General features: G+C 65.1%; 192 protein-coding genes, 3 tRNA genes, 3 rRNA genes and 9 pseudogenes (2 of these 207 cut by a window edge). 95 read left to right on the forward strand and 112 right to left on the reverse strand.

The annotated features are described in order from the left end of the window. From FLG15_RS18410 to FLG15_RS23580, 4 genes and pseudogenes are all read left to right on the forward strand, one after another. Positions 1-120, forward strand: a pseudogene (locus FLG15_RS18410) (hypothetical protein) (its annotated part extends 119 nt beyond the left edge of the window); the annotation flags it as partial. A 126-nt stretch (positions 121-246) separates the two neighbouring features. Then, entirely contained in the window at positions 247-942 is a 696-nt protein-coding gene (locus FLG15_RS18415; protein ID WP_057679980.1) for a glycosyltransferase, read from the forward strand. Positions 943-1091: 149 nt separating this feature from the next. Then, the gene (locus FLG15_RS18420; RefSeq protein WP_057679981.1) at positions 1092-3161 is read left to right on the forward strand and encodes a M13 family metallopeptidase; all 2070 of its coding nucleotides are present in this window, start codon (positions 1092-1094) and stop codon (positions 3159-3161) included. 215 nt (positions 3162-3376) lie between these two features. Next, entirely contained in the window at positions 3377-3802 is a 426-nt protein-coding gene (locus tag FLG15_RS23580; RefSeq protein ID WP_209228181.1) for a hypothetical protein, read from the forward strand. A gap of 229 nt (positions 3803-4031) precedes the next feature. On the opposite strand, the gene FLG15_RS18435 is transcribed toward FLG15_RS23580, so the two are convergent. After that, entirely contained in the window at positions 4032-5015 is a 984-nt protein-coding gene (locus tag FLG15_RS18435; RefSeq protein ID WP_209228179.1) for an oxygenase MpaB family protein, read from the reverse strand. A 410-nt stretch (positions 5016-5425) separates the two neighbouring features. Here FLG15_RS18435 and FLG15_RS18440 point away from each other — a divergent pair, with 410 nt between their 5' ends. After that, positions 5426-6100 (forward strand): hypothetical protein, encoded by a 675-nt coding sequence (locus FLG15_RS18440; protein ID WP_081022732.1) that lies wholly within the window; start codon positions 5426-5428, stop codon positions 6098-6100. A 183-nt stretch (positions 6101-6283) separates the two neighbouring features. Here the strand turns inward: FLG15_RS18440 and FLG15_RS18445 are convergent, their stop codons facing one another. The 4 genes and pseudogenes from FLG15_RS18445 to FLG15_RS18460 all read right to left on the reverse strand — a co-directional run bounded on the left by FLG15_RS18445 (position 6284) and on the right by FLG15_RS18460 (position 10829). Further along, positions 6284-7879 carry an APC family permease gene (locus FLG15_RS18445; RefSeq protein ID WP_150147004.1) on the reverse strand — a complete coding sequence of 532 codons (1596 nt, stop codon included), beginning with the start codon at positions 7877-7879 and terminating at the stop codon, positions 6284-6286. 331 nt (positions 7880-8210) lie between these two features. Beyond that, the gene (locus tag FLG15_RS18450) at positions 8211-8582 is read right to left on the reverse strand and encodes a hypothetical protein (protein ID WP_017157422.1); all 372 of its coding nucleotides are present in this window, start codon (positions 8580-8582) and stop codon (positions 8211-8213) included. Between the two features lie 170 nt (positions 8583-8752). Beyond that, on the reverse strand, positions 8753-9529 hold the full coding sequence (locus FLG15_RS18455) for a LytR/AlgR family response regulator transcription factor (RefSeq protein WP_057677567.1): 777 nt from the start codon (positions 9527-9529) through the stop codon (positions 8753-8755). Further along, positions 9526-10829, reverse strand: a pseudogene (locus tag FLG15_RS18460) (sensor histidine kinase). The gene FLG15_RS18455 and the pseudogene FLG15_RS18460 overlap by 4 nt, the downstream one beginning before the upstream one ends. A gap of 309 nt (positions 10830-11138) precedes the next feature. Between FLG15_RS18460 and FLG15_RS18465 the strand changes: the two are divergent. Beyond that, positions 11139-12353, forward strand: a complete 1215-nt coding sequence (locus tag FLG15_RS18465; protein ID WP_150147007.1) for an FAD-dependent oxidoreductase — start codon at positions 11139-11141, stop codon at positions 12351-12353. 311 nt (positions 12354-12664) lie between these two features. Here the strand turns inward: FLG15_RS18465 and FLG15_RS18470 are convergent, their stop codons facing one another. After that, entirely contained in the window at positions 12665-12859 is a 195-nt protein-coding gene (locus FLG15_RS18470) for a hypothetical protein (protein ID WP_057677569.1), read from the reverse strand. Between the two features lie 478 nt (positions 12860-13337). Here FLG15_RS18470 and FLG15_RS18480 point away from each other — a divergent pair, with 478 nt between their 5' ends. The 3 genes from FLG15_RS18480 to FLG15_RS18490 all read left to right on the forward strand — a co-directional run bounded on the left by FLG15_RS18480 (position 13338) and on the right by FLG15_RS18490 (position 15298). Next, a complete protein-coding gene (locus FLG15_RS18480; RefSeq protein WP_057677570.1) occupies positions 13338-13841 on the forward strand; it encodes a YciE/YciF ferroxidase family protein in 504 nt (167 codons plus the stop codon). Positions 13842-13979: 138 nt separating this feature from the next. Further along, entirely contained in the window at positions 13980-14879 is a 900-nt protein-coding gene (locus tag FLG15_RS18485) for a manganese catalase family protein (RefSeq protein WP_057677571.1), read from the forward strand. An 80-nt stretch (positions 14880-14959) separates the two neighbouring features. After that, positions 14960-15298: a hypothetical protein gene (locus tag FLG15_RS18490; RefSeq protein WP_150147010.1), complete on the forward strand. Its 339-nt coding sequence runs from the start codon at positions 14960-14962 to the stop codon at positions 15296-15298. Between the two features lie 138 nt (positions 15299-15436). Here the strand turns inward: FLG15_RS18490 and FLG15_RS18495 are convergent, their stop codons facing one another. From FLG15_RS18495 to FLG15_RS18505, 3 genes and pseudogenes are all read right to left on the reverse strand, one after another. Continuing rightward, positions 15437-16009: a hypothetical protein gene (locus FLG15_RS18495; protein WP_150147013.1), complete on the reverse strand. Its 573-nt coding sequence runs from the start codon at positions 16007-16009 to the stop codon at positions 15437-15439. Positions 16010-16039: 30 nt separating this feature from the next. Beyond that, positions 16040-16238: pseudogene (locus tag FLG15_RS18500) on the reverse strand (hypothetical protein). A gap of 220 nt (positions 16239-16458) precedes the next feature. After that, on the reverse strand, positions 16459-20001 hold the full coding sequence (locus FLG15_RS18505) for a CheR family methyltransferase (protein WP_150147016.1): 3543 nt from the start codon (positions 19999-20001) through the stop codon (positions 16459-16461). A gap of 209 nt (positions 20002-20210) precedes the next feature. Here FLG15_RS18505 and FLG15_RS18510 point away from each other — a divergent pair, with 209 nt between their 5' ends. Continuing rightward, positions 20211-20591: a response regulator gene (locus tag FLG15_RS18510; protein ID WP_057677575.1), complete on the forward strand. Its 381-nt coding sequence runs from the start codon at positions 20211-20213 to the stop codon at positions 20589-20591. Here FLG15_RS18510 and FLG15_RS18515 read toward each other — a convergent pair. Genes FLG15_RS18515 through FLG15_RS18525 form a run of 3 tightly spaced genes read right to left on the reverse strand, consistent with a single transcriptional unit; the run spans position 20585 to position 22445 of the window. Next, positions 20585-20827, reverse strand: a complete 243-nt coding sequence (locus tag FLG15_RS18515; RefSeq protein ID WP_209227097.1) for a hypothetical protein — start codon at positions 20825-20827, stop codon at positions 20585-20587. The genes FLG15_RS18510 and FLG15_RS18515 overlap by 7 nt on opposite strands. After that, positions 20824-22107, reverse strand: a complete 1284-nt coding sequence (locus FLG15_RS18520) for a sigma-54-dependent transcriptional regulator (RefSeq protein ID WP_017157411.1) — start codon at positions 22105-22107, stop codon at positions 20824-20826. Before FLG15_RS18520 ends, FLG15_RS18515 begins: the two co-directional genes overlap by 4 nt. A 32-nt stretch (positions 22108-22139) precedes the next feature. Next, complete coding sequence (locus FLG15_RS18525; RefSeq protein WP_081022726.1) at positions 22140-22445, reverse strand: hypothetical protein; 306 nt, start codon at positions 22443-22445, stop codon at positions 22140-22142. A 196-nt stretch (positions 22446-22641) separates the two neighbouring features. Here FLG15_RS18525 and FLG15_RS18530 point away from each other — a divergent pair, with 196 nt between their 5' ends. The 3 genes from FLG15_RS18530 (at position 22642) to cydB (ending at position 25646) form a co-directional block, all read left to right on the forward strand. Beyond that, on the forward strand, positions 22642-22923 hold the full coding sequence (locus FLG15_RS18530; protein ID WP_017157410.1) for a hypothetical protein: 282 nt from the start codon (positions 22642-22644) through the stop codon (positions 22921-22923). Between the two features lie 312 nt (positions 22924-23235). Continuing rightward, positions 23236-24645 carry a cytochrome ubiquinol oxidase subunit I gene (locus tag FLG15_RS18535; protein ID WP_150147019.1) on the forward strand — a complete coding sequence of 470 codons (1410 nt, stop codon included), beginning with the start codon at positions 23236-23238 and terminating at the stop codon, positions 24643-24645. After that, positions 24636-25646 carry a cytochrome d ubiquinol oxidase subunit II gene (cydB, locus tag FLG15_RS18540; RefSeq protein WP_150147022.1) on the forward strand — a complete coding sequence of 337 codons (1011 nt, stop codon included), beginning with the start codon at positions 24636-24638 and terminating at the stop codon, positions 25644-25646. Before FLG15_RS18535 ends, cydB begins: the two co-directional genes overlap by 10 nt. A 112-nt stretch (positions 25647-25758) precedes the next feature. Here the strand turns inward: cydB and FLG15_RS18545 are convergent, their stop codons facing one another. Together FLG15_RS18545 and FLG15_RS18550 are read right to left on the reverse strand one after the other, a co-directional pair. Beyond that, positions 25759-25968 carry a hypothetical protein gene (locus tag FLG15_RS18545; RefSeq protein ID WP_170922355.1) on the reverse strand — a complete coding sequence of 70 codons (210 nt, stop codon included), beginning with the start codon at positions 25966-25968 and terminating at the stop codon, positions 25759-25761. Between the two features lie 147 nt (positions 25969-26115). Then, positions 26116-26757 carry a DUF6766 family protein gene (locus FLG15_RS18550; protein ID WP_057677580.1) on the reverse strand — a complete coding sequence of 214 codons (642 nt, stop codon included), beginning with the start codon at positions 26755-26757 and terminating at the stop codon, positions 26116-26118. Between the two features lie 218 nt (positions 26758-26975). Here FLG15_RS18550 and FLG15_RS18555 point away from each other — a divergent pair, with 218 nt between their 5' ends. From FLG15_RS18555 to FLG15_RS18580, 6 genes are all read left to right on the forward strand, one after another. Continuing rightward, positions 26976-27842 (forward strand): SDR family oxidoreductase, encoded by an 867-nt coding sequence (locus tag FLG15_RS18555; protein WP_008577702.1) that lies wholly within the window; start codon positions 26976-26978, stop codon positions 27840-27842. A gap of 433 nt (positions 27843-28275) precedes the next feature. Next, positions 28276-29445, forward strand: coding sequence for a UDP-glucose 4-epimerase GalE (galE, locus tag FLG15_RS18560; protein ID WP_150147024.1), 1170 nt, complete (start codon positions 28276-28278; stop codon positions 29443-29445). Positions 29446-29481: 36 nt separating this feature from the next. After that, positions 29482-30666 carry a glycosyltransferase family 1 protein gene (locus FLG15_RS18565; protein WP_057677581.1) on the forward strand — a complete coding sequence of 395 codons (1185 nt, stop codon included), beginning with the start codon at positions 29482-29484 and terminating at the stop codon, positions 30664-30666. Beyond that, complete coding sequence (gene glf, locus FLG15_RS18570) at positions 30663-31847, forward strand: UDP-galactopyranose mutase (RefSeq protein ID WP_057677582.1); 1185 nt, start codon at positions 30663-30665, stop codon at positions 31845-31847. Before FLG15_RS18565 ends, glf begins: the two co-directional genes overlap by 4 nt. A gap of 89 nt (positions 31848-31936) precedes the next feature. Next, positions 31937-33088, forward strand: a complete 1152-nt coding sequence (locus FLG15_RS18575) for a glycoside hydrolase family 1 protein (protein ID WP_150147027.1) — start codon at positions 31937-31939, stop codon at positions 33086-33088. Then, positions 33085-34860, forward strand: coding sequence for an ABC transporter ATP-binding protein (locus FLG15_RS18580; protein WP_150147030.1), 1776 nt, complete (start codon positions 33085-33087; stop codon positions 34858-34860). The genes FLG15_RS18575 and FLG15_RS18580 overlap by 4 nt, the downstream gene beginning before the upstream one ends. Before the next feature lie 195 nt (positions 34861-35055). Here the strand turns inward: FLG15_RS18580 and FLG15_RS18585 are convergent, their stop codons facing one another. Together FLG15_RS18585 and FLG15_RS18590 are read right to left on the reverse strand one after the other, a co-directional pair. Further along, a complete protein-coding gene (locus FLG15_RS18585) occupies positions 35056-35238 on the reverse strand; it encodes a DUF3606 domain-containing protein (RefSeq protein WP_057678041.1) in 183 nt (60 codons plus the stop codon). A gap of 100 nt (positions 35239-35338) precedes the next feature. Then, positions 35339-35953 carry a DUF4142 domain-containing protein gene (locus tag FLG15_RS18590; protein WP_057678042.1) on the reverse strand — a complete coding sequence of 205 codons (615 nt, stop codon included), beginning with the start codon at positions 35951-35953 and terminating at the stop codon, positions 35339-35341. A gap of 268 nt (positions 35954-36221) precedes the next feature. On the opposite strand from FLG15_RS18590, the gene FLG15_RS18595 reads away from it, so the two are divergent. After that, entirely contained in the window at positions 36222-37385 is a 1164-nt protein-coding gene (locus FLG15_RS18595) for a zinc-dependent alcohol dehydrogenase (protein WP_057678043.1), read from the forward strand. Positions 37386-37470: 85 nt separating this feature from the next. Here the strand turns inward: FLG15_RS18595 and FLG15_RS18600 are convergent, their stop codons facing one another. Next, positions 37471-37653 carry a hypothetical protein gene (locus FLG15_RS18600; RefSeq protein WP_057678044.1) on the reverse strand — a complete coding sequence of 61 codons (183 nt, stop codon included), beginning with the start codon at positions 37651-37653 and terminating at the stop codon, positions 37471-37473. A 292-nt stretch (positions 37654-37945) separates the two neighbouring features. On the opposite strand from FLG15_RS18600, the gene FLG15_RS18605 reads away from it, so the two are divergent. Together FLG15_RS18605 and FLG15_RS18610 are read left to right on the forward strand one after the other, a co-directional pair. Then, positions 37946-38368, forward strand: coding sequence for a YkgJ family cysteine cluster protein (locus FLG15_RS18605; protein WP_139790968.1), 423 nt, complete (start codon positions 37946-37948; stop codon positions 38366-38368). 9 nt (positions 38369-38377) lie between these two features. After that, positions 38378-38599 carry a hypothetical protein gene (locus FLG15_RS18610; RefSeq protein ID WP_057678045.1) on the forward strand — a complete coding sequence of 74 codons (222 nt, stop codon included), beginning with the start codon at positions 38378-38380 and terminating at the stop codon, positions 38597-38599. Between the two features lie 441 nt (positions 38600-39040). Here FLG15_RS18610 and FLG15_RS18615 read toward each other — a convergent pair whose 3' ends face one another. After that, positions 39041-39253, reverse strand: coding sequence for a hypothetical protein (locus FLG15_RS18615; RefSeq protein ID WP_057678046.1), 213 nt, complete (start codon positions 39251-39253; stop codon positions 39041-39043). A 327-nt stretch (positions 39254-39580) separates the two neighbouring features. Here FLG15_RS18615 and FLG15_RS18620 point away from each other — a divergent pair, with 327 nt between their 5' ends. The 4 genes from FLG15_RS18620 to FLG15_RS18635 are packed head-to-tail and all read left to right on the forward strand — an operon-like array spanning position 39581 to position 44325. Beyond that, the gene (locus FLG15_RS18620) at positions 39581-40330 is read left to right on the forward strand and encodes a DUF3348 domain-containing protein (protein ID WP_170922353.1); all 750 of its coding nucleotides are present in this window, start codon (positions 39581-39583) and stop codon (positions 40328-40330) included. A 10-nt stretch (positions 40331-40340) separates the two neighbouring features. After that, positions 40341-42998, forward strand: coding sequence for a DUF802 domain-containing protein (locus tag FLG15_RS18625; RefSeq protein ID WP_057678048.1), 2658 nt, complete (start codon positions 40341-40343; stop codon positions 42996-42998). Then, on the forward strand, positions 42995-43666 hold the full coding sequence (locus FLG15_RS18630) for an OmpA family protein (protein ID WP_057678049.1): 672 nt from the start codon (positions 42995-42997) through the stop codon (positions 43664-43666). Before FLG15_RS18625 ends, FLG15_RS18630 begins: the two co-directional genes overlap by 4 nt. Then, positions 43663-44325 (forward strand): DUF2894 domain-containing protein, encoded by a 663-nt coding sequence (locus FLG15_RS18635; RefSeq protein ID WP_057678050.1) that lies wholly within the window; start codon positions 43663-43665, stop codon positions 44323-44325. Before FLG15_RS18630 ends, FLG15_RS18635 begins: the two co-directional genes overlap by 4 nt. A 24-nt stretch (positions 44326-44349) precedes the next feature. Here the strand turns inward: FLG15_RS18635 and FLG15_RS23585 are convergent. From FLG15_RS23585 to FLG15_RS18655, 4 genes and pseudogenes are all read right to left on the reverse strand, one after another. Next, positions 44350-44607, reverse strand: a pseudogene (locus FLG15_RS23585) (TonB-dependent siderophore receptor); the annotation flags it as partial. Positions 44608-44691: 84 nt separating this feature from the next. Continuing rightward, positions 44692-45960: a DUF3526 domain-containing protein gene (locus FLG15_RS18645; RefSeq protein ID WP_150147033.1), complete on the reverse strand. Its 1269-nt coding sequence runs from the start codon at positions 45958-45960 to the stop codon at positions 44692-44694. After that, on the reverse strand, positions 45960-47396 hold the full coding sequence (locus FLG15_RS18650; RefSeq protein WP_057678051.1) for an ABC transporter permease: 1437 nt from the start codon (positions 47394-47396) through the stop codon (positions 45960-45962). The genes FLG15_RS18645 and FLG15_RS18650 overlap by 1 nt, the downstream gene beginning before the upstream one ends. 10 nt (positions 47397-47406) lie before the next feature. Next, positions 47407-48129: an ABC transporter ATP-binding protein gene (locus FLG15_RS18655; protein WP_150147036.1), complete on the reverse strand. Its 723-nt coding sequence runs from the start codon at positions 48127-48129 to the stop codon at positions 47407-47409. Positions 48130-48374: 245 nt separating this feature from the next. On the opposite strand from FLG15_RS18655, the pseudogene FLG15_RS18660 reads away from it, so the two are divergent. Continuing rightward, positions 48375-50219, forward strand: a pseudogene (locus FLG15_RS18660) (M14 family metallopeptidase); the annotation flags it as partial. Positions 50220-50248: 29 nt separating this feature from the next. On the opposite strand, the gene FLG15_RS18665 reads toward FLG15_RS18660, so the two are convergent. Next, on the reverse strand, positions 50249-51193 hold the full coding sequence (locus FLG15_RS18665) for a LysR family transcriptional regulator (protein WP_057678054.1): 945 nt from the start codon (positions 51191-51193) through the stop codon (positions 50249-50251). A 106-nt stretch (positions 51194-51299) separates the two neighbouring features. Here FLG15_RS18665 and FLG15_RS18670 point away from each other — a divergent pair, with 106 nt between their 5' ends. Next, positions 51300-51701 carry a Rid family hydrolase gene (locus FLG15_RS18670; protein ID WP_057678055.1) on the forward strand — a complete coding sequence of 134 codons (402 nt, stop codon included), beginning with the start codon at positions 51300-51302 and terminating at the stop codon, positions 51699-51701. Positions 51702-52165: 464 nt separating this feature from the next. After that, positions 52166-52903 (forward strand): DNA/RNA non-specific endonuclease, encoded by a 738-nt coding sequence (locus FLG15_RS18675; protein WP_057678056.1) that lies wholly within the window; start codon positions 52166-52168, stop codon positions 52901-52903. Between the two features lie 56 nt (positions 52904-52959). Here FLG15_RS18675 and FLG15_RS18680 read toward each other — a convergent pair whose 3' ends face one another. From FLG15_RS18680 to FLG15_RS23590, 3 genes are all read right to left on the reverse strand, one after another. After that, positions 52960-53313: a hypothetical protein gene (locus FLG15_RS18680; protein WP_057678057.1), complete on the reverse strand. Its 354-nt coding sequence runs from the start codon at positions 53311-53313 to the stop codon at positions 52960-52962. Between the two features lie 54 nt (positions 53314-53367). Then, positions 53368-53598, reverse strand: coding sequence for a DUF1653 domain-containing protein (locus tag FLG15_RS18685; RefSeq protein WP_057678058.1), 231 nt, complete (start codon positions 53596-53598; stop codon positions 53368-53370). Positions 53599-53878: 280 nt separating this feature from the next. Further along, positions 53879-54043, reverse strand: a complete 165-nt coding sequence (locus tag FLG15_RS23590; RefSeq protein ID WP_181124306.1) for a hypothetical protein — start codon at positions 54041-54043, stop codon at positions 53879-53881. Positions 54044-54240: 197 nt separating this feature from the next. Here FLG15_RS23590 and FLG15_RS18690 point away from each other — a divergent pair, with 197 nt between their 5' ends. Continuing rightward, the gene (locus tag FLG15_RS18690) at positions 54241-54486 is read left to right on the forward strand and encodes a hypothetical protein (RefSeq protein ID WP_057678059.1); all 246 of its coding nucleotides are present in this window, start codon (positions 54241-54243) and stop codon (positions 54484-54486) included. On the opposite strand, the gene FLG15_RS18695 is transcribed toward FLG15_RS18690, so the two are convergent. Further along, entirely contained in the window at positions 54439-55917 is a 1479-nt protein-coding gene (locus FLG15_RS18695; protein WP_057678060.1) for a SulP family inorganic anion transporter, read from the reverse strand. The two genes, FLG15_RS18690 and FLG15_RS18695, sit on opposite strands and share 48 nt — an antisense overlap. A gap of 262 nt (positions 55918-56179) precedes the next feature. Beyond that, positions 56180-57937, reverse strand: coding sequence for a chloride channel protein (locus FLG15_RS18700; protein WP_057678061.1), 1758 nt, complete (start codon positions 57935-57937; stop codon positions 56180-56182). Positions 57938-58207: 270 nt separating this feature from the next. On the opposite strand from FLG15_RS18700, the gene FLG15_RS18705 reads away from it, so the two are divergent. Then, entirely contained in the window at positions 58208-58753 is a 546-nt protein-coding gene (locus FLG15_RS18705; protein WP_150147038.1) for a hypothetical protein, read from the forward strand. A 30-nt stretch (positions 58754-58783) separates the two neighbouring features. Here the strand turns inward: FLG15_RS18705 and map are convergent, their stop codons facing one another. From map to FLG15_RS18720, 3 genes are all read right to left on the reverse strand, one after another. Beyond that, the gene (gene map, locus FLG15_RS18710) at positions 58784-59560 is read right to left on the reverse strand and encodes a type I methionyl aminopeptidase (RefSeq protein ID WP_057678063.1); all 777 of its coding nucleotides are present in this window, start codon (positions 59558-59560) and stop codon (positions 58784-58786) included. Continuing rightward, positions 59557-59769 (reverse strand): ParD-like family protein, encoded by a 213-nt coding sequence (locus FLG15_RS18715; RefSeq protein ID WP_014091192.1) that lies wholly within the window; start codon positions 59767-59769, stop codon positions 59557-59559. The genes map and FLG15_RS18715 overlap by 4 nt, the downstream gene beginning before the upstream one ends. 250 nt (positions 59770-60019) lie before the next feature. Further along, a complete protein-coding gene (locus FLG15_RS18720; RefSeq protein WP_057678064.1) occupies positions 60020-60943 on the reverse strand; it encodes a LysR family transcriptional regulator in 924 nt (307 codons plus the stop codon). 131 nt (positions 60944-61074) lie between these two features. Between FLG15_RS18720 and FLG15_RS18725 the strand changes: the two genes are divergently transcribed. Next, on the forward strand, positions 61075-61857 hold the full coding sequence (locus FLG15_RS18725) for an SDR family oxidoreductase (RefSeq protein ID WP_057678065.1): 783 nt from the start codon (positions 61075-61077) through the stop codon (positions 61855-61857). Between the two features lie 57 nt (positions 61858-61914). Beyond that, on the forward strand, positions 61915-62331 hold the full coding sequence (locus FLG15_RS18730) for a nuclear transport factor 2 family protein (protein WP_057678066.1): 417 nt from the start codon (positions 61915-61917) through the stop codon (positions 62329-62331). 121 nt (positions 62332-62452) lie between these two features. On the opposite strand, the gene FLG15_RS18735 is transcribed toward FLG15_RS18730, so the two are convergent. The 4 genes from FLG15_RS18735 to dtd all read right to left on the reverse strand — a co-directional run bounded on the left by FLG15_RS18735 (position 62453) and on the right by dtd (position 65737). Continuing rightward, positions 62453-62528: transfer RNA gene (locus tag FLG15_RS18735), tRNA-Ile, on the reverse strand. A 267-nt stretch (positions 62529-62795) separates the two neighbouring features. Further along, positions 62796-63116: a hypothetical protein gene (locus FLG15_RS18740; protein ID WP_017157070.1), complete on the reverse strand. Its 321-nt coding sequence runs from the start codon at positions 63114-63116 to the stop codon at positions 62796-62798. Positions 63117-63310: 194 nt separating this feature from the next. Further along, positions 63311-65188 (reverse strand): RNA polymerase sigma factor RpoD, encoded by a 1878-nt coding sequence (gene rpoD / locus FLG15_RS18745; protein ID WP_008572798.1) that lies wholly within the window; start codon positions 65186-65188, stop codon positions 63311-63313. A gap of 108 nt (positions 65189-65296) precedes the next feature. Next, positions 65297-65737 carry a D-aminoacyl-tRNA deacylase gene (gene dtd / locus FLG15_RS18750; protein ID WP_057678068.1) on the reverse strand — a complete coding sequence of 147 codons (441 nt, stop codon included), beginning with the start codon at positions 65735-65737 and terminating at the stop codon, positions 65297-65299. Here dtd and FLG15_RS18755 point away from each other — a divergent pair. Next, positions 65736-66752 carry a lauroyl acyltransferase gene (locus tag FLG15_RS18755; protein ID WP_170922354.1) on the forward strand — a complete coding sequence of 339 codons (1017 nt, stop codon included), beginning with the start codon at positions 65736-65738 and terminating at the stop codon, positions 66750-66752. The genes dtd and FLG15_RS18755 overlap by 2 nt on opposite strands. Positions 66753-66761: 9 nt before the next feature. Here FLG15_RS18755 and FLG15_RS18760 read toward each other — a convergent pair whose 3' ends face one another. Beyond that, positions 66762-67283 carry a GNAT family N-acetyltransferase gene (locus FLG15_RS18760; protein ID WP_039568638.1) on the reverse strand — a complete coding sequence of 174 codons (522 nt, stop codon included), beginning with the start codon at positions 67281-67283 and terminating at the stop codon, positions 66762-66764. 245 nt (positions 67284-67528) lie between these two features. Here FLG15_RS18760 and ribA point away from each other — a divergent pair, with 245 nt between their 5' ends. The 3 genes from ribA (at position 67529) to FLG15_RS18775 (ending at position 70779) form a co-directional block, all read left to right on the forward strand. Beyond that, complete coding sequence (gene ribA / locus FLG15_RS18765) at positions 67529-68662, forward strand: GTP cyclohydrolase II RibA (protein ID WP_057678071.1); 1134 nt, start codon at positions 67529-67531, stop codon at positions 68660-68662. 138 nt (positions 68663-68800) lie between these two features. Beyond that, the gene (locus tag FLG15_RS18770; RefSeq protein ID WP_017157063.1) at positions 68801-69277 is read left to right on the forward strand and encodes a PH domain-containing protein; all 477 of its coding nucleotides are present in this window, start codon (positions 68801-68803) and stop codon (positions 69275-69277) included. Further along, positions 69274-70779 carry a PH domain-containing protein gene (locus FLG15_RS18775; protein ID WP_057678072.1) on the forward strand — a complete coding sequence of 502 codons (1506 nt, stop codon included), beginning with the start codon at positions 69274-69276 and terminating at the stop codon, positions 70777-70779. The genes FLG15_RS18770 and FLG15_RS18775 overlap by 4 nt, the downstream gene beginning before the upstream one ends. Before the next feature lie 79 nt (positions 70780-70858). Here FLG15_RS18775 and FLG15_RS18780 read toward each other — a convergent pair whose 3' ends face one another. After that, complete coding sequence (locus tag FLG15_RS18780) at positions 70859-71917, reverse strand: CDP-glycerol glycerophosphotransferase family protein (protein ID WP_081022721.1); 1059 nt, start codon at positions 71915-71917, stop codon at positions 70859-70861. Here FLG15_RS18780 and FLG15_RS18785 point away from each other — a divergent pair, their 5' ends adjacent. Beyond that, on the forward strand, positions 71918-72784 hold the full coding sequence (locus tag FLG15_RS18785) for a glycosyltransferase family 2 protein (RefSeq protein WP_057678073.1): 867 nt from the start codon (positions 71918-71920) through the stop codon (positions 72782-72784). A 152-nt stretch (positions 72785-72936) separates the two neighbouring features. On the opposite strand, the gene FLG15_RS18790 is transcribed toward FLG15_RS18785, so the two are convergent. The 5 genes from FLG15_RS18790 to def form a co-directional block, all read right to left on the reverse strand. Next, positions 72937-74214, reverse strand: coding sequence for an O-antigen ligase family protein (locus FLG15_RS18790; RefSeq protein WP_150147041.1), 1278 nt, complete (start codon positions 74212-74214; stop codon positions 72937-72939). 166 nt (positions 74215-74380) lie between these two features. Further along, complete coding sequence (locus FLG15_RS18795; RefSeq protein WP_057678075.1) at positions 74381-76102, reverse strand: ArnT family glycosyltransferase; 1722 nt, start codon at positions 76100-76102, stop codon at positions 74381-74383. 50 nt (positions 76103-76152) lie between these two features. After that, positions 76153-77463, reverse strand: a complete 1311-nt coding sequence (gene rsmB / locus FLG15_RS18800) for a 16S rRNA (cytosine(967)-C(5))-methyltransferase RsmB (protein WP_057686953.1) — start codon at positions 77461-77463, stop codon at positions 76153-76155. Next, complete coding sequence (fmt, locus tag FLG15_RS18805) at positions 77463-78386, reverse strand: methionyl-tRNA formyltransferase (RefSeq protein ID WP_039568660.1); 924 nt, start codon at positions 78384-78386, stop codon at positions 77463-77465. The genes rsmB and fmt overlap by 1 nt, the downstream gene beginning before the upstream one ends. A 394-nt stretch (positions 78387-78780) precedes the next feature. After that, on the reverse strand, positions 78781-79293 hold the full coding sequence (def, locus tag FLG15_RS18810) for a peptide deformylase (protein ID WP_039568662.1): 513 nt from the start codon (positions 79291-79293) through the stop codon (positions 78781-78783). A 131-nt stretch (positions 79294-79424) separates the two neighbouring features. Here def and FLG15_RS18815 point away from each other — a divergent pair, with 131 nt between their 5' ends. The 9 genes from FLG15_RS18815 (at position 79425) to FLG15_RS18855 (ending at position 89303) form a co-directional block, all read left to right on the forward strand. Next, positions 79425-80561 (forward strand): LysM peptidoglycan-binding domain-containing protein, encoded by a 1137-nt coding sequence (locus FLG15_RS18815; protein ID WP_057658578.1) that lies wholly within the window; start codon positions 79425-79427, stop codon positions 80559-80561. Between the two features lie 71 nt (positions 80562-80632). Then, positions 80633-81778, forward strand: coding sequence for a DNA-processing protein DprA (gene dprA, locus FLG15_RS18820; RefSeq protein ID WP_057677449.1), 1146 nt, complete (start codon positions 80633-80635; stop codon positions 81776-81778). Positions 81779-81820: 42 nt separating this feature from the next. After that, complete coding sequence (locus FLG15_RS18825) at positions 81821-82294, forward strand: DUF494 family protein (RefSeq protein WP_003484452.1); 474 nt, start codon at positions 81821-81823, stop codon at positions 82292-82294. A gap of 40 nt (positions 82295-82334) precedes the next feature. After that, complete coding sequence (locus tag FLG15_RS18830; protein WP_057677450.1) at positions 82335-83060, forward strand: pilin; 726 nt, start codon at positions 82335-82337, stop codon at positions 83058-83060. 41 nt (positions 83061-83101) lie between these two features. Further along, positions 83102-84376, forward strand: coding sequence for an RDD family protein (locus FLG15_RS18835; RefSeq protein WP_150147044.1), 1275 nt, complete (start codon positions 83102-83104; stop codon positions 84374-84376). Positions 84377-84558: 182 nt separating this feature from the next. Beyond that, complete coding sequence (locus FLG15_RS18840; RefSeq protein WP_057677452.1) at positions 84559-87051, forward strand: DNA topoisomerase I; 2493 nt, start codon at positions 84559-84561, stop codon at positions 87049-87051. Between the two features lie 10 nt (positions 87052-87061). Further along, positions 87062-87625: an L-threonylcarbamoyladenylate synthase type 1 TsaC gene (gene tsaC / locus FLG15_RS18845; protein ID WP_057677453.1), complete on the forward strand. Its 564-nt coding sequence runs from the start codon at positions 87062-87064 to the stop codon at positions 87623-87625. Between the two features lie 227 nt (positions 87626-87852). Further along, positions 87853-88629 (forward strand): DUF4124 domain-containing protein, encoded by a 777-nt coding sequence (locus FLG15_RS18850; protein WP_150147048.1) that lies wholly within the window; start codon positions 87853-87855, stop codon positions 88627-88629. A 23-nt stretch (positions 88630-88652) separates the two neighbouring features. After that, the gene (locus FLG15_RS18855) at positions 88653-89303 is read left to right on the forward strand and encodes a DUF4124 domain-containing protein (RefSeq protein ID WP_061112136.1); all 651 of its coding nucleotides are present in this window, start codon (positions 88653-88655) and stop codon (positions 89301-89303) included. A 157-nt stretch (positions 89304-89460) separates the two neighbouring features. Here FLG15_RS18855 and FLG15_RS18860 read toward each other — a convergent pair whose 3' ends face one another. After that, positions 89461-90237 (reverse strand): SDR family oxidoreductase, encoded by a 777-nt coding sequence (locus tag FLG15_RS18860; protein WP_057677456.1) that lies wholly within the window; start codon positions 90235-90237, stop codon positions 89461-89463. A 105-nt stretch (positions 90238-90342) separates the two neighbouring features. Here FLG15_RS18860 and FLG15_RS18865 point away from each other — a divergent pair, with 105 nt between their 5' ends. Further along, a complete protein-coding gene (locus FLG15_RS18865) occupies positions 90343-90558 on the forward strand; it encodes a hypothetical protein (protein ID WP_039568690.1) in 216 nt (71 codons plus the stop codon). A 319-nt stretch (positions 90559-90877) separates the two neighbouring features. Here the strand turns inward: FLG15_RS18865 and sppA are convergent, their stop codons facing one another. Both sppA and FLG15_RS18875 read right to left on the reverse strand, forming a co-directional pair. Further along, positions 90878-92779, reverse strand: coding sequence for a signal peptide peptidase SppA (gene sppA, locus FLG15_RS18870; RefSeq protein ID WP_057677457.1), 1902 nt, complete (start codon positions 92777-92779; stop codon positions 90878-90880). Positions 92780-92863: 84 nt separating this feature from the next. Then, on the reverse strand, positions 92864-94240 hold the full coding sequence (locus tag FLG15_RS18875) for an MATE family efflux transporter (protein WP_057677458.1): 1377 nt from the start codon (positions 94238-94240) through the stop codon (positions 92864-92866). Between the two features lie 185 nt (positions 94241-94425). Here FLG15_RS18875 and FLG15_RS18880 point away from each other — a divergent pair, with 185 nt between their 5' ends. After that, positions 94426-95676, forward strand: coding sequence for a DUF3667 domain-containing protein (locus tag FLG15_RS18880; protein ID WP_057677459.1), 1251 nt, complete (start codon positions 94426-94428; stop codon positions 95674-95676). Positions 95677-95861: 185 nt separating this feature from the next. Here the strand turns inward: FLG15_RS18880 and FLG15_RS18885 are convergent, their stop codons facing one another. Continuing rightward, on the reverse strand, positions 95862-96464 hold the full coding sequence (locus tag FLG15_RS18885; protein ID WP_057677460.1) for a DUF3106 domain-containing protein: 603 nt from the start codon (positions 96462-96464) through the stop codon (positions 95862-95864). Continuing rightward, complete coding sequence (locus FLG15_RS18890; RefSeq protein WP_150147051.1) at positions 96448-97476, reverse strand: hypothetical protein; 1029 nt, start codon at positions 97474-97476, stop codon at positions 96448-96450. Before FLG15_RS18890 ends, FLG15_RS18885 begins: the two co-directional genes overlap by 17 nt. Before the next feature lie 469 nt (positions 97477-97945). Here FLG15_RS18890 and FLG15_RS18895 point away from each other — a divergent pair, with 469 nt between their 5' ends. Beyond that, positions 97946-100168 carry a primosomal protein N' gene (locus tag FLG15_RS18895; protein WP_057677462.1) on the forward strand — a complete coding sequence of 741 codons (2223 nt, stop codon included), beginning with the start codon at positions 97946-97948 and terminating at the stop codon, positions 100166-100168. Between the two features lie 271 nt (positions 100169-100439). Here FLG15_RS18895 and FLG15_RS18900 read toward each other — a convergent pair whose 3' ends face one another. The 3 genes from FLG15_RS18900 to FLG15_RS18910 are packed head-to-tail and all read right to left on the reverse strand — an operon-like array spanning position 100440 to position 102438. Next, positions 100440-101096: a glutathione S-transferase family protein gene (locus FLG15_RS18900; protein WP_057677463.1), complete on the reverse strand. Its 657-nt coding sequence runs from the start codon at positions 101094-101096 to the stop codon at positions 100440-100442. A gap of 2 nt (positions 101097-101098) precedes the next feature. Then, positions 101099-101905, reverse strand: coding sequence for an NYN domain-containing protein (locus FLG15_RS18905; RefSeq protein WP_017157037.1), 807 nt, complete (start codon positions 101903-101905; stop codon positions 101099-101101). Beyond that, a complete protein-coding gene (locus FLG15_RS18910; RefSeq protein WP_150147054.1) occupies positions 101902-102438 on the reverse strand; it encodes a hypothetical protein in 537 nt (178 codons plus the stop codon). The genes FLG15_RS18905 and FLG15_RS18910 overlap by 4 nt, the downstream gene beginning before the upstream one ends. A gap of 118 nt (positions 102439-102556) precedes the next feature. Here FLG15_RS18910 and FLG15_RS18915 point away from each other — a divergent pair, with 118 nt between their 5' ends. Then, complete coding sequence (locus FLG15_RS18915) at positions 102557-103849, forward strand: NAD(P)/FAD-dependent oxidoreductase (RefSeq protein ID WP_057687137.1); 1293 nt, start codon at positions 102557-102559, stop codon at positions 103847-103849. Positions 103850-103899: 50 nt separating this feature from the next. Then, positions 103900-104514 (forward strand): trimeric intracellular cation channel family protein, encoded by a 615-nt coding sequence (locus FLG15_RS18920; protein WP_104621226.1) that lies wholly within the window; start codon positions 103900-103902, stop codon positions 104512-104514. Between the two features lie 400 nt (positions 104515-104914). On the opposite strand, the gene rpoH is transcribed toward FLG15_RS18920, so the two are convergent. The 6 genes from rpoH to rhlB all read right to left on the reverse strand — a co-directional run bounded on the left by rpoH (position 104915) and on the right by rhlB (position 110989). Further along, on the reverse strand, positions 104915-105790 hold the full coding sequence (rpoH, locus tag FLG15_RS18925; protein ID WP_005911428.1) for an RNA polymerase sigma factor RpoH: 876 nt from the start codon (positions 105788-105790) through the stop codon (positions 104915-104917). A 198-nt stretch (positions 105791-105988) separates the two neighbouring features. Then, positions 105989-106714, reverse strand: coding sequence for a uracil-DNA glycosylase (gene ung, locus FLG15_RS18930; protein ID WP_057678763.1), 726 nt, complete (start codon positions 106712-106714; stop codon positions 105989-105991). Next, positions 106711-107553, reverse strand: coding sequence for a response regulator (locus FLG15_RS18935; protein WP_005927293.1), 843 nt, complete (start codon positions 107551-107553; stop codon positions 106711-106713). The genes ung and FLG15_RS18935 overlap by 4 nt, the downstream gene beginning before the upstream one ends. An 8-nt stretch (positions 107554-107561) precedes the next feature. After that, positions 107562-108512, reverse strand: coding sequence for a permease-like cell division protein FtsX (gene ftsX / locus FLG15_RS18940; protein WP_057678765.1), 951 nt, complete (start codon positions 108510-108512; stop codon positions 107562-107564). Then, on the reverse strand, positions 108509-109195 hold the full coding sequence (gene ftsE / locus FLG15_RS18945; protein WP_003484499.1) for a cell division ATP-binding protein FtsE: 687 nt from the start codon (positions 109193-109195) through the stop codon (positions 108509-108511). The genes ftsX and ftsE overlap by 4 nt, the downstream gene beginning before the upstream one ends. 75 nt (positions 109196-109270) lie before the next feature. Further along, positions 109271-110989, reverse strand: a complete 1719-nt coding sequence (rhlB, locus tag FLG15_RS18950) for an ATP-dependent RNA helicase RhlB (RefSeq protein WP_057678766.1) — start codon at positions 110987-110989, stop codon at positions 109271-109273. Between the two features lie 198 nt (positions 110990-111187). Between rhlB and trxA the strand changes: the two genes are divergently transcribed. Further along, on the forward strand, positions 111188-111529 hold the full coding sequence (gene trxA, locus FLG15_RS18955) for a thioredoxin TrxA (protein ID WP_005923050.1): 342 nt from the start codon (positions 111188-111190) through the stop codon (positions 111527-111529). A 215-nt stretch (positions 111530-111744) separates the two neighbouring features. Then, positions 111745-113619, forward strand: coding sequence for a transcription termination factor Rho (gene rho, locus FLG15_RS18960; protein ID WP_057678767.1), 1875 nt, complete (start codon positions 111745-111747; stop codon positions 113617-113619). Positions 113620-113716: 97 nt separating this feature from the next. Here the strand turns inward: rho and FLG15_RS18965 are convergent, their stop codons facing one another. Genes FLG15_RS18965 through FLG15_RS18975 form a run of 3 tightly spaced genes read right to left on the reverse strand, consistent with a single transcriptional unit; the run spans position 113717 to position 117345 of the window. Continuing rightward, on the reverse strand, positions 113717-114601 hold the full coding sequence (locus FLG15_RS18965; RefSeq protein ID WP_057678768.1) for an energy transducer TonB: 885 nt from the start codon (positions 114599-114601) through the stop codon (positions 113717-113719). A gap of 60 nt (positions 114602-114661) precedes the next feature. Continuing rightward, entirely contained in the window at positions 114662-116401 is a 1740-nt protein-coding gene (gene aceK, locus FLG15_RS18970; protein ID WP_057678769.1) for a bifunctional isocitrate dehydrogenase kinase/phosphatase, read from the reverse strand. Then, a complete protein-coding gene (locus FLG15_RS18975; protein ID WP_057678770.1) occupies positions 116398-117345 on the reverse strand; it encodes a LysR substrate-binding domain-containing protein in 948 nt (315 codons plus the stop codon). Before FLG15_RS18975 ends, aceK begins: the two co-directional genes overlap by 4 nt. Positions 117346-117446: 101 nt before the next feature. Between FLG15_RS18975 and FLG15_RS18980 the strand changes: the two genes are divergently transcribed. After that, on the forward strand, positions 117447-117707 hold the full coding sequence (locus tag FLG15_RS18980; protein ID WP_057678771.1) for a hypothetical protein: 261 nt from the start codon (positions 117447-117449) through the stop codon (positions 117705-117707). Positions 117708-117778: 71 nt separating this feature from the next. Here FLG15_RS18980 and FLG15_RS18985 read toward each other — a convergent pair whose 3' ends face one another. From FLG15_RS18985 to FLG15_RS19005, 5 genes are all read right to left on the reverse strand, one after another. Beyond that, positions 117779-120010 carry an NADP-dependent isocitrate dehydrogenase gene (locus FLG15_RS18985; protein WP_150147057.1) on the reverse strand — a complete coding sequence of 744 codons (2232 nt, stop codon included), beginning with the start codon at positions 120008-120010 and terminating at the stop codon, positions 117779-117781. A gap of 360 nt (positions 120011-120370) precedes the next feature. Then, positions 120371-120928, reverse strand: coding sequence for a RodZ family helix-turn-helix domain-containing protein (locus FLG15_RS18990; protein ID WP_057678773.1), 558 nt, complete (start codon positions 120926-120928; stop codon positions 120371-120373). A 104-nt stretch (positions 120929-121032) separates the two neighbouring features. Beyond that, on the reverse strand, positions 121033-121326 hold the full coding sequence (locus FLG15_RS18995) for a LysM peptidoglycan-binding domain-containing protein (RefSeq protein ID WP_057678774.1): 294 nt from the start codon (positions 121324-121326) through the stop codon (positions 121033-121035). Between the two features lie 102 nt (positions 121327-121428). After that, positions 121429-122244, reverse strand: a complete 816-nt coding sequence (gene queF / locus FLG15_RS19000) for an NADPH-dependent 7-cyano-7-deazaguanine reductase QueF (RefSeq protein WP_057678775.1) — start codon at positions 122242-122244, stop codon at positions 121429-121431. Between the two features lie 165 nt (positions 122245-122409). Continuing rightward, a complete protein-coding gene (locus tag FLG15_RS19005; RefSeq protein ID WP_150147748.1) occupies positions 122410-123723 on the reverse strand; it encodes a M20 family metallopeptidase in 1314 nt (437 codons plus the stop codon). A gap of 251 nt (positions 123724-123974) precedes the next feature. Here FLG15_RS19005 and FLG15_RS19010 point away from each other — a divergent pair, with 251 nt between their 5' ends. From FLG15_RS19010 to FLG15_RS19020, 3 genes are all read left to right on the forward strand, one after another. Then, on the forward strand, positions 123975-125222 hold the full coding sequence (locus FLG15_RS19010) for an efflux RND transporter periplasmic adaptor subunit (protein ID WP_057678776.1): 1248 nt from the start codon (positions 123975-123977) through the stop codon (positions 125220-125222). A 93-nt stretch (positions 125223-125315) separates the two neighbouring features. Then, positions 125316-128564, forward strand: a complete 3249-nt coding sequence (locus FLG15_RS19015) for an efflux RND transporter permease subunit (protein ID WP_209228180.1) — start codon at positions 125316-125318, stop codon at positions 128562-128564. A 151-nt stretch (positions 128565-128715) separates the two neighbouring features. Then, positions 128716-131856 carry an efflux RND transporter permease subunit gene (locus FLG15_RS19020; protein WP_150147063.1) on the forward strand — a complete coding sequence of 1047 codons (3141 nt, stop codon included), beginning with the start codon at positions 128716-128718 and terminating at the stop codon, positions 131854-131856. A gap of 178 nt (positions 131857-132034) precedes the next feature. Here FLG15_RS19020 and hglS read toward each other — a convergent pair whose 3' ends face one another. The 10 genes from hglS to FLG15_RS23600 all read right to left on the reverse strand — a co-directional run bounded on the left by hglS (position 132035) and on the right by FLG15_RS23600 (position 140143). Continuing rightward, a complete protein-coding gene (gene hglS, locus FLG15_RS19025) occupies positions 132035-133402 on the reverse strand; it encodes a 2-oxoadipate dioxygenase/decarboxylase HglS (RefSeq protein WP_057687136.1) in 1368 nt (455 codons plus the stop codon). A 163-nt stretch (positions 133403-133565) separates the two neighbouring features. After that, the gene (locus FLG15_RS19030; protein WP_057677445.1) at positions 133566-134183 is read right to left on the reverse strand and encodes a hypothetical protein; all 618 of its coding nucleotides are present in this window, start codon (positions 134181-134183) and stop codon (positions 133566-133568) included. A 288-nt stretch (positions 134184-134471) separates the two neighbouring features. Then, the gene (locus FLG15_RS19035; protein WP_057677443.1) at positions 134472-135044 is read right to left on the reverse strand and encodes a hypothetical protein; all 573 of its coding nucleotides are present in this window, start codon (positions 135042-135044) and stop codon (positions 134472-134474) included. A 334-nt stretch (positions 135045-135378) separates the two neighbouring features. Next, positions 135379-136131 carry an HAD family hydrolase gene (locus FLG15_RS19040; protein ID WP_057677442.1) on the reverse strand — a complete coding sequence of 251 codons (753 nt, stop codon included), beginning with the start codon at positions 136129-136131 and terminating at the stop codon, positions 135379-135381. A gap of 37 nt (positions 136132-136168) precedes the next feature. Next, entirely contained in the window at positions 136169-136570 is a 402-nt protein-coding gene (locus FLG15_RS19045) for an EF-hand domain-containing protein (protein WP_081023172.1), read from the reverse strand. Positions 136571-136804: 234 nt separating this feature from the next. After that, complete coding sequence (locus FLG15_RS19050) at positions 136805-137158, reverse strand: EF-hand domain-containing protein (RefSeq protein ID WP_005911460.1); 354 nt, start codon at positions 137156-137158, stop codon at positions 136805-136807. Positions 137159-137384: 226 nt separating this feature from the next. Next, the gene (locus FLG15_RS19055; RefSeq protein WP_057677440.1) at positions 137385-137762 is read right to left on the reverse strand and encodes a hypothetical protein; all 378 of its coding nucleotides are present in this window, start codon (positions 137760-137762) and stop codon (positions 137385-137387) included. A gap of 223 nt (positions 137763-137985) precedes the next feature. Continuing rightward, on the reverse strand, positions 137986-138183 hold the full coding sequence (locus FLG15_RS19060; protein WP_057677439.1) for a CPXCG motif-containing cysteine-rich protein: 198 nt from the start codon (positions 138181-138183) through the stop codon (positions 137986-137988). A gap of 316 nt (positions 138184-138499) precedes the next feature. Further along, positions 138500-139246, reverse strand: coding sequence for a M15 family metallopeptidase (locus FLG15_RS23595; RefSeq protein ID WP_057677438.1), 747 nt, complete (start codon positions 139244-139246; stop codon positions 138500-138502). A gap of 90 nt (positions 139247-139336) precedes the next feature. Further along, positions 139337-140143, reverse strand: a complete 807-nt coding sequence (locus tag FLG15_RS23600; protein ID WP_057677437.1) for an N-acetylmuramoyl-L-alanine amidase — start codon at positions 140141-140143, stop codon at positions 139337-139339. Between the two features lie 368 nt (positions 140144-140511). Here FLG15_RS23600 and FLG15_RS19070 point away from each other — a divergent pair, with 368 nt between their 5' ends. From FLG15_RS19070 to FLG15_RS19095, 6 genes and pseudogenes are all read left to right on the forward strand, one after another. Next, entirely contained in the window at positions 140512-141915 is a 1404-nt protein-coding gene (locus FLG15_RS19070) for a C40 family peptidase (protein ID WP_057677436.1), read from the forward strand. Next, entirely contained in the window at positions 141915-143024 is a 1110-nt protein-coding gene (locus tag FLG15_RS19075) for a dipeptide epimerase (protein ID WP_150147066.1), read from the forward strand. Before FLG15_RS19070 ends, FLG15_RS19075 begins: the two co-directional genes overlap by 1 nt. Before the next feature lie 258 nt (positions 143025-143282). Further along, entirely contained in the window at positions 143283-144059 is a 777-nt protein-coding gene (locus FLG15_RS19080; RefSeq protein ID WP_057677434.1) for a L,D-transpeptidase family protein, read from the forward strand. Further along, complete coding sequence (locus FLG15_RS19085) at positions 144056-145372, forward strand: APC family permease (protein WP_057677433.1); 1317 nt, start codon at positions 144056-144058, stop codon at positions 145370-145372. The genes FLG15_RS19080 and FLG15_RS19085 overlap by 4 nt, the downstream gene beginning before the upstream one ends. A 198-nt stretch (positions 145373-145570) precedes the next feature. Further along, positions 145571-146044: pseudogene (locus FLG15_RS19090) on the forward strand (hypothetical protein); the annotation flags it as partial. A gap of 195 nt (positions 146045-146239) precedes the next feature. Then, positions 146240-146572: a hypothetical protein gene (locus FLG15_RS19095; protein WP_057677444.1), complete on the forward strand. Its 333-nt coding sequence runs from the start codon at positions 146240-146242 to the stop codon at positions 146570-146572. A 54-nt stretch (positions 146573-146626) separates the two neighbouring features. Here FLG15_RS19095 and yiaA read toward each other — a convergent pair. Next, a pseudogene (yiaA, locus tag FLG15_RS19100) lies at positions 146627-147057 on the reverse strand (inner membrane protein YiaA). Between the two features lie 180 nt (positions 147058-147237). Here yiaA and FLG15_RS19105 point away from each other — a divergent pair. Continuing rightward, entirely contained in the window at positions 147238-148416 is a 1179-nt protein-coding gene (locus FLG15_RS19105; RefSeq protein WP_150147069.1) for a PQQ-dependent sugar dehydrogenase, read from the forward strand. Positions 148417-148582: 166 nt separating this feature from the next. Here the strand turns inward: FLG15_RS19105 and FLG15_RS19110 are convergent, their stop codons facing one another. The 3 genes from FLG15_RS19110 to tsaD all read right to left on the reverse strand — a co-directional run bounded on the left by FLG15_RS19110 (position 148583) and on the right by tsaD (position 152481). Next, positions 148583-150757, reverse strand: a complete 2175-nt coding sequence (locus FLG15_RS19110) for a glycoside hydrolase family 3 N-terminal domain-containing protein (protein ID WP_150147071.1) — start codon at positions 150755-150757, stop codon at positions 148583-148585. Between the two features lie 228 nt (positions 150758-150985). Then, positions 150986-151342, reverse strand: coding sequence for a dihydroneopterin aldolase (folB, locus tag FLG15_RS19115; RefSeq protein ID WP_017157731.1), 357 nt, complete (start codon positions 151340-151342; stop codon positions 150986-150988). Between the two features lie 83 nt (positions 151343-151425). Further along, on the reverse strand, positions 151426-152481 hold the full coding sequence (tsaD, locus tag FLG15_RS19120; protein ID WP_057677430.1) for a tRNA (adenosine(37)-N6)-threonylcarbamoyltransferase complex transferase subunit TsaD: 1056 nt from the start codon (positions 152479-152481) through the stop codon (positions 151426-151428). Here tsaD and FLG15_RS23605 point away from each other — a divergent pair. From FLG15_RS23605 to FLG15_RS19155, 7 genes are all read left to right on the forward strand, one after another. Then, entirely contained in the window at positions 152457-152663 is a 207-nt protein-coding gene (locus FLG15_RS23605) for a hypothetical protein (RefSeq protein ID WP_139790970.1), read from the forward strand. The genes tsaD and FLG15_RS23605 overlap by 25 nt on opposite strands. A gap of 96 nt (positions 152664-152759) precedes the next feature. Beyond that, positions 152760-152975 carry a 30S ribosomal protein S21 gene (rpsU, locus tag FLG15_RS19125; protein ID WP_002808376.1) on the forward strand — a complete coding sequence of 72 codons (216 nt, stop codon included), beginning with the start codon at positions 152760-152762 and terminating at the stop codon, positions 152973-152975. Between the two features lie 255 nt (positions 152976-153230). Continuing rightward, entirely contained in the window at positions 153231-153677 is a 447-nt protein-coding gene (locus tag FLG15_RS19130; protein WP_039573394.1) for a GatB/YqeY domain-containing protein, read from the forward strand. A 564-nt stretch (positions 153678-154241) separates the two neighbouring features. Further along, a complete protein-coding gene (locus tag FLG15_RS19140) occupies positions 154242-155204 on the forward strand; it encodes a YihY/virulence factor BrkB family protein (RefSeq protein ID WP_033473887.1) in 963 nt (320 codons plus the stop codon). Positions 155205-155285: 81 nt separating this feature from the next. Further along, complete coding sequence (gene dnaG, locus FLG15_RS19145; RefSeq protein WP_057677429.1) at positions 155286-157034, forward strand: DNA primase; 1749 nt, start codon at positions 155286-155288, stop codon at positions 157032-157034. 109 nt (positions 157035-157143) lie between these two features. Beyond that, positions 157144-158190, forward strand: a complete 1047-nt coding sequence (locus tag FLG15_RS19150) for a bile acid:sodium symporter family protein (protein WP_057677428.1) — start codon at positions 157144-157146, stop codon at positions 158188-158190. A gap of 171 nt (positions 158191-158361) precedes the next feature. Beyond that, positions 158362-159951, forward strand: a complete 1590-nt coding sequence (locus FLG15_RS19155; protein WP_057677427.1) for a thioredoxin family protein — start codon at positions 158362-158364, stop codon at positions 159949-159951. Positions 159952-160201: 250 nt separating this feature from the next. Here the strand turns inward: FLG15_RS19155 and cyoE are convergent, their stop codons facing one another. The 4 genes from cyoE to FLG15_RS19175 are packed head-to-tail and all read right to left on the reverse strand — an operon-like array spanning position 160202 to position 163600. Then, on the reverse strand, positions 160202-161098 hold the full coding sequence (cyoE, locus tag FLG15_RS19160) for a heme o synthase (RefSeq protein ID WP_039573380.1): 897 nt from the start codon (positions 161096-161098) through the stop codon (positions 160202-160204). 2 nt (positions 161099-161100) lie between these two features. Next, entirely contained in the window at positions 161101-162264 is a 1164-nt protein-coding gene (locus tag FLG15_RS19165) for a COX15/CtaA family protein (protein ID WP_150147074.1), read from the reverse strand. Positions 162265-162274: 10 nt separating this feature from the next. Beyond that, complete coding sequence (locus FLG15_RS19170; protein ID WP_057687135.1) at positions 162275-162850, reverse strand: redox-active disulfide-containing membrane protein; 576 nt, start codon at positions 162848-162850, stop codon at positions 162275-162277. A 27-nt stretch (positions 162851-162877) separates the two neighbouring features. Next, positions 162878-163600, reverse strand: a complete 723-nt coding sequence (locus tag FLG15_RS19175; RefSeq protein ID WP_057679191.1) for an SURF1 family protein — start codon at positions 163598-163600, stop codon at positions 162878-162880. Between the two features lie 60 nt (positions 163601-163660). Here FLG15_RS19175 and FLG15_RS19180 point away from each other — a divergent pair, with 60 nt between their 5' ends. Beyond that, positions 163661-163879: a twin transmembrane helix small protein gene (locus FLG15_RS19180; RefSeq protein ID WP_017157720.1), complete on the forward strand. Its 219-nt coding sequence runs from the start codon at positions 163661-163663 to the stop codon at positions 163877-163879. 108 nt (positions 163880-163987) lie between these two features. On the opposite strand, the gene FLG15_RS19185 is transcribed toward FLG15_RS19180, so the two are convergent. From FLG15_RS19185 to FLG15_RS19210, 6 genes are read right to left on the reverse strand one after another with little or no spacing between them, the layout of a single operon-like run. Then, positions 163988-164863, reverse strand: coding sequence for a cytochrome c oxidase subunit 3 (locus FLG15_RS19185; RefSeq protein ID WP_005911522.1), 876 nt, complete (start codon positions 164861-164863; stop codon positions 163988-163990). A gap of 38 nt (positions 164864-164901) precedes the next feature. Beyond that, positions 164902-165498 (reverse strand): cytochrome c oxidase assembly protein, encoded by a 597-nt coding sequence (locus tag FLG15_RS19190; RefSeq protein ID WP_057679190.1) that lies wholly within the window; start codon positions 165496-165498, stop codon positions 164902-164904. Next, positions 165495-165668 carry a hypothetical protein gene (locus FLG15_RS19195; protein WP_003484652.1) on the reverse strand — a complete coding sequence of 58 codons (174 nt, stop codon included), beginning with the start codon at positions 165666-165668 and terminating at the stop codon, positions 165495-165497. The genes FLG15_RS19190 and FLG15_RS19195 overlap by 4 nt, the downstream gene beginning before the upstream one ends. Beyond that, positions 165649-167253 carry a cytochrome c oxidase subunit I gene (gene ctaD / locus FLG15_RS19200; protein WP_005911527.1) on the reverse strand — a complete coding sequence of 535 codons (1605 nt, stop codon included), beginning with the start codon at positions 167251-167253 and terminating at the stop codon, positions 165649-165651. The genes FLG15_RS19195 and ctaD overlap by 20 nt, the downstream gene beginning before the upstream one ends. A gap of 38 nt (positions 167254-167291) precedes the next feature. After that, complete coding sequence (gene coxB / locus FLG15_RS19205) at positions 167292-168275, reverse strand: cytochrome c oxidase subunit II (protein ID WP_150147077.1); 984 nt, start codon at positions 168273-168275, stop codon at positions 167292-167294. Positions 168276-168291: 16 nt separating this feature from the next. After that, a complete protein-coding gene (locus FLG15_RS19210; protein WP_017157717.1) occupies positions 168292-168768 on the reverse strand; it encodes a DUF2244 domain-containing protein in 477 nt (158 codons plus the stop codon). Positions 168769-169044: 276 nt separating this feature from the next. Between FLG15_RS19210 and putA the strand changes: the two genes are divergently transcribed. After that, a complete protein-coding gene (gene putA, locus FLG15_RS19215; protein ID WP_057679188.1) occupies positions 169045-172245 on the forward strand; it encodes a bifunctional proline dehydrogenase/L-glutamate gamma-semialdehyde dehydrogenase PutA in 3201 nt (1066 codons plus the stop codon). 1478 nt (positions 172246-173723) lie between these two features. On the opposite strand, the gene rrf is transcribed toward putA, so the two are convergent. The 6 genes from rrf to tyrS all read right to left on the reverse strand — a co-directional run bounded on the left by rrf (position 173724) and on the right by tyrS (position 180861). Beyond that, positions 173724-173838: ribosomal RNA gene (gene rrf, locus FLG15_RS19220) — 5S ribosomal RNA — on the reverse strand. Positions 173839-174008: 170 nt separating this feature from the next. Beyond that, positions 174009-176889, reverse strand: a 23S ribosomal RNA gene (locus FLG15_RS19225). Positions 176890-177116: 227 nt separating this feature from the next. Next, positions 177117-177193 (reverse strand) — tRNA-Ile (locus tag FLG15_RS19230). 18 nt (positions 177194-177211) lie between these two features. Further along, positions 177212-177287 (reverse strand) — tRNA-Ala (locus tag FLG15_RS19235). A gap of 95 nt (positions 177288-177382) precedes the next feature. Further along, positions 177383-178929, reverse strand: a 16S ribosomal RNA gene (locus FLG15_RS19240). The 16S, 23S and 5S rRNA genes sit together here with 2 tRNA genes alongside, the layout of an rRNA operon. A 720-nt stretch (positions 178930-179649) precedes the next feature. Beyond that, the gene (gene tyrS, locus FLG15_RS19245) at positions 179650-180861 is read right to left on the reverse strand and encodes a tyrosine--tRNA ligase (RefSeq protein ID WP_057677601.1); all 1212 of its coding nucleotides are present in this window, start codon (positions 180859-180861) and stop codon (positions 179650-179652) included. A gap of 170 nt (positions 180862-181031) precedes the next feature. On the opposite strand from tyrS, the gene FLG15_RS19250 reads away from it, so the two are divergent. Both FLG15_RS19250 and FLG15_RS19255 read left to right on the forward strand, forming a co-directional pair. Beyond that, a complete protein-coding gene (locus tag FLG15_RS19250) occupies positions 181032-182450 on the forward strand; it encodes a M23 family metallopeptidase (protein ID WP_039572392.1) in 1419 nt (472 codons plus the stop codon). 385 nt (positions 182451-182835) lie between these two features. After that, positions 182836-183969 (forward strand): anhydro-N-acetylmuramic acid kinase, encoded by a 1134-nt coding sequence (locus FLG15_RS19255; RefSeq protein ID WP_057677600.1) that lies wholly within the window; start codon positions 182836-182838, stop codon positions 183967-183969. A 41-nt stretch (positions 183970-184010) separates the two neighbouring features. Here FLG15_RS19255 and FLG15_RS19260 read toward each other — a convergent pair whose 3' ends face one another. From FLG15_RS19260 to FLG15_RS19270, 3 genes are all read right to left on the reverse strand, one after another. Then, positions 184011-184238, reverse strand: a complete 228-nt coding sequence (locus FLG15_RS19260) for a hypothetical protein (RefSeq protein ID WP_003489057.1) — start codon at positions 184236-184238, stop codon at positions 184011-184013. A gap of 58 nt (positions 184239-184296) precedes the next feature. Next, positions 184297-185592 (reverse strand): AmpG family muropeptide MFS transporter, encoded by a 1296-nt coding sequence (locus tag FLG15_RS19265; protein ID WP_057677599.1) that lies wholly within the window; start codon positions 185590-185592, stop codon positions 184297-184299. Positions 185593-185914: 322 nt separating this feature from the next. After that, a complete protein-coding gene (locus FLG15_RS19270) occupies positions 185915-186715 on the reverse strand; it encodes an exodeoxyribonuclease III (protein ID WP_057677598.1) in 801 nt (266 codons plus the stop codon). 127 nt (positions 186716-186842) lie between these two features. Between FLG15_RS19270 and pyrE the strand changes: the two genes are divergently transcribed. From pyrE to FLG15_RS19315, 9 genes are all read left to right on the forward strand, one after another. Then, complete coding sequence (pyrE, locus tag FLG15_RS19275) at positions 186843-187502, forward strand: orotate phosphoribosyltransferase (RefSeq protein WP_150147081.1); 660 nt, start codon at positions 186843-186845, stop codon at positions 187500-187502. A 49-nt stretch (positions 187503-187551) separates the two neighbouring features. Further along, a complete protein-coding gene (locus tag FLG15_RS19280) occupies positions 187552-188202 on the forward strand; it encodes a hypothetical protein (protein ID WP_017158746.1) in 651 nt (216 codons plus the stop codon). A gap of 114 nt (positions 188203-188316) precedes the next feature. Beyond that, entirely contained in the window at positions 188317-189114 is a 798-nt protein-coding gene (locus FLG15_RS19285; protein WP_005914407.1) for a ParA family protein, read from the forward strand. After that, the gene (locus FLG15_RS19290; protein WP_017156762.1) at positions 189114-190043 is read left to right on the forward strand and encodes a ParB/RepB/Spo0J family partition protein; all 930 of its coding nucleotides are present in this window, start codon (positions 189114-189116) and stop codon (positions 190041-190043) included. Before FLG15_RS19285 ends, FLG15_RS19290 begins: the two co-directional genes overlap by 1 nt. A 33-nt stretch (positions 190044-190076) precedes the next feature. Then, positions 190077-190385, forward strand: coding sequence for a helix-hairpin-helix domain-containing protein (locus FLG15_RS19295; RefSeq protein WP_008571192.1), 309 nt, complete (start codon positions 190077-190079; stop codon positions 190383-190385). Positions 190386-190589: 204 nt separating this feature from the next. Beyond that, positions 190590-191555 carry an SDR family NAD(P)-dependent oxidoreductase gene (locus tag FLG15_RS19300; RefSeq protein ID WP_057678697.1) on the forward strand — a complete coding sequence of 322 codons (966 nt, stop codon included), beginning with the start codon at positions 190590-190592 and terminating at the stop codon, positions 191553-191555. A 365-nt stretch (positions 191556-191920) separates the two neighbouring features. Beyond that, complete coding sequence (locus FLG15_RS19305; RefSeq protein ID WP_057678696.1) at positions 191921-192643, forward strand: glycosyltransferase family 2 protein; 723 nt, start codon at positions 191921-191923, stop codon at positions 192641-192643. After that, the gene (locus FLG15_RS19310) at positions 192643-192984 is read left to right on the forward strand and encodes a lipid-A-disaccharide synthase N-terminal domain-containing protein (RefSeq protein WP_017156759.1); all 342 of its coding nucleotides are present in this window, start codon (positions 192643-192645) and stop codon (positions 192982-192984) included. Before FLG15_RS19305 ends, FLG15_RS19310 begins: the two co-directional genes overlap by 1 nt. A gap of 425 nt (positions 192985-193409) precedes the next feature. Beyond that, the gene (locus FLG15_RS19315) at positions 193410-194009 is read left to right on the forward strand and encodes a hypothetical protein (RefSeq protein WP_057678695.1); all 600 of its coding nucleotides are present in this window, start codon (positions 193410-193412) and stop codon (positions 194007-194009) included. Between the two features lie 79 nt (positions 194010-194088). Here the strand turns inward: FLG15_RS19315 and FLG15_RS19320 are convergent, their stop codons facing one another. The 3 genes from FLG15_RS19320 to coaBC are packed head-to-tail and all read right to left on the reverse strand — an operon-like array spanning position 194089 to position 198186. After that, the gene (locus FLG15_RS19320; RefSeq protein WP_150147083.1) at positions 194089-196434 is read right to left on the reverse strand and encodes a phosphomannomutase/phosphoglucomutase; all 2346 of its coding nucleotides are present in this window, start codon (positions 196432-196434) and stop codon (positions 194089-194091) included. Between the two features lie 13 nt (positions 196435-196447). Then, a complete protein-coding gene (gene dut, locus FLG15_RS19325; protein ID WP_014091285.1) occupies positions 196448-196915 on the reverse strand; it encodes a dUTP diphosphatase in 468 nt (155 codons plus the stop codon). Beyond that, complete coding sequence (coaBC, locus tag FLG15_RS19330; RefSeq protein WP_057685211.1) at positions 196912-198186, reverse strand: bifunctional phosphopantothenoylcysteine decarboxylase/phosphopantothenate--cysteine ligase CoaBC; 1275 nt, start codon at positions 198184-198186, stop codon at positions 196912-196914. Before coaBC ends, dut begins: the two co-directional genes overlap by 4 nt. Positions 198187-198282: 96 nt before the next feature. On the opposite strand from coaBC, the gene radC reads away from it, so the two are divergent. The 5 genes from radC to FLG15_RS19355 all read left to right on the forward strand — a co-directional run bounded on the left by radC (position 198283) and on the right by FLG15_RS19355 (position 203132). Next, positions 198283-198960 carry a RadC family protein gene (gene radC, locus FLG15_RS19335; RefSeq protein ID WP_057678699.1) on the forward strand — a complete coding sequence of 226 codons (678 nt, stop codon included), beginning with the start codon at positions 198283-198285 and terminating at the stop codon, positions 198958-198960. A gap of 87 nt (positions 198961-199047) precedes the next feature. Further along, on the forward strand, positions 199048-200736 hold the full coding sequence (gene argS, locus FLG15_RS19340) for an arginine--tRNA ligase (protein ID WP_017156754.1): 1689 nt from the start codon (positions 199048-199050) through the stop codon (positions 200734-200736). Between the two features lie 178 nt (positions 200737-200914). Then, on the forward strand, positions 200915-201799 hold the full coding sequence (locus FLG15_RS19345) for an SPOR domain-containing protein (RefSeq protein WP_057678692.1): 885 nt from the start codon (positions 200915-200917) through the stop codon (positions 201797-201799). Between the two features lie 6 nt (positions 201800-201805). Continuing rightward, positions 201806-202339, forward strand: a complete 534-nt coding sequence (locus FLG15_RS19350) for a hypothetical protein (protein WP_057660418.1) — start codon at positions 201806-201808, stop codon at positions 202337-202339. Positions 202340-202376: 37 nt separating this feature from the next. Further along, positions 202377-203132 (forward strand): SDR family NAD(P)-dependent oxidoreductase, encoded by a 756-nt coding sequence (locus FLG15_RS19355; protein ID WP_057660420.1) that lies wholly within the window; start codon positions 202377-202379, stop codon positions 203130-203132. Positions 203133-203379: 247 nt separating this feature from the next. On the opposite strand, the gene FLG15_RS19360 is transcribed toward FLG15_RS19355, so the two are convergent. The 5 genes and pseudogenes from FLG15_RS19360 to speA all read right to left on the reverse strand — a co-directional run bounded on the left by FLG15_RS19360 (position 203380) and on the right by speA (position 212737). Beyond that, the gene (locus tag FLG15_RS19360) at positions 203380-204507 is read right to left on the reverse strand and encodes an acyltransferase family protein (RefSeq protein WP_057678691.1); all 1128 of its coding nucleotides are present in this window, start codon (positions 204505-204507) and stop codon (positions 203380-203382) included. Between the two features lie 137 nt (positions 204508-204644). After that, a complete protein-coding gene (locus FLG15_RS19365) occupies positions 204645-205976 on the reverse strand; it encodes a glycosyltransferase (protein ID WP_150147086.1) in 1332 nt (443 codons plus the stop codon). After that, positions 205969-209970: pseudogene (locus FLG15_RS19370) on the reverse strand (amino acid adenylation domain-containing protein). The gene FLG15_RS19365 and the pseudogene FLG15_RS19370 overlap by 8 nt, the downstream one beginning before the upstream one ends. A gap of 563 nt (positions 209971-210533) precedes the next feature. After that, entirely contained in the window at positions 210534-210713 is a 180-nt protein-coding gene (locus FLG15_RS19375; RefSeq protein ID WP_057660426.1) for a hypothetical protein, read from the reverse strand. Between the two features lie 137 nt (positions 210714-210850). After that, a complete protein-coding gene (gene speA / locus FLG15_RS19380; RefSeq protein ID WP_057687010.1) occupies positions 210851-212737 on the reverse strand; it encodes an arginine decarboxylase in 1887 nt (628 codons plus the stop codon). Positions 212738-212974: 237 nt separating this feature from the next. Between speA and speE the strand changes: the two genes are divergently transcribed. Then, positions 212975-213832 (forward strand): polyamine aminopropyltransferase, encoded by an 858-nt coding sequence (gene speE / locus FLG15_RS19385; protein WP_057679033.1) that lies wholly within the window; start codon positions 212975-212977, stop codon positions 213830-213832. Positions 213833-214181: 349 nt separating this feature from the next. Here the strand turns inward: speE and FLG15_RS19390 are convergent, their stop codons facing one another. Together FLG15_RS19390 and FLG15_RS19395 are read right to left on the reverse strand one after the other, a co-directional pair. Further along, positions 214182-214793, reverse strand: a complete 612-nt coding sequence (locus tag FLG15_RS19390; RefSeq protein WP_057679034.1) for a PH domain-containing protein — start codon at positions 214791-214793, stop codon at positions 214182-214184. Positions 214794-214975: 182 nt separating this feature from the next. Next, positions 214976-215797 (reverse strand): hypothetical protein, encoded by an 822-nt coding sequence (locus FLG15_RS19395; protein ID WP_057679036.1) that lies wholly within the window; start codon positions 215795-215797, stop codon positions 214976-214978. 548 nt (positions 215798-216345) lie between these two features. Between FLG15_RS19395 and FLG15_RS19400 the strand changes: the two genes are divergently transcribed. Further along, on the forward strand, positions 216346-217002 hold the full coding sequence (locus FLG15_RS19400; protein ID WP_057679037.1) for an RIO1 family regulatory kinase/ATPase domain-containing protein: 657 nt from the start codon (positions 216346-216348) through the stop codon (positions 217000-217002). Between the two features lie 206 nt (positions 217003-217208). On the opposite strand, the gene FLG15_RS19405 is transcribed toward FLG15_RS19400, so the two are convergent. Both FLG15_RS19405 and FLG15_RS19415 read right to left on the reverse strand, forming a co-directional pair. Next, positions 217209-219194, reverse strand: coding sequence for a glycoside hydrolase family 84 protein (locus tag FLG15_RS19405; protein WP_057679038.1), 1986 nt, complete (start codon positions 219192-219194; stop codon positions 217209-217211). 481 nt (positions 219195-219675) lie between these two features. Further along, a complete protein-coding gene (locus FLG15_RS19415; protein WP_008574841.1) occupies positions 219676-220050 on the reverse strand; it encodes a P-II family nitrogen regulator in 375 nt (124 codons plus the stop codon). A gap of 153 nt (positions 220051-220203) precedes the next feature. Here FLG15_RS19415 and ubiK point away from each other — a divergent pair, with 153 nt between their 5' ends. The 3 genes and pseudogenes from ubiK (at position 220204) to FLG15_RS19430 (ending at position 223806) form a co-directional block, all read left to right on the forward strand. Then, on the forward strand, positions 220204-220482 hold the full coding sequence (gene ubiK / locus FLG15_RS19420; RefSeq protein ID WP_017156738.1) for a ubiquinone biosynthesis accessory factor UbiK: 279 nt from the start codon (positions 220204-220206) through the stop codon (positions 220480-220482). A 15-nt stretch (positions 220483-220497) separates the two neighbouring features. After that, positions 220498-221361: pseudogene (locus FLG15_RS19425) on the forward strand (YifB family Mg chelatase-like AAA ATPase); the annotation flags it as partial. Between the two features lie 549 nt (positions 221362-221910). Further along, on the forward strand, positions 221911-223806 hold the full coding sequence (locus FLG15_RS19430) for a hypothetical protein (RefSeq protein WP_150147089.1): 1896 nt from the start codon (positions 221911-221913) through the stop codon (positions 223804-223806). 108 nt (positions 223807-223914) lie between these two features. Here FLG15_RS19430 and FLG15_RS19435 read toward each other — a convergent pair whose 3' ends face one another. The 3 genes from FLG15_RS19435 to FLG15_RS19445 all read right to left on the reverse strand — a co-directional run. Next, entirely contained in the window at positions 223915-225996 is a 2082-nt protein-coding gene (locus tag FLG15_RS19435) for a hypothetical protein (RefSeq protein WP_150147092.1), read from the reverse strand. Then, entirely contained in the window at positions 225993-228416 is a 2424-nt protein-coding gene (locus FLG15_RS19440; protein WP_150147095.1) for a sensor histidine kinase, read from the reverse strand. Before FLG15_RS19440 ends, FLG15_RS19435 begins: the two co-directional genes overlap by 4 nt. Positions 228417-228479: 63 nt before the next feature. Then, a protein-coding gene (locus FLG15_RS19445) for a cysteine desulfurase family protein (RefSeq protein WP_209228146.1) crosses the window boundary here: on the reverse strand, positions 228480-229604 show its 3' portion. 78 nt of this gene lie beyond the right edge of the window; 1125 of the gene's 1203 nt are visible here — the last part of the coding sequence; its start codon lies beyond the right edge, outside the window — the gene reads right to left on this strand; it ends in the stop codon at positions 228480-228482.

The raw sequence follows: 229604 nt of genomic DNA on the forward strand, positions 1-229604 counted from the left end.
TGGCGGTGAGCGCAATCGCCTTGCTGTGCGCTGCTGGTCTGCGCGATGCATTGCCCGCGCTGCGGCACTGCGGTGGAGCTTGTTGCGTGCCACTGCCGCCATCCCACGGTCACACCGCGATCAATACACGCGTGTATTGATCGCAGCGCTCGTTCGATCGCACGGACCGGATGCCGGCCGCCCCTGCTCACACGCTCGCTCCGCTGCCTCTTGCACACTGGCGGCAGCCCACACACATCGTGCCCCATGCTGTCCTTCGTGATTCCCGCCCATGACGAGGCTGCCCTGATCGGTGACACGCTGCAGTGCCTGCATGCCTGCGCGCAGGGCATGCAGCTGGACTATGAAGTGATCGTGGTGGCCGATGCCTGCGAGGACGCCACGGCCGCCATCGCGCGCAGCCATGGCGCGCAGGTGCTGGAGGTGCAGTTGCGCCATATCGCCGCCACGCGCAATGCCGGCGCTCAGGCCGCACAAGGCGAGCGCCTGCTGTTTCTGGATGCCGACACACGCATCAACCCGCAAGTCGTTGGCGCAGCAATGGCTGCGCTCGATGCCGGCGCGGTAGGCGGCGGTGCGCAGGTGCATCTGCAGGGCAAGCGGGTGTGGTCCGAGCGCGTGGCGCAAGCATTTTTTGGCTGGTTTTTCCGGGTTTCCGGCATTGCGCCCGGATGCTTTCTGTTTTGCACGCGGGTGGCCTTTGTCAGCGCAGGGGGCTTCGACACCCGTTACTACGCTGGCGAAGATGTGGCACTGAGTCGCGCCCTGGCGCGCTGCGGACGCTTTGTGATCTTGCGCCAGACCGTGCACACCTCCGACCGCAAGCTGCGCAGCTTTTCCAAGCGCGAGCACCTGGGTCTGCTGTTGCGGTTTCTGCTGCGCGGGCGGCGCATGCTGCAGACCCGCGACGCACTCGGCTTCTGGTATCAACGCCGGCGCTGAACCGAGCGTGTCCGCATCACCACGATCCGCGGCGGAGCCTACGAGAGAACCGGCACCCTGCACTGCAGGCCACTACACTGTGTTGTCCGTTTTGGTTATACGAGCTGCGCCGCATGGCTTCTCTGCATCGCCCCGTCCTGATCGCCGCTATGTCTGCCGCGCTGCTGACCACCGCCGCCTGCTACCGTGATGGCGCGACACCGGCCGCGAGCACGCACCCAACGCCGCCGCCCAGCAAGCCCAAGCTCGGCGATTTCGGCTTCGATGCGACCGGCATGGATCGCAGCGTGGCGCCGGGCGACGACTTCTTCGACTACGCCAGCGGCAGCTGGGTCAAGCGCACGCAGATTCCGGAAGATCGTGCCAGCTTCAACAGTTTCGTTTCCATCGCCATCGAGACCGAACGGCATAGCCGCGACATCATCGAAGGCGCTGCCGCCAACGACCGCGTCACCGGCGAAGACAAGCAGATCGGCGACTATTACGCCGCCTACATGGACGAAGCCAGCATCGAGGCCAAGGGCGCGCGCCCGGTGCAACCGGAACTGGAGGCGATCGCCCAGCTCGACGACAAGCAGGCGCTGGCGCGCACCCTGGGCGGCCAGCTGCGTGCCGATGTGGATCTGCTCAACGCCACCAATTTCCATACCGACCGGCTGTTCGGCCTGTGGGTGTCGCAGGACCTGCTGCATCCGGGCCGCTATGTGCCCTACCTGGTGCAAGGCGGCCTGGGCATGCCCGAGCGCAGCTTCTACCTGGACGGCGGGCGCATGGCGCAGCTGCGCGAGGCCTACCGCGCGCACATCGTCACGTTGCTGGAGCTGGCCGGCATCGACGATGCGCCCGCCAGGGCCGAGCGCATCCTGGCACTGGAAATCGCCATGGCGCGCGTGCACGCGACCCCCGAGCAGACCAACAACGTGCAGGCGGGCGCCAACGCCTGGAAGCAGTCGGATTTCGCGCGCAATGCGCCCGGCCTGGACTGGCCGGTGTTCTTCGAGGCCGCCGGCCTCAACGCCCAGCAGGATTTCATCGTGTGGCAGCCGCGCGCGGTGAGCGGATTGTCGGCGTTGGTGCAGTCCGAGCCGCTGCAGACCTGGAAGGATTATCTGAGCTTCCGCGCGCTGGATCGCGCCTCGCCCTACCTGTCCAAGGCCTTCGCCGACGAGCGCTTCGCGTTCTACGGCACCACGCTGGAAGGTACCCCGCAACAGCGCCAGCGCTGGAAGCGCGGCATCGACGCGACCAATGCCGCACTGGGCGAAGCGGTCGGCAAGCGCTACGTGCAGAAGTACGTCAGCGCGCAGACCAAGACGCGTGCCGAAGAGATGGTCAAGAACATCATCACCGCGTTCGGCAAACGCATCGACGCACTGGAATGGATGAGTGCCGAAACCAAGCAGCATGCCAAGGCGAAAATCGCCGGCCTGACGGTGGCGGTCGGTTACCCGGACACCTGGCGCGACTACAGCGGGCTGGACGTGCGCCGCGATGATGCGCTTGGCAATGTGCAGCGCGCCGAGGTCTTCGAATACCGCCGCAACCTGGCCAAGCTGGGCAAGACGGTCGATCATCGCGAGTGGTACATGCTGCCGCAGGAGGTCAATGCGCTGAACGTGCCACTGGAAAACCGCCTGATCTTCCCGGCGGCGATCCTGCAACCGCCGTTCTTCGACCCCGCCGCCGACGATGCGGTGAACTATGGCGCGATCGGCGCGGTGATCGGCCACGAGATCAGCCACAGCTTCGACAACATGGGCGCGCTGTTCGACGAACACGGCGAGCTGCATAACTGGTGGACACCGCAAGACCTGAAGAAATTCGAGAGCGCCGGCAACGCCTTGGCCGCGCAGTTCAGCGCCTACCAACCGTTCGACGACTTGTCGGTCAATGGCAAGCTGACGCTGGGCGAAAACATCGCCGACGTTGCGGGCCTGGCCACCGCATACGACGCCTACCAGTTGTCGCTGCAGGGCAAGCAGCCCCAGACCCTGGATGGATTCAGCCCGGATCAGCGCTTTTTCCTCGGCTTTGCGCAGGCCTGGCGAGGCAAGTATCGCGACGCGGCACTGCGCAATGCGTTGCTCACCGACGTGCATGCGCCTGGCCGCTTCCGCGCGCAAACCGTGCGTAACCTGGATGCCTGGTATCCGGCCTTCGATGTGACACAGGATCAGCAGCTGTATCTGGCGCCGGAGCAGCGGGTCAGGATCTGGTAATTGGTGTGTCGATCGCTGCAGCGCCATTTTGGCCGATCGCTGCAGGGCTACCGTTTAACACCGGTGCTACAGCGCGACTGGTGCGTGTGTCTGCTGTGCAGTTCTTCGCTGCCAAGGCTGGTCTGGCGTTGAAGGTTGAGCGACTCGCCACGGGATCGGAAGTGAGATGAGACGCAGCTAAGCTTTGGTACTGCGTGCATGCTGCTGTTGCTGTTTTGCCGCTGTTGTTGTCGGTGTTGCCGTTGCTGTTGCCGTTGCTGTTGCCGTTGCTGTTGCCGTTGCTGTTGCCGTTGCTGTTGCCGTTGTTGCCGTTGTTGCCGTTGTTGTTGCTGTTGCTGTTGTTGCTGTTGTTGCTGTTGTTGCTGTTGTTGCTGTTGTTGCTGTTGTTGCTGTTGTTGCTGTTGTTGCTGTTGTTGCTGTTGTTGTTGTTGTTGTTGTTGCTGTTGCTGTTGCTGTTGTTGTTTTTCTTGCTGCTGCTGGCGTTGTTGCTGTGCTGTGCCGGTTCTCGGCATTACGTGATTAGCGCGGCACTCACGATTTCTTTGCTGGCCTGCCTGCTTAAAAAACTCGTGACGCCTGGGTTGCCGCTCGACATGCCCCTACCCTCGCCCCAACCCCTCTCCCGAAGGAAGAAAGGCTAGTGTTCGATTGCTGGTAGCACGCAGCACGCAACGCTACACCTACCAGCTGGCCGCTCACCGCCGCTGCGGCAGGGTGCTGAAAGCCCCTCTCCCCTCGGGAGAGGGGTTGGGGTGAGGGTACGGTGCGCATCACGCTACCGCCCGCGCGCATCCCCCTTGCCAGCCGCTCCCGGGCACCGCCACGTCGCTCGCCACTCCAGAACGCGCAACCAGCCCAATCTCGCAACTATTACGCGCGGTTGGGCCACTCCAGCAACATCGCCGGCGGCAATTGCATGCGCCTGCATGCACGCGCAGACAGTCCGTCGCGCAAGGCGGTGCGGAACAGCGGCGACAGGCTGCGCAGCAACCGTGCCGATGCGCGCGCCTGCGCGCGTTGGGCGGCGGTGCGGCCGAGCATGTCGCTGGCCCAGCCGGGCAACAAGGCCGTGCCAGCGCCGAGAAATACCCCGCGCGACAGGCCCGCGGCGGGCACTGGCAGCTGGATGCTGGTGAGGATGTCGAGCACCTCGCGCGAGCGCGCGTCCATGCGCAACTCTCCCAGGACCGATGCGAAATATGCATCCACCTGCGCCTCGCTGGCCGGCACATCGGCAGCGCCCAGCGCTTCAGCCACGCGTCGCGCTTCGTCGTAATAGCGATCGGCGATGGCAGCAGGTACCTGGCGGCAATAACGCCGGCATCCCTGCAAAAACCCGTAGGCCTCGGTGACATGCACCCAGGTGAGCAACTGCGGGTCGTTGGCCTCATAAGGCACGCCGTCGGCGGTGTGGCCGCGGATATGCGAGTGGATCTTGCGCACGCGCGCAATCAGTTGTTCGGCTTCCGCACGTGGTGCGTAGGTGGTGCCGGCGACGAAGTTGGTGGTGCGCCGCAGCCGCCCGATCAAATCGGTGCGGAAGTTGGAATGGTCGTAGACCCCGGCCAGCGCGCGCGGATGCAACAACTGCAACATCAATGCGCACAGGCCGCCGGACAACATGCCCGGAATTTCGGAATGGATGCGCCAGGTGATGCTGTCGGGCCCGAAGATGCCCGGGTCGCCCAGCGGCTGGTCGTATTCGATGGTGCTCTGGCCACGCGGAAACGCATCGAGCACCCAGCGATGGATCTGTTTGGCGGCGGGGGCGGTGAGAGTGCGCAGGACGGCTGACATGCGGCCATGATACGCAGCGCATCTGCAACGCCAGATCAGCGTCGCGCAAACCAGCATCCACTCATGAGTCGCGACGGCGACCAGATGCGGACGGGCATCGTGACCGCGGCGCCGGAAGAGGGCGACCTGGCATCTGGGTGGGTACTGACCACTCGGGCAGTCCCCCCTGATCTTTCTACAAGCGGGCCCGGCGTCGCCCCAACGCCTACCTTCCGAACGTGTCCGGCAAGCCAGCCTGCCATCCCCCGTGAACCCGGCAATTACCGCAGCGCCGAGTGTGCAGTGCAGCAAGATCGAAGGCCCAGCGCAGGCACGCGGTGGCGGCATTGCAGCAAATCCGCCTGAATTCAGCAATTTGTGCGCGTCTGCGCAGAATTGCGCGGCCGGCGCTTGGCTTGGGGCATTGCCATGCACAGCGAAAGTGCTAGAACTAAGACCGTCCGTCGACGCACTGCTTGGCCAGCACGTTGCGGACGCTCCAGGGCACCGGCCACGGCCAGTGCAGCAAGTCGTTCGTACCAGCCATCCGTCAGGAGCTTGTCATGATCGCTTTGTTCCAGGGTTTAGGCCTGCTATTGCAGGACAACGCACTCCATCGGCTCCCCTTCGACGAGCAGGTGGCTCACTGGCGCGACAAGACCGACGCGCAGCTCGACGAAGAGCTTTCGTTGCTCAAGGTGGCCAAAAAGCAGTGGGTGATCGCCTCGATCATCGGCTGGCAGGCGATTTCGCTGATATTGCTGGGCGTGATCACGCACCAGCTGTGGCAGAACGACTACCACCTGACCTTCAGCCGGGTGGTGATCATCTTCACCTCCTGGGCGTCGATCCTGTTCGTGATGTGGTACATCGCCGATCTGTTCGACCACAGCGCCGGTTTCGAGCGCTGGCTACGCGCCTTCAACAGCCGCGCACGGGTGACGCCGGATGCAGACTCGGTCGAGTGCGTTGCCGACGCGCTGGACATGACGCGCCGCTATCCGGAGGTGCTGCGCTACAAGCAGGAGGTCACCTCCAAGCGCGAGTTGCGCCACGAGGACATCGTCAACATGCGCGAAATGGGCCGCCTGCGCCGCTATACCGAACTGCTGCGCGACCTCGACCGCTTCGATGGCGCGCCACGGCTGGTGGTCAATTCCTGACCAGGGCCGCCGTGGCGATGCAGCGACGCCGTTGACGGAAACGCGTTGCCTGCAGCACTGATTCCGCTGCAAACAACAACGGCCGGTGCGCACTGCACCGGCCGTTGTTGTTGATTCCCAGCGATCACTGCCAGCCGGTTGACGGGCGCCGGCGCCTGGCAGCGCGCCCGACACGGTGACCGCTCACGCCTGCGCAACCGCCTTCTCCACCGAGGGAGTCCGCCAGCCGCTGCGCACGCCCCAGACGTAGAACACCGCGCCCACTACGGCGACCACGACCAGATCGGTGCCGTAGCTGAGGTAGCCGTGGCCACCGAAATCGGTGCTGCCGGCCCACGAGACAAGGGCGATGGTGGGCAGGTAGCAGATCATCCAGGCCGCGCCCTTGAGGTTGCGGCGCAGGTCCGGCCAGCCCTGCTTGGCCTGGTAATAGCAGTACACCGGCAGCGCCACGACCATCAGCAGGATGATCTCGCCGGTCAGCGGCCAGCGCGCCCAGTACAGCAGTTCGGTGGCCATCACGAAGGCCACGCCAGCCAGTACTGGCAGCGCAGCGATGCGCAGCGGGCGATGCAGCTCCGGTGCATGGCGACGCAGCGCCATCGCGCTGATCGGACCGGTGAGGTAGGAAATGATGGTGGCCACCGAGATCACCGCCGCCAGCGTGCCCCAGCCGCGGAAGAAGAACAGGAACACGAACGACACGGCCAGGTTGAAGAACATCGCCATGCGCGGCACGCCCCAGACCGGGTGCAGCTTGCCCAGCACGGCCGGCATGGTGCCGTTCTTTTCCATGCCGTAGACCATGCGTGCAGTGGTCGCGGTATAGGTAATGCTGGTGCCGCTGGGGCTGACGAATGCATCGATGTACAGCAGCATCGCCAACCAATGCAGGTTGACGATGATGGCCAGTTCGGCGAACGGCGAGCGGAAATCGATGCCGTGCCAGCCGGCCTTGGCCAGCAGATCCGGCGGCACGGCGCCGATGTAGGCCACCTGCAGGATCACGTACACCACGGTGGCCAGCGCGATCGAACCCAAGACGGCGAACGGAATGCTGCGCCCGGGGTTACGCGCTTCGCCAGCCAGATTCACCGGGCTCTGGAAGCCGTTGAAGCTGAAGACGATGCCGGCGGTGGCCACTGCGGTGAGCACCGCGGCCAGGTCGAGCACGTGCGCATCGCCGTGGATGCCGACGCCGAAGTTCTCGCTGTGGAAGCCGCTGGCGATCAGCGCCACGCCGGTCGCCGCGGGCACCACGAGCTTGAACACCGTGATCAGCGTATTGGAGCGCGCGAACAGCTTGACGCTCCAGAAATTCAAGAAGAAATACACCAGCACCAGCACCGCCGAAATCAGCAGGCCGGGCACCGAGAGCTCACCTGCCCCTCCGGGCGCCTGCACATACAAGCCCTGCGCCCAGGCCCATGGCCAGGACGCCATGTACTGCACCGAGGCCTCGGCCTCGACCGGGATCACCGAGACGATGGCGATCCAGTTGGCCCAGCCGGCAATAAAGCCCACCAGCGATCCGTGCGAATAGTGGCTGTAGCGCACCATGCCGCCGGATTCGGGGAACATGGCGCCCAGCTCGGCATACGACAGCGCGATGGTGGTGATGATCGCTGCGCCCAGCACCCAGGCCCAGATCGCGCCGGGGCCGGCCAGCCCGGCTGCGCGCCAGGCGCCGAACAGCCAACCAGAGCCGATGATCGAGCCCAGGCCGGTGAGCATGAGGGCGAAGGGGCCAACGTCGCGGCGTAGCGAGTGTTCGGACATGAGGAGCCTGGCAGTGAGGACGCCGTGAACCGGCAACAAGCCGGTAATGATCGCAGAAGCGACCGCTTGCCGTCAGTGCGTATTCAGGCATGGCCGGGGTTTCGCTGCCGGCATCCTGCCGATTCGGCAGTGCGCCGCCTGCCGACGCACGCCGGTGCCCATTGCCTGCTGCAGCGACCAGGCATATCTGCACCGCAGCCAGGCTGGCGCCGCGGGGTGCCGGTGCCGGGGACCCGCAGACACTGCGCGGTGCGCTCCGGCTTGTGCGCGTGGAGGGTGCCACCTGAGGCACGCCCACCCGACGCCGGCTCGGTGCGTGGGTAAGCCTTCCTCAACCGTGGCAATCGGCCCGCGGAGCGGTGGTGTCCACACAGGTGTGCGCCTGGCCGGGGACGCCGCGCAATTCGCGCACCTGCCCTGGCGCCAGCGCAAAGCTGTCCAAGGTCTTGCGGGCACACGTCGGTGTGCTTGCGCCATCACCGCTGCTGCGAGCGCCGCACTGCTCCTCAAAGATCAGATAGTAGCAATGGCCGGTATCGCTGGCCAGGCAATGCACGCTGGTACCGGTCGCGGTGATCAGCGTCTTGCTGAAGATCACATCGTGGCCGTCGCGGGTGGCACGGGTGATCGAGGTGGTGCCACTGCGTTCGTGGCAGCCGGCCAGGGCAAGCAGGCAATACACCAGGGAGGCGATCAGGCGCATGGAGACAGTCCTTTCAGTCGATGCAAACGGGGGAATCAAAGCAGGCTGCAGCGCATCAGGCAGCGGTGATCGGTCATCGCAACTCGGCCGTGGCGCGCGCGCGCGCATGCCGGTTCCACGCGCGCTGTCGGTATCCATCCGGGACTGCTCGCGATGTCTGCCGAACGCGCTTACATGCCGCGGAACAGGCTCATGAACGGCTGGCTGACGGTCAGCGTTTCGCTGCGGCCGCGCAGCGCCAGCCGGCCCTTGCCGGTGTCCTCGCGCACCACCGAGGCAACCGCCTTCATGTTGACGATGGTCGAGCGATGGATCTGCTTGAACACTTGCGGGTCCAGTACATCCAGCAGTTCGCGCAATGGCGTGCGCAACACCGCTTCGCCGGCCGCGGTCATCACCGTGGTGTATTTCTGATCGGCCTGGAAATACGCCACCTCATCCAGCGCGATCAGGCGCGTCTCGCGCCCGCTGCTGGCGGTAAGCCAGGCCAGCGGCGGGGCAGCGCTGGCTGCGGCCGGGAGTGCCGACAAACGCTGCAGCAAGGCCTCCAACAACGCGCCATCCGGCTGCCCGGCAGCGGCGCGTTGTTGCACGCGCTGCCAGGCGGCCTGCAGTCGCTCGCGGCCGATGGGCTTGAGCAGGTAATCCACCGCACCGTGTTCGAACGCATCGATGGCGTACTGGTCGTAGGCGGTGACGAACACCACCTGGCTGCGCGGGCTGACCTCGCGCATCGCACGCGCCACCTCGATGCCGGTGAGGCCGGGCATGCGGATATCCAGGAACACCACGTCCGGCTGCTGCGCGGCGATGGTCTCCAGCGCGCTGGCACCGTCCTCGCAGTCGCCCACGATCTGCAACTGCGGGCACACCTCGGCCAGCAGCGTCAGCAACGATTGCCGCAGCAAGGCTTCGTCTTCGGCCACCACCGCGCGCAGCGCACTCATGCCCGCACCTGGGAGGCGTGTGCGGCCTGTGCGCCCGCAGTAGCTAACGGTAGCGGCGGTGGCGCGGCAGCAAACTGCGTCGGCAGCGGCAGGCTCAAGGTGGCCGCCACCCCGCTGGGGAAGTTGGACACGATGGCAAAGCTCGCCTTGCCGGCATAGATCAGCTGCAAGCGCTCGCGCAGGTTCTTCAAGCCGATGCCAGTGCCGTGGCTGTGCGTGTTGAAGCCCTGGCCGTCGTCGGCCACGGTGAGGGTGACATGGTCATCGTGGCGACGCGCCAGGATCCACACGGTGCCGCCACCGGGCTTGGCTTCCAGCCCGTGCTTGATCGCGTTTTCCACCAAGGTCTGCAACATCATCGACGGCAGCGGCAACGCACGCAGTTCGTAGGGCACTTCCACCTGCAGGGCCAGCCGCGTGCCCATGCGGATGCGCAGGATCTCCAGGTAGGCCTGGGTGCGTTCGAGTTCTTCGCCCAGGGTGGCGATGGCGCCGTCGGCATTGGGCAGCGAGCTGCGCAAATACTGGATCAGATGGCCGATCATGATCTCGGCGCGCGGCGGGTCGGTGCGCGCCAGCACCTGTGCGCTGGCCAGGGTGTTGTAAAGAAAGTGCGGCTCGACCTGGGCGTGCAGCAGATTCAGGCGGCCACGGCCAGTTCCTTTTCCATGACCGATTGTTCGGCGGCGGCCTGTTCGTCGCGACGCTGCTCGCCGACCCGGCGCACCACCGCGCGATTGATCGCCTCGGCGTTTTCGTAATTGCTGCCTTCGTCCACCGCGAACAGATCCACCCAGGCGCCGGCGTCGGGCTCGCACAACACGGTGACGCTGCTGGTGCCCTGCCCCGGCGCGATCGTCGCCAGGATCTGGTTGTGGGTGATGGCAAAGCGCGCGAACAGGTTCCAGCGCGACGGCTGGCGACCGGCGTACGGGTCGATGCGGCGCACCTTGGCGCGGATCAGCAGGCTGCCCGGTGCGCATTCGATGTCCTGCACACGCGGCAGTGCACGCACCGCCTCTTCCATCACCGCAAAGCTGGCCTGCACATCCAGCGGCACTTCGATCTGGCGGCGCTGGCGGGTGGACAAGGTGGTGTGGTCCAGCCGATCGGCGATCAGGCGCACGCGCCGCACATGGGTGACCGAACTCATCAACGCAAGCGTCAGCAAGACCATGCAGGCCAACGCGTAGATCGGGCCGATGGAGCCGAACAACTGCGCCCACATGATCCCTGCCACCACCAACGCGGCGGCCCAGGCGAACACGATACGCACGATCAGGAAGACGCTGGCAGACACGGGTGGGCAGCTCGTTGGGTGGGACGGGAGCGAGCATAGCCGGCGCGCGCGACTGCGAAAGCCCCGGGCGACGAATGGCCGCCAGCGCGGCATCAAGCGCCAGGATTGCGGTGCGAAACCGTGGTGCCGGCTACGGCCGCGGCAGATGCGCGCGCTATGCTGGAGACATGCCGGCGCTGCGCATGCCGCGCTCGGATGCTGGCACGCGACAGACAACACATCTGCAGAGGCCACAGCATGCATCCGCGCAGGCGGGGCGAGCCGCATCACGGCAACCACATCACCCACCACAGCACGTCAGGGAGTTGCATGCACCGTCGTCATTTTCTACGCAGCGCCGGTGTTGCGCTGGCGGCCGCCTCCACGGCGAGCTGGGCAGCAACCGACAAGACGCGCGCCGTCCCGCCCGCCACGCTGCCGGTCACGCCGCCGGGTGGTCTGCCTGCGCCATTCGCGGCTGCCCCGCCATTGGCACCGATGCGCGCCTCGGTCGACCGCATCATCGCCATCAACGGTTGCACGCGCCCGTTCCGTGCACAGGGGCCGCGGATCGAAGCCGAGCGTCTCGGGCGCAGGACGGTGGTGCACAACTACGGGCATGGCGGCAGCGGGTGGTCGCTCTCGTGGGGTGCCGCCGAACAGGCATTACGGTTGGTGCGTGCGGCCGACCCCGCTGCGCGCGAGCTGGCGGTGATCGGGTGTGGCGCGATCGGCTTGACCACCGCCCTGGTGGCGCAGCGCGCCGGCTTGCGCGTGCGCATCTACGCGCGCGAGCGCCTGCCGGATGTGCGTTCGTTCTATGCCACCGGCGTGTGGTCGCCCGATTCGCGCGTGTGCACCAGCGAACACGCCACTGCCGACTTCAAGACGCGCTGGGAAGACATGGCGCGCACATCGTTTCGCCGCTACCAGACCCTGCTGGGCCTGCCTGGCGAGCCGATTGAATGGCGTGATGGCTACGTGCTCTCGGACGTGCCCTTCGATCAACCTGTCGCCTCTGCCGAAGCGCATGAGCCGGACTACCCGCCGCTGGAGCGCGAACTGCTCGATGATCTTGGTCCGCGCTCGCAGCCGGTGGCGCCCGGCGGTCATCCGTTTCCAGTGCCATTCGTGCGCCGCTACAGCCAGCTCACCTTCAACCTCAGCGCCTACGCGCGCTTGTTGATGGACGACTTTCTGCAGGCAGGCGGCGAGCTCTACACGCGCGAGTTCGAGCATCCGCGCCAATTCGGCGACTTGCGCGAGAAGATCCTGATCAACGCGACCGGCTACGGTGCGCGCGCCTTGCTGGGCGACGACAGCGTGATTCCGGTGCGCGGGCAGACCGCGCGCCTGATCCCGCAGCCGGAAGTCACCTATGGCCTGGTCTGGCGCGGCCATAATCTCAACGTCGTGCCGCGACGCGACGGGTTGTTGGTGCAGGCGCAAGGCGCGCACGACTTCAATAACGCAGACGCCATGCCCGATCGCGCCGCAACGGAAGCGGCGGTGCGCGAGCTGGCGCGGCTGTTTGCCACACGCTGAGCCAGGCGAGCGCGGTGGTGGCCGGCGTGCATTGCAAAGCGTAGGTGCTGGCAGTGATGGGCAGTGGCCTCCACCAGATGCCAGCACTGCAGATGGTTGTGCCAGGCCACCTGTCGCGCTTGTTCCAGTCGTTGGAATATCGATCCACGCCAAGCGCAGCATCAACACCCGATCCAGCACGCTTCGGGTCGGCGTGGACGGCGCAGGCGAGCAGTAGGGTGTGCGCGATCGCAACGATCGCCAGCCGCGCCCGCCAGACGGTGCGCGCAGTCGTTCCATTCGCGCTTTAACCGCTGCTCGGCACCGCCGCGCTAACGATCTTCAAGCGAAGCCTGCAATGCACTGGCCAGCGCAGCGTCGCCGCTGACCAGTTCTTCCCAGCGCAAGGTCACGCCTTTGCGCTTGCCTTTCTCGACCAACTTCAAACCTTGCGGATCGATGATCAAGGTATATGCCTGATCGCCGATCTGCAGTTCGCGACGTAAGGGTTTGTCCAGCGGCGTCATCGCACAGCCTCGCAAAAAGTTCGATCACTGTTGTATCGCATCGACGTGGATCGATGCGACATCTGCAGCGATGCGTAAGCGCCGCCACATCCATGCCGAGGCGATGGCGGTAGTAGGTACGCCAATTGAACTTTCCATCATTGCCCACGCAGCGAGCGCGGCCTGCACCACAGCACAGGTCGCCATCGCACCGGGATCACCGTTTCCACCAATCCCGCTAACACTCGCAGGACTAGCGTAGCGACCACGCGGTGCTGCCTGGAGATCGAAACGAGGACGAAGGTGTCTTTCGAAGAACATCAAGCGACGTGCTCGCAGCGCTCGTTTGCGAGCGAATGACGCGCACGGAATTTCAAAAGTGTCTTACGTGATCCATCGGCACGTTCGTCTGCAGGCGTGCAACGCGAGCGCATCAAGGCATCGCCATCGACATGGCGAACGCAGCAACCCACCCTCTGACCAACCCAAGGAGCCACACATGGCGATCAAGACCGTCAAAGAACTTTTCATCCACGAACTGTCGGACATCTACAGCGCCGAGAAGCAGCTGACCAAGTCGCTGCCGCGTCTTGCGCGTGCGGCCACCGAGCCGAAACTCAAGCAAGCCTTCGAAACCCACCTGGAAGAAACCCAGGGCCAGATCGAACGCATCGACCAGGTTGTGGAGACACTGGGCATCAAGCTCAAGCGCATCAAGTGCGCTGCGATGGAAGGCCTGGTCGAAGAAAGCCGCGAGGTCATCGACGAAATCGAAGCCGGCCCGGTGCGCGACGCTGCACTGATCGGCGCGCAGAAGGTGGAGCATTACGAGATCGCGTCCTACGGCACCATCGCCGCCATGGCCAAGCAACTCGGTTATGCCGATGCCTTGCCGCTACTGCTGGCCACGCTGGAAGAAGAAAAGGCCACCGACGAAAAGCTGACTTTGCTTGCCGAGCAAGGCGGCAACCAGAAGGCATCCAAGGCCAGCAAGGCCGCCTGAGTCACCGCGCAGGACGGCGGCGCCGTCCTGCGTCGCTTGCATATCCCTGCGGGCATCCCCCCGAAAGCCAAAGCCCCACGTTTCTGCCCGCTCCCTGAGTGGTCGTAGTTGCCGGGCGCCAGCCATGGAGCATCACCCATGTTCATGCACAACAAGCGTTTGATGTACACCGTCCGTGTCGCCCAGCCCAACCCGGATTTGGCCACGCTGATGTTGGAACAGTTCGGCGGACCGCAGGGCGAACTCGCCGCTGCGATGCGCTATTTCACCCAGGCCCTGGGCGAAGACGATCCGGGCCGCAAGGATCTGCTGTTCGACATCGCCACCGAAGAAATCAGCCACCTGGAGATCATCGGCTCGATCATCGCCATGCTCAACAAGGGGCCCAAGGCGGTGCTCTCCGAGGGCATGGAAGAGGCCATGGACATGCGCAACATGACCCAGAACAGCACCAGCCATACCCAGCAAATCCTGTATGGCGGTGGCCCGGCCCTGGTCAATTCCAGCGGCGTGCCGTGGACGGCGGCGTATGTCGACAGCATCGGTTGCCCCACGGCCGACATGCGCTCCAATATCGCGGCCGAGGCACGTGCCAAGCTGGTGTATGAGCGCCTGATCAACGTCACCGACGATCCGGGCATCGTGGATGCGCTGCGTTTCTTGATGACGCGCGAAGTGGCGCACCAGAAGTCGTTCGAAAAAGCCCTGTACTCGATCGAGCCGGACTTCCCGCCAGGCAAGCTGCCGGGCGATCCGCGCTTCACCGACAAGTACTACAACACCTCGCAGGGCGAGGGCGACATGATCGGCCCGTGGAATGCCGGCGAGCAGTGGGAAGTGGTGGCAGACCGCGAGGCGCAGGCCGCCGTCGATGGTGGCGACGGTTCTGCCACGGTTGCGCTGGATGCCACGCAGACCGCGGCGCTGGATGCCATGTCCGAGCGCCTGCTCTCCAATCCCGAGCTGGACCGCGTGACCGGCGCAGACCTGGGTGCAGGTCCGGGCGCCGGCTCCACCACCGGCGATATCCAGCGTTAATTGATGGGTGCAGCTGCACCCTTCATCAGCCCGGGGCCAGCGCGCTCCGGGCTTTTTCATTGCACTGAACAGGAGTTGCCATGAACACAAAATCCACACTCGACACACACGACGAACGCCAATCGGCCTATCGCGGCAACGGTCCCGACGCATCGGTGGATGGCCGGGGCCGTGACGATCCATCGGCGGTCCAGACCCACGACGCACAGCCACCGCGTGACGGGGCGCCGGAAGCGTTGAATCAACGCGGTCATGGCCGCGGCGGCAGCCTGGGCGAAGGCGAACCCGACGGCCACCCGGAACGCGATGGCAGCACGCAACCCAACTTCGGCCAGAGCGGCACGTACGGCAAGCAGCGACACATCGACGCGCAGCAACGCGCACTGGATGACGGTGCCGAGGACACCGGGAACGATTGACGATTGCGTGCTTAACGGCGGTCTATTGATCTGGTCGCAGCGAGCTGGCCACCAAGCGGCAATCCCGATCCATCCGCACTACCGCAACGATGAAGGGGCCCACTGGGCCCCTTCTTTTTGGCTATGTGGCGCGCGCGCTCACACCCGTGCGCTCCGCGCCGAGGCCGCTTCGCCCGCCCACTCCGGTCGTACGCCGGCTGCGGCGGCGCAGCGTTCCAGCCGCCAGGGCGTGAGATGACGCATGGCTTCGGCACCGCCCATGTGCAGCCACTTGCTCAGGTCGGCGTCGATACACAGCGGCCGGTAGGTGGGCATGCTCGCCGATGAAGCGACGAGCAACGAGAATCCCATCTGCAGGTGTCCGCCGATGTCCATCACGTTGCGCAATCCGGCGGCATACACCGCACTGCCGTCCTGGCTCAACCAGGTTGCGGCAGTGGTGCCATCTGCCGATGCAGTGCAGACGAAACCGCACAGTGGAATGGCGCAGCGCTGGGTTTCCCAGATGGCCAGATCCACCCCGCCCAGTCCGCCGGGCTCCTGCAAATGGATCGAACGCTGCTGCCCCGGTGCGCGGCGACCGAAGGTGGCGCGCTCTTCGCGTTTGCCGCCACGGTCTGCAACCAGAATGTCGGCATCAGCGCCTACGCCGACCTCGACCCAAGCATTGCTCGCCACGCGGGCAGACAACTGAAGAATGCGCGTAATCATGACTACTCCACTGTATGCATCTCGATGACTTCAGTGGTTACGCATAATGCGCGCCAACTTTTTTCACTTTGGCAAAGGTCGCCACTGCAAGAGTTTCACGCAGCTTCAATCGCACGGCACGCGCTGCGAACGCCGAATAGGCCGCAGGATCTGCACCATCGCGCAGTATTTTCCGTAGGCTACGCGTGTACAGCGCACGCGATGTTGTGAGATGCACAAGCGTGTGCAGCAGAGTTTGCTGCGGCAGGCAGGCACGCAATACACACGCGTATCGTGTGCAGTACGGCGCTCTTCACTAGCGGTCCAGATGATCGCGTAGGTCGTTATCCGCACCAAGCCGCGTGCCGGTGGGCAGACATGCACATCGCGGCGTGTGCCGCGCTGTGCGCGTGCACACCCTGCCCGCTGCAGCGGTCAATTCCTGCAGTCCCGACGTCTTGCGGTCCAACTCACCCGTTCACCGGATTGAGCGGCAACTGGATCTCGCATTCCAGGCGCGTATCGCTGAGCTCGTAGCGCGTCTGCGCGCCATGGCTGTACGGCAACGCCTTTTCGATCAGCCGGCGGCCAAAACCGCCGGCTTCATCGCGGTCGTTGCGCAGCTGCTGGCTGGCACCTTCTTCGATCCACAATAGCTTCAGGCGCGCCGGCGTATCGCTGCCGGAGACGACTTCCCAACGGATCGACAAGGTGCCGGTATCCACCGCCAGCGCGCCATGCTTGAGCGCGTTGGTCGCCAGCTCGTGCAGTGCCAAGGCCAGCGTCTGCACGGTGGATTTGCGCAGCGCCACGTTCGGCCCCACCACCACGATGCGGCTTTGATCCGGCTCTGCCCCTAGCGCATCCAGCTCCATGCGCAGCAGGGCACCGATGGTGGTGGGCATATTGTCCGATTGCGATAGCAGCCCCTGCACGCGCGACAACGCAGCCAGCCGATCCTCGAACTTGGCCGCAAACTCGGGCATGCTCTGGCTGGCCTGCACGGTCTGCTTGGCCACCGACTGCACCACCGTGATCAGATTGCGCGTGCGGTGCTGCAACTCGGCCACCAAGACGCGCTGCTCTTCCTGCAGGCGGCGCAGGTTGTCCGATTCGGTGGAGGTGCCCAGCCACTCCAGCACCTGGCCGCGTTCGTCGCGCACCGGGGCGCCGCGCGTATGAAACCAGCGGTAACCTTGTTCGGCCGCATTGAACAGACGGTGTTCGATATCCAGCCCGCCGCTGGACGCACTTTCCAGCCAGGCATTCATGGTCGGCTCGCGATCGTCCGGGTGCACCGCCTGCAACCAGCCCAGTTCCAGGCTCTCGGCATCGCTCTGGCCGGTGTAGCTGGACCATTGCGTGCTGGACCAGGTCCAGCGGCCGCCATCGAGCGAGCGCCACACCAGCTGCGGGATACCTTCCATCAACGTGCGCAGGCGTTGCTCGCTGCTGCGTAGTGCACGCTCGGCGCGCGTGAGCGGGGTGACGTCCATGAAGGTCAGCACCGCACCACCGATGAAATTGTCCACGGTGCGATACGGCAACACCCGCACCATGTAGCGCGCATGCGTGGTGGGATTTTCGACCTCGCGATCGAGCACTGCCAGGGTGCGAATCACCCGCCGCGCATCATCCTGCAGTTCGTCGTAATCCACATGCAGCTTGATGTGGCTGATCGGGCGCTGGATATCGCTTTCCACCAGCGGCAGGATGTCGGTGACGGCCGGGGTGAAGTTGGTGACGCGCAATTCGTTGTCGAGGAAGACGGTGGCGATCTGGGTGCTTTCCAGCAGGTTTTTCAGATCGCTGTTGGCATGTGCCAGCTCCTGCACGCGATGGGCCAGCTCACCGTTGACGGTGGTCACTTCCTCATTGACCGATTGCAGCTCTTCCTTGGAGGTTTCCAACTCCTCGTTGGTGCTCTGCAGTTCTTCGTTGAGCGACTGGTATTCCTCGTTGGAAGACTTGAGCTCCTCGTTGGTGCTTTCCAGCTCTTCGATCATCGATTGCAGGCGCTCGCGGGTAATGCGCAGCTCATTTTCCAGCACTTGCACATGACCATCGTCGTGTGCGCTGTCTTGCGGGCGGGGCAGCTCCACCGGTTCGCGCGCTTCCACTTCCTGGAACAGCACGACGTAGCCGCGCGGCACCTCCGAATCGGCGGTCGGCTCCACGAACAGGTTCACCGCCCAGGTCGCCGCGTCTTCGTGCACCTGGATGCCTCTGACATGCACGGGCGAGCGGTCGCGTTCTGCGCGGCTGAGCGCGCTGCGCAAGTCCAGGCGCAGATCGCGATGGATCAGATTGAGCAGGTTGAGACTGGGCGTGCCGCCGCCTGGGCGGATGAATCGCCCGGCCTGCGACGAGAAGTGCAGCACCTCGAACTGCTCGTCCAGCACCGCATACGCCGGCGCATAACGGTCGGCGATACGCTCGCCGGCACGCACCAGCGCATTGCCGGGAGTGCGCTGCCGTTGCGGCGGTGTCGGCACCCGGGCAACCGCAGCGGTCGGTACGGTTGGGAACGTCGCATGCACGTTGCTCTGTGCATCGATGCGCTGAAACACACGAAAGCTGCGCTCCACCGGGGTGAACAATTGCGCGTGACGCGAGACGTTTTCGGCGTTGCCCAGGAACAGATAACCGCCTGGACGGATGGCGAAATGGAAGATCGGGATCACCCGGTTCTGCAATTCGGCATCCAGATAGATCAACAGATTGCGGCACGACACCAGGTCAAGCCGCGAAAACGGCGGGTCCTTGACGATGCTGTGCTGCGAAAACACGCACAGCTCGCGCAGCTCCTTGCTCACCACATAGGTGTCGCCTTCCTTGACGAACCAGCGCCGCAGCCGCTCGGGTGCGACTTCACCGACGATGCTGGAGGCATAGCGCCCCACCCGCGCAGTGGCCAGTGCGCGTCCGTCGATATCGCTGGCGAAGATCTGGATGCGTGGCGCGGTGTCCAGGGTTTCGGCGTGTTCGCGCAGCAGCATCGCTAGCGAATAGGCCTCTTCGCCCGTGGAGCAGCCCAGCACCCAGATGCGCAGGCTGTCGCCAGTGTGCTTGCCCTGGAACAGCCGCGGAATCACCTGTTGCTCAAGGAATTCGAACTCGCGGCGGTCGCGAAAGAACTTGGTCACGCCGATCAGCAGGTCGTTGAACAACTGCAACGGTTCGTCGAAGCGATTGCGCAGCACCTCCAGATACTGCTCCAGGGTTTCCACCTGCGCCACCTGCATGCGCCGTTGCACGCGCCGCAGGAAGGTGGCGCGCTTGTAGCCATGAAAATCGTGACCGGTGGTATTGCGCAGGATGGCGGCGACCTGGCTGAGCTTGTCGCTCTCGCTGCCATTGCGCACGCCGGTCGGCACCGGATGACCGAAGCCGTGGTGGCGTTGCATGTGCGCGGCGATACGCGCGGCGATCTGTGGCAGGGGCAGGATGTCGTCGGTGATGGCAGCCGGGTTGCTGGCGCTGCGCAGGTCCAGCCCATGCAGTGCGGCATCGTCCACGGCCAGCGCCAGACCGCCGCACTCGCGGATCGCCGCGGTCCCCAGCGTGCCGTCGCCATCGAAGCGCCCCATGATCAGGCCGATCACATTGCCATCCTGATCGTGCGCCATCGAAACGAAAAAGCTGTCGATCAATCCGTGATCGCTCTCGCCACCGGGCAAGGCGCGCAGACGGATGCGCCCTTCTTCCAGCGTAACCACCGTATCGGCCGGCGGCAGATAGAAGCGCCCCGGTTGCAGCCGATCACCATCACTGGGGACCGACAGCAGGGTCGCCTGGCTGCCAAGCAGTTCGCGCAGGCGTGCCCCATCCAATAATTGGCGGTCGCGCAACAACAGCATGATGGCCAGATTCGAGGCGCCAGCAACCGCATCGAGCAATTCTGCCAGGCGATCCGCGTCCATGCCGGCGGCGCCCACGCCGAGCACGAATAAGGGCGGCTGCGTGTTCGCATCCGTGGCGATGTCGTTGATGGAAGTTTCGTCGTCGGTCATGGCGGCACTAGCGTCGCAACGCTGGGTTCAAGCGCAATCGCCCATGATCGCGTAAAGCACGGTGGACCGCCATGCACCACGCCACGCATTGCGTGCGCACACTGCAGAGACCGGTCTTGGAAGCGCCTGCTTGCGCGCCGCGTTAACCTGTATTGGGAGCACCATGCGCACGCGCGTTGCCTAAAAACGCCACTGCCCTGGAGCCTGTCATGCACGAGACTGCACTCGCCGGCCGCCGTATTCTTGTGGTCGAGGACGATTACTTGTTGGCCGAATCGCTCAACGACTTGCTGGTAGAAGCAGGCGTCGATGTCGTGGGACCGGTCGGCAATGTGCCCGACGCGCTCTCGCTGGTGGCGTCGGGTCAGGCCATCGATGGCGCCTTGCTGGATGTCAACGTGCGCGGCCAGGCGGTGTTTCCGGTCGCCGATGCATTGATGAAGCGCGGCGTGCCGTTTTCGTTTTGCTCCGGCTACGACCGCTATACGCTGCCGCAGCGCTTTGCGCATCTGTCGTACTGCATGAAGCCCTACAACGCGCGCACGATCACCAGCCTGCTCAGCCACCAGACCGAAACGGCCAATCACTGATCGGTGCGGGCGGGCTGGGCGCTATCGCCCGGTTCCACACCGGGCTGCTGCAGGGCGCGCTCCTGCTCGCCCAGCTGGTTGAGCAGTTCGACGGCGGCCTGATGCGCTGTGCGCAGCGTTTCCAGCGGCTTGGACGTTTCGTTGCGCAACGCATACAACGCAAAGCCCATCACGTTGAGACGATTGCGCAACTGGTGCAGCAGCTCGCGCCGCTGCCCACGCGGTGCCTCGCTCACTCCGCACCCTTGTCACTGAGACGGTTGTGCAAGGTGCGCACGCTGATGCCCAGTTCTCGCGCGGCGGCCTTCTTGTTGAAGCGCGTGCGCGCCAGTGCCGATTCGATCATCGCGTCTTCGGCCTGTCGCACGGTCCAGCCCACAGGAATCAGCAAGCCATCCTGGTCGGCCTGCGGCACAGTCTGCTCCACGTCCGGGGCGCTCAACAGATCGCCATCGGAGCGCAGATACAGATAGTGGATGAACGAGCGCAGCTCGCGCACGTTGCCCGGCCAGGCGTGGTAGGCCAGGTAGCGCAGCAACGACTTGGTCGGCAACTTGCGCTTGCCGTATTTGACGTTGAGCTCGTCGATAACGCGCAAGCCAAGCAGGCGCGCATCGCCGCGGCGCTCGCGCAGTGGCGGCACCTGGATCGGGTATTCATTGAGACGGTAGAACAGGTCTTCACGCAGCACCGCCTGCTCGCGCTGCACGTGCTGGTGGGTGGCCGCCACCACGCGCGCATCCAGTGCGATTTCCTCGTTGCCGCCCACACGCATGAAGCTGCGCGATTCGATCGCCCGCAGCAGATACACCTGCAGCCGCTTGGGCATCTCGCCGATTTCATCCAGGAACAGCGTGCCGCCTGCGGCCTGCTCCAGGAACCCGGCATGGCGACGGTCGGCGCCGGTGAAGCTGCCGCGCTCGTGGCCGAACAACTGGCTGGCCAGCAACTCTTCCGGAATGGCCCCGCAGTTGACCGGCACGAAGCGGCCGCGACGACCGGACACACGGTGGATGGCGCGCGCCACCAGATCCTTGCCGGTGCCGGTTTCGCCGGTCACCAGGACATTCAGATCGGTCGGCGCCACGCGCACGATGTCCTTGCGCAGCATGACGATGCTGTCGCTGTTGCCAACGATGCCCAGGTTGCCCTGTTGCGCTTCGCGCAGCCCCCCGAGTACGCGCTCCAGGCGCTCGGGCGCGAACGGCTTGGTCAGGAATTCGCTAACCCCGAACTGCTGCGCGCGACCCTGGGTTTCGCGCGCGTAATCGCCCGAGACCACGACGATCTGCGGGGTGTGGTCAGGGTCGAGCCGTTCGATCAGATCGAAACCGCTGCCGTCTGGCAGGCCAACATCCACCACCAACAGGTCCGGAAAGTTGCTGTCCAGCCAGCGGCTGGCTTCGCCGAGGGTGTGGATACCCTTGGCACGGAAGCCGCTATCGGTGGCGAGTTCAACCACCTGATCGCAGAACTCCACGTCGTCGTCGATGATGGCGCAGGAAAGACGGTCCATGAGCGCTTCTGTCCGCAATGACTGATACATGTTCAGTTGAGAATTGTGACGGCCGCGCGAAATGCGCTGACGCACCACATCGAAAATTGCATGCTGCTGTCACGATCTGTGGGTGGTGCGGCGCTCTTCCCCCAGTCGAGCCCGCCCAGATGACTGAGGGCGAAGTACGCATGGAAGCGCTCGATTGCGCCAGTGCCAAGCGTCACGCTCTGGATCGGTCGCCGCTTCGAGAATGCCGAAACGCCAAGGAGTGCAAGGTTTGCCGCGGCAGCGGTGCCAGTCCAACGACGGCTGCCGTCTTGATCGAGCGCTGGCTGAGCTCGCTTGCGTGCCTGCATCGAGGCCAGGATATCAGCCGGGGCTGACGTAAGCCGACGCCACCGCGGCGCCGCATGAACCCGTCAGGAAACCGCATCGGGTCTGCTGGGTTGCCCACAGCCTACGCACCGCGCGTGGAAGAGGCGTGCACAACGCATTCACACGTTCCTCCGAGGATGCGGCGAACACTTGCCCAATCAACGAATGAGGTGTCCCATGCACGCAATCTCGGCGCCCGTGCAGGCCGATGTGCAAACCGAATTGGACTACTGGCGTGGCGAGCACCGCCGGGGCCAGCTTGGCTATTACGCATTCGACGGCATTCCCGAAGGCACGATCCGGGCGGTCTGCGCGGCCTATAACAGGCGTCCCGACCTGACCGATGCGGAAGCGGTCAAGGCCGTGCGCGATGCGCTGTGCCTTACTCCCGGCTCGATGAATGCCGTGCTCGCCGATTGGCTGGCGCCGCGTTGCCTGCGCCACTTACGCCAGGCGTGATGCAGTCGGCGGTTGGGCTCGCTTGATTGGTGCGGTGTACGCCTGCCGTGATTGGCCGGGCTCTTTGGGCCCGCAGGTTCTTCGAGTCGGCAAGGTAGCGCACGGTGCACCAGTTCACTCTTTTCCGCGTGTGATGGGCGCAGGCTTGTTGATGGCACCACGTGACCGCACGCAATGGCGGCGTGCGTACTCATGTGCCCGCTGCGCGCACGCTGCAGGCGCAAGCTGCGCCTTGCCCTCGCCCGGCTGGCATCCCACGCCGCGGCCGTCGTGGCGCCGCCGCCGCATACCGCAAGGCAATAGGAGACACCTGTGGAAGCGCTGCTGCTGTCTCGTATCCAGTTCGCCTTCGTCATTTCGTTCCATGTGTTGTTTCCGGCCTTCACCATCGGCCTGGCGAACCTGCTCGGTTTTCTGGAATGGCGCTGGCTACGCACACACGACGAGGCCTGGAAGCGGCTGTACTTTTTCTGGTTGCGGATCTTTGCGGTGTCCTTCGGCATGGGCGTGGTCAGCGGCATCGTCATGGCCTTCCAGTTCGGCGCCAACTGGCCCGAGCTAAGCCTCATCGCCGGCAGTGTCATCGGCCCGCTGCTGAGTTATGAGGTGCTCACTGCGTTCTTCCTGGAAGCCAGCTTCCTGGGGGTGATGCTGTTCGGCTGGGGCCGGGTTTCCGAACGCCTGCATTTCTTCGCCACCTGCATGGTGGCGATCGGCACGCTGGTGTCCACGTTCTGGATCCTGTCGTCCAACAGCTGGCTGCATACCCCGCATGGCTACGCGATGGTCAACGGCATCGTGCAACCGGTCAGCTGGATGCAGATCATCTTCAACCCGTCGTTTCCGTATCGGCTGGTCCATATGGCGCTGGGTTCGTTCATCACCACCTGCTTCGTGGTTGGCGGCGTCGGCGCCTACTATCTGCGCAAAGGGCTGCATGTGGATGCCGGCGCCCGCATGTTGCGCCTGTCGGTGGCATTTGCCGCCATCGTGCTGCCCATCCAGGTCCTGGTGGGCGACCAGCACGGGCTCAACACGCTGGAGCACCAGCCGCTCAAGGTCGCCGCGATGGAGGCGCACTGGCACAGCGAAGGCGATGGCGCCGGCGTGCCGTTGGTGGTGTTTGCGTTGCCCAACGCCGAGGCCGAGCGCAACGACTATGAGCTGGCCATCCCACGCCTGGGCAGCCTGATCCTGACCCATAGCGCTGACGGCGACATTACGCCGCTGACGTCGGTGCCGCGCGATCAACGGCCGCCGGTGGCGCCAGTGTTCTTTGCCTTCCGCATCATGGTGGGCCTGGGGATGGCAATGCTGTTGCTGGCGTGGATCTCGGCCATTGCGTGGTGGCGTGGACGCCTGCATGCCAGGCCGCTGATCCTGGCATGGAACGTCATGCTGCCGGCTGGATTCATGGCGCTGGTGGCCGGCTGGTTCGTCACCGAGATCGGGCGCCAGCCGTGGGTGGTGTACGGGCTGTTGCGTACGGCCGATGCGGTGGGCCCGCAATCGACTGCGACAGTGGCGGTATCGCTGCTGGTGTATCTACTGGGCTACGCGTTCGTTTTCGGCTTCGGCATCTTTTATCTGACCAAGCTGGTCCGTGCCGGGCCGCAACCCAGCCGCGACGGGCCGGATGTGGCCGGTGGCGAACACACCCCGGCACGCCCGCTGTCTGCAGCAGAGACATCATTGGAACAGGAGAACACGCCATGGAACTGAGTGACTGGTTGCCGGTGGTGTGGTTTGGCGTGATCGGTTTCGGTGTGCTGATGTATGTGGTGCTGGACGGCTTCGTGCTCGGGCTGGGCATGCTGGCGCCGTTCGCGCGCGACGAACAGGAAGTGGACCTGATGATGAACACCGCCGCGCCCATCTGGGACGGCAACGAAACCTGGCTGGTGCTTGGCGGCGCGGGGCTGTTCGCTGCGTTTCCCACGGCGTATGCGGTGATCCTGTCCGGCCTGTATCTACCGGTGCTGTTGATGGTGATGGCGCTGGTGTTTCGTGGGGTGGCGTTCGAATTCCGCTTCAAGGCGCAGCGCTCGCGTCGGCTGTGGACGTTGTCGTTCATCGCCGGATCGATCCTGACCGCGTTCGCGCAAGGCATCATCCTTGGCGCGCTGGTGGAAGGCATGCCATTGGACAACGGGCGCTACACCGGCGGCGTGTTCGGCTGGTTCAGCCCGTTCACCATCCTCACCGGTGCTGCGCTGGTGTTCGGCTATGCACTGCTCGGCAGCACCTGGCTGATCCTCAAGACCGATGGGCGCACGCATGCACTGGCGCGGCAACTGACCAAGCCACTGGTGGGCGTGGTGGTGACCTTCCTCGTGCTGGTCAGCGCGTGGCTGCCGTTCCTGAGCTCGCATGTGATGGCGCGCTGGTTTGAGCACGGCAACTTCTGGTGGCTGTCGCCGATTCCGCTGGTGACTGCATGCGTCGCGCTCGCGCTCTGGCGCAGCAGCGATAGCTCGCGCAGCGACGCTATGCCTTTCCTGTTGACGCTGGCGATCTTCGTGCTGGGCTTCACCGGCCTGGTGTTGGGCATGTGGCCGTATCTGGTGCCGCCGAGTTACACCATTTGGCAGGCGGCCTCGCAGATCTTTCCGATGGTGGGCCTGGTGATACTGCTGCCGCTGGTGCTCGGCTATACGGTGTGGTCGTACCGCGTGTTCCGCGGCAAGATCGCCGCTGACGTGGGGTATCACCATCATCACTAGGGGATCGTGCGGCGCGTGGGCGCGGGCAGGCTGCAACGCGTTGCGGCAGCTGCATTGAGACAAACGAAAAGCGCCCGCAATGCGGGCGCTTTCGCGAGACTGACTGCTTGATTCAGCGCCTTTCCGATCCGTCCGGTCGCTCGTAGTCGTGTTCGGGATCGGCCTTGTTGACGTCAGGGTCTTCGTCAGGCATGTCATGCACCTTCCATTCGACATCCTCGTTACGACGCTCCTGTGGCGTAAACGGCTTTTTCTGATCGTCTTCCGGTCCCCATGGCTTTTTCGGTTCGCTGCCCATGCTGATCTCCTGCGTGGTCGTAATGCCCCAACGCTAGGCGCGCAGACATTGCGAGGTGGTGAACGAAGCCCGGTGGTGGCGTGAAGTGCATCCTGGCGATGCACGTCCCACACTGGCGAGCACAGGCCCGGCCGCGCCCGCCTCGCCGCCCGGCGACAGGTTCAAGCTGCCTTACCCGCCGGTCTGCGAATGCGGCGCCTCGACCGGCTTGGACTGCGGCGAATCCTTCTGCCGCAACCAGATGGTCAATACCACCAGCGAGAACACCGCCAGGAACTCGCTCTGCCAGTTCTGCATCGATTCGAACCAGAAAGATGCGCTGGTGAAATGCTCGAAGACCGTGATCGATGGCAAGCCCTTCTGCGCACGCTCCAGCAGTTCCAGCCGCCAACTACCAACCAGGTGCAGCGCAAAGCTCATCAGGAACAATGCCCCGAACGCGATGGCCAGCGAGTGATCGTATAGCCGTCGCCAGACCCCGCCGGCACGCACCGGCCACGGAGTGGTCCCGGGCTTGATCTCAACGCTTTCTTCAGCAGGATCGAGCGGGCGCGATTCGGCCGAGCCCACCTGCCGCAACTTCACGGTGAGCAACACGTACATGCCCATCTGCAGGAATTCGCTCTCCCAGTTTTCGAACAATGCCGACATGAAATGCGGGCTGTGCAGATACGCAGACAGCAGCAGCGTCGGCTGCCCCTGCTCGCGCAATTCGTCGTTATACGCATGCAGCCCGGCATAGACCTGGCAACCGATGAAGAAAATAGTCAACGCAAGCAGACACAACGACAGCCCGTTACGACGCAAGAACATGGGTGACCTCCTGACGATGCGCGCAGTATCGAGCGTCCCGGGCAAAACCGCATGAAGTTTGCATGCGACCGCGCTGTTCTGCTTGCCTCGCGATCGTCGACTGCCACGGACAGCGCCCCGCGCAACACACACCACGCGCACATCGTTTAGCCCGGATGTTTACGCTTGCATGACCACACTGGCGTGCAACCAACGACTTCCACTGCCAGGAGACCACGATGCCCGTACCCAACTATCCACGCCCGCCCTTCAAGCCACAGCAGCAGAGCTTTCCCGGCCGCACCGAGAAGATGGACCCGCGCCCGGACCATGGCGAAGACAGCTACGTCGGCCACGGCCAGTTGAAGGGCAAGCGCGCATTGATCACCGGTGGCGACAGCGGCATCGGCGCTGCGGTGGCCATCGCCTATGCGCGCGAAGGCGCCGATGTGGCCATTGCCTTTCTGCCCGATGAGCAGGAGGACGCGGCACGCATTGGCGCTTTGATCGAAAAGGCCGGCGTCAAGGCGCTGCTGGTGGGATGCGACATCAGCGACCCCGGCCAGGCAGCCGCCTTGATCGATAAGGTCAACAGTACGCTGGGCGGCCTGGACATTCTGGTCAACAACGCCGGTTACCAGAAGTACTTCGAGACCTTCGAGGACATCACCCTGGACGAATGGCGCAAGACGTTCGATACCAACGTGCATGCGGCCTTCAATCTGGTGCGCCTGTCGGTGCCATTGATGACCGACGGCGGCTCCATCATCAACACTGCCTCGGTGCAATCGAAGAAGCCGACGCCCAACATCCTGCCCTACGCCGCGACCAAGGGCGCACTGGCTAACCTCACCATCGGCCTGGCCGGTGTGCTGGCGGAGAAGAACATCCGCGTCAATGCGGTGCTGCCGGGCCCGATCTGGACACCCTTCATTCCCTCCGGCATGGACGAAGAATCGGTGGAAAACTTCGGCGGGCAAACACCCATGGGGCGCCCGGGTCAGCCGGTCGAGTTGGCATCGGCATACGTCATGCTCGCGGCCGACACCGCCAGTTACACATCGGGCACCTTGCTGACCATCTCTGGCGGCGCAGTCACGCTGTAACGCTTTCTGATTGTTGCCATGCCCACGTCGCTGACCAGCGACGCGGGCTTTTTATTGGCTCGATTTTCAATGTGGATCCTCAGCACTCATCAGCGCATGCCATGTCGCGTTTGCTTGCCCGTGCACGCATCCGGGCGTATTGCGAAAAACGCGAAAAACGCACAGCCGAGGTGAGCTTCCGGTCAACGTTGCGCTCGCGTCGCACACACCCATTGCTGCGGTTGCGCTCACGGTCGGCCTCCTACCGTAGGTGACGTTGGAACGTGATGCACGACCCCTCTTCGAAACAGTGCTGCCCGCCACGCCTGCGTGGCGCAGGTGCGAACCCACTGCTGGCGCGACGACATCACCCCACACGCATCGACGCATGCGACGTGGTGCATCCGCGCCATGGTCAGGCCCGCGCAGTAGCGCCCCTATGAGGCAGACGGCAATGAGAATTTTGGTCACTGGTGGTACTGGCTACATCGGCTCGCATACCTGCGTGGAACTGGCGCGGCGTGGGCACGAGGTGTGCATTGTTGATAATTTGAGCAACTCCTCCGAGCGCGTGCTGGACCATCTGCAGCATCTGATGGGATTTCGCCCGGAGTTTCATCGCATGGATGTGCGTGCGCCCGAGCTTGCCGATTTGCTGATCAGCAAGCGCATCGACGCCGTCCTGCATTTTGCCGCGCTCAAGGCCGTTGGCGAATCGGTGCGCGAGCCGCTGCTGTACTTCAACAACAATGTCACCGGCACGCTGGCACTGCTGCGCGCGATGCGGACCGCGAAGGTGTGCAATCTGGTGTTCAGTTCGTCGGCCACCGTGTATGGCGATGCCAACCGCAGCCCGATCGACGAAAGCGCGCCGCTGAAGGCAATCAACCCCTACGGGCGCACCAAGTTGATGATGGAAGAAATGATCGGCGACCTTAGCACCGCGTGGCCGGATTTCAACGCGGCGTTGCTGCGCTACTTCAACCCGGTGGGCGCGCACCCAAGTGGGTATCTGGGCGAAGATCCGCAAGGAATGCCGAACAACCTGATGCCTTACATCGCACAGGTGGCAGTGGGGCGTCGCGCGGCACTGCAGGTCTTCGGCGACGACTACCCGACCGACGACGGTACCGGCGTGCGCGACTATCTGCATGTGATGGACCTGGCGCGCGCACATGTGGATGCCATCGATTACCTGCAGCGCGAGCGCAAGGGCTTGGTGGTCAACCTGGGCACCGGGCGCGGCTACAGCGTGCGCGAGGTGGCCGCCGCGTTCGCGCGCGCCAGTGGCAGGCGCATTCCGCTGAACATCGCGCCGCGTCGCGATGGCGATGTGGCGGTGTACTTCGCCAGCACTGCGCTGGCCAACCGGCTGCTGGGCTGGGCCGCGGAATACGACCTGGACCGCATGTGCCGCGACACCTGGCGCTGGCAGTCGATGCATCCGGATGGCTACGCCGGTTCACGTCTGCCGCGCCAGCGTAGCGCGGAGGTCGTGCCAGAGCGCGACAGTGCGCGCGAGCTGCCGGCACCAGCGCGCCGGCTGTCGCCCGGCCCGGACACGCGCCGTCGCAGCGAGCCGGTGCGCACGCTGGTGGTCGCCGATGGTTTCTCCCGCGCGTGATGCGCAACCACCCATTTCTTTCCACGAGGGCATTCCATGAGTTGGGCTGGTCAGTTCCAATGCGCGATCGGCAAGACCCGCCGCGCGATTCCATCCGACAGCACGCCACAGTTCGATCCGACGCGGCCAACGCTGTTGTGTCTGTCGCATCTGCGCTGGAGTTTTGTCTATCAGCGCCCGCAACACCTGATGTCGCGTTTTGCACGCGATGCCAATGTGCTGTTCTGGGAAGAGCCCATCGCCTGCGATGCCGCCGAGCCCTGGCTGAAGGTGCGCGGCGAAGAGCACGGCGTGCACGTCCTGGTGCCGCGCCTGCCCGCCGGGTGTGAGGGCGAAGATGCCGTGCAGGTGCAACGCCGCTTGCTGGATGGCTACCTGGCCGAGCTTGGCGTGCGCGATCTGTTGCTGTGGTACTATACGCCGATGAGCCAGAGCTTCAGTGCGCATCTGCCTGCACGCATGGTCATTTACGACTGCATGGACGAGCTGTCGGCCTTTCGTGGTGCGCCGCCGGAACTGGTACAACGCGAGCGCGCCCTGCTGCAGCGCGCCGATGTGGTGTTCACCGGCGGCTACAGCATTTGGGAAGCAAAACGCGCGTTGCACGCCAACGCGCACGCATTTCCTAGTAGCGTGGACGTGGCGCATTTCGCCGCCGCGCGCACGCCGCAGCAGGAGCCCGACGACCAGGCCGGCATCGCTCATCCACGGCTGGGCTTCTACGGTGTCATCGACGAACGATTCGATGTCCAGCTGTTACGTGTGATCGCGACGCAGCGGCCGCACTGGCAATTGGTGATGATCGGTCCGGTGGTCAAGATCGACCCCTCCGAGCTGCCGCAGGCCGCCAACATCCACTACCTGGGCGGCAAGACCTACGACGAATTGCCCGGGTATCTCTCCGGCTGGGAGGTGGCATTGATGCCGTTTGCGATGAACGCCTCCACCCGCTTCATCAGCCCGACCAAGACGCCCGAATACCTCGCTGGCGGCTGCCCGGTGGTGTCCACGCCAATCCACGACGTGGTGCGCACCTACGGCGACACCGGCGTGGTGCGCATTGCCGCGACCGCCGACGCATTCGTCGCCGCCTGCGAAGCCGCGTTGCAGGACAGTGCCGATCGCGAGCAGTTGCTCGACCGCGCTGACGCCGTGCTGGGCGATATGTCCTGGGACCACACCTACGATCTGATGAAGGAGACACTGTCTTGGACGCAATGAACCCGCCGGCCGCGGCGCCGCTGGCCGCCCGTCGCACGCGCGGCAACGCACGGCGCGGTTTCGATTACCTCATCGTCGGCGCCGGGTTTGCCGGCAGCGTGTTGGCCGAACGGTTGGCCGCCGGCCTCGGCAAGCGCGTGCTGGTGGTGGACCGTCGCCCGCATATCGGCGGCAACGCCTACGATTTCCATGACGATGCCGGCGTGCTGATCCATCGTTATGGTCCGCACATCTTCCACACCAACGCGCAGCGCATCGTGGATTACCTCTCCAACTTCACCCAGTGGCGCCCGTACGAGCACCGCGTACTTGCGCAGGTGGGCGAGCAACAGGTCCCGATCCCGATCAACATGACCACGTTGAACCGTCTGTACGGCCTGCAACTCAGCAGCGAAGAACAGGCCGCCGCGTTCCTGGCAAGCCGCGCCGAACCGGTGGCCGATATCCAGACCAGCGAAGATGTGGTGATCAATCAGGTGGGCCGCGAACTCTACGAAACCTTCTTTCGCGGCTATACGCGCAAGCAGTGGGGGCTGGATCCCTCGCAGCTGGACAAGTCGGTGACCTCGCGCGTGCCGACCCGCACCAACGACGACGACCGCTACTTCACCGACACCTTCCAGCAGATGCCGCTGCACGGCTATACCCGCATGTTCGAGCGCATGCTCGATCACCTCAACATCAAGGTGATGCTCAATACCGACTACCGCGAGATCTGCGACGAGCTGGAGTACGACCACCTGGTGTACAGCGGGCCGGTGGACGAATACTTCGACTATTGCTACGGCAAGCTACCGTACCGCTCGCTCAGGTTCGAGCACAGCACGCTGGACCAGGAGCACTTCCAGGCGGTGGCCACGGTCAATTATCCGGACGAAGCGGTGGCTTACACGCGTATCACCGAATACAAGCACCTCACCGGCCAGCAACATCCCAAGACCAGCATTACCCGCGAGTATCCTTCGGCCGAGGGCGACCCGTATTATCCGATTCCACGCGCGGAGAACGCCGAGTTGTATCGACGTTATGAGCGCTTGGCCGCCGAGACGCCCAAGGTGACCTTCCTCGGCCGGCTGGGTACCTACAAGTACTACAACATGGATCAGGTGGTTGGCCAGGCGTTGGCCTTGTACAAGCGCATCGAAGACGCCGAACAACGTCGCGCCGAGCTGGCGGTCTGACCACGCACGCCCCGCCCTGCAGCACCGTCGCTGCGGGGCAGTCATCGACGCATCGCTGCACCCCAGCGGCGCGCGCAGCAGGATGTTGGATGCATACCCCTACACTGTTCGAGAGTTTTTTCATGGCGGGGTTCGAGTGCTCGACCCACCGCCGCCGTGACGGGCGCAGGCTCGACCTGATTGCCGCCACCAGGCACGACCGCTGGGCCGCCAAGGACTACGCAGCGTTGTCGGGGCATGGCCTGCGCACCGCGCGCGATGGCCTGCGCTGGCATCTGATCGAGCAACGCCCCCGCCACTACGACTGGTCCAGCTTCCTGCCGATGCTGCACGCGGCCAACAGCGTGGGCACGCAGGTGATCTGGGATCTGTGCCATTACGGCTGGCCGGACGATGTGGACATCTGGACGCCGCAGTTCGTCGACCGCTTCGCACGCTTTGCCGCCGCCGCCGCGCAATGCGTCAAGGACGCCTCGGACGCGGCGCCGTTCTACGCGCCGCTCAACGAGATTTCGTTCTGGGCATGGAATGGGGGCGATCACGCGCGCATGCACCCGATGGCGCTCGGGCGTGGGTTCGAGCTCAAGCATCAATTGGTGCGCGCCACGATCGCCGCGATCGACGCGATACGCCAGGTGGATCCGCGCGCACGCTTCCTGCAGGTGGACCCAGCGATCCATGTGGTGCCCTCCAACGACCGGCCCGGCCCGCGTCGCGAAGCAGAGCGCCTACGGCTGGCGCAGTTCGAAGCCTGGGACATGATCTGCGGCAGACAGTGGCCCGGCCTCGGCGGTGCGCCGGAGTATCTTGACATCATCGGCCTCAACTACTACTCTGATAATCAGTGGTATCTGGGCGGCGTGCCGATCCTGCGCAACTCGCCCGACCACCGCCCGTTCTCGACCATCATGCTGGAATTCTGGCAGCGCTATCGCCGCCCGATGATCGTCTCCGAAACCGGGGCCGAAGCCGATCAACGCGCCCCCTGGCTCGATCACGTCGGCAACGAGGTTGCACTGGCCATGCGACACGGCGTGGCGATGGAAGGCATCTGCCTGTATCCGGTGCTGGACTACCCCGGTTGGGACAATGACCGGCATTGCCCCACCGGTTTGCTTGGTTATGCGGACGAGCACGGCGAGCGACCGGTGCACCAGGGCCTGGCCGATCAACTGCGCCACGAACACGACCGTTTCGGTCTGCGCGCACCGCAGTTCGCGCTGGCCGACATCGCCACGTGAGTACGTCCGCCCACTCCGCCCTGTTGCCGGACACGCCGGCGCGGTTTCTCTGGCACTACATCGGCCAACGGCCGTGGCATTTCAGCGGCTTGCTGCTCTTGATCGTGGGCGCGGCCGGCTGCGCGGTGTCGGTGCAATACGGCATGAAAATGCTGGTGGACGCAATGGCTACCGACCAACGCAGCCAGGCAAACGTGTGGCTGCCGCTTGGCCTGTTCATCAGCCTGATCGCAGTGGAAAACCTCCTGTGGCGACTGGGCGGCTGGTTGGGCTGCCGCACCGTGGTGGCCAGCGTGGTGGACATCCGCGTGGATTTGTTCCGCCATCTCACCGGCCACCCGATGCGCTACTTCACCGAGCATTTTGCCGGTGCGTTGGGCAACCGCATCACTGCGCTCGGCAGTGCCGCCGGGCAGATCTTCGGTGGACTGGCGTGGAAGATCGTGCCGCCCATCGTGGATTTCGTCGGCGCCATCGTGCTGCTGTTGACGGTGGATTGGCGCATGGCCGCCACGCTGGTCGGCTTCATTGCGATCGTGGCGGCCATCATCACCAGCTTCGGCATTCGCGGCCGCGCCAAGCACCAGCGCTTTGCCGCGCAGGCCGCCCGGGTGGGTGGCGAGTTGGTGGATGCGGTTTCCAACGTGTGGACGATCAAGGCCTTCGCTGCGCGCGATCGCGAAAGCGCGCGGCTGGCCGAGCAGATCGGTCACGAGGCCGTGGCGCATCGGCGCAGCTGGATGTACGTGGAAAAGGCGCGGGTGATTCACGACATCTGCCTGTCGCTGATGGCCGGCGGCATGCTGATCTGGGCCATCAGCATGTGGCGCGCCGGTGCAGTGAGTGCAGGCGATGTGGTGTTGGTCAGTGCGCTGACCTTCCGCATCCTGCATGGCTCGCGCGATCTGGCGCTGACCTTGGTGGACACCACCCAGCAACTGGGCGCCATTGCCGATACCTTGCAGATCATCCTGCAACCGCACGCCATCGTCGATGCGGACGTGCCGCTGGCCTTGGCCGAAGGCGATGTGCGTTTCGAAGAGGTGCGTTTCGCCTATCCCGAGCGCGCCGCGGTGCTGGAGGGATTGAACCTGCATATCCCCGCCGGCCAGAAGGTGGGCATCGTGGGGCCCTCCGGTGCCGGCAAATCCACCTTGATTGCCCTGATCCAGCGCCTGGACGATGTGGAATCCGGGCGCGTGCTGATCGACGGGCAGGACATCCGCGGGGTCAGCCAGGACAGCCTGCGCGAAAAGATTGCGGTGGTGCCGCAGGAAACTGCGTTGTTCAATCGCAGCATCGGCGACAACATCCGCTACGGACGTCCCGATGCCAGCGATGCCGAGGTGCACGAGGCGGCGCGGCATGCATTCTGCGATGGCTTCATCCGGCAATTGCCCGACGGCTACGACACCCAGGTGGGCGAGCGCGGGGTGATGTTATCGGGCGGACAACGGCAACGGCTGGGTATTGCCCGCGCTTTTCTCAAGGATGCGCCGATCCTGATTCTGGATGAGGCCACCTCGGCACTGGACACCGAATCGGAAGCGGAAATTCAAGCTGCGCTGGATCACCTGATGCGCGAGCGCACCGTCTTGGCGGTCGCCCATCGCCTATCCACGGTGATCGGTTTCGATCGCATCGTGGTGCTGCAGGACGGCCGCGTCGTCGAAGACGGCAGCCCTGCGGAACTGCGCGGCAGCGGTGGCGTGTTCGACAGTTTGTGGCAGCGGCAGGCGGCCGGATTCGAGACAGCGCCGGAAGCACTGTGAAACGACTGCATTGGGAAGCGCTGGTTGCCTTGCGGATGCGTGGCGGGGCAAACCCAACCAACCTGCGGCTGACGGGTACGACGTGCATGGCATGAAATGTGGCTTCGGCCCCGACAGCAAGCCCCGTGCTGCGCAATCGCTAGCGCACAAAAAACAGGCAGCATTTCGCTGCCTGTTCTACTTCCTGCAAAAACATCAGTGCGGTGGCCGATAGGCGCGCAGCTTGGTCGTCACGTTGCCGACCTCCTGCACCGCGCGCTTGAGATCGTCTTCAGACATCCCTAGTTCGCGCGCCCAGTACTGCAATTCCCACTCCTCGCTGATGCTCACATTGTGCATATCGGTAGGCTGACGATTTGCATCCTGTGGTTCGCCCATGGCGATCTCCCCTAAAGGACAACCGGTGAGTCGGTTGCGAGGCCGGCGGCACCCCGTTTACCAGAGCTGCTGCCTCGACGCGTTGTCTGGCGACCTGTGGTCAGTGGGGCCGGCCCTGCTTGGCGCGCAGCGCCTTGGCATGTTCCAGATGCTCGGCGATGGTTTCGCGTGCACGCTGCAACTCTTTGCCCAGATCGCTGGAGCCCGGCTCGCTGCTCAGTTGCGTGTCCAGCAAGGCCAACGCCTGTTCGTGGCTGTCCACACTGGCCTGCAGGTACTGCGATTCAAACTGCTGCCCATGCAGGTCCTGCAGGCGCTTGCGCACGCCCTCGGCGCCCGCAGCAGCGGCTTGGCCCAGCGTGCCATTGCGATCCGGCGCAAACCGGCTCAGGTCCGTCAACGCAGCGCTGTGGGCTTCGTCCATCTTGCGCGCGAAGGCCAGCACCTCTCCTTCCACACCCTTGACCACCGCCAACTGCGCAAGCGTGCGCTCGTTCTCATTGAACACTGCCAGCGCACCAAGCGCCTGCTTGCGGTCGCGGGCATCGCCCACGCTGTCGCGCAATGGGTCGCCGTGAGGCGGCGTGCTACCGACCACCGTGGGTACGGTGCTGCGTAGATTCTGTGGATCGCCCGCCTGCCCCTGTCGACGCTGCCAGGCCTTGTACGCCACATAGCCAACCGCGCCGGCGGTCACCATCTTGAAAAGTCCCATCGCTGTCTCCTGTTGATCGCGCGCTTTCGTCGCGTCTGGTGGTCGTTGATTGTCGGGTTCGCATGGATTGCGCAGGTGGCGTGGCTGCCTCCCAGCGCGTCATACGAGCCTGCGAGCGCGGGGGTTATCCAGGCGTGACCTGCGCATCAACGCCGCGTCGGCGGTCGGGCACGTCCACACCACGCGCACGCAGCGTGCTGACGGGCTTAACGCCGCTGCACGAACACTGCAGTGCGCTGCCGCGTCCCACTGCCCACAGGAGACAGACATGCTTGCCCTCAACTATCACGGTTCACACGATGTACGCGTCGAAACCGTGCCAGACCCACTCTTGGTCGAACGCGACGACCTGATCCTGCGCGTCACTGCCACTGCCATCTGTGGCTCTGATCTGCATCTGTATCGCGGCAAGATTCCCGACCTGCGCCCAGGCGACGTTCTCGGCCACGAATTCATGGGCATCGTGGAAGAGGTGGGCCCGGATGTCACGGCGGTCAAGCCGGGCGACCGGGTCGTGATTCCATTCGTGGTCGCCTGCGGGCGCTGTTTCCACTGCGTGCTGCAGGAATTTTCCGCGTGCGAAACCACCAATACCGGCAAGGGCGCAGCGCTCAATCACAAGGACATGCGCCCGCCCGCCGCGCTGTTCGGCTTCAGCCATCTGTATGGCGGATTGTCCGGCGGCCAGGCCGAATACGTGCGCGTGCCCAAGGCCAATGTCGGCCCGCTGGTGGTTCCCGATGCGCTGCACGATGAGCAGGTGTTGTTCCTGTCCGACATCCTGCCGACCGGGTATCAGGCCGTCGTCGATGCAGGCGTCAAACAGGGCTCCACCGTCGCCATCTTCGGTGCGGGCCCGGTCGGCCTGATGGCCGCGGCGTGCTGCCGCATGCTGGGCGCAGAGCGCATCTTCATGGTCGACCGGCACGCATACCGGCTCGATTTTGCGTCCAAGGCCTATGGCGTGATTCCGATCAATTTCGACGAGATCGACGACCCGGCCGATGTGATCGTCTCGCAAACCGATGGCCGTGGCGTCGATGCCAGCATCGAGGCGGTCGGCTTCGAGGCCGAAGGCAGCGCCATCGAAACCGCACTGACCAACCTGAAACTGGAAGGCAGCAGCGGTGTGGCGATCCGCCAGTGCATCGCCGCAACCCGTCGCTGCGGTGTGGTCAGCGTGCCGGGCGTGTATGCCGGCTTCATCCACGCCTTCATGTTTGGCGATGCGTTCGACAAGGGCTTGACCTTCAAGATGGGCCAGACACATGTGCAAAAGCACATGCCGCATCTGCTGGAATGCATTGGCAACGGTCAGCTCAAGCCAAGCTCGATCATTTCGCACCGCATGCCACTGGCTGAAGCAGCGCGTGGCTACGAACTGTTCGACAAGAAGCAGGACGATTGCCGCAAGGTGGTGCTTACGCCGTGAGTGCATAGATGGCATAAGCGCAGACGGCGCGATCTTCGACCGCGCCGTCTGCGTTTTGTACAGCCGTCAAGCGCTGGCAATCGGCTCAGTCCAGCGGCTTGGCCGGCACGAACGGGGACACCGGATCGCTGGCCGGGAAGGTTTCTTCCACCGCTTCGTCCTGCAGTGCGTCCTGCTTTTTCTTCTCGTGCTGCGCCTGGTCATGCTGCACTTGATCGCGGTGTTCGGCGTGGTCGTGCGCCGAGGGAATCTGGTTGGATCTGCTCATGTGCTTTCCTACGACGTGATGCGAGCCACTACGCTACGGTGCGCCGCGTTGGCACAGGTGAAAAGCGTCTTCGCACATCAACGACAAAGGCAACGCATGTGCCGCAGAGCGCACAGTGGCGGGCCACGCGGTGCATTGGGTGTGGGCTCCCATTTCTGCCCGATGCGGCGCCACCGTGGCCCCTCTCGATCACGCGCGGCGGCGTGGTGTGACCTGTACTTGCACAATGAGGTCATGCAGCGCCGCGGCAACCAGCAGCGTCGCCGAGCTTGGCATCCGAGAACCGGCGCAGTTGCGCCTGCACAGCAGCCATGCGCGGACGCGCTGTCGGTTCACATCCGCGCGCCCCCAGGGTGTATGGTGCATGGGCGGCCGGAATCCGGTGTCGCCCTCATTTCATCTGGCCCTTTCCATCGACAATCTCTGCGAACGCTGCGACGCCGTCTGCTGCCGGCTCACCGTCATGGTCGATCCATCCGACCGTATCCCACACCATCTCACCAGCGTGACGCCGCAAGGCTGGCATGTGATGGCGCGCGACGAGGAAGGCTGGTGCGTGGCCATCGACGCTGCGCGCATGTGTTGCTCGATCTACGAGACGCGACCGGCGATCTGCCGACGTTTCGTCATGTCCGGCCCGTATTGCCGCGACGTGCGTGCCACCTACGACGATCAACGCCGCCGGGGCATTCCCTTGACGCTGTACAACGCATGAGGATGTGCGATGCATCATTCCCGCCGCCAGTCGATAACCGTCAGTAACCAGCCGGGCAACCCGCGGTTGTCCGAACAACGATTGGCCGCCGATCTGCAAGCGTTTCAGCAATCCGGCGGCGAAATCGAGCGCATAGGCGATACACCGCTACGTCGCGAAAAGAAACGCGACGCGCCGGAGGCTGCGCCAGCCGCCGCAGCCGGACCGGCCGTCGCAGCCGAGGCCGGCTAAAACAGCAATGGCAGCAGGCCGTTTGCGCCTGCTTGTCGGAGGCAGCCTCTGCCGCATGCAACGTACCGATTGCAGCGCGACGCCAGCGGTGCAATCACAGGGCGTGCATCGCACCGTGCAGCGGCGCTTCGCCGAGTCCAGTGCCGGTCATGCAGACGCGCTGGCGATTGGCCGGCTGTCCCGCGTTTGCCATTGCATCTGCGTCGAAGCGACGTGCGAGATATGCATTGCCAAACTCCTCGCGAGCGCCTGCGCGCATCGGTCCGCGGTCACCGACGCCGTGCACGTGCGACGGCAATCAGCTGCAACAACACGCTCAGGACAGCTGCAATTCTGGGGAGCACTGCAGGAGCTGCTTGAGCAGTCACCTCACGCAGGGCTCAGTGCGCAACACATCAGGCACCTCGCGCCGGCGTCAGCGCCCGCACGGGACCGTGGCCACTACAGCAGCTGCGCGCGCTTGGTCGCGCCAAGCCCTTGTGCCAGTGAGGCCATTTCGTTGGCCAAAGCGATCATGTTGCCACCGGCCTGCGCCGCGATGCCCATGATGCGCTGGTAGGCGTCCCAGAAGTCGGGCCCATTGCCATAGGCATCGTGGAACCCTTGCAGCTCCAAGACCAGCAGATCAGACACTTGCATGTCAGAGCGGTCCATTGTGTTACCTCGATGGGGGGATTCCCCGGCCCGCAGCTTATACCCATTCACCTTACAAAACCGAGTCAGCCGGACGACTGGAAACCTGCACCTGAACTGGTTACGAAGCCTGACCGGAGCCCGCGTGCGCGGCTTATGGTTGGGGCTGCTTGCCGCCTGCTGATGTACCGGTGGCGCGCAACACCGCGTATCAGGCCGTCTGCCGTGCGCGGGCCTGCCGCCCACCTCAGGCCGGCTGAATGCCAGCATGCATGGCCCCGGCGGCCGGCTCGCAGCTCGGGCGTGGCCCGCCGACCTGCGTACGTTCCCGTGTAAAATGCCCGGTTTTTGACCGGAAGAATGGCGAAAGTTTCTCCACGGGCGCCCTTGTCGGGCCCGGCGTTCATTCGCCTGCTTGCTCGCCTCAGCGACGCGCACATCGCCCAGTCCGACCACGCGCTGGCCGAGCGGCTGAGCCAGTGGATCGATTGGACGCGCGCGGTGGCCGTGTCCAAGGCGTTGGACGGCAAGCTGCCCGACACCGACGAACTGCCCGAGCCGCGCCCGCTCGACGCGGAGGCATGCGCGCGCGTGCGCACTGGCCTGGCCGCCAGCAGCGTGGCCGAGCTGGACGCGCTGGTCGTGCGCGTGCGTGCCGAGGCGCGCGACGCCGCGCTCGCAGACGCACCCGCCGCCGCGCCGGATTTCGCACCCTTTCGGCAGCACTACCTGGCCATGCAACGCGCCATGCGCACTGCCACCGGCGATCTGCGCGGGCGCCTGCGCGACCTGCTCGCATTGGTCTCCACCGACATGGCGCGGTTGGCCGAAGTGGATGCGGTGATGGAACTCACCCTGAGCCCGCGCGAGCAGAGCCTGTTGAACACCGTGCCGAGCCTGCTCGGCGCACATTTCGAACGCCTGCGCGATGCCGCACAGGCGCAGCACCGGCCGAGCGATGACGATGCCGCACCACGCGCGGTGCCCGATGGCTGGCTGGATGTCTTCCGCAAAGACATGCAGAGCGTGTTGCTCGCCGAACTGGATGTTCGTTTTCACCCGATCGAAGGCCTGCTTGCAGCGCTTCGTACCCGCTAACTGGGACGTCATGTTCAGAACTCTCGTAAACGTGTGTGTGTTTCTCGTCGGCCTGCTGGCGGTTTGCTGGGTCGGCATCGGTTATCTCGGCTCCAACCCGCTCGGCGCCTGTGTCGCGGCGGTGATCGGCGCCTGTTATGTGGCCGGCGCACTGGAGCTGTATCGCTACCGGCAGGCCACGGCGACGCTGGTAGCGGCCGTCGATGGGCTGGCCACGGCGCCTTCTGCCCTGAGCGATTGGCTACAAACGGTTCACCCTGGCCTGCGCAATGCGGTGCGCCTGCGTATCAAGGGCGAGCGCGTGGCATTGCCGGCACCGGTGCTGACGCCGTATCTGGTCGGCTTGCTGGTGTTGCTTGGCATGCTCGGCACCCTGCTGGGCATGATGGCCACGCTCAAGGGCACCGGTTTTGCGTTGCAGAGCGCCACCGATTTGCAGGCCATTCGCGGCTCGCTCGCCGCACCGGTGGAAGGCCTGGCGTTCGCGTTCGGCACCTCCATCGCCGGTGTGGCGACATCGGCCATGCTGGGGTTGTTGTCGGCGCTGTGCCGGCGCGAGCGCCTGCAGGCGGTGCAACAGCTGGACCTGAAGATCGCATCCGAACTGCACACGCATTCGGATGCGCATCGACGTGGCGAAGCATTCAAGCTGCAGCAGCAGCAAAGCGCCTTGATGCCGGCCTTGATCGACCGGTTGCAGACGCTGATGCACAGCATCGAACAGCACAGCCTGGCTGCCGAGCAGCGCCTGACCGCCCAGCAAGCCGATTTCCACGCCAAAAGCGAAGCGGCGTATGCGCGGCTGGCCACGGCAATGGAACACGCGCTGCAAGCCGGTGTCGCCGAAAGCGCACGGGCGGTCGGTGCGGCATTGCAGCCGGCGATGGAAGCCACCATGGCCAGCATCGCGCGCGATACGGCCGCATTGCAGGCACACGTCACGCAAGCCGTGCAGCAACAGCTGGACGGCATTACCCACGGCTTCCAGACCAGTGCCAGCACCACGGCGCAGCACTGGAGCACGGCATTGGCGGCGCAAGAACGCGCGCAGCAGACCCATACCGCGCAGTTGCAGGCCACACTGGAACAGATTGCCGCGCATGGCGTGGCCGTGCAGGACAGCGTGAGCAGCGCCGTGCAGCAGCAGTTGCAAGGCGTCACTGCAGCCATCGCGCAGAATGCGCGCACGGCGACCGAGCACTGGCAGGTGGCGTTGGCCGCGCAGGAACGCACGCAGGCCACGTTGACCGAGCAGCTGCAGGGCACGCTGGAACAGATTGACCAGCGCAGCGCTGCCGTGCAGGACAGCGTCACCCAGGCCGTGCAGCAGCAGTTGAGCGCACTCGACGAGGGCTTTGCCAGCAGCACCGCGGCCACCGCCGCCACCTGGGCCGCCGTACTTACCGAACAGCAACGTGCCACCGAAACGCACAGTGCACAGCTGCACGCCACCCTCGAGCAACTGGCGCAGCAGACCAGCGCCCTGCACGAAGGCGTGCAGCAGGCCGTGCAGCAGCAACTCGACGGGCTCAGCAACGGATTTGTCGACAGCACCGCCACTGCCGCAGCAACGTGGACTGCCGCGGTAGCCGAGCAACAACGTGCTAATGCTGCGCTCACCCAGGAACTGCAAGGCACGCTCGCGCACTTTGCCAGCACCTTCGAGGCACGCTCTGCCGCGTTGGTGGATGCGGTCTCGCAACGCATGCAGCAATCCAGCGCCGACGCTGCCAATGCGTGGAGCGATGCACTGGCCCAGCAGCAACACGCCAGCGCCACGTTGTCCAGCCAGCACCACAGCGCACTGGCCGCGGCCACTGCCAGTTTCGACGCGCATGCGGCGGCCCTGGTCGGGACATTGCAGCAATCGCACACCGACCTGCAGGCGGCACTGGAAGCGCGCGACACCAAGCGCCTGGCGCTGTGGAGCGAGCGCTTCGGCGCGATGAGCACGGCCCTGGCCGCGCAATGGGAACAGACCGGCGAACGCGTCGCCCAGCAGCAGCAGGCCATCTGCGACACCCTGGCCAGCACCGCCAGCGCGCTGTCCACGCAGGCGCAGGCACAGGCCAGCGCGACGATCAGCGAAGTGTCGCGCTTGATGCAGATCGCCTCCGAAGCGCCCAAGGCCGCGGCCGATGTCGTGGCCGAGCTGCGCCAATCGCTGTCCGAGAGCATGGTGCGCGACACCGCCATGCTGGAAGAACGCAGCAAGCTGCTCGCGACCCTGGATACCTTGCTCAACGCAGTCAATCACGCCTCCACCGAACAACGCGAAGCGGTGGATGCCCTGGTGACCACCTCGGCCGACCTGCTGCAGCGCGTAGGCAACCAGCTCACCGAACAGATCGGCAGCGAAACCGGCAAGCTCGGCGCAGTGGCCGCCCATGTCAGCGGCAGCGCGGTGGAGGTGGCCAGCCTGGGCGAAGCGTTCGGCATGGCGGTGCAGTTGTTCAGCGGTGCCACCGGCGAGCTCAACGAGCGCCTGCAGCACGTTGCCACGGCACTCGATGCCTCGCTGGCACGCAGCGACGACCAACTTGCCTACTACGTCGCACAGGCGCGCGAAGTGGTCGACCTCAGCATGCTCTCGCAGAAGCAGATCATCGAAGAACTGCGCCAGCTCGATCGCGGGCGCAGCGAACCCGGCCAAGCAGAAACGGCATGAGCGACGAGATCGAAAGCGACGGCGAGCTGGGCACGCCCATCTGGGCGGCATTCGGCGATCTGATGTCGGTGCTGCTGGGCGCGTTCGTGCTGATCCTGGTCGGCGTGATCGGCGTGCAGTTGCAGCTGTCCAGCCGCCTGGACGCGGAAGTCAAACAACGTCAGGCCGAAGCGCGACGTCGGCAGACGCTGGAACAGGCATTGGCCGCACCGTTGGCTGCCGGCCGCGTGACCCTGGTCGATGGCCGCATCGGCATTCGCGGCAATGTGCTGTTTGCATTCAATTCCGACGAACTGCAGCCGGAAGGACGCGAGGTCTTGAAGTCGCTGGCCACGCCATTGACGCAATACCTGCGCGCGCGCGACGAGATCCTGATGGTCAGCGGATTTACCGACGATCGCCCGGTGCTGGGCGGCAATCGCCGCTACGCCGACAACTGGGAACTGTCCGCGCAACGCGCACTCACGGTGACCCGTGCCTTGATCGCCGAAGGCGTGCCGGCATCCTCGGTGTTCGCGGCCGCATTCGGCTCGCAGCAACCGGTGGATTCCAACGCCGATGAAGCCCGCCGCGCGAAGAACCGTCGCGTGGAGATCGCGCCGATCGCGCGCCCGTCCTCGCGTGCAGACGCATCGGCGCAGCCCGCAGCGACCACCGCACCACGATGAGCAAGCCGGCACTGCCCGCACGCGCGCAACTGCAGCGCTGGCGCAGCCAGGGCGCCGATCGGCTGGATCCGGTCCGCTTCCATCTGATGGAAGCATTGGCAGTGCGCGCCGATGCGCAGGCCGATGCGGTGCGTGAGGTGCTGGAACACAAGCTTGGCGCGATGGTCGATGGGTATGCGACAGCGCTGCGGCAGGCAGCGCGTCGCCGTGGGAACCGTGCAGCGCCTGCGGCCACGCCGGGCTCGCCGCAGCCCAGCGCCTTGGGTGCGCTCACCGCGCAGATGGCCGGGCATGCGGCGCTGATGGAAGTGGACAGCCGCAAGACTGCCAGCGCAGATGCCATGCGGTTTCCGGAGCTACCGGCGCTGGACGACTTTCGTCGCACCTGGACCACCGTGCGCACCGCCAGCCAGGTGCGGCAGTCGCTGCAGGATGCGCCCAAGGATGCCGGCCCGCTCAATTCCAGCGTGCTGGTGCATCGCTGCATCACGCTGATGCGCGAGCGCTCGCCGGGCTATCTGCAGCACTTCCTCGGTTATGTGGATGCGTTGTCATGGCTGGAGCAGCTGCACACCGGCGGCGCGTTGGCCAACGAAGAAACCGCACCGCTGGCGCCAGGCAAGAAACGCAGCAAGCGTCCGTCGAAGCGAGGCAGTTAGGGCCGCGATCGGTTCCCGATGCACGCCGGGCAACCTGACGCAGGCCTGCATCTCGAGCGAGGTCCGGTCGGGTACCCGCGCACTGATCGGCAGATCACGCAGCGGCGCATCGGTCCCGGTGGCACCGGTAATGCCCAGCGCGCGGTACCGCGTGTATTGGCTGCGCACCTGCACCGCAGCCAGGTCGCGTGCCTGCGAGTGCGCAGCCTGCGCGCAGGCGCAGGCCAGCGGGCCGAGCATGGTCAGCGCGTGCAGCATGCGGCGGCGCGCGGACACGGGCATCGGGCAGAACGCCAGAAGCGCCCCGGCGCAGCACGTCCGGGACGCGAGTAAACGACGCAGGCAAAAGATGAAACGCCGAGACCGCTAGGAAGCAGGGCCGTCCGTTGCTTCGAAACGCGGCGCCCGCCCGAAATCCTCGCGCGTGAACGGGCGGTCGCCGAACAGATAGCCGTAGTAGAACGTGCGCAGCGCCCGGTGATAGGCGCGAATGCGATCCTGATACGCCAGCTGTGCCTGCAGATCGGTGCCGGCCAGGCGCGTGAGCGCTGCCTGCAGCGCAACCGGCGGCAGCACGCTGGCCACGCGTTGCGCCAACGCCTCGCGCCGCTGCAGCCCCTGCCGATACGCTGCTACCTGCGACGCCACCTGCTGGTCGCCATTTTCATGAAATGCGAAGTACCACTTGTAGTGAAACGCGGTCGTCAGCGGCGCCGAGTCGGCCCATTGCCGATTGCGCGCGTAGAACGCCTGCATGGTGTCCTGGCGCGGAATGTCCCAGGCATGGTTGACCGCCTCGCGCTGCAACCGCGCAATCTCGGTACCCTGGTTGACCGGCACAGCCTGATTGATTGCCACGTGCGCCAGCGCCGGCGCCACCAACGCCAGCACGACCCAGCAGGTAGCCAATGCCGTGGCATGCGCGGCAGGCCGCCACTGGATGCGCCCGACCAGCACCGACAGCAGCACCCAGAACAACAGGTACGCACTGCCCAGTGCCAGCACCGCCAGTTGCTGCAACCACGGCACCGCATTGAACGTGGCGAACATGACGAACGGCACGCTCAGGCACACAAGCACCGCCGCCGCGCGCACCACCACGCGCCGTACCAGCAGCGCGGCGCCCGCACCGGGCAGTGCAGCAAGCATGCGCGCACGCCCCGCTTCGCGCTCGCCCGAACGCAGATCGAACAGCAGCGCGATCACGAACAGCGGCAGCAGGAACACCAGCACGAACGCGTAGTCGAAGCGGCCAGCCAGCGCGAGTTCGGGGTTGTAGCTGTCCCCGTCATGGATCTGCGCTTCCAGCCCCAGCGCGCGCGCGCGCAGGATATGCGGCGAGACATCGCGCATGCCGACCGCCGCAAACGCCAGCGGCGATGGCGGGTCCCAGGTAGGATGAAAGCTGTAATAGGCCGCGCTGCCGGCATCGTTGGAACGCGCCACATAGTCTTCTACCAACGCGCTGTCTTCGCGCTGCAGCCCTGCAATCCTGGCGATGTTGTCCCGCTGCGTCGCCATCACGTGTTGCCCGGACAGCAGGCTGCACACGGTGAGCACCGCAAGCAACAGCAACCCGGCGAGCGCCGCACGTGCACGCAGCAGCAACAGCAGTTCGTATTTCCACAACACCATCAGCGCGCCACTCCCACCCCTCGCCCGGCCGCCACCAGCATGCACAGCGCGGCGAGCAGCCAGGCTCCAATCAGGCCGAACGCCGCACCTGCCGTGCCGATCACCTCGGTCGCCGATGCCGGCTGGAACGCGAACACCGGAATCTCATGCCAGTGCTCGGACGAAATCCGCTTGCGGCGATCGGCGCCTGCGTCCTGGGCGGTGTCGTCGGCCATGCTGACCGCGTCGGCCTGCAGCCGGTTGAGTTGCTGCACCAGCGTGTAGCGGTAGTGCTCAGCCTGGGCCAGGAACCGCAGATGCGCGCGCAGGTCGGTTTCTGCCAACGTCATCGACACTTCGCGCAGCGCCACCGTCGGGCTCAGCAACGCGAATGCACGCACCAGCAGGTTCTGTTGCTGCTGGATGGATGCGTCGCGGCCTGCATAGCGCTCGAACAGGCTTGCGGTCAGCCGTTCGCCTTCCAGTGCCAGCAAGCCCTTGTAGTTCACCGGCAGGTCTTCCACGCGCTGCACGCCGTAACGGGCCAGCGTCTGCTGCTTGAATTGCGCAAAGTGCGGGTCGTCCGGATTGTGGCTGTCGCCGAGCGTGCGCAGGTCGCGCTGGATCGCCACATCGGTTTCCAACCGGGTCGGCAGCCGGTACGCGGCACTGGCCGCGTCCGGCGCCACGCGCGGCACCAGCAAGGCCAGCCACACCCACACCGCCAGCGACACCAACAGCGCGTCGCGGCCGCGCCGGCACAGCATCGACACCGCCAGCACCAACGCACACCACACCAGCAGATACGCGCCATAGGCCAGCACCAGTAGCGCAACCAGCGGCGCTTGTCCTGGCAACAACGCAATCGGTGCCAGGCCGATCAGGGCCGGCAGCAGACAGGCGCCGGCCACCGCCGCCAGCGCCAGATACTTGCCGCCGAGCAACTGCCGGCGCGTGGCGCCCTGTAGCAACAGCGCGCGCAAGGTGCCGGTTTCCTGCTCGCGCGCCACTGCGCCGTAGCCCAAAAAGACCAATATCAGCGGCGCCAGCACCTGCAACACGAAGGCAGGCGTGAGCTGACCGAACCGCACCAGCAACGAACTCTGGCGCACATCGCCGAAATTGGCGGTGTTCTGGCGGTGCCCTTCCAGAAACATGCTGTTGCCGGTGAACGCATCCACGCCGGAATCGAATGCGGCCAGTGCCGGCAACGGGCGATAGATGAAATGGCCGTAGTGCACCACGCGGTGCGGATGCCGGTCCGGCTGCGCTTCGAACGCCTGCTGCGCTGCCTGTTGCTGCCGCGCGCGGAAATCGGCCACATCGCGCTGGTGGTGCGCAGCGGTCAACGCCGCAACCAGGGTGAGCAACATCAGCAACACCACACCGATGGCCGCGGACCGGTTGCGCGCCATATAGCGCAGTTCTTCGCGTGCGACCAGCAACACCGGGCTCATACGTGAAGCCTCACGCAGCGCGATCCTGCGGGCGCACGAAACGCGCATGCAGGGTGCGCACATCGAAGCCGCTGTCGCCGGCGCCGATCTCTTCGGCAATCCGGCCGTTTTCCAGAAACCCGATGCGGTCGGCCACCTCCACCGCACCTAGCAGATCGTGGGTGACCATCAGCACCGCGGCGCCGCGTGCGCGCACGCTGCCGACCAGGCGATTGAAGTCGGCAATGGCGCGCGGATCCAACCCGGAGGTGGGCTCGTCCAGCAGCAGCACCGGCACCTCGCGCAACGTGGCCACGGCAATGGCCACCTTCTGCCGCATGCCTTTGGAGAACCCTGCCAGCCGTTGCGCCCAGGCATCGCGCTGCAGCCCGGCGGACGCAAATGCCTCGCCAATGGCGGCCTGGCTGCGGCGCTGGCCGGCCAGGGCGAGCAGATAGTCGGCATTTTCCAATGCGCTCAGATGCTCGTAGAGCGCCACGTTTTCCGGCAGATAGGCCAAGCGCGCACGTGCGTTGGCGGGGTCGGCGACGGGGTCCACGGCGTCCACTCGCACGCTGCCGCAGACGGGTTTGACGAAGCCCAGCAACGTGGACAGCGTGGACGACTTGCCGGCGCCATTGCCGCCGAGCAAGGCGTAGACGGTGCCGGGCGCGACGCCGAGATTCAGCCCCTGCAGCACCGCGCGGCCACGGTAGGCCACGTGCAGGTCGGAGATTGAAATCGCGTGGGTCATTGAAAAAGTGAAGGGCGTGAACGCAGATGCGCCAGGAAATGATACGTTATCACATTGCCTAGGCCGCCAAAATCCGCCTGCCGCAGCGGGCAAAAGCCTGAGCGCCGCTGACTGGGCGCCGTGCCACGCATTGCGCCTGCAGCCAGCGCCTTGCGGCGCGAACATCCAACCAGGCGCCCCGCGCTGGCACGCCCGACCGGCACACGCAGACACCGTCACCACCACGCGAGACCCTCAGACCCCACATGACCTTCGAAACGCGCAGCTGTCTTCCGCCCGACGCATTCCCTGTCTCCGACCGCCACGCTCCCGCTGACGCCAAGGCGTCCAACAGCGCGCGCAGCACCCGACGCCTTGCCAAGGGGCTGGCCATCGCACTGTTCGCTGCCGCACAACTCAACGCGCAGACCATCGATACCAGCGCCCCGTTGCCGCCGGTCCGCGCGTGGCACGGTGCCAGCGAAGCATTGATCGCGGCACCGGACGATCCGTGGATAACGCCGGCCGAACGCAGCGACTTCGTCAGCACGCCCAGCTATGCGCAAACGCGTGCGTGGCTGCAACGGCTGGTTGCCGCCTCGCCGCTGCTGTCGCTGGAGGTATTCGGCAAGACCGGCGAAGGGCGCGAGCTGCTGCTGGTGCGCGCACGCAAGGGCAAGCCCGGCAAACCGGTCGTGCTGGCACAGGCCGGCATCCACGGCGGCGAGATCGATGGCAAGGACGCCGGCCTGATGCTGCTGCGTGATATTGCACAACGCGGCAAGGACGCGCTGCTGGACGAGGTGGATTTCGTGTTCGTGCCCATCCTCAACAGCGATGGGCACGAACAACGCGGCCCGCTCATCGGCGCCGCATTGCGCGGCCCGCAGCAGATGGGCTGGAATACCACCACGCGCGGCATCAACCTCAATCGCGACTATCTCAACCTGGAAGCGCCGGAGACGCGCGCGATCGTCGCGCTGCTGCACACGCTCGACCCGGCGCTGTATATCGACCTGCATGTCAGTGGCGGGCTCGATCATCAGTACGACATCACTTTCACCTTCGCCGGCTGGGGCACCTACGCGCGCTCGCGCGCCACGGCCGGTTGGCTGCAGCAGCACTTCACGCCAGCCGTCGACGCCGCGCTGCGCCGCCAGGGTCATCAACCTGCGATCTATCCCAGCCTGATCGACGAAGACGCGCCGCGCTCGGGCTTGCGCTATTCGCCCGAAGGCCCGCGCTATTCCACCGGTTATGGCGACTTCGCCGGCATCCCCACCGTGCTGGTGGAAAACCACCGCTTGAAGTCCTACCGGCAACGCGTGCTCGGCGATTACGTGCTGCTGGAAGAAGCCCTGCGCCTGGTCGGCCGCGATGCACACGCCATCGATGCGGCCAAGCGTGCCGATCGCGCGGCCCGCCCGCACGAATTGATGGTGGCATGGGAACGCCTGCCGCAGCCGATCGACCATATTCCGTTCAAGGGCGTGACCTACACCCGCGCCCTGTCGCCGGTGTCCGGCCGGCCGGAATTGCGCTGGGAAGGCCGCGACGAGACCTGGTCGATGCCGGTCATCGGCTACCGGCAGACGCAGGCCGTGCAGTACCCGGTGGCCTGGTGGATTCCGCCCGGCAACGACGATGTGCTGGCGTTGCTCGATGCGCATCGCATCGCCTACGACCGTCTGCAGCAGCCGGCCCGGCGCGCGGTACAGCAGATCCGCATCATCAAGACCGGCAGCGATCAGGTCCCGCACACCTTCGACGTAGAAGAAAGCTTTCCCGCCGGCAGCGTCCGCGTGCCCGCCGATCAACCGATGCGTATGTTGGCCGCCGCCTTGCTGGAACCGCGCAGCAGCGATTCGCTGCTGGCCAGCGGACGTTTCCGCCATGCCGGCAGCCCCGATAGCGGGCTGTATGGCACCGAGCTGGTCGAATTCAGCGAACGCGTGTTGCGCAGCGACGCCGCGCTACGCAGCGCGTTCGAACAAAAACTGGCCAACGATGCGGCGTTCCGCGCCGATGGCGATGCGCGCCTGCAGTGGGTCTATGCACGTTCGCCCTACGCGGCGATCAGCGGCTGGCGGTATCCGGTGCGGCGCGAAGTGATGCATAGCGCCGCCCATGCCTGTGGCGCTCACCGCGGTGCGGGTGCCATCACTGGGGCATGCTCGGCCATCAGCGCGATCACCCAATCGATGAACACGCGCAGCTTGGCGCTGACATGGCGGTTGGGTGGGAAAGCGATCGACAGCGGCATCGCTTCCAGCTGCCAGTCCTGGAAGATCGGCACCAGCTCGCCGCTGGCGACATGCGCGTTGGCCATATACACCGGCAGCCACAGCACACCCATGCCGGCCAGGCCGGCGGCCAGATAGGCATTGCCATCGTCGGCGGCCACTACGTGGCGGCCGTGCACGCGCACCGCTTCGTCGCCGCGTTGCATCACATACGGCACGGTTGTGCTGCTGCCCCAGCGCATGAAGCCGACACAGCGATGCCGGGTATTTTCCAGCTCCGTCGGGTGCGTCGGGGCACCCAGCCGCTGCAGGTAATCGGGCGCGGCATACACGCCGGCCTGCAGGTCGCCCACGTGACGCGCCATCAACGACTGGTCGGTGATGGCGCCGCCGCGTATCACGCAATCGACGTTTTCGCCGATCAGATCCACGCGGCGGTCGCTCACGCCCATGTCCAGCTGGATCTCCGGATAACGCGCATGGAATGCCGGCAACGCCGGCATCAGGATCAGCCGCGCCAACGGGCTGGGCACGTCCACGCGCAGGCGCCCGCGTGGCGAGGTGGCTGCAACCGACAGGCTGGTTTCGGCATCGTCCATGTCTGCCAGCAGGCGCAGCACGCGCTCGTAATAGGCCGCGCCATCGGCGGTGACCTGCACCCGGCGCGTGGTGCGATTGAGCAGCTTCACCCGCAGCCGCGCTTCAAGTTGCTGCACCAGCTGAGTCACGCTGGCGCGGCTCATATGCAGGTGTTCGGCCGCCTTGGTGAAACTGCCGGTCTCGACCACGCGCGCAAACGCCTGCATTGCATCGAATCGATCCACCACTGCTCCTGCGGCCAAGATTGTTTGGATTCTACAAACAGTGTTGGTCGATGCTGCCGATTTATCGCCGCCGCGCACGCGCCTAACGTGGGCCTCCGTTCGATGCACTTCGTTGGAGAATCCCATGGCCACACGCGACGTCGTTTTCCCGCAGGGGCGCCACGCCCTGTACGAGCGCCACCATTACTCGCCAGCGGTACGCGCCGGCGGCCTGCTGTTCGTCGCCGGCCAGGTCGGCAGCCGCGAAGACGGCTCGCCCGAGCCCGAGCTGGACGCGGAAATTGCCCGCGCCTTCGTCAACCTGGATGCCGTCCTTGCCGCGGCCGGCTGCACCTCGCAGGATGTCGTCGACGTCACCTTGTTCATGGTCAACCCCGAGGTGGTGTTCGAGGCAATGTCGGACAAGTGGGTCAGCTACTGGGGCCCGGCCCCCTATCCCACCGTCACCGCGGTCGGCGTGACCTGGTTGGCCGGCTTCCAGTTCGAGATCAAGGTGGTGGTCAAGCTGCCGGCCAAGGCTGCATGACACCTCCCATTGCATGCGCGGCAGCCATTGCGCGCCATCGCGGCCTGCAGCAGATCTGCGCCTGAGCAAAGCAACTGGCGCGCGCGGACTCGCGCCTGGCAGTCGATCGGCCACGCCTGGCTTGCCAGCGCGTGGCGTTGCCCGTGTCCACCCCGCGCGAGGTGCCCATCGCACCTTGTCACAGCTCTAAACATCATCGAAGAAGAGTGCCGAGGCCATCAGCGTCATCAACGGCATCGCCTCCAGACCGAATGCCGGGCGCCCTGCTGCATGCCGAAACAAGATCTGGGCAACCACACGCGCCTTGGGTCCAAGTCACCAAGAAGCAACATTTGTATGCGATAGCTGTAGCGCTCGCCATGCCGCGAGCCCTCTGTTCCCCTGCCGCGTTGTCCAACGTCGATGTGCTGATGCATCGCGGCGGCGGCTTCGTGCGTCCGATGATTTCAAGGAGATTGACTTCCATGCGTTTCAGGACCTTCTTCGTCGCTCTGCTTCTCACCACCTTCAGTGCCGCCGCACAGGCGCAGGTGGTGACCCTCAACAAGGGCGGCTATACACTGACGTACGACTGCACCAACCGCACCGCGCTGCGTTACGAATACGTGCTGCAGGCCGACACCGGCTCGGCTGCACGCCCGTCCAGCTTCAATCTGGATACCGAATTGCCCAGCGGCTGTGCCGGCCAGACCTCCACGGCCTCGTACGCCAGCGTGCGTTCCGGCTATGACCGCGGCCATCTGGTGACGTCCAACCACATGGACTACAACGCGACCTACATCCGCCGTGCCAACCTCATGAGCAACATCGTGCCGCAGGTGGCCAGCTTCAATCAGGGCATCTGGGTACAGGCCGAAAACGTGGCCGAATGCTATCGCGACATCGCCAGCGTGCAGGTTTACGGCGGAGTGATCTACAGCGACACCAGCAACGATTACTTCCTCAGCAGCCACGGCATCCGCACACCGGATTTCTTCTGGAAGACCATCATCACCGCCAACCCGAGCGGCGGTTCGCGCGCGATCAGCTGGCTGATTCCCAATAGCGCCAACCTGGGTTCGCTGGACAGCTACATCGTCAGCATCGACGAACTCGAAGATCTCTACGGCGCCAGCACCATCGGCATCAGCGCACCGGCGGCTGTCAAAGCCATGCTGCCGTCCACCACCTGGCCGCAGCCGAGCAATTGCGATCTGGGCTGATCGAACGCAATACGCCAGACAGGTACACGCAGGTCCCGGGTTCTCCGGGCCTGCATTTATGCAACGCCTGTACGTGGCAGCGCCGCGTGCAAGCCGGCAAACCACGCGGCGTACGGGGTGTTCTTGACCAGGTGCCGAGTGAAATCCTTGGCACCATCGGTCCACCACACCGTGCCGCGTTCACCCAAGGCGACCTTGGCTGCGTCGACTGCACGGCGCGCGGCCAGCAGGCGCTGTGCATCGTCGTCGCGCTTGGCGGCCTTGACCGCGCGTCGCGCATCCATGAGTGCACTCACCAACGCAGCACGCACCGGTTCGCTCAGATGCGGGTTGCTGGTGCGCCACAGGCGCTCTCGCACGATGAGGTAACGGCCGTCGGGTGTCGTGAGGGGCGTGGTCGCGGCCGTCATCGCACGCTCAAGGCCTGGCGCAAGGTTGCCGCATCGCGGCTGCGCGCGCGGCGCTCACTCCACGCGCTCGAAGCGAGCGCGGGCAACACCGTCCACTTCGACCTGCTCGACGAACATCGCATACGGGCGCACCCACAATCCGATATCGCTTTCCAGCGGCCGATACAGCACCAGCGGCTCCAGGGTTTCGCTGCTGCGCACCACACCGAGTACTTCATAGCGGCCGCCCTTGAAATGACGGTACTCGCCCAGTGCAATGGAAGGTAACGGCGGCAGGGTGTCCATGGCGGTATCGACGCGATCGAAAGGCCCCGCAGTTTAGGACCGCGGGCAATGGGTGGCGAGCAGCCTTGCGTTGACGCTGGGCGCCAGCGGTCGATCACCGGCGCCCACCCGCATTGCAGTGTCAGCGGCCGGGCCTGCTGTGGCTGTGCGCCTGCATTGAAGAGGCGGACTGGCAGCCACTCCAGCGGCGGCCATGTCACCTCATGCCGTCGACGACGTGGGATGCCTGTCCTGCGCCATCAGGGCTCGCCGCAATCACGTGCCTACCGCAGAACCAAGCTTAGGCGTCCTCGTCCAATTCGTCCTCGATGCTGTCGTCGTCATCGATTTCGCTGTCCTGCGCAGGCCCGTCCTGCAGCAGATCCTCGTTCTTGCCCGGCGCCTTGACGCCGTTGGGTGGCGTCGGGTCGTCGATACCCCGGTTGGCGTTCTGGTTGTTGCTCATGGTCAGCTCCCGCGGCAGAAGACCGCCTGCCCACCCTCCTCCCGGCCCTGTGATGCGCACGTGTGCCGCACCCAAAAAATGCGCCGTTCATCGCAGTATCTGAACCATTGTGGCTCGGCGCAGGGTCGCGCCACGCCGGCCTGCATCCGCGCATCGTCTCTCCCCGTAGACAGCAAGACGCCTACCGAGGAAACACCATGCCGAGCTTGATCTGCGATCTGGAAGACCTGCTCGCCTCCTGGAAGGCCGAGGCACGCACCTTCGACGCCTGCGACATGCCGGCCTCCGCACTGGCCTTCCGCGATTGCCATCGTCGCCTGTCCGCGTTGCTGGACGCCCATGCACGCCAGTCGGCTTCGCCGACGGCTGCGCTGGCCGGGCGCGAGCAGCCCAGCTCAGTGACCGAGCTGCAGCCGCGCGCCATCGCGCCGATGGGTTCCTAGGGTCTCGATCAGCGTGTCGCTGGCCTGATTCAATCCAGCCACCTCGACCTCGGCGCCGTGTGCGCGTAGTTTGAGCACCACCCGATCCAGCGCCGCCACTGCACTGATGTCCCAGAAGTGCGCATGGCTCAGATCGATCAGCACCTTCGGCGGCGTGCCGAGGAAATCGAAGCTGGCGACGAATTGCCCAGCCGATGCGAAGAACACCTGGCCGCGCACCGCATACACGCGCACCCCATCGTCACCATCGCTGGCCTGCACCTGCAGCATGCGCCCGACCTTGCGCGCGAAGAACAGTGCCGACAGCAGGACGCCGACCAACACGCCGCGCGCCAGATCGTGCGTCCAGACCGTGACCACGACGGTGCCAAGCATCACGACCGACGAACTTGCCGGGTGCCTGCGCAGATCGCGTAGCGACCCCCAGTTGAAGGTGCCGATGCTGACCATGATCATCACCGCCACCAATGCCGCCATCGGAATCTGACGCACCCAGGCCGCGCCATACACCACCATCAGCAGCAGGACCACGCCAGCCACCAGGCACGACAAGCGCCCGCGTCCGCCCGAGCGCACATTGATGACCGACTGCCCGATCATCGCGCAGCCCGCCATGCCGCCGAAGCATCCCGCCACCATGTTCGCCAGTCCTTGACCTGCGCATTCGCGGTTGCGCTGCGACGGGGTATCGGTCAGGTCTTCGACTATCTGCGCCGTCATCAACGACTCCAGCAAGCCGACCATCGCCAGCGTCGTCGATACCGGCAGCAGGATGCGCACGCTGTCCCACGTCAGTGGCACATCCGGCAGCAAAAACACCGGCAGGCTGTCGGGCAGGTGGCCCATGTCGCCCACGTGTCGGAGATCGAGATGCCAATACGCGCATGCCGCCGTCAGCACCACAATCGCGACCAGCGGCGAAGGAATGGCCGTGGTGATCCGCGGGAGCAGATAGATGATGGCCAATGCCGCTGCGCACACCGCATACACCGGCCATGGCATGCCGACCAACTCCGGCAGCTGTGCCAGAAAAATCAGGATCGCCAATGCGTTGACGAAGCCGGTGATCACCGAGCGCGAGACAAAACGCATCAACGCGCCCAGACGCAATGCGGCTGCGATCAGCTGCAGCACGCCCGCCAGCACGCTCGCAGCCAGCAGGTACTGCACCCCATGATCCTTGACCAGATCCACCATCAACAACGCCATGGCACCGGTGGCGGCAGAAATCATGCCTGGCCGGCCACCGGCGATCGAAGTCACCACTGCAAGACAGAATGCCGCGTAGAGCCCAACCTTGGGATCGACGCCGGCTATGATCGAAAACGCGATGGCTTCGGGAATCAGCGCAAGCGCGACCACGATGCCGGCGAGCACATCGCCACGCACGTTGCCGAGCCATTGCTGGCGCAACGGGAAATTTCTGGACATTGAACGACTCCGTACGCCGGCAACCACACGGCGCATTACATGCACGTCAAACACCTGGACCTTCGCAGCAACTTCGAGCGCGTGATGCCTTCGGTCAGGGTGGTGTCATGTGTCCAAGGAGATCGTTGGTGACGAGTGGCGATACTAACGCGCTCACGCCGATGCAAACAACCCGTGGGCGCGCTTGTGCATCGGCATCGAACATCAGACGAAGGTCAACGACGCGCACGCGTGAGCGCAGCCGTTGTTGGCAGCCAACGAATCAGTCGTCGCTGACCACACGCTCGCCCATCAGTTCGCGTTCGCGCTTTTCCAGTTCTTCGGCGTAACGCTTGCGCACGAATCCCTCCGACAGCACGCCCAGTACCTTGCGATCGCCGTCGATCACGGCCAACTCATCGGCCTGCGTGGTATCGAAGACCTTCATGGTCGCCACGATGTCGGTGTTGGCCAGCAGCGCCGCATCGCGGTGCTTGGCATAGTCGCCGACCGGCGCGTCCAGCTGCACGTTGTCGGCGTACAGCACGGCCAATGGCACCACGCCGGCGTAGTGTCCGTCTGCATCTTCCAGCACCACGCGTTGCGTGGAGCCCAACGGGAACCGCCGCCGGAATTCGGCCACGCTGATATCGTGCGCGGTGTGGTTGGCATCCTTGCGCATCATCTTGCCGGCCGACAGGTTGCGCACCCAGCCCACATCGCGCGCACTGCGGATGTTTTCGCCGCGCAGATGCAGCCGCCAGGTGGAGAACGAATACCCGAACACCTGCCGCACTACGGTATTGGCCACCAGCACCGCCACCATCACCGCACTGGCCAGCACGAAATCGTGCGTGCCTTCCAGGATCAACATGGCCATGGTCATCGGCGCGCCGACAATGGCCGCCGCCAGCGCGGCCATGCCCACCAGCGATGCACTGGTGGTGTCCACCACCGCAGCGCCCAGCAACACGTTCAGGCTCACCGCGAACAGGCTGCCCACCAGCGAGCCCATGAACAACGAGGCGAAGAACAGACCGCCGCGGAAACCGAAACCCAGCGAAATTCCCGACGCAACGCACTTGAGCACCAACAGGATGGCGAGCACCTGCAAGGTGCTGCTGCTGGTCAGGTCCAGATGCAATGCGCCATGCCCCGAGGACAACACCTGCGGCGAATACATCGCCAGCGGAATCAGCAACAACCCACCGATGACCGGGCGCCCCCACACCGGCAGATTGATGCGGCCCACGCCGCGTTCGATTCCGGCAACCAAGCGCATCACCGCAATGCCGATCAGCGCGCACGCCAGACCCAGCGCGATGTAGACCGCATAGTCGCGCGGCTGCAATTGGTAGGCCGCAGCAGCGGGCAACGAATACGGCGCCGCACCCAGGGCATTGGCCATGAACGCGCCAGCCAATGCGGCGGCGGCCACCGGTGCCAATGCCGATGGCGTGTAGGCACCAATGACGATCTCGAACGCATAGAACGCACCGGCCAGCGGCGCACCAAAGGCGCCGGCAATCGCACCGGCCGCACCGGCGCCCACCAGCGTGCGCATGTCCGCACGCCGCACTCGCAACACGCGTCCCAGCTGCGAGCCGGCGCCCGACCCCATCTGCGTATAAGTCGCCTCCAGCCCCACCGACGCACCGAAGCCGTTGGACAACAAGGTCTGGACCGCAACGATCAGGTTGTCGCGCATGGACATGCGCCCGCCATGCAAGGCATTGGCTTCCACCGCATCCACGAGCGGCCGTTTGCGCCGCCGCGCCATCAGCGTCACCAGGCCAACCAGCAAGCCGCCCAGCGGCAAGACCAGCAACTGCGTGGCCGTCATCGAGGTGGCCGTGCTGAGCCGCTGCTCGGGCGCGAGCGCGTAGAGCCAGCTCTGCAGGCGATGCGCAATGCCGGCCTGCAGCACCATCAAGCCAGCGGCGATCAGCCCCACCAGCGCAGCCAGGGCAATGAACCAGAGATCGTTGGCGCGCAGCTGCCTGCGCAAGCCGTCCAGTGGCCGGCGGAGTTGCGCCGCCATGGCGTGCACTGCTGGCAAGGTGTGGGAAAGTGGCTGCATGGGACCAGTGATTGCAGGATCGGCGCGCCGGCAGGGCCGGCAGGGCCGGCATCCGCTGTAGTGCCTAGTGTGCATGAGTGCCGCTGACCTGAGGCAATCTGGCACGGTGATGAAGCAAGCGCCGCGCCGCAGGCGTGATTGCAGGGCCACCCATTCAGGCGCCAGAATCGGGGCCGGCACGCGGCACACCATGCGCGTGCGATCGCTGGGCCACTCGAACAGGGATGCACGATGCTCTACCTGCTGCTGGGCTTGATTGCGACCGAAGGCATCTTGCTGATCACCTGGAACCGCCACTATTTCAACTGGGGTCTGCCGGTATTTTCACGGCGTATTGCGGTCACCGGCGATGCGTTGGCCTGCTTTCCGCTGGCGCAGGTGGAAAATGCGGTCGAGCCATCGCGCTGGCCGGACTTGCGGTTCCATCGCCTGTCCGAAGACGTGTATGCGTTTCGCGAAACCTTCCTGTTCGTCGGCGGTGTCTATCCGTTGATCATGCGCGGGCGCATCGTTGTCGACCGTCGACAACGCGCAATCATCATGACCGGGTTCTGCAACTGGACCGTGCTGATGATGGTGGTGGGTTTTCTGGTTCCGGCAGCCGTCATCAGGCCAGGGGCCACGCTGATGTTCGCGGGGCTTCTCATGCTGTCCTATCTGCTGCAACGCGGCCGTTTCACCGGTGTCGAAACAGCGGTGCACTTGCTCCTGCAGACCAACATTACCGCGTTGATCCCGCGCGGGCCTGATGCATCCAGGCGCGCATCTACCGACTGACGGTTGCTGCGAGCGCTGCGTTGCTGGGCGTCAATCCACCACGCACAGCGGTGTTTCTCCGGTCCGTAAGGTCAGCACGCGCACGCCGGTCCGCGTCACCGCCACGGTATGTTCGAACTGCGCCGACAACTTGCCATCGCGCGTATGCACCGGCCACTGATCCGGTTGCGAACGGATCGCCGCACGGCCCTGGTTGATCATCGGCTCGATGGTGAACACCATGCCTTCCTGCAGCTCCAAGCCGGTGCCTGCGTGACCGTAATGCAGAATCTGCGGATCTTCATGCATCTCACGGCCGATGCCGTGCCCGCAGTACTCCTTGACCACGCTGTAGCCGTGCGCACGCGCGTGCCGCGCAATGGCATGGCCGATATCGCCCAAGCGCGCGCCCGGGCGCACCGCCGCAATCCCTTTCCACATCGCCTGATACGTGGCCTGTACCAGCCGACGCGCCGGATAGGCGACCTCGCCCACCAGATACGTGGTACTGGAATCGGCGATATAGCCGTTCTTTTCCAGCGTAATGTCCAGGTTGACGATCTGCCCGCTGCGCAACACGTCATCGGCCGATGGCACGCCATGGCAGACCATATCGTCGATGGAGGCATTGAGTACGAACTCGAAACCGTATTGCCCCTTGCTCGCAGGCCGTGCGTCGAGCTCATCGACAATCATGCGCTCGACAAACGCATTGAGTTCCAGCGTGCTGCGACCTTCCAGCGGCAAGCGATCCAGCGCATCGAATACCTGCGCCAGTAGCTGGCCAGACACCGCCATCAGCGCGATCTCGTCGGGCGACTTGATCACGCCCGGCCCGGCTTCAAGGCTTGCGGCCGTACGCCCGCCGCGCGCAATTGTTCGGCCACGATCTGCTGAAATGTCGTGTCCGGATGCATTTCGCACAGCATGCCGACCTTGATCCAGAAATTGGCCTGCGCATTGATCGAGCGGCTACTCACCGTGCACGCACGGCGGAGTTGATCGTGCAGGTCGTCGTCGATATTGACGATGCCCATGATGGCTCCTGTTCGGCGTCGATATACGAATCATATATGAAACGTATATTTGCACACAATCGCTTCGGGCAGGGGTGCCGTCGAGAGCAATGCCTGTCCGGCGTGTGCTGCGCGCCTCGGCGGACAGGTCCGGTAACGCCGCAGTAGAAGGGAGCACGCTCCAAACGCGAGTCGAGCCCCGGGCGGATGCGATGACCCAACGCCTGGAAGCACCGCCGCACACCACATGAAAGGCAGCAGGTTGCGGTCGTCAGCGCTCGACCGGCGAAGGCGTCCGCCCGATGCGGGCATAGATCTCGCTCACCCACTCGATAAATACACGCACCTTGGTGCTCAACTGTCGGCTGGGCGCATAGGCGATGAAGACATCCAATGGCGCCGGACGCCAGTCCTGCAGAACCGGCACCAACGCGCCGCGTTCGATGGCCGGACGCACCATGAAATCGAGCGTGTGGATCAGCCCGAGCCCGGCCAATCCGGTGGCCAGATGCGCGTTGCTTTCGTTGACCATCACACTGCAGTTGGGAACGATCTCCAGCGGCGCTCCATCGTCCAGGAAATGCAGCGGCAGCGCTTTGCCACTATGCGCGGAGAAGTAACCCACCACAGGAAACGCCGGGCTTTTCAGCTGCTCGGGGTGGGTCGGGACACCGTGGCGTGCGAGATAGTCAGGACTCGCGCAGGTGGTCCACGCAAGGCTGCCGATCTTGCGCGATATCAGTGCGCCGTCGTCTGCCGTGCTGCGGATGGCGCAGTCGATATTTTCGCCGATGACATCCACCGTGCGATCGGTGACGCCAAGCTGCAGCTGGATATCCGGATAGCGTGCACAGAACTCCGGCAATGCGGGTATCAACAATCCGCACGCCGTCGAGCCGCCCGTATCTACACGAAGCCGGCCCTTGGGGCTGCCTTGCGCACGTCCCAAGGTGGCTTCCACGTCGTCCAGCTCCGTGAGCAGATGCCGCACGCGCTCGTAATACGCAGCGCCGTCGTTGCTGACACGCACGCGGCGCGTGCTGCGTTCAAGCAATTTGACTCCCAGATATTTTTCCAGCGCGCTGATCGACTTGCTCAGCGTGGCATTGGGCATCTGCAGCGATTCTGCCGCACGGTTGAAGCCACCGGTTTCCACCACGCGCGCAAAGGCGCGGATTGCCTGCAGGTGATCCATTGCTCGCTCCGTCTGGAGCATCGGATTATTTCTGCAGGGGAATAAAGAATCAATGATATTCCGATTTATCGCTTCAGCGACGGCCAATAGACTGCCTGCAACGCGGGAACTCCGTTCAAGAGGCGAACACCATGCATGTCCAGGATCTGGTCAACATTCACCCCACCAAACACGCCGGGAAGATCGCCCTGGTCACCGGCGGCAGCTCGGGCATCGGCCTGGCCGCCGCCAAACGGCTGGCGCTGGAGGGCGCAACGGTGGTCATCAGCGGCCGCCGGCAGCAGGAACTGGACCGGGCGGTCGCCGAGATCGGCCACGGCGCCACGGCGGTACGCGCCGACATTTCCGTTGGTGCAGAGCTTGACGCCGTCATGGACGGCATCGCCACCGCGCATGGACGACTGGACCTGCTGCTTGCCAACGCAGGCGGCGGCGAATTTGCGCCAATCGAATCCATCACCGAAGCAGGCTTCGACAAGTACTTCAACATCAACGTCAAGGGCACCCTGCTGACCGTGCAGAAGGCGCTGCCACTGATGGGCGCCGGCAGCGCCATCGTGGTGACGGGCTCCATCGCGGCAAACCAGGGCGTTTCCAATTTCGGCGTGTATGCCGCAACCAAGGCGGCACTGCGCTCATTCGTCAGGACATGGGCATCCGAGCTGAGAGCTCGCGACATCCGCGTCAATCTGATCGCGCCCGGCGTCGTGGTCACACCCGCCTATCGATCCGAATTGGGCATGAGCGAGGAAGACATCGACGCCTACCTCGACCAGATCAAGCAGAAGGCACCACTGGGCCGCTCGGCAAGCCCGGATGAAATGGCCAAGGCGATGTCCTTCCTGGCATCGGACGACGCCTCCTACATCACCGGCATCGAGCTGACAGTGGACGGCGGCCTGACCCAGATCTGATCCACACGGGCGGCGCGCTACCTTGAGTGCACGTCCAATCCACTGGAGACAAACAAGATGAGCATGCAAAACAATTTGGCGATTGCGCAAAACTTCCTTGAAAAGATCGGCTCCGGTGCATCGCCTGAGACCATCGCGGCAATGTTCAGTGCGGATCTGCAATGGCATATCCCTGGCGACCCATCCGCACTGCCATGGATTGGGCGACGCAACGGGCGCGGCGCGGTAGAAGCGTTCGTCCGTGATTCCAGCACGATGATGGAGCGCCTCCGGTTCGAGGTGCATGATCTGCTGGCCAGCAACGACCGCGCTGTCATCGTGGGTGAGCTCGCCAGCCGCATCACCGCCACCGGAAAGCTCACCGAAACGCCGTTTACGATCGTGCTCACCATCACGGGGAACGAGATCTCGCAGTTTCTGATGCTTGAAGACAGCTTTGCGGTGGCTGCTGCGTCGCGAACTGCGGAGCCATGACTGTCTGAAGTCTGAGATTGAGCCAGATCGCCATTGGATGACCACCGAAGGGTCAGATCGACTTCCAGCAACTGCTCATCATCAGGATGCGCGCAACATCCGATTGCCTCATGGAGGCTGATGGTGGGCCCACCAGGATTCGAACCTGGAACCAAAGGATTATGAGTCCTCTGCTCTAACCGTTGAGCTATAGGCCCGAGTGTCTGGCGGCGAGATGGCGAGCATGTCGGGCCGTGCAGCGGACGCGAAAGTTTACCTGTCTGGGCGTCGCCCTGTCTGCTAGCCGGCCTGTACCTGCAACGCCCCCGGCACGCACAGCCGAAAGATCATGCCTTGGCGTCACAACGAAAAAGCCCAGCGGCGGCTGGGCTTTGGACATTGGATTTGCTGGCGCCGTGCACGCAATCGCGCGATCTAGACGCAGCAAACCTATCAATCCCGAATCACCAATCCCAATCCTGCCCTCAGGCATCAGCCGTCTCAAACTGCCCATCGATCAACTGCCGACCTGCACGAAAACCGTGCGCGATGGCCTCTTGGTAGGTCGCATAGGCCAGCCCGTTGCAGGCGATACGCGGCTGGCGCTTGCCGCCGAGCGCATACACGTCCACCCACAGCGTCCACTTGGCATTAGGGGAAGCCTGCTCGGCGCGCACGCGGATCTCGTGTTCGCGGTACGTGGTGGTTTCAAAGCGGCTTTGCCTACTCATAAAGCGATCTCGTCTCCATTCGTCGGCCAACTTAGAAGTCGCGGTCAGAACGCCACGTGAGGTTTGCGGAAACACCGGTTTAATGTTGCGTGGCCGTGTAGCTTCGTCGGCGGTGCGTGAAACGTCCGGGCTCTGCGCCACTGACACGCGCCTTGCATGCGATCGACAGCTGCCCGAGTCGCCAGCATAGTCAATTGCCTGCGCCATCACGCAACAACCCCGCATAAGCGGGGCTGTTGCGTGATCACTGCACGGTTACAACCGCGGCGTCAGTCGATATCCAAGAACGAGCGCAGCTGTTCCGAACGGCTCGGGTGACGCAGCTTGCGCAACGCCTTGGCCTCTATCTGACGAATCCGCTCGCGGGTGACGTCGAACTGCTTACCGACCTCTTCCAGCGTGTGATCGGTGTTCATGTCGATACCGAAGCGCATGCGCAGCACCTTCGCCTCGCGCGGGGTGAGGCCGGCCAACACGTCACGCACCGTCTCGGAGAGATTGATGTTGGTGGTGTTGTCGATCGGGGACTCCACATTGGTGTCCTCGATGAAGTCACCCAGATGCGAATCCTCGTCGTCGCCGATCGGGGTTTCCATCGAGATCGGCTCCTTGGCGATTTTCATCACCTTGCGGATCTTGTCCTCGGGCATGTCCATTTCCTTGGCCAGTTCCTCCGGCGTGGCCTCGCGGCCGAACTGCTGGAGCATCTGGCGGGAAATGCGGTTCAACTTGTTGATCGTCTCGATCATGTGCACCGGAATACGGATGGTGCGCGCCTGGTCGGCGATCGAGCGGGTGATCGCCTGGCGAATCCACCAGGTGGCGTAGGTCGAGAACTTGTAACCGCGACGGTATTCGAACTTGTCCACCGCCTTCATCAGGCCGATGTTGCCTTCCTGAATCAGGTCGAGGAACTGCAGACCGCGGTTGGTGTACTTCTTGGCGATGGAGATGACCAGACGCAGGTTGGCCTCGACCATTTCCTTCTTGGCCTTGCGTGCCTTGGCTTCGCCATAGGCCATCGCACGGCTGATTTCCTTGATCTCGCCCAGGGTCAGGTAATTGGCCTTTTCCATCTCGATCGAGCCCTGCTGCTCGGAGATGATCTGGTCCTTGACGTCGCGCAGCGCCGAGGACCACTTCTGCTTGCGCTTGAGTGCGTCTTCCACCCATTCCAGGTTGGTCTGGTTGCCTTCCCAGGAGCGGATGAAGTCCTTGCGCGGCATGCGTGCCACGGTGGTGGCAAGGTGCAGCACCTTGCGCTCGTGATCCTTGATGCCATTGACCACGCCACGCAGCTGGGTGACCAGCGCGTCGGTCAGCGGCAGCGGCAGCTTGAGCGTGGTGAAAATGGCGGCCATGTCTTCGCGGGCCTTGACCACCAGCTTGTGCTCGGCGCCGTTCTTGGCATAGGCCTTCTTGAACTTGGCGTATTCGTTGGCCAGGTTCTCCATGCGCGTGGCCACTTCCACCGGGTCCGGACCGGTCGGGCCGGCCTCTTCTTCGGCGGCCTCGTCATCACCGTCTTCGTCGTCGTCTTCGTCGACTGCTTCATCGTCGGACACGGCAACCGGGCCGGCCGCGGCGAGCGCAGCAGCGGCCGCATCGGCTTCTTCGATCAGGTCGTTGAAGCCGACCACGATCTCGGCCAGACGCTTCTTGCCTTCCTTGTGCGCTTCGTAATCGGCCAGCAGCATTTCGGTCGACAGCGGGAACACGCCCAGTGCTGCCTGGACCTGGCTGAGGCCTTCTTCGATACGCTTGGCGATGGCGATTTCGCCTTCGCGGGTCAGCAGCTCGACCGTGCCCATTTCGCGCATGTACATGCGCACCGGGTCGGTGGTGCGGCCACCTTCGGTGTCGAGCGCGGTCAGCGCGGCGGCAGCTTCTTCGGCGGCGGTGTCGTCAACCTCGCGGTTGCCGGTATTGCCATCGTTGAGCAACAGGGTTTCGGCATCGGGTGCAACTTCATGGACATCGATGCCCATGCCGTTGATCATGCTGATGATGTCTTCGATCTGCTCCGGGTCGACCAGGTCGTCGGGCAGATGGTCATTGACTTCGGCGTAGGTCAGATAGCCCTGTTCCAGGCCCTTGCTGATCAGTAGCTTGATGTCGGATTGCTGGGCAGGACGTTCGTTGGCCATGAGTGCTCGCGCCACCGGCTTTGAGATTGGAAAGAGAACCTAGCATTATACCAGCGTGAAGCCCGGTCTGCCGGATTCAAGACGGGACCGCTGGTGGACGTGTTGTATCTAGGGTCTGAGAAGGAAGGTCACCGGGCCATCGTTGACCAGGTCGACAACCATATGGGCACCGAAACGCCCGGTTTCCACCCCACCGCGGTGTTTTTCGCGGCAGATCGCCACCAATCGATTGAACGCCGGTTCAGCCTCCAATGGCGGCGCGGCGGTGCTGAAGCCCGGGCGGTTGCCGGAACTGGTGTCCGCAGCCAGGGTGAACTGGCTGACCAGCAGCAGGCCGCCGCCCGTATCGGTGAGTGAGCGGTTCATCTTGCCGGCGGCGTCGCCGAACACCCGATAGCTCAGCAACCGCTCCGCCAGGCGCCGGACCTGCGCGTCACTGTCGCCGGGCTCCACGCCGATCAGGGCCAGCAGCCCGGGGCCGATCTGCCCGACGATCTGGTCATCGACCGTGACGCTGGCGCGGGTGACGCGCTGGATCAGTGCAAGCATGGGCATTCTCGGGCAGCAAACTGTGCCGCGCAGCATGCCCAGCGCTGCCGGCACTGTCACGCGCGGGCCTTCGCGGTCTGCGCTGTTTAGAATTGCGCCGATGACACCTGATGTTCGCGCTCGCCTGTTGTATGCCACCGCCGCCACCGTGGGCCGCTTGCCGTGGCCGTTGCTCAAGCGCGTGGCCGACACGCTGGCCTGGAGCTGGCGCAAGCTCAACGCACGCGAGTCACGCGTGGCCCGCCGCAATCTGGAGCTGGCGTATCCGGAACTGAGCGCCGAGCAGCGCGCGCGCTTGCATGCGCAGATCCTGCAATCGACCGCGCGGCAGACGCTGGAGGTGCTGCGCACCTGGACCCGCCCGCCGGCGGAGAACCTGGCACGCCTGCAGCGCAACGGCCAGGAACTCTACGACGCCGCGCTGGCCTCCGGGCGCGGGGTCATCGTGGCGGCGCCGCATTTCGGCAACTGGGAACTGCTCAACCAGTGGCTGTCCGAACGCGGGCCGATCGCGATCGTCTACCGGCCGCCGGAATCCGAGGCGGTGGATGGCTTCCTGCAGTTGGCACGTGGTGGCGACAACGTGCGCCAGGTACGCGCCGAAGGCCCGGCGGTGCGGCAGTTGTTCAAGGTGCTCAAGGACGGCGGCGCGGTCGGCATCCTGCCGGACCAGCAACCGAAGATGGGCGATGGCGTGTTCGCGCCATTCTTCGGCATTCCGGCCTTGACCATGACCCTGGTCAACCGGCTGGCCGAGCGGACCGGGGCGATCGTGCTCTACGGTTGGTGCGAACGCGTCGGCGACGATCTGCAGTTCGCGCTGCACGTGCAGCCGGCCGACCCCGCGGTGGCCGATGCGGATCCGGTGCGTGCAGCCAGCGCGCTCAACGCCGGCATCGAACAGATCGCCCGGCGCGACCCGGCGCAATATCAGTGGACCTACAAGCGCTACACCCTGCGTCCGCCGGGCAGCGGCGAGGCCAACCCGTATGCGACCGAGCGGCATCCGCACTAGCCACGGCGCTCAGTCGTCGTGCGGATCGGCAGGCGTGTCCAGGATGCGTTGATAGAACGCCAGGTCCAGCCAGCGCCCGAACTTGAAACCGGCCTCGCGCACGGTGCCGGCGTGGGTGAAACCGAACTGTTCGTGCAACGCGATGCTGGCCTGGTTGCTGGCATCGATGCCGCCCACCAGCACGTGCACGCCGCGCGCTTGCGCCGCTGCGATCAGGGCCTGCAGCAGGAGACGCCCCAGGCCCTTGCCGCGATGGTCGCGGTGCACGTAGATCGAATGCTCGACGCTGTACTTGAAGGCGGGCCAAGCGCGAAAGGTACCGTAGCTGGCAAAGCCCATCAGGGTGCCGTCGTCGTGCTCCACGCCGATCACCGGAAAGCCGCCCGCCTGCTTGGTGGCGAACCAGCCGACCATGCTCTCCGGTGGCCTGGGACGGTAGTCGTACAGCGCAGTGGAATTGGCGATGGCTTCGTTGAAGATGTCCAGAATGGCGCCGGCATGGCGCGCTTGGCTGCAATCGACAATGTGCATGGGGCCCGGCAAACATGGAGGTCGCCCGATTAGAAAGCATTGCCGCACCCTGAACAACGCGGACCGCAGGGCAACCAAGCGGCGCAAGCCTGCCCACTCAATCGGCAGCGGCTGGATGCAGCGTTCTACCCGGTCGTGGCGACCGCCTGTTGCCAGGCGCGCGACAATGGGTAGATGCGATCACGCAGTGACCGCGGCGGCGCCCGCCTTGAAGCGGCCGTGGCAATCCCCATTTGGAGTCGTGCATGAGTAGCCCCCTCCCCTCCCCCAGCGCACAGGCCTTCGGCGATCCGGCGGCGATTCGCTGTGAGCGCGCCGCATCCGAACTGCGCGCCGGGCGCCCGGTGTTGCTGACGGCGGCCGATGGGCAGGCGCGGGCGGTGCTGGCGCTGGATAGCAGCACGGCGCAGTCGTATGCGGCGTTCGCCCGCGCCGCGCGGGGGCGTCACTATCTCTTCGTGACGCCCACCCGCGCCCAGGTGCTGGGCCTGAGCGCGCCGCAGGGTGCGCGCGTGGGCCTGATCGATCACAGCTACGACCAGCTCGCCGCGCTGGCCTACCTGCGCGACACCCCGGTGCCTGCGCAGTGGACGGCCGGCGATGCGCTGGATGCCGGCGGCGTGGAGATCGCGCGGCTTGGCCTGCTGCTGCCGGCGCTGCTGGCGGTGGAGTTGCGCGATGTGCACGACCATGCCGCGTTCGCCGGCTGCCAGTCGCTGGCGCTGGACGATTTGAGCCGCGGCTGCGCCACCTCTGCGGCAGCCGGCTACGAGCTGGTGACCCGCACCCCGGTACCGCTGCGCGGCCTGGGCATGAGCGAGTTCGTGGTGTTTCGCGGCGGCGTGGCGCAGCGCGACCAGGTGGCGATCGTGGTCGGCCAGCCGGACCTGAGCACTGCGGTGCCGGTGCGCGTGCACTCGTCGTGCCTCACCGGCGACCTGTTCGGCTCGCTCAAATGCGATTGCGGCGACCAGCTGCGGCACGGCCTGGCCAAGTTGAAGGAGCTCGGTGGCGGCGTCCTGCTGTATCTGGACCAGGAAGGGCGTGGCACCGGCATCGCCGCCAAGATGCGCGCCTACGGCTATCAGCATGCGGGCCTGGACACCATCGATGCCGACGCGCAGTTGGGCTTTGGTCCGGACGAGCGCCGCTACGGCAGTGCGGTGGCGATGCTGCGCGGGCTGGGCATCAGTCGGATCCGGCTGTTGACCAACAACCCCGCCAAGGCCGAGCGCCTGCGTGCGGCCGGCATCGTGGTCGAAGATCGCATCGCGATCACTGGCGACATCACCGCCGAAAACGAGCAATACCTGCGCACCAAGGCCGCGCGCGCTGGCCACGCGCTGGATGTGGATGCGTTGATCCTGGCCGCGCAATAACGCGCCCGGCGCCGGGTGCGCCGGCACTGGGCAGCCGGCTATGCTTGCGCACCGCTTCTGCAGGCCAGCTACGTGCACGACGCTCCACCGCCGCACCCCGACGTCATGGTCCAGCCCGCCCCGGCAGAAGCCCCAGCCGTGACGCACAGCCAGTGGCAGTCGCTGCCGCGTCGCGGTGCCTATGTGGCGGCGATCAATGGCGCGCTCGGCGGAGGATGTGCGGGCCTGATCGCAGCCGGCGTCACGATTGTCTGGCTGCACGCCTGGCGTTACTGGCCGGCGGTGCTGGGCGTGACCGCGGTCATCGCCCTGCTGGGCGCCTGGTTGGCGGTCAAGCGGCACCGGCTGACGCACTGGAAACTCGATCAGCATGGCCTGGCGCTGCAGCGCGGTCATCTGTGGCAAAGCGATACGCGTGTTCCGATTTCGCGCGTGCAGCATGTGGACCTGCGCCGCGGGCCGATCGAACGCGCGACCGGCCTGACCACGCTGGTGGTGCACACCGCCGGCAGCCGGCTCAATGCGGTGGCGCTGTCGGGGCTGGATCAGGACGATGCCGAGCGCCTGCGCGACCGCCTGGCCCGGCAGCTCGATCACGACGACGACGCGCTATGAATGCCGTTGCACATCGCGGCAACGACGAGCAGCGCCTGCATCCGTTGTCGTGGGTGTTCGTGTTGCTGCAGCAGATCCGTCAGTTCCTGATTCCGCTGGCGGCACTGATCCTGTTCGGCAGCCGCGACGGCAATCGCGATGTTGCCGACCAGATCGCCACCGCGGTGGTGATTGCGGTGCTGGTGGCGATTTCGGTGCTGCGCTACTTCACCTACCGCTACCGGATCGGCAGCGATAGCGTGGCCATTCGCAGCGGCTTGTTGGAACGCAGCCGGCGCGATATTCCGTTTGCGCGCATCCATAACGTGGTGGTGCATCAATCGCTGCTGCACCGTCTGGCCGGCGTGGCCGAGGTGCGGCTGGAGTCGGCCGGTGGACACAAGCCGGAAGCGGAAATGCGCGTGCTGCGGCTGGATCAGGCGCTTGCGCTGGAAGATCTGATACGGCGCCGTGCAACCGACACAGGCGTGCCGGCGCCGCAGATCGAAGAAGACAGCGGCAGCTTGCTGCGCCTGCCGATGGCCGAGGTCATCCGGCTGGGCCTGATCTCCAATCGCGGCATGGTGGTGGTGGCGGCTGGCTTTGGCGTGATCTACCAGATGATTCCGCGCCGCACGGTATCCGACTTCGTCGAGCATAACGGCGAGCTGGCCTATCGCTACGTCAGCCAGATCCATCCCGGCGTCGCGGTCACCGCAACGCTGGCGATCCTCGCCACGCTTGCCCTGTTGTTGGCGATGCGCGCGCTGTCGGTCGCCCTGGCGGTGACCCAGTACCACGGCTTCCATCTGAGCGAATCCGAGCGCCGCCTCACCGTGGAGCGCGGGCTGCTGACGCGGATCCGCAGCAGCGTGGCGTTGCGGCGGATCCAGTCGTGGACGTTGTACGAAGGCCTGCTGCATCGCCTGTTCGGTCGTCGCCAATTGCGGGTGGACACCGCAGTGGCCGGCAGAGGCGATAACGAAGGCAGCGCACTGAAGGAGCTCGCGCCCATTGCCGAGCCGCAGCACTGCGATGCCTTGCTGCAACGCCTGCTGCCCGGCATCGCCTGGCCGCCGACGCAGTGGCAGACGATCGCCACGCATTGCTGGTGGCGCTTGAGTCTGCCCGCCACGCTGACGCTGCTGCCGCTGACGGCGGGCCTGACGTGGCAGTTCGGCAGCCAGGCCTTGTGGTTGCTGGTGTGGCTGCCGTGGAGCGCGTTCAAGGCGCAGCGCCAGGTCCAGCGCATGGCCTATGCGGTGGATGCGCGTTACGTCGCGGTGCGCGGCGGCTGGTGGAAGCGCTGGTGGCGGCTGGCCGAGCTGGACAAGCTGCAGGCGCTGCAGCTGCAGCGCTCGCCGTTGGATCGGCTATCCGGCACCGCCACGCTTTGGCTGGATACGGCCGGCGCCAGCGCCACCGGCCCGGCATTGCGGCTGCGCTTTGTGCCGTTCGCCCAGGCGCAGGCGCTGCAGGCGCAACTCGGTGCCGCGCTGGCGCGGCGCAAGCTACGCTGGTGATTGGGCAATCGGGAGTCGGGAATCGGGATTGGATCAACCGCGCACCGGAAGCATCTCGTCAACGAACCACCAGCAGCGATCAACGCTGCGACGGCCCCCAATATCCGAGCTCGCGACGGATCTGCAACCCGCGCCACACCGAACCCAGCGGTTTGCGGCGCAACCCGCCGAGTTTGCCGGCAATGAAGTCTTCAGTGGCGGCAATCACCCGTTCGGAAGACTGCCCGTCGCGATACGGGTGAATCGCATCGGCGTAACTGGCGAGCGCACTACACAATGCCGCATCCGGCGCCAGCGCGCGCGCCAGCTGCTGCGGCAATTGCTCTGCCTGACGGAAGTCGAGCATGTGCGGCTGCGGCACGCGGTTGCGAAAGGTCACCACCGGTTTGTGCTGCACCACGAACTCGGACACGATCGATGAGGTATCGGAAACCAGCACATCGGCCGCACGTTGCGCGGCCATGACCTCTTCTGGCTCGATGAAGCGTGCGTTGGCACCTGCCAGTGCGCGATAGCGATCGAACAGTTCCGGAGCGCACTTCGGGTGCAAGGTCAGCAGCCAGTAATGCGCGCCGCGCGCGATGTCGGCGGCGATCTCGTCGTAGAGTGCGGGCGCTGCGCTCAGCCGCTCGGTAAAGGTGGAACCGAACAGGATCACCGGGCGGCCGGCGGCCGGCGCACGCAAGGCGGCGCTACGGCCGCCATCGTCGCGAAAGACCGGATCGAGCTTGGGCCAGCCGGTTTCCACCACGGCAAAATGGCCCTCGCGCTGCGCCAGCGCGCGGAACGGCGCGGTGGTGGCCGGGCCTTGCGTGCAGTACAGATCGAACAGCCCACGCACCCGGAAATGGCCGCGATTGTCCTCGCGCTTTTGCACGTTGAACCCGTGAAACAGCTGCACTTTCGCACCGGAAACAAACGGTGGCACCCAGTTGGCGGCACTGAATACCGCACGCGGGCGCAGCGCCAGCGCCTCGCGCAGGCCGACCTCGCGCACGCCCGGCAACGCCAACCCGCGCGCGCCACCTTCGAACCAGGCCGACACCGCGTGCCCGCGGGCCTGTAACGCCTGCGCCAATGGCGCCAGAATAGGCAACGCGTAACGCTCCGTTGCGAACAGCAGGTAATCGGCCATCACATGTCCTCTTCGACCGCACCCGACGAACGGCCGCGCATCAGCGCCTGCATTATCGCGTTCAACGAGGCCGATCGCCTACGCGACTGTCTAGCCTCGCTGGCGTTCTGCGACGAGATCGTGGTGGTGGACTCCGGCTCCACCGATGCCACCACCGCCATCGCCAGCGAGTACGGCGCACGCGTGCTGCACCGCGCCTTCGATGGCTACCGCAGCCAGAAGGCATTCTGCGTTGCGCAGGCCAGCCACGACTGGGTGTTGTGCCTGGATGCCGACGAACGCGTCAGCGATGCCCTGCGCGCCTCGATCATCGCGGCGCGCGATACCGGTTTCGCCACGGCGGCCGGCTACCGCTTCGCACGCCTGTCCGACTACTTCGGTCGCTTCCTGCGCCACGGCAATGCGTATCCGGACCGGGTGCTGCGCTTGTTCGATCGCCGCCGCGGCGGCTGGCGCGGCAAGCGCGAGATCCACGAGGCGGCCAGCGTGGATGGCCCCGTGGAGACCTTGGCGGGCGATCTGATCCATTACCCGTACCGCTCGCTGATGCAGCAACTGAGCAAGACCCAGCGCTACGCGCAGATGATGGCCGAGCACGAACATGCGCGCGGCAAACGCGCCACCTGGAGCAAGCTGGTGCTGGCGCCGGCCTGGCGCTTCTGGCGCGGCTACCTGTTGCGCGGCGGCTTTCGCGATGGCTGGCATGGGCTGATCTACGCCTATGTACGCGCCAACTACGTCCGCCAGAAGACCATCATGTTGTGGCTGCTGCAAAACAATCAGCCGGTGCAGGACCCGGCGCGGACGCCGGACCGGCGTAGCGAGTCAGAACAGGTAAAGACCTCGAGAGCTGCAGGCAAGCGGCTGTGAACGCCGCCGACGGTGCGCACAAGTCGGCATGTGCAAGCCAACGCACCCCGACTCCAACAACGCCCCCTTCTTTTTCTGCACACGCGTGAGCTCAGGCACTGCAGGCGCGCTGCTGGTGCATACGCCACCTGCAGCCGGTGGATCATCCGCCGCTACCGGGTGCTCGCCACGTCCGACTGCGCTTGTTGCGCCTGCCGTGCCGACAGACCCACCAGCACGCCGACCATGGCCGTGTAGAAGCTCGCCGCCACCTGGTGCGCGAACATCGATTGGGTCAGGCCGCACAGGGCATAACTGATCACAAGCATCACCCCGGCCGCCGCCGGGCCGCGGAACTGCTGCTGCCCGCTGCGCCGGTGCAGTCGCACGAACATCCACAACGGTACGCCGTAGACGGCAAGCAGCAGCAACAGCCCGGGCACGCCCTGGGTCGCACTCCATTCGGCTAGATCGTTGTGCGCATGCCCCAACTGGCAACGGAACAACGACGGGTCGGCGGCACAGGCCGGCAGGTCGTGCATCGCATCGTCGAAACGACCAACGCCCACGCCCCTCAGCGGATGCGCCTTCAGCGTGTCCCACGCCACATGCAGGCGTTCGATACGGGCGCCGGCCGACGAATCGGTATCGCCCACTTCGTAACGCTGCAGGTCGCGCTGCAATTCGCCCAGGCGCATCTGGTCGGTCAGCGCCGGCACGCTGAGCGCGATGCCCACCGCCAGCACCGCGCCGCCGATGAAGGTCAGCAGGCGCACGCGCGTGCTGTGCCAGGGCGCACCCCAGATCAGCACGCCCAGCGTGGCCAGCATCGCCAGCCACACCCCGCGGCTGCCGCTGAGCACGATCACCACCACGGTGGCGACCCCAGCGCCCACCAGCCAGCGCACGCTGCCGAGCGGGCGGCAGAACACCGCCACCACCAGCAACATCAGCACGATGTCGGCGAATACGATGGCGTTGGTGAAGCCTTCGGCGCGGTCGGCGCCGTTCATCACCTGCAGCAGCGCGATCAGCATGGCCGCAAACACGCCGACCAGGGCACCGCGCCAAAACCACAGCTGGCGCGGCTGCAACGCATATGCCCATAGCGCCGCCCATGGCAGCACCAGGAAGCGCGAGCGATTGCCCACATCGCGCAGCCCGTGCTCGAACAACACGATCGACAGCAGCGACATCGCAATCACCGCCACCGTCAGCCAGCCCACCACGCGCAACGACCATTCGCGCGCGGCAATGCCGTCGCGCAGGCTGCGCCAGCCCATCAACGAACCAAGCAGCAGGCACAGGCCGAACGGCAGCAACCCGCTCGGCATGCTCACCACCAGCGCAGTCAATGCGAACGCGCCCAGCTCGGCAATGCGCACGCCTGCCCGTGAGGTGGTCGGGGCAGAGGGCGACAGTGACGCGGGGTGGGGACGCAAGGAAGTCATCTACAAATCGGTGGGAAATAGGGAGGCGACGCAATGGCCGGCCGTCGGCAGCGCCGGCCAAGCTAACGATGCGACGCATGAATCCCTGCTAGACAGCGACCGGCTGCTGCATTGACGCCGCGCCGATGGCACCTGGCACGCGCGTGCGCCGGTGGAGTCGGCTGGCTCATTCGGTATCCAGGTTGCCCTGCTCCTTTGCTTCCACCGCACGCTCGCTGGAGCTGGCCACGCAGGCGCCACGCACGGCATCGGCCGGCACCAACCACCAGCGCCGGCGGTTGGCCACGCCCACCAACTGGCTGCGGCTGCGATCCACGCAGGCCAGCAGTGCGGTCTCCTGCGCCATCAGCCAGCGCTGCCCGGGTTGCTCTGCCTGCCAGGCCACGCCGCGCTGCAGTTGGGTTTCCCACGGCACCTTGAAGCCGAAGGTCTGCGCAGGCCGGTCGGCCATCAGCAGGTTTTGCTCCTTCCATGCCACCAGCCCGAGTTGCGCATCCGGGCCGATGCGACGCCCGGCCTCGCGCATCACCGCAACGGCCGAACTGGAATCGTTGAAGATCGGATAGCACACCAGCCCGAACGCCACCCACCACGCGCCAAGCAGCGAGACCACCGCAAAGGCGGAGCGGCGCACGCGCATCAGCAGCAGGCTGGCGATGCCCCAGGTACCCACCGCCAGCAACAGCCAGCCCAGCGGGTCGGTGGCTTCGCTGCCGACCCCGCGACTGTCCATGATCTTCTGCTCGAAGCCCGGGTGGCCGATCAGCATCGCCGCGCCACCCGCACAGAACGCCACTGCCAGCAGCAGCCCGAACCCGAACAGCAGCCGCTGCACGCCAGCCCGGCGCAGCAGGCCGGGCACCAGCGGCGCCAGCACCAGGCAGAACATCGGCAGCGCCGGCAGGATGTACACATCGCGCTTGCCGCTGGGAATGGTGAAGAACACCAGCACCAGCAGCCACCAGGCCAGCGGCAGCAGATAGCGCGGATCGCGCCGCTTCAGCCGGCGCCGCCACGCCGGAATCGCCCATGGCAGCAGCAGGATGGTCGGCAGCCACATCGTGGCCATGCTTTGCAGGTGGTACCAGACCGGCTGCGCGTGATCCCAGGAGCTGGCGTAGCGCTTGGCGGTCTGGCGCAGCAGGATGTCGTTGAGATACACGCGGTATTCGGGCTGGCCAGCGGTCAGTGCGGTCACCATCATCGGCACGAACCACAGCGCGATCGCCACGAAGAAGAACAGCGGCCCCAGCCAGAAGCGCCGGTCGCGCAGATGCACGCGTACGCCCGGCCAGCCACGCGCCGCTGCAATTCCGGCCGGGATCAGCATCAGCAGCGCAATGATGCCAACGCCCTTGGTGATCACGCCCAAGCCGGCTGCGAACCAGCCCAGCGTCCACCAGCGCCAGGCCGGGCCCATCAGCAGATGCCGCAACAAGCCATAATTGGCCAGGGTGATCCAGAACACCACTAGCGGGTCGATCTGCGCCTTCTTGGCCTGAAAGGTGAAGTGCAGCGTAAACAGCAGCATCCAGGCCGCATACACGCCCACGCGCCGGGTCCACAGGCGCCGGCCCAGATCGTAGACGCAGGCCAGTGTGCCCAAGGCGGCCAGCAACGACGGCAGCAGGAACGCCACCCGCCAATTGCCCAGCAGCGTGTAGAACAGCGCCTGCAGCCACATCAGCATCGGCGGCTTGTCCGAATACAGCTCGTTGCCGCGATGCGGGAACAACCAGTCGCCGCTCAACACCATCTGCTTGGCCACCAGCGCAAAGCGCGGCTCGTCCGCCGGCCACGGGTCACGCAAACCCAGGCCGGCACCAATCACCAGCACGGCAGTCATGGCCAGCAACCAGACATCGGTGGAAGCGCGATTCTTGAACATGTCGGGCGGCAGTCGGTCGCAAAAGGTGGAGCGCTGGACTTCGCGCGCGATCAGGAGGCTTTTAGCAAAAGCGCGTAGAAAAATCCGTCGCAGTGCTGCTCGCCTGGAAACCGCTGACGTCCGGCGCCGGCGGCATGCCCGAACTGCGCACCCAACGGCTGCGCCTGTGCGTCGGGAGTGCGCTGCAGGAATGCCTCGACCTGGGCCTGGTTCTCGCGCGCCAACAGCGAGCAGGTGGTGTACAGCAATTGTCCGCCCGGGCGCAGCGTGCGCCAGGTCGCATCCAGTAGCCGCGCCTGCAGCGCACATAGCGCATCGATATCGTCGGCGCGGCGGTGCAGCAGCACATCCGGTTGACGACGCACCACGCCGGTGGCCGAACAGGGCGCGTCCAGCAGCACTGCATCGAACTGCTGGCCGTCCCACCACGCGTCCGTCTCGGCGGCGTCGGCCGCCTGCAATGCCACCTGCGCATCGGGGACCGTGCGCTGCAAGGTCTGCTGCACGCGCTCCAGGCGGCGCGCATCCACATCCAGCGCGGTGAGCTGCAAGCCGGGATGGCGCTCCAGCAGATGCGCCGCCTTGCCCCCCGGCGCCGCGCAGGCATCGAGCACGCGTGCCGACGGCGCCAGGCTCAACGCATCGGCCACCTGCTGGGCAGAGCCGTCCTGCACCGAAACATCGCCTTCGGCGAAGCCCGGCAACTGGCTCACCGGCACGGCATTGTGCAGGCGCACCGCATCCGGCAGCACTGCATCGGTCTGCGCGGCAATGCCCAGTTCGGCCAGCCGTGCGACGTAGCCCGCCGGGTCGATGCGCGAACGCCGCACGCGCAGCCACATCGACGCCATCTGCGCGCTGGCGGTAAAAATGGCTTCGGCACGATCGCCCCAGTCCGCGCGCAACTGCTTGCGCAGCCACGACGGCCAACCGGCATCGTCGGCCACCGCCGGAAATCCTTCGCGCTGGGCGCGCCGCAGGATCGCGTTGACCATGCCGGCCTGACGGGGCCGGCCCAGTGCGCGGCACGCATCCACGGTGGCCGATAAGGCGGCGTGCGCGGGCAGCTGCAGCACGTCCAGTTGGGCGAAACCGACCATCAGCAGCGCCTTGAGTTCGGCATCGCGGGGCGGCAATGCACGTTCCAGCCATTGCCGCAACGCCACGTCATAGGCCGGGCGCCGGCGAATGACCGCAAAGCAGATCGCCTCCACCAGCGCGCGATCGCGCGGATCGCCGATGCCGGGCAAGGTCGCGGCGAGTTCGGCCTTCAACGACCGGCCCTGATCGAACACCGCCGTCAGCACGCGCGCGGCGGCCAGGCGCGAGGCAACGCCGGCGGTTGCGGTATCGGCCGACATCAGCGCAGCGCCGGCAGGTCGCGCCGCGCATTGAGGTAATCGGCGGCGGTAATCGCCTTGCCGCCCTCGCGCTGGAGCACGCGCACGCGCAGCGCACCCTCGCCGCAGGCGATATCGATGCCCTGCTTGCTGGCCGCCAGCAGGGTGCCCGGGGGCTGTTGATGGGCCAGTTCAAGCGCCACCGCCCCATGCAGGCGCACGCGCTCGCCAGCCAGGATCGCCTCGGCGACCGGCCACGGGTTGAACGCGCGCACACGCCGCGCCAGTTCCTGCGCCGGCTGCGCCCAATCCAGTCGCGCCTGCGCCTTGTCCAGCTTGTGCGCATAGGTCACCCCGTCGGCCGGCTGCGGTTGCGCCACCGGACGGATGCCGGCGCGCAACAGACCCAGGCCATCGGACAGCACCTGCGCGCCCAGCGCGGCCAGCCGGTCGTGCAGCTGCCCGCCGGTGTCCTGCTCGCCAATTTCGATGCGCTGCGACAGCAGCACCGGGCCGGTGTCCAACCCGGCTTCCATCTGCATCAGGCACACCCCGGTCTCGGTGTCGCCGGCCTCGATCGCCCGCTGGATCGGCGCGGCGCCACGCCAGCGCGGCAGCAACGAGGCATGCACGTTCCAGCAGCCGTGCGTCGGCGCGGCCAGCACGGCCTTTGGCAGGATCAACCCGTAAGCCACCACCACCATCAGGTCCGCATCCAGCGCACGCAACGTCGCCAATGCTTCGGGCGAACGCAGCGTCTGCGGCTGGAACACCGGAATGCCGCGCGCAATCGCCTCGATCTTGACCGGCGAGGGCGTCAACCCGCGGCCACGCCCGGCCGGGCGATCCGGCTGTGTGTACACCGCCACCACTTCATGGCGCTGCGCGGCGGCGCGTAACGACGGAACGGCAAAATCCGGCGTACCGGCGAAGATGATTCTCATAGGGCGGGAATTCGGGATTCGGGATTTGGGATAGGCAACGGCGAGGGTGCTGGCCGGGGCGGGAGTAGCGTGAAGCCAAGAGGTGGAAGCGAGACCTGCACTGGAAGATTTGGCTAACCGGCGCCAGGGCCTGCGTGGATCATCCCGAATCGAGCGCACCGAGAAGCAGGAGTGGCAACCGAGAATCGAATGCCAGCTACAGGCAGCGGCTTATCGATCACGACTCGCGGATCCAAAGTTTCACGGCCTTTCGCCCGCAGACTTGGCGCGATCGCAATGCATCGCCATGCGGTCGCACTGAAGTGAGCGCTCAACGATGTGAAACCAGCAGACTCAAAGAGCAACAAAAATCTGCTTTTGCCAATCCCGAATCCCCAATCCCAAATCCCAGCCCTCAAGCCACATGCTTGCGCTGTTTGGCCAGCTTCTTGCGCACCATTTCGCGCTTGAGCGGCGAGAGATAATCCACGAACAGCTTGCCGTCCAGATGGTCCATCTCGTGCTGGATGCACACGGCCAGCAGACCGTCGGCCTGCAGTTCCTGCGCCTGGCCCTGACGGTCCAGATAGCGCACGGTGATCGCATCGGCGCGGCTGACATCGGCATAGATGCCGGGCACCGACAGGCAGCCTTCCTGATACAACTGCTCGCCCTGCTTGCTCACGATCTCGGGGTTGACGAACACCTGCGGCAGGTTTTTCTCCTCGCTGATGTCGATCACCATGAATCGCTTGTGCACGTCCACCTGACTGGCAGCCAGGCCAATGCCGGGCGCCTCGTACATGGTCTGGAACATGTCGTCCAGCAGCGTCTGGAACGCCTGGCTGGTGACCTCGGCAGCATCGACCGGCACGGCCTTGGTGCGCAGCCGCGGGTCCGGAAACTCAAGAATTGGGAGCAAAGCCATGGGGTTACCCGTCTGGAAACACCGGCGCGGCGCCGGCAAGACGCTGTCATTCTAGCGCAATGCTTGCGTGGCGCCCCGGTTTCTAGACTATAGTGCGCAGACCTGTTGGGGAATCAGGCAAGAAGGCACCTATGTTGAACCGACTTCGTACGGTCGTCGCTGCGGCGATGCTGACCGTCGCGACCTACGCTGCCGCGCAAGCGGTGGGCGAGCATCCAGACACCTATGTGGTCCGCAAGGGCGATACCTTGTGGGACATCGCTGGGCGTTTCCTGCAAAAACCGTGGCTGTGGCCGGAAATCTGGCAAGCCAATCCGCAGATTCAGAATCCGCACCTGATCTATCCGGGCGACGTGATCAGCCTGGCCTATCTGGACCGGGTCGGCAAAGGCACGATCCAGCCCGGCCCGCGCCAGGAAGCGCCGATCAACGCCATTCCGCTGGCCGACGTCGAGCCGTTCCTGAAGAACCTGCGCGTGGTCGACGACTTCGACCAGTTGCCGTATGTCGTGGGTCTGGAAGCCGGTCGCACGCGTGCCACCACCGGCCAGGTCGCCTACGTGGTCGGTCTGGAAAATGCCCAGCCGGGCCAGCGCTTTGCTGTGGTCCGCCCGACCGTGAAGTTCAGCCTGCCCAAGCACAACGAAGACCTGGACATGGCCGGTAACATCACCGCCGGCTCGGGCAACATCTGGAAGAACTTCATCGCGCCGAGCACGCGCCGCGAGTTCCTCGGCTACGAGATGGCGCAGGTCAACGTCGGCACCATCACCCGCAGCGCGGCGGGCGGCAACTCCAAGGCGGCGACCCTGCTGCTGCAGGACAGCGGCCGCGAAGTGCGCGCCGGCGATCGCATCGTGGCGGTCGAAGCGCAGCCGTACGATCTGCAGTTCATCCCGCATCCGCCCTCGGAACAGGCGCTGCAAACCGAACTGCGCGTGCTGGCCATCTCCGACGCCTTCACCGTTGGCGGCACGCGCGACGTGATCGCCATCTCCGGCGGCGCCCGCGAAGGCATCAACAACGGCACGGTGTTCTCGATTTGGCGCAAGGGCCGCACGGTCAGCGACCGCGTCAAGCACTCGCGCTTCTCGCGGACCGACGACGATTTCAGCGGCCCGTCCGGCTCCACCGTCGGCCTGCCCGACGAGTACGCCTCGCATGCCATGGTGTTCCGCACCTTCGACAAGGTCAGCTATGCGCTGGTGATGGAAAGCGTCAAGCCGACCGGCCTGGGCTATTTCGTCAAGCATCCTGACGCGCAATAAGCGAAAGATCCGATGCACCAACGCGACGGCGCCCGAGGGCGCCGTCGTCGTTTGCGGCCTAGCCTGGATGTATGGCCCAAACCGCTCCCGACCTGCGCGCACTCCTGGTCCTGCTGCTGGCAGGCGGCCGCAGCCCGCCCCGCCGAAAATTGCTGACCTCGTACGGATCAGCGTCCGAAATGCTGGCAGCCGGGCCGGGAGCGTGGCGCGCAGCTGGATGCGACGAGGTGCAAGCTGCGCTGCTGCAGAACCCCGATCTACATGCGCTGGAGGCCGCGCTACGCTGGTGCGAACAGCCCGGCCACCACCTGATCGGCTGGCGCGATCCGGATTACCCGGCCCTGCTGCGGCATATCGCCAATCCGCCGATGGCCTTGTTCGTGGACGGCGACCCCAACATCCTCTGGCACCCAGGCGTGGCGGTGGTCGGCAGCCGCTCGGCCACTGCCGGCGGCCGCGATCATACCCGCGCATTCGCCTCCAGCCTGGCCTGCGCCGGGTTGGGCATCGTCAGCGGCATGGCCGCCGGCGTGGATGCGATCGCACACGAGGCTGCACTGGCCCAGCACGACGGCATCACCGTGGCCGTCGTCGGCACTGGCGTCGACGTCGCCTATCCCGAGCGGCACCTAGGCTTGCGCGATCGCATCACCGAACGCGGCGCAGTGGTCAGCGAATATCTGCCGGGCACTGCCCCGGTCGCGGCGCACTTCCCGGCCCGCAACCGGATCATTGCCGGGCTGGCCCTGGGGACCTTGGTGGTCGAAGCGGCGATGCGCTCGGGCGCGTTGATTACCGCCCGGCTGGCGGCCGAAGCAGGGCGCGAGGTGTTCGCCCTCCCCGGCTCGCTGCACAATCCGCTCGCGCGCGGCTGTCATCACCTGATCCGGCAGGGTGCCACGCTGGTGCAGGAGCCCGCACAGATCATCGAGGGACTGGGCCAGCTGTCTGGCGAACTGGCCAGCGCCTTGCGCGAGCGGCTGGCCGCCCCCACTGAGTTGTCCAGCAAGGCAACGACCAGCGCTGGCACCGGTCCTGCCCGCTCCGATCCCGACTACCAGCGCTTGTGGCAAGCACTGGGCCACGACCCAACCCCTATGGATTCATTGGTGCAGCGCACCGGATTGACGGCCGCCGCGCTGTCCTCCATGCTGCTCATCATGGAACTGGAGGGAGACGTGGTCACCGAGCACGGTCGCTATACCCGCAATCCTTAGTTTCTTCACCTCCACAGCGTCGCGCGACGCAGGCCGAGGGCAATGAAAGAGAGCATTCTCGATGTACTGCTGTACCTGTTTGAACATTACTTCAGCGAAGATGCGGACCTGGTCCGTGACCGTGACTCGCTTCAAAATGGCCTGATCCAGGCCGGTTTCAGTCCCGCAGAAATCAGCAAGGCCTTCGATTGGCTGGACGCGCTTTCCGAGCAGCGGCCTAGCGTCGCGCGCCCGCATGTCGATGGACCGGTGCGGATCTATCACGGGCCGGAGCTGGACAAGCTCGATGTCGATTGCCGGGGGTTTTTGCTGTTCCTCGAGCAACACCGCATTCTCGACGCAGACCAGCGCGAGTTGGTACTGGACCGCGCCATGGCGCTGGATCAGGACGAACTGGATCTGGACGACCTCAAGTGGGTGGTGCTGATGGTGTTGTTCAACCAGCCCGGGGCGGAAGCGGCCTACGCCTGGATGGAAACCCAGATGTTCCTGGACGAGCCTGAACCCGTACACTGAGCGTTGAAGCCGCCACGGATGTGCGTGCAGGGGAACGGGGATGCGCAGTTGGTATTACGCCGATGGCCACCGCCATCGGCATGGCCCGGTGGCCGACGATGCCTTGCTGGACCTGTATCGCGATCGCGTGGTCGCCCTGGATACGTTGGTCTGGTGCGAAGGCATGGACAGCTGGCTGCCGCTGTCCGCCTGCGCCGACACCCTGGGCCCGCCAGTTTCCACTGATGTGCGGGCGGGCGCGGTTCCGCCGCCGTTGCCGCCTGCCGCGGCGTACGTTCCGCCGGCCCATTCGTCTGTCGCGCCACCAGCGCAACCGCGCAGCAATGGCCCCGGCTGGCCGCTGGTTGCAGTGCTTGGTGCGGTGGCCGGGCTCTTCGTGATCGTGGGCCTCATCGGCATCCTCGCCGCGATTGCGTTCCCGGCCTACAACGATTACCTGGGCCGCGCCAAGGTCGCCGAGGCGGTCGGCGAGCTGGCAGCATTGAAGCCGCAGATCACCGAATTCCTGACCAGCGAGGGCCGCTGCCCGGTCAATGACGACGCGGGTTTCAAGCCACCCGAGCAGTACGCAAGCGAGCGGCTGAGCAGCGTGCGCATCGGACGTTTCGAAGGCAGCGAATGCGGCATCGAAGCCGTGCTCCATGCGCCCAAGTCGGCCAGAATCGACGGCAAGGCCGTGTGGCTGGAGCTGGATGCGGATGCCGGCAGCTGGCACTGCAGTTCCGAAATCGACGACACCCAACTTCCACCGGATTGCCGCGGCTGACCGCCGGCTGCATGCCGATCGCTACACGTTAAGGGGACAACATGACGCAGTGGTACTACGCCGACGCACAGCGGCAGCGCCAGGGGCCGGTGGACACGGACACGCTTCGCGCGCGCCTGTCGCAGGGCATCATCGACCGTTCCAGCCTGGTCTGGCGCGAAGGTCTGGCGCAGTGGGTGTCACTGCACGAGGTCGAGGGCGAGCTGGGCTTCGACAGCGCGACGGCGTCCGCGGCCCTGGAAGCCAGCGGGCCGATAGCGGCGGATGCGGCAAGCCATGCGCCATTGTTGGCTGCGTCTCCCGGCGCCAACGTGCCGGCTACAGCGTCGCCTACCGCGCCCTTGCCGACCGACGACCACGCCGCTGCGACATCGCGCTGGCAGCCGTCAGCTGCCGACGGCGGCATTGCCGGTACGAGCGCCAGCACCAGCACCCGCGATGCGGGCGCGGCCGACGGTGCCGACCACCACCCGGCAATCGCCCCGTTACACCGGCCAGAGGATCCATCCCCTTCATTAGACACGTCGGCATGGTCCACCACGCCGCTGGCGGCAGAGCCAAGCCCGACCACGACCTCGACCACAACGTCGCCGCCACCATATTCCATTCCGGCAGCGGCGACCGTGCCAGCTGCAAGCGCCTGGGATGCCCCGGCCCTCGCCGCCCCCGCGGCAAGCGTCGCGCTGCACGATGCGCCGGTGGTGTACGCCGGCCTGTGGCGGCGCGTGGCCGCCAGCATTCTCGATAGCCTGATCACCACCTTCGCGGTGTACCTGATCGTGATTCCGCTGGTGTTCGTGGTGGCGCTGGTCATCACGCGCGGCGATTCGGGTTCGGCGCTGGACGATGGCAGTGCGCTCGGCATCGCCATCGTGGTGATGTCCTACGGAATCGGCCTGGCCATCCCGACGCTGTATTTCGCCTGGATGCAGTCCAGCCGGCATCAGGCCAGCCTGGGCAAGCTCGCCTGCGGCATCAAGCTGGTGCGGGCCGACAGCAACGGCGGCCGGGTCGGGTTCTGGCGCAATGTGCTGCGCTATCTGGCCTATATGCTGATCAGCGTGCTGACCCTGGGCATCGGCGTGATCGTGGCGGCCTTCATGGCCGGCATGACCGAGCGCAAGCAGGCCCCGCACGACAAGGTCTGCGACACCCTGGTCGTGGACCGTTGGGCGTTTACCGCACATCCGGAGCGGCAGTCCAGGGGTCTGGATACCGTGTCCATCGTGGTCCTGGCGATTTACGCGGTGATCCTGGTGCTGTCGGTGGTGGCCGTCGCCTTCATGCTGGCGGCGATCGGAATGAGCCAGCGCTAGCACTTCGCGGCGCCGGCCGCTTGACACGGCGGCGTCCGCCGTGATCTTTCTAATAAGAGAACTGAACGCCCGGGAGCCCTTCCCGGGCGTTAACGCGTGGGAAACGGTCGATCTGCTTCCCTCGACCGGCCAATTAGGCCACGCTACCCGCCCCCCGGGCTCCGCCCCAAGAAGTTGCCACCATGCCCAAGCACCTGCTCATCGTCGAATCGCCCGCCAAGGCCAAGACGATCAATAAATACCTCGGCAAGGACTTCACCGTCCTGGCCTCGTATGGGCACGTGCGTGACCTGGTCCCCAAGGAGGGCGCGGTCGATCCGGACAACGGCTTTGCGATGCGGTACGACCTGATCGAGAAGAACGAGAAGCACGTCGAAGCCATAGCGCGTGCCGCCAAAGGTGCCGACGACATCTTTCTGGCGACCGACCCGGACCGCGAGGGCGAGGCGATCAGCTGGCACATCGCCGAGATCCTGAAAGAGCGCGGCCTGCTCAAGGACAAGCCGATGCAGCGGGTGGTGTTCACCGAGATCACCCCGCGCGCGATCAAGGAGGCGATGGCCAAGCCACGCATGATCGCCGGCGACCTGGTGGACGCGCAGCAGGCGCGCCGCGCGCTCGATTACCTGGTCGGCTTCAACCTCTCGCCGGTGCTGTGGCGCAAGGTGCAGCGCGGCCTTTCCGCTGGCCGCGTGCAATCGCCGGCGCTGCGCATGATCGTCGAGCGCGAAGAAGAGATCGAAGCCTTCATCCCGCGCGAATACTGGTCCATCGATGCGCACTGCCGGCATCCCTCGCAGGCGTTCAATGCGCGGCTGATCAAGCTGGACGGCCAGAAGTTCGAGCAGTTCACCGTGACCGACGGCGACACCGCCGAGGCGGCGCGCCTGCGCATCCAGCAGGCCGCGCAAGGCGTGCTGCATGTCACCGACGTGGCCAGCAAGGAGCGCAAGCGCCGCCCCGCCCCGCCGTTCACCACCTCCACGCTGCAGCAGGAGGCCTCGCGCAAGCTCGGCTTCACCACCCGCAAGACCATGCAGGTGGCGCAGAAGTTGTACGAAGGCGTGGCACTGGGCGACGAAGGCTCGGTCGGTCTGATCAGCTACATGCGTACCGACTCGGTCAATCTGTCGCAGGACGCGCTGGCGGAAATCCGCGACGTGATCGCGCGCGACTTCGGCACCGCTTCGCTCCCCGACCAGCCCAACGCCTACACCACCAAGTCCAAGAACGCGCAGGAAGCGCACGAAGCGGTACGCCCGACCTCCGCGCTGCGTACCCCGGCGCAGGTGGCGCGTTTCCTGTCCGAGGACGAGCGCCGCCTGTACGAGTTGATCTGGCGCCGCGCGGTGGCCTGCCAGATGATTCCGGCCACGCTCAATACCGTCAGCGTGGATCTGTCGGCCGGCAGCGAGCACGTGTTCCGCGCCAGCGGCACCACCGTGGTGGTCCCGGGTTTCCTGGCCGTCTACGAGGAAGGCAAGGACACCAAAAGCAGCGAGGACGAAGACGAAGGCCGCAAGCTGCCGCTGATGAAGGCCGGCGACAACGTCCCGCTGGACCGCATCGTCACCGACCAGCACTTCACCCAGCCGCCGCCGCGCTTCACCGAAGCGGCGCTGGTCAAGGCGCTGGAGGAATACGGCATCGGCCGTCCCTCCACCTATGCCTCGATCATCCAGACCCTGCAGTTCCGCAAATACGTCGAGATGGAAGGCCGCAGCTTCCGCCCCACCGACGTCGGCCGGGCGGTGTCCAAGTTCCTGTCCGGGCATTTCACCCGCTATGTCGATTACGACTTCACCGCCAATCTGGAAGACGACCTGGATGCGGTGTCGCGTGGCGAAGCCGAGTGGATCCCGTTGATGGAGAAGTTCTGGGGCCCGTTCAAGGAACTGGTCGAAGACAAGAAAGACTCGCTGGACAAGACCGATGCCGGCAGCGTGCGCGTGCTCGGTACCGACCCGAAAAGCGGCAAGGAAGTCAGCGCGCGCATCGGCCGCTTCGGCCCGATGGTGCAGATCGGCACGGTCGAAGACGAGGACAAGCCCACCTTCGCGTCGCTGCGTCCGGGCCAGAGCATCTATTCGATCTCCATCGAAGATGCGCTGGAACTGTTCAAGATGCCGAGGGCGCTGGGTCAGGACAAGGACCAGGACGTCAGCGTGGGCATCGGCCGTTTCGGTCCGTTCGCGCGCCGTGGCAGCACCTATGCCTCGCTGAAGAAGGAAGACGACCCCTACACCATCGATCTGGCGCGCGCGGTGTTCCTGATCGAAGAGAAGGAAGAGATCGCACGCAACCGGGTGATCAAGGAATTCGACGGCAGCGACATCCAGGTGCTCAACGGACGCTTCGGCCCGTACATCAGCGACGGTAAGCTCAATGGCAAGATCCCCAAGGATCGTGAGCCGGCGTCGTTGACGTTCGAAGAAGTACAGCAGCTGCTGGCCGACACCGGCAAGCCGGTGCGCAAGGGCTTCGGCGCCAAGAAGGCCACCCTGAAGAAGACGACGGTCAAGGATTCGGCGCCGAAGAAGCCTGCCGTCAAGAAGACCGCGACCACGTCCGCAGCCAGCAAGACCGCTGCGAAGAAGGCGCCTGCCAAGAAGACCGCCGCCAAGAAGGCGGCCAAGCGCGTGGTCAAGAAAACCGTGAGCAAGGCCGCAGGCTGAGAGGCGCAGCATGACCGACACACTCGACCTGGATCGCGCCGTCAGCGCAATGACGCAGGGCGGCGTGATCGCCTACCCGACCGAAGCGGTGTGGGGACTGGGATGCGACCCGCGCCAGGAAGCGGCCGTACTGCGGCTGCTGGAGATCAAGCGGCGCCCGGTGGAGAAGGGCGTGATCGTGGTGGCCTCGAGCGTGGACCTACTGCGCGACTGGGTCGACATCGACGCACTGGAGCCGGCACGCCGACAGGACGTGCTGGCCAGCTGGCCCGGCCCGCACACCTGGATCCTGCCGATCACCGATCGGGCGCCGCGCTGGGTCACCGGCGAGCATGACGGGCTGGCGGTACGCATCAGCGCGCATCCCGTGGTGGCGGCGCTGTGCGCGGCCTGGGCGGCGCCGCTGGTGTCGACCAGCGCCAACCTGGCCGGCGAGCCGCCAGCGCGCAGCCGCGCTGCCCTGGATCCGGCATTGCTGGCGACGATCGATGGCGTGGTGGATGGCGAGACTGGCGCCCTCGCGCAGCCGACCCAGATCCGCGACGCACGCAGCGGGCAGATCCTGCGCGACTGAGTACGGCCGAGAAACGGCCGCGCAGCCATGAGGCGCGCGCGGTGGGTTCATCGATTCGTCTGTCCCGCGCCGAATGTTCCGGGCCGTGGCCCTCGGCGGCCTACTTAACGACTGCCTGGCATGTCGGCAGCAGGCCACAGCCATCCGGCGCGTTGTCGTCTCGAGCCTGCACATTGTTCAGCCGCCCCCCCCTTTGCGGCGGCCGCTCAGACGCGCACACTGCGGCCATGCGTACCGTCCTGACTCTTCTGCTGCTGGCCGCGGCGCTGCCTGCGTCGGCCGCCACCCCCGCGAGCAAACCCGACCCGAATGTACGGGTCTATCGCTGCGTGAGCAGCACCGGCACCGTCGCCCTGCAGGATGCCCCCTGCAGCAGCGGTCGCCAGCAGGTGCTGGATCTGCAACGCCCGCAGGACCCGCCGCCGCGTCCGGCCCGCGTGGAGCCGCCGGCACCGGTCGCCGCAGCGCCCACGCATGAGGTCCGTATCGTCACCGTGCAGCCGCCACAGCCGATGTACGAGTGCACCACCGAAGACGGCAACCGCTACACAAGCGACAGCCCGGAAGGCAATCCGCGCTGGGTGCCGACCTGGGGGCCCGCCTATGTGGGCAATACCGTTGCTCCCCCGGTCCGCGGCGGTGGTGGCATCCAGCGTCCCCCGATCTCGGTAAGCCCGCGTCCGGCGATCTCGGTGCAGGGCGGCGCCGGACGAGGCAGCATCCGCGGCAGCGCAAGCGTCGGTGTAGATCCCTACCAAGGCGGTTATCAGGGCGGTTACACCGGCTGCGGATATGGCGGCACGGTGATCGTGCCGTACGGCAACGTGCAGATCCGCGACGAATGCCACGCCCTGCCCGCGCAGGAAGTCTGCGCGCGGCTGGCCGACCGCCGTTGGGAGCTGATCCGCCGCTACAACAGCGCGCTGCAAAGTGAGCGCGAGGATCTCAGCCGCGAACAGCGCGGCATCGAGGCGCGCCAGCAACGCGACTGCGGCGGCGCATGAGGCGCCGCACGCTGTCCGGCGCAATGGCGCTCAGCATGATGGCGCTCGGCTCGCTGGCCGGCGCGCAGGAAGTGGCCATTTACCGCTGTACCGATCCGGCCGGCGCACTGACGGTGCAGAACATGCCGTGCCCGAAGGGCATGCAACAACAGAAGAAGCTGATGACCGCACCGGCGGCGGTGCCATTCGCGCCAGGCGGCGCTAGCAACCCGTCGCCTGCACCTGCGATGCCAGCGGCGCAACCACGGACTGCTGCGCAGGCGGCCGCGTCGGCGCCCGCTGCACCAGCCACGCCCGCCGCACCGCCAGCACCGACGGTCACCTCGACGTCGACCCTGCCACCGCCGCCGCTGTTCGAGTGCACCGCACACGACAACGGGCGTTACTTCACCGAAGACCGCGAACCGGCCACGCGCTGCCTGCCGATGCAGACCACCAACCTGGCCGGCGGGCCGGCCACCGGGGGCGGCAGCGCCTGCGAGGTGGTCACCGACCGCTGCGCGCCAGTGCCGGACCAGAGCCTGTGCGAGGCCTGGCGCAAACGCGCCGAGCAGGCCGAATCCACCTGGCGCTTTTCCGATGAAGCGCAGTCGGCCGAACGCAAACAACGCTACGAGCAGATGCGCCGGGTGCTGGACGAGAGCCGTTGCGCCAATCCGGCCGCCACGCCCTGAGCACGCCTGTCGCGTCATTGAGCCGATAGGTCTGTACGGTTGGCGGGCAACCGCAATTAGCTGAAAGAAGAAGCGCAGCACCGGCGGGTGCATGGCCATGCCGGCTCCGCGTCCAAGCACATCCGATCGAGAACCAGGCGGGTAGTGGTTGCCTGCGCTAGAACCCGTAGCGCAAGAAGCCGCCGTCTACCGCGATGCATTCGCCGGTGATGTAACTGGCAGCGGGCAGACACAAGAAACCCACCGCCGCGGCAACTTCTTCTGGTTCGCCAATGCGGCGCATCGGCGTGCGTTCGATGACCTGCTCGTAGTAATCCGGATCGGACAACGGACCGGAGGTGCGGCGGGTGCGGATGTACCACGGCGCCACCGCATTGACGCGGATGCCATCCTCGGCCCATTCGGCGGCTAGATTACGCGTCATCTGATGCAGCGCCGCCTTGGTCATGCCGTACGGCGCGCCGCTGCGCACATGGGTGATACCCGAGACGCTGCCGACGTTGACGATTGCCGAAGCAGCATGTTGCGTCAGCAATGGATGCGCATAACGCGACAGTTCGAACGCAGAAAACACGTTGTTTTCGAAAATGCCGCGCCATTCGTCCTCGGTGTAGTCGATCGCGGCGCGGGTGATGTTGCCGCCGGCGTTGTTGATCAACAGATGCAGGCCATCGGCATGGTCTTCCACCCAATCCAGAATGGCGCGGCGCTCTTCATCGTCGGAGACATCGGCGGCCAGCCCGTGCAGTTCGCGCTCGGGAAACTCGTCGGCAAGCTCATCGCGCGCCTGCGCCAGGGCATCGGCATCGCGCGCCACCATCAGCAGGTCGGCGCCGAAGCCAAGCAGTTCGCGCGCGATGGCAAGACCAATCCCGGCGCTGGCGCCAGTGATGAGGGCAGTCTGTCCATCCAGCCGCCAACGGTGCGTTGTCACGTGGGTGATCCTCTTCAAAGCACAGGAAACGGCCACTGCAACGCAGTTGACGCGTATGCGTGGCCCGGGCGTTAGGATAACGCCACCCCAAGCGAGGTCACGACGATGAAGATGCATTGCATGCTTGCAGTTGGTCTGGCGTTGTCGCTTGGCGCCTGTCAGCGGCCGCAGCCCGCACCCACCGATCAGAAGCCCGACCCGCAGGCCACGGCTTTGCGCGACCACATCCAGCAACCCTTGGACAAGGCGCACGCGGTGCAGGCCGCAACCGACCAGGCGGCCGACGATCAGCGCAAGGCGATCGATGCAGCCACGCAGTAGCGAAACCTCGGCAACCGGGTGAACTGGCGTCCTGGAGCGCGTGCATTTGTCGCCAACCAGCACACGGGTGCGCCAACATCCACCGGTGAATGTCTGCCAAGGCTGCCACTGCGTGCACGACCACATGCGCGATGGCGAATGGCTAACGGCTAACGGCTAACGGCTAATAACTGATCGTTGCGCGCTCGACGGCCCCCCATGAGTCTTGCCGTCTGCTCGTTCGTTCGGCCGCTCAAACCACCACATCATCGGCACATACAACAACGCCGGCACATGGCCGGCGTTGTCGATGCATCGATTGCGCACTGAGCGCGATGTCTCAGAACCCGCAGAAGCAGTAGGCCAGCGACTTGACCGGCGTGCCGCCTGCCTTGCTGTCGTGCACGGCGCTTTCGACGAAGCGCAGCTGCGTATCCACTTCTGGCAAGGAGCGGGCCAGCAGCGCGCGCGCCATGCCCGAGTCGCCCAGCATCCAGGCACCCATGCGGCTGCCGGCAAATCCGCTCATGAACTGCGAGAACGGCGTGGCCGGCTTTTCCACGTAGCGCACGCGGAACTTGCCGCGGCTCAGCTTGGCGCGGTCGGCCGCATCGGCCACCGCTTCGGACATGCCGCCGAACGCATCCACCAACCCGCGCTCCTTGGCCTGCGCGCCGCTCCACACACGGCCACGCGCCACCTTGTCGATCGCGTCCACCGACTGGTGACGCGCCTGCGCCACCTTGCCGGTGAAATCGGCATAGCCCTTGTTGATCACTGCCTGGATGACCTGGCCGGCGGCCGGATCCAGCGGACGGGTGATGTCGAACGCACCGGCGAACCGCGTGGTGGCCACGCCGTCGGTGTGCACGCCGATCTTGTCCAGCGCGCGGGTCAGGTTCGGCACCATGCCGAAGATGCCGATGGAGCCGCTGATGGTCGACGGGTCGGCGTAGATGCGATCGGCGTTCATGCTGATCCAGTAACCGCCGGACGCGGCCAGGTCGCCCATCGACACCACCACCGGCTTGCCGGCCTGCTTGAGCGCAACCACTTCGCGGCGGATCTGCTCGGAGGCGAAGACTTCGCCACCGGGCGAATCCACGCGAAGCACCACCGCCTTCACTTCATCGTCGTCGCGCGCCTGGCGCAGCAGTGCCGCCGTGGACTCGCCACCGATGCGTCCGGCCGGCTGTTCGCCACCGCTGATCTCGCCCGCGGCCACGACCACCGCCACCTGCGGGCGGCTGTCCATCGGCGAACGCTGCGCCTGCAGCTGGCTCAGATAATCGTTGAAGCCGATATTGCGGAAACCGCTGTCGGCATCGCTGTCGGCGACGCCGCGCTTGACCAGCAGCGCATCGACTTCTTCGCGCGTCTTGAGCCCGTCCACCAGCTTCTGTTGCAGCGCGAACTTGGCCAGGTCGCCACCGGCGGCGGCCACGCCTTCGGGCAGCGTGTCGATACCGGCAGCCAGCTGCGCCGGGCTCAGCTTGCGCGCAGTGCCCACGTCGGACAGATAGCGCCGCCACACATCGTTCATCCAGAACAGATCCGCTTCCTTGGCATCGGCCGAGGCCGCGTCCAGGATGTACGGCTCGGCGGCAGACTTGTACTCGCCGACGCGGAACAGATGCACGTCCACGCCAAGCTTGTCCTGCAGGCCTTCGCGGAAGTACTGGCGATAGCGTCCAAGGCCCTCCAGCAGCACGCTGCCCATCGGGTCCAGATACACCTCGTTGGCCTGTGCGGCGAGCAGGTACTGGCCCTGGCTCATGCTCTCGCTGAAGGCCACGATCTGCTTGCCGGAAGCGCGCAATTTCTGCAAGGCGGCGGCCACTTCGCGCTGGGACGCGAAGCCGGAGGGCTGCAGCTTGTCCAGGTTCAACAGCACGCGCTCGATCTTGCGGTCCTTGCCGGCCGCTTCGATCACGCGCACCAGGTCGCGCAGCTGCACTTCTTCGGCGCTCTTGTCGCCGACCGCCTTGGCCAGCGACCGGCTGACCGGGTCGGCGCTGAATTGTTCGACCAGCGTGCCTTCCGGGTTGATCACCAGGGTGGTGCGCTCGGCCAGCGGCTTGGTGCCATCGCCGCGCGCCAGCGCCACCACGAACACCAGCAGCAGCAAGAACAGGAAACCGAAGAACACCAGGTTGAAAATCAGGCGCCGGGTGAAATTCATCACATCCCACAGGCCGACGAAGAAGCTGGCGATGGGATTGCGACGCACGGGGTGATTCATGGAAAGCTCCGTCGAAAGACGCTGCATACAGATCGATGGTGCCCAGCATACCGGCTGCACAGCGCGCGCGGCATGCGCTGGAAGTCAGGGTGTCACGGTGGCGGTCAGCCGCCGGCTAGTCTGGCGGAAGCGCAGCCCCATCAGGATCGACGCCACCGTCAGGCCCAGGATCAGGCCCACCCACATGCCCTTCGGTCCCCAGCCCAGCCCCAGGCCGAGCCCGGCGCCGATCGGCATGCCCACGCCCCAATAGGAAAACATCGCCAGGAACATCGGCACGCGGGTGTCCTTGAGCCCGCGCAGCGCGCCGGCCGAGAGCACCTGGATGCCGTCGGGAAACTGGAACGTGGCAGCAAACAACAGCAACACCGACGCCAGCGCGGCCACCGCCACATCGTCGGTATAGACCCCGACGATGGCATCGTGGCCCAGCAGCAGCGCGCTGGCCGAGAACGCCTGCGTGCCCAGCACGATGGCATAGCCGGCCCAGGCAGCGCGCCGCATCGCCAGCGGGTCGCCGCGGCCCACTGCGTGGCCTACGCGCACGGTAGTGGCCTCGGCCACGCCCATCGGGATCATGAAACACAGTTGCGCGACGTTGATCGCAATCTGGTGCGCCGCCGCTTCGGTGGAGCCCAGCCGGCCGATCAACAACGCCGTGACGATGAACAACCCGCCTTCCATCAGCACGGTGATGCCGATCGGCAAGCCGGTGCGTAGCAACTCGCCGATGGCGCGCCAGCGCGGTCCTTCCAGGTGGGCGAACAATTGCAGATGCGCAAACCGCCGCGCGCGCCACAGATACAGCGCAAATACGCTTGCCTGCACCCACATGGTGATGGCCGAGGCCATGCCCAGCCCTTCGGCACCGTGCTCGGCGAAGCCGAACTTGCCATAGGTCAGCGCATAACCCACGGGTGCCAGCACCAGCAAACCGCCAAAGCCCAGCAGCATGGTGGGCAGCGTCCAGTGCATGCCCTCGCTGAGGTAGCGCATGCAGAAGTAGAAGGTCAGCGCCGGCACGCCCCAGCGCACCGCATGCAGGAACGCGGTGGCGCCGGGCACGATGTCCGCTGCGATCCCGAAGGTGGGCAGCAACGGCGGCACCACGCTCAAGAACACGAACATCAGCGCACTCAACCCCAGCGACAGCCACAGCGCCTGCCGGAACAGCGGCCCGATCTCGCGCTCGCGGCCGGCGCCGAGCAATTGCGAGACCGAGGCAGTCAACGAGATCAAGGTGCCGATCGGCACCAGCATCGGCAGCCACAGCAGCGAGGTGCCGATGGTGACCGCAGCCAGCGTGGCGGTGCCGTGGTGGCCGGCGATGACGTTGTCGACAAAACCGATCAGGCCGGTGGAAACGTGGCCGAGCACCAGCGGCAACGCAAGCAGGCCGGTGGTGCGCACTTCCGAGGCGAAGCCTGGCGTCGCGGACGGGGGTGCAGAAGAAACAGACATGACAACCGATCGCTGCGCGGACTACGGCCGTGCCGGGAGGCGCTGGCACCGGGTCGCGCGGGCCGGCTATCTTACGCCTACTTTCCGACTGCGGCCTTGCCGCGCAGCTGGGTAGAGCCCGCTGCGCGACTGCGCGCGGGCAAAACGCGAAGGCTGCTGCACAACCGGGCCGGCGCGGGACACCGTTGCACGCGTGCGCCAAACGCCGTTCTTTCGGGATCGGGTCGACGGCAACGCGCCTTCCCCGACTCGCCAACCGGAACTGGCTCATGTCACCGCATTCGACCGCGCACCATCCCACGGCCTGCGAAAATTGCGCGACTGCCTTGCAGGGGGCGTATTGCCACGCCTGCGGGCAAAGCGCGCACAACCCGGTGCGCAGCGTCGCCCATGCGGTGGAAGAAGTCTTCGAATCGTTCTGGCATCTGGATGGGCGCATTTTCCGCACCCTGCGCGATCTGCTGGTGCCCGGACGCGTGGCGCAGCGTTTCCTGGGCGGCCAACGCGTGCGTTATGTGGCGCCGATGCGGCTGTTCCTGGTCCTGAGCCTGTTGACGTTCTTCATCGCGCGCATCGCCGTGCATGCATCAGACGCAGACAGCGATAGCGCAGCTGCGCCCGGCACCAGCCAGACCACGGTTCCCAAGGATTTCGCACATGCACGCACGCCGGCGCAGGTGGAAGCGGTACGCAGGCAGTTGGTCGAGACGCTGACGCAGACACGCGCGGCCGTGCCGAGCGGCATCGCACGCGACAGCATGGACGCCGGCATCGCGCGTGCCAACGCGCAAGCGCAACGTCGTCTGACGCAGCTGCAAGCCGACGCGCGTCCGACCAGCGCCGTGCCCACCGCAGAGGCAAACAGCGACAGCACGTTCTTTTCGGTGATGGGCAAGCCGTGGGACCCGGTGAGCAACCCACTGCACTATGCGGCGCTACCGCAGTTCGCCAACCGCTGGATCAATACCCAGCTTCGCCATATCCGCGACAACCTGCCGCGGCTGCGCAGCGATCCGCAGCTGCTCTACAACGCGTTCTTCGCAGCGGTACCGTCTGCATTGCTGGTGCTGGTGCCGCTGTTTGCGCTGCTGTTGCGGGTGTTCTACGTGCGCAGCGGGCAGGTGTATCTGGAGCATCTGGTGGTGGCGTTGTACAGCCACGCCTTCCTGTGCCTGAACCTGCTGACGCAACTGCTGTTGTCGCTGCTCAGCGATGCGCTGGCGCACATCGCCAGCCCGATCACCTGGAGTATCGGGGTCGTGCAGTTCGGGCTGACGCTGTGGATGCCGGTGTATCTGCTATGGATGCAGCGGCGCGTGTACGCGCAGTCCTGGCTGGTCACCGTGCTCAAGTACATCGGCCTGAGCGGGGTGTACCTGGTGTTGGTGACCGTGGCCGCGGCGCTGTTGATGGTGGCGAGTCTGGCGCGACTTTGACGCGCCGATTGCAGAGACGCTTGCGCGAGAACAGCCGCATTGCAGCGCGACGCAGCGATACCGGAGCCGGGTGCGGCGCGTGTGGAGCGGCAGTATGGAAAGAAGCAGCCGCTTGAACCGATGTCACCGGCGCAACACCAAGAAGGTATGGCGCGCGCCGACGGCGACGAACCGGTGGCGAGCGATCAACGCGCCAGCTGGCGCTTCAACCAGGCGCTGCGGGTGGCCGGCGCTTCGGCCAGGAAGGCCTCGCGTAAGCCGTCGCGCTCCTGGGGCGGGGTGCGCTGTGCCAGCACTGCCAGTTGCTCCAGCTGGCCGGCGTCCAGGCTGCGCAGCGCGGCCAGCATGGCCTCGCGCTGGTTGGGGTGCACGTAGCCGATCAACGGCTGCAACTGGGCATAGAACGCCCCCACCTGCGAGCCCAGGCGCCAGCCGTCGCGATGCAGGCGGTCCATCGCGCCGAACTGGGTGCGCAACGCGCGTTGCTGATCTTCGGGCAAGGCTTGCAGCCGCTCGCGTGCCTGCCGTAACACCACGCGGTCGGTGGCCGTCAGCCCCTTCCAGGCGGCGTAGCGGGCACGCAGCTCGGCTTGCTGCGCAGGCGTCATCGCCGCCCAGCGTGCGCGTTGCTGCGCGGCGCTCGGCGCTGTATTCGGCGCTGCGGCAGCGGAGGTGGACGCGGCGGGAGCAGCGGCGGATTCTTCCAGCGGCGTCGGCAAGCGCTGCGCGCCGGCGACGCCGGCAAACGCGCAGAGCAGCAAGCCGCACCACTCAGTTGGTTTCATCATCGACCGTCTCCAGAGGGGCGGAAGGCTGCTCGGCCGCGGTGGCATGCGCACCGGATTCATCGACCGGCACCGGGTGGCCGGCGGCATACCAGGCATAGAAGTCCGCCGCGCGGGCCAGCTCCAGATCCGGGTCGGCCAACATCGCCTGGTCGCGCGGATCCAGGCCCGGCGTGGCCACGGCATCCGGCAGGTCGGACGCCGGGAGTTCTTCCACCAGTACCGGCGCCGCGTCGGTCACGTGCAGCACGCCGGCAGGCGCCTGCGAGACAGGCTCGGGAGGAAGCGCGGGCCGGCGGTGGGTCCACCACCAGCCCAGCACTGCCAGCAGCAATGCCACCGCCAGCACGCCCAGCGCCATGCGGGCGTGGCGGCGCTCCAGCCGCGGCCACCGCCATTGCCGCCGAGCGCGGGCGGCGGCCGGACGACGCGGCGCCGGTGCCGACTGGGCCGGCGCGGCAGTATGCAGCGGCATTCCGGCCAGGGCCGAATCGCGGAGCTGGCCCAGCCGGGTCAACTGGGCCGGGCTCAGGTCGCGCAGTTCCACTTGCGCCGCCTCGGCCAGGGCCCGCCAGGCCTGGGCATCCGGGTTGCCGGCGGCATCGCGCGGGCAGGCACGCGCCAGCGCTTGCCGGTAGTCCGCCGCTTCGACGCCTTGCACCTCGCTGGCCACGCCTTCTTCCAGCCCGGCCACGATCCGCAGCAGCAGCGCCAGGCGGTCGGCAGTCTGCATCCGGCCCAAGGCGGTGAATGGGGGCAGCCAGGTGCCCGGCATCGGCTCGCGCCGCAGCGGTGGCGCGGTGGCCAGCAGGCTCCAGAAGCGCATCGGCCAGCCTGCCATCGGCCGACCTGCCGCCTGGCTGCTGAAGGCGCGCAAGGCCGCTGCGAGTGCGCGCTCGGCGGCGGCCACGTCGCCGCACTGCAATTGTGCGAGCACCAGACCCCGGCGTTCCACACCACGCAAGAAGGCAGCTAGCGCAGCGGGGGTCACGGGGGCGTCGGGGACTACGGTCATGAGAACTCCAGCATCGGCCGGCATGATACCGACGCGATTGCCCCCCACCGATGGCTTGACAGATCGGCCCGGCCCCGCTCCGCCTTCACACTGGCCGTGCCGGCCGCCGCGGCGGGTTGTGCACAGCGGCAGACATGCCGATACGCAGGCGTCTGTCAACTATTGTTTTTTCTTTGTTGCATTCGCGTTTCACGCATAAGTGATTGAAATTTATCGACTTATGCATGTTGGCTAAAAAATGTCCAAGAGGTTGCAGAGGCTAGTGAATCCATCATCACAGCGTGGAGCACGACACTAATTCACAGGTTTATCCACAGCCAGTGTGGATAAACCCGTTTCCTTAACCCTCACATAGGTTTACGTCGGATTTATCACTTCCGTCACAGAAACGCGGCCGCTGCCTCGACGCGGATTCGGGCCGATTCGGAGGCGGCTGCCGGCCTCTGGACAGGGTGGGTAGACTGGTCGGATGCCTTCGACCGTCGCCACCCTGCGCGTCGCCTTGCCGGTGCCGCTGCCCCAGTTGTTCGACTATCTGCCTCCGACCGATGCGCCGTTGACCGACCCGGCGCGGGTCGGCTGCCGGGTGCGGGTGCCGTTCGGGCCACGCGAGTTGGTCGGGGTCGTGGTGGAGATCGGGCAACTGCCCGCGGCCGACGGCTTGCGCCCGGCACTGGCGTGGTGCGACCAGGCCCCGCTGCTGGTCGATGAACTGGCGCGCTCGCTGTACTGGCTGGCCCGCTACACCCACGCCCCGCTCGGCGAGGCCCAGGCCAGCGCCCTGCCCGCCCCGCTGCGCCGCGGCGAGCCGCTGGCCGACACGCACGCCTGGGCCTGGCAGCTGACCGAAGCCGGTCGCAGCGGTGCCGCCAGCCTGCGTGCGGGCAGCCGCCCCGCCCTGCTGGCGGCCTTGCTGCTGACCGGCGCAGTGGGCGAAGACCAGTTGGACCCGCTGCTGCCGCAGTGGCGGCAGGCCGCGCGCAGCCTGGCCAAACGCAACTACGCCCAGCGCGTGGCGGTGCCGGCCGACGCCATCCCGCCGCGCCCCGGCAGCGGCCCGCCGCTCAACGACGAACAGCAGGCGGCCGCCGCCGCGATCCGCGCGCACAGCGGCTTTGCCACCTACCTGCTCGACGGCGTCACCGGCAGCGGCAAGACCGAGGTCTACCTGCAAGCGATCGCCGATTGCCTGGCTGCCGGCAAGCAGGCGTTGGTGCTGGTGCCGGAGATCGGCCTGACCCCGCAGACCCTGGGCCGCTTCCGTAGCCGTCTGGGCGTGCCGGTGCACGCGCTGCACTCGGGCCTGTCCGATGGCGAACGCGCGCGGGTGTGGGCGGCGGCCTGGCGCGGCGAGGCCAAGCTGATCGTCGGCACCCGCTCGGCGGTGTTCACCCCGCTGCCCAACGCCGGCCTGATCGTGATCGACGAAGAGCACGACGGCAGCTACAAGCAGCAGGACGGCATCCGCTATCACGCGCGCGATTTCGCCCTGGTACGCGGCAAGGCGCTGGATGTGCCGGTGATCCTGGGCAGCGCCACGCCCTCGCTGGAAAGCCTGCACAACGCCTATTCCGGCCGCTACCAGCATCTGCGTCTGTCGCGGCGCGCCGGCGACGCGCGTCCTCCGCGCGTGCGGGTGCTCGACGTGCGCAAGCGCCCGCTCAAGGACGGCCTGTCGCCCGAGGTGCTGGCCGGTATCGGCGCCACCCTGGCGCGTGGCGAACAGGTCCTGGTGTTCAAGAACCGCCGCGGCTATGCACCGGTGCTGCTGTGCCACGACTGCGGCTGGACCGCCGCCTGCCAGCGCTGCAGCACGCCGCTGCACCAGACGCCGATGACCGTGCATGCCGGCGGCCGCCGCCTGCAGTGCCACCATTGCGGCGCGCGCCAACCTGCACCGCTGGCCTGCCCGGCCTGCGCCAGCCTGGCGCTGCAGCCGCAGGGCATCGGCACCGAGCGGCTGGAAGAACGCCTGACCGAGGCCTTCCCGGATTTCCCGGTGGTACGCATCGACCGCAGCACCACCCAGCGCCGCGACGCACTGGAAACCCAGCTCGCCCGGCTCGGCACCGAGGCCGGCATCCTGGTGGGCACGCAGATCCTGGCCAAGGGCCACGACCTGCCGCGGCTGACCATGGTGGTGGTGGTCGGCATCGACGAAGGCCTGTTTTCGGCCGACTTCCGCGCCGCGGAGAAACTGGCCCAGCAGTTGATCCAGGTGGCCGGACGCGCCGGGCGTGCCGACCGGCCGGGCGAAGTCTGGTTGCAGACCCATCATCCCGAACACCCCTTGCTGCAGACCCTGGTCAATGGCGGCTACCACGCCTTTGCCGACGCCGAACTGCAGCAGCGCGAAGCGGCCGGATTCCCACCCTTCGCTCACCTGGCCTTGTTCCGCGCCGAAGCCAAGGATGTGGCCGCAGCCAACCAATTCCTGCTGGCGGTGCGCGGTTTGACCAGCGCCGAGCCCGGCACGCAATCGCCGGCGTTTGCCGCGGTGGAATGCTACGGCCCGATGCCGGCACCGATGCCGCGCCGCGCCGGCTTCCAGCGCACGCAGCTGCTGTTGTCGGCGCAACAACGCGCGGCATTGCATCGCCTGCTCGACACCCAACTGCCGACCATCTATGCGCTACCGCAAGCCCGCCGTGTGCGCTGGTCGCTGGATGTGGACCCGATCGACCTGTATTAGCGCAAGGCGTCTCGACCATGGAGCAGAAGCCAGACCCAGGTTCGCGCGCTGTGCCCAGGTCATGAAGCGCACGTGCGTGATCTTTGGTAGGAGCGCACCCGGGCGCGATGTGGCACGACGGGAATGCCCTCGCACCCGGGCGCGCTCCTACAACACCGCAGGCTACCTGTCTGGGTGATGTACAAGGCCCAGTGGCTTGCAGCAACGTGCCGGGTCGGCAGCGCGTGCGGTGCCTGTCATGAATCGCATTGACTCAGCGACGGCGCGGCACTCAGGTCAGCGCAGTCATCACCGCGCGCTGGTACGCCGGCCGCGCACGCAGGCGCGCATACCAGGCCTGCAGATGCGGCAATTCGGGGCGCTCGATCGGCATTTCGAACCACGCGTAGATGAAGCTGCCCAGTGGTATATCGCCCATCGCGAACTGCTCGCCGGACAGGTACGGCTGCTGCGCCAATGCCGCATCGGCACGTGCGAGCAACTCGCCCGACTGGGTCAACGCCGCCGCAATGCGTGCGTGATCGCGCTCGGCCTGCGGCGTGCGCACAATGCCCCAGAACAGGTCGCGAAACACGCCGGCGAAAGTGGAGGTGGTCCAATCCATCCAGCGGTCGCCCAGCGCGCGCTCGGCCGGCGCATGCGGATACAACGCCGGCGCGTATTGCGCGGCCAGATAGCGCACGATCGCATTGGATTCCCACAGCACCAGCGCGCCATCCTGTAAGGTCGGCACCACGCCGTTCGGATTCATTGCGCGATAGGCCGGCGTGTCGTTGCCGCCGAACGCGCCGCCCACCTCGATCGAGCTGTAGGCCACTCCGGCTTCTTCGGCGCACCACAACACCTTGCGCACATTGCTGGAATTGTGCCGCCCCCAGATCGTGATGGCGGGCTTCGCTGCGGCGGGCAGGTTTGCGTTCTGCGGCATGCTCAGCCCCCTGCTGCAGGTTTGGCCGGCGTGCGTGCCGGGCGCTTGGCAGCGGCAGGCTGCGCCGGTTTGGCGCGGCCACCCTTGGGCGCGTCGCGCACCCACAACGCCTGTTCGTCCTGCTTGATCTCGAACAAGCCGATCGCGCGTACCAGATCGCTGAGTTTGCGATAGCCATAGTTGCGTGGATCGAACGAGGCCTGGTTGGCCACCTGCTTGCCGACTGCACTCAGCAGCGCCCAGCCATCGTCTTCGCAGGCGCTGACGATCGCATTGCGCAGCATTTGGACCAGACGCGTATCGCTACGTAATGCGGTGGCGTCCTTGCGACCGGCAGCCGTTTCGCTGGCGGCTGCCGCCTGTTGCCCGAGCGCCTCGACATAGGTGAACTTGGAGCACGCATTGACGAACGGCGCCGGCGTCTTCTTCTCGCCGAAGCCATAGACCTTCATGCCGTCGGTCAGCAGGCGCATCACCAGCGGCGTGAAATCGGCATCGCTGGAGACGATCGCAAATCCATCCAGATTGCGTGCGTACAACAGGTCCATCGCATCGATCACCATCGCCATGTCCGAGGCGTTCTTGCCGGAACTGTAGGCAAATTGCTGGATCGGGCGGATCGCGTAGTCGTGCAATGCCGCCTCCCAGCCTTTCAGGTGCGGGCTCTTCCAGTTGCCGTAGGCGCGGCGCACGTTGGCCACGCCGTAGCGCGCCACTTCGGCCAGCACCACGTCGATCTTGCCGGCCGGCGCATTGTCCGCATCGATCAGCAGCGCGATGCGTTTGTCGGGATTGTCGATCATGCTCATCGCTCCAGGGTTTGGGCAGATTCGGTCTTGAAGTCGGTGTCGGTGTCGGTGTCGGTGTCCATCTCACTCTCCTCCGCATCGGTCTCGGCCGGCAATGTGTACTCGGTACCATCGCGCAGCGTGAGCACGCCCGCACTCAGGATCTCGCGTTCGGCACCGTCGCTGACCCAGGTGGCGTGCACGCGCCCGCTGCCGCGATCGCCTTGCATATCGAACACGAACTCATCGCTCCCCGGTGCCAGACTGGTGCGATACAGATCCACCCGCATGTCGCGGATGTGCCCAATGTGTTCCTGCACCACCGCATCGGCCTGCAGTGCACTGCGCGCCTGATCGGCAAACAACGACCAACCGATCGACATCAGCCAGACGAGCGCACCGAGCGCCAGCATCCCCAACAGCACCACACACGTCGCCACGCCAATCAGCCCGATCGCCACACTGCTGAGCGGCTTCTTGACGACAGCGGGCGGTGGCGGTGCAGCGGACGGCACGGACGACAACGGCGGCAGTGGCGGCGGGAGCGACGACATGGGGTGGCCGGAAGCGGGAGATGCGACATGATGCCGCAGGCGGGCCGCGCTCACGCGGCATGTTCATTGCCGATACGGCATCCTGATAGGCCCGCGTCGCACTCCATCGGACCTTACGATGACCTCTCCCCCCTCCCAAGCTCCGCTGCATCTGGTTGTGGTCGGCGGCGGATTCGCCGGCTTATGGGCGACCCGCGCGCTCAACGACCCCGGCATCCGTATCACCCTGGTCGACCGTCAGAATCACCACCTGTTCCAGCCTCTGTTGTACCAGGTGGCCACCGCCGGCCTGTCGGCACCGGACATCGCCGCGCCGCTCCGGCACATCCTGCGCGAGCAACGCAATGTCGAAGTCCTGCTCGGCGATGTCACCGATATCGCGCCAGGCCGCCGCGAGGTGGTATTGGCCGATGGCAGCACGCTCGGCTACGACATGCTGCTGCTGGCCACCGGCGCCACCCATGCCTATTTCGGTAACGACCAATGGGCCGAACACGCCCCTGGCCTGAAAACGCTGTACGACGCACTGGTGCTGCGGCGCAAGCTGCTGCTGGCCTTCGAACGCGCCGAAGCCGAATCCGACCCTGCCGCACGCGCTGCCTGGCTGAGCTTTGCCGTGGTCGGCGGCGGGCCCACCGGCGTCGAACTGGCCGGCACCCTGGCCGAAATCGCCCGCCACACGCTCAAGAACGAGTTCCGCCATATCGACCCACGGCAGGCGCGCGTGCGGCTGGTCGAAGCCGGTCCGCGCGTACTGCCCTCGTTTCCGGAAGATCTCACCGCCAAGGCGCGCAAGCAGTTGGAACGTCTGGGCGTGGAGGTGCACACCGGAACTCCGGTCACGCAGATCGATGCATTGGGCTACCAGCTCGGCGACACCTTCGTGCCGGCACGCACGGTGGTGTGGGCCGCCGGCGTGGCCGCCTCGCCACTGGCGCGTACGCTGGGCGTACCGCTGGATCGCGCCGGCCGCGTGCTGGTCGAGGCCGACCTCAGCGTACCGGGCCACCCGGAAATCTTCGTCGGCGGCGATCTGGCGGCGGTGCAGCAGGACGGCCGCCCGGTGCCGGGCGTGGCACCGGCCGCCAAACAGATGGGCAAGCACATCGCCAAGGCGATCCGGGCGCGGCAGCGCGGCCAGACCGCGCCGACGTTCCGCTACCAGGACTACGGCAACCTGGCCACGATCGGCCGCATGGCCGCCATCGTGCATGTGGGCAAGCTCAAGCTGTCCGGCATCGTCGCCTGGTGGTTCTGGCTGGCTGCGCACGTGTACTTTTTGATCGGCTTCCGCAACCGCTTCGTGGTGCTGGTGAACTGGGCGATGGCGTATTGGAGCTACCAGCGCGCCGCACGCATCATCTTCGGTGGCGCCACCGACGACCCTCCACCCAGCAGCAAGGACGGCTGACAGCGGCGCAGGCCGTGCGATGCTGTGCGGCCTGATTCGACGACCCGATCGTGGCAACTGTCCTGTTCCTGCTGGATCTGCTGGGCACCTTCGTATTCGCCCTGAGCGGCGCGACCGTGGCGGTGCGCAACCGACTGGACCTGTTCGGCGTGCTGGTGCTTTCCTGCGCGGCAGCGGTGTCCGGCGGCATCGTGCGCGATGTGCTGATCGGCGCCACCCCACCGGCCGCGCTGGTGCAGCCGCAGTATCTGCTGGTGGCCTGCCTGGCCGGCCTGGCCGGGTTCTATTGGCATGCAGCGGTGGAGCGCCTGCGCAATCCGGTGCAACTCTTCGATGCGGCCGGGCTGGCGCTGTTTGCGGTCTACGGCACCAGCAAGGCGCTGGACTATCACCTCAGCCCACTGAGCGCGACGTTGCTGGGCATGCTCAGCGGCATCGGCGGGGGCATCGCGCGCGATCTGCTGGTGGCGCGCACGCCGGTGGTGCTGCAGGCCGAACTGTATGCGGTCGCAGCGCTTGCCGGTGGCGGGCTGGTCGCGATCGGGCACGTCTTGCATGTGCCGCAGGCCTGGTCGTTGGCGACCGGTGCCGGCGTGTGTTTCGGCCTGCGCTTCATGGCCATCCGCTACGGCTGGCATCTTCCTGTGGCGCGCTTGCCGGAATAGCCAAGCGGTCGCCACGCGCGACAATCAAGCACCGCCAGCCACGCACTGCATGGCCGCCAGGCAGGCACGAACCAGTCCTGCATTTGCCAAAGAGCATGGCTGCCAGTGCGAGCACGCCGCGCATGCCGGATCCGAGGCTGCTTATCGTGCATGGCCAACGCAACGAACAGCGACAGGTTCCTGTTACGCAACGCACGCGCTGCCATCACAGCTCGCTGGCGACCTGGATCAGCGAACCGCGATGCAATCGCCGCGTCCGGCCAGGCACGCAGGCCCACAGGCGCGACAGAATCGGGTACCGACCACGCGCCTGGGCAATCAAGACATCGCCAACACCACACAAGCAAACGGCCCGGAAAACCGGGCCGTTTGTGCAACACCTCGCGCGAGCCCGACAGAATCAGGCGACGAACAGCGCCTTCATCTTCTTCAGCGCATTCGCTTCAATCTGGCGGATGCGCTCGGCCGACACGCCGTATTCGTCTGCCAGTTCCTGCAACGTCACCTTGGAATCGGAATCCAGCCAACGGCGCTTGACGATGTCGCGCGAACGCGCGTCCAGGCCCGCCATGCCTTCGCGCAGCAGCTGCAGCTGGTTGTCTTCGCTGTCGTGACGCTCATACGCCTGCGAGGGGTCTTCCTCATTGGCGACCAGGTAGCTCACCGGCGACGGCGGGCCGTGGTCGTCGTCTTCGTCCGACGACGCGTCGAACCCGATATCGCGGCCGGACAGGCGCGATTCCATCTCCATCACTTCACGCTCGGAGACGTTCAGGTCCTTGGCAACCGCCGTCACTTCCGACGCATTGAGCCAGCCCAGGCGGGTCTTGGACTTGCGCAGATTGAAGAACAGCTTGCGCTGCGCCTTGGTCGTGGCGACCTTGACGATGCGCCAGTTCTTCAGGATGAACTCGTGCATTTCGGCACGGATCCAGTGCACCGCGAAGCTGACCAGGCGCACGCCCATGTCAGGGTCGAAGCGCTTGACCGCCTTCATCAGGCCGATATTGCCTTCCTGGATCAGGTCGCCCAGCGGCAGGCCATAGCCGTTGTAGCCGCGGGCCACATGCACCACGAAGCGCAGGTGGGAATGGACCAGCTCGCGCGCGGCGTCCAGGTCCAGCTCGTCGCGGAAGCGACGGGCCAGATCCTGCTCCTCATCGACCGACAGCACCGGGATCTGGTGCACGGCACCGATGTAGGCGTCCAGCGAACCGAGCGCACTGGGAATCGGGAGATTGTTTGCCACAAGGGCAGTCGAGGTAGTCTGGTTCATAGGCACCATCTTAGCAGTCGAACTATTGGACTGCCGGGTACAGAAAGAGTTCCCAGCATTCCATTTACAGAACGTTCGGGCTTTTGGTAGCGCTGGTGTTCTACAGCCCGGCACCCCAAATTCGGGGCATACGGTATCACCAAGCCCCTGTGCAAACCGTGACAACTTGGTTGCGCAACGGGATGCCGCCAGCGTCGTTCAGGCGCCGGTGGAGGTCGTGTCCAGCGCGCTACGCGGCGGCAGCGACCAGTCGATCGGGCTCAGACCTCGCCGCCGCAGATGGTCGTTGGTCTTGGAAAAATGCTGGCAGCCCAGGAAGCCGCGGTGTGCCGACAGCGGCGAAGGATGCGGCGCCTTCAACACCCGGTGGCGCGCCTGGTCGATGACCTTGCCCTTAGACTGGGCGTAGCTGCCCCACAGCAGGAACACCAAGCCTTCGCGCTCGCGATTGAGGGTTTCCACCACATGATCGGTGAAGCCTTCCCAGCCCTTGTTCTGATGCGCGCCGGCGCGGCCCTGCTCCACCGTCAGCACGGCATTGAGCAGCAGCACCCCCTGGCGCGCCCAGGGCATCAGGTAGCCGTGATCCGCCCGCGCCAGACCCAGATCGTCCTGGATCTCTTTATAGATGTTGAGCAGCGACGGCGGCACCGGCACGCCGGGCAGTACCGAGAAGCACAGCCCATGCGCCTGGCCTTCGCCGTGATACGGGTCCTGGCCCAGGATCACTACCTTGACCTGCTCGAACGGGGTGGCGTCGAAGGCGGCAAAGATCTGCGGGCCGGGTGGAAACACCCGCGCCCCGGCCGCCTTGCGCTGGCGCAGGAACGCCGACAGCTCCTGCATCTGCGGGCGCAGCAGCCAGTCGCCCACCTTTGCCTTCCACGACGGTTCCAGCTGGATGCGTCCTTCCCCTTCCGTCATAGCGTGACAGCCTGATCCTCCAGGCGTGCCAGGCGCAGCTGGAACAGCACCTTGGTCACCAGCAGGCGCTCTTCGATCGGTTTTTGCACCAGATCGTTGGCACCGGCGCGCAGCAATTCGGATTGATTGCGCGGGTTGGTGTCGCCGGTCATCACCAGCACCGGCAGGCGGCGCTTGCCGTAGGCGAAGTCGATGCGGATACGCTCGACCACGTCGCGGCCGTTGAGCTCGCCCTTCAGGGTCACGTCGGTCAGCACCACATCGATGCGGCGCTCGGTGCGGCCCAGCGATTCGGCGGTGAGTAGCGCAAAGGCATCTTCGGCGGTGAGCACGTGCACCACTTTCAGGCTCTGGCGTTCGAGCATGCGCTTGGTCGCCTCGGCCACCACGCGGCTGTCTTCGATGTAGAGCACGGTCGCGCCCACGACCGGCTCGGGCTGCACGTAGCCGCGGATGAACGTCGCCAGGGCTTCATGGCCCAGCGCCTTGTCGAAATAATCGGTGACGTACTCGGTGAAACGGCGCTCCACCAGATGCTGCTGCGCATCGCCGGAGACCACGATCACCGGCACATAGGCCTGCCCGGCGGTTTCGCGCACGCTGCGCGCCAGGGTCAGGCCGTCGCCATCGGGCAGCGACAGCGAGGTGGTGACAAGATCCACCGCGCCGGCTTCCAGCGCCTGCCGCGCTTCGGCAATGTTGGAACAGCCGATCACCTGCACATTGGGCAGGTCGCGCTTGAGCACGTCGGCAATCAGCTTGCGCACCAACTTGGAACCATCGACCACCATCACGCGCGGCGCGTCGCTGATCAGGTGTTTGAGATCTGGTGGATGCATGGCAGGCCTCAGGTCTCGGTAGGACGGGTCTGGCGAAGGAAATGGCCGGTCACCAGCCAGGCACCCAACCAACCCAGGACTAAGGTGCCGACCAGCACCATCGCAGAATGCAACAGATCCAGCCCGTGCAGGGTAAAAGAACTGCCGTAGCTGTCGGCCAATGTCGCCAACGGCGCACGCAATGCCAGGCCCGAGGCCGCAATCAGAGCGAGCGCGACAGCACCGGCACCGAGTCCGTACCACGCGCCCAGATACAAAAACGGGCGACGGATGAAGCCATCGCTGGCGCCGAGCAACTGCAGCACGCCGATTTCTTCGCGCCGCGACTGGATGTCCAGCCGCACGGTGTTGCCGACCACCAGCACCGCACCCATCCCGAGCAGGGCAGACAACACCTGGACCAGGCGCTCGCCGAAGTGCAACCAGCCATCCAGGCGCTTGCGCCACAGCGCATCGTGCTGCACCTGATCGGTTTGCGGCAGCGCCTGCAGTGCACTGGCCAGCTGCGCGTCGTCGGTCGCGTCGGCGGGGGTGACGATCAACAGGGTCGGTAGCGGGTTGTCGCCCAGCGCATCGGCAGCTTCATCGAGCTTGGCGCTCTCGCGCAGCTCGGCCAAGCCCTGCTCCGGCGTGCGCAGCGTGACCTTGGCCACATCCGGGCGTGCACGCAACTCGCCGGCCAGCGCCTGCGCCGCATCGGCGGCCACGTCGACCTTCAGGAACAGATTGATCTCGCGCGACTGCTGCACGCTGCCGGCCAGCAGCTTGACGTTGTCCAGCGCGATCGACAGCCCCAACGGCAGGGCCAGCGCCAGGGCCATCACCACGATGGTCAACAACGTCGCCCACGGCTTGCGCATCGCACGGCCCAGGCTGAAGGCGATGCTGTGCAGGTGGTGGTCGATCCAGACGCCGAACCGCGACGGCGCGACGGTTTCGGTATTGGCGGGCTTGCTCATTCGGCCAGGTCCTGCGGCGAGATGTCGTCGACCAGGCGGCCGTGATCCAGGATCAGCACGCGCTTGCGCATCTGCTTGAGAAGCGCCAGGTCGTGGCTGACCACCAGCACGCTGGTGCCACGGGCCGGGAGTTCGGCGAACAACTGCATGATTTCCGCCGCCAGTGCCGGATCGAGGTTGCCGGTGGGCTCATCGGCCACCAGCAGCCGCGGTTCGCCGACGATGGCGCGCGCGATGCCCACGCGTTGCTGCTCGCCGGCCGACAATTGCGACGGCAGGGCTTTTTCGCGGTGGGCCAGACCGATGCGCTCCAGCGCCGAGCGCACGCGTTTGCCGATCTCGGCACGCCGGGTGCCGCGCAGGATCAGCGGCAAGGCCACGTTCTCGGCGATGCTGCGGTCGTTGAGCAGACGGTGGTCCTGATAGACCGCACCCACCTGGCGCCGATGCAGCGGAATCTGCCGGCCACGCACCTTGAGCAGGTTGCGTTCGCCCAGCAGCACCGCGCCCTGACTCGGGCGTTCGCTGAGGTGGATCAATTTGAGCAGGGTACTTTTGCCGGCGCCGGAGTGGCCGGTCACGAACAGCATCTCGCCATCGGCCACTTCGAAGCTGACATCGGTCAGCGCCTGGTGGCCACCGGCGTAGTGCTTGCTGACGTTGTCGAAACGCAGGACGGTCATTCAGCGATTATGCCGGAGCGCCAGTGCTTGCGTCGCATCGCCGATGCGCGGCGATGCGATCAGTGCCGCAAATGATCAGTTGCCGGAGACAAGCGAACGCAGTCGGCGGCCGATGCGGCTGAGCAGCGAGGGGCTGCCCGGCGGCTTGGCGGCGGCACGCACCGGCTTGGCCACCACCTGGGTGGGCTTGCGCGGTGCGGCAGGTGCGGCAACCGGCGTGGAGGCCACTGCCGGCTCGGCACCCTCGACCGGACGACCGTTGCGACGACGCCGACGCTTGCGTGGTGCGCGCTCGGCATCGGCCGCGATGGTGGACGACGCTTCCACCGCTGCAGCGGCAACCACCGGTGTTGCGCTCGGTGCAGACGTCGCAGGCGCCTGCCCTTCCACGCGCGGCTTGCGACGCGGACGCGGCTTGCCATCGGCACCGGCGCCATCGCGGCGACCACCGCCACTGCCGCTGCGCGACCCGCCACCGGGACCACCGCGTCCGCCACCGCGACGCTGTTCTTCGGCGGCACGCTGCTCGCGCGCTTCGCGGAAGATCGTGCCCACGCTGTCGCCCGCGTCGTCATCGGCCTCCTCGCCTTCCACCGGCACGCGTGGCGCACGCGGCAGCGGCGTCAGCAGTTCGGAGGTCACCGGCTCGACCGGGATCTTCTGCTCGATGTAGGCCTCGATGTCCGGCAGGCTCATCGCATAGCGTTCGCAGGCGAAGCTGATCGCATCGCCCTCTTCGCCCAACCGCGCGGTGCGGCCGATGCGGTGGACGTAGTCTTCGGCGTCGAACGGCAGGTCGTAGTTATAGACGTACTTCACGCCGTCGATATGCAAGCCGCGCGCGGCCACGTCGGTGGCCACCAGGATTTCAAGCTGGCCTTTCTGGAAGCGGTTGAGCAGCGATTCGCGCTTTTTCTGCGGCACATCGCCCGACAGCACGCCGACCCGGTAGCCATGGCGCTCCAGGGTGCGCGCCACGCGCTCCACGAACGCCTTGGTGTTGACGAACACCATGGTGCGCGCGCCTTCACTGCGCGACAGCAAGCCCAACAGGAGCGTCTGCTTCTCTTCGTCGGACGGGAAATAGATGCGCTGGCGCACCCGCGCGGCGGTGATGCTTTCGGTTTCGACGACCAGCTTTTCCGGCTCGTTCATGTGCTCGTAGGCCAGCTCCAGCACCCGGTGGCTGAGCGTGGCCGAGAACAACAACGTCTGCCGGGTGCCGCGCTCGGGCATGCGCCGCAGCAGGAAGCGGATGTCCTTGATGAAGCCCAGGTCGAACATGCGGTCGGCTTCGTCCAGCACGCAGATCTCGCAGGCGTGCAGCGAGACCACCTTGTGCTGCTTGACGTAGTCGATCAGGCGGCCCGGCGTGGCGATGATCACGTCCACGCCCTGCTGCAGCAGTTCGCGCTGTTTGTCGTAATCCACCCCGCCGTAGACCAGCGCAAAGCGCAGGCCCAGGTCGGCGCCGAACTTCACTGCGTCCTTGTGGATCTGGATCGCCAGTTCGCGGGTCGGCGCCAGGATCAGCGCGCGCGGGTCTTCCGGCTTGCGGTCGGCCAGCGCCGGGCGGATCAGCAGGCGGTTCATCACCGCGACCAGGAATGCCAAGGTCTTGCCGGTACCGGTCTGGGCCTGGCCGGCGACATCGCCGCCCGGCAGCGCGACCGGCAAGGTCAGCGCCTGGATCGGGGTACAGCGGGTAAACCCGGCGCTCTCCAGCCCGGCGATCAAGGCCGGATGCAGGTCGAACGAGGAAAAGGTCACATCGGTCAGCGGTTTGTCGCTCATTATTCCGTCTTCGTGAGGCGCCCTGGGCAGCCCGGGCGCGGCTTGCATCGATGCCGACAGCGTCGCAAACTGCGGCTGTTGTGGCGGACAGCGCGGCTTCAGGACTGACACTTGATTCAGTCGCGCAATGCCCCAGTTTAGCGCAATGTAGCGGCCTGCCCGTTCGGGTGGGCCGTTTTGGTTTCCAGGAGACCCAATGTGAGCGATAAGGTTCAACATGTCGGCGATGCCGACTTCGACACAGCTGTACTGCAATCGGGCGAACCGGTTCTGGTGGATTTCTGGGCCGAGTGGTGCGGCCCCTGCAAGATGATCGCCCCGGTGCTGGACGATCTGGCCGACACATATCAGGGCCGCCTCAAGGTCGCCAAGGTCAATGTGGACCAGAACCGTGCACTGGCCATCAAGTACCACGTGCGCTCGATCCCTATGCTGTTGCTGTTCAAGGACGGGCAGGTGCAGGCGACCCAGATCGGTGCCGTCGGCAAGGGCCAGCTGACCCAGATGATCGACAAGACCCTGGGCGGCGCGGCCGCCTGAGCTAGCGGGCGTCCAGCAATGGGCGCCCGATGATGCGCCGGCAGTTAAATCGTGCCCGGGAAGACGCTTGCGCGTTAACGCGCGGCGGTGATAGTGTCAGTTGGTCCGGCACACGTTCGTGCGCCGCCGCACCCTCTAGAAGCTCTTCTAGACTCCCATCTACCACCAGTTCGCCCCCTAGTTGGGCGCTCGCACCTTAGCGAGGAATCACGCACTTGTCCGATCATCCTTCCTCCGATACCGGGAGCAGCGTCGACGCTCCCGTCGAGAAGCGCGTGCGCAAGCCGCGCGTGAGCAAGACCGCCGCCGCCACTGAAGAGGCTGGCGCACAGCAGTCCAACCTGCCCTTGCCCACCAGTCCCGCACCCGAAGCACCCCGTGCCCCGCAGGCACCGTCGCGCGCTGCCGATCCGGCACCAGCGCAGACGTCCAGCGATGGCGCACACGCCGGTCAGGCACCCAGCGCCAGCCACGGCGGCGACACCCACGGCGAGCCCCGCGAGGGCGGCCAGTCGCAGCAGCAGCGCTTTAACCAGGCGCAGCAACAGCAGAACCAGACTCAAGGCCAGAACCAGGGCCAGGGCCAGCAGCAGGGCCAGAACCAGAACCAGAACGCCGGCCAGAATCAGCAAGGCCAGGGCGGCCAGGGTCAGGGACAGAACCAGCAAGGCCAGAACCAGCAGGGCAACCGCCGTGACCGGTTCCGCAACCGCCGCGACCGCGGCCCGCGCGACCGCTTCGGCAATGACGGCGGCATGCCCTCGTCCGACGGCAACAACGAGCCGTTCATCGCGCGTCCGCATCCGGCCGTGCCGGAAGGCTTCCCGGTGTATTCGCTCAGCGACCTCAAGCGGATGCCGGCGCAGAAGCTGCTGGATATCGCCGACCAGCTCAATATCCAGGAAGGCGTGGCGCGTGCGCGCAAGCAGGACGTGATCTTCGCCCTGCTCAAGGTGCTGACCCGTCACGGTGAAGGCGTTGCCGCCGACGGCGTGCTGGAAATCCTGCCCGACGGCTTCGGTTTCCTGCGTGCGGCAGAAGCCAGCTACCTGGCCGGGCCGGACGACACCTATATCTCGCCCAGCCAGATCCGTCGCTTCAACCTGCGCACCGGCGACCATCTGTCCGGCCGCATCCGCTTCCCGAAGGACGGCGAACGCTATTTCGCGCTGTCGATCGTCGACACCATCAATGGCGAGCCGCTGGAAGCGAGCAAGAACAAGGTCCTGTTCGAGAACCTGACCCCGCTGTTCCCGCGCCGCCGCTTCCGTCTGGAGCGTGGCGACGGCTCCACCGAGGACATCACCGGCCGCATCCTGGATCTGATGGCACCGCAGGGCAAGGGCCAGCGTGCGCTGATCGTCTCCCCGCCCAAGGCCGGCAAGACGATGATGATGCAGCAGGTGGCCACGGCCATCACCACCAATCATCCCGAAGTGCACATGATCGTGCTGCTGATCGACGAGCGCCCGGAAGAAGTGACCGAAATGCAGCGCACCGTGCGCGGCGAGGTCATCTCCTCCACCTTCGACGAGCCGGCTGCGCGTCACGTGCAGGTTGCCGAAATGGTGATCGAGCGGGCCAAGCGCCTGGTCGAGCACAAGAAGGACGTGGTGATCCTGCTCGACTCCATCACCCGCCTGGCACGCGCCTACAACAACGTGGTGCCCAGCTCCGGCAAGGTGCTCACCGGTGGTGTGGACGCCAACGCCCTGCACCGCCCGAAGCGCTTCTTCGGTGCGGCGCGTAACGTGGAAGAAGGCGGCTCGCTGACCATCATCGCCACGGCGCTGGTGGAAACCGGCAGCAAGATGGACGAGGTGATCTACGAAGAGTTCAAGGGCACCGGCAACAGCGAAGTGCATTTGAACCGCCGCATCACCGAAAAGCGTGTGTATCCGGCGATCGACATCAACCGCTCGGGCACGCGTCGCGAAGATCTGTTGATCGAGCCGGAGCTGCTACAGAAGATCTGGATCCTGCGCAAGCTGCTGCACCCGATGGACGAAATCGCCGCAATGGAATTCCTGTTGGACAAGATGAAGACCACCAAGTCCAACGACGAGTTCTTCAGTTCGATGAAGCGCTGAGTTCAGTCGGTTTATCGAGACGAAAAAGCCCCGCATTGCGGGGCTTTTTTTGTGAGGCGACCGTTGCGCGGCGTTTCGCCTGCTCGGTCAGCCGCTCTCAACTTCCTTGCAGCGGTGTCACCAGGCGCACACCTTCTCCGCGTGCGGAAAACAACCCGCTGGCAGGCAGAGCATCCGGGCTGTCACTCGATGTCGCTGCGCCGCGCTGCTCACTCCATGGGGCGACCTGACGGGGGCCAGGCAGATACGAACGCCATTTCTGGGCCTGTTTTGCGGCGATCAGATCGCGTGGGGATGTTCCGATGTCGAAGCTGACCGGAACACGCATGACCCAGTACGGCGCCTCGACCTCCGGACCCTCTGTCGGCGGCAGGAACGTCCATGTACGCGCCTTCTTCGAGGCTGCATCGGCAAACACCTGGCGCAGGCGTGCACGTTTGGATTCCGGCACGAGCGATGTCAGGTTGACTTGCTCTGCGATCAGATCTGCGACCTTGCCGTCGCGCCCGATCTTGAGCATCAGATAGACCACGCCGGTGGCACCGGCCCGAAACGCCGCTTCGGGGTAGCGCGGCGGCTGCATGTCGCGGGTCTGCACACTCGTCGCGCCCTGCGCCTCCCCACCAAAATGCGCGCTGCGGATCGACACCAGATAATTTTCTCCTTCTCCCTGTTTGGCGACCAGCAGCAGGCTCATCGGCAACTGCGCGGGCAAGGCGTTTCCGTTGTCGCGCACAGGGTCGAAGCGCCACGATGCGATCGAGTGCTTGATCCGCTCGCGCACTGCCGGCGGCAAACTCGCTTCGTCGGCAAGTTTCACTGCCGTGACCGCGCCGTCCGGGGTCAAGGTCAATTCGCCGGCGACATTCATGCTGGCCTCGATCTGCACTTGCGCCTGTTCCGCGCTTGGACGTGCCTGCGTCGCTGCGATGCTGCTCAATGCCAACAGGATGCCAAGACCGAATCGCTGCGTCCGCTGCATGACCACACTCCTTGATGATGTAGCGTGCGTTGTACCAGTCTTGCCGCTGCCGGTAAATCGCTACGCCAGCCTGCGCGACTCCGCATATGGCGGGGTGTCCGGGTAATCGTCTTCGCGAAGCCGGTGCTGCAGGTCGCGCCACCAGCGTGGGTCGAACAGTTCCGGGTGCAGGTGCTTGACCGCTTGCAGTTGCGAGGAAGGCAGACCCATGAACAAGGCGAAGCGCTCGGGGAAGACGTCGCGCGGGCCGACATGGAACCAGGGTTCTGCGGCCATCTGTTCTTCGTAGGTGGTGGGCGTGGGCCAATCGCGGAAGTTGCATTCGGTGATCAGGCACAGTTCGTCGTAGTCGTAGAACACCGCGCGCTGATGGCGGGTAATGCCGAAATTCTTCAGCAACATGTCGCCGGGAAAGATGTTGTTGCGCGCCATGTCCTTGATGGCCTGGCCGTAGTCCAGTGCTGCGGCATGCGCGGCTTCGGGCAATTGTTCGCGCAAGTACAAATTCAACGGGCGCAACCGGCGCTGCACATAGCACAGTGCGATCAGGACATCGTCGCCGTCTTCGCTCAGGCTCATCGCGCAGCTGGTCTGCAGCTCTTGCAGCAGCGCCGGTGAAAAGCGCGCCTTGGGAAAGCGCAGGAAGCGATACGGCTGCGCGTCGAGCAGGCGGCCGATGCGGTCGAGCTGGAAGACCAGCTCGTACTTACCCTCTACCTGCGCGCGGCTCATGCTTTTGGGATACGCAAAGCGATCGCGAATGAGTTTGAAGACCAGCGGATAACTGGGCAGCGTGAATACCACCATGACCATGCCGGGGGTGCCATCGGCGTGCACCAGCTGTTCGGACGGATGCGCCTGGAAATGGCTGAAAAACGTGCGATACCGCTCGGTCTTGCCCTGCTTGGCGCGGCCCAGCATCGTATATAGCTCATCGACCGGCTTGTGGGTGAGCAGGCTGCGCAGGAACACCACCGCGTCGCCGACCGTGGACAAGTCGGCCTGGAAGTAGCTACGCGAGTTACTGAACAATTGCGCGACATCGCTGCGCCGGGTCAGCACCGCTTCGGCACGCAGGCCGGCATCGTCGTTGACCAGCGCGATGACGCAAGGCGAAAAGCGATGTTCGCCGAACACGCGTCCAACCAGATACGCTCGGCGCTCGCGATAGAACACCGTCTCCAGCAATTCCACGCTACGCACCGGATGCTCGCCCCAGTGCGCGAGGTCGTCGAGCAGACGCACCGCAATGGCAGCCGCGCAGCGGGTGCGGTGCGCATACGGCACGGCGAACGCGTAGTCGCCCAGCACCCGCACCAGCATGTCGGTCAGCCGGCCGGGCGAGACCGCATAGGTGTGGCGCGCAACAGGCACGGTGATGGCGTCGGTTGGCTCGATATCCAGGGCGATGAATTCGATCTCGGCATCGACGCCGTGGGTACCGAAGTAGCGCCGGGTCAGGGTGTTGTAGAAGGTCTTGTACAACTCCTGGTCGATCAACCCGCTCAGCAAGGCGGCGTAATGATCGCGCGCGCGCATCCACAGCGCGCGGTCGTGCGCCTGGCCCAGCAACACTGCGCGCAGACGCAACATGCATTCGGCGATGTATTGGTCGTAAAGCGCGATGCGCGCCACTGCGTCTTCGCGCGCGGCGCTCCAGTCGCGTGTTTCGAAGCGCTGCTTGGCGCGTGCGGTGATTTCGGAAAAACGCGCGTGATAGTCCTCGAACGCTTCGTACACGGCCTGGGCGATCGCCAGCGCGCGGCGCTCGGATTGTGGTGGCAACGGTCGAGGGCTCATGGCGGCAGTGTCCCTGTGCGCTTGCGGCGGCGCGCGAGCAGTGGCGTGGCGGTTGCCTGTTGCGCATGCGCGGCGTGTTCGCGCGCCTGGCCCTGTAGCCAGGTGCGAAACGCAAGAAACCCGCCATGCGTACTGGAACGTGGCGGATACACCAGGTAATGCGACCAACTGGTCTTGAGCCGCTGCGTGGACAACGCCACCAGTTGGCCGGACGCCAGCAACAGACGCGCGCGCGTTACGCGCCCCAGGGCAACGCCGACGCCATCCAGGGCGGCACGATGGTGCGCTTCTGATTCGTCGAGTACCGCGACATAGCGTCGCGGTACATCGCCGCCAAATGCCGCGAACCAGCGCGACCAGGCGTCATCCGGGTCGCCCAGCAATGGCCACTGATGCAACGGTGGTGCCTGCCTACCGCCCATGCGGGCGATCAGGGCCGGGCTTGCCATCGGCACCAGCCATTCGTCGAACAAGGGCTCGGCGATGACGCCGGGCCATTGCCCGGCACCGATGCGCATGGCGGCATCCACCTGCTGCTGGCGCTCGAAATCCACCAGCCGCTCGCTCGACAGCAGGTTGATTTCGATGGTGGGATGAATGGCCAGAAATTCGCCCAGACGCGGCACCAGCCAGGCCGATGCCATCGATGGCGTGAGACTCAGCGTCAGGGTGTCTTCGCGACGCGCACCGAATGGCTCGAATGCCTCGGCGATGGCGTCCAGGTGCGGTGCGATGCGGTCGAGCAGTTGCTGGCCCTGCGGCGTGGCGGTGACGCCGCGCGCATGCCGTTGCAGCAGCGGATACCCCAGCCGTTGTTCGAGCGCGCGCATTTGATGACTGAGTGCGCTGACGGTCAGATGCATCGCGCCGGCAGCGCGCGACAGGTTGCCCAGTCGCACCGCGCTGACGAAGCCTTGCAATGCGTGAAGCGGCGGACGCGACATGGCCAACCCTTGAATGGAATTCAATACTCACTTGTAAAAGTCTCGCTTTTACGTCGCCTAGCCTGCGCCTAACGTGGATTCCACTCAAGTGGAGATGGGTCATGCGCATCTTTAGCGAACTGTTGTTTCAGCACGGCCACATTGCCGATGTGGCGCTGGCCCAGCGCCTGGCGGAATCGGACACGGCAGTCGACGCGCTGCAACCGCAGACCTCACTGGAATCGCCGGAATCTACAGCGGCTCCACGGCAAGACATGCAGACGATGCCCGATCCGCTTTCGCAACGCCGGCGCGAGCGACGCATGGCGCGGCTCAGCCGACGCTTGCTGCGTGGCGTGACGGCATTGTCGCCGTTTCGCTGAAACGACAAGGCCCGCCTCCTGCGAGACGGGCCTTGAAGACGACATGCAAAGACCGCAGGTGGTGCGGCGACTCAGGCGTTCAGCGTCGCCAGGATGTCGTTGAAGGTCTTGCTCGGGCGCATCGCCTCGCTGACCTTGGCCAGGTCGGGATGGTAGTAACCGCCGATTTCCACCGGCTTGCCCTGCGCGCCGTTGAGCTCGGCCAGGATGGTGGCCTCGTTCTCGGTCAGGGCCTTGGCCAGCGGCGCGAACTTGGCCTGCAATGCCGTGTCTTCGGTCTGCGCGGCCAGGGCCTGCGCCCAGTACATCGCCAGGTAGAAGTGGCTGCCGCGGTTGTCGAGCTCGCCGACCTTGCGCGCGGGCGACTTGTTGTTGTCCAGGAACTGACCGTTGGCGACATCCAGCGCCTTGGCCAGCACCGTGGCCGACGGGTTGTCGTAACGGTTGCCCAGATGCTCGAGCGATGCGGCCAGGGCCAGGAATTCACCCAGCGAATCCCAGCGCAGGCAGTTCTCTTCGACAAACTGCTGCACATGCTTGGGCGCCGAACCACCGGCACCGGTTTCGAACAGGCCGCCACCGGCCATCAGCGGCACGATGGAGAGCATCTTGGCACTGGTGCCCAGCTCCATGATCGGAAACAGGTCGGTGAGGTAGTCGCGCAGCACATTGCCGGTGACCGAGATGGTGTCCTGGCCCTTGCGGATGCGCTCCAGCGAGAACGTGGTCGCTTCCACCGGCGGCAGGATGCGGATATCCAGGCCGTTGGTGTCGTGATCCTTCAGATACTGCTCGACCTTGGCGATCACCTGCGCATCGTGCGCGCGCGCCTTGTCCAGCCAGAAAACCGCCGGCGTCTCGCTCAGGCGGGCGCGCTCCACGGCCAGCTTCACCCAGTCCTGGATCGGCGCGTCCTTGACCTGGCACATGCGCCACAGATCGCCGGCTTCCACCGCGTGCTCGAACACCGTCTTGCCGTTGCCATCGGTGACCTTGACGGTGCCGGCGGCGGCCATCTGGAAGGTCTTGTCGTGCGAGCCGTATTCTTCTGCCTTCTGCGCCATCAGCCCCACGTTGGGCACCGAGCCCATGGTGGCCGGATCGAAGGCACCGTGCGCCTTGCAGTCGTCGATCACTGCCTGGTACACGCCGGCATAGCAACGATCCGGAATCACCGCCTTGGTGTCCTGCAGCTTGCCTTGCGCGTTCCACATCTGGCCGGAGTCGCGAATCATCGCCGGCATGGAAGCATCGACGATCACGTCGCTGGGCACATGCAGGTTGGTGATGCCCTTGTCGGAGTTGACCATCGCCAGGCCCGGGCGCTGCGCGTATTCGGCCTGGATATCGGCCTTGATTTCGGCTTGCTTGGCTTCCGGCAGCGACGTGATACGTGCGTACAGATCGCCGATGCCGTTGTTGGGATCGAAGCCGACCGACTTGAGCGCATCGGCATGCTTGCTCAGCGTGTCCTTGTAGAACTCGCCGACCACCACGCCGAACAGCACCGGATCGGAGACCTTCATCATGGTGGCTTTCAGATGCACCGAGAACAGCACATCCTTGGCCTTGGCATCGGCAATCTGCGCGTCGATGAAGCTGGCCAGCGCACGCTTGCTCAGTACGGCAGCGTCGACGATTTCGCCCGCCTTCACCGCTACCTTGTCTTTCAACACGGTGCTGCTGCCATCGGCACCGACGAATTCGATCTTCAGCGTGCCGGCGTCGGCCAGCGTGGTCGACTGCTCGCTACCGAAGAAATCACCGGCATCCATGTGCGCGACATGCGACTTGGACGCGCTGCTCCACTTGCCCATGCGGTGCGGATGCTTGCGTGCGTAGTTCTTGACCGACAACGGCGCACGACGGTCGGAATTGCCTTCGCGCAGCACCGGATTCACCGCGCTGCCCTTGACCTTGTCGTAGCGCGCCTTGATGTCTTTTTCCGCAGCGTCCTTGGGCTCGTCCGGATACGCCGGCAGTGCATAGCCCTGGCCTTGCAGCTCCTTGATCGCGGCCTTGAGCTGCGGCACCGAGGCGCTGATGTTGGGCAGCTTGATGATATTGGCCTCCGGCGTGGTGGCCAGTTCGCCCAGTTCGGCCAGGTCGTCGGCGATCTTCTGCGCATCGTTGAGCTGCTCGGGAAACAGCGCCAGGATGCGTCCTGCCAGCGAGATATCGCGCGTTTCGACCACGATGCCGGCGGTATCGGTGTAGGCATCGATGATCGGCAGCAGCGACTGCGTGGCCAGGTAGGGTGCTTCGTCGGTGAGCGTATAGAGGATCTTCGGTGTCTTCGACATGAGGTGCGATGGCTCTTGTGGTCGGGAGGAGCGCCTGCATCCACGGACGAGGGCCGTGGTGCGCGCGACGGGGGTCGTTGATGGCACACCGGTCGGCCAGCGCGTTGGATGCGGCGATGGATCAGCACGGCATTGTCGCGTCTGAGCCGCGCCCGGGTAAAGCGACCACAGGCGGATGCTTCGTCCCGTCACCAGGGCAATCGACATGGATGCAGCTGTAACGAATGCGATGCAACAAAAAGGCGCGACCTGATCGGTCGCGCCCTGCTTGCGTGGCTCGGTGCAACGTCCAGCCACCCGTGGACTGGCGCCGTAGCGACGCGCAACCAAGGCTGCGCACCACTGTTGCGTCGCACATCTTTACTTGACGGTGATGGTCTGCGGATTACCTGCAGGCTTGCCATCCACCATGACTTGCGCGGTGTAGGTGCCGGCCGGCCAGCCATCGGGCTTGCTGAAGCTCAAGTTGGTGGTTTCGGCACCGGTGGTGTTCAACGTCGCGTTCTGTTCGCCGGCCACCTGACCATCCTGGTAGGTCAGCTTTGCAGACACTGCCACGTTGCTCGCGCTACCGTCGGTCTTCACCGAGACGATGATGGTGTCTTTGCTGCCGACGCTGGTCGCCGGCGTCACCGTCTTGTCGGCCGCGGCCTGGGTGCCGACCGCCACGCTGGACACCGTCACCGCGCTCCCCATCGCAGCACCGCTATCGGTGCTGGCCGCACCGGTCGCGCTGCCCTGGGCGGCCTGATCGCTGGCCGGAGGGGTGGCAGCCGGGCCGGGCATCGCTTCGGTCGCGGCGCCGGACGTGGGGTCCTTGGAGACGCTGTCGTCGTCGGCCTTCTTGCTGCAGCCGGATACTGCGAGAACGCCGGCCAAGGCGAGGGCCAAGCTGCTCGAAACAGAGGTGATACGCATAAATCGATTCTCCGGTAGCCAGAACATCTGCAATGGCAGTGCTCGAGTGGGTGTCTAGGTGTGTTGAATCGTGTCGCCGCCTGCGACTGGAAACGGACCTGCCATTACGACTTCGCAGGCAGGCGCAGGATCTGCCCGGGAAAGATCTTGTCCGGATCCTGCAGCGTTTCGCGGTTGGCTTCGAAAATACGTGGCCACAGATTGCCATCGCCCAGATGACGCTTGGCAATACTGGAGAGGCTGTCGCCGGCCTGGACGGTGACCGATTCTTCAACAAGCTGCGCGGTGCTCTGCACACTGGTACGCACGTTGGAAAAATCGGGCGCAGGCGTCACCTCGGCGGTGCTATCGACCGATGAGGTGACGTTGGAGAAATCTGCTTTCTTGTCGACACTCATTGCTGCAATCCCTGTGCATCGCGGTGTCGGCAGGGTGCGCGGGGCGCCGTTAAGCGTGGATCGCGCCGCCGTGAAGCCCGCGCGATCCCACCTGCGCGCGACCTACTGACGCAGGTCGCGGAAGATCGACAGTGGCATCGGCACACTGGCCGAGCTGCGCAGCGGGTTGATGTCCAGGCCGCCACGACGTGTGTAGCGCGCTTCCACCACCAGCCACTGCGGCGCGCACTGCGTCAGCACATCGTTGAAAATGCGCTCGACGCATTGCTCATGAAACTCGGCGTGGTCGCGGAAACTCACCAGATAACGCAGCAATCCCTCGCGGTCGATCGGTGCGCCGCGGTAACGCAAGGTCACGCTGGCCCAATCCGGCTGGCCAGTCACCGGGCAATTGGATTTGAGCAAGGCCGAGGTCAGCACTTCTTCCACCACTGGCTGCGCGAGTGCGCAGAGATAGGCCGCGTTCGGCGGGCCGTAATCGTCGATGCTGACATCCAGCGTGTCGACCGACTCGCCCTCGCCGACCGCATCGATCGGCGGCAGGCCGAACTCCACCGCCACGTCGGCACCGGCGCGCGTGGACAGATCGGTCGCAATGCGCGTGCGCACCGCTTCGGCGCTGTTGAAGCGGGTGGCGTTGAGCGAGTTGAGATACAGCTTGAGCGACTTGGATTCGATCAGCGAGGGCGAATCGCAGGGTACATGCAAGGTGGCGGTGGCCACGCAGGGCTTGCCCTGTGCATCCAGCCAGCTGAGTTCGTAGGCATGCCAGCGATCGCGGCCGATAAACGGCAGCTCACCGACCAGCCCGATGGCCTCGCGCCCGGCCGCGCGCGGAATCGGAAACAGCAACGACGGGTCGTAGCCGCTCGGATAGGCGACCTCACGACCGAGGGTGGAATCTTCTGGGGTATTCATGCCGCCATTTTAGGCCGCACGGGCTGGCCGTGAGGTGTACGGCAACGCGTGAAAGAAAGCCGATGGAACGCCCTAAGATCGCCGCTCCACAATCACGCCGCCGGCCCAACCAGCGAAATCTGGAATCGCCCAGCCGCAGACGATTCCCGATTCCCGATTCCCGATTCACCCCTGCTGCAGATAATCCAGCGACACCTGCAACAGCGCGCGCAAGCCCACATCCAGCGAGGACTCGTCCAAGAGGAACTGCGGCGAATGGTTGCTGGGCGCAGTGGCCGGGTCGATGCCCTTGGCAGTGGAACCGACGAAGAAGAACATCGACGGCACCTGCTGGGCATAGAACGAGAAGTCTTCGGCGCCCATCTGCAACGGCGGCTCGTAGACGTTGTCCGCACCCACCACCGCCTGCAGGCTGGGCAGCATCTTGGCCGTCAGGGCCGGGTCGTTGACCGTGGCCGGATTGCCGTCCTGGTCGGGCACCTTCGCGTCCACCTTGGCACCATGCGCGGCAGCGGTGTGCTCGGCCACGTTCTTCAGGTCGGCAAAGATCTGCTGGCGCATGCCTTCGTCGAAGGTGCGGATGGTGCCGACCATTTCCACATCGTCGGGGATGATGTTGTAGCGGATGCCGCCCTTGATCGCGCCGAAGCTCAGCACCGGCGGTTGCTTGGACAGGTTGGCGCGGCGGCTGATCACCGTTTGTGCGGCGCCGATCATGTCGGCGCTGGCCACGATCGGGTCGATGCCGTTCCACGGCGCCGAGCCATGGGTCTGGCGGCCGATCATCTTGATCGCGAAGCGGTCCGAGGCCGCCATCAGCGGGCCGCTGCGCACCGCGATCTTGCCGGCCTGCACGCTGGAGAACACATGCAGGCCGAACACCGCCTGCGGCTTGAAGTCGGCAAACAGGCCTTCCTTGAGCATCAGCGAGGCACCGCCCTCTTCGTTGCCGGGCGCGCCTTCTTCGGAGGGCTGGAAGATCAGCATCACTTCGCCGGGCAACTGCTCGCGCATGCCTACCAGCGCCTCGGCCACGCCGAGCAGGATGGCGGTATGCGCGTCGTGGCCGCAGGCGTGCATCACCCCGACCTGCTCGCCGCGATATTGGGCGGTGGCCTTGGAGGCGAACGGCAGCCCGGTCTGCTCTGTCACCGGCAGCGCGTCCATGTCGGCACGCAGGGCGATCTTCGGCCCCGGCTTGCCGCCCTTGATGATGGCCACCACGCCGTGATGGGCGATGCCGGTGCGCGGCTTGAGGCCCAGCTTGCGCAGCTGCGCAGCCACGGTGGCGGCAGTGCGCTCTTCGCGGTTGGACAACTCCGGGTGCTGGTGGAAGTCGCGGCGCCATTGCACCACCTTGGCCTGCAGCGGGGAGGCGGCGGCCTGGACTTCGGGCCGTTGCGCGGCCTGCGCGGTGGCGAGCGTGGGCAGGGCGAGCAGCAGCGCGCTGGTAGCAGGCGGGAGGGGCGCATCGGCAATCCTTGAAAGATGGTTGCTTAATGTAGTGCAGGCGGGTGCCGGATGGGCTGCAGTGGGGCCCGATTCAGCCCGGCGGTCAACCGCGGTCACCGTGGCGCGTTGCCGCTGCAGTGCAAGTGTGACCGTTGCGGTCGTTTCGCCGGCCAAGCCGTTACTTCAGTAATGCTCAATTGGTGAAGCGCAACGATATGCTTTGCACCGCCGCCCCACGGTCGCACCCATGCGCCCGGCCCGCCCTCAGGAGTTGTCGCATGTCGCGTTTTTGGAAGATCACACTGCTGGTTGTCGCAGTGCTTGTCGTGGTGTTCGTCGCAGTGCGGATGATGGGTGGGGGCAATCACGGCAAGCGCGCAGGCGCGCCGGACGGCAATGATCCGGACAACGGCGGCCCGGTGCCGGTGACGGTGGTAGCGGCCACCACGCAGGATGTTCCGGTCTATGCCAGCGCGCTGGGCACGGTCACCGCGCTCAACACGGTCACCGTCAGCCCGCAGGTGGGCGGCCAGCTGATGAGCCTGAACTTCAAGGAAGGCCAGGAAGTGAAGAAGGGCGATCTGCTGGCGCAGATCGATCCGCGCACGCTGCAGGCAAGCTACGACCAGGCCCTGGCCGCCAAACGCCAGAACCAGGCGCTGCTGGCGACCTCGCGGGTGAATTATCAGCGTTCCAACGACCCGGCTTACAAGCAGTACGTCTCGCGCACGGACCTGGATACCCAACGCAACCAGGTTGCCCAGTACGAGGCGGCGGTTGCGGCCAACGATGCGCAGATGCGCTCGGCGCAGGTGCAATTGCAGTTCACCCGCGTCACCGCGCCGATCGACGGCATCGCCGGCATCCGTGGCGTGGACGTGGGCAACATCGTCACCAGCAGCTCCACGATCGTCACCCTGACCCAGATCCGCCCGATCTACGTGTCGTTCAACCTGCCCGAGCGTGAGTTGCAGGCCGTGCGTACCGGTCAAACGGCGGCGCCGCTGGCCGTGGCGGCACTGGATCGTGGCGATGCGCACGTGATCAGCAGCGACGGCAAGCTGGATGTGATCGACAACCGCATCTCCGCCGACAGCGGCACCTTTGGCGCACGCGCGATCTTCAACAACACCGACAACGCGCTATGGCCGGGCCAGTTCGTCAATGTGCGCCTGCAGCTGCGCACCATCGCCGGCGGCACCGTGGTGCCGTCCCAGTCGGTGCAGCGCGGCCCGGACGGCGATTACGTGTACGTGGTGGGCAGCGACAACACCGCCCAGATGCGCACCGTGGTGCAGGGCGTGGAAGTGGACGACAGCCATGTGCAGATCACCAAGGGCCTCAAGCCCGGCGAGCGCGTGGTGACCGAAGGCCAGTTCCGCCTGAAGCCGGGCAGCAAAGTCAGCGCGCTCAAGCCGGGCGAGACGCCGCCGGAACCGACCGAGGCCGAACTCAAGGCCGCCAAGGACAAACAGAGCCGTGGTGGTGGCAGCCCCGGCGGCCGTCGTGGCGGCGGTCCGCGCTAACTCTCGACCACCGGCGACGGAACTTCCGTCGCCGATGTGCGCCGGCGTTGCATGCGCCGGCTTCGCCTGACGTCTTCAGCAAGGACACCCCCCGTGGGCTTTTCGACCATCTTCATCCGCCGCCCGATCGCCACTTCGTTGTTGATGGCCGGCGTCCTGCTGCTGGGCATCCTGGGCTACCGTCAATTGCCGGTCTCGGCATTGCCGGAAATCGACGCGCCCAGCCTGGTCGTCACCACCCAGTATCCCGGCGCCAATGCGACCACCATGGCCTCGCTGGTCACCACGCCGCTGGAGCGCCAGTTCGGGCAGATCTCCGGCCTGCAGATGATGACCTCCGATTCGTCGGCGGGCCTGTCCACCATCATTCTGCAGTTCTCGATGGAGCGCGATATCGATATCGCCTCGCAGGATGTGCAGGCGGCGATCCGCCAGGCCACCCTGCCCTCTTCGCTGCCGTACCAGCCGGTCTATAACCGGGTCAATCCGGCCGATGCGGCGATTCTCACGCTCAAGCTCACCTCCGATTCGCTGCCACTGCGCGAGGTCAACCGCTATGCCGATGCGATCCTGGCCCAGCGACTGTCGCAGGTGCCGGGCGTGGGCCTGGTGTCGATCGCCGGCAACGTGCGCCCTGCGGTGCGCATCCAGGTCAACCCGGCGCAGCTGTCGAACATGGGCCTGACCATGGAGTCGCTGCGCAGCGCGCTGACCCAGACCAACGTCAGTGCGCCCAAGGGCTCGCTCAACGGCAAGACCCAGTCCTACAGCATCGGCACCAACGACCAGCTCACCGACGCGGCGCAGTACCGCGAGACCATCATCAGCTACAAGGACGGCCGCCCTGTGCGGCTGGCGGACGTGGCCAACGTGGTCGATGGGGTGGAGAACGACCAGCTGGCCGCCTGGGCCGACGGCAAGCAGGCGGTGCTGCTGGAGATCCGCCGCCAGCCCGGCGCCAACATCGTGCAGACGGTGGAGCAGATCCGCAACATCCTGCCGCAGCTACGCTCGGTGTTGCCGGCCGATGTGCATCTGGAGGTGTTCTCCGACCGCACCGAAACCATTCGCGCCTCGGTGCACGAGGTGAAGTTCACCCTGGTGCTGACCATCGCGCTGGTGGTGGCGGTGATCTTCGTGTTCCTGCGCCGGCTGTGGGCGACCATCATCCCCTCGGTGGCGGTGCCGTTGTCGCTGGCAGGCACCTTCGGGGTGATGGCCTTCGCCGGCATGTCGCTGGATAACCTCTCCTTGATGGCGCTGGTGGTGGCCACCGGGTTCGTGGTCGACGATGCGATCGTGATGATCGAGAACATCGTGCGCTACATCGAGCAGGGCAAGAGCGGGCCGGAAGCGGCCGAGATCGGCGCCAAACAGATCGGCTTCACCGTGTTGTCGCTGACCGTGTCGCTGGTGGCGGTGTTCCTGCCGCTGCTGCTGATGCCGGGCGTCACCGGGCGGCTATTCCACGAGTTTGCGTGGGTGCTGTCGATTGCGGTGGTCATCTCGATGCTGGTGTCGTTGACGTTGACGCCGATGATGTGCGCCTACCTGCTCAAGCCCGATGCCTTGCCCGAAGGCGAAGACGCGCACGAGCGCGCAACCGCCGCCGGCAAGACCAACCTGTGGACGCGGACCGTGGGCGCCTATGAGCGCAGCCTGGACTGGGTGCTTGCCCACCAACCGCTGACCCTGGCCGTGGCGATCGGTGCGGTGGCGTTGACGGTGGTGCTGTATGTGGCCATTCCCAAGGGCTTGCTGCCCGAGCAGGACACCGGCCTGATCACCGGTGTGGTGCAGGCCGACCAGAACGTGGCGTTTCCGCAGATGGAGCAACGCACCCAGGCGGTGGCCGCCGCGTTGCGCAAGGACCCGGCGGTGACCGGCGTGGCCGCCTTCATCGGCGCCGGCACCATGAACCCCACGCTCAACCAGGGCCAGCTGTCGATCGTGCTGAAGACGCGCGGCGAGCGCGAGGACCTGGACGAGGTGCTGCCGCGCCTGCAGAAGGCAGTGGCCGGCATTCCGGGCGTGGCCTTGTTCCTCAAGCCGGTGCAGGACGTCACCCTGGACACGCGCGTGGCCGCCACCGAATACCAGTATTCGATCTCGGACGTGGACAGCAGCGAGCTGGCCACCTGGGCCGGGCGCATGACCGAATCGATGCGCAAACTGCCCGAGCTGGCGGATGTGGACAACAACCTGGCCAACCAGGGGCGTGCACTGGAACTGAGCATCGACCGCGACAAGGCCAGCATGCTCGGCGTGCCGATGCAGACCATCGACGACACGCTCTACGACTCCTTCGGCCAGCGCCAGATCTCCACCATCTTCACCGAGCTCAATCAGTACCGCGTCGTGCTGGAAGTAGCGCCGGAATTCCGCACCAGCACCGCCCTGATGAACCAGCTGGCCGTGGCCAGCAACGGCAGCGGCGCGCTCACCGGCACCAACGCCACCAGCTTCGGCCAGGTCACCTCGTCCAACTCGTCCACCGCCACCGGCGTGGGCGCGCAGAACACCGGCATCGTGGTCGGTGCCGGCAGCATCATCCCGCTGGCCGCGCTGGCCGAAGCCAAGGTCACCAACACACCGTTGGTGGTGAGCCACCAGCAACAGCTGCCGGCCGTCACCATCTCGTTCAACCTGGCGCCGGGGCATTCGTTGTCGCAGGCGGTGGCGGCGATCGAGAAGGCACGCGAAGAACTCAAGATGCCGACCCAGGTGCATGCGCAGTTCGTCGGCAAGGCGGCCGAATTCACCGGCAGCCAGACCGATATCGTCTGGCTGCTGCTGGCCTCGATCGTGGTGATCTACATCGTGCTGGGCGTGTTGTACGAAAGCTACATCCACCCGCTGACCATCATCTCCACGCTGCCGCCGGCCGGTGTCGGTGCGTTGCTGGCGCTGATGCTGTGCGGGCTGAGCCTGTCGGTGGACGGCATCGTCGGCATCGTGCTGCTGATCGGCATCGTCAAGAAGAACGCCATCATGATGATCGACTTCGCCATCGACGCACGCCGCGAAGGGGCGAGCGCGCACGATGCGATCCGGCGCGCCTGCCTGCTGCGCTTCCGCCCGATCATGATGACCACCGCCGCGGCCATGCTGGGCGCGTTGCCGCTGGCGCTGGGCACCGGGATCGGCTCGGAACTGCGCCGCCCGCTGGGTATTGCCATCGTCGGCGGCCTGCTGCTGTCGCAGCTGGTCACGCTGTACACCACCCCGGTGATCTATCTGTACATGGAACGCGCCGGCGAGCGCCTGCGCGCATGGCGTGCGCGGCGCGCTGCCCAGCGTGACGGCATGAACCCGGCGCCGAGCTCGGAGCGCCCGGCATGAGGATCGGTAGCGTCATCGCCGACCGGCACGCAGGCCCGCAGCGTCGCCGGCGCACCTGCGCCAGTGACATCGGCTTTGGCTTTGGCTTTGGCTTTGGCTTTGGCCTTTACCGATTCCCGATTCCCGATTCCCGAATCCCGGCAGTGGCCCCATGAACATCTCCGCGCCCTTCATCAAGCGCCCGATCGGCACCTCGCTGCTGGCGATCGGTTTGTTCGTGATCGGATTGATGTGCTACCTGCGGCTGGGCGTGGCGGCGCTGCCGAACATCCAGATTCCCATCATCTTCGTGCACGCCACCCAGTCCGGCGCCGACGCCAGCACCATGGCCTCCACCGTCACCGCGCCGCTGGAACGTCACCTGGGCCAATTGCCCGGGATCGACCGCATGCGCTCCTCCAGCTCGGAGAGCAGCAGCCTGGTGGTGCTGGTGTTCCAGAGCAGCCGCAACATCGATTCGGCCGCGCAGGACATCCAGACCGCGATCAACGCATCGCAATCGGACCTGCCTTCCGGGCTCGGGACGCCGATGTACTCCAAGGCCAACCCGAACGACGACCCGGTGATCGCCATTGCGCTGACCTCGGAGACGCAATCGGCCGATGAGCTCTACAACGTGGCCGATTCGCTGCTGGCGCAGCGGCTGCGCCAGATCACCGGCATCAGCTCGGTGGACATCGCCGGGGCATCCACCCCGGCAGTCCGCGTGGACGTGGACCTGCGCGCACTCAACGCGCTGGGCCTGACCCCGGACGATCTGCGCAATGCGGTGCGTGCGGCCAATGTGACCTCGCCGACCGGATTCCTGTCCGACGGCAACACCACCATGGCCATCATCTCCAACGATTCGGTGTCCAAGGCCGCCGATTTTGCGCAGTTGGCGATCTCCACCCAGTCCAACGGACGCATCGTGCGGCTGGGCGATGTGGCCACCGTCTACGACGGCCAGCAGGACGCCTATCAAGCTGCCTGGTTCAACGGCAAGCCGGCGGTGGTGATGTATGCCTTCACCCGCGCCGGCGCCAACATCGTCGAAACCGTCGACCAGGTGAAGGCGCAGATTCCCGAACTGCGCAGCTATCTGCAGCCCGGCACCACGCTCACGCCCTACTTCGACCGCACGCCCACCATTCGCGCCTCGCTGCACGAGGTGCAAGCCACGCTGATGATCAGCCTGGCGATGGTGATCCTGACCATGGCGCTGTTCCTGCGCCGGCTGGCGCCAACCCTGATCGCCGCTGTCACCGTGCCGCTGTCGCTGGCCGGCTCGGCGCTGGTGATGTACGTGCTTGGCTTCACCTTGAACAACCTCAGCCTGCTGGCGTTGGTCATTGCCATCGGCTTCGTGGTCGACGATGCGATCGTGGTGATCGAAAACGTCATGCGGCATCTGGACGAAGGCATGTCGCGCCTGGACGCGGCGTTGGCCGGTGCGCGCGAGATCGGGTTCACCATCGTCTCGATCACCGCCTCGCTGGTGGCGGTGTTCATCCCGATGCTGTTCGCCAGCGGCATGATCGGTGCGTTCTTCCGCGAGTTCACCGTGACCCTGGTGGCGGCGATCGTGGTGTCGATGCTGGTCTCGCTCACCTTGACGCCGGCACTGTGCAGCCGCTTCCTGTCGCCGCACACCGAGCCAGAAAAACCCGGCCGTTTCGGCGCCTGGCTGGACCGCATGCACGAACGCATGCTGCGCGTGTACACGGTGGCGCTGGATTTCTCGCTGCGCCACGCACTCCTGCTGTCGTTGACGCCGTTGTTGCTGATCGCCGCCACCATCTTCCTGGGCAGTGCGGTCAAAAAGGGCTCGTTCCCCGCGCAGGACACCGGCCTGATCTGGGGCCGCGCCAATTCCAGCGCCACGGTGTCGTTTGCCGACATGGTCAGCCGCCAGCGCCGCATCACCGACATGCTGATGGCCGACCCGGCGGTGAAAACCGTCGGGGCACGCCTGGGCTCCGGCCGTCAGGGCTCCAGCGCATCGTTCAATATCGAGCTCAAGAAGCGCGATGAGGGCCGTCGCGACACCACCGCCGAAGTGGTCGCGCGCCTGAGCGCCAAGGCCGACCGTTACCCGGATCTGGACCTGCGCCTGCGTGCGATCCAGGACCTGCCCAGCGACGGCGGCGGCGGCACCAGCCAGGGCGCGCAATATCGCGTGTCGTTGCAGGGCAACGACCTGGCGCAGCTGCAGGAATGGCTTCCCAAACTGCAGGCTGCGCTGAAAAAGAACCCGCACCTGCGCGATGTCGGTACCGACGTGGATACCGCGGGCCTGCGCCAGAACATCGTGATCGACCGCGCCAAGGCCGCGCGCCTGGGCATCTCGGTGGGCGCCATCGATGGCGCGCTGTATGGCGCGTTCGGCCAGCGCTCCATTTCCACCATCTATTCCGACCTCAATCAGTACAGCGTGGTGGTCAATGCACTGCCGTCGCAGACCGCCACCCCCAAGGCGCTGGATCAGATCTTCGTGCCCAACCGTGCCGGCCAGATGGTGCCGATCACCGCCGTCGCCACCCAGGCACCGGGGCTGGCGCCGCCGCAGATCATCCACGAAAACCAGTACACCACGATGGATCTGAGCTACAACCTGGCGCCGGGCGTGAGCACGGGCGAGGCGGATCTGATCATCAAATCCACCGTACAGGGCCTGCGCATGCCCGACGGCATCCGCCTCAGTGGCGACGACAGCTTCAACGTGCAGCACAGTCCCAATTCGATGGGCATCCTGTTGCTGGCCGCAGTGCTTACCGTCTACATCGTGCTGGGCATGCTCTACGAGAGCCTGATCCATCCGGTGACCATCCTGTCCACATTGCCGGCCGCCGGCGTGGGCGCGCTGCTGGCGCTGTTCATCACCAACACCGAACTGTCGGTGATCTCGATGATCGCGCTGGTGCTGCTGATCGGCATCGTCAAGAAGAACGCCATCATGATGATCGACTTCGCGCTGGTGGCGCAGCGCGTGCACGGCATGGATGCGAGCGCAGCCGCACGGGAGGCCTCGATCGTGCGCTTCCGTCCGATCATGATGACCACGATGGTGGCGATCCTGGCCGCTGTGCCGCTGGCGGTGGGCCTGGGCGAAGGTTCGGAGCTGCGCCGTCCCCTGGGTATTGCGATGATTGGCGGGCTGGTGTTCTCGCAGAGCCTGACCCTGCTCAGCACCCCGGCGCTGTACGTGATCTTCTCGTGCCTGAGCGAGCGCTGGAAGGCGCGTCGCGCACGTGCGCGCGCACGCCGTGCAGAACGCGCAGCGGCGCGTCGCCCGGCCACACAGGCACACTGAGGTTTCGCATCGACTGACCGCCCAGCCCGTCGCCGCGGCCTTCACTGCACTGCGGCACCGCCGGGCAGATGCGTTGATCTGCTGCCATTTCCGGGAGGTTTTCCACAACCGCCGCCACGCCGGCGGGCGCTGCCCGGCGACGCCGACGCAATGCCAGGCAAGATGCGGCGGGCGCGTGCTACACCAGCAACCCCTGCAGGGACTCCCGCTCTAACTGCGCATACAGCGCGAATTCGTCGTGCACCTGCGCACCCAGCGCCTGCTCGAAACTGCGCTTGCTCGAATGGGCGGCATAGGCGCGTTGCTCGGCACCACCGAGATTGGATTGGAAGATGCCGGCCGCGCTGACCGGCAAGAAATCTTCGTAAATGATCGGGTCGGCACTGACCAAGCCGAGCGCGATCGCGGTTTCTGCCGGCATCGCGGCCACCTGCGCGGGATCGGCGCGGCCGGCGTCGGTGAGCGTATAGCGGAAATAGCCCAGCCCTTCCTGCCGCAGCAACGCCTCGTCATCGGGGAAGGCCACGAAGGCAGTCTGCAGCCGGGTGGCGTAATCGGTGCCGGTGCTGCCGGCGCCATCGGCGTCGCGTGCCTGCGCCAGCAGCGCGTCGTACAGCGCGCGGCCTTTTGGCGTGAGGGCAAGGCCGCGCTGCTCGATCTCGCCGAAGCGTGCGGTATGGGTGCCGTGTTCCGGCTGCCCGTCATCGCCGACAAAACGCACCGGCTCTTCCAGTGCCTTGAAACTGGTCTGCCGCAACAGGATCGGCACGCGCCGACGCGGCGGCCCCTCGATCACCGCCTTGGCATCGATGCCGGCGCGCTGCATCTGTTCCTGCGCCGCATCGATGTCCAGCGTGCGCGGCGTGAGGTGATTGATGTGCGGGCCGTGGAAGCTCACCACATCGGCAATCAACTTATGCGCCTGGCTCAGCGCGCGATAGGTTGGCAGCGACACCGTGGCATCGCCATGCCAACGGAAGGTTTCCAGCGCTTCGGCCACGAACTGCCGCGCCTGGTCGGCATCCAGCCCGCCTTGCCGTTCGTGGCGTTCGATCAACTGCAGGGCGCCGGCGGTAAAGATCTGGCGCTGCTGCAGGATCTGCTCGGCCTGTGCGCGCAGGGCGGCGTCTTCGATCAGTTCCAGCCGCAGCAGCGAGGTGAACACGCGAAACGGATTTGCCGACAGCGCCGCCTCGTCGATCGGGCGGAATGCGGTGGAATGCACCGGCACGCCGGCCACCGACAGGTCGTAATAGCCCACCGGCTGCATGCCCAGCACGGCGAACAACCGACGCAAGGTCGCCAATTCGGCTGCCGTGCCAACGCGGATGGCGCCGTGGCGTTCCAGATCCAGCCGAGCGCGCTCGTCGTTGCGCTGCAGCCGCTGCGCCAGCGCCGGATTGGCTTGCAGCGTCTGCGCATTGACCTGTGCCACCAGCGACATCAAATCGCCATACAACGGCACCTCGGCGCGATACATGTCCGACATCGCCTGGGCGAACCAGCTGCGGATCTGATCGGGAGAGACAAAGTCGGTATCGCGCATGGGCTGGTCTTGGGCAGTGCCGGCACGACGCCAGCGGTACCGCATTCTCGCCGACCGCGGCCTGCGTCGACCAGCGGTGCGGCTGTCTGCGCAGCCAATACGTTGCTGCGCGGACAGCCGCGCCATGCCGGTACGTGCATGGCGCCACGACGCAGCAGCCGCGTCAGAGACCGGCCTGCGCCGCCGCTTCGGCCGCTTCGCTGGCCTGGCGCGCCGCTTCCAGGCGCTGCGCATGATCGCCGAGCTGGCGCCGCAGCAATGCGTCCAGGGTGATCGGACGTTCCCAGCGGTCGTAGCTGGCGACGATGGCCTGCCGCAGCGCGCGCATGTGCAGGTTGTCCGGCGCCACCGACAGCCGCGTGACCACACCCTCCCAGCCATCGCGATGGTCGCGGCTATAGGCGCGTACCGTGTCGCGGCACGACAGCTGCACGGTCTGCGCCCAGAAGCATGCGAAATAGATATCCCCCGCATGCCAGCCGTGCACTTGCAGCAGCGCCTGCACATACGCGCGCGGCGTGCCGGTATAGCGCGCCACCTCGTCGATGAAGCTGGCCGGATAGCGCTGCGCATAACTGCCCATGTCGGCCAGGTGCTGATCCACCCAGGCGTCGCCAGTGCCGGGCGTCACCGCTGGCGCCGCCTCTTCGGTTACAGCCGCGGTAGCCGATGCCGGCGAGGCCTGCGCAGCGCCCAATGCCGGCCACAGCGATGCCACCAGCAATGGCACGCAGCGCAATACGGAGGAGCGGGAGACAGGCATGCAGCGATGATGCCGCATGCGTGCGGTGCTGTCAGGCGGGCGCCGGATCAAGCGCCGCTGCTGGGCACCGGGCACACACGCTTTGCAACGAGCTATGCCTGGCGAGCAAGCGCAGCCGCACTCGCTGCGCTACCGGGCGGCGATGAGCGCTTGGGCCGCAGCGGCCCGGTGCGCGCTGATGCCAACCAGCCATTGCGTGTTTGTCGGCCGCCGCGCGCAGTCCAGGGTTCGGCCGAAAGGTCGGCCACTGCATCTGCGCGGCGATGACGCACGATACGCCCGGTGGCACGGGCCGGGCCCTGACGCCTAGCGCAGCTCGTAAAACCCGAACTGGTGAACCTCGCGGCAACCGCTTAGATCGCAGGAGCCAATGTAGCCAGGACCGATGTAACGCTGGCGCGCGTCGCGATTGTGCGGACTGCTGTACGGATCCGGACCATACAGACCATTGCCATAGTAAATCTGGCCGTAGGGGCGATTGCGCGAGGCACCAAGACGGAATGGGCCAGCTCCACCCCGATATCCGCCATCGCCCGCATAACGGTCGTCATACCAGGCGCCGACAAACCCGGCGCTGCGATCGCGCTCGCTAGGTCGAGCCTGCAACCTGGCGACGCTCTCGCCGCGCGCGTCCACGTAGCCCTGCTCACGATCGAAGCGCACGGTGCGGAAATACACCAGCTCACCATCCACCTGACGGCTCCGCAGGCGGATGTAGTCGCCACCGTCGTCGTAGTAAGGCTGCCCGTTGCGAAAGATGACTTCGCTCGGATTGATGATTTCTTCTTCCAGCTCGGCGGCCGCCAGGGGCACGGCGCCGATCAGCAGCCCGAGCAACAAGGCCACGCTGGCGCGCTGGGTCATGGACAACATGGTCATCGGCACTCCCTCCAAGCTCGGCCGCGCACCCGTGCGGGCCGTTAACATCCTGTCGTTGGGCGCCATGCAGCGCCCGCTCTTTGACGCATCGAGCCAGATCAGTCTCGCCAGCCCGCGGCGACCCGGCCCAGCTTAGAGCATGTTATGCACGTTGAGATGAGATGCGTTGGCGGCCCGCTCCGTGCCGCTGACGTCCAATCCTCCCGGAAGCGTCCAGTGCGCGCCGATCCTGCGTTGCGCGCTTCGCCCAGGCTGCCAGCCTGGGCCGCAGCGCACGCCTCGTCTGGACGCGCCACAGGATGCCTCGCACTCACCTCAACGCACACAACACGCTCTAGCCCTGCCGCCGCGCCAACGCATCCAGCGCCTGCACCGCTGCCGGCCAGCCGGCGGCGTCGGGCACTTCGCGCATGCGCGGTTCGTCGGCAGCGACACCGTGCTCCTGTTCGTGCGCCCAGGTCACCGCGTACGGTGTGTAGATGCCCCAACCACCGATGGCCAGCACCGGTTCCACATCCGAACGCAGCGAATTGCCGATCATTGCAAACTGCTGCGCCGGCAAACCGAATTCGCCGAGCACGCGCGCATAGGTCCGCGCATCCTTTTCGGACACCACTTCCACCCGCGGGAACAGATCGGCCAGGCCGGATTGCTCGATCTTCTGCTCCTGGTGAAACAGGTCGCCCTTGGTGATCAGCACCACCTGGTACTCAGCGGCAATCGCACCGACCGCCTCGCGCACGCCGGCAATCACGTCTACCGGATGCTGCAGCGTGACGCGGCCGATCTCGACGATGCGCTGGATATCGTGCGCGGCAATGCGCGCCTGGGTCAGTTCGATCGCGGTTTCGATCATCGACAGCGTCATGCCCTTGGCGCCATATCCGAAGACCTTGAGATTGCGGCGCTCCACCGCCAGCAGATGCTGCTGCATGCGGCTGTCGCCCAGATCCAGGTACCCGGCCAGGATCGCTTCGAAATCCGCTTCGGCAGTGCGGTAATAGTCCTCGCTTTTCCAGAGGGTATCGTCGCCATCGAAGCCGACCAGTTGGATCGCCTGGCCGTCGCGCTGTGCAAGTGAGCTCATCGGGCAATTCTAGCAGCGCACCGGTATGGCGCCGTGCTCAATCGCCTGCCGCATCGCCCGGGCCAGGCTGATAGCTGGCAAATTCCTCGCGCGACAGGCGCCCGTCGCCGTTGCTGTCGAAGCTGGAGAAGTTTTCGCGCAACACCGGATCGGCACTTGCCTCGGCCGGCGTCAGCGATCCGTCGGCGTCTGTATCCAGGCTGCGGAAGCTGCGCGGTGCCAGGCTGCCAGCGGTGGTAGGGGACGCTTCGGCACCGCCCGTGGACTTGGCGGGCCTGGGTGCGGTCGGCAGCAAGGGCGTGGTGGCCGGAGCCGGCGGATCGATCGGCAACGGCGCCATCGCCGGAGTGGCGTTGCCAGCGGTTGCCGGCACCGACGCCGTGGGGGTGGCGGGGGGCAGCACCGGCGGCACGGCGAGCGCAAGCACGGGGTTCGCCAACCCGAGCAGGAGTGCAAAGCGTAAGTGCGACATGATGGACGGCGCCCGACACGGAACGGCCCACCCTATCGCGGCAGACGTCAACAAAACGGGAGCGACCCTGGCAGATCGCTCCCGCGTGTCCATCCTGTTGCTGTTGCAGCTCAATACTGACATTGAGCGCTGATCGGGCTCTGTGCCAGCGCTCCGCACCTATACATTCCTGCGAAACCTTAGCGGTGCGTCGAACCTGGCTTAGTTGCCCTGCGAACCGGTGGCACCGCCACCCTGCTGCTTGGCAACGAACGCCTTGTACTCATCCGGGGTCAACTTGCCATCGGTGTTGCCGTCGGCTTGATCAAAGATCTGCGCAAGGCCCGCGTTGACCTGCGCTTCCTGCTTGCTGATGGCGCCATCGCTGTCGGTGTCCACGCTGGCCCAGGTCTGGCCACCACCGGAGCTTGCACCGCTCGACTGGGCGGAGGTGGCCGAACTGCCCGACTGCGCCGCTGCGTCCTGTGAGGTGCTTTGCGCCATCGCCGGCAGCGCCAGGGCGGCAGCAAGGGCGGCGGTAGCGGCGAGCAGCGAGGTGCGGTTGCGATTCTTCATTAGGGTGGTCTCCGTATGCTTGGGAATGCGCGGTGTCGCCGCACATGGCACCACCCTACCCAGCGCAAATGAACGCCCAACCCAGCGCAATTTCGCGCAAAACAGACTTTTAACCACAGCCTGAATGTTTGCGGCTAGACGCCTGTTAGGCGTAAGTGAGTCAAACCGAAGCGCCTCATTCAATGCATGAAAATTTGCGATCTGCCCCGCATTTTATGCCGCACTCTCAGGCGCTTGGCGGGTCGTTCTCCCAGCTCCCGGAACTGAACAGTTTCCAACCAAGCACCACGCCAGCGAGCGCGCCGGCCACTTCCAGCACCACGCGCGAGCCCAGTTCGTTGGGGTCGTGGATCTTGGCCAGCGCCAGGCGCGCATACAACGGCGATTCCAGCCGCACGATGCTGGTGTAGACGAGATGCCAGATGTCGTACCCGGCACCGATGGCCACGGCCAGCAGGCAGGCAATGCCCAGCGTGTGGCCATGGTTGAACTGCAGCCGCCGCCCGCCCCACTCCACCGCCGCAAAGACCACCACGCCCAGGATGAGCGCGATCAGCCCGGCCTCCAGTGAACCGAGCAGGCCGAAATGCAGGGGCAAATTCATTGTGAGGATCCAGGCAGCAGGCGCACCAGTCTAGCGGCTGCAGCGCCTGGATCCGCGCGCCTGGCAACGCAGGTGCCCTGAACCAACTGGAGACTGCCAGGCCGATGGCAGTCGGGGCGATCTGTAGATGGCAGGCGATTGCCGGCATCCGGACGCAGTCGGGCGCAATACCGTCGCGCATCGCAAGCACAGGCGGGCCAGATGCGGCGACCCGCACAATGGCTCAGGCGTCGTCCTGGCCACGCGCACTCACCTGCGCTTCGCCTTCTTCGTCCCAGCGCACGCTCACCGTGATCGGCTTGCAGCAGACCTGGCAATCTTCGATGTAATGCTGGTCGCCGCCGGTCAGATCCAGCGCCAGCGTGATCCACTCCCCGCAGTACGGGCAGGCGATATCGACAAAGCGTTCCGGGTCGAACATGGCGGTTCCTTGGATCTATCGAAGCGAGTGACCGGACGTGGCGGTCGACGCCGGCCGCTGCTGCTGGCGGACATCGGAGTGTACGACTGCTGCTGCTGCGCTGGTGCTTGCGCCGTTGCCGGTGAGGCGACCGATGCCAGCCCTGTCTGCGCGAGGCGAGCGCGTACCCGACCCTGTAAGCGCGGCCGATGTCGACACCATGCCCTGCATCCACGCGCGCTGCTTGCGTGTCGCATCCACGCGCCCAGCAAGCGGCCAACCGATCGCGAGCATGCGCAGATCGATCAGCGATCACGCATGTGTTGCCTGGTCGCTGTCAATCCACCGGAACATCGTAGGCCGTCTCGGGCGTCGGTTCGGGACGAAACGTGAAATGCCACCATTCCATCGGGTAGTTGGCAAATCCCTCGGCCGCCATCGCCCGCAGCAGGCGCTGGCGGTGCGTGCGTTGCGCCGCGCTGAGGTCGGGCGCGTCGGTGTGCGCACGCGCATCGAAGAAATCGAATCCTGTGCCCATGTCCACTGCACGGCACCCGGCCGGCCGGCACTCCAGCAAGCCCAGATCCACGGTCGCGCCACGGCTATGCCCGGAGGTAGGCGCAATGTAATCGCCCAGCAGTGCGCGCTTGTCCACCCGCGGGTAGTACTGCGCCTTGGTCGCCTGATCCTGCAGATCCGCAGCCCAGGCCACGAATGCTTTCACCGACCGCACCGGCCGATAGCAATCGAACACCTGCAGCCGATAACCCTCGGCCTTGAGCGTCCGCGCTACCCGTGCCAATGCGTCGGCCGCCGGGCGCAACAGGTAGCACCGCGGCGCGTCATACCCCGGCACCACCCGTCCGGTGAAGTTGCTGCTGCCTGCATACCGCATGTCCAATGCGATGTCCGGCGCAAGGGCGTGCACATCCACAAGGCCGGCCTCTGCAGCGGTCCTTGCCGAAGACACATGCACCTGCCCGGCGACTAGCGCAGATGGCGCCACGGCGCTCATCAGCAAAGCGCCTTGAACAACACACTGCCGCCAGCAGCGCCCATTCCGAAACAGCAGGTTGTCCGTCATTTCCGTTCCCTTGCAAGATGCCGCGTTTGCGCGGCAGGTCATGCTGCGCTCGTTCGCCGCCAGCGGCAGCACGGCTCGATGCCTGTGCGCCTAGTGGTTGTCGCCTTCGGTTGGCTCAAGCGCCGGTCGCGGGCTGGAAGGTCTCGCGTGGCTGGTCAACGCAGACAAGATCCGCAGGTCTTCGGCATCCAGCGTGCTGGCGCTGCTGCCGCGGTAATGGTGGTGAAACGCCTGCAGGGTGGCGGCTGGATCGTCGATGCTGTAGCCGATCAGGGCAAGCGCCTGCCATGGGTCGAAACCTTCCGGGGCTGCGGGCGCGTCGGCCGCGGGCCAGCGGCCGAAACCGGCGTCGGCCAGGCGCTTCCAGGGGAACAACGGCCCAGGGTCGTTCTTGCGCGTCGGGGCCACGTCTTCGTGGCCGACGATCTGCGTGCGCGGGATACGCAGGCGCTGACACAGGTCGTCCAGCAACACCAACAGGCTGTCGATCTGCGCCGGCGCGAACGGCTCGCTGCCGTCGTTGTCCAGTTCGATGCCGATCGAGGCCGAATTGATGTCGGTAATGGTGCCCCAGCGACCGGCCCCGCCGTGCCAGGCGCGCTGCGCATCGCTGACCAGTTGGTAGCGCTGCCCGTCTTCGCCAATCAGATAGTGCGCACTGACACGCCCACCGCTGTTGCGGCCACGCAGCGTACCCAGGCTTTGCTGGACTGACTGCTGGTCGGTGAAGTGCAACACGATCAGGATCGGTCGCCGCGTGTCGTAATTGGGCGATGGCACCCACTGCGCCAGTGGGTTGCGCTGCGGTGCGTGCGTGCAGGCACCCAACGACAGCGCGACCAGGCAAACGGCGGTCCGCAGCCACACGGATGACGGGAGAGGAAAGCTGGGCAGCACGGATTTCTCCTGGCAAGGCCGGACGACCTGCGCAACACCATTATCCGCCCAGTCGTGCTCGTGCGGCCGTCTGCCGATGGGCCCGTCGGCAGCGTTGCCTTGTGCGCTGCCATCGTTGAGTCGTAGTCGGTGTCTCCCCGCTTGGCAAGCATCGCCATTGCGGAGACGGCAGTAACGGCCACGCGCGCGTCCACGGCTGCGATGAAGATGGTCTCGGGCTTCCTGCACCTCCGCACCAACGTGCCCCCAAGCGTCCACTGCCGGCGATCTCGCCACGCAGCCAGAACAGGTGGATACGCCCTGCGCCGCATGCCACTATCGGTCTTGCCTCGCAGCTCGCCAGCGGCTGCCTTCCTCCTGAGCCCCGCATGTCCTTGTCGCGCCACCTGCTGCTGTTGCTGCTGATCGCGCTTGCGCTGCCCTGCGCCGCCACACCTGCTGCCACGGCAGTTGCCCAAGCACCGCCCTTCATCGTCAGCGATGCACAGCTCACCCCGGAGTATTGGATCCAGCGCAGCAGCAACGCGCAGACCCCGCGGATCAATCCCGCGCAGATCGCCGACGTCAATGCACGCCTGCTGCGCGACGATGCATCGATGCACGACATCGCGCAACTTCCCCAAGCACTGCCCGCGACCGAGGTGAGAGCGCGTATCGATGCGTTATCGGCAATCCCGACACGCCCGCTGTACGACGCAGATGGGCGGCGTCTGGATGCCGCACGCTTGGCCGCATTGCGCAGGGCCTTGGCATTGGACGCGATACCCGCACAGGTGCCGCTGCGCTTTGCGCTGGTCGTCGCACGTGGCGCATTGCGGACCTTTCCCACTGCCCAGCGTGTGTTCACCAGCGCTGACGACCGCGATATCGACCGCTTCCAGGAATCGGCGCTATATCCCGGCACGCCGGTGGCGGTCCTGCACGGCAGCGCCGATGGCGCGTGGAAGTTCGTGGTCGCCGCCAACTACGCTGCCTGGATCGCAAGCACGCAGCTTGCCGAAGGCAGCCGCAGCGAGGTACTGAATTACGCACAACGCAGCCCACGGCTGATCGTCACCGCAGCCCGCGCGCAACCCGCCTACACACCCGAAAGTCCGGCGATTTCTGCACTGACGCTGGACATGGGGACCAGCCTGCCCTTGCTCGGCGACTGGCCGCCGCAGCAGCCAGTCAACGGGCAATTGCCGCTGGCGGCTTACGTGGTGCAGCTGCCACGGCGCAGTGCCAAGGGGCATCTGCAGCTGGTACCCGCGTTGATTCCGCGCGGTGCCGATGTGCGCATCGGCGCCTTGCCCGCCACCGACGCCGCATTGCTCCGGCAGGCCTTCAAATTCCTTGGCGAACGCTATGGCTGGGGCAACGATTACGATGCGCGCGATTGCAGCGGCTTCGTGCTGGATGTCTATCGCAGCCTCGGTCTCGCGCTGCCTCGCAATACCGGCGACCAGGCGCGCAGCGCGGTGTTGCACGGTGTTGCCTTCGACGCTGGCGCACCGTTGGCGCAACGCTTGCAACGGCTCGCACAGCTGCAGGTTGGCGATCTAATCTACATTCCAGGCCATGTGATGCTGGTGATCGGACATGCAGATGGCGCGCCATGGGTGATCCATGATGTGGCCGGGGCCAGCTACCGCGCCGCCGATGGCAGCGTGCAGCGCGCGCATTTGAATGGCGTGTCGGTCACCCCGTTGCTGCCCTTGCTTGCCAGCGATGGCACTGCATTCATCGACCACATCACCCGCATCCGACGCGTTTTTCCAACGGGCACCTGATGAAGATCACCGGCTTCCGGCTTGGCATGCTGCGCGTGCCCTTGAAAACACCGTTCAAGACCGCCGTGCGCACGGTGCAGGCAATCGAGGACGTCGTGGTGCTATTGCAGACCGACAGCGGCCATATCGGGTATGGCGCCGCGCCGGCGACCGCCCCCATCACCGGCGACACCCATGGCAGCATCATTGCCGCGATCGAACACTGCATCGGCCCCAAGCTGATTGGCCAGGACGTGGCCGATCTCAACCGGCTATGCGGGCGCGTTCAACACGCGCTCGAACGCAACACCAGCGCCAAGGCCGCCGTGGAGATCGCACTGTACGATCTGTGGGCGCAGGCGTTCGGTGCGCCGCTCTACCAGTTGCTCGGTGGCGGCACGCCGCGTGTCACCACCGACATCACCATCAGCGTCGATGCCATCGACACCATGGTGGCGCAGGCGCGAGCGGCGCTCGCGCGCGGCTATCGCGCACTGAAGATCAAGGTCGGCAAGGACATCGAATCCGATGTCGAACGCGTCACGGCAATTCATGCGGCAGTCGCCGGGCGCGCATCGCTGCGGCTGGATGCCAATCAGGGCTGGACGCCCAAACAAGCGGTGCGCACCATGCGCACGCTGGAAGATGGCGGCATCGCGCTGGAGCTGCTGGAGCAGCCGGTCAAGGCCGCCGACCTCGACGGGCTCGCCTTCGTCACCGCGCGCATCGACACGCCGGTGATGGCCGACGAGAGCGTCTTCTCGCCCACGCAGGTGATCGAGCTGATTCAGCGTCGCGCCGCCGACATCATCAACATCAAACTGATGAAGACCGGCGGCCTGTCCAATGCCATCCGCATCGCCGACATCGCCGGGTTGTACGGGTTGCCATGCATGATCGGCTGCATGATCGGCTGCATGATCGAATCCAGCATCAGCGTGGCCGCCGCGGTGCATCTGGCGGTGGCCAAGGCCGACAGCATCACCTTGGCGGATCTGGATGCACCTGCGCTCGGGCAGTTCGACCCCACCGAGGGCGGCGCGCATTTCGACCAGGCGCAGATTCACATCGACGATTCGCCGGGATTGGGCATCCGACGCATTCGTGGGCTGGAGCTGTTGCCGGCGTGACAGCCGCTGACGCGATGCAGCCAACACGCCCCAGGTGGAACTAGACCGGGCCGGAACCGGTGGCGTCACAGCGGTACTGGCCGATTCCGGGCAACGGACACGCCTGCCTGATGCGCGGCACGTCCATGCGCCACGGGGCCGCGTTGCTGGGTACAGTAACGACACGGCGACGCCGATCACGCGACACCAGCGTGGCGCCGTCTCCAGCAATAGGTATCGCCTAGACTCATCCCGCTCGACCCAACACCCGGAGCCTGCATGCGCCTTGCCACCGTGTTTCGATCCATTGTGCTGTTGGCGCTGACAAGCTGTAGCAGTCTCGCCGTTGCGGCCAGCCCGATCGATGCGTTGAATCAGGCTCGCACGTTGGTCCTGGTGACCACCGCGGACTGGAACAGCACGCAGGGGCGCCTGCGCACCTTCACCCGCGTGGATGGCACATGGCAGCCGGCTGGGCAGAGCTTCGCCGTTGCGCTTGGGCGGCATGGCAGCGCCTGGGGCGAGGGCCTGCATCCAGCGCAGACGCAAGGCCCGCAGAAGCGCGAAGGCGATGGCCGCAGCCCTGCCGGCATCTTTGCCATCGGCCCGGCGTTCGGCGATGCCGAGAAGATCGACAGCGCGATGCCGTACCAGGCGATGAGCGCCACCCATTACTGCATGGATGTGCCCAGCTCGCCGCTGTACAACCGCATCGTCGACGCCGCGCAAGTGGGCGAGGCGGCCGTCGCCGGCTCGACCGAGCCGATGCGTCTGGATCTGCGCCAGGCAGGCGATGCGCGCTACAGCGAGGGCTTCGTGATCGCGCACAACCCCAAGGCCATTCCCGGGCGCGGCAGCTGCATCTTCGCGCACCTGTGGCGCACGCCGGGCCAGGTCACCGCCGGCTGCACCGCGATGGCCGCGACCGACATGCAACGCCTGCTCGCCTGGCTGAAGCCGCACGACCACCCGTTGTTCGTGCTGCTGCCACGCGCCGAATACGCACGCCTGCACACGGCATGGCAATTGCCTGCCCTGACCGAGGACGCGCCATGAGCACACCGCATCCTGCGCCGGACGCGACGGGGTTGGTCCGTGTCGTCAGCCGATGGCAGATCGTCGGCCTGTCGATCAACGATGTCATCGGCAGCGGCATCTACCTGCTGCCCGCCGCAACCGCCGCGCTGCTCGGGCCGATGAGCCTGTGGGCCGTGATGCTGGCCGGCCTTGCAGTCGCCTTGCTGGTGCTGTGCTATGCGCAGGCAGGCAGCTACTTCGATACGCCGGGCGGCAGCTATCTCTACACGCGCGAAGCATTCGGCCCGTTCGTCGGTTTTCAGATTGGCTGGATGATCTGGCTCACGCGCATCAGTTCGGCGGCCGCCTTGAGCAATGGCCTGGCCGATGCAGTGGCGCGGTTCTGGCCCACCGCCGCCACCGATACCTGGGCGCGTTTGCTGGTCGTCGTCGGCTCGTTGGGCCTGCTCACCGCCATCAACGTGATCGGCGTGAAATCGGCCGCGCGCACCGGCATCGCGCTGGTGATCGGCAAGCTGGTGCCGTTGTTGCTGTTCGTGGCCATCGGCCTGTTCTATGTCGATTGGTCGTGGGCCTTTGCCGGCACCGGGCCCGATCTGCGCGACCTGGGCAATCTCGGTGAAGCGGCCTTGCTGCTGCTGTTCGCCTATGCGGGTTTCGAAAACATTCCCGCAGCCGCTGGCGAATACCGCAACCCGCGGCGCGATGTGCCATTTGCGTTGATCACCATGATCGTCACCGTCACCCTGATCTACGCCGCGGTGCAAGTGGTGGCCCAGGGCACCCTGCCCAACCTTGCGGCCTCGCCGACGCCGCTGGCAGATGCCGCAAGCCGATTCGGTGGCGAAGCGTTGGCACTGATCCTCACCGTGGGTGCCACCATCTCCATCCTCGGCACCACCAGCAACACCGTGATGCTCGGCCCACGCTTTCTGTTTGCGCTTGCGCGCGATGGGTATGGCCCTGCGTTCCTGGCCCGCGTGCATCCGCGCTTCCACACGCCCGCCGCGGCGGTGCTGACGCAGGGGGCGTTGTCGCTTGCATTGGCGTTGTCGGGATCGTTTACGCAGCTGGCATTGCTGTCGATGGTGACCCGCCTGTTCGCCTACATAGGCACCGCCGCAGCCGTGATCGTGCTGGCGCGCCGCTACCGGCAGCGCACCGATACCTTGCGCCTGCCCGGCGGCCCGGCCATCCCTATTGCCGCGTTGGTGCTATCGCTGGGCCTGCTGGCCAGCGCCAGTTGGCAGAATCTGGCCGCCGCAGGCGTGGCGCTTTTGGTCGGTTGGGTGTTCTATCTGTTTCCGCGCAAGCAGGTTCACAGCGGCTGAGGGCACGACGAGCTGCCACTGGGCAGCCCCTGAAGCGGCATGCGCATACGAAAGCATGTTTTTCCGTGTGTTCCCGTCCATCGGGCGGTGAGCTGCGCAGGGCGGTGACCTGCGATTTCGCGGCATGCTCGCGCAGCGCTCACGCACGCCTAACCGTGCGCACCCAACGCTGCGCTTCTACCTGCATGGGAGCTTGCGATGAAATTGCGCCATGTCTACAGCACTGCCGATCTCGACAGCGCCCAGCGCGTGCTGCAGGCCGCACGCAGTGCCGGCATCGACAACGATGCGTTGTCGTTGATCGCCCGCTCCGATATCGAGCTGCAGGAGGTGCCGGACGAACGTAAGGACGTCAAGACCGACTTCCTTCCCGCTGCCGCCCGTGGCGCCGCCACCGGTGGTGCGGCAGGCCTGGTGGCTGGCCTGGTCGCCATCGCAGTGCCCCCGATCGGGCTGACCTTGGCCGGCGCGGGTGTCATGGCACTGGCGGGTGCGCTGGTCGGCAGCTGGTCGTCGGCGTTGATCGGCGCCACAGTGCCCGATCCGGTACGCCGTCAATTCGAAGATCAAATCCAGGCCGGGCGCGTGCTGGTAATTATCGACGCAGAGCAGGCGGCGCTGCAGGACGCCGAGGCCGCCATGGTGGCCGCCGGTGCAACCCCGTTGCCGTATCGGCCTCGGCGACCACCTGAAGCGACCGCCCAAGGCCCTTCCAGGCCGTGCAACGCTGCGGCGATGACGCGTCAAAAAGCGTGGCCGATGCCGCTGTTTCGAACCTGCCGCGTTGATGCACTCCTCACCTGTCCTGGCAATGAAATTAACGGCATCCGGCCTAGGGTAGGCCGCACATCCACCACGGAGACAGGCATGAACGTGCCGTACCAGATTCCGGGCCGGGCACCGGACGAAGACCGCAGCCATAACGTATCGACGTATTGGCGCGAACGCTTCACCGAAGAGCCGTATTACACCGAAGGCGATCGCTACGAAGACTACGAAGGCGCCTATCTCGCAGGCCATGAAGCGCGTATCCGCGACAACGCACGCGCCTACGACCAGGTCGAAGCCGAGTTGCATCGCGATTGGGAAGCCAAGCGCGGCACCTCTTCGCTGAGTTGGAGCAAGGCGCGGCATGCGGTCAAGCGCGCCTGGGAAAACGCGGCCGATTTCGTTACCGGTGACGATGCACACAAGCGCTGAAACGACAACGCCACCGTCGAGGTGGCGTTGTTGCATCGCACGATCTTTAACGCATCAGTCCAGTGCCGGCGGCACGTTACGCGCACTACGTAGTGTGTCGGTGATCTCCATCGCATCGCGGGTATTCTTCTGCACTGCAACCGCACCAAACAGGCTCAGCGCGTAGGCCATTGCGTAAAATCCTTTTTCGCTCAGCAACAGCGTGGCATTGATCAAGCCGATGGTCAGCAGCGCCAACGCAACAATCAGCGAAAACCAGCAGATGGCGTAATACAAGCCGGTCACCGGAATTCCATCGGCGCGGTCACGCTTTTTTGTAATAAGACCGAGGCGAACAAACCGAACAACAACAGCGTGAAGTAATCGCCCTTCTCGTTGAGCAACATTTGGGCACTCCACAAACCCACCAGATACGCCGCACCACCCAGCAATAATGCGGCCCAGGACGCGGCGATAAAGGTAGGCGAGGTTTTTTGCGAGGCCATGGAAACTTCTTTTCATGGTGAAACGATGCACGACATACGACGATGTGAGACGCGGGCGTCTTGCAGACAGTGATCTGCAACAAGGGCGCCCCGGCGACGTCGTGTAAGGTATTTAAAACCCGACGCGGGACACGTTGCGGGAGGGCTGCAACGTACCGCGCCCATCCCCAGGAGGACCCCATGTCTGTCCGTCGTCTGCTCGCCCTGGCCTGCACGGCCACCCTGTTCACTGCCGGCACTGCAGTTGCTGCGCCCGCAGCCGCCCCCGCGGCCTCCATTCCCAAAGCTCAGTGGCCGTTTCAGGCCACCACGGTTGCCGATTTCGACGAGCCGTGGGCAATGACCTTTCTGCCCGACGGCAGCCTGCTGGTCAGCGAAAAGCGCGGCGCCTTGATGCGACTGGACCTCAAGACCAAACGCAAGAGCGCCATTACCGGTGTTCCGGCCGTTGCGTATGGCGGCCAGGGCGGTTTTGGCGATGTTCTGGCGCATCCGCGTTTCGCCAAGAACGGGCTGGTCTACGTGAGTTATGCCGAGCCGGGCGAGGGCGACACGCGCGGCGCGGCGGTGGCCCGCGCCAAGCTTACGCTGGATGCAACCGGCGGCGGCACGCTCTCGGACCTGAAAGTGATCTGGCGCCAGGATCCCAAGGTCACCGGCAATGGTCACTTCGGGCATCGGCTTGCGTTCGGGCCCGATGGCAAGCTGTGGATCAGCTCCAGCGAACGGCAGAAATTCACGCCTGCCCAGGACATGAAAGCCAACCTCGGCAAGCTGATCCGGCTCAACGACGACGGCAGCGTGCCGGCCGACAACCCGTTCGTTGCGCAAGGCGGCGTTGCCGCGCAGGTGTGGTCGTTGGGCCACCGCAATATTCTTGGCCTGGCCTTCGACAGCAAGGGCCGACTGTGGGAACACGAAATGGGCCCGCTCGGCGGCGATGAGTTGAACCTGATCCAGCGTGGCGCCAATTACGGCTACCCAATCGTTTCCAACGGCGACAACTACGACGGCACGCCGATCCCCGACCACAACACGCGCCCGGAATTCGCCGCGCCCAAGATCAGCTGGACGCCGGTGATTTCGCCGGCCGGTTTTGTGATCTACAGCGGCAAGCAGTTCCCGGCGTGGCGCGGCAATGGCTTCATCGGCGGGCTATCGTCGATGGCGCTGGTGCAGGTGTCACTGGGCGACCAGCCGCGCGAAGTGGCGCGTTACGACATGGGCGCACGCATCCGCGAAGTGGAGCAAGGTCCGGACGGCGCACTCTGGCTACTGGAAGACGAGGCCAGTGGCAGCACCGGACGTCTGCTGAAGCTGACGCCCAAGAGCAAGGCCGCGGTCGAGAACGACGCTTGATCGATGCCGCAGCATCAGCCGGTGTATCTGCGCATTGCACCGGCACGCGCGATGGCGACATGGACCGTCGTCATCGCCTCTAAACCCGATGTCAGCAGGCGCTGCGCGCGATAGCAATGGTCACCTGATCGGCGCTGATGACTCGCGAAGAGTGCCAAGCGCGCCGCTATCGGCGCTCCAGCAGCTCGAAGGTGACGGCATCGCCGCTCTTGGCCGACGCGCACACCCACACATCGAACAAACCCGGCTCCGCACCGAAGACGCCCTTGTGGTTGGTGAATGCCAGCGCGTCGCGCTCCAGGGTGAACACCACGTCCTGGCTCTCGCCGGGCTGCAGCAACACCTTGCGAAATCCCTTGAGTTCGCGCACCGGGCGCACGCGGCTGGCCACGCGATCGTGCACATACAACTGCACCACTTCCTCGCCTGCGACCTTGCCGGTATTGGTAACGCGCGTGCTAATGGTCAGCGTCTCATCCCAGCCCAGTTGCGCCGCGCTCAACTGCGGCTGCGCATAACCAAACGTGGTGTAGCTCAAGCCATGTCCGAACGGATACAACGGTTCGTTCGGCATCTCGCGCCAACGGGCCTTGTACTCGGACAGGGTCGGCAATTCCGGGCGCCCGGTGCGCAGATGGTTATAGAAGTACGGCTGCTGCCCGGTCGCCTGCGGGAAGCTGATCGGTAGACGCGCCGACGGGTTGTAGTCGCCGAACAGCACATCGGCCACGCCGGTCCCGGTCTGGGTACCCAGGTACCAGGTCACGGCAATCGCGTCGGCATCGCGCACCGCACCGCTCAAGGCCAGCGCGCGGCCATTGCGCAACAACACCACCATCGGAGTGCCGGTCGCTGCAATCGCTTCGGCCAGTGCCTGTTGCGCCGGCGGCAAGACGATCTCGGTGCGCGATTGTGCCTCGCCACTGAAGCGCTGCGGCTCGCCCAACGCCAGCACCACCACATCGGCCGCCTGCGCCGCATCGATCGCGGCGGAAATGCCACCCGGCAGCGCCTCCTCCAGTCCGCAGCCGGCCACCACGCTCAGATCTTCGGTGCCGACCACCGCACGCACGCCCTGCTCCAGGGTCACGTAGCGTTCCTTGTCGCCGAACAAGGTCCAGCAGCCCTCGATGTTCTCGCGGTCCTGCACGAACGGGCCGATCAACGCGATGCGCTGGCCGCTCTTCTTCAGCGGCAACACAGCGCCTTCGTTTTTCAAAAGCACGATCGAACGCCGCGCCGCATCGCGCGACAGCGCATCGTGCGCCGGCAGATGCGTGGTATCGGCTTCGCGCGCCGGGTCCAGCGAGCGATACGGATTGTCGAACAGCCCGATCGCGTCTTTCAGCTGCAGGATGCGCCGCACGCTGGCATCCAGCGTGGCCATCGGCACCTCGCCGCTTTCCACCAGCGAGGGCAGGTGCGCGGCATAAAAGCCGCTCTGCATGCTCAGGTCCAGACCGGCCAGGAAAGCCTTCTTGGTCGCGTCGCGCTCATCGGCGGCATAGCCATGGGCGATCAATTCCATGTCGGCGGTGTAATCGGAAATCACCACGCCGGGGAATTGCCATTCCCCACGCAGGATCTCGGTCAGCAACTCGTGGTTGGCGCTGGCCGGCACGCCGTTGATGTCGTTGAAGGACGACATCACGGTCAATGCGCCGGCATCGAAGGCGGCCTTGAACGGCGGCAAGTGCACATCGCGCAGCGTCTGCGGCGCGATGTCCACTGTGTTGTATTCCATGCCTGCCGCCACCGCGCCATAGGCGGCGAAATGCTTGGGCGTGGCCAGCAGGCAATCGTGGGCGGTCAGGTCGCTGCCCTGGAACCCGCGCACACGGGCAGCGGCAAAGACCGTGCCCAGCATCACGTCTTCGCCGGCACCTTCGGCACCACGACCCCAGCGCTGGTCGCGGGCGATGTCCACGGCCGGCGCGTAGGTCCAGTGCAGGCCGGCAGCGGTGGCCTCGATCGCGGTGGCGCGCGCGGTGCGCTCGGCCAACGCCGGCTCGAAGCTGGCCGCCTCGCCCAGCGGGATCGGAAACACCGTACGCATACCGTGGATCACGTCGGCGGCCAGGATCACCGGGATGCCCAGGCGACTCTCTTCCACGGCGACTTTCTGGATCTGCACGCCCAGCGCGGCGCCCACACCATTGAACAGCGAGCCGACCCGGCCCTCGCGCACCTGCTGCAACACCTCGTCGGCATTGCGCACATTGGCCTCGGGATTCACGTCCGGCGCGAACGGCCGCACCATGTCGGCGAACACACCCAACTGTCCGACCTTCTCTTCGACGGTCATCCGGGCAATCAGGGTTTCGATGCGATCAGCAGCCATGAGATCCTTGAGAAAACGTTTACATGGCCGTCAATTCTAGCCTGACGCACCCACGCGCAGGCAAGTTTTGAGGGCTGGAATTGAGATTCGGGGATTTGTCGAGGCCGGTTGCAGCGCATCGTGCGCGCCGGGGAGCCGCGGCGGCGCAGCCTCTGCGCCACGCGTCCCAGCCCTCCAGGCTTGGCGCCCTGAAGTGAAATGGCCGGCAGCAGGGCGTCCAGGCGGCAATCAGATCGCCCGTGCCCGCTCGATGATCACTCCCACGGCCTGCGCGCCGCGCACCGCCCCCGGCTTGCTCAACTTCAATCGCAGCCAGTGCACGCCGAATTCGTCCAGCACGAGCGCCGCGCAGCGCTCGGCCAGCGTCTCCACCAGCCCAAAGTTCGAGGCTTGCACGAACTCGATCAAGCGCTTGCTCACCGCCTTGTAGTTCAGCGTATCGGCGATGTCGTCGCTGGCCGCCGGTATGCGGTTGTCGAAACCCATCTCCAGATCGAACCGCAAGGTCTGGCGGATGCGCCGCTCCCAATCGTAGATGCCGATCAGCGCATCGATGTCGAGACCTTCAATAAACACTTTATCCATGGGAATAGGGAGTCGGGAATTGGAAGTGGGGAGAAGCAAGGGCAATAACACGCAGCACTAACAGGATCGGGGTACCGCTCTTCCTATTCCCGATTCCCGATTCCCGATTCCGCCGCCAGCGGCGGCAGGCTCGCCATATCCCACCGCGGCGTCACATGCACCGCCGCATCCGCGTACTCGCCGGCCTGCAGCCGCAGCGCGCCGGCGAAGGCGATCATCGCGCCGTTGTCGGTGCACAAGGCCGGGCGCGGGAAACAGACCCGGCCACTGCGGCGCTGGGCAGCCTCTTGCAGGCGCGCGCGCAGGCGCTTGTTCGCGCCCACGCCGCCGGCCACGACCAAGGTGTTGCAGCCGGCCGCGTCCAGCGCGCGCAGGCACTTGATGGCCAGCGTTTCCACCACCGCGTCCTCGAAGCCGCGCGCGATATCCGCGCGGGTGGTGTCGGACTGGTCGCTGGACCGCCAGGCCAGCAGCACCTGGGTCTTGAGCCCGCTGAAACTGAAATCCAGCCCGGGCCGGTCGGTCATCGGCCGCGCGAACTTGTAGCGCCCCGGCGTGCCGGTTTCGGCCAGCGCCGCCAGCTGCGGGCCACCCGGGTACGGCAGGCCCATCATCTTGGCGGTCTTGTCGAAGGCTTCGCCGGCCGCATCGTCCAGCGTCTCGCCGAGTACCTCGTACTGCCCCAGGGCCTTTACCGACACCAACTGGGTGTGCCCGCCGGAGACCAGCAAGGCCACGAACGGCGCCTGCGGCGGGTCGTCCTCCATCAGCGGCGCCAGCAAGTGGCCTTCCATGTGATGCACGCCGATCGCCGGCACATCCAGTGCCCAGGCCAGCGAGCGCGCCACCCCGGCACCGACCAGCAAGGCCCCGACCAGGCCCGGACCGGCGGTATAGGCCACGCCATCGAGTTCGTCGATCCTCAACCCGGCTTCGCCCAGGGTCTGACGGATCAGCGGCAGCAGCTTGCGCACATGGTCGCGGCTGGCCAGCTCGGGCACCACGCCGCCGTATTCGGCATGCAGCGCAATCTGGCTGTAGACCGCGTGGGCGCGCAGCGCCGGCACACCCGACAATGCGGTGTCGTAGACCGCCACACCGGTCTCATCGCACGATGATTCGATCCCAAGGACTTTCACGGCAGCTCGGCATGCAGGGAGATGCCACTATTTTCGCAGCTTTTGCGCTGCGCAGATCGGCCGATGGCAAGATGCTGCGCCGCGCTGCCGTACTGGCCGCATACGTCCCGAATGCACGCTTTATCGATGTCGCGGCGGCAAATGCTGCCGGGGGCTTGCAGGCCGTCGGCAAGTCGTTATAATGCCCGGCTCACCGGGGCAACCCGGAAATTCCGTCACGCGAGTCCGCTCGCACCCGCCCGGGGCTCCCGGACGGAAATCCCATTTCTGGAGAACACATGCCCAGCGTTAAAGTCCGCGAGAACGAGCCCTTCGAATTTGCGCTCCGTCGTTTCAAGCGCACCTGCGAAAAGGCCGGCGTGCTGGCCGAAACCCGCAAGCGCGAGTTCTATGAAAAGCCGACCCAGGAGCGTAAGCGTAAGGCTGCCGCTGCCGTGAAGCGTCAGCTGCGTCGTTCCTCGCGCGACGTCACCAAGCGCCAGCGCTTGTACTGATCGTCCGCGGTTCCTTGCCGGTGGGTCTGCGCTGAAGGCGCGACCTAGCGGGAGCGAACCCAAGAGCCGGCACGCGCAAGCGTCGCCGGCTTTTTGTATTGGCCTGCCACAAGGCATGGCGCTGGAGACATCAGGCAATCCGCGCGACGCGCCGCACGGCATCTCTCCACGCACGCCCGACCCTCCTTCGACCGAGGTCCCCAGCCCGCTTGGGCGCCTTGGCCACACTCGATACCTACACTCAGGAGTTACCGCATGTCCCTGAAGCAGCAGCTCACCGATGACATGAAGGCCGCGATGAAGTCCGGCGACAAGCACAGCCTGGGCGTGATCCGGCTGATCAACGCCGCCATCAAGCAGAAGGAAGTGGACGAACGCATCGAGATGGACGATGCCGCCGTGATCGCCGTACTGGACAAGATGGTCAAGCAGCGCAAGGACTCGGTCACCCAGTTCGAAGCCGCCGCGCGCGATGACCTGGCACAGATCGAGCGCGAGGAGATCGTGGTGATCGAGCGCTATCTGCCGGCCAAGATGGGCGAAGCCGAGATCGTGGCCGCCATCCGGGCCGCGATCTCCGAGACCGGTGCAAGCAGCCCGGCCGATATCGGCAAGCTGATGGGCGCACTCAAGCCCAAGCTGGCCGGTCAGGCCGACATGGGCCTGGTCTCGACCCTGGTCAAGCAGCAGCTGGCAGGCTGATGGATCGCCGCAGCGCCCTGTGCCACGGCCAGGGCGCTGCGACTGGTGCGCGGCGCGCGCTGCGGCACTGCCTGCTGCATCACCGAGCGGCTTTCCCACTGGAAGGCGGATCGTCCAACGGGCAGGGATGCTGCATGACGCCGCTGCAGCGCAAAGGCCGTTGCATATCTGCCACACGCAATGCATCAGGCAAGGCGCACTGCCTTCCTCAAATGCGTCCGGCCCAGCAGGCGGACCAAGCGCTTCGCACAGCTGCGCCCCTGTCGTCGCGTAGACATCCGGCAGTGCCAAGCACACGCGCCAGTACAGGTCCATCGGCACCTGGCGCACATTGAACGCGCTGACAGATACGCCGCGCACGTTGCTTCCACGCGCGACAGACTGCGCCTACCAGGTGCGCCGCCTCCTGCTTGCCCAAAACGCGTGCACGCTTTCACCCGTCCTTCGATCCGGCCCTGCTAGAACGGGTGCGCCAGCGCAGGCATGGGCAAGGTCCTTCCGCATACCGACTTTGCTTCGACGTCGCCTGCGCAGCAACGGTATGCGCCAAGGATTCTCCCGCCGGTGACGACGCTTTCATCTGCCTATCTGCACAAGCATCTGAGCCGTCTGCAGCGCAGCGTGCCGATGGCGCTGCTGAACCGCTTCATCGAGATCGACGTGATGACGCAGGCGGCGTCGCTGTCGTTCTACGCGCTGCTGTCGCTGGCCCCGCTGCTGGTGCTGCTGTTGTGGCTGACCGCCTCGCTCTATCCGCCAGCGCAAGAGGCATTGGTACAGCAAATCGGGCAATTGGCAGGCGGCAGCGCGGCCGAAGTCGCACAGACCATCATTCGCAATGCCACCGACCAACCTGGTGTTGGCTCGCTGGCCGGCGTGTGGAGCACGCTGCTGCTGTTCATCGGCGCCACGGCGGTGTTTGCGCAGTTGCAGAACGCCTTGAACCTGATCTTCCGCACCGACAAGCAACGCCTGGATGGCTTGATGGCTTGGCTGCAGAAGCGGGTGTTCTCGTTCGGGGTGATCCTGGCGCTGGGCTTCTTGTTGATCGTGTCGATGATTGCCACCACCGCACTGCAGGTGGTCTTTGCGCGCCTGCCCTCGGTCCTGCCAGCGGTCGGCTACGTGACCACGCTGGCCCTGTACTCGCTGGCGTTCGCGTTCCTGTATCGCTACCTGCCCGATCGCACCGTCGACTGGCGCCAGGCATTCCTGGGCGGCGTCATCACCGCGGTGTTGTTCGCGCTGGGGCGCTACGCCATCGGCGTATACATCGCCACCGCAGCGCCGGGCAGCGCCTACGGTTCGATGGGGACCTTGGTCATCCTGCTGGTGTGGATGTACTACGCCTCGGTGGTGTTCTTCGTCGGCGCCTTGATCACCGCGGTGATCGACGAGCGGGTGCGCTCGCATCGCAAGCTGCGCGAGGCGGGCGTGGACCCGGAGCATCCGCCGGTGATCGTGCCGCCTGCCGATACGGCGCCTGCATCTTCAACGTCGGACTCGCACGCGCTGCCACGCGGCTGAGGACTGCTGCAGTGCCTGCCTCGCCGGCTTCATCGGCGATGGCGACCAGGTGCTGGCAGGCCGCTGGGATATCCTAGCGGGATGGCCCGTATCCCCGACGCGTTTATCGACGAACTGCTTGCACGCACCGACATCGTCGAGGTGGTGGGCGGCCGGGTGCCGCTCAAGCGTCAGGGCAAGGAGTATTCGGCGCGCTGCCCGTTTCACGACGAGCGTTCGGCCTCGTTCACGGTCTCGCCGACCAAGCAGTTCTATCACTGCTTCGGCTGCGGCGCGCACGGCACGGCGATCAGCTTCCTGATGAATTACGACCGCCTCGAATTCCTCGATGCGGTCGACGAGCTGGCCAAGCGTGCCGGCATGGAGATCCCGCGCGAGACACAGCAACGCACCCCGCAACAGCAGGACGACAGCCGCGAGTTGTATTCGGCCCTGGAGGCGGCCACCAAGTTCTTCCAGCGCCAGCTCGAGGGCAACGCACGCGCCGCCGCGTATCTGGACGGACGCGGCGTGGATGCCGACAATCGCGCGCGTTTCCAGATCGGCTACGCGCCCGACGGCTACAGCGCACTGAAGGACACCCTGGGCACCGATGCGCGCCGCATGAGCGTGCTCGAACGCGCCGGTCTGTTTTCCAAGAACGATCGCGGCCATGTGTACGACAAGTTCCGCGACCGGGTGATGTTCCCGATCTTCGACCGCCGCGGCCGGGTGATCGCCTTCGGCGGGCGCATCCTGGGCGCGCCGGCCGATGGTCGCGACCCGGGCCCGAAGTACCTCAATTCGCCGGAAACCGCGCTGTTCCACAAGGGCCGCGAGCTGTATGGCCTGTGGCAGGTGCGCCAGGCCAATCAGAAGATCGAGCGGCTGATCGTGGTGGAGGGCTACATGGACGTGGTCTCGCTGTTCCAGTTCGGCGTGACCCAGGCGGTGGCCACGCTGGGCACCGCCACCACGCCCGAACATGCCGAGCTGCTGTTTCGCAACGCGCCGGATGTGTACTTTTGTTTCGATGGCGACAACGCCGGGCGCAAGGCCGGCTGGCGCGCGCTCGAATCGGTACTGCCGCGCATGAAGGATGGCCGCCAGGCGTTCTTCCTGTTCCTGCCCGATGGCGAGGACCCGGACACCATCGTGCGCAAGGAAGGCGCGCAAGCCTTCGATCAGCGCCTGAAACAGGCCACGCCGCTGTCGCAGTTCTTCTTCGACGAGATGTCGCGTGAGATCAACCTGCACACGCTCGACGGCAAGGCGCGCCTGGCCGAACGAGCGCGCCCGCTGTTGGCGCAGATTCCCGAAGGCGCGTTCGGCGATCTGATGCGGCAGGAACTGGCGCGCCTGACCGGCGTGGGTGCCACTGCGTCTGCGCAGCAGTCCGCACCCAGGCCACGGCCGCCTGCCCGCATGGGCGCGCCCACGCAGAAACGCAGCCTGGTGCGTGCGTCCATCGCCATCCTGCTGCAGCGGCCGTCCTTGGCGATGAGCCTGGAGGGCGTGCATGATTTTTCCGGGCTGCGCCTGCCCGGAATCGACTTGTTGATGGAGTTGCTGGATCTGGTGCGGCAACGCCCGGAAATCAGTACCGGCGCGCTGCTGGAGCACTTCGCCGAGCGCGAGGAACTTGCTGCCTTGCAGAAGCTGGCAGCGCAGGAGCTTCCCGGCGACGAACACAGTTGGACGCTTGAGCTGCATGACGTCGTCGCCCAGCTCGACAAACAGTTGCTGCGTCAACGCGTGGAAGAGCTGCAGGCCAAACAGCGTGCGCAAGGGCTGGACGACACCGACAAATACGAAATGCGCGAACTGCTCAAGGCGCTCGCAGCGTTGTGATGCAGTGCTGCCTGGCTGAAGGCAGCGCACGGCAATCGCGCACTGCCGTGCCGTTCCAGGCGTGACCGGTGACGTCGATGCCACAGCCAAGGCCTGCACGCATCGTAGAATGGCCCATACCAGGCGCAAGATCGCGCGCTACCGTTGGACCTCGATGAAGAAGCTGCTGGCGCGGTTGCGCATTGACCCCTTCACCCTCGCGCTGCTGTGCACGGTCGCACTGGCCTCGTTGCTCCCGGTCTCGGGCACGGCTGCGGCGGTCATGGACGATGTCACCGATGTGGCGATCGCCGCGCTGTTCTTCCTGCACGGCGCGCGGCTGTCGCGCGAAGCGGTCAAGGCTGGCGCGCTGCACTGGCGCCTGCATCTGGTGATTCTGGGCTGCACCTTCGTGCTGTTCCCGCTCCTGGGGCTGTTGTTCAAACCACTGGCGCATCTGGCACTGACGCCGGAGCTGTATGTCGGCGTGCTGTTCCTGTGCGCGCTGCCGTCCACGGTGCAGTCCTCGATCGCGTTCACCTCGATGGCGCGCGGCAATGTACCGGCCGCGGTCTGCGCGGCGTCGCTTTCCAGCCTGCTGGGCGTGTTTTTCACCCCGTTGCTGATGGGCGCGCTGGTCGGCAGCCAGGGTGCCATGGCGCATCCGGCCGAGGCGATCGGCAAGATCCTGCTGCAGTTGCTGGTGCCGTTTCTGGCCGGCCATTTCATGCGTCCGTGGATCGGCGGCTGGGTCGAACGTCACCGCGCCGTGCTGCGTTACACCGATCAAGGCACCATTCTGCTGGTGGTCTATACCGCCTTCAGCGCATCGGTGAACGAAGGGCTGTGGCAGAAGACGCCGCTGCCTGCGCTGCTGGCGGTCCTCGCCGTTGCAGGATTGTTGCTGGCCATGGCGATGCTTTCGATCACCTTCATCGCCCGGCGCCTGCACTTCGGCCGCGCCGATGAAATCGCCATCGTCTTCTGCGGCTCGAAAAAGAGTTTGGCCACCGGCGTGCCGATGGCCAAGGTGATGTTTGCCGGCGGCGGGCTGGGCGCGATCGTGTTGCCGATCATGCTGTATCACCAGCTGCAGCTGATCGTCTGCGCCGTTGTGGCGGCACGTTATGCGCGCAGCGCATCGGGCCAGCCGCAAGGCGCAACCGAGCGCCATTGACGCTGCGCCGCGCCAGCACCTGCCCGCTGCGTATCGCATGACAGCAGTTCGCATCGCCGCGCATCCGGGTTGTAAGCAGATGTACAACGGTAATGACGCACGCCCGCCTGGGCCCGCCAGCGGCCGCTAGAGTGCGCGATCGACCTTCTGCCGCCCCCACGGTGATTTGCCATGACGCTATCGCTGCGACACCCTTCCCCGTCCTTGATCGCGCTGTTGGCAGTGCTGGCTGCGCTGACTGCCTGCGACACGCCAGCACCGCCTGCGGCGCCCGCGCAGTCCAAGACAACGTCCACGCCGGCACCTGCTGCCCGCATCGCCTGGCGCGAGGGCGATGTGGAAGACGCTTTTGCCGAAGCCAAGGACAGCGGGAAGCCGATTCTGTTGTATTGGGGCGCAGCCTGGTGCCCGCCCTGCAATCGCCTCAAGGCCACGCTGTTCAAGGATCCGGCCTTCATCGCGCGCACCCAGCAGTTCGTTGCCGTGCACCTGGACGGCGATTCGGAGGGCGCGCAGGCCTGGGGCGAGCGCTTCGGGGTCAAGGCCTATCCCACCATCATCGTGCTACGCCCAGATCGCAGCGAAATCACCCGGCTGGCCGGCGATGCCGATAACGCGCGCCTGGCAGAGGTGTTGCGGGTTGCGGCCAAGAGCACCAGTACCGCCCAGCAGTTGCTCGACAGGGCGCTGCACACACCACAACAGCTCAGCGCGGACGATTGGGCGGTGCTCGGCAACTACGCCTGGGGCACCGACGATAGGCTGGTCAAACCCGATGCAGCCGCCGACGTGCTCGGCCGGCTCTCCACCTCGGCGCCACAGCCAGCCCTGCAACGCAGCTTCGCCCTGGCCGCCATCAGTGCCGCCAGACACCCACCGGCTGCCAGCAGCGCCAACCGCACGCTGTTGGAAGCGGTATTGGCCGACCCGGCAGAAGTGCGCGCCAATCTCGGCACGCTGAACTATGTGCCGGCGCGTCTGATCACCGCCGCCAGCAACGACGCAGGCGTGCGCAGCACGCTCTCCAACGCGCTGAATCAGGCCTTGGACAAGGTCTACGCCGATCCTTCATTGCCGATCTCCGACCGGCTTGGCACCGCATATGCACGCATCCAGCTGGCACGCCTGGCACAAGGCCAGCCCACCGAAACCGAAACCGAAGCCGAGCCCAAACGCCAGCAACCGCCGCTGCCGAAAGACGTGGTGGAGGTGGTGCACCAGCGCGTGCAGTGGGCCACCGACACCGCCAAGACCGACGAGGAGCGCCAATCCACCATCAGCACGGCCGCCGCGTTGCTGAGCGAGGTCGGCGATGGCAGCGCGGCAGAGCAATTGCTGCTGGCCGAGTTGTCGCGCAGCAAGACGCCGTATTACTACATGCCCGAATTGGCCGATCTGGCCGAACAACGCGGCGACAAGAAGACCGCCCTGCTGTGGCTCAAACGGGCCTACGACAGCGCGCAGGGCCCCGCCACGCGCGTGCAATGGGGCGTGATGTACGTAGATGGGCTGATCCGGCTCAGCCCCGACGACACCGCCGGCATCGAGGGCGCCGCCACCCAGGTGATCGGCGAGTTGGCCGGCCAACCGGAGGGTTACCGGCAACGCACCCGTCAGCGCTTCGCCACCCTGGGCAACGAATTGAAGATATGGAGCAAGCACCGCCGCGAAGGCGGCGCAGTACTGGAGCGGCTGCAGCAGAAAATGCAGTCCAGCTGCGACAGCAAAACTACCAGCGAGTGCGCCGCTTGGCTGAGTTGAGCCGGCACAGCGCTGCCGCGCGCCGGCAAGGCGTGATGATCAAAGGTTTGTAAGCAGCAAACCGCGGCGTCTGCTGACGTGGACGCCGCTGGTGAGCTCGACGCGGCGCACGTTGCACCTCATCCGGCGCCCTTTCGCCACACGCCGCAGGCGCGGGTGGCGCGCTACAGGCGTGATCCAACCCTCCGCCGGTGGCCAACGCAATCATTGGGGCAGCGCTATCGCGTTGCCGCTCGTCCCACTGCAGCGACTAGCGCACCCACGGCAGCAGCAGATGGTCGACCATCAGGAAGGCGAACAGCGCCATCAGGTACACGATGGAATAGCCGAACATCTTCATCGAAAACAGTTCGTCCGGCGGGTTCAGCATGCGCCAGGCGTACCAGAGGAACACCGCATTGAGCACGACGGCACCGCCCAGATAGAACACCCCGCTCATGCCCACCGCCACCGGCGCCAAGGTCACGATCGCCAGCAAGACGGTGTACACCAGGATCTGCTTGCGCGTATGCGGCACACCGTGGGTCACCGGCAACATCGGGATGGCCGCCTTGGCGTAATCGGCGCGACGAAAGATGGCCAGCGCCCAGAAATGCGGCGGCGTCCAGATGAAGATGATCAGCACCAGCAGCGAGGCATTGATCCAGTCGGCGCTGGTCGGCAGCCCGGTCACCGCTGCCCAGCCCAGCATCGGCGGCGTGGCACCGGCCAGCCCGCCGATCACGATGTTCTGCGAGGTCGCACGCTTCAGGTAGACGGTGTAGATCACCGCATACCCGATCAGCGAGGCGAAGGTCAGCACCGCGGTGATCACGTTTACCCACACCACCAGAATGGTCATGGAGATCACGATCAGCGCACCGGCGAACACCAGCACCTGCCAGGGCCGCACCTTGCCCACCACCAGCGGGCGCCATGAGGTACGCGCCATCTGTGCGTCGATCTTGGCGTCGAGCAATTGGTTGATCGCTGCCGCCGCTGAAGCCGCCAGCCAGATGCCCAGGAAGCCCAGTGCGCCGGTGCGTACCTGCACCCAGGTCGGCATGTCGGGAATGGCCAGGAACATGCCCACCAACGCGGTGAACACGATCAGTGCCACCACCTTGGGTTTGGTCAGATCCCAGTAATCGCGTGCGCTGACGGCCATGCTCACTCCGGCGCGCGCAGCCGCGCCAGCAGCGAGACCAGCACGAACAACAACGCCACCGCCCCGCCGTTATGCATGACCGAGACCTCCAGCGGCAGCGCCAGCTTCACGTTGAGCATGCCCAGCGTCACCTGCACGGCGACCAGCAGCGCAAGCGCCGCAGCCCACACCCGCATCCCCGGCGACCGCGACAAGCGCCAGGCCAGCCACCATAAGTACAACGCGGTCGCAATCGCCCACAGCCGGTGCGCCATCTGGATGGCGATACGCGCCGCGCCATCCAGCACACCGCCTTCGTAATCCACCCCGATGCCGCGCCACAGCGTGAAACCTTCACGGAAATCGTGTGGCGGCCACCACTGGCTGACGCAACGCGGAAAATTGTCGGCCGACCAGCTGCCGCCGCCACACGCCAGCGCGGCGTAGTTGGCGCTGACCCAGCCACCGAGCGCGATCTGCAGACCCAGCACTGCCACGCCCAGGCGCAGCAGCCACTTCAAGCGCGAGGCGTCGGCCAGGGTGATCGGCAGATGCGTCACACGCCACGCCATCCACACCAGCAGCGAGAACATCAGCATGCCGCCCAGCAGGTGCCCCATCACCACGATCGGCTTGAGCAGCAACGTCACCGTCCACATGCCCAGCAAGGCCTGGAAGATCACCACCGCCAGCGTCAGCACCGCTGCACGCGCCAGATCGATATTGCTCCAGCGCAATGCCGCCAGCAGCAGGATGGCCTCGCCGGCGATCGCCACACCGAAGGCCACGGCATGCCAGCCGGACATGTAGAGCGGGATCGACAACGCCACCAGCAGCGCGGCCGACACCACCTGGGCAATGCCCATGCGACGGCGACGCACCGCCAGCAACGACAACACCAGCACTTCCACGCCCAACGCACCGGCCAGGAAGCGGTGGACCTGTTCGCGCCAGGCTTTGTGCGATTCCAGCGGGCGGATCTTGCTGGCCACGTGCGTGTTGGCTTCGTCGCTGGTCTGCGGCCAGGTCACGCGGCCATAGCAGGTCGGCCAGTCCGGGCAGCTCATGCCGGCATCGGACAAGCGGACGAACGACCCGAACAAAATCGTGCTCGCAGTGAACAGCGCGGCCAGCCAGGCCATGCGATGGAAGTGACGGAACAACGCCGGTGGCGCAAACAGGTTCATCGAAACGGGCTCACATCAGTTTCAGCAGCTTGACCAGATCCGACCGCAGGCCGGCCGGCTTGAAGCCGGGGGCATACCGCAGGATCACAAAGCCATTGGGGTCGATCACATACACCGGCACGCCGGCCGTATCGGTGCCGCGCGGCAATGCCTGGCGCAGGCGGGCATCGTCGCGTAGCACGCGCAGTGCAGGCATCGGCGGCAACCCGGCCGGCGGCGCGCCGATCCACAGCACCTCCACCTTGTCGGCGCGATGCCCGAGCAGCTGCCACACCTTGTCCAGCTCTGCAGCCAACGCCACGCACTGCTGCATGCAATCGGCCGGCGGCGCCACCGCAATGCGCCAGATGCGCTCGCTCGGCGTCCAGGCATAGGGCTTCCCGTTCGCGCGCACTGGCACCAGCGCCCGCAGATCTGCGGGCGGCTGCAGCAGTTCGCCGTTGTTGCGCATCGACGCCGGCTGCCATCCGGAGAAGCGCAGCACGCCGGCCAGCAACATCGAGCCGAAGAACAGCACCGCCAGGGCAATCAGCATCCTGCGGCCGCGTTTGACCGAATGCAGCGTAGCCGATGTGGAGGAGGTCATGCGGGCGATTTTCTCATGCCGCAGGCGTCAGTGCCCGCGGCCGCGACGGCGCGCACGCCATGTCAGCAGCGTTGCGGTCGCCAGGACCGCGGCGGCCAACCCGAACCATTGCACCGCGTAACCCAAGTGCCGCGCGGGCGGCAGCGTGTTTGGCAGCATGTCCAGATCGCGCGTGTAGCCAACCGGCAGTGCAGGGTCCAGACGCAGGACCTGCGACGAAATGTCGCGCCTGCCCAGCGTGCTGCGTAGGGCCTGCAGATCCAGTCGCGTGGCCAGCCAGGTCTGCGCCGCACCCCCAGGCGCCAGCGCCGGTCCGATCGCCAGCCCCGCCGACGGCGGTGCGCTCAAGAGCCCCTGCACCGTCTGCACGTCTTTCAGTGCAACGATGCCGGGCAACTGCCGATCGGCCGGCAGTGGCAGCCAACCCAGATCCACCAGCACGTCGGTCGACACGCCTTCAGGCGCTGCCAGTTGATACACGCGCACACCGGCACGCCCGTCATGCAGCTGATTGTCCAGCAAGACCAGTTGCGGCAAAAAACGCACTTGCCCACGCACCCATGCCAACTCATTCGGCGTCGCCAACGCCTGTGCCAAGGGCAGCGTGGTGTCGCGCACATGCGCGGCACGGTCCAGCAAGGCTTGCTTGCTGTGCATGCGCTGCAATTGCCAATGCCCGAGCGCCGCAAAACCCGCGCTCACCAGCAACGCCAGACACCAGCCAAATACCGCCGTGTGCTTGCGCGTCATGACAAGCGACGCAAAAAGGCGTGCAATGCCATCACCACGCCGACTGCACCCGGGGCTGTTGTGAACGATTCGCTCAAGACGCTGCTGATTGTCGCCTTCCTGATCGTGATCCTATGGAACCTGGGCGCCGGCCTCTACTACCTGCTGACCGACCGCGGCCAGACCAAGCGCACCGTCAACGCCCTGACTTGGCGCATCGGCCTATCGGTGGCGCTGATCGCCATCGTGATCCTCGGCATCTATACCGGCTGGATCAAGCCGCATGGCATCGGCCGCTGAGGAGCCGGGATTGGGGATTCGGCATTGGGGATTCGTAAAAACTAAAGCCTGCCGCTTTTACGAATCCCGAATCACCAATCCCCAATCCCCAATCCCCAATCCCCGCCCTCAAAGTACATACACGAACAGAAACAGCGCCAGCCACACCACGTCGACGAAGTGCCAATACCATGCGGCCGCTTCGAAGGCGAAGTGGTTGTCGCGGCTGAAGTGCCCCTTCGCCGCGCGCAGCCACATCACCGCCAGCATGATCGTGCCCAGCAGCACGTGCATGCCATGGAAACCGGTGAGCATGAAGAAGGTCGAGCCATAGATGCCCGAGCCTAGCGTGAGATTGAGCTCGGTATAGGCGTGAATATATTCCTCGGCTTGCAGGAACAAGAACACGCAGCCCAGCAGCACGGTCAACCCCAGCCACAACAGCAGCGCGCCGCGGCGCCCGCCCTTGAGCGCATGGTGGGCGATGGTCAAGGTCACGCCGGAGCTGAGCAGGATCAGCGTATTGATCAGCGGCAGGCCCCAGGCCGGGATGGTCTGAAACTGCCCTCCGATGGTGCCCGGGCCATTGGTCGGCCAGGCAGCGGAATAGCCGTTCCACAGCAGCTCGTTGGTCATTACGCCGTCGCCTTCCCCGCCCAGCCACGGCAGCGTCAGCACACGCGTGTAGAACAGCGCGCCGAAGAAAGCGCAGAAAAACATCACCTCGGAAAAGATGAACCACACCATCCCCATGCGGAACGAACCATCCACCTGGCGGTTGTAATGCCCGGCATTGGATTCGCGGATGACATCGCCAAACCACATGAACAACGTCGCCAGCAGCATTGCCACGCCGGCGAAGAAGGTCCAGCGTCCCCACGCCGCGTCGTTGAGCCAGCTGGCCACGCCGATCATCATCACGAACATGGCAATCGACCCGACAAAGGGCCATTTGCTCTGGCTCGGGACGAAATACGCATCGGCGTTGGGACTGTGATCGGCCATGGCGTTGCTTCCGTGTCGTGGTGCGGGTGGATGGAAGGTTACGGCGCAGCGCGTGGCGCGCCAGCTGCGCCTCCGCCCTGCAGTTCGGAGGTCAGCGCGTCGTTGCGATAGAACGTGTAGGACAGGGTGATCGTAGTGACTTCCGGCGGCAGTGCCGGGTCGACGATGAAACGCAACGGCATGTCACGCGTTTCGCCGGCCTGCAAGGTCTGCGCGGTAAAGCAGAAGCACTCGGTCTTGTTGAAGTAGCCCGACGCACGCGCAGGTGCAACCGAGGGCACCGCACTGCCCACCACCGCACGTGCACCATCGTTGCGCGCGAAATACAGCGCCTCGTTGAGCTCGCCCGGCACCACATCCATCGTCATCTGTTCGGGATGGAAGGTCCACGGCAGTTTGGAGTTGACCCCGCCATCGAACTCCACGCGCACCGTGCGCTTGCCGGCGACAGGTGGCGCGCCCGCGTTCGCGCGCGTGCTGCCGGGTGCACGTTCCATGCGGATGCCAAACACTTTCTCGCAGGCGATGCGGTAGAGCGGCACCAGGGAGAACGTCAGCACGAACACGCCCAGCACCACGCCCAGCAGCTTGAACAAGCCGGCCGTCGGCGCGCGTGCGGGCGCGCGTGCACTCACCGCCCGATGACTCCCGAGGCGATGAAGCCTGCATAGATCAGCAACGCAATGATGCCGACCGTGATCGCGGTGCGACGCACGGCGCGGCGTTGTTGCGCCTGCCGTTCCGCAGCAGATAGCAGACGCGTCACCGCCGGCTCCGAGGCGGACTCAGTGGCCGATGTCTTCATGCGCAAGATCTCCAGGCTTGATCACCGGCGGCACGGTGAAGGTATGCGCCGGGGCGGGTGACGGCACCGTCCACTCCAGGCCCTTGGCGCCTTCCCAGGAGCGCGCCTGTGCACGTGCGCCACTGCGCAGCGAGGACAGCAGGATCGCGGCCATCAGGAACGGCGTGACGAACATGCCGAACGCACCGATCGAACTGACCAGGTTCCAGTCGGCGAACACCACGTTGTAGTCGGGAATGCGCCGCGGCATGCCGGCCAAGCCAAGGAAGTGCTGCGGGAAGAACAGCAGGTTGACGAACACCATCGTCCACCAGAAGTGCACCTTGGCCCAGGTCTCGTTGTACATCCGCCCGGTCCACTTGGGCCACCAGTAGTACACCGCCGCGATCAACGCGAACACTGCACCGGTCACCAGCACGTAGTGGAAATGCGCCACCACGAAGTAGGTGTCGTGATACTGGAAGTCCGCCGGCACGATCGCCAGCATCAGCCCGGAAAAGCCTCCGATGCTGAACAGGATCACGAAGGCCACGGCCCACAGCATCGGCGACTCGAAGGTCAGCGAGCCTTTCCACATCGTGCTGACCCAGTTGAACACCTTCACCCCGGTCGGGATGGAGATCAGCATGGTGGCGAACATGAAATAGATTTCGCCACCGAGCGGCATGCCTACGGTGAACATGTGATGCGCCCACACGATAAAGCTCAGGAACGCGATCGCTGCGATGGCGTACACCATCGCCTGGTAGCCGAACAACGGCTTGCGGCTGAAGGTCGGGATGATCTCGCTGACCACGCCGAACGCCGGCAGGATCATGATGTAGACCTCCGGATGCCCGAAGAACCAGAAGATGTGCTGGTACATCACCGGATCGCCGCCGCCGGCCGCGTTGAAGAAACTGGTGCCGAAGAACTTGTCGGTCAGCAACATGGTCACTGCACCGGCCAGCACCGGCATCACCGCGATCAGCAGGAACGCGGTGATCAGCCAGGCCCAGCAGAAGATCGGCATCTTCAGCAGATCGATGCCCGGCGCGCGCATGTTGAGCACAGTGGCGATGATGTTGATCGCGCCCATGATCGAACTGACGCCGGCCACATGGATCGCAAACACGCTGAAGGCGACGTTGTAGCCGCCCTGCAGCGACAGCGGTGGGTACAGCGTCCAGCCGCCGGCCGGCGCGCCCCCCGGCAGAAACAGCGTTAGCAGCAGCAGGGTAAAGGCGACCGGCAGCAACCAGAACGACCAGTTGTTCATGCGCGGCAACGCCATGTCCGGCGCACCGATCTGCAACGGAATCATCCAGTTGGCCAAACCGACGAAAGCCGGCATCACGCCGCCGAAGATCATCACCAGTGCATGCACGGTGGTCATCTGGTTGAAGAACTCCGGTTTGACGAACTGCAAGCCGGGCTGCATCAATTCGGCGCGAATCACCACGCTCATCGCCGCGCCGATGATGAACATCACGAAGGAAAACAGCAGGTACAGCGTGCCGATATCCTTGTGATTGGTCGAAAAGAACCAGCGCTCGACGAAACCGGGCTGGTGGTGTCCGTGGTGATCGACTGCGGTATGCGCCATGACGGAACGACCTCTGCGAAGCGAGCGGTTGCGGGCGATTAAAGAGCGGCGGTCGGTGTTGCGGCCGGTGCCGGTGCCGCAGCCGGCGCGGTGTCACCTGCCGGGGCGGCCGGTGCACCGGCCGGCGTCGGTGCGGCGGCTGGCGCCGCTTCCGGTGCGGCGGCTGGCGCCGCTTCCGGCGCTGCGCCTGACGCACTGCGACGCGACGCCAGCCAGCGCTGGAAGTCAGCCTTGGGCAATGCCTCCACCACGATCGGCATGAAGCCATGATCCTTGCCGCACAACTCTGCGCACTGCCCGCGATACACGCCCGGCTGCTCGATATTGGTCCAGGCTTCGTTGACGATGCCGGGAATCGCATCTTGCTTCCATCCCAGCGCCGGCACCCACCACGCGTGGATCACATCGTCGGCAGTAATCACGAAGCGGATCTTGGTATTGACCGGCAGCACCAGGCGGTTGTCGACATCCAGCAGGTAATGCGGCTGCGAGGCTGCGGTGGGGCGCTCGCCGCTTTGGCGGATACGATCGGATTCGCGTGCCAGGCGACTGGTGAATTCCACGCCCTGGCCCAGATATTCGTACTTCCACATCCACTGATAACCGGTCACCTTGACCGTCATTTCCGATTCGCGGGTGTCGTACATCGCGATCAGTTTTGCCGTTGCTGGCCACGCCATCGCGATCAGCACCAGGACCGGAATCACCGTCCACAACACTTCAGCGGTGGTGTTGTGACTGAATTGCGCAGCCACCGCCCCCTTGGACTTGCGGAACTTGAACATCGCATAGCCCATCGCCGAGAACACCAGCGCGCCAATCACCACGCACACCCACAGCGCCACCATATGCGCCTCGTAGGCCATGCGCGCGGTCTGGGTCACCCCGCGCCCCATATTGAGCTGCCATTCCTTTGGATCGGCCGATTGCGCCCAGGCCACCGGCGCGCTCAGCAGCGCCGCCATCGCCAGGCCCACGTGTTTGCAGGTGTTGATCGACTTCCAGCTGCTGCGTTGCGTCATTGCCTAGACCCTTACGTCATCGGTGACGGCCATTGGCGGCCGCGAGCAAGCGTTTGAGCGTTGTTGCCAGTTCCACACGTTCGGCCGGCCCGAGAAAACTTCCGATCTCGATCTGCTTGCCGCTGCTGACCAGCAACACCCTGTCATCGCGTTCGATGCAAAGCCGCACCCAGTGCGGATGTGCCTGAAACGCTGGTGGCGCATGCCCGGACGGAAACACCTCGACAACGGCCTCCCCCACCCGGATCGCTTCCTCGCGCTCGCCACTTCGCCACAACTGCCGCAGCGCCAGCGCCACCACACCACTGTGCACCAGGGCAAACACCGGCGCGAACGCATTGCCGGTCCACCACCCCAGGCCTGCAAATAACCACATCGTTCCCGCCAACACTGCGAACAGCTGCACGAATTGCCTGGCCGACAGTGCCCGCGGAGGCCGCAACCGCAGCTGCGTCCCAACCCCTTCGGACATCAACGGCAGCACTTCGATCATAAACAGCACGCAGCGCACTGCGGGAATAGTCCGATGGTAGACCCGCGCCAACACATGCGGCAAGCATTTCCAACGATCAAAAATTTGCTGCAGTGCAGCTAAAAGTGCGGGCAAATCAATCACTTCTGCGTTGCTCGACAATGGCGGTGCCGGCACGCCGTGTCGCGCACCTGCGGTGGCGGCATGCACAAAACGGCGGGAAAGCCGCCGCTTCCACACAAGTGCGCACGCCGTCTGGCTCACTAGAATGCGCAGAGAATCCAAGGCACCTTTCGCATGAACGCACAGCTCGACCCGCTTGCCTCTACCTCAGTCGCGCCCCCGCTGTTGGCGCCCGAACTGCCCGCCGCACCTGGCGCATTGCGTGCTGCCATGACCGCCGCCTGGCTCAAGGACGAAACCGAGCACGTGCGTGAATTGCTCGAGCAGGCACGCCTGCCTGCCGCCGAGCAAGCCAAGGTGCAGGCGATCGCGGCCGACCTGGTGACCCGTGTGCGGGCACGTGCGCAGAATCAGGGCGCCATCGAGGCCTTCATGCGCCAATACGACCTGGGTAGCGAAGAAGGCGTGCTGCTGATGTGCGTGGCCGAGGCACTGCTGCGCATTCCCGACCAGGACACCGCCGACAAGCTGATCCGCGACAAGCTCGGCGATGCGGATTGGAAAAAGCATATGGGCGGCAGCGATTCGGTGCTGGTCAACGCCTCCACCTGGGGCCTGATGCTGACCGGCCAGTTGGTGCAGCTCAACGACCTCACCCGCGCCGATGTGCCGGGCGCCTTCAAACGCCTGATCGGCCGCGTCGGCGAGCCGGTGATCCGCCTGGCCGTGCGCCAGGCCATGAAGATCATGGGCCATCAGTTCGTCATGGGCCGCACCATCGGCGAAGCGCTGTCGCGTTCGCGCAAGGGCGACAACGCCAACTACCGCTATTCGTTCGACATGCTTGGCGAAGGCGCGCTCACCATGAAGGATGCGCAGCGCTATCTGCAGGCGTATCGCGATGCGATTCATGCGATCGGCCGCAGCGGCAGTTTCGTCGGTACCGATGTATTCGCCGCGCCCAGCATCTCGATCAAGCTGTCGGCGCTGTATCCGCGCTATGAGCATGCCAAGCGCGCCCGCGTGATGGCAGAGCTGGTGCCGGGCGTGCTGGAGCTTGCGCAGTTGGCCAAGTCCTACGGCATCGGCTACACCGTCGACGCCGAGGAAGCCGACCGGCTGGAACTGTCGCTGGACATCATCGAGGCCACTTTCTCCGACCCGTCATTGGATGGCTGGGAGGGTTATGGCCTGGCCGTGCAGGCGTATCAGAAACGCACGCCGTACACGATCGATTTTCTTGCCGATCTGGCGCGCCGTGTCGGGCGACGCATTCCGGTGCGACTGGTCAAAGGCGCTTACTGGGACGCAGAGATCAAGCGCGCCCAGATCGAAGGGCATCCCGGCTATCCGGTGTTTACGCGTAAGCAAAACACCGACGTGTCGTACCTGGCATGCGCACGTCGCATGTTCGCGCACAGCGATGCGTTCTACCCCATGTTCGCCACGCACAACGCGCAGACCATTGCCGCAGTCCGCGCGATTGCGGCAGGCAAGACCTACGAGCACCAGAAACTGCACGGCATGGGCGATGATCTGTATGCCGAAGTGATTCCTGCCGATCGTCTCGATCTGCCATGCCGCGTCTATGCACCGGTCGGCTCGCACGAAGATCTGCTGCCGTATCTGGTGCGTCGCCTGCTCGAAAACGGCGCCAATTCCAGCTTCGTCAATCGCATCACCGACGAGGATGTCGCCATCGAAGACCTCATCCGCGACCCGGTCGAAGCGGTAACGTCATTTACTTCCATCCCGCATCCCAAGATTCCACTGCCAGCCGATGTGCTGCGTAGCCAGAACCAGAACAGGAAAAACTCCATGGGCGCCAATCTCGCCAACGACAACGATCTGCGCCTGCTCGCCGAGCAACTCAACGCTGCGATCAAACCGTGGAAGGCCACGCCCCTGGTGCCCGGTGCGGTAATCAGCACGCCTGGCCAAGCGGTGTTGAATCCGGCAGATCGCCGCGAGACGGTTGGACAGTGGCACCCGGCCGATCCGGATACCGTCCAGAAGTCGCTGGCCAGCGCTGCGGCCGCGCAACCGGCCTGGAACCGCACACCTGCGGCCAGCCGCGCCACCATCCTGGAACATGCGGCCGATCTGCTCGAAACGCGCATGCCCGACTTCATGTCGATCTGCGTCAAGGAAGCCGGCAAGACGCTGCCCGACGCCGTGGCCGAAGTCCGCGAGGCCGTCGATTTCCTGCGCTATTACGCAGGCCAGGCGCGTGCGCAGTTCGGTGCACCCGAGCGCCTGCCCGGGCCAACCGGCGAATCCAACGAGCTGCAGCTGCACGGGCGTGGCGTCTTTGTCTGCATCAGTCCATGGAACTTCCCGTTGGCGATCTTCCTCGGCCAGGTCGCCGCAGCGCTGGCGGCCGGCAATACGGTCATCGCCAAACCGGCCGAGCAAACCAACCTGATTGGCTTTGCAGCGGTCAAACTGCTGCACGAAGCCGGCGTGCCGGAAGCGGCGGTGCAGTTCCTGCCAGGTGACGGCGCTACCGTTGGTGCTGCGCTGACTAACGACCCGCGCGTTGCCGGCGTCGCGTTCACCGGTTCTACCGAAACCGCACGCATCATCAACCGCACCTTGGCCGCACGCGATGCCGCCATCGGCGTCTTGATCGCCGAAACCGGCGGCCAGAACGCCTTCATCGCCGACTCGTCCTCGTTGCCCGAAGCGGTGGTCAAGGACGCCATTTCCAGCGCCTTCATCTCGGCCGGGCAGCGCTGCTCCGCGGCGCGCGTCCTGTTCGTCCAGGACGACATCGCCGACAAGGTCATGACGATGCTGGCCGGTGCAACGGGCGAGTTGAAGATCGGTGATCCGGGCCTGCTCTCGACCGACGTTGGCCCCGTGATCGATGCTGATGCACTCAAGATTCTCGACGATCACGCTGCACGCATGGATCGCGAAGCGCGTCTGATCGGGAGCACCGCCCTGGACGCCAGCACCGCGCATGGCAGCTTCTTCGCTCCACGTGCCTATGAGCTGACATCGCTGTCGCAGCTGCAACGCGAAATTTTCGGGCCGGTGCTGCATGTAATTCGCTGGAAGGCCGACCAGCTCGATGCCGTCATCGAGCAGATCAATGCGACCGGTTACGGCCTCACGTTGGGTGTCCACTCGCGTATCGATGAGACGATCGACCGCATCACCTCGCGCGTGGCGGTAGGCAACGTCTACGTCAATCGCAACCAGATCGGCGCCGTGGTCGGCGTACAACCGTTCGGCGGCCAGGGCCTGTCCGGCACCGGTCCCAAGGCGGGCGGCCCGCATTACTTGCTGCGTTTTGCTACCGAGAAGGTCGTCACCGTCAACACCACCGCAGCCGGCGGTAACGCCTCGCTGCTGACATTGGGCGACTGATACCAGCCAGCAGATCATGGCCTCAGCGCTAATCGGTCAGTCTCCACCGATTGCAGCCAGATGTACTGTCAGCACGACAAAAAACCCCGCTTAGGCGGGGTTTTTTGTTCGTTGGGCGCAGTGTTTCAAGCTGTCTGTGGTGGTGAATATCCCAACGACATAAAGCATCGGCCCCCACTTGGCGAAACCGGGGCGAATTCGCGGTGCACTTCCCCAGCTGTTCGAGTCGGTCGCTCCATGGGTGTTCCCTCGATGCACATCGCTGGATTCGATCCAAGACTTATCGGATACCTTCACCGCACACCGTGATGCCACTGGTGCCTTCGATTTGGTCTCACCAAGATGTGGGAAACATTGCAGATGCCGTGACCGGTCTGCTGTAGGCCATCCTTCGTATCAAGGGCGGGCGGGCAAGGACGTCGGCCGAGCGAGGCTAACAGGGGCGCTGTCTGTTATCGACTCCAGCGACTGCCGCCCCGGTGTCTGGCCCTGGCCAAGCAGGTGGACTAAAACTAGATGGTGCACGACTTGTTTCGCTATGACGCTGCGGATCTCTCACAGCGGCGGCCCTTGGCGATTACGGCTTGCCGTAATTACTCCTTCGATTGCATGGCATGGAAGCGGTCAATGGCGTAGCAAGGTAATGCTGAGCCTTGCCTTGGTGGGCCAGTTTCCTGGGACTGCTCATGCATGCCTGCATGCGCCTGCTCGGCCAGCCATTGATCGTGCTGTTATCGACTCCAGCGACTGCCGCCCCAGCGTCTGGCACTGGCACTGGCACTGGCACTGGCACTGGCATTGGCCCTGGCCAGGCAGGTGGACTAACGCTAGAAGGGTGCACGACTTGTTTCGCTATGACGCTGCGGGTCTCTCGCAGCGGCGGCCCTTGGCGTTTACGGCTCGCCGTAATCGCTCCTTCGATTGCACGGCGTGGAAGCGATCCATGGCGTAGCAATGTAATGCTGAGCCACGCCTTTGGTGGGCCAGTACCTGGGACTGCTCATGCATGCCTGCATGAGCCTGCTCGACCAGCCGTTGATCGTGCTGTGATCGGCTCCAGCGACTGCCGCCTGGCGCGCCTGGCACTGGCCAGGCGGTTTGGCGGCTAAGGATAAACCCTCAGTGCCGGTGGCCCGCAGGTTACGGGGAGCACGTGCTTTGTGTTGCGGGGCATTCGCAGGCAGCAGCCGTACGGGAGCCTTGGCCCTGCTGCCACGAAGGCGATGTCGGCGCCGATTGGCAAGCGGCGCAGGGACGAGCGGGCAAGGCGGTTGGGTGAGCGCGGTGCTGTGGGTAAGGCGCCTGGCGCCCCACTGCCAGGCGACTTGCGGCGGTTATCTCATGTGCTGTGCTGCTGCAGCACCTGGGTCGCCGCCGGCTTTCGGGCGCCCTGAGGCCATTCCCGACTGGGTCTTGCATCAATTTGGGCGTAAAAAGAAACCCTCAGTCCTTGCGGACTGAGGGTTTCGGGGTAAAGCCCCTGGCGATGACCTACTCTTGCATGGCTTGAGCCACACTACCATCGGCGCAGCTGCGTTTCACTTCCGAGTTCGGGATGGGATCGGGTGGTTCCACAGCGCTAATTTCACCAGGGAGACGGTTGGAGCGTCGCCAGTTGCTGCTTCCTCAAACGTGAGCACGGGTGTGCAAGCGTTTGCGTATGGAAGCACCTACGGCGCTCAGCCTCGCATAGTTAACTTGTGACGTAGCTTGCATTTGATGATCTACCAACGTTCGTTGGGACCAAGGCAACTTGAGGTTATATGGTCAAGCCGCACGGATCATTAGTATCAGTTAGCTCAATACATTGCTGTACTTACACACCTGACCTATCAACCACGTAGTCTACATGGTTCCTTTAGGGGGCTTGTGCCCCGGGAAGTCTCATCTTGAGGCGCGCTTCCCGCTTAGATGCTTTCAGCGGTTATCGCTTCCGAACATAGCTACCCGGCAATGCCACTGGCGTGACAACCGGAACACCAGAGGTTCGTCCACTCCGGTCCTCTCGTACTAGGAGCAGCCCCTCTCAAACTTCCAACGCCCATGGCAGATAGGGACCGAACTGTCTCACGACGTTCTGAACCCAGCTCGCGTACCACTTTAAATGGCGAACAGCCATACCCTTGGGACCGACTACAGCCCCAGGATGTGATGAGCCGACATCGAGGTGCCAAACACCGCCGTCGATATGAACTCTTGGGCGGTATCAGCCTGTTATCCCCGGAGTACCTTTTATCCGTTGAGCGATGGCCCTTCCATACAGAACCACCGGATCACTAAGACCTACTTTCGTACCTGCTTGATCTGTCGATCTTGCAGTCAAGCACGCTTATGCCTTTGCACACAGTGCGCGATGTCCGACCGCGCTGAGCGTACCTTCGTGCTCCTCCGTTACTCTTTAGGAGGAGACCGCCCCAGTCAAACTACCCACCATACACGGTCCCTGATCCGGATAACGGACCTAGGTTAGAACGTCAAGCACGACAGGGTGGTATTTCAAGGATGGCTCCACTGCAGCTAGCGCCACAGTTTCATAGCCTCCCACCTATCCTACACAGACGAACTCAACGTTCAGTGTAAAGCTATAGTAAAGGTTCACGGGGTCTTTCCGTCTTGCCACGGGAACGCTGCATCTTCACAGCGATTTCAATTTCACTGAGTCTCGGGTGGAGACAGCGCCGCTGTCGTTACGCCATTCGTGCAGGTCGGAACTTACCCGACAAGGAATTTCGCTACCTTAGGACCGTTATAGTTACGGCCGCCGTTTACTGGGGCTTCGATCAAGAGCTTCGCCTTGCGGCTGACCCCATCAATTAACCTTCCAGCACCGGGCAGGCGTCACACCCTATACGTCCACTTTCGTGTTTGCAGAGTGCTGTGTTTTTGATAAACAGTCGCAGCGGCCTGGTTTCTGCGACCCTCTTCAGCTATAGCTCGCACGAGCCACCAAAAAGGGTGCACCTTCTCCCGAAGTTACGGTGCCATGTTGCCTAGTTCCTTCACCCGAGTTCTCTCAAGCGCCTGAGAATTCTCATCCTACCCACCTGTGTCGGTTTACGGTACGGTCTTCGTGAGCTGAAGCTTAGGAGCTTTTCCTGGAAGCGTGGTATCAGTGACTTCGCCAAAAAGGCTCGTCTCGGTGCTCGGTCTTAAAGGATCCCGGATTTGCCAAAGATCCAAACCTACCGCCTTTCCCCGGGACAACCAACGCCCGGTACACCTAACCTTCTCCGTCCCTCCATCGCACTCACGCGAGGTGCAGGAATATTAACCTGCTTCCCATCGACTACGGCTTTCGCCCTCGCCTTAGGGACCGACTAACCCTGCGTCGATTAACGTTGCGCAAGGAAACCTTGGGCTTTCGGCGTGCGGGCTTTTCACCCGCATTATCGTTACTCATGTCAGCATTCGCACTTCCGATACCTCCAGCAGACTTCTCAATCCACCTTCGCAGGCTTACGGAACGCTCCTCTACCGCGCATAAAACAAGTTTTATGCACCCCAAGCTTCGGTTCACTGCTTAGCCCCGTTAAATCTTCCGCGCAGACCGACTCGACCAGTGAGCTATTACGCTTTCTTTAAAGGGTGGCTGCTTCTAAGCCAACCTCCTGGCTGTCTATGCCTTTCCACATCGTTTTCCACTTAGCAGTGAATTTGGGACCTTAGCTGTGGGTCTGGGTTGTTTCCCTTTTCACGACGGACGTTAGCACCCGCCGTGTGTCTCCCATACAGTCCGTCTCGGTATTCGGAGTTTGCAATGGTTTGGTAAGTCGCGATGACCCCCTAGCCATAACAGTGCTCTACCCCCGAGAGGATACATATGAGGCGCTACCTAAATAGCTTTCGAGGAGAACCAGCTATCTCCGGGTTCGATTAGCTTTTCACTCCTAATCACAGCTCATCCCCGTCTTTTGCAACAGACGTGGGTTCGGGCCTCCAGTACCTGTTACGGCACCTTCACCCTGGCCATGACTAGATCACCCGGTTTCGGGTCTACTGCCCGCGACTATGCGCCCTTATCAGACTCGGTTTCCCTTCGCCTCCCCTATACGGTTAAGCTTGCCACGAACAGTAAGTCGCTGACCCATTATACAAAAGGTACGCAGTCACTCTTGCGAGCTCCTACTGCTTGTACGCACACGGTTTCAGGATCTATTTCACTCCCCTCTCCGGGGTTCTTTTCGCCTTTCCCTCACGGTACTGGTTCACTATCGGTCGGTCAGGAGTATTTAGCCTTGGAGGATGGTCCCCCCATATTCAGACAGGGTTTCACGTGCCCCGCCCTACTCGTCTTCACTGGAGTGGCCCTTTTAAATACAGGGCTATCACCTTCTATGGCCAATCTTTCCAGATTGTTTTTCTAAAGCCATTCCAGCTTAAGGGCTGCTCCCCGTTCGCTCGTCACTACTTAGGGAATCTCGGTTGATTTCTTTTCCTCCGGTTACTTAGATATTTCAGTTCACCGGGTTCGCTTCCAGCAGCTATGAATTCACTGCAGGATACTGCCGAAGCAGTGGGTTTCCCCATTCGGACATTGCCGGATCAAAGCTTGTTGCCAGCTCCCCGACACTTTTCGCAGGCTACCACGTCCTTCATCGCCTCTGACCGCCTAGGCATCCACCGTGTGCGCTTATTCGCTTGACCATATAACCCCAAGTTGCCTCGGGGCCATACGCCGTGTTGTGTGGGGTACAAAGCCACCAACGCGAACATACGACTCAATTATTTAGGGACTCGAAGTCCCCGCCTTAGCCTCAACGACACGTTTAGATAGATATCTCAAACGCTCGCTACGTCACAAGTTATAAAAGAACATGTCTCAGCCTCAACGCTGAGCCATATAAATTCTTAAGTGTGCACTACATTCAGAGTGGTGGGTCTGGGAGGACTCGAACCACCGACCTCACCCTTATCAGGGGTGCGCTCTAACCACCTGAGCTACAGACCCAAAGTCGTTTCACTCAAATGGTGGAGCCTGTCGGGATCGAACCGACGACCCCCTGCTTGCAAAGCAGGTGCTCTCCCAGCTGAGCTAAGGCCCCATGATGGGACTTTCGCATACCGGCCTGTGCCGATACGCATCTCTGAATGCAGGTAATTTGTGAGGACGCCCGACAGGACGATGACGTCATGCTCAAAAGGAGGTGATCCAGCCGCACCTTCCGATACGGCTACCTTGTTACGACTTCACCCCAGTCATCGGCCACACCGTGGCAAGCGCCCTCCCGAAGGTTAAGCTACCTGCTTCTGGTGCAACAAACTCCCATGGTGTGACGGGCGGTGTGTACAAGGCCCGGGAACGTATTCACCGCAGCAATGCTGATCTGCGATTACTAGCGATTCCGACTTCATGGAGTCGAGTTGCAGACTCCAATCCGGACTGAGATAGGGTTTCTGGGATTGGCTTGCCCTCGCGGGTTTGCAGCCCTCTGTCCCTACCATTGTAGTACGTGTGTAGCCCTGGTCGTAAGGGCCATGATGACTTGACGTCATCCCCACCTTCCTCCGGTTTGTCACCGGCGGTCTCCTTAGAGTTCCCACCATTACGTGCTGGCAACTAAGGACAAGGGTTGCGCTCGTTGCGGGACTTAACCCAACATCTCACGACACGAGCTGACGACAGCCATGCAGCACCTGTCTCACGGTTCCCGAAGGCACCAATCCATCTCTGGAAAGTTCCGTGGATGTCAAGACCAGGTAAGGTTCTTCGCGTTGCATCGAATTAAACCACATACTCCACCGCTTGTGCGGGCCCCCGTCAATTCCTTTGAGTTTCAGTCTTGCGACCGTACTCCCCAGGCGGCGAACTTAACGCGTTAGCTTCGATACTGCGTGCCAAATTGCACCCAACATCCAGTTCGCATCGTTTAGGGCGTGGACTACCAGGGTATCTAATCCTGTTTGCTCCCCACGCTTTCGTGCCTCAGTGTCAGTGTTGGTCCAGGTAGCCGCCTTCGCCACGGATGTTCCTCCCGATCTCTACGCATTTCACTGCTACACCGGGAATTCCGCTACCCTCTACCACACTCTAGTGACCCAGTATCCACTGCAATTCCCAGGTTGAGCCCAGGGCTTTCACAACAGACTTAAACCACCACCTACGCACGCTTTACGCCCAGTAATTCCGAGTAACGCTTGCACCCTTCGTATTACCGCGGCTGCTGGCACGAAGTTAGCCGGTGCTTATTCTTTGGGTACCGTCAGAACAATCGGGTATTAACCGACTGCTTTTCTTTCCCAACAAAAGGGCTTTACAACCCGAAGGCCTTCTTCACCCACGCGGCATGGCTGGATCAGGCTTGCGCCCATTGTCCAATATTCCCCACTGCTGCCTCCCGTAGGAGTCTGGACCGTGTCTCAGTTCCAGTGTGGCTGATCATCCTCTCAGACCAGCTACGGATCGTCGCCTTGGTGGGCCTTTACCCCGCCAACTAGCTAATCCGACATCGGCTCATTCAACCGCGCGAAGCCCGAAGGTCCTCCGCTTTCACCCGTAGGTCGTATGCGGTATTAGCGTAAGTTTCCCTACGTTATCCCCCACGAAAGAGTAGATTCCGATGTATTCCTCACCCGTCCGCCACTCGCCACCCATAAGAGCAAGCTCTTACTGTGCTGCCGTTCGACTTGCATGTGTTAGGCCTGCCGCCAGCGTTCACTCTGAGCCAGGATCAAACTCTTCACTTAAAATTACATGCCCGAAGGCAAATACTTTAGCTGCAGAAGTCCAACCACTGGCAACTTATCGCTTGCAAAGCAATTAATATGTTGCTTGATTAAACGTCTGCAAGATGGACAATCATCCTTCCTGCAGGCGTCCGCACAAATTACCTGCGCACACTGTCAAAGAACTTGGGGAGTGGCCTCAGCGCCGTTCCCGTCAGCTTCGTCGTTTCCGTCGAAGCGAGCCGCCCATTATAGCGGACTTTTTCTTGCCGTCAACACCTCATTTCGAGGTGGCTGACGCTGCTTCGCTTCGACCCGAAGGTTTTCTGCGAAGCGAGCCGGCCATATTAGCAGGCTTTTCATCCTCGTCAACCCCTCGTGAAGAGGAAGTTGCCGCCGCTGCACTTCAATCTGCCGAAGCGTCTTTCCGTATAGCGAGCCGCCCATCATAGCCGGCTTTTTCGTTTCGTCAACACCTTAATTTCAAGGAATTTTCGAACCCTTTCGCTCTGGTTCCGCGTTTGCGGAGGCCGTTGCGGCGGGGAGGCGAACTATATGCCCACCCAACCGATTTGGGAAGCGTTTTGTGAAAAATTTTTCACGCCATTGCCAAAAGTGAGCGCTACGCATTAGTTACGTTGGCAGGAGCCTTCCAGTACCTGGGACTGTTACTTCCATCTACTGCGTTAAGACGTGCGAGGCCACAGAGATTGCCGCTTCGCAACAACCTCGGTGTGCTTTTTACGCGGTGACGAGCAATATGCGGGCAAAATTGCGTTTGCCTACCTGGATGACCCCTTCGAAGCCGCGCGTGAAGACGCGGCTGGGATCCTCCACCACTTCGCCATCGATCTTGACCGCACGCTCCTTGAGCTTGCGGGTGGCCTCGGAGTTGCTGGGCGTCAGGCCGGCGGCAGTCAGGAGGCCGGCAAGGCGCAGGCCTTCATCGGGAACTAGCACTTCTTGCAGCGGCAGCAGACTGGTGTCGCCCTGCCCTGTCACCACCGCATGCCAGCCGGCAATGGCCTGCTCCGCGGTTGCGGCATCGTGGAACCGGGTAGCCAGCTCGCGTGCCAGGCGCAATTTGACCTCGCGCGGATGCAGTTCGCCGGCAGCGACCTGCTCTTTCAGGCGCGCCGCTTCGGCCAGGCCGATATCGAAGGACAGCAGGTCGATCCAGCGCCAGGTCAGCTCGTCGCCGATCTTCATCGTCTTGGTGACGATGTCGATGGCCGGTTCGTTGATGCCGATGTAATTGCCCAGTGACTTGGACATCTTGGCCACGCCATCCAGGCCTTCCAGCAGCGGCATGGTCAGCACGATCTGCGGGGCCTGACCGTAGTGCTCCTGCAGGCCACGCCCCATCAACAGGTTGAACTTCTGATCGGTGCCGCCGAGCTCCACGTCGGCCTTCAGCGCGACCGAGTCGTAGCCCTGCACCAGTGGATAGAGAAATTCGTGGATGGCGATCGGCTGCTGGCCGCCGAAGCGTTTGGCGAAATCGTCGCGTTCGAGCATGCGCGCGACCGTGTGCTGGGCAGAGAGCTTGATCATGTCGGCTGCGCTCATCTGGCCGAACCATTCGGAGTTGAAGCGCACTTCGGTGCGTTCGCGGTCCAGGATCTTGAAGACCTGCTCTTCGTAGGTGCGCGCGTTGGCCAGCACATCCTCGCGGCTGAGCGGCTTGCGGGTGGCGTTCTTGCCGCTCGGGTCGCCGATCATCCCGGTGAAGTCGCCAATCAGGAAGATCACCTGATGGCCGAGCTGTTGAAACTGCCGCATCTTGTTGAGCAGCACGGTATGGCCCAGATGCAGATCCGGCGCGGTGGGATCGAAGCCGGCCTTCACCCGCAGCGGCTTACCGGTGGCGAGCCGCGCCTGCAGCTGATCGAGCTTGAGGATCTCTTCGGCACCACGGCCGATGAGTGCGAGGGATTCTTCGATAGTGGCCAACCACAGACTCCAGCGGCGCTTGCCGTCAAAAACGTGAATGATGTTAAACGCGAGTTAATTCCGCGCCAAGTGAAAATAATGAACAGGCTCAATGGTTTGACGCGCTGTTACAGGCTGTCTATGGTACCGGCGATTGGGCTCGCACTTCGAGCCAGCGAGGAATTTGAACGATGCAGAACTCAGAGCAGGGCCGTGCACGCAAGCGGCGCTTTCACGAACGCCTCCACGTCCTTCACGACACTGCACTGCATCGCAAGCTCAAGGCGCATCTGCCGGCCGCGTTCAATGACCGCTGGACACGTCGTCACTGGATCCACGCCAGCCTGTTCGCCACCATCGGTGCGCTGGTTGCCACCATCGTGCCGGGTTTTTCCAACGCCATCGACACGCCGCTTTCCAGCCATTCCACGCTGGCGTTGCCGTTGCCGCCGCTGATTCCCAGCCGCAAGCAGCTGGCGCCGAGCACCGATTGGGAAATTCTGCAGGTCAAGCCGGGCCAGACCCTGAGCACCTTGTTCGGCGAGCTGGGAATCCCGACTGCGGTGATGTACCAGGTGCTGGCGCACCCTGGGACCAAGGAGGCGCTGACCAAGCTGCGACCGGGTACCGAGATCGCCTTCGACATGCCGACGCCTGGCCAACTGCGCGCACTGCGCTTCGATCGCGACGACAGTCATCGGGTGGAACTGCGCCTGCTGGGCGACGCCGTGCGCGAGAACGTGACCGAGCGGGCGACCACCACGCGCACCGTCGTAGCCAGCGGGGAGATCAGCAGTTCGTTGTATGCCTCGGCCGGTAAATCCGGATTGTCGCCGGCGGCGGTGGCGATCATGACCGACGAGATCTTCAAGTACGACATCGACTTCGACAAGGATCTGCAGCCCGGCGACCGGTTCAGCGTGGTCATGGATGAAACCTGGCGCGAAGGCGAGCGGATCAGCACCGGCGACATCCTGGCGGCGACGTTCACCACTGGCGGCAAGACCTATACGGGGTTCCGCTTCGAGCGTGCCGGCAAACCGGCCGAGTACTTCGACATCACTGGCCGCCCGCTCAAGAAGAGCTTTATCCGCATGCCGGTGGCCTATAGCCGGATCAGCTCCACCTTCGGTGCACGCAAGCATCCGGTGCTGGGCACCATGCGCATGCACAAGGGTGTGGACTATGCGGCCGCTTCGGGCACGCCGATCATGGCAGCCGGCGATGCGCGGGTGGTGTTTGTCGGAACCCAGCGCGGTTACGGCAACGTGGTGATCCTGGACCACGGCAAGAACTACAGCACGCTGTACGGGCACATGTCGCGCTTTGGCAAGATCAAGGCCGGGCAGCGCATCAACCAGGGCACGGTGATCGGCTATGTCGGCATGACCGGCCTGGCCACCGGCCCGCATCTGCATTACGAATTCCGCGTGGGCGGGCAGCAGCGCAATCCGATGTCGGTGACGATGCCGCCGCCCGAGCCGCTGCAGGGCGCCGAACTGGCGGCGTTCCGCGCGCAGACGGCGCCGGCCATGGCCCGCATCGAGGGCATGGAGAAGCTGATCTACGCCGACGCCGGCAAGCCGGCCAAGGGCAAGTCGCGCAGTTGAGCGCCTGCGGCTAGTCATTGCGTCAGCTGCGTTGCGGCTGCGTAGCGAAGTGGCGCAGCAAGGGCTGGGCGCTCCCTCCAGCCGTGTCGCGTGGTCGTTGCCGTGCAGCTACTTGCTGCAGCGAACTGCGGGTGGTGAATGCTGCGACTTCCCAATCCGGCAGCTGGCTCTGCTGTCGACCGACAGCTTCTGGCGCGACTGCCGATCTGACGATGCCCGAGGTGGGCAGGGCGTCTCGAGGCACAGGCGATGGCCGTGGCAGCGATTGCAGCCCATGCCGGCCCGGCGATGACGCGCCAGCTGCACGGCTGCTACCCACGTCATACCGGTTGACGGACCCGGCCCGGCTGCACAAGCTGGCCGGCCGTGTCTTTCTGGCTTCGGCATGTCTGTCTTGGAACACGTTGACTCTCCCTTGTATCTGGGCCTGATGTCGGGCACCAGCGCCGACGGCATCGATGCCGCGCTGGTGCGCTTTGCCGACGCCACCCACCGCCGCTGCGAATTGGTGGCCGGGGCGACGGTGGCGTGGGAGCCGCAGTTGCGGCAGACCTTGGTGGCGATAGGCCAGGGCGCCGAGACGGTGGCCATCGATGCGCTGGGCCAGCTGGACGCCCAAGTGGGGCTGGCATTCGCGGCGGCAGCCAATCAGTTGATCGGCGACAGTGGCGTGGAGCGTCGGCAGATTCGTGCGATCGGCTCGCATGGGCAGACCATCCGCCACCGGCCCAACGCCAACCCGACGTTCACCTGGCAGATCGGCGATGCCAGCCGAATTGCCGAGCACACCGGCATCACCACGGTGGCCGATTTCCGCCGCCGCGATGTGGCCGCCAGAGGCCAGGGCGCGCCACTGATGCCCGCCTTCCACCTGGCCATGCTGGGCGCAGGCGATGAAGACCGCGCGGTGCTCAATCTGGGCGGGATCGGCAACCTGACCTTGATTGCGCGCGATGGCGCGGTGCTGGGATTCGATACCGGCCCGGCCAATGCATTGCTGGACAGTTGGTGCCAACGCCATCACGGCACGCCGTTCGATGCCGAGGGTGCGTTTGCCGCCAGCGGGCGCGTGGATGCAGCTTTGCTGCAGGCGCTGCTGGCCGACCCGTGGTTTGCGTTACCGCCGCCCAAGAGCACCGGCCGCGAGCAATTCCATCTGGACTGGGCCGTGCAGGCGATGGGCAGCGCGCGGCTGGACGCTGCCGATGTGCAGGCGACCTTGCTCGAACTCACCGCTGCCAGCGTGGCCGATGCCTTGCTGCGGCTACAGCCAACCACGCGCCGGGTGCTGGTCTGCGGCGGCGGCGTACGCAATCCGGTGCTGTTGGCGCGACTGGTGGCGCGGCTGCCGGGCATGGTGGTGGAATCCAGCGCGCAGTACGGGCTGGACCCGGATTACCTGGAAGCGATGGGCTTTGCCTGGCTGGCGGCCGAGCTGCTGGCCGGACGCGCAGCCAATCTGCCCTCGGTGACCGGGGCGGCCGGCCCTCGGCTGTTGGGAGCGATCTATCCGGCGTGAGCGGGGCGGGCTGTGCCGGCCGGGATGGAGCTGCGGCAGCGCTAGGGATTGTTTCCCGCCGGCAGCGCCTTGAGCGCGGCAATCGCCTCGGCCAGGGCATCGACCTCCGGGTGCTGCAGGCCGCCGGTGACTTCGTATTCGCTGGCGAACAGGCCTTGTTCGAGCAGATGCATGACAGTCTGGTGCTGGGTCCAGCCCCGTGCGACGGAAATGCGGCGAATGCGGTCCACCAGCACCGGGTCGATGTCACGCAATACCAGATCGGTCATGCCCTGCCTCGTGCAATGCGCTGCCCCGCGCGCATCATCGGCAACCTTGGCGGACGTTTCAATCCGGCCGCCTGTCGTGCGCCAATAGCCGCGGCCACAGCCAGGCCAGCAACATCAAGGTGGGAATGACGGTCAGGGCGCTGAGGATGAAGAAGGTGCTGTAGGAGGTCGCCTGGACGACGAACCCGGACACGCCACCGGCAAACTTGCCCGGCAGGTTGGCCAGCGAGACCAGCAACGCATACTGGGTTGCGGTGAAGTTGCGGTCGGTCAGCGAGGACATGAAAGCCACCAGCACGGTGGCGGCGAACCCCTGGAAGAGGTTATCGGCACTGAGCGCGGCATAGAACGCCCACAGCTTGCCGGGGTTGTGCGCCATCAGCAGGAACGCCAGGTTGGACAAGGCCACCCCCAGCGCGGCCACCAGCAGCATGCGCCGGAACCCGAACGCGGCAATTGCCGCGCCGCCCGCGAAGGCGCCGACAATCCCCATCCACACGCCGAACAGCTTGGAAACGGTGGCGATATCGGCCTTGGTGAAGCCCGAATCCAGATAGAACGGGCCCGCCATGACGCCGATCACCTGGTCGGGAAACTTGTACAGGCCCACGAACAGCAGCAGCACGATGCCCAGCGCCAGCCCATTGCTGGAAAAGAAGCTGGAAATCGGTTGCCAGAACGCACCGGCGACGTCCACGCGGCGCACCACCGTGGCTTCGGGGCGGCCGGGCTCGCGGCACACCAAGGTGGTGACGATCGGCACCAGCATCAGTGCGGCCATGCCCACGTACGCCCAGGTCCAGCCGAGGTATTGGGCCATGTACAACGCACCGGCACCGCCCAGGATCAGGCCGATGCGGTAGCCCAGCGTGTAGGTCGCCGCCAACGCGGCCTGCGCGGCATCCGGCGCGATTTCGATGCGATAGGCATCGACCACCGAGTCCTGGGTAGCGCCCCAGAACGAGGCGAACAACACCCAAGCGACCAGGCCGGTGACGCTCAGATCCGGGCGCGAAAATGCCAGCGCGAACAGGCCGATGGTGACGCCGATCTGCGCCACCAGCAGCCAGGAACGACGGCGCCCCAGAAACGCGGTGAGCGGAAACGCATAGCGGTCGATCAGCGGCGCCCATAGGAACTTGAGCAGGTAAAAGAAGCTGGCCAGGCTGATCAAGCCGATGCTGCCCAGGTCCAGCCCCACATCGCGCAAACGGGTCGACAAGGTCTGCGAGGCGATCAGCAGGAACGGCAAGCCGCTGCCGAAGCCGAGCAGCGCCATAGTCGCCGCCGATGGCGTGGCGAAGGCGCGCTGGATGCCGCGCCAGCCTTTGTAGGTGGGTGCGGGCGTGGTCATGCCTCACACCAGCGAGCGTGAACGCCCGTGATCGTGGTGGCTGGCGATGCCCACGGCATCGCTGCATGCGGCCCGCCGCGGACGACTGTCATCGCCTCGCGCGTCTGGATTTGCGCGGTCTGTGCAGTCCTGCAACGACGCACATCCGTGTCGAAGAATAACGATCCGAAAAGCATCGGCGGGCTGCGTAATGGCCAATGAGCGCCACCACGCGTGCTGCGGTAGCCAAGGTGCCGCCAGATGGCCCTGTTGGCGGCAAAGTCTTGGCTCCGTTCGGCAACATGCGGGCGCGCTATGGCGCAACCCCCCGACTTGGCCTGCCTCACTGTGCGTAATCCACGATGTACGGCGCGTGGTCGGAGAAGCGCTCTTCGCGGTAGATCGAGCAGGCCCGCAAGGTGTCGCGCAGGCCGGGGGTGACCAGTTGGTAGTCGATGCGCCAACCGACGTTGTTGGCGCGCGCGGCGCCGCGGTTGCTCCACCAGGTGTAGTCCTGGCCTTGCGGGTGCAGGACGCGGTAGCTGTCGACCCAGCCGCGGCCTTCGGCGGGGTTGGCGTCGTCTGCCGCATCGGCGCACAGGCCGTTGAGCCAGTCGCGCTCGGGCGGCAGGCAGCCGGAATTCTTCTGGTTGGACTTCCAGTTCTTGATGTCCAGCGCAGTACGCACGATGTTCCAGTCGCCGCACAGCACGTACTGGCGGCCGCTGGCCAGCCACTCGTCCAGGATCGGCCGCAGCCATTCCATCACCTGGAACTTGTAGCCCTGGCGCAACTCGCCCGAAGAGCCGGACGGGATATAAAAAGAGACCACGCTGAGGTTGCCGAAGCGCGCCTCGATGTACCGGCCTTCTTCGTCGAACTCGGGCCAACCCAGGGCGGTGCGCACTTCGTCGGGCTCGCGCCGGCTGTAGATCGCCACCCCGCTGTAGCCCTTCTTGGTGCTGGCGTCGCGAAACCAGGCCTTGTAGCCGGTGGGCAGGAAATCCGGCCCGGCCAGTTGGTGCTCCTGGGCCTTGGTCTCCTGCACGCACAGCACGTCGGCGTCCTGGGCAGCGAACCACGCGAAGAAACCCTTGCTGGCGGCCGAGCGCAGGCCGTTGGCGTTGAAACTGATGATGCGCATAGATGAAGAGCCGGGATTCGGGAGTGGAAATTGGGGATTCGCGAAAGCGTACCGCATCGGCGGATGCCGTAAGGCGCGACCGGCTATGCTTTCCAATCCCGAATCCCTACTCCCCAATCTCGTCACCATGACCGACCACCGCACCCGTTTCCTGCAACTGGCCCTGGACGCCGATGCCCTGCGCTTTGGCGAGTTCACGCTCAAGTCCGGGCGGCTCAGCCCGTACTTCTTCAATGCCGGGCGCTTCGATTCGGGGGCCAAGACCGCGCAGTTGACGCAGTGCTATGCCGATGCGATCGATGCGGCCGGGCTGGACTTCGACCTGTTGTTCGGGCCGGCCTACAAGGGCATCCCGTTGGCGACCGCGCTGGCTTGCGCCTACGCAGGGCGCGGGCGCGACCTGCCGCTGGCGTTCAACCGCAAGGAAGCCAAGGACCACGGCGAAGGCGGCACCCTGATCGGGGCGCCACTGGCCGGCCGTAAGGTGTTGATCGTCGATGACGTGATCACCGCCGGCACCGCGATCCGCGAGGCGCTGGCCATCATCCGCGCCGCTGGTGGAGTGCCGTCGGGGATCGTGGTGGCGCTGGACCGGCAGGAAATCGCGTCCGATCAGGACCGCCGTTCCGCCGCTCAGGCGGTGGCAGCCGAGGCCGGCATCCCGGTGATCGCAGTGGCCAACCTGGGCGACCTGCTTGCTTTTGCGGCAGGAAACGCCGACCTTGTGGGCTTCCAGGAACCGCTGCTGGCCTATCGTGGCCGCTACGGGACCGACACCATAGGCTGACGGCAGGCGACAGGGGGCTGCGATGATGCCAATACATACACGTTCGGCGTTGTTCGCCGTTGCGGCGGCTGTCGCTGCGACATGGGTCATGGCGGCGCCGGCCGGTGCGCAGGACAAGCCGGCCGCCAAGAAGTTGTATTGCTGGAACCAGAACGGCGCCCGCGTGTGCAGCGATACGCTGCCGCCGGAGGCGGTGAACCAGGCGCGCGACGAATTCAACGTCAAAAGCGGGATGCGCAGCGCCGAGGTGCAGCGCGCCATGAGCAGCGACGAGCGCGCTGCCGCTGCGGCCAGCGAGCAGCAGCGCCAGGCCGATCTGGCCGCCGAGCAGATGCGCCAGCGCACCGACCAGGCGATGCTGATGTCGTATCAGAGCGAGGACGACCTGCGCCGGGTGTTCAAGGAGCGCATCGCCATCGTGGACAACAACATCCATACCGCGCGCTTCAACGTGACCAGCCTGCGCGAAGGGTTGGCTAGCCTGCTGCGCAGCGCCGGCGACCGCGAGCTGGCCGGCCAGGCAGTGGCCGACAAGCTGGCCGGCGACATCCAGCAGCGCCATCGCGATCTGATGGCACAGTTGCGTCTGCAGATCAGCTTCGAGCAGCAGCGGGTGGCGCTGGATGGCGAGATCACCGACATCCTGCAGCGCTACCGGGCCATGAAGGAGCCACCCGCCAGCGCCCCGCCCGCCGGCTGACCGGTGCTTGCGGCATCCCGCCCGTGCGGCGCACCGCCGCGGGCGGCATTTCCCGATCCGACGCCCTGCCCGCATAATGGCCGGTCTTACTCTTCGCCCACGAGGCTCTTCCGCATGGCCCGGATCATCGCCATTGCCAACCAGAAAGGCGGCGTCGGCAAGACCACGACCGCCGTCAATCTGGCAGCCGGCCTGGCGCGCGCGCCCAAGCGCGTGTTGCTGGTGGATCTGGACTCGCAGGGCAACGCCACCATGGGCAGCGGCATCGACAAGCGCGATGTGGCCGCCTCCACCTGCGACCTGCTGCTGGGCGAAAACACCGCCGCGCAGATCCGGGTCACCGCGCCGGAAGGCTTCGACCTGCTGCCGGGCAACATCGACCTGACCGCCGCCGAGATCCAGCTGATGGACCAGGGTGAGCGCGAACAGCGGCTCAAGCGCGCCTTGGCGCCGATCCGCGACGAGTACGACTTCATCCTGATCGACTGCCCCCCGGCGTTGTCGCTGCTCACGCTCAACGCGTTGACCGCGGCCGATTCCATCATCGTGCCGATGCAGTGCGAGTACTACGCGCTGGAAGGGTTGACCGCGCTGCTGGAAACCATCGAAGCGCTGCGCGCCAACCTCAACCCGGCGCTGGAAATCGAAGGCGTGCTGCGCACCATGTTCGACATCCGCAACAACCTGGCCAATGCGGTATCGGCCGAATTGACCGAGCATTTCGGCGACAAGGTGTTCCGCACCATCGTGCCGCGCAACGTGCGCCTGGCCGAGGCGCCCAGCCATGGCCAGAGCATCGTCGGTTACGACCGCACCTCGCGCGGCGGGGTGGCCTACCTGGGGCTTGCCGGCGAGATCGTGCGTCGCCAGAACGACCGCAACAAGGCCGTCCGGCCGGTGGAGACCGTCTGATGAACAAGCCGATGCCCGCAAAGAAGCGTGGCCTGGGCCGTGGCCTGGAAGCGCTGTTGGGGCCCAAGGGTGCGGCCGCCGCCGCAGCACCGGCCGGTGCCGACGAACAGGCGTTGCAGCCTGGCGATAGCTTGCGCCAGTTGCCGGTGACCCAGCTGCAGCCGGGCAAGTACCAGCCGCGCCGGGAGATGGACGAGGTCAAGCTGGCCGAGTTGGCGGAGTCGATCAAGGCGCAGGGCGTGATCCAGCCCATCGTGGCGCGCGAGCTGGCGCCGGGGCAGTTCGAGATCGTGGCCGGCGAACGCCGCTGGCGCGCTTCGCAGCTGGCTGGGCTGACCGAGGTGCCGGTGGTGGTGCGCGAGCTGGACGACCGCACCGTCATCGCGATGGCGCTGATCGAAAACATCCAGCGCGAAGACCTCAACCCGCTGGAAGAAGCGCAGGCGCTGCAGCGGCTGATCGACGAATTTTCGCTGACCCATGCCGAGGCCGCCGGCGCGGTGGGACGTTCGCGTGCGTCGGTGTCCAATCTGCTGCGGTTGCTGGAATTGCCGGTGGCCATCCGCGTGTTGCTGGAAACCCGCCGACTGGAAATGGGCCACGCGCGCGCGCTGCTCACCCTGGCGCCGGAGCTGGCCAGCAAGCTGGCGCAGGAAGCGGCCGACCAGGGCTGGTCGGTGCGCGAAGTCGAACACCGCGCGCAGCAGTTCGCCGCCGGCAAGGTGCCCGGCTCGCTGCGCAAGGGCAAGCCGGCGCCGGTGGCCCCACAGGCCGATATCGCCTCGCTGGAAACCGAACTGTCCGAGTCGCTGGGCACCAAGGTGGTGTTCAATCACGGCCGCGGCGGCAAGGGCAAGCTGGTGATCCATTACACCGATCTGGACACGCTGGACGGCGTGCTCGAACGCCTGCGCGTGCAGCGCAGCTAGTCGCTTGCCCATTCAACAGGATCCTCGCCGGCCATGAATCCCGCCAAGGTGGACCGCCAGCACCTGCTGCAGCTGACCGACCTGCCCAACGTCGGGCCGGCCTGCGAAAAGGACCTGCGCCTGATCGGCATCCGCGTGCCTGCGCAGCTGCGCGGTCGCGATGCCTACGACATGCATGCACAGCTATGCCTGCGCACCGGCGTGCTGCACGACCCCTGCGTGATCGATGTGTTCCTGTCGATCGTGCGCTTCATGGACGGCGAGGCGGCGCAGCCGTGGTGGAAGTTCAGCGCCGAACGCAAGGCCAAGCTTGCCAGCGAAGCGCCGCTCGCCCTGCGGTGAGCGGCCACGCATGGTGCGCTGCAGCCTTGATGTTGAGCGCCGCATGCGCTGCGAGCACCGCCAATCGCGCCTGGCGCACTGCGCACGGCAGGCGCGTTGGCAGCAGGAAGATGCCGAACCCACTCGCGGCGGCGCCTGCAATGCGCCGCGCGTGCGCATCCGGAGCGCCAGCCTTTTATTTCCGTATTTCCCAGGATCACAGCCATGACCATTCTCGTCACCGGCGCTGCCGGTTTCATCGGTGCCTATACCTGCCGCGCGCTGGCTGCACGCGGTGAGACGGTGGTGGGGCTGGACAACTACAACAGCTACTACGACCCGCAGCTCAAGCGCGACCGGGTGGCGGCGCTGTGCCCCGGCATCGATATCCGCACGCTGGATCTGACCGATCGCGAGGGTCTGGCCGCACTGTTCGATGAGATCCAGCCGACCCGCGTGGTGCATCTGGCGGCGCAGGCGGGCGTGCGGTATTCGCTGGAAAACCCGCACGCTTACGTGGACAGCAACCTGGTTGGCTTCGTCAACATGCTCGAGCTGTGCCGGCACCGCGGCGTGCAGCACCTGGTGTATGCCTCAAGCAGTTCGGTCTACGGCGATTCGGCCACCCCGCCGTTCTCCGAAGACCAGCGCGTGGACCAGCCGCGTTCGTTGTACGCGGCAACCAAGGCGGCCAACGAACTGATGGGCTACACCTATGCGCAGCTGTATGGCCTGCGCGCGACCGGGCTGCGCTTTTTCACGGTGTACGGGCCGTGGGGCCGGCCGGATATGGCGCCGCTGATTTTCAGCCGTGCGGTGCTGGCGGGGCGGCCGATCGAGGTGTTCAACCACGGCAAGATGCAGCGCGATTTTACCTTCGTCGACGACATCGTGGCCGGTGTGCTGGGCGCGCTGGACACGCCCAGTACTGCGCCGGTGCCGCACCGGGTGTTCAACCTGGGCAACCACACGCCGGTGGAGCTGGAGACCTTCATCGAGGTGATTGCGCAGGCCGCCGGCCGCCCAGCCGAGAAAGTCTACCGGCCGATGCAGCCGGGCGACATGCTCCGCACCATGGCCGATACGCAGCGTGCGCAGGCGGCCTTCGGGTTCGATCCGGCGACCCCGGTCGAGCGTGGTTTGCCGCAGGTCGTGGCTTGGTGCCGGCAGTATTTCGGCGAGCGCGCCTAGCGCTTGGTGGGGTCTGCGGCGCAGGTGCGCGACGGCATCGATGGACCCATGGAGCGCAGGGCGCCGAGGCCGCCATGCGAGCCAGATGCAGGGCTTGCCTTCGATCAGCCGCCCTGGCGTACGACCGCATGGCAGACACGCGATGCACGTGGCGATGGGTGCCAGCTGTGCTGCAGCGGGCGATCAGGCGTGATCGGCCCGCGAGTCCACGCATTTGCAGCCTTGGCCACTCCCCACCACACGCTACAGGCTGCTTCCAACCGTTCCGCTGCGCATAACGCGTGCATGCTTCATGCCTGACTCAGAGAGTCAGGGCACAATGCCCGATCTTTTTCGCTCAGCCTTCATCCGGCTACCCCGCATCCATGAGCCAACCTCAGCTGTCCGTCGTCGTCCCGGTATTCAACGAGCGCGATAACGTCGCCACGCTGGTGGGCGAAATCGTCAGCGCCCTGCGCGGCGTGGTGGCCTTCGAAATCGTGTATGTCGACGACCATTCGCGCGACGACACGCTCTCAGTGCTGCAAGGCCTGAAGAGCACCACACCGGAACTGCGCGTGTTGCATCATGTGACCCAGAGCGGCCAGAGCACGGCGGTGCGCAGCGGGGTGAAGGCCGCACGCGCCAGCTGGATCGCCACGCTCGATGGCGACGGCCAGAACGACCCGGCCGACATCCCCAAGCTGCTCATCGCGCGCAGTCAAGCGCAGGCGCAGGTGAAGCTGTTCGCCGGCTGGCGGGTCAATCGCCAGGATTCCGGCTCCAAGCGCTGGGCCAGCAAATGGGCCAACGCGATCCGCTCACGCATGCTGCGCGACAACACGCCCGACACCGGCTGCGGCATCAAGCTGTTCGAGCGCGAGGCGTTCCTGGACCTGCCGTACTTCGACCACATGCATCGCTACCTGCCGGCGTTGATGCAGCGCGCCGGCTGGCGCACGGTGAGCGTGCCGGTCAACCACCGCCACCGCACCGCCGGGGTGTCCAAGTACAACAATCTCAATCGCGCCCTGGTCGGCATCCGCGACCTGCGCGGCGTGGCGTGGCTGATCACCCGCAGCAAGCGCACCGTGGTGGAGGAACGTTGATGGAAACGAACCTGCTGGACCAGCAACTGACCTGGCTGTACTGGACCGGCATCCATGTGACCGGGTGGAAGCTGATCGGCTATGTCGGTGCGCTGATGTTCGGTGGCCGCTGGCTGGTGCAGTTCGTTGCCTCCAAGCGCGCCGGCAAACCGGTGATTCCGCGCCTGTTCTGGTACATGAGCGTGGTCGGCAGCCTGATGACGCTGAGCTACTTCGTGTTTTCGGCCAAGCAGGATTCGGTGGGCGTGTTGCAGAACCTGTTCCCGGCGTTTACCGCGTTTTACAGCCTGTATCTGGATGTGAAACATCGCGGGTGGAAACGCGACCGGGCCGGTCATTGAGGCGGGGATTTGGGATTTGGGATTCGGGATTCGGGAATCGAATCTCCTGGGCCGAATAGTTGCTGTGATCGAACGCAATTGGTGAGCGCCGTGGTGGTTGAGATGGATACGAGTGCGTGTCGCTGCAAAATCCATTGCCGCATCTGATTTTTGGTGATCCTTCGTGGTTTGGCGCTGCCTCAGCGTACGGAATTGATCCGGGTGCGCTGCGACAGAAGCGATCCGGGCCCACTGCATCTCACCGACCAGGTTTTGGGGATGTGATGCACGTGATTGATGAGCGCCTGCGCGCCTCGACGTCACCCGCTGCATCCACCCAATGCAGCGCAGCTTGCCGGAGGCGTGGCGATAGCGTTGACCGCTGATATCCACTTTTCGGACATGCCACTGCGCGCGCGGCCGACGCGATCGTGGGTTGCCTGCCGATGTCGCCGTTCCTGCGCCACGGGCACGCTGTCACCATGTCCAGAGCGCTCCGTCCTCGCCCCCTGTCCACGCCGACGCTTGAAGCAGCGTATTGGCATTTGCGGCTGCCCACGCATCAGCACGTGCCGCTATTCGCGGATTGGCGCTGCGCTCGCGCCGCGGCGGCCAGCCTGGCGCTGCCACGCCATTGGCAAGGTGCGCAGTTGTTGTGCTGGGTGTTGTTGCCTGACACGTGGTGCGGGTTGCTGCAGGCACCGAGCAAGGCGGCATTGCTGCAATTGGCCATGGCGGCGCGACTGAAGACTACCGATGCAGTCAATCGCGCACGCGGGCGTGGTGGAACGGTGTGGCAGCCGCAGATGCAGGTCACGGCGCTCCCGCTGCAAAGCGATCATCGACAGTTCGCCCGCACGCTGGTCGCCTTACCCCTGCGGGCGGGCCTGGCCGAGCAGGTGGGCGGGTATCCGTACTGGGACGCAGTCTGGCTATTGCCGGTCGGTCACGGCGCCGCATCGATCACCACGCAATGCGGTCGCGCCGAGCCAACCGGAGCAGGTGGAACACACGGGCGACCGCGTACACCGGGAGATGCCGGATGACGGCCCGCCGCGTCGCGCACCGGCCCAGCTGCGTTGCCTCTCCACAGGCAACGCAGCGAACGGTCCGCGCATCCGGCAATCAGAACGCCAATGGATGCTCCGGCAACAACGTCTGCAGTTCGTTGCGGAACAGCGTGCGAATCCGCTGCAATGCGGCCTCGCTGTCGGCTTCGAACCGCAACACCAGGATCGGCGTGGTATTGGAGGCGCGTACCAGACCCCAGCCGTCGATGAAGTCCGCGCGTAGCCCATCGATGGTCGACAGCCGCGCCGATTCGAACGGCGATTCTTCGCCGGTCTGCGCACGCGCGACAAAGCGCGCCACCAGCGCATGCGCATCGCCTTCCACCGGCACCTTGATCTCCGGCGTAGCGACACTTTCAGGCAAGGCGTCCAGCACCTCGGACGGCGTCTGCTCGCGCTGGGCCAGGATTTCCAGCAAGCGTGCGGCAGCGTAGATGCCGTCGTCAAAGCCGTACCAGCGCTCCTTGAAGAAGAAGTGCCCGCTCATCTCGCCAGCCAGTTCGGCGTCGGTCTCGCGCATCTTGGACTTGATCAACGAATGACCAGTCTTCCACATCAGCGGACTGCCGCCGTTGCGCAACACGTAGTCGGACAGCTTGCCGGTGCACTTCACGTCGTAGATGACCAATGCGCCCGGATTGCGCTGCAGCACATCGGCGGCGAACAGCATCAGCAGGCGGTCCGGAAACACCATCGCGCCTTCCTTGGTCACCACGCCCAGGCGATCGGCATCGCCATCGAACGCCACGCCGATATCCGCATCGAAACGCTGCACCATCTTCACCAGGTCGTTGAGATTGTGCGGCTCGCTCGGATCGGGGTGATGGTTGGGAAAGGTGCCGTCGATGTCGCAGTACAACGGAATCACTTCGGCACCGATCGCTTCCAGCAGGCGCGGTGCGATCTCGCCGGCCGCGCCGTTGCCGGCATCCACCACGACCTTGATCGGGCGGTCCAGCTGGACGTCGTCGGCGATGCGCTGGATGTAGGCATCGCTGATGTCGCGCTGTTCCAGCTCGCCAGGCGTGGCAGCGGTATGCAGGCGGCCTTCGTTGATGCGCTGGTGCAGTTCGGCGATAGCGGCGCCGGACAAGGTCTCGCCGCCGATCACGATCTTGAAGCCGTTGTAGTCCGGTGGATTGTGGCTGCCGGTCACCGCCACACAGCTGCCGGCACGCAGTTCGTACGCGCCGAAGTACACCACCGGCGTCGGTGCAAGGCCGATGTCGGTCACGTTGCAGCCGGCGCGGCGCAGGCCTTCGATCAGGCCATTGCTCAGCTCCGGTCCGGACAGCCGGCCGTCGCGACCGACCACCACATCGCGCAGTCCCTGCGCCTGCATCACGCTGCCGATGGCCTGGCCGATCAAGGCGGCAACGCCGGGGTTGAGGTCTTGGCCGACCACGCCGCGGATGTCGTAGGCACGGAACATCTCGGTGGCGACCTGCACTGCCGGCACCAGCGCTGGCGGTGCTGGCGGTGCCTCGACGTCCAGCGCGCGTGCTTCGCTGGCAACGCTGGCGTCGTGCTGCAGGCTTTGACTGAAGGTGGGTTCATCGGCGCCGGATTGGTTGGCAACCCGGCGCCGCGGCAAGGCCACCTGCCCCCGGCTGGCCAGCACCAGCAGCACCGCAATGATCAGCAGCAATGCCGCCACGATGGCGCAACCGACGGCGCCCAAGCCCAGCGGGCCGCTATCGCCTTGCGGCACCGCCGCAGCCACGCGCAAGCCGCTGTTCCCAAGCGGCCTGGCCAGCGTTTCGGCGGCATCGGCCAGTGCCATATCGCCCTGCTGGGCGACGTTGTAGCTGCCCTGGCGCAGGGCCAGGTAGGCGCTGCTTGGTGCCGCAATTGCATCCAGCGGGCCGGTCAGGCGCAGCAACGGCAACCGCGCATACGCCACCGCCGGCTGCCCGCTAAGGCGCACCGCGGCAGCCACGCCCAGGCGGACTTGTTTGGCGTCGCGCACGACCCGGACCTGGGCACGGTCGGCCACCTGCGCCGATTCGAGCAGGCTCAGACGCGCGTAACCGAAATCCTTTGGGTTGGCATAGGCCGCGGCAAGGTCCCCAGGCAGCACCTGGACATCCTCGGCACCTTTGAAACGCTCGCGGATGGCCGATGCGGCCGCCAGTGCGTCGCCACCGGCCAACGCAGCGACGACCGGCGGCTGCTTGAGCACCGCATCGAGCTGGCCGGCCTGCGTGGCCATGGCCTGGCCTAGGTCCTGCACGGCACGGTCGCGCACCTGCTCCAGCCCTTGCGCCACCGTGTCTTGGCGCCATTGCGCATAACTGTTCCAGCCGAACCAGGCAGCCAGCAGCACCAAGATGCCCCCCAACACCGGACCACTCGTACGCACGCTGGACATCCCCTGCCTGCGCTCGTTCGTCTTGCTCATGTCATTTCCCCTGTCAGCGCACGCCGGTGTGGCCGAATCCACCCGCTCCCCGCGCGCTGTCGACGAAAGTATCCACCACTTGCAAGCCCATACGCACGATCGGCAGGACCACCAGCTGCGCGATGCGGTCGCCCGGCTCGATGGTGAAGGCCTCGCGGCCGCGATTCCAGGTGCTGATCAGCAACGGGCCCTGGTAATCGGCATCGATCAAACCGGTGCCGTTGCCAAGCACGATGCCGTGGCGATGACCCAACCCCGAGCGCGGCAGGATCACCGCGCACAGCTGCGGGTCGGCCAGATGGATCGCGATACCGCTGGGAATCAACGCCGCATCGCCCGGCTGCAGCGTCATCGGCGCCTCCAGCGCGGCGCGCAGGTCCATGCCGGCACTGGATTCGGTGGCATAGGCCGGCAGCGGCCACAGATCGCCGAAGCGCGGGTCGAGCAACTTCACCTGCAAGGACTGGGTTGGGGGGCTCATGCCTGCAATCTCTCCGCGATCAGGGCCAGCAGCTGGTCTGCCAACTCGGTCTTGCTGCTGCTGGGGAACACGCGCTCGCCGCCCTGCCAATAGGCCGTGGCTGCGTTGTTGTCGCTCTCGAATCCGCCGCCTTCGATCCCCACCTGGTTGGCGATGATCAGGTCCAGCCGCTTGGCCGCCAGCTTGCCACGGGCGTAATGCTCCACGTCGTGCGTTTCGGCAGCAAAACCGACCACCAGTTTCAGCGCGCCGGTCTGCGCGGCGACCTCGGACAGGATGTCCGGGGTGCGCACCAGTTCCAGGGTCAACGTTTCGCCGGTCTTCTTGATCTTTTGCGACACCACCCGCTTGGGGGTGTAGTCGGCCACGGCGGCAGCGCCGATGTAGATGTCGGCCGGGAATGCGCCCAGCACCGCGTCGCGCATCTGCGCGGCCGAGCGCACGTCGATGCGCTGCACGCCGGGTGGGGTGGTCTGATGCACCGGCCCGCTGACCAGCACCACATCGGCGCCCTGCCTGGCAGCTGCGGCGGCCAGGGCATAGCCCATCTTGCCGCTGCTGCGATTGCCGACGTAGCGCACCGGGTCCAGGTCTTCGAAGGTGGGGCCGGCACTGATCACGATGCGCAGGCCTTCCAGCTGGGCGCTGCTAGGAATGAAGACGGGCGCGGCGACGCTCTTGGCGCCCTCCGGGGCAGCGTTGGCGACCGCCGCGCCGCCGGCCAGCGCCGCAATGATCGCCGCCGGTTCGGCCAGCCGGCCGGGGCCGGATTCGCCCTCGGCCAGCGGGCCGTCGTCAGGGCCCACCACCGCCACCCCGCGCGCGCGCAGGGTGGCGATATTGGCCTGGGTGGCCGGATGCAGCCACATGCGGTGGTTCATGGCCGGCGCCACGGTCAGCGGCGCGGTCGTGGCCAGGCACAGCGTGGTGACCAGATCGTCGGCCAGACCATGCGCCAGACGCGCCAGCAGGTCGGCGGTCGCCGGGGCGACGATCACCCGGTCGGCCCAGCGCGCCAGTTCGATGTGGCCCATCGCCTGCTCGGCGGCGCTGTCCCACAGCGTGGTGCGGGTGGGCTGCCCGGACAATGCCTGGAAGCTGAGCGGGGTGACGAATTGTTGCGCACCGCCGGTCATGGCGACCTGCACCTGCGCACCGGCGTCGCGCAGGCGACGGACCAGTTCGAGCGATTTGTAAGCGGCGATGCCTCCGCCGACGCACAGCAGCAAACGCTGTCCGTCCAGGGGGCGGGCCTGAGTGGAGCCGATCACGTCGGGGTCGTCCTACGGTTACAAGGACAACTAGATTAGCCGATGCCTCTGCTTGGCCTGATGGGCGTCGGCGATGAGCACCGGCAATCTCGCCATATGCACATACACGACTGGCCCACCCACGAACGCCCGCGCGAGAAACTTCTGGCGCGCGGGGCCACTGCCTTGTCCGATGCCGAGCTGCTGGCGATCTTCGTCGGCTCCGGTCTGCGTGGCCAGGATGCGGTGCAGACCGCGCGCGATCTGCTGCATCGGCACGGCCCGCTGCGCCTGCTGCTGGACCGCCCGCCCAGGACGTTGGCGCGCCTGCCCGGGCTGGGCCCGGCCTCGGCCTGCAAGCTCGCCGCCGGGATGGAACTGGCCCAGCGGCACCTGATGAGCGCGCTGGAGCGTGGCCAGGCGCTCAGCGACCCGCCCAGCGTGGGCCGCTACTTCTCGCAGCGGCTACGCGCGCGGGCCTATGAAGTGTTCGCGGCGCTGTTCCTGGACAACCGCCACCGCGCCATCGCCTTCGAGGAACTGTTTACCGGCACCATCGACGGTGCCGACATCCACCCGCGCGAAGTGGTCCGGCGGGCGCTGCTGCACAACGCGGCGGCGGTGATCGTCGGGCATAACCACCCGTCGGGTAATCCGGAGCCCTCCGAGGCCGACCGCGCGGTCACCAAGCGGCTGCTGGACAGCCTGGAGCTGGTGGACATCCGCCTGCTGGACCATTTCGTCATCGGCGATGGTCGGCCGGTGTCGTTCGCCGAGCGCGGCTGGCTAGAATGAGCAGTGGTGCGCTGACCTGAACCATCGGTCGGACCCTGCGGCACGCGGTCGGGTAAAATCGCTGGTTTGGTTCCAAGCAGATCCCACGTGAAAGCCCTACTCCGCGCACTGATCGGCCAAGGCATTGAAGCCTTGCGCGCCAATGGCACCCTGCCCGCCGACACCCTGCCGCCGGATTTTGTGGTCGAGCGACCCAAGACCCGCGAGCACGGCGACTTCGCCACCAACGCCGCGATGCTGCTGGCCAAGGCTGCGCGCAGCAATCCGCGCGCACTGGCGCAGGCGCTGGTTGCCGCGCTGCCGGCCAGCGACGACGTGACCAAGGTGGAGATCGCCGGCCCCGGATTCATCAATTTCCATCTGGCTCCCACCGCCTACCAGCGCGAAGTGGCGCATGTGATCAAGCAGGGTCACGACTACGGCCGCGGGCTGGCCGGCAACGGCCGTTCGGTGGGCGTGGAATACGTTTCGGCCAACCCGACCGGCCCGCTGCATGTCGGCCACGGCCGCGCCGCGGCCATCGGCGACAGCCTGGCGCGCGTGCTCGACGCCAACGGCTGGAACGTCAAGCGCGAGTTCTACTACAACGACGCCGGCGTGCAGATCGAGAACCTGGCGTTGTCGGTCCAGGCACGTGCGCAGGGGCTCACCCCCGACAGCGACGGCTGGCCGGAAAACGGCTACCGCGGCGACTACATCGCCGATGTGGCCAATGCCTACCTGGCCGGCGAGACCGTCGACCTGGAGGGCCATCTGGTCACCGGCACCAAGGATCCGGCCGATCTCGAATCGATCCGCCGCTTCGCGGTGGCGTACCTGCGTAACGAGCAGAACCACGACCTGGCGGCGTTCCGGGTCGATTTCGACATCTACTTCCTGGAAAGCTCGCTGTACAAGGACGGCAAGGTCGAAGAAGCGGTGCAGAAGCTGATCGCCTCCGGCCACACCTACGAGGAAGGCGGCGCGCTGTGGCTGAAGTCCACCGACTTCGGCGACGACAAAGACCGCGTCATGCGCAAGTCCGACGGTACCTATACCTATTTCGTGCCGGACGTGGCCTATCACCTGACCAAGTGGCAGCGCGGCTACGAGCGCGCCATCACCGAACTGGGCGCAGACCACCACGGTTCGCTGACGCGCGTGCGCGCCGGCCTGCAGGCGATGGAACTGGGCATTCCGCAGGGCTGGCCGGAATACGTGCTGCACCAGATGGTCACGGTGATGCGCGGCGGCGAGGAAGTGAAACTGTCCAAGCGCGCCGGCAGCTACGTCACCCTGCGCGACCTCATCGAAGAAACCAGCGCCGATGCGGTGCGCTGGTTCCTGATCGCGCGCAAGCCCGATTCGCAGCTCACCTTCGATATCGACCTGGCGCGTGCGCAGAGCAACGACAACCCGGTGTTCTACGTGCAGTACGCGCATGCGCGCGTGTGCAGCGTGCTGCGCCAGGCGCAGGAAAAGGGCTACAAGTACGACCAGGCCCACGGCCTGGCCGAGCTCGCATGCCTGGAAGACGAGCACTCGCTGGCGGTGATGCTGGAGCTGTCGCGTTACCCGGAAGTGGTGGAAATCGCCGGTCAGGCGTTGGAGCCGTATCAGATCGCGCAGTACCTGCGTGAATTGGCGCACGCCTTCCACACGTGGTATCACAACAGCAAGGTGCTGGTGGACGCTGCCGCCGAGCGCGACGCCAAGCTCACCCTCGCGGTCGCCACCCAACAGGTGCTGGCCAATGGCCTGGAACTGCTCGGCGTCAGCGCTCCGGAAAAGATGTAAACAGGCGGCCGCTGCCGGGTGCCATCGCAGGCAGCGGCGCAGCGCATGGCACGGCGGTAGGCGCCGGCCTGCCACCTCGGGTGCCGATGGCGCTCACCGGGCAATCAGCGCATCGGCGCGCGTTGCCACAGCACGCGGGCCAGCGGGCCCGCAACGACACGATTCGGAGAAGTGGTAGATGGCAGCACGACGCGGTAAGAGTCAGGCCCGGCGCAACACCAGCAATGGCACCCCCGGTTGGGTGTGGCTGGTGGCTGGCGCCGCGATTGCGGCAGTGATTTTTCTGGCCGCACCCAACCTGTTCAAGAAGGACGGCGACGGTTTCCTGCGCGTGGGCCCGCGTGCCAATCCGGATGCGCAGCCCGAGCCGGTGGCCGATGCCGACGTGGACACGCCGGCCGAACTGCCCAAGCCCAGCGCGCAGCCGCCCAAGCCGCAGGCCAAACCCGGCGATGCACAGACCCAGTACGACTTCTATACCTTGCTGCCTGGCAAGGAAGTGCAGATGTCCGACGCCGAATTGGCTGCCAGTGCGCGCGCCGAAGAGGCCGCGCGAGCGCGTGCGGCGCTGGAAGGCAAACCCGTGCCCCCCGCACCCGGCGCCAGCGTGGCAGCCGCTACACCGGCCGCCAGCGTCGCGATGCCATTGAAGGAAACCAGCGCCAGCGCACCCAAGCCGCTGCCGGAAACCGCACCGGCACGCCCGGCCGCCACGCCGGCTCCGGCCAGTACCGCCGCACTCACCACGCCGGCCGCCGCCGCGCCCAAACCCGCCGCAACCGCCGCCGCTGCAACAGCGCCGCCGGCTGCTGCGCCGGCGGTCGCCGACAACACCCGCTACATCCTGCAGGCCGGCTCGTTCGGCGCCTCCGGCGATGCCGAATCCACCAAGGCCAAGCTGGCGATGATGGGCCTGGCCGCACGCGTGGAATCGGCCGACATCAGCGGCAAGACGGTCTATCGCGTGCGCATGGGGCCCTACGGCAGTGCCAGCGAGCTTGCCGAGGCCAAGCAGAAGCTCACCGGCAGTGGCCTGTCCGCCATCGCGATCAAGGCGCAGTAAACGCCCGTGTTGCGACGTATCGCTGGCATGTTGCTGGGCGTCCTGGCGTGGGCCGGCCCGGCGCAGGCCACCGATCAGCTGCCCGACCTGATCCAGATCGACGGCCAGCAGGCGACCCTGCTGGCCGAACCCTTGTCCGGCCCACTGGACGACCCAGCCACCTGGAAGCGTTTCGTGGCGCACGCCGGCAGCGCGCTGGGCAGTTGCAGCGCCAACTGGCGCGGCTACCGCGCTTACTGGCGTCTGGACGGACACCAGCTGTGGCTCGATCGCGTGGTCTTGGGCGCCTGCGCCGAGGCACCGCCCACGCTGCCGTTGGATGTCCTGTTCCCCGGCCAGCCAGCGCCAGTGCCCGCCGCCTGGGTGGATGGCGAATTGATCGTGGCGCTGCCCGCCACCGCCACGAGCGCTGCGCACGCACCGGCCCCGTACGTGGCGCTGCAGCTGCGGCGTGGCCACGTCGTCGCACGCCAGGCCCTGACCGACGAGCTGCTGCGCGCGCGGCATGCCGCAACGGCGAACCCGCGGCCTGCTCACTGAATCTGCTTCCCGCCCCCTGTCCTCCCTGGAGTTCCCCATGTCCAAGACCGTCCTGATCACTGGTGCCACCTCCGGATTCGGCAGCGCCGCCGTGCGCCGCTTCGCCGCAGCCGGCTGGAAGGTCATCGCCACCGGCCGTCGCGCCGAACGCCTGCAGGCGCTGGCCGCTGAACTGCCGGCCGGGCAGGTACACGCCGCCGCGTTCGACATGCGCGATGCACACGCCTTGTCGGACGCGATCGACGCGGTGCCGGCCGCATTCGCCGAGATCGACGTGCTGGTCAACAACGCCGGCCTGGCGCTGGGAACCGCGCCCGCGCAGCAGGCCGACCTGGCGCAGTGGCAGCAGATGATCGACACCAATGTCACGGCGCTGGTCACGCTCACCCACCGCCTGCTGCCGGCGTTGATTGCGCGCCGCGGCGCCATCATCAACATCGCTTCGGTCGCGGCCACCTACCCATACACCGGCGGCAACGTCTACGGCGGCACCAAGGCCTTCGTGCAGCAGTTTTCGCTGGGCCTGCGCTCTGACCTGCACGGCACCGGCGTGCGCGTGACCTCGATCGAACCGGGCATGGCCGAGACCGAATTCACCCTGGTGCGCACCGGCGGCAACCAGGCCGCGTCGGACACGCTGTACCGTGGCGCCACCCCGATGACGGCAGAAGACATCGCCGAACAGATCTTCTATGTCGCCAGCCTGCCGGCGCATTTGAATATCAACCGCCTGGAAATCATGCCGGTGACGCAGTCCTTTGCGGGGTTCCAGGTGGCCCGCGACGCGCAGTGAGGCGTTGCAACGACGCAAGGGCCTAGGCGGTGAGCGCGCAGTGCGCCAGGCACACCCCCCGCTGCGCCGCGTAAGCGGTACGGAGCATCGAACGGAGCATCGAAAAGCCGCGCACTGCGCGGCTTTTCTTTGCATCGGCGCTGCAGATTCGCAGCAATTGCGCAGACCGGTTGCCTGACACCAGGTGCTGCAGCGGCGGCCACCATGCGCAACCGGTGCACGCTCGCCGTTATCCGCAGCCATCGCATCATGCAAGTTCGGCATCGCGGCGCGCGGCTGCACGCCTTCGCAGCAACGCGCTACGCAGCTGCAGGAACGGACGTTCCACCATGTAATGCAACAGCGCACCCGCCGCCAGCGCCACCACGCCATACACCGCAAAGGCCAGCACGCCATGGCCGTCCAGCGTGGTGCCCAACCAGCCCTGGGTCACATGGAACATCGCCTTGTGGGTCAGATACACGCTGTAGGAAATGGCGGCCAACCAGGTAGCGCCCGGCACGCGTAGGCGGCCCAGTACGCTGTCGGTCGCGGTGCCTGCCAATACCAGCAAGGCTAGCCCCAGCGAAAGCACCGGCCAGCCCACTGCGTTGCCGATCAAACCGGTACGTTCGCGAAACAACCACATGGCCAACGCCAGTACGGCCAGCCCGGCAAACGCCCAGGTCGTGCCGCGCTGCTGCAGGCGCTGCCATGTGTGCGGGCGAAACACCTTGACCACTGCCAGCACGACCCCGGCCAGCAAACCGTCCAGCCGGTTCCAGGTGGGGTAATACAGATCTTCCACAAACCAGTTGCGCTGCTGGCCGCCGCCGAGTTGATCCAGCGCCGTGTTGTGCAGCCACACGCTGGTGCGCAACGCGATGCCGGCGACCACCACCGCCACGCACACCGCGACCACGCGCGCGGCCGATGGACGCCGCAACAACACCGTCGCCAGCAACGGAAACACCAGATAGAAATGCTCTTCCACGCAGAGCGACCATGCGTGCGAGAACGCGGCCTGCTCGCCGTAATCGACCAACAGATTCAAGGTGAAGGTGAGAAACATCCACCATGGCGCCAGCCCGGGCGATTCGCGAAAACCCGGCCATGCCATGTAGATCGCCAGCACCACCAAAAACGCCGGCAGGATGCGGAATGCGCGGCGCAGGTAGAAATCGGCGAAGTCCAATGGCTTGCCGCGCGACAGCGGAGTCAGCACCTGGGTGCCGATCAAAAAGCCGCTCAGCACGAAGAACAGGTCCACCCCCATCCAGCCGTAGCGCGACAGCCATTCCCAGTCCGGCCCCAACCCGCCGACCACGAACGAATGGAACAGCATCACCCACACGATGGCGATGCCACGCAACAGGTCCAGAGCGGGATAGCGCATGCGGGCCAGATCAACCGAGGGAGCCCGATTGTGCCGCATGCCGGCAGCGCACAGTGCGTCGCTGCCAACCACGCACTGCTACGCGGCGCCGCAGTGCGCGCATCGCCTGCGGCGGCAGATGCGCAGCATCGCCACGCCTATGCGATGGCGTGCTGCTCGGTCCGTGTGGCCACTGCGGGCGCCACTGCCGTGGGTTCAAGCAGGTGCCAGGCTTCCAGCTGATCGACCGCGTTGCGGACGCCGTCTTCCTGGCCAATCCGTTGCCCGAGTGCGCGCGCGGCCGCGCGCATGGCCGGCGTGCTCGCCTGCTGGATGGCTGCGGCCAGGGCTTCTGGCTGCAGCCCGGCACGCGCCAGCGCGGGCGGCGCAACCCCGCGCTGGGCCAGGCAATGCGCCCAGAACGACTGGTCGTAGCCAAACGGCAGCACCACCGAGGGGATGCCCGCCGCCAACGCGGCACCGCTGGTGCCGGCACCACCGTGATGCACGGCCACAGACACGCGCGGGAACAGCCAATCGTGCGGTGCCTGTTCCAGATGGAAGAAGCGCTCAGCGTCATCGGCGGCAGCGGCATCCCCGGCCCCCAGGCCGCCCCAGCCGCTGGCCAGCAACGCGCGCTGCCCGGTCAGTCGCACCGCTGCCTTCACCGTAGCAGTGAGCTGCGCGACGGCGCTGCTGGTCATGCTGCCGAAGCCGATATACAGCGGCGGCGGCCCGGCCTGCAAAAACGCCTGCAGCGCGGCCGGCGGTTGCCACTGCGACGGCGGCAGTTGCCAGAAGCCGCACACCTGCGCGCTCTCCGGCCAGTCCGGCGGGCGCGGGCACACATGCGCGCTATAGCCGTAGATCGCGCGCAGCGTGCTGCGATCCGGACCGCTCCACGGATACCCCGGCAGCCCCAATGCCGGACGCACGATATCGTTGAAGGCCGGCCGCATCAGCTGCCAGCCGACAAAGCGCATCAGGCGATGCAATGCCACGCTGACACTTCCCGGCAGACGCAGGTTGGGCATCAGCATCAACGGCAGGTGGCGCGACTCGGTGAGCGGCTGCAACTGCGCAAACGCCACCGGCACGCCATACGCCTCGCCCAGGCTGTGGACGAGGAAACTGGCACTGCCCACGCCCAGGATCAAGCCGGCATCGGCGCACGCCGCACGGCCCTGGGCGGGCCAATCGCGCGCCCACTCCAGCAACTTCCTGCGCAAGATGGCAGGGGCGCCGCGCATCTCGGCAACGTCCGGATGGTCTTGCAACAGCTTCTGGAGATCGCCGCTGAGCGGGAAGAATTCCAGGCCGTGGGCACGGATCAAGGTCTCGAAGTTGGAACTGGTCAGCACCCGCGCCGGATAACCGCGCCGCTGCAGTCCAAGCGCCAGCGCAATGATCGGGCGCACGTCCCCGTGCGTGCCGAGGGTGGCGATCACCACCGGCCGCTGGCGTGACGGATCGGCTCCGGACTCAGGCATATTCGGTCACTCCGTCGCCGGCGACCGCACCATGGCCGGCCTGCCCCACAGGCTGCACAGCCCGGGTAGCCTCTGCGGTAGCCGCGTGCAGCACGCTGCTGAGCGTGGCCGAATGAGTCGGCGAGAGCATCGAATGGTGGTCGCTGTCCAGAACGTGCAGCTGCAAGTTGCGCACGTACGGATGCCACGCCTGGGGACGGTAATCCACCCACAGCGCATCGTCGCCGCCGGAGCTCATGCGCACCCTCGCCTCGACAAAGACCACATCCTGGTCCAGCGGCTTGGGCCGATGACGCCGCGCCAGCTGCAGGTAATGCTGGGTGAGGGCGCCCAGATAGTCCAGCAAGGTGGGACGTTGCTCCAGCAACTGGCGCACCGCAGGCAGGTCGTTCAGCCCGTAGTGATCGCACAACAGGATGGCCAGCTCGGCGACCGTGGTCGGCATCGGCTGGCCCGGCGCCAGATGCAAGGCCAACGCGTGCACCGAGGCGCGCACGTTCTCCGACTCCGACAGCGATGCGGCCTGTTCCAGATGCGGGTAACTGTCGAGCATGGCCAGCAACTGGACCTCTTCGCCCAGCGCATGCAATTCGGCCGTGATGGCGTGCGCGATCAGACCGCCCAGCGACCAGCCCAGCAGACGGTACGGCCCGGTCGGCTGCACGCTGCGCAGACGCGCCAGGTAATCGCGCGCAATTGCCTCGATGCTCTCCGGACGGTGCTGCGGGTCGCTCAAGCCCGGCGATTGCAGCGCATACACCGGCCACTGCGGATCCAGCTGACCCAGCAAGGTGAGATACGACCAGCCCAGACCGATGACCGGATGGATGCAGAACAGCGGCGTGGTGCCGGCGGTGCCTGCACGCAGCGGCAGCAGCACGCTCAACGGGTCGTTGGGCGTGTGTGCGCTGCGCCTGATCACTTCGGCCAGGCCGGCGATCGTCGGTGCATGGAACAACGTGCCCAGCGGCAGTTCCACCCCGAACATCTGCGGGAAACGCGCGGCCATTTCCGCCGCACGCAGCGAATCGCCGCCAAGCTCGAAGAAGTTGTCTTCCACGCCCACCACTTCGATGCCCAGCACCTCCTGGAGCATCGTTGCCAACTGGCGTTCGAGCGCATCGCGCGGCGCCAGATGCGCGCGTTGCGGCAATGCGCCGGGCGCCGGCAATGCACGCCGATCCAGCTTGCCGTTGGGGGTCAGCGGCAACGCCTCCAGCGGCACCCACAGGGTGGGAATCATCGATGCCGGCAGGCGCTGCTGCAGATGCGCGCGTAGCAGCTCGACCGATGGCGCGTTGCCGTGCTTGCCGACCACATAGGCCAGCAGTTGCAAGGCATGCTCGCCATCGCCATGGCCCACCACCACCGCCTGTGCCACCTGCGAATGCAGCAGCAAGGCGCTTTCGATTTCGGCCGGCTCCACCCGATGCCCGCGGATCTTCAGCTGCGCATCGGCGCGCCCGATGAATTCCAGCAGGCCATCGCTGCGTTGACGCACACGGTCGCCGGTGCGGTACATGCTGCTGCCGTCGTCGGCGAACGGGTCGCGCATGAAACGCTCGCTGGTCAGCTGCCGCTTGCCGCGATAGCCCTTGGCCACGCCTGCGCCACCGATATACAGCTCGCCGATCGCACCGGTCGGCAGCGGTTGCCGCTGCGCATCCAGCACATAGACGCGCGTATTGAGCAGCGGTCTGCCGATCGGCGGTGCGGCGGCATCGGTCAGCTGCAACGGCATGATGGTCGACCAGATCGTGGTTTCGGTGGGCCCGTACAACTGGGTCAGGCGCCCTACCCGGCTGAGCAATTGCGTGGCCAGCTCCGGCACCAACGCCTCGCCGCCGATCAACGCGTGGATGCGATCCAGCACCAGATCCTCATTGGCCAGCAGAACGCGCCACAGCGATGGCGTGGCCTGCACCACGCTGATGTGTTCGTCGGCGATCAACCGCGACAGACCGCGCGGGTCGTGGCTGATACCGGCTGGTGCAATGACCACGCGCGCACCCACCAGCAGCGGCAGGTACAACTCCAGCCCGGCGATATCGAAGGTGATGGTGGTGACGGCAAGGACACGATCGCGCGGACGCAATGCCAGCTCGTGCTCCATCGCATGCAGGAAATTGAACAGGTTGCGATGGCTGATTTCCACGCCCTTGGGTGCGCCGGTGGAGCCGGAGGTGTACAGCACGTACGCAGTGCCGTCGGGCGTCGCCAGCGGTGCGATCGCCTCCGGCAACACGGCCGGGCGCGGATCCAGCCAGACCATGCCACCGAGCAGGTAGCGCTCGCACAGCGCCGGCTCGCAGACCAGGCCGATGGCACCGGAATCGTTGAGCATCTGGCGGTTGCGTGCGGCCGGGCTCTCCGGATCCAGCGGCAGATACGCGGCCCCGGACCACATCACCGCCAGCAACGCCACCAACAGTTGTTCGCTGCGCGGCAACGCCACCGCGACCACGTCGCCAGGGCGCACGCCATCGGCCACCCATTGCGCAGCGATGCGCGAGGCAAGCTCGCACAGCGTGGCGTAGTCGAGCGTGCGGTTGTCGTATTGCGCCACCACGGCCGCAGGCATCAACTCGGCGCGTTGCAGCATGCCGTGCAACAGCGTGGCCGGTTGCGGCAGCGGCGCGGCGGTGTTGTTCCAGGTGTGCAGCAAACGTCGGCGCTCGCTGTCGCCGAGGACATCCACCTGGCCCAGCGCACATTCCGGATCGGCCAGCACCGCGTCGGCCAGATGGGTCAGGCGACGGCAGTGTTCGGCCAGTTCCTCGCTGTCGTACAACGCCGGGTTGGCATCCAGATCGAAACGCAGCGCGGCCCCATCGCCGCGTTCGTAGCAGAAGATGGTGAGGTCGTCGGCCGGGCCGTTGGAAAGGTTGTGCGGTACCGCGTACGCCTCGCCGAAGCGCAAGGTGTAGTCGAAGGCCTCGATGTTCACCGCCAAGCGTGCGAACTTCTGCTCCATCCCGAACATGCCCAGATCGCGGCGCACGTCCTCGAAGCGGTATTGCTGATGGCGCAGTGCATGACGGACCACCGACGACACCTGCGCGAACAAGGTATGGATAGGCTGCTGCGGGTCCATCTTCAGGCGCAGCGAAATCACGTTGGCCACCAGGCCTGCGGTTTGCCTATAGCGCGCGTTGATGCGGCCGGTCACCGGCATCGCCAGCACCAGATCCTCGGCACCGGTGCAGCGGTAGTAGTACGCGGCAATCAGCGAAATCAGCATCTGCGGCAGGCTGGCGCCGTACTCCTTGCCCAGCGCGCGCAGACGCACCACCTGCTGCGGCGAGAACTGCCCGGTGCCGCGCAACAACCCGGTGGACAGCGGATTGCCCGGCCGCGCCAGCGTCGCCGGCGGCGGCAGATCGGCCAACTGCTGCATCCAGTACTCGCGATCGCGCTGGAACCGATCGGAGTTGCGATAGTGCTGTTCCATTTCGAGCAGCGACAATGCACTGCCGTACTGCGCAGGCTCCGGCTCCACGTCGGCCAGGTAGGCGTTATAGAGCACGGCCATGCGCTGCATCATGATCGACGCGCAGTAGCCGTCCATCACCAGATGGCTCACGCATTGCACCCAGATATGATGATCTTCGCCAAGACGGAACACCGCGCAATGCCATAGCGGCCCGTTCTGCAGGTCTTGCCGGCTTGCGGATTTCTTCGTCGATCCAATGTTCGGCGGCATTACGCGGAGCCGGATCGGAGCTGACATCGAAGTATGGAATCGTGCCGTTGTACTCGGGCAAGACTACCTGCGAAGGCACGCCCTCGTGCTCGACGATACACAGGCGCAGCGTATCGAACTCGTGCGTCAGCTGCATGCTGGCACGGATCAGCACCTGGGGATTGAGCGGGCCGAACATTTCCAATACTTCGGCCAACATCAAGGTGTTTTCGGTGTGCAACTTGTTGGCCACCCAAAGGCCACGTTGCGCCTTGGTCAGGGGAAAAAAACGGGAGAGGCGTCAGCGTGCATTGCGTGCATCCTTCTGGTGTGGCGCGCAGTCCGTCGACACCCTTCAACCGTTATCGGTCAATGGACACCGGATCAGCACCTGGCTTGAGAAAACGAGGGGTAAGAAACACCGCCGACCACCGACAATTGCCGGTAATACGCGATGGAAACGCATGATGAAGACGCACAGCACAGCGACTCGCACAATCGAACAACAATGTGCAGGTGACTAGTTGAAGCACTTGTATCCCGACAAGTTAAACGAACACTAACAATTCGCGCGGGGCCGAAACCGTGCAAAAAATCACGGAAATCGCGTGATGCCGAAAATTTTCTTTCTGAACTGTGATTTGAACTAGTGTTCTACATGCATACATCCGATCGAATCCCGCGCCGCATCCGGCATACCGCATGGTCGACGCTACGCACGCAGTTCAAGGCGAATATGCGCGCATCACCGCAGATAAGACCCCGCATTGAATAAGACCAATTCCAAATGAGCGTTACTGGAATTAGGTTATTCGGAAAATCACTTTATGAGAGAAAAGACGCCTTCAATGCGTTTGACTCCCTCGCGTGCACGATCACGCGATGGTCGCCTGATTGTCATCGGCATGCAGTACAAACGCGCGAAGAACGTAAGCTCGAGCCGATCGCAAGGCGTAGCGCATGACAAGTGCAGGCACTTTGTTCGATCCGGCGGGGTACGGCTGCATGAAGCGCAGGATCGCAGCCGACCAGCGCACGTCTGCGCGATCGCGCATCGACACGTTGCAGAACCTGCAGCGTCCATGCCGGTGATGCCCCTGCCGCTTCAGGCGGCGCTTGCGGCACGAGCGCGTGCAGGATGGGCCATGTCGCGCACCGCCAGCGCTGCGGCCCAGCCGCAGCGCATTGCCGATCAGCCCAGCGGCTCGTCGGACAGGTAGGTGTAGCCGGTCAGCCCCGCTTCCAGCGCAGCGCTGAGTTCCTGCGCCCGTTCCGGCGACAGGTGTGCGGCAGCAATGCGCTCGGCATAGGTGGCACGCAGCGTGTCCAGCTGATAGCCCACGTAGTCCAGCATCACGTCGGTGGTATCGCCGCGGCGCTGCTGTGCGATGCGATAGCCATCGCGATTGACCACCACTTCCACCGCATCGGTATCGCCGAATAGGTTATGGATATCGCCCAGGATTTCCTGGTAGGCGCCGACCAGGAAGAAGCCGATGCGATAGCTCTCACCGGCATTCAAGCCATGCAGCGGCAGCGAGCTGTCCAGGCTCTCGTTCTCGACATAGGTCTTGACCATGCCGTCCGAATCGCAGGTCATGTCGGCGATGATGCCGCGCCGCTGCGGCGCTTCGTTCAAGCGCTCGATCGGCACGATCGGGAAGACCTGATCGATCGCCCACACGTCCGGGATCGATTCGAACACGCTGAAGTTGACGAAATACTTGTCCACCAGCCGCTCGTTGAGCTCATCCAGCACCGGGCGATGGCTCTTCTCGTCGAAGCTCAGGCGTGCGCGCACGCCATGTGCGATGGCATAGAACAGGTCGTCGATGCGCGCGCGCTGCGGCAGGTCGATCTGGCCCAGCGCGTACGCGCTCAAGCCTTCGGCATGGAAATGCTGGGCTTCCTGGAACAGCTCCACCGCCGGACGCACATCGAGCTCGTCGTGGATCTCGCGCAGGTGGCGGATCGCGGCCGGCTCATCGTCGTGCGCGTCCGGCACGCGGCCTTCCGGCGCCTGCTCCACTTCCGACACGTTGGCGATCAGCACCGCGTGGTGCGCGGTCATTGCGCGCCCGCATTCGGTGACGACGCGCGGCGGCGGCAGGCCATGCTCTTCGCAGGCGCTGGCCAACGGCTGCACGATGTTGCTGGCATACGAATGCAGGCCGTAGTTGATCGAGCAATAGCTGCGCGAGCGCGTGCCTTCGTAGTCGATGCCCAGGCCGCCGCCCACGTCCACATGGCTGATCTTCGCGCCCAGGCGCGAGAGCTCCACGAAGTAGCGCGTGGCCTCGCGCATGCCGTTGGCGATGTCGCGCACATTGGAAATCTGCGAGCCCATATGGAAATGCAGCAGATTCAGGCTGTCGGCGTACTCGGTGTCGCGCAGCGTCTTCCACAGGTCCAGCACCTGCCGCGGCGAGAGCCCGAACTTGGCCTTGTCGCCGCCGCTGTTCTGCCACTTGCCCGCGCCCAGCGAGGCCAAGCGCATGCGCACGCCCAGGCCGGGCTTGACGTCCAGCGCGCGCGCCTCTTCCAGCACCAGGGTCAGCTCGGACGGCTTTTCGATGACGATGAAGGTCTGCAGCCCGAGTTTGCGGCCGATCAGCGCCAGGCGGATATATTCGCGGTCCTTGTAGCCGTTGCACACGATCAGCCCGCCCGGACGCGACAGCGCCAGCACCGCCATCAGTTCTGGCTTGCTGCCCGCTTCCAGCCCGAAGCCTTCGCCGTGGTGGCTGGCCAGGGTGCCGGCCACGCCACGATGCTGGTTGACCTTGATCGGGTACACCGCGGTATAGCCGCCGGCGTAATCCCACTCCGACTGCGCCTGCGCAAACGCTGCCTGCAGCTTGCCCAGGCGCTGGCCCAGGATGTCCGGGAAGCGCACCAGTAGCGGCAGCTTGGCACCGGCTGCGCGCGCGGCATCCACCACCTCGGGCAGCGACACCGCCGGGCCATCGGCGGTCGGCGTGACCACGACATGTCCGGCAGCGTTCACATCGAAATACCCGTCGGCCCAATGCGGGATCGAATAGGTCTTGCGGGCTTGGTCGAGGGACCAATCGCTCATTTCGCTGTCTCGGCTGGAATAAAAAAGGGCGTGAAGTGTAACGCCTGGCATGCGCAGGGTCCGTTACAATCCGCGCCGACTTCACGCCCCTCTCCTGGTTGGAGCGGGGCCGAGCAAGGGTCAGCCGCTGTGCAGTTTGGCTGCACGGGGCTGCGCCCGACCCTCATCCGGCGCTTTGCGCCACCTTCTCCCGGTGGGAGAAGGAACTGCCCGCTTCTTTTCGATTAGGACGTCCGCATGAGCACCAACGACAACTGGTACATCGAACACTTCCAGCCGACCGGCTCGGCGATCGGCTTCCGCATCAGCGGCAAGCTGGACGAGGTGCAGTCCCCGTTCCAGAAGATCGAGATCTACCAGACCACCGATTGGGGCAAGCTGATGCTGATCGACGGCGCGGTGATGCTCACCAGCCGCGACAATTTCTTCTACCACGAGATGATCAGCCACCCGGCACTGTTCACTCACCCGGCGCCCAAGCGCGTGGTGATCATCGGCGGCGGCGACTGCGGCACGCTGCGCGAGGTGCTCAAGCACCCCGGCGTGGAAAGCGCCACCCAGTGCGATATCGACGAGCAGGTCACCCGCATGTCGGAGAAGTATTTCCCCGAGCTGTGCGACGCCAACCACGACGCGCGCGCCGAACTGCTGTTCGACGACGGCGTGGCCTACATGGCCAATTGCCCGGCCGGCAGCGTGGACATCGTGATCGTCGATTCCACCGACCCGGTTGGCCCGGCCGAAGGCCTGTTCAACAAGGCCTTCTACGAGAGCTGCTTCAAGGCATTGAAGGACGACGGCATCCTGGTGCAGCAGTCCGAATCGCCGCTGGCGCTGCTGGACCTGATCAACGAAATGCGCACGGAAATGGGCAAGGCCGGCTTCCAGTCGTTCAAGACCTTGCCATTCCCGCAGCCGTGCTACCCCACCGGCTGGTGGAGCGTGACCATGGCCAGCAAGCAGGCCAAGGCCGATTTCGCGTTCCGCCAGGACGCTGCGCAGGCCAAGGGCTTCGACACGCTGTACTACACCGCGCACCTGCACACCGGCGTGCTGGTTGCCCCGCCGTTCGTGGCCAAGGCACTGGGCGAGTAATCGCGGCTGGCCGAGCATGGCTGGCACGTGCAAACGGCAAGTGTTTAAGCATGGCGCCTGAATGGACGCGGCCGGTTCCTGCAAACGGCCGCGCCCGCTTGGCGGTGAGGTCCAGCCGTTTTGCGGGTTTTCTGCATGGCCTGCGTGCTTACGGCGCGCGGGCCGATGCATTGGCACACCGATCAGGTCTGCCGTGGCCGCGCAACGCTGGTGATGTGCGAGGCCAGCGCGCCACCCCCAGCCTTCTGGCACAGCGATCCGCCGATAGCGCGGCCGTTGATGCGTCACTAGCTGCGATCTATGGGCCGATGTATGTGAAGCCCACCGATGCATCGATGCGCTGCGCAAGCTATAGGCGCGCCAGCACTTCTGTCTTCTTGGCGTCGAATTCGTCCTGCGTGATCAGCCCTGCCTCCAGCAATTGCTTGAGCTTGCTCAGCACCTGCACCGGATCGTCGGTCGCAGGAACCGCACTGGCTTGCGGTGCCACTGCCGCACCCTGCGCACCAGGCGCATGCACCACCACGCCACCGGCCGCCGCACGCAACTTGTCGATCTCCAGCTGCTGGCGCTTTTCGTAGGCGGATTCTTCTACCTGCTGCGCATAGGCATACACGCGCCGCGCCTGTTTCTTGGGCAGGCTGTCGATGGAAGCGTAGGCGCCCTGCGTGGTGCGGCACATGATGGTGGCTCCGAGCATCTGTTCGCTCATGTGCACATCGAGCACCTCGCGCCAGGGGAAATCGCGGAACGTCATGCCGAGCAGCTTTGGGTAGACCACGATGAAGCGGCGGTTGGTCAGCACCACCGCATCCGGAGACAGGTTCATCACCATTTTCTTCTGCACGGCGATGTACTCGACCTGCTCGTCGCGGGTCAGCAACTCGGTGATCTTGGGCAGGATCTTGCCCACCGCCACCGGGTCCTGTTCGTCCGTCAAAAACTGCGCCAATGCGTCCATCTGCCCTCGCCAACGGTTGAATCAGTGCGTTGACCAGGACACTACAGCAAGCCGCATGGATGGCGGTGCAATGCCGACCGTTTGCGGTGCAGCTTCAACTGGATCGCTGTCCGCTGCATCGCGGTGCATGCGGCATGACGCAGAAGGGGGAGCGCTGCCGCCCGCCCTTCGACCAGCGCTAGTTAGAAGCGGACTTCCAGTACTGCGTTCAGTACGTCTGCACGGTTGATGGTGGTGTCTTGGGCATAGTCGTAGTAGTCATTGGCGTAGACGTAGTTGGTGTACATCGCGCTCACGCTCGCATGCTTGCCGATATCGAGGCCCAGGCCGAGGCTTGCGTAACCGCCAAAGATTTCGTCGCTCATGTCTGCGACCTCGGCATACCATGAGCCAAGGCGGACTACCGCGAACAGCGGAGTGTCGCCAAAATTGAAACGTGCCGTACCCCCAATGCCGCCAAACTTCACTGCGGGGATAAAGACATCGTCGGCCGTATCGCCGCGGTCCAGGCGTCCAATCGATCCCTCAAGTCCGATCAACGTGACCGAGCCAGCACGCCAGCGATAGCCGGCGCTGAGGCCAAGCATGTCTTGCTTATAGCCACTGAAAACCTCACCTCGACCACGCTGCACGCCGATGAACGCGCCCCTTTCAATGCGCGATTCCTCCACCCGTGTGTAGCTCGCTGCGGGGACAGGCGCTGCCGGGTAAGCAGCGGCAGGCTGGCCTGCCTCTGCCTCAGTCGGCTCGGTCACCGTATTGAATCGGCCGGGCGCACCAGGCTGGCCGGAGCCGCTTCCACCGACAGCGGCCGGCGCTGCGCCAACGCCCGCTGGCGCCGGACGCGACGATGGCGCTGCCGGCGCGGCAACGCCTTGCGTGCCGGTCTGCTGCTTTTGCTGTTGACGGTAGCTGTCCCAGCCGCGCGACAACGACTGCGCCGAGGCCTGAGCCGTGACGCCGAACGCCGTGCAAGCCAACAGCAGTGTTGCGGTCCTTTTCATTGCATCCCCATGAGTCGTGCTCCATCGTTTCCGCATCCTTGCGCACGCAGGTGGCACCTGACGGCGTCTGGAAGTGGCGCAAGTTGCAGTCGTATTCGGAGACGCTTTTCGGCATCACCGGATGTCGTGCGACATCGATGCAGGGCGACGCTCGAAGAGCGTGCCCGTGTTAACGCGTGCTGCAGCCCCCTGACCGCAGCCGGCACAGTGTCTGGAGTCTCATTCGCTGTCAAGAAGCAAAGTGACCGTCAACGCACTTCATCAGCCGGCGCGGACAGCGCCGACCCTGAGGCAAGACGCAACGCCGGCGGGGCGAATCATGGCCTGGGCTGGCGTGCCTGTATGCACTGGCCGGTACATTCCGATCCTGGTGGTTCCTGTCAAACGCCTGATTCCAAATGCTGTTCCACTCCCGGAACATTTCATTTGTTAAATAAATATAATTTCAATACTAACAAGTTCTAAAATTAGGCAGACCGATCCCCGCGATCACCGTGAACCTGCGCAACGCGTGACATCTCCGCGCCGCCAAGGTCTGGAGAACTGCCATGCATTACCAGCCGCTGGACATGTCCAGCCTGCACCTCGTCACCCCTGTTCTGCTCAAGCAAGGCACCAGGCTGCTCGAGCCGGACGTCTACCGCACCCACGTGAACGGGCAGCCGGCGGTGGTCAAGGACTACGGCCGCTATCGCCGCACGCTGTTGTCGCCGATCGCCCGGCTCATGGTGCGCCACGAGGCCAGGATGCTGCGGCAGTTGCAGGGCTGGCGGCATGCCCCGGCCTTGCTCGGCACGCTGGGCGGGCTGGCGCTGGGCATGGAATTCATTCCAGGCGACACGCTCAGCGCCAGCACCGTTGTGGGCCAGGAGGTCTTTCAGCAATTGCAGCAGGCGCTGCGCCGGCTGCATGCGTTCGGCATCACCCATAACGATTTGCACGGCACCAATGTGGTGGTCAGTGCCGGCGTGCCGGTGCTGATCGATTTCACCTCGGCGTGGCGATTCCCGCGCTGGCTGCGGCGCGGCACGTTGGCGCGTCAGCTGCAGCGCAGCGACGTGGCCAACTTTCAGAAAATGCGCCAGCGCCTTGCCGGCATCGCACCGACTGCCGACGAATCGGCCCGCAGTGCCGAACCGCGTTGGGTGCAGGCAATTCGCAGCGGCTGGAAGCGGCTGTATCGACGCTTGAAAGGCAAGGCGTGACCAGCGCTGCCGACTAACGGCGACTGAGCACACCATTGCGCCCAGCTGCTGCGCTGATGTCGTCGGTTTGATCTGGAGCGCGGACGTCCTTCCGGCGCGCCATGCCAGGTGCTGCGATGCAGATGGCAATGGCGCCCGCGCATTTGCATGCACAGCGACGCGAACAATTCCCCGTGCGCGTCGTTAGTGTTTGTGCACTAACCCACTCATTTTGCTGCTGCCGACTCAGTCGCTGCCGCCTGGCGATAAGCGATCAGGCGCGGCGCTTGCGCGATGAAGCGGTCCAGCACGCCGTCAGCGATCTTGACCGGGCCGCCGAAGCGCGTGGCGCCGGGAATCGATTGGATCTGGCCCGCGACGGCGGCGATCGCAGCCGCCTCGGCAAACAAGGCCGGCGCCTGCGTGTGGCCGCGATTTGCCGCATCCAGCCCGGCTGCGGTCTTCTGCAGGGCCTGGCCCCAGTCTTCCATTGCCTCCAGCCACGGGCGCGATTGCTCGGCAAAACCCTCATCGGCCACGCCGTCGCGGATGATCTGCGGTGCCGCAGCCATTTCGTCGGCAGTGCGTGCCAGTTCGGCAATCGCCTGCGTGCGCGCTGCGGCATCGCCAAGCGCGATTGCCTCGCGTACATGGTCGAGCACCGCCTTCAAGCGTGGCGCCTGTTCCTGCCATGGCTGGCTGCCAAAGGTGGGCGCCAGGTGCTGGGTATCGAAGAGGGTCAGCAGGGCCGCAGCAACACGCGCATCGCCGCCGGCCAGATCGCGCGCCGCCGCATGCCAGGTGCGTTGCGCGTCGTAGCCTTTGTCGTTCCAGGCGAACGCGGCCACGCCCATCACCGCGACGCGGCTCGGCGCTTCCTGGTTCATCGGGTTGGACACGATGCCCGACAACTCGGCCGATAGACCCGCCTCGCGCCGCGCATACGGCGCCATCAGCAGGCGCCCGGCCGACGTTTCGAAATCGTTGACCGGATAGTTGTCCCACAACAGCGTCTTGCGGCCGAACGCCTTGGTGGCTGCGCGCGCATCGGGGATGGAAATGGCCGGCGGCACCACGTCGGTACCGGTCCACTGCACCACGATCTTCGGGTCTAGATGCTTGCGCAGCGCTTCCTTGTAGGGGCTCTCTTTGGCGTCGTAGTACTCGGTCGGCACCATGATCAGTTCAGCGGCCGCATCGTGGCGCGCGACCAGATCGGCCTGCACCAGATTGAGCAGATGCGACTGCGCGATACCGGCCGCCTGCGCGCCGGACTCGCCGAAGGTGGTCTTGTCGCGTTCGCAATTCCACTTGGTGTATTCGATATCGTCCAGCGCCACGTAGAAGCTGCGCACGCCCAGCGCGCGGAACGCATCGAACTTGCGCAACAGCGCCTTGGCATCGGCCGGATCGGAGAAGCACACGGTGGGGCCAGGCGAAATCGCGTAGACGAAATCGACATGATGGCGCTTGGCGGTGGCGGCCAGCTGGCCGAGCGCCTTCAAGGTCGTCTTCGGGTACGGCTCGCGCCAGCGATCGCGCGCGTAAGGGTCGTCCTTCGGGCTATAGATGAAGGTGTTGGCCTTGGTGCGGGCGAGGAAATCGATGTGCTTGCTGCGATCGCTCATCGACCACGGCGCGCCGTAGAAGCCTTCGATGGTGCCGCGGATCGGCATGGACGGGTAATCCTGGATCGTCAGCGTCGGGATGGCCGGCCGCTCGACCAGCTGCCGCAGCGTCTGCGCCGCATGGAACAAGCCATCGTCATCGTGGCCGGCCAGCGTGATCAGGCTGCCGCGATCGAGCGCAACGCTGGCCAACGTGTAGCCTTCCTTATGGGTGTCCTGCATCGCCTTGCTACGCCCCAGCGCATCGCGCACCACGGCCGCATCGCCGGTGCCGAGCACGATGTGCGGGCGGTCCAGCGTGGCAGGCAGGCGTGTGGCGGTCGCAATCTTGGTGACGCCTGCGCTGTCGAGAATGCTGCGCACCAGCGCCACCGTGGCCTTGTCCGCGCCAGGGGCGACCACCAGCACCACCGAGCGGCCCAAGGTGACGGTTGCCCCATCCAGCGTCATCGAGACCGGCGTCGGATAGATCGCCGGCTGGGTAACCGGTTCGGTCACGTCCTGTGCCAGCGCCGGAGCAGCCAGGCCCAGCGCTACCAATACCGAAAGCAGGCGCACGCCCGGCTTGCAGTTGCGTCGCTTCATCTCGAACTCCGGTATTGGAATGGTATTACACCCTAGAGTAGGCAAGTCGGGCGGCGGCGACAAGCGCGGCCGCGATTGCTCTCTGTTCAGCGCTGGAACGCCGTAACTTCAGGCTGTTTCTGCATGGCACGTCAGAAAGGTGCGGCAGCAATCGGTGGCGGTATTGAAATGGTCTGACAAGATGGACGGTGGCGCCTTCGCGCCCGGTAGCGGCCTGGCCCGCACACGCCCAGCCGCCCATCCGCGGCGGTGATGCGCGCCACCGCCAGTGCATTTAGTGCACGCGCAGCGCGCACGTCGCATGGCTTAGGTGGCCCGAGTTTCCTGCGGTCGGTGCGACCGCAATGCGCCTGATCCAGTGAAGTCGACTGGATTGCTGGCGCAGCACTACGGCTCGGTCTCGCCGTTGCGCAGGCAGAGGGCATCGAACCCCTCACCGCCCGCCACGCATCTGGCAAGCAGCAAGCGCCGCATTGCGAACCTACAGCGCGTCGCTATCCAGCTCGCCGGTACGAATACGGACCACCGTGCCCAGGTCGTACACGAACACCTTGCCGTCGCCGATCTTGCCGGTACCGGCCGCCGCGACGATCGCCTCGACCACGCGCTCGGCCTGGTCGTCGGTCACCGCCACTTCGATCTTCACCTTGGGCAGGAAATCGACCACGTATTCGGCGCCGCGATAGAGCTCGGTGTGGCCTTTCTGGCGGCCGAAGCCCTTGACCTCGGTCACCGTGATGCCCGCCACCCCACAGCCGGCGAGCGCTTCGCGCACATCGTCGAGCTTGAACGGTTTGACGATGGCCATGATCATTTTCATCGGTGCAGGTCCCAGGGCATGACGGCCGCGCAGCATACCGTGGACGGGCGCAACACTCATCCAACCGCGCCGCGCCCTCACCGCGGACGACAGCCGAATGAGACTATCCTTACCGCCTGCCGACTGCCTTGCCGATGTCCCGCGTGTCCCGGCCTGCACTAGGCTTCCTACGGACCTGCGGAGAACACCATGATCGATTTCAACCAGCTCGACGACCTCGCCCGCCGCCTCAGCGACCTGGTGCCGCCGGGCCTGCGCCAATCGCGCGAAGAACTGCAAAGCACCTTCAAGGGCGCATTGCAGGCCGGGCTGGGCAAACTGGACCTGGTCACCCGGGAAGAGTTCGACGTGCAGCGCGCGGTCCTGCTGCGCACCCGCGAAAAACTCGACGCGCTGGAGCAGACCGTTGCCGCATTGGAAGCGCGCGCACCCGGCACGCCACCCACTGCGCCGCCCACCACCCCCTGAGCGAAGGCCACCACCATGAGTCTGGCGCTGGTGCACAGCCGTGCCCGCGTGGGGGTGCATGCGCCTGAAGTTCGGGTGGAAGTGCATCTCTCCGGCGGTCTTCCTTCTACCCAGATCGTGGGCCTACCCGAAGCGGCAGTGCGCGAATCGCGCGAGCGCGTGCGTGCCGCCCTGCTGTGCGCACAGTTCGAATTCCCCGCCCGGCGCATCACCATCAACCTGGCACCGGCCGATCTACCGAAAGAAGGCGGCCGGTTCGACCTGCCGATCGCTCTCGGCATCCTGGCTGCCAGCGGGCAGATCGACCGTCAGGCCCTGGCCGATTACGAATTCCTCGGCGAGCTTGCGCTGACCGGCGAGCTGCGCGGCGTCGACGGCGTGCTGCCCGCGGCGCTGGCGGCCGCGCAGGCCGGGCGACGGCTGATCGTCCCGCTCGCCAACGGTGCCGAAGCCGCCATCGCCGGGCACGTCGAAGCCTTCACCGCGCGCACCCTGCTGGATGTCTGCGCCACGCTCAACGGCAGCCAGAAAGCGCCTGCCGCCGAGCTGGCAGCGCAGGCGCTCGGCGCCCGCGCCCTGCCCGACATGGCCGACGTGCGCGGCCAACCGCATGCACGTCGCGCGCTGGAGATCGCCGCCGCCGGTGGGCACCATCTGTTGCTGGTCGGCAGCCCTGGCTGCGGCAAGACCCTGCTGGCCTCGCGCCTGCCTGGTCTATTGCCCGAGGCCAGCGAAGCAGAGGCACTGGAAACCGCAGCGATCACCTCGATCAGCGGCCGTGGGCTGGATCTGGCCCGCTGGCGGCAACGCCCCTACCGCGCCCCGCACCACACCGCCAGCCCGGTGGCCCTGGTCGGCGGCGGCTGTGAATTCCAGCCAATTACACGAATTTCCAACTATTACCGAGACTGCGGCAGAACCCTTCCAGCACTCAGAATCCTGTGCGCTTGCTTTCGATCCCAGCCTACGGCGCCGACGCGGAATGGACCTCAGGATCAAGTATCGTTGGAAGCTAGAACTTCATAACGGTGTCCTGAGGGGAAAAGTGGCCGGGAACTATGACAGCCGCGGCATCAGATCACTTGGACAGATGGGGCCATCGAGGATTAGCACCCTATTGGCAACATCACCGAAGGACTGGGAGCTGGAAGACTGGCTCCGGGCGGTGTATATGGCTGACGACAATAGTGCGTATCGCTACGAGCTGCAGATTCAGCTAAGAGAAGCGTACCCAGAGGCTCCAGAGGAAATAACCAGGGTGCTCGATTTCTTCGAATGGCGTGAGGCAAAGCTTGGTCGCAGGATGGGGTCATGATCCTGAGCTAAGATTGAGCGAGCTGGTCTGCGGGCGGACCGCGTTGAGGTCTCCAACATAATTAGCGACTGGGTTATGTTGGGGGTCACTAAGGCCCCACGCCCACAGCGTCCATGCCGATCATTGAAGAGTTCCCAAATGACGATGCTTTCAGGCTCGTCAAATGGGTAGACAAGTTCATGCTCCCGCACCTGACGACGCGGTCGACCTCAGTCACCGTGCGGCTGCAACGAGTTCCGTTTCAGCGCCATAGCGACCTGAATCGGCTCACACGCGAGAGCGCTGTTGCCCTGCTTCCTCTGGACCGAACCGACGCGGGGCAAGCGCAGTACACCTCTGTGGCTGTGCACGCAGGCCTGCTGCCGCATCTAGCCATCGGCCGCGTGTATCAGGGCCGACGCCTTGTCGGCGAGCTACCCACTCGCCACGCGACCCTTACCCTGGTCGATGCCGAGCTGTCTTGCCATGAGATCAAGATCGGGGAAGAGCTCCCAGCGCCTGCGGGATGGACCTATCCCTACAAGCAGCTGCTCTCGCGGGAGTTCGGCGGGATCCAGACAGAATTCGGTGCCTCACGTTGCCTGGTCTTTGTTGATGCGAGTGGCATCGAATACGTCATTCCAAGAGCCCTAATCTTTCAAAGGTTCTACGCCATCCAGCGCGAGCTGGCTAACGCCTTCACCAGCGGCCCTTGGGCGCAGACCAAGCATAGGATTGTCTACGAGGGCCAGCTAAAGTCTGGATTGGAGACTAGGATCGATCCAGCCACCGGAGCGTGGCACATCATCCTGCAGACTCACGTAGACAATGACTTTGCCCGCCTGGCGGCGCTGCTCTACTTCGACGACTACGCGGCGGCCCGGGCCGAGTCGATTTACACCGGGATGCTGTCCGATCGGCGCGCAAACATGCACGCGCCCTGGTTCGCCAGCGCGCAAATCCCGTTCCGGGCAGAGGCCAAGCCGCTGCGCCTGCAGGTCAAGGGTTTCATGCTGCCGCCGCGCTTGGGCCGCAGAGAAGGCGGTGGCAAGCCGGTGGTGCACAAGCAGTCGTTTCTGGTGACCTCGATCCTGGGCAGCAGCTGGCCGAGCTACACGCCACCGATCAAGGCAGGGCGCTTGAACAGCGGCGACAAGGGTAAAGAGCAACTGCCCGCGCAGGGTGCCAGGCCCTATGCAAACCAGCTGCGCGCCAGACCCGCAGGCAGCGAAATGGTCACAACCAGCGCGACCGACGCCTCGGCTGCACAGGGCGATGCCGTCACCCTGGAAGACACCTTTTCGTGGCTGGACGGTGAAGAGCCGGAGAAGCTCACCAAGGATCGTAGCCAGCTGTACAGCGACAGCGATCTTCGTCCTGCGCCACCGCCGCCCGATGCGGCGTCCGGTGGTGAGCGCACACACCAAGGTGGCAATGCCGCCCCGGCGCATCACAAGGTGGTCGTCCGGGATCCTGTCAATCGCTTCCGCTATCTACTCGATGCGTTCGAGTTGTTGCACAGTGCGGGCGACCTGCAGCGCTATACCGTTTTCCAGCCCGCAATCCCTTCGCAACTGGCTCAATGTGGTGGCCTGAGCTGTTGGAATTTTCTGGATGACATGGCACGGCGCACCGGGCGATGGCCCAGTGCGGGCTGGCGCATGCTTGAGCGCGCACGAGGGGTACGCACCGAACGCACCCTGGGCAAGCCGCGGTGTGTCCTGGTTGTGCGCATTGAGGTTGGAGCCCAGCTGGGCTACTGGTTCGAGATCGAGACCAGAACGACAGAAGGGGGCGTGCTCTCCCCCCTTGTCGCCAGCACTGGGACAGACGAACAGGTGGCCGTATCACACCTGGTTGAATCCATTGCACGCGCTGAGGGACGCAACCTCAGGCAGGCAATGATCGCGGCAGCCTATGAAATTGGATCCGACGCTGCGCACTGCTACAAGCACTACTACAAGGGCGATCACAACTCCGAGATCGATCCGAATTCGTTGCGGCGCTTCCTGATGAAGTGGGCCGGTTAGATTGTTGCCGTCATCGCCCTCCAAAGCACTCGCAGCGTGACCAGAACCGGGCACGCTACGAGCTAGTCACAGGCAGCAGGCTAGAACAGCCCGCACCGCGTGCAACCACTAACAAATGATTTGTGTCGCAATCAGTGTTGCCCCAACCGCCGCGCGACCGTAGTTGGTATCGCCATTGAATCTGTCGGCCAATTTAGCTACATCCGCGTCAGTACTCACGTCCACGCGGACCAACGTGACAGTGTCTCTGATCAGCTTGAAAGCAAGGGGAGCGCCGGCCTTGACTTCGACACCTCGCACCAGCTCGGTCACTATCTCGGCTCTTCTGGCATCGTTGACGCCATTGAAGTGCGGCAGTAGCTTTCGTGCCTCCGTCACTGCGAACTGGATTCGCCACTTCCTGTCGTTCTGCCACGCGCTGGCTTCCGCCTCGACCGCTTGCAGGACCCAGCCTTCGGTCTGCTTCCGATAGACCTCGACCGAATATCGGTAGATTTTTGGCGTACGAATCCTGGCAACACGAGAAGCCTGAGAAACATACTTGGCCAGCACAGCATAGGCGGCATCGCTGCGCAATTGCCCGACGATCTCGAAGTGTTCCAAATCCTCCAGCAAGCTGGCCATCGAGGGTGTCGATGGTTGGCGAAGCTGCCACTGCAGCGCAAAGAATTCATCGGACTCGAGGTCTTCGCAGTAGTACTCTGACTCGAAGAGCTTTTCACTGGCCGTCACCTTGTCGACTGCAAGTTTCCTTCCCCGCATCAGCAGGTAATGCACTTCAGCGAGGTTGTTCAGCTTTTCTGATTGGACATCGCAGGCCTGGGTCAGATTGACGAAGTAGCGCTTGGCACCTTCTCTCTCCCGCAGAATCGTGCCAAACCTGATATACCGCTTCATCCAGACGAGCCGGTCTTCGGTATGCGCTGGATGCGGCGCTTCGGGTGCGGTGGCCGGGGCCGCCGCCGCTCCCGGGGCCGCTGCATCTGCCGCCGGAGCGTTTTTGCCGATCTCACCCGGCACCTCAGCCGGTAGTTCTTGCCCTGCTGCCGGCGCAGCGTCGACCGGCGCCACTGCAGGGTCCCCAGGCGCTACGTCTGCTGGCCTGGGTGGACGAGCCGCAGGCTCCCACCAGGGGCGGCGATGCCAAGCGACATCGCTCATGAGACTTCTGATGGCCCGCTGCGCGTGCCGCACTTCCACACCCTGGTCGATCGTGGGACCGATCGTTGATTGCGCGTCGTTCAAGGCCTGCCTGAGCGCATCGATCTCAGCGAACGGGAATCCATGCTCCTCGGCCTCCGCACTGACCCGCCGGGAAAGCACATCTGCCAAGTACTCCTCCAACTTCATCGAATCCTGGTTGGCAGTCGCCGAGAGCAAGGCGAAAGCGCTGGCGTCGAGGTCGTAAAGACGCCGGACCATCTGCTTGGCAGCCTTATTCAAGCTCGTCTTCCACGCCTCAACGAATCGCTCGATCGGCATGACCAAGGGCCGCTCGGTGGCGAGCTGCTGAAGAGCACGCAGCCACTTCTGCTTTACATCCTCGTCAGAGTCCGGGTTGGCGATGACAGGCTTGGCCAGAATGCGGAACCTGGACACCGAGATCTCGCACTTATCGCGGATATCCTCGAAGTGCCCACTAATGGCACCGATGTCCGACGACATGAGAATGACAAGAAGAGGACGTTCCCGATCGACATGGGCCTGCTTGAACTCGCGAATGAGTTCGTAGGTAGCCTGTGGATCGTTGTCCATCAAGAAGTAGTCGACCACGAGGAGATCATATCGATCTGCCTCTGGAAGGGCGCGAGCTTCCGTCCACTCCTCCAGCTCGACGCCTTCGACGGTTAGCCATTCCTTGATCTTGTCCAAGGGCTCTCGCAGAGCTTCCCGATCCGTCATCGCGCGCTCATATGCGCCACGCAGAACCTCATGCGCCAATGCGCGCACTTCAGGATCCTTCAGAGCCGCCAGGCGATCATCCTGGCTCACATGGGGTAAGCCCAACCGCTCAAGCTCATCGTCTAGGGCGAAAGTATAGTCGTGATTCGCGTCGGCAAGTATGTCGGAGATCACGACACCCTGACCATGCCTGTCTAGGCTGGCCAGATCGACCGTTCGGGACAAGTCGTCGTCTACGATCAACACCCGCACAAGGCCGGCGCTCTGGAAATGCGCTTCCAAGCTCATTTTTCCCTACCCGGCAGTTCAAGGACGAAGGTGCGTAGCTGACCGTCGTTACCACCATCAGGATCCAGGTACAGACGACCGCCGTGATATTCAGCGACTTCACGAGCCAAGTACAGGCCGTAGCCCTTGCCTTTGGCACGTAGCGTAAAGCCCGGCAGAAACACGCGCTCGCGATCTGTGGACAGCACCCCGGGACCATTGTCGGTAACGCTGATGGTGCTGGCATTAGGATTGGCATCGATCTCGATCTCGATACGCCCGCGCTCTGTGGTGTCCTTGCGCTTGCCAATCCAGTAAACCGAGTTGCTGATCAGATTCTCGAGCGCCAAGCTCAGGAAGCCTGGCACCATGCGAACCTTCGCTGTCGCATCCTTGGGTGTGACCGTGATGACATGTTCGATGTCATGGCGCGCGAACCGAGAGGCGTAGCCATTTAGGATGGTCTGGGTAAGCTTGACCACTTCGATATCGCGCTTGGCGTGTCGGGCGCCAGGCATTAGTGGGTCCAGCTGACGCAGACGGGTGTTGATTGCGCGAATTTCTTCCTCAAGCTTGTTGAGCAGCGCCTGCGTGTCCTCGTCAGCGTCCTGAGCCAACTCGAGCATCAGCTTGCGCGTCTGCGCGGTGGTGCGCGTCAGTTCATGCATCACGCCGTGCATGACGTTACCGATGCCCGCGAGCTCCAGAATGTCCTCACGCCCCTCACTAGCCTTTTCGATGGCGGTCTCGAATTTGGTCACTTGGGTGGTGATGAAGTGCAGATGCTCATCCAGCGAGTTGACCGTGGCCCGCAGATTCTTCGGAATCTCGGCCTTCAGCGACGCCACCTCCTGCTTGGCCAACGTCAGGCGATCGTTGAGCGTTGAGGTCCCCTCGTTGACCAAGTTCTCGAGCTCCTGTCGCTTCAGCGTCTCATCGTTGGCCTCCACCAGCGACCGCAGCGGGCCGATGGCGTACTTCAGCAACAACAGCTTCAGGAATTCGGCCTCCGGCGTGGTCACCAGGCCCTCTCGGTTGGTCAGGTCCACCAGTTGGGGGTTGCCCTTGTGCGTGATTTCCAGCGCGCCCACGACCTGAATTCGATTGACAATGTAACCGCTGCCTCGCAGGGCTTTGTGGTCAAGCCCGAGCCAATCGCCATCGCGTTCTGAGCCGGTGAAGCCCACCCGGAAGCCATCACGGTAGATCGCGATGCCACCAGACCAGATATCCAGTTCCGGTCGAATGATCGCGTTCCAGTCCTTTGTCTTCTCCCGCATCAACCTGCGGTTGAACCGCAAGATGTGAAGCTTGAACGGACCGATGGCCTTAAGCTCGTCAAGGCTTACTCCGCTGGACATCAGGCTCGAACCGACGATGCCGGCACTGCGCGTCTGTACGTCTTCCGACGCATCGCCGGGCGCAACCTTGAGGGTCACTGTCAGCACTTCATCCTTGGAATCCTTTGCCTTCTGCGGATAGAAATCCAGCAGCAGATATTGATCGGCAAGCTTACGGACCTCATCAGGTAGCGGTGGGAAGGCAATGGGCGGCAGGTCATTGACGGTGACGCTGATGCGGAAGCGGCGCGCCTTGGAGAACGGGCTACGTAGCCGGCGAATGAACGATTTCAGATCCTTGATCTGCTCGCCTTCTTCAGCCCAGTCACTACGCAACGCAAATATCCGAACGATGGTCCCGCTCAGCACATCTGTGGAACGGGCAATCTTTCGCACATCGACGGGCACATCAGAAATTTGCAAGGAGGCGTTGTCGAATTTTCGCCAATCAAATTCCACCGCTGAGACCCGTGTGGCGGCTTCTACCCATGTTTCCACGTGTGCACGCTCACCCAGCCTCATCATAGCCAGGCGGCCGATACCCTTGTTGCCGAGATACTCGTCAACGTTCGCAGGGGGCTTCGTGCCGACCTTGAAATCCGTGCCGACCGTCAGGAACACAGGCAGCAGATTGCCCTCCGAGATGCCGCATCCAGTGTCACTTACCTCGATGAAGTTGACTTCTTCAATGATGCGCACCGCATCGTCCACGCTCCGGGCCCGCCTTAGTCGGACCAGCACTGCATCAAAGTGTTCCTTTGTGGGCGTGGCCGCTTGCCGTCCGGCGGCAGCGGCGCTCAGCTGCTCGATGATTCCTTCCAGTTGCTGGGGAAGTGGCCGAGAGCTTTTGCGCACCTGACTGGAGAGCTTTTGGAGCAGCGCACTAGGAACCGGACATACCAGCCGCACCTTGACTGTCGGTGAGCCCGCATCGAATGAGTTCTTCAGCAGCTCATTGATCGCGATCTCGTCGGAGGTGATGAGCTCACGACCCAAATGAAGAAGCGTTCTGGCCGCAACGCGGAAGCCGGGTCCTTTCAGCGTGGAGGTCCGACCGGCACGGGCCGGTTTCGCTTTAGGCTTCTTTTTCGGTCTCGCCATACCTCAGGTCCCCTCTCCATGATGGCTTCGGGCGCTATTGCGCCCGAAGCGTCCCCTTAAAAGTCACGTTGCGCTGCAGGCCTGGCTGCCCCATCCAGCTTCCGGACGCTGCAAAGCATGGATCCGCTGGATTGCTTCAAGCAAGCGCATGGCCGCCTCGCCGGCCTCCTCCAAACGGCTGGACCGGCCAAAACTGAAGCGAATCACCTGGCTGGCCTGGTTTTCGTCCAGGCCAAGGGCCCTAAGCGCGTGAGACGCGCGCAGCTCCCCTGAAGCGCAGGCTGCGCCACTGGAGGCCGAGAGATGTGGCAACAGGCGGCCGAGCACATCGTCAGCTGCCACACCGGGGATGTGCAGGCTCACGTGGCCAGGGATGCGATTGACCGGATCACCGAGCAGCGAATACACAAGGCCTTGAGCATTCAGTTGTGCGAGGAAGGCGGCGCCAAGTGCCTGTAGGTGCAGACGATGCTCTACGGCGGCACGCTCGGCCAGAGCCGCCGCCGCGCCAAAGCCCACGGCCAAGAACGGTGCCACGGTTCCAGAGCGAATTCCTTGCTGCTGCCCCCCACCATGCATCATCGGTCGCAGCTGCTGCAGTAGGCCGGGATCGACATACAGAGCGCCAATGCCTGCGGGGCCGTACATCTTGTGACTGGAAAGGCATATCAGATCGAGCTCGTCTTCGACAGCGGACAAGGGCCAATGACCCGCAGTCTGCGACGCATCGACATGCAGCAGGTGGCCGTGCTCGTGTGCGACCCGGGCCAGCGCCGCCACGTCCTGGACGGTCCCGATCTCGTTGTTGCCATGCCCGACCGCGACAAGCCCGGGGGTGGCGTCCGACTCGCGCAGCTGGGTCTTTAGGCCCGAGGCCTCTATCCTGCCCAAGGCATCCACATGGAGCGTCGTTATCGAGATGCCTTGATCGGCGAGCGCGCGAGCAGGCTCCAGAAGGGACTTATGTTCGATTCCGCTCAGCCAGATGCGCGAGCGGTCAGGGTCGAGTAGACCCTTCAACGCCAGGTTGTTCGCCTCGGTCGCACCCGAGGTGAAGATCACGCCCTCTGGGTCTCCCCCCACCAGCATGGCAATCGCTTCGCGGGCATCGTCGATGGCGCGCGAGGCCCTCGCCCCATGCCAATGCTCCGCGTGAGGGTTGGCGTGCTGTCCGCTTAGCCATGGCAG

The sequence above is a fragment of the Xanthomonas phaseoli pv. dieffenbachiae genome, from assembly GCF_008639345.1.
GTDB classification, from domain to species: Bacteria; Pseudomonadota; Gammaproteobacteria; order Xanthomonadales; family Xanthomonadaceae; genus Xanthomonas; species Xanthomonas phaseoli.

Excerpts from the sequence above, each read along its gene's own strand:
- FLG15_RS18415 (WP_057679980.1), top strand. The coding sequence starts at position 247 with ATGCTGTCCTTCGTGATTCCCGCCCATGACGAGGCTGCCCTGATCGGT.
- FLG15_RS18420 (WP_057679981.1), top strand. The coding sequence starts at position 1,092 with ATGTCTGCCGCGCTGCTGACCACCGCCGCCTGCTACCGTGATGGCGCG.
- FLG15_RS18435 (WP_209228179.1), bottom strand. The coding sequence starts at position 5,015 with ATGCTGGTTTGCGCGACGCTGATCTGGCGTTGCAGATGCGCTGCGTAT.
- FLG15_RS18445 (WP_150147004.1), bottom strand. The coding sequence starts at position 7,879 with ATGTCCGAACACTCGCTACGCCGCGACGTTGGCCCCTTCGCCCTCATG.
- FLG15_RS18450 (WP_017157422.1), bottom strand. The coding sequence starts at position 8,582 with ATGCGCCTGATCGCCTCCCTGGTGTATTGCCTGCTTGCCCTGGCCGGC.
- FLG15_RS18455 (WP_057677567.1), bottom strand. The coding sequence starts at position 9,529 with ATGAGTGCGCTGCGCGCGGTGGTGGCCGAAGACGAAGCCTTGCTGCGG.
- FLG15_RS18465 (WP_150147007.1), top strand. The coding sequence starts at position 11,139 with ATGCACCGTCGTCATTTTCTACGCAGCGCCGGTGTTGCGCTGGCGGCC.
- FLG15_RS18470 (WP_057677569.1), bottom strand. The coding sequence starts at position 12,859 with ATGACGCCGCTGGACAAACCCTTACGTCGCGAACTGCAGATCGGCGAT.
- FLG15_RS18480 (WP_057677570.1), top strand. The coding sequence starts at position 13,338 with ATGGCGATCAAGACCGTCAAAGAACTTTTCATCCACGAACTGTCGGAC.
- FLG15_RS18485 (WP_057677571.1), top strand. The coding sequence starts at position 13,980 with ATGTTCATGCACAACAAGCGTTTGATGTACACCGTCCGTGTCGCCCAG.
- FLG15_RS18490 (WP_150147010.1), top strand. The coding sequence starts at position 14,960 with ATGAACACAAAATCCACACTCGACACACACGACGAACGCCAATCGGCC.
- FLG15_RS18495 (WP_150147013.1), bottom strand. The coding sequence starts at position 16,009 with ATGATTACGCGCATTCTTCAGTTGTCTGCCCGCGTGGCGAGCAATGCT.
- FLG15_RS18505 (WP_150147016.1), bottom strand. The coding sequence starts at position 20,001 with ATGACCGACGACGAAACTTCCATCAACGACATCGCCACGGATGCGAAC.
- FLG15_RS18510 (WP_057677575.1), top strand. The coding sequence starts at position 20,211 with ATGCACGAGACTGCACTCGCCGGCCGCCGTATTCTTGTGGTCGAGGAC.
- FLG15_RS18520 (WP_017157411.1), bottom strand. The coding sequence starts at position 22,107 with ATGGACCGTCTTTCCTGCGCCATCATCGACGACGACGTGGAGTTCTGC.
- FLG15_RS18525 (WP_081022726.1), bottom strand. The coding sequence starts at position 22,445 with ATGCAGGCACGCAAGCGAGCTCAGCCAGCGCTCGATCAAGACGGCAGC.
- FLG15_RS18530 (WP_017157410.1), top strand. The coding sequence starts at position 22,642 with ATGCACGCAATCTCGGCGCCCGTGCAGGCCGATGTGCAAACCGAATTG.
- cydB (WP_150147022.1), top strand. The coding sequence starts at position 24,636 with ATGGAACTGAGTGACTGGTTGCCGGTGGTGTGGTTTGGCGTGATCGGT.
- FLG15_RS18550 (WP_057677580.1), bottom strand. The coding sequence starts at position 26,757 with ATGTTCTTGCGTCGTAACGGGCTGTCGTTGTGTCTGCTTGCGTTGACT.
- FLG15_RS18555 (WP_008577702.1), top strand. The coding sequence starts at position 26,976 with ATGCCCGTACCCAACTATCCACGCCCGCCCTTCAAGCCACAGCAGCAG.
- galE (WP_150147024.1), top strand. The coding sequence starts at position 28,276 with ATGAGAATTTTGGTCACTGGTGGTACTGGCTACATCGGCTCGCATACC.
- FLG15_RS18565 (WP_057677581.1), top strand. The coding sequence starts at position 29,482 with ATGAGTTGGGCTGGTCAGTTCCAATGCGCGATCGGCAAGACCCGCCGC.
- glf (WP_057677582.1), top strand. The coding sequence starts at position 30,663 with ATGAACCCGCCGGCCGCGGCGCCGCTGGCCGCCCGTCGCACGCGCGGC.
- FLG15_RS18575 (WP_150147027.1), top strand. The coding sequence starts at position 31,937 with ATGCATACCCCTACACTGTTCGAGAGTTTTTTCATGGCGGGGTTCGAG.
- FLG15_RS18585 (WP_057678041.1), bottom strand. The coding sequence starts at position 35,238 with ATGGGCGAACCACAGGATGCAAATCGTCAGCCTACCGATATGCACAAT.
- FLG15_RS18590 (WP_057678042.1), bottom strand. The coding sequence starts at position 35,953 with ATGGGACTTTTCAAGATGGTGACCGCCGGCGCGGTTGGCTATGTGGCG.
- FLG15_RS18595 (WP_057678043.1), top strand. The coding sequence starts at position 36,222 with ATGCTTGCCCTCAACTATCACGGTTCACACGATGTACGCGTCGAAACC.
- FLG15_RS18600 (WP_057678044.1), bottom strand. The coding sequence starts at position 37,653 with ATGAGCAGATCCAACCAGATTCCCTCGGCGCACGACCACGCCGAACAC.
- FLG15_RS18610 (WP_057678045.1), top strand. The coding sequence starts at position 38,378 with ATGCATCATTCCCGCCGCCAGTCGATAACCGTCAGTAACCAGCCGGGC.
- FLG15_RS18615 (WP_057678046.1), bottom strand. The coding sequence starts at position 39,253 with ATGGACCGCTCTGACATGCAAGTGTCTGATCTGCTGGTCTTGGAGCTG.
- FLG15_RS18625 (WP_057678048.1), top strand. The coding sequence starts at position 40,341 with ATGTTCAGAACTCTCGTAAACGTGTGTGTGTTTCTCGTCGGCCTGCTG.
- FLG15_RS18630 (WP_057678049.1), top strand. The coding sequence starts at position 42,995 with ATGAGCGACGAGATCGAAAGCGACGGCGAGCTGGGCACGCCCATCTGG.
- FLG15_RS18635 (WP_057678050.1), top strand. The coding sequence starts at position 43,663 with ATGAGCAAGCCGGCACTGCCCGCACGCGCGCAACTGCAGCGCTGGCGC.
- FLG15_RS18645 (WP_150147033.1), bottom strand. The coding sequence starts at position 45,960 with ATGGTGTTGTGGAAATACGAACTGCTGTTGCTGCTGCGTGCACGTGCG.
- FLG15_RS18650 (WP_057678051.1), bottom strand. The coding sequence starts at position 47,396 with ATGAGCCCGGTGTTGCTGGTCGCACGCGAAGAACTGCGCTATATGGCG.
- FLG15_RS18655 (WP_150147036.1), bottom strand. The coding sequence starts at position 48,129 with ATGACCCACGCGATTTCAATCTCCGACCTGCACGTGGCCTACCGTGGC.
- FLG15_RS18670 (WP_057678055.1), top strand. The coding sequence starts at position 51,300 with ATGGCCACACGCGACGTCGTTTTCCCGCAGGGGCGCCACGCCCTGTAC.
- FLG15_RS18675 (WP_057678056.1), top strand. The coding sequence starts at position 52,166 with ATGCGTTTCAGGACCTTCTTCGTCGCTCTGCTTCTCACCACCTTCAGT.
- FLG15_RS18680 (WP_057678057.1), bottom strand. The coding sequence starts at position 53,313 with ATGACGGCCGCGACCACGCCCCTCACGACACCCGACGGCCGTTACCTC.
- FLG15_RS18685 (WP_057678058.1), bottom strand. The coding sequence starts at position 53,598 with ATGGACACCCTGCCGCCGTTACCTTCCATTGCACTGGGCGAGTACCGT.
- FLG15_RS23590 (WP_181124306.1), bottom strand. The coding sequence starts at position 54,043 with ATGAGCAACAACCAGAACGCCAACCGGGGTATCGACGACCCGACGCCA.
- FLG15_RS18690 (WP_057678059.1), top strand. The coding sequence starts at position 54,241 with ATGCCGAGCTTGATCTGCGATCTGGAAGACCTGCTCGCCTCCTGGAAG.
- FLG15_RS18695 (WP_057678060.1), bottom strand. The coding sequence starts at position 55,917 with ATGTCCAGAAATTTCCCGTTGCGCCAGCAATGGCTCGGCAACGTGCGT.
- FLG15_RS18700 (WP_057678061.1), bottom strand. The coding sequence starts at position 57,937 with ATGGCGGCGCAACTCCGCCGGCCACTGGACGGCTTGCGCAGGCAGCTG.
- FLG15_RS18705 (WP_150147038.1), top strand. The coding sequence starts at position 58,208 with ATGCTCTACCTGCTGCTGGGCTTGATTGCGACCGAAGGCATCTTGCTG.
- FLG15_RS18715 (WP_014091192.1), bottom strand. The coding sequence starts at position 59,769 with ATGGGCATCGTCAATATCGACGACGACCTGCACGATCAACTCCGCCGT.
- FLG15_RS18720 (WP_057678064.1), bottom strand. The coding sequence starts at position 60,943 with ATGGATCACCTGCAGGCAATCCGCGCCTTTGCGCGCGTGGTGGAAACC.
- FLG15_RS18725 (WP_057678065.1), top strand. The coding sequence starts at position 61,075 with ATGCATGTCCAGGATCTGGTCAACATTCACCCCACCAAACACGCCGGG.
- FLG15_RS18730 (WP_057678066.1), top strand. The coding sequence starts at position 61,915 with ATGAGCATGCAAAACAATTTGGCGATTGCGCAAAACTTCCTTGAAAAG.
- rpoD (WP_008572798.1), bottom strand. The coding sequence starts at position 65,188 with ATGGCCAACGAACGTCCTGCCCAGCAATCCGACATCAAGCTACTGATC.
- FLG15_RS18755 (WP_170922354.1), top strand. The coding sequence starts at position 65,736 with ATGGGCATTCTCGGGCAGCAAACTGTGCCGCGCAGCATGCCCAGCGCT.
- dtd (WP_057678068.1), bottom strand. The coding sequence starts at position 65,737 with ATGCTTGCACTGATCCAGCGCGTCACCCGCGCCAGCGTCACGGTCGAT.
- FLG15_RS18760 (WP_039568638.1), bottom strand. The coding sequence starts at position 67,283 with ATGCACATTGTCGATTGCAGCCAAGCGCGCCATGCCGGCGCCATTCTG.
- ribA (WP_057678071.1), top strand. The coding sequence starts at position 67,529 with ATGAGTAGCCCCCTCCCCTCCCCCAGCGCACAGGCCTTCGGCGATCCG.
- FLG15_RS18775 (WP_057678072.1), top strand. The coding sequence starts at position 69,274 with ATGAATGCCGTTGCACATCGCGGCAACGACGAGCAGCGCCTGCATCCG.
- FLG15_RS18785 (WP_057678073.1), top strand. The coding sequence starts at position 71,918 with ATGTCCTCTTCGACCGCACCCGACGAACGGCCGCGCATCAGCGCCTGC.
- FLG15_RS18790 (WP_150147041.1), bottom strand. The coding sequence starts at position 74,214 with ATGACTTCCTTGCGTCCCCACCCCGCGTCACTGTCGCCCTCTGCCCCG.
- FLG15_RS18795 (WP_057678075.1), bottom strand. The coding sequence starts at position 76,102 with ATGTTCAAGAATCGCGCTTCCACCGATGTCTGGTTGCTGGCCATGACT.
- rsmB (WP_057686953.1), bottom strand. The coding sequence starts at position 77,463 with ATGTCGGCCGATACCGCAACCGCCGGCGTTGCCTCGCGCCTGGCCGCC.
- fmt (WP_039568660.1), bottom strand. The coding sequence starts at position 78,386 with ATGAGAATCATCTTCGCCGGTACGCCGGATTTTGCCGTTCCGTCGTTA.
- def (WP_039568662.1), bottom strand. The coding sequence starts at position 79,293 with ATGGCTTTGCTCCCAATTCTTGAGTTTCCGGACCCGCGGCTGCGCACC.
- FLG15_RS18815 (WP_057658578.1), top strand. The coding sequence starts at position 79,425 with ATGTTGAACCGACTTCGTACGGTCGTCGCTGCGGCGATGCTGACCGTC.
- dprA (WP_057677449.1), top strand. The coding sequence starts at position 80,633 with ATGGCCCAAACCGCTCCCGACCTGCGCGCACTCCTGGTCCTGCTGCTG.
- FLG15_RS18825 (WP_003484452.1), top strand. The coding sequence starts at position 81,821 with ATGAAAGAGAGCATTCTCGATGTACTGCTGTACCTGTTTGAACATTAC.
- FLG15_RS18830 (WP_057677450.1), top strand. The coding sequence starts at position 82,335 with ATGCGCAGTTGGTATTACGCCGATGGCCACCGCCATCGGCATGGCCCG.
- FLG15_RS18835 (WP_150147044.1), top strand. The coding sequence starts at position 83,102 with ATGACGCAGTGGTACTACGCCGACGCACAGCGGCAGCGCCAGGGGCCG.
- FLG15_RS18840 (WP_057677452.1), top strand. The coding sequence starts at position 84,559 with ATGCCCAAGCACCTGCTCATCGTCGAATCGCCCGCCAAGGCCAAGACG.
- tsaC (WP_057677453.1), top strand. The coding sequence starts at position 87,062 with ATGACCGACACACTCGACCTGGATCGCGCCGTCAGCGCAATGACGCAG.
- FLG15_RS18850 (WP_150147048.1), top strand. The coding sequence starts at position 87,853 with ATGCGTACCGTCCTGACTCTTCTGCTGCTGGCCGCGGCGCTGCCTGCG.
- FLG15_RS18855 (WP_061112136.1), top strand. The coding sequence starts at position 88,653 with ATGGCGCTCAGCATGATGGCGCTCGGCTCGCTGGCCGGCGCGCAGGAA.
- FLG15_RS18865 (WP_039568690.1), top strand. The coding sequence starts at position 90,343 with ATGAAGATGCATTGCATGCTTGCAGTTGGTCTGGCGTTGTCGCTTGGC.
- sppA (WP_057677457.1), bottom strand. The coding sequence starts at position 92,779 with ATGAATCACCCCGTGCGTCGCAATCCCATCGCCAGCTTCTTCGTCGGC.
- FLG15_RS18875 (WP_057677458.1), bottom strand. The coding sequence starts at position 94,240 with ATGTCTGTTTCTTCTGCACCCCCGTCCGCGACGCCAGGCTTCGCCTCG.
- FLG15_RS18885 (WP_057677460.1), bottom strand. The coding sequence starts at position 96,464 with ATGATGAAACCAACTGAGTGGTGCGGCTTGCTGCTCTGCGCGTTTGCC.
- FLG15_RS18890 (WP_150147051.1), bottom strand. The coding sequence starts at position 97,476 with ATGACCGTAGTCCCCGACGCCCCCGTGACCCCCGCTGCGCTAGCTGCC.
- FLG15_RS18895 (WP_057677462.1), top strand. The coding sequence starts at position 97,946 with ATGCCTTCGACCGTCGCCACCCTGCGCGTCGCCTTGCCGGTGCCGCTG.
- FLG15_RS18900 (WP_057677463.1), bottom strand. The coding sequence starts at position 101,096 with ATGCCGCAGAACGCAAACCTGCCCGCCGCAGCGAAGCCCGCCATCACG.
- FLG15_RS18905 (WP_017157037.1), bottom strand. The coding sequence starts at position 101,905 with ATGAGCATGATCGACAATCCCGACAAACGCATCGCGCTGCTGATCGAT.
- FLG15_RS18910 (WP_150147054.1), bottom strand. The coding sequence starts at position 102,438 with ATGTCGTCGCTCCCGCCGCCACTGCCGCCGTTGTCGTCCGTGCCGTCC.
- FLG15_RS18915 (WP_057687137.1), top strand. The coding sequence starts at position 102,557 with ATGACCTCTCCCCCCTCCCAAGCTCCGCTGCATCTGGTTGTGGTCGGC.
- rpoH (WP_005911428.1), bottom strand. The coding sequence starts at position 105,790 with ATGAACCAGACTACCTCGACTGCCCTTGTGGCAAACAATCTCCCGATT.
- ung (WP_057678763.1), bottom strand. The coding sequence starts at position 106,714 with ATGACGGAAGGGGAAGGACGCATCCAGCTGGAACCGTCGTGGAAGGCA.
- FLG15_RS18935 (WP_005927293.1), bottom strand. The coding sequence starts at position 107,553 with ATGCATCCACCAGATCTCAAACACCTGATCAGCGACGCGCCGCGCGTG.
- ftsX (WP_057678765.1), bottom strand. The coding sequence starts at position 108,512 with ATGAGCAAGCCCGCCAATACCGAAACCGTCGCGCCGTCGCGGTTCGGC.
- ftsE (WP_003484499.1), bottom strand. The coding sequence starts at position 109,195 with ATGACCGTCCTGCGTTTCGACAACGTCAGCAAGCACTACGCCGGTGGC.
- rhlB (WP_057678766.1), bottom strand. The coding sequence starts at position 110,989 with ATGAGCGACAAACCGCTGACCGATGTGACCTTTTCCTCGTTCGACCTG.
- FLG15_RS18965 (WP_057678768.1), bottom strand. The coding sequence starts at position 114,601 with ATGCAGCGGACGCAGCGATTCGGTCTTGGCATCCTGTTGGCATTGAGC.
- aceK (WP_057678769.1), bottom strand. The coding sequence starts at position 116,401 with ATGAGCCCTCGACCGTTGCCACCACAATCCGAGCGCCGCGCGCTGGCG.
- FLG15_RS18975 (WP_057678770.1), bottom strand. The coding sequence starts at position 117,345 with ATGTCGCGTCCGCCGCTTCACGCATTGCAAGGCTTCGTCAGCGCGGTG.
- FLG15_RS18980 (WP_057678771.1), top strand. The coding sequence starts at position 117,447 with ATGCGCATCTTTAGCGAACTGTTGTTTCAGCACGGCCACATTGCCGAT.
- FLG15_RS18985 (WP_150147057.1), bottom strand. The coding sequence starts at position 120,010 with ATGTCGAAGACACCGAAGATCCTCTATACGCTCACCGACGAAGCACCC.
- FLG15_RS18990 (WP_057678773.1), bottom strand. The coding sequence starts at position 120,928 with ATGCGTATCACCTCTGTTTCGAGCAGCTTGGCCCTCGCCTTGGCCGGC.
- FLG15_RS18995 (WP_057678774.1), bottom strand. The coding sequence starts at position 121,326 with ATGAGTGTCGACAAGAAAGCAGATTTCTCCAACGTCACCTCATCGGTC.
- queF (WP_057678775.1), bottom strand. The coding sequence starts at position 122,244 with ATGAATACCCCAGAAGATTCCACCCTCGGTCGTGAGGTCGCCTATCCG.
- FLG15_RS19010 (WP_057678776.1), top strand. The coding sequence starts at position 123,975 with ATGTCGCGTTTTTGGAAGATCACACTGCTGGTTGTCGCAGTGCTTGTC.
- FLG15_RS19020 (WP_150147063.1), top strand. The coding sequence starts at position 128,716 with ATGAACATCTCCGCGCCCTTCATCAAGCGCCCGATCGGCACCTCGCTG.
- hglS (WP_057687136.1), bottom strand. The coding sequence starts at position 133,402 with ATGCGCGATACCGACTTTGTCTCTCCCGATCAGATCCGCAGCTGGTTC.
- FLG15_RS19030 (WP_057677445.1), bottom strand. The coding sequence starts at position 134,183 with ATGCGGCATCATCGCTGCATGCCTGTCTCCCGCTCCTCCGTATTGCGC.
- FLG15_RS19035 (WP_057677443.1), bottom strand. The coding sequence starts at position 135,044 with ATGACCATGTTGTCCATGACCCAGCGCGCCAGCGTGGCCTTGTTGCTC.
- FLG15_RS19040 (WP_057677442.1), bottom strand. The coding sequence starts at position 136,131 with ATGAGCTCACTTGCACAGCGCGACGGCCAGGCGATCCAACTGGTCGGC.
- FLG15_RS19050 (WP_005911460.1), bottom strand. The coding sequence starts at position 137,158 with ATGAAGAATCGCAACCGCACCTCGCTGCTCGCCGCTACCGCCGCCCTT.
- FLG15_RS19055 (WP_057677440.1), bottom strand. The coding sequence starts at position 137,762 with ATGAATTTGCCCCTGCATTTCGGCCTGCTCGGTTCACTGGAGGCCGGG.
- FLG15_RS19060 (WP_057677439.1), bottom strand. The coding sequence starts at position 138,183 with ATGTTCGACCCGGAACGCTTTGTCGATATCGCCTGCCCGTACTGCGGG.
- FLG15_RS23595 (WP_057677438.1), bottom strand. The coding sequence starts at position 139,246 with ATGACGGACAACCTGCTGTTTCGGAATGGGCGCTGCTGGCGGCAGTGT.
- FLG15_RS19070 (WP_057677436.1), top strand. The coding sequence starts at position 140,512 with ATGTCCTTGTCGCGCCACCTGCTGCTGTTGCTGCTGATCGCGCTTGCG.
- FLG15_RS19075 (WP_150147066.1), top strand. The coding sequence starts at position 141,915 with ATGAAGATCACCGGCTTCCGGCTTGGCATGCTGCGCGTGCCCTTGAAA.
- FLG15_RS19080 (WP_057677434.1), top strand. The coding sequence starts at position 143,283 with ATGCGCCTTGCCACCGTGTTTCGATCCATTGTGCTGTTGGCGCTGACA.
- FLG15_RS19085 (WP_057677433.1), top strand. The coding sequence starts at position 144,056 with ATGAGCACACCGCATCCTGCGCCGGACGCGACGGGGTTGGTCCGTGTC.
- FLG15_RS19095 (WP_057677444.1), top strand. The coding sequence starts at position 146,240 with ATGAACGTGCCGTACCAGATTCCGGGCCGGGCACCGGACGAAGACCGC.
- FLG15_RS19105 (WP_150147069.1), top strand. The coding sequence starts at position 147,238 with ATGTCTGTCCGTCGTCTGCTCGCCCTGGCCTGCACGGCCACCCTGTTC.
- FLG15_RS19110 (WP_150147071.1), bottom strand. The coding sequence starts at position 150,757 with ATGGCTGCTGATCGCATCGAAACCCTGATTGCCCGGATGACCGTCGAA.
- folB (WP_017157731.1), bottom strand. The coding sequence starts at position 151,342 with ATGGATAAAGTGTTTATTGAAGGTCTCGACATCGATGCGCTGATCGGC.
- FLG15_RS23605 (WP_139790970.1), top strand. The coding sequence starts at position 152,457 with ATGATTCGATCCCAAGGACTTTCACGGCAGCTCGGCATGCAGGGAGAT.
- rpsU (WP_002808376.1), top strand. The coding sequence starts at position 152,760 with ATGCCCAGCGTTAAAGTCCGCGAGAACGAGCCCTTCGAATTTGCGCTC.
- FLG15_RS19130 (WP_039573394.1), top strand. The coding sequence starts at position 153,231 with ATGTCCCTGAAGCAGCAGCTCACCGATGACATGAAGGCCGCGATGAAG.
- dnaG (WP_057677429.1), top strand. The coding sequence starts at position 155,286 with ATGGCCCGTATCCCCGACGCGTTTATCGACGAACTGCTTGCACGCACC.
- FLG15_RS19150 (WP_057677428.1), top strand. The coding sequence starts at position 157,144 with ATGGCCCATACCAGGCGCAAGATCGCGCGCTACCGTTGGACCTCGATG.
- FLG15_RS19155 (WP_057677427.1), top strand. The coding sequence starts at position 158,362 with ATGACGCTATCGCTGCGACACCCTTCCCCGTCCTTGATCGCGCTGTTG.
- cyoE (WP_039573380.1), bottom strand. The coding sequence starts at position 161,098 with ATGGCCGTCAGCGCACGCGATTACTGGGATCTGACCAAACCCAAGGTG.
- FLG15_RS19165 (WP_150147074.1), bottom strand. The coding sequence starts at position 162,264 with ATGAACCTGTTTGCGCCACCGGCGTTGTTCCGTCACTTCCATCGCATG.
- FLG15_RS19170 (WP_057687135.1), bottom strand. The coding sequence starts at position 162,850 with ATGACCTCCTCCACATCGGCTACGCTGCATTCGGTCAAACGCGGCCGC.
- FLG15_RS19175 (WP_057679191.1), bottom strand. The coding sequence starts at position 163,600 with ATGACGCGCAAGCACACGGCGGTATTTGGCTGGTGTCTGGCGTTGCTG.
- FLG15_RS19185 (WP_005911522.1), bottom strand. The coding sequence starts at position 164,863 with ATGGCCGATCACAGTCCCAACGCCGATGCGTATTTCGTCCCGAGCCAG.
- FLG15_RS19195 (WP_003484652.1), bottom strand. The coding sequence starts at position 165,668 with ATGAAGACATCGGCCACTGAGTCCGCCTCGGAGCCGGCGGTGACGCGT.
- ctaD (WP_005911527.1), bottom strand. The coding sequence starts at position 167,253 with ATGGCGCATACCGCAGTCGATCACCACGGACACCACCAGCCCGGTTTC.
- coxB (WP_150147077.1), bottom strand. The coding sequence starts at position 168,275 with ATGACGCAACGCAGCAGCTGGAAGTCGATCAACACCTGCAAACACGTG.
- FLG15_RS19210 (WP_017157717.1), bottom strand. The coding sequence starts at position 168,768 with ATGATCGAAGTGCTGCCGTTGATGTCCGAAGGGGTTGGGACGCAGCTG.
- putA (WP_057679188.1), top strand. The coding sequence starts at position 169,045 with ATGAACGCACAGCTCGACCCGCTTGCCTCTACCTCAGTCGCGCCCCCG.
- FLG15_RS19250 (WP_039572392.1), top strand. The coding sequence starts at position 181,032 with ATGCAGAACTCAGAGCAGGGCCGTGCACGCAAGCGGCGCTTTCACGAA.
- FLG15_RS19255 (WP_057677600.1), top strand. The coding sequence starts at position 182,836 with ATGTCTGTCTTGGAACACGTTGACTCTCCCTTGTATCTGGGCCTGATG.
- FLG15_RS19260 (WP_003489057.1), bottom strand. The coding sequence starts at position 184,238 with ATGACCGATCTGGTATTGCGTGACATCGACCCGGTGCTGGTGGACCGC.
- FLG15_RS19265 (WP_057677599.1), bottom strand. The coding sequence starts at position 185,592 with ATGACCACGCCCGCACCCACCTACAAAGGCTGGCGCGGCATCCAGCGC.
- FLG15_RS19270 (WP_057677598.1), bottom strand. The coding sequence starts at position 186,715 with ATGCGCATCATCAGTTTCAACGCCAACGGCCTGCGCTCGGCCGCCAGC.
- pyrE (WP_150147081.1), top strand. The coding sequence starts at position 186,843 with ATGACCGACCACCGCACCCGTTTCCTGCAACTGGCCCTGGACGCCGAT.
- FLG15_RS19285 (WP_005914407.1), top strand. The coding sequence starts at position 188,317 with ATGGCCCGGATCATCGCCATTGCCAACCAGAAAGGCGGCGTCGGCAAG.
- FLG15_RS19290 (WP_017156762.1), top strand. The coding sequence starts at position 189,114 with ATGAACAAGCCGATGCCCGCAAAGAAGCGTGGCCTGGGCCGTGGCCTG.
- FLG15_RS19295 (WP_008571192.1), top strand. The coding sequence starts at position 190,077 with ATGAATCCCGCCAAGGTGGACCGCCAGCACCTGCTGCAGCTGACCGAC.
- FLG15_RS19300 (WP_057678697.1), top strand. The coding sequence starts at position 190,590 with ATGACCATTCTCGTCACCGGCGCTGCCGGTTTCATCGGTGCCTATACC.
- FLG15_RS19305 (WP_057678696.1), top strand. The coding sequence starts at position 191,921 with ATGAGCCAACCTCAGCTGTCCGTCGTCGTCCCGGTATTCAACGAGCGC.
- FLG15_RS19310 (WP_017156759.1), top strand. The coding sequence starts at position 192,643 with ATGGAAACGAACCTGCTGGACCAGCAACTGACCTGGCTGTACTGGACC.
- FLG15_RS19315 (WP_057678695.1), top strand. The coding sequence starts at position 193,410 with ATGTCGCCGTTCCTGCGCCACGGGCACGCTGTCACCATGTCCAGAGCG.
- FLG15_RS19320 (WP_150147083.1), bottom strand. The coding sequence starts at position 196,434 with ATGAGCAAGACGAACGAGCGCAGGCAGGGGATGTCCAGCGTGCGTACG.
- dut (WP_014091285.1), bottom strand. The coding sequence starts at position 196,915 with ATGAGCCCCCCAACCCAGTCCTTGCAGGTGAAGTTGCTCGACCCGCGC.
- radC (WP_057678699.1), top strand. The coding sequence starts at position 198,283 with ATGCACATACACGACTGGCCCACCCACGAACGCCCGCGCGAGAAACTT.
- FLG15_RS19345 (WP_057678692.1), top strand. The coding sequence starts at position 200,915 with ATGGCAGCACGACGCGGTAAGAGTCAGGCCCGGCGCAACACCAGCAAT.
- FLG15_RS19355 (WP_057660420.1), top strand. The coding sequence starts at position 202,377 with ATGTCCAAGACCGTCCTGATCACTGGTGCCACCTCCGGATTCGGCAGC.
- FLG15_RS19360 (WP_057678691.1), bottom strand. The coding sequence starts at position 204,507 with ATGCGCTATCCCGCTCTGGACCTGTTGCGTGGCATCGCCATCGTGTGG.
- FLG15_RS19365 (WP_150147086.1), bottom strand. The coding sequence starts at position 205,976 with ATGCCTGAGTCCGGAGCCGATCCGTCACGCCAGCGGCCGGTGGTGATC.
- FLG15_RS19375 (WP_057660426.1), bottom strand. The coding sequence starts at position 210,713 with ATGCGCGATCGCGCAGACGTGCGCTGGTCGGCTGCGATCCTGCGCTTC.
- speA (WP_057687010.1), bottom strand. The coding sequence starts at position 212,737 with ATGAGCGATTGGTCCCTCGACCAAGCCCGCAAGACCTATTCGATCCCG.
- speE (WP_057679033.1), top strand. The coding sequence starts at position 212,975 with ATGAGCACCAACGACAACTGGTACATCGAACACTTCCAGCCGACCGGC.
- FLG15_RS19390 (WP_057679034.1), bottom strand. The coding sequence starts at position 214,793 with ATGGACGCATTGGCGCAGTTTTTGACGGACGAACAGGACCCGGTGGCG.
- FLG15_RS19395 (WP_057679036.1), bottom strand. The coding sequence starts at position 215,797 with ATGAAAAGGACCGCAACACTGCTGTTGGCTTGCACGGCGTTCGGCGTC.
- FLG15_RS19400 (WP_057679037.1), top strand. The coding sequence starts at position 216,346 with ATGCATTACCAGCCGCTGGACATGTCCAGCCTGCACCTCGTCACCCCT.
- FLG15_RS19405 (WP_057679038.1), bottom strand. The coding sequence starts at position 219,194 with ATGAAGCGACGCAACTGCAAGCCGGGCGTGCGCCTGCTTTCGGTATTG.
- FLG15_RS19415 (WP_008574841.1), bottom strand. The coding sequence starts at position 220,050 with ATGCTGCGCGGCCGTCATGCCCTGGGACCTGCACCGATGAAAATGATC.
- ubiK (WP_017156738.1), top strand. The coding sequence starts at position 220,204 with ATGATCGATTTCAACCAGCTCGACGACCTCGCCCGCCGCCTCAGCGAC.
- FLG15_RS19430 (WP_150147089.1), top strand. The coding sequence starts at position 221,911 with ATGCCGATCATTGAAGAGTTCCCAAATGACGATGCTTTCAGGCTCGTC.
- FLG15_RS19435 (WP_150147092.1), bottom strand. The coding sequence starts at position 225,996 with ATGAGCTTGGAAGCGCATTTCCAGAGCGCCGGCCTTGTGCGGGTGTTG.
- FLG15_RS19440 (WP_150147095.1), bottom strand. The coding sequence starts at position 228,416 with ATGGCGAGACCGAAAAAGAAGCCTAAAGCGAAACCGGCCCGTGCCGGT.